Origin of the sequence: Burkholderia sp. WP42, from assembly GCF_000745665.1 — a bacterium.
Classification (GTDB): Bacteria; Pseudomonadota; Gammaproteobacteria; order Burkholderiales; family Burkholderiaceae; genus Burkholderia; species Burkholderia vietnamiensis.
Map to the genome: position 1 here is coordinate 1 of NZ_JQJT01000019.1, position 209,494 is coordinate 209,494.

A 209,494-nucleotide genomic window follows, 5' to 3' on the forward strand; every position below is an offset into this window, starting at 1 on the left:
CCCGGCTTGAGCATCGCGAAGAACACGCCCTGGTTCGCCTGCGAGCCCGAGTTCGGCTGCACGTTCGCCGCTTCCGCGCCGAACAGCTGCTTCACGCGATCGATCGCCAGCTGCTCGACCACGTCGACGTACTCGCAGCCGCCGTAGTAGCGCTTGCCCGGATAACCTTCCGCGTACTTGTTCGTGAGCTGCGAGCCCTGTGCGGCCATCACGGCCGGGCTCGTGTAGTTTTCCGAGGCGATCAGCTCGATGTGCTCTTCCTGGCGGCGGTTCTCGTTCTGGATGGCGGCCCACAGTTCCGGATCGACGTTCGCGACGGTGCTGGTAGTGCGATTGAACATGATGATGGATCGAAAGAGAGTGATGGATGAACCGCGCAGGCGGCCGTGCCGAGGCGCTCGACGACGTCGACGGCCATGCCGCCGCGCGATGTCGGCTCGGCGGTCATGCGGCATCGCCATTCCAGCAGACGCCGATCGGTTCAGATAGAAGGATTGCGACAATCCGCTAGGACGCATCGCGCGGCGCGCGGGCCTTTCGCGAAACGAATCATCGCCGGCGACGCGACGTGCAGCGCTCGCGTGGCGGAAACATCAGACATGAACTGCGGCCGGCGGCCGGCGTCGCCGACACGTGCAGGAGTGCAGCACGATGTCGGGCGAGCGGCCGCGGGTGCCCGCGCGCGACGCGAGACACGACCGAACGCGCGCCTCGGGCCGCCGACGTGCGCGACGGCGCGTCGATGAGGAAAGCCGCGGCCGAAGCTGCGCCGCGGCATGCCGCCAGCCGATCGTCACGATCGTCGCGCTCGCCGTGGCCGGCCGATGCCGTCCCGGCACCGACCGTCGCGCTGCGCCCGCGCGAGACCGCTACGCGGTCACTCGTCGTCCTGCTGCTCCTGCTGCGCCTGCACCTGCCGCTGCTGGATGAACTGCCGCACGTCGCTCATCGTCACGCGGCCGGTATGCTTGGCGTCGATCTCGTCGAAGTGCTTCGCGACGAAGCCGAGCCCGCTGCTCTGCGCCTGCGCCTTCGTCACGGCCGCGCCGTTGCTCAACACCGTGTTGCCGCCGAGCCGCGCGTCGACGCGCTGCTGTGCCTGTTGCTGCAGCGTCGCGCCGGTCGAAGGCAACACCGGCGCCGCGCGCGTCGACGGAAAGAACGGGCCGTCGACGCCGTGCGCGCCGGGCGGCAGCTTCACCGGCGCGACCGCCTGCGGCGGCAGCGCATACGCACCGCTCGTCACGGCGCCGACGACGATCACCGCAGCCATACGTCGCATCAAATTGATTGGAGACATGATCACTCGCATTCGATGGATGAATAGAAGGTTCCTCGTTCGCAACGGGTCCGGCGCTTACGGCGCCGCGGCAACCGTGGTCGCGGCGCTCGCGCCCGGCGCGCTGCCGGTCGGCGTGCCGGCCGGGTTCTCGTCCGGCCACGGCGGCGGCAGCGTATGCAGCGTCAGTGCGGTCGGAATCCGCCGGCCCTGATAGAAGATCCTCAGATCGCGCTTCATCTGCGGGCGCGCGACGTCGTCGAGATACGTCATGTGGCCGCCCTGGAAGAAATTCACCTGCAGCTTCGGATTCAAACCCTTCACCGTCTGCAGACGAGCGAGCTGCTTCTCGGTGTTGAAGAACGGCGTCGCCAGATCGTGCAGGCCGTTCTCCGCGAGCACCTGCAGCTTCGGGTTGAGCTGCAGCGCGCCGAGCAGATCGGGGATCGTGTCGGGCATCGGCTGGCCGTCGTGCGAGAAGTCCCACACCTGGATGATGTTGTCGTTCAGCGGCAGGTAGGTCGCGTTCGGCGCGGTATAGCCGAGGTAATCGGGCATCTGCGTCGCGAGCGCGTTCGTGAACGGCTGCGAGATCAGGATGTCAGACGGATCGCCGTCGGTCTGCAAGCGCGGATCGGAATTCGGCAACGACACGCGTCCGTCGTAGCGGCCGATCGTCGTGCCGGGCAGCAGGCTCGTGCCGAACGGATTCGCGTTGAAGTAGCCGCGCAGCGCCTGCATCGTGAGGCTCGACGGGATCGACCACAGCTTGAGCGTCGCATCGCTCGGGAACACCGGCGTGCCGAGCGCATCCGGAATGCCGAGCTGGCTGAGCACCCACGACTGCGAATACCGCTGCAGCTGGTTGTAGATCAGCGTGGTGAACAGCTCCGTCTGCAACGCATACAGATACGGATTCACCGGCGCCGGCGACACCTGGTTGAAGTATTCGGCGACCGCCGCGTAGCCGGGCAGGTAGCCGGCCACGGTATCGGTGTCGAGCAGCAGCCCTTCGGTCGACTGCGTGATCGCGACCGCTTCCACCGCATCCGCGAAGTAGTTGAGGATCGCCGACTGCAGCACGATGCCGGTCAGGTGCACGCCGGCCGATTCGAGCGCGAGCGCCAGCATGTCGGTGCGCGGCGTGCCGTACGACTCGCCGTACAGGTAGAGCGGCGACGCGCTGCGGCCGTTCACGTTCAGGTAGCGCTGGATGAAGTCGCGCATGATGTTGACGTCCGCGTCCGAGCTCCAGTACTTCTGGTTCGTGTTCGGCAACACGGCTTCGGACAGCCCGGTTCCGGGCGGATCGATGAACACCAGGTCGGTCGTGTCGATCAGGCTCTCCGCGTTGTCGACGAGCGGATAGTTCGGCCAGTTGCTGCCGAACAGCGGGTCGGGCGTCGCGACGCGTGTGGGCGCGAACGAGCCGAGCCGCAGCCAGATCGACGACGAGCCGGGCCCGCCGTTATAGACGAACGTGACCGGCCGCGGCTTGCCGTTCGCGCTCGGCGCCGTGTACGCGACGTACGACATCGACGCTTCCGCGTTGCCGTTCGCGTCCTGCGCGGTCAGGTGGCCGGTGGTCGTCGTGTAGTCGATCGTGGTGCCGCCGGACTTCCACTGGTAGTGCATCACGGCCGCCTTCTCCGCGACTTGCGCGGGCGCGAGGCCGTCGGTCGCGTTCATCGAATAGGCGACCGGGTCGACGTACGGCTGGTTCGCCGCCGGCGTCGCATCGCTGCTCGCCTGCTGCGCGGCGGCCTGCTGGCTCGCGGCCGCCTGCGCGAGGCTCGATGCGCCGACCGACGACGAATCGTCGCCGCCGCAGCCCGCCAGCACGAGCGTCGCGACGGTCAATGCGCCTAGCGCGGCCAGCCGGGCGCGGCGTATGGCGCGACTGCGGGTACTGCTGCTGTCTGGTTTCATCTCTGTCCTTTGTGTCGGGTTGGATACCGCTTCACACAGGCCGTCGTCGCCGGCAACGAACGCACAGGCGCACCCGCCACTCGCGTTGCACGGTCGGCAGACGGCGGTTGGGGATTGGACTTCTTCGAGAGACCGAATTCGCTACGGACACGGCAAACTGCTGGCGGAGAATGAAGCTGAGACGCCGCCCCCTTGCAGTTTTGAATACTTTTTTATTACGCGGTTTTACGACACCACAAAAATAGGCGGTGCTGCGCCGCGTTGTCAAAGATCATTCAGATATTAAAAAATCGCCGATGATGCAAACGGCCGTCAGTATCCGGGATTTGAAAGACCGCGGTGCCCGCCCGCATCGGCAGCGGCAGCGGCAGGAGAGCCGTTTCGTATTCGACGCGAGCGCCGTCACCCTTGTCGCACGGCGTTCTACGAAACGGCGCATCGCGCGGCGAATGCTTTCAGATCGGTGAATCGTCTCTTTCGTTTTCATTATTTAAAACCAATTCGAATGGCGTGCCGATTTGAATCCGCGACCGCCCATAAAATACCGATTCAAATCGGCTTCGGCTTGGCGAGTGGAATTATTTACACGATGACGGAATCGCATCGCGAGCGACGCGGTATCGGCGATGCTGCTGAATGAACCGATATTCTCGTGAACCGTGGCGCATCGTATTGCGGGTCGCCCGCGAATGACGCGGGCGACCCGTGAAGCGGAGAACATGACGGCGATGTGCGGCGTCACCGCCGCCCACGCTCAGCGCGCGCGGCCCGGCAGCGCGATGTCGATCAGCACCGGATCGTGATCCGACGACCGATATGCATCGGGCGCGTAGTAGGTCTTCTGCTGGTCGGCCGACTTGTAGGCGAGCGTGTACTGCAGCGCGAGCGGCTCGTCCGCGTTGATGTGCCACTCGTGCACGGCCTTCACGTGCGCGGCGAGCGGCAGCGACGCGAGCGCGTGATCGAGATAACCGGCCTCGCCGTTGTACACGTAGCTGTACGCGTTCGCGCCGATCCAGCGCGACACGAGGTTGCGGTAACCCCGCGATTCGAGCATGCGGATCGGGTCTTCATGCGTGTAGCTGTTGAAATCGCCGATCAGCAGCGTGCCTTGCCCGGCGACGCCGGTCGGCGCGCCGGCGAGCCAGTCGGCGAGTTTCACGGCCGCACGCGTGCGCGTCGCGTTCCAGCAGCCCTGGCCGTCGCCCTGGTCGAGGTCGTCGTTCGCCGCATCGGGGCAGTTCTTCGACTTCAGATGATTGACGGCGATCGTCAGCGCGTGCCTGCCGCCGATGCGGCGGAACGATTGCGCGAGCGGCTGGCGGTTCCGCTCGTCGATCGCCAGCGTCGCCGCGCGGCCGACCGGTTCGACCGTGCGGCTGTCGTAGATCATCGCGACCGCGATCGCGTCGCCGCCCAGGCGCGACGCGCCCGGATCGACCACGCGCCAGCGGCTGCCGAGCTTTGCCGCGAGCTGGCGCACCGCGCCCAGTTCGCCGTAGCCGTTGTTCTGGATCTCCATCAGGCCGATCACGTCGGCATCGAGCGCCTGCAGCGCGCTGACGATCTTCGCCTCCTGACGCTGGAATTCCTCGTAAGTCTTCGCGCCGCGGTTGTTCGGATCGTCGAAGCCGCCGCCCAGCCCGTTGCCGTTGAAGTAATTGAGCACGTTGAACGACGCGACGCGCAGATTCGAGTTCGGATCGCGCGCGGGCGCGCGGGTGCGCGGGTTCGCACGCGCGTCGAACGCCGGCGCGGCCGCGCCGGGCAGCGGCTGCACGCGCCACGCGCCGTAACGCACCTCGAGCACGCCGTCGACGCCGCGCACCGTGTAGCCCGAGCGCAGCGTGTTCGCCGCCGACAGCGCGGGCGCCGGATACGGGACGCTCGCCGGGTTCTGCCGGTTCGAGCCGTCGTCGAGAATCAGCCGGTTGCGCGCGTTCGCGTCCATCAGCGTGCGCGCCTGCGCCGGCGGCACCACGCTCGTCGGCGTGCGCAGGCGGCCGTTGCTCAGCAGCACGCTGCCGTAGCGGCCCAGCTCGTAGTTGTCGGTGACGGTCAGCGTCTGCGGCAGGCGCACGCGCATCCCTTCATACGCGGCGAACGCGGCCGGGGCGTCGACCGGCAGCGTCAGCGTCGCCGGCGTGACCGTCTGGCCGTTCGCGCACACCGCGATCGCGCCGGCCAGCGTGAGCTGCGTCTGCCCGTATTTCTCTTCGACCTTGCCGGTCACGTGAACGAGATCGCCGGCCGTCGCGCGCGTCTTCGGCGCATAGACGAACAGCCCTTCGGACACGCCCGGCTGATTGCGCCGCTGCGCGTCGGCCTGCTGGACGAAGAAGCCGCCGAAGCCGTCCGCGCCGCCGAAGTCGGCGGTGACGACCGCTTCGATCGACACGTTCTGGCCGGCGAGCGGCGACGGCGCGCCGGGCCCCTGGATGTCGGCGATCGGCGTCGTGCTGCCGCCGCAGTTCGCGCTGACGGGCGCGGCGGTGGCGGCAACGACGGGCGCGGCGAGCGCGGGCAGCAGCAGGAGCGGCGCAAACAGGCGAAGTGTCGAGCGCATGACGGGAAACCCGGTTGTGAGTGTGCCGAAAGCTTAGCCGCGGTCGATGACAGTTGTTAGTAACCAAACGACAGATGGATGTAATGTGCGGCACGGCGCTTGCTCCGCGATACGGTACGCACGTTCGTCGGCAGCCGGCCCGCCGTGCAGGCCCGAATGCAGCCCCGAGCGCATGCCCGCACCAGCTTGCCGAAAGCATCGGGCTCGGCTAGACTGCCGTTCGTCTTTGGGGAGTAGCCTGCTTTCCGCTCTGGAAAGCGAACGTGTCAACATACTCGGCTTGCGGCCGTGGCGCGTTCGGCCGAATCGGCTTGGCGAGACCATCGACGCATCGCGCCGTTCCGGGTCGGACGTCGGCAGATGCGTCATGGTTCGTCAACGTCCGACCACGGAGCCCCCATGTCCTTCGTCCCTTTCCCGTCGCGCTTCGTCCGCTTCCGCCATCCCGCCAACGCCAACCCGCGCGCGTGCGGAGGTGCCGCATGACGTTGATGCTCGTCGAACTTGCGTTCATGCTGATCGTCATCCTGATCGCCGCCGAACTCTTCACCAATGCGCTCGAACATCTCGGCGAACGCCTGAAGATCTCCGAAGGCGTGACGGGTTCGCTGTTCGCGGCCGTCGGCACCGCGCTGCCCGAGACGACGGTGCCGCTGCTCGCGCTGATCGGCGGCACGTCGAACGCCGCGGTGAACGAGGAAATCGGCGTCGGCGCGATTCTCGGCGCGCCGCTGATGCTCGCGACGCTCACCACCTTCCTGATGACGCTCGCCGTGATCCGCTCGCGCGGCGTGACCGGCACCATCGCACCCGAGCGCAGCGGCTTCGTGCGCGACCTGAACTACTTCATCGCCGCGTTCACGCTCGCGACGGTCGCGATGTTCGTCCCGCATCACGTCTGGGCGGTGCGCGCGATGCTCGGCGCGATGCTGGTCGGCATCTACGTGATGTACGTGGTGATGACGCTGCGCGCGTCGACGCAGCTCGTCGACGCCGGGCACGGCACCGAGGCGCCGCACACGATGTTCCTGTCGCGCACCGGGCTGCCGACCAATCTGGCGACCATCGCGCTGCAGCTCGCCGTCGGCGTCGCGCTGCTGGTCGGCGGCGCGAAGGGCTTCATTCACGGCGTCGACGGCGTGTCGCAACTGCTCGGCATCTCGCCGCTGCTGCTGTCGCTGATCATCGTGCCGATCGCGACCGAGCTGCCGGAGAAGGTCAACAGCGTGCTGTGGATTCGCCGCTCGAAGGACACGCTCGCGTTCGGCAACATCACCGGCGCGATGGTGTTCCAGGGCACGCTGCTGCCGGCGATCGGCATCATGCTGACGCCGTGGGAACCGCGCGCCGAAGTGCTGACCGGCGTGGTCATCACGCTCGCGGCGGCAGTGTGGCTGCGCGTCAATGCGCGGGCGCGCGGGCTCGCGATCTGGGCACTGCTCGCGAACGGCGCCGGCTACGCCGGCTATCTGTACGTGACGCTCACGCGTTGAATGCGCGCGGGCCTCGCCATTCACGCCGAGGCCCGCGCGTCGGTCAGGCGGCGTTCGCCAGCCCGTCGGCCTGCAGCACCTGCTGTACGGCCGCCCGCGCCCGCACACGCTCGTACCAGCTGCGCAGGTTCGCATGGCGGCTCAGGTCGATGTCCGCGTCGTACACCGAGCGCAGCCAGCCGGCCTTGCCCCAGCCGGTCAGCGCGAACAGATACGCATCGGCGATCGTGAAGGTGTCGCCCGTCAGATACGTGTGGCCGTCGAGCTGCCGGTCGATCCATGCAAAGCGGCTGTCGAGCTTCCGGCGCACCGGATCGACGTATTTGCCCGCCTGCGCCGCGTACAGCAACGGAATGAACCCCTTGTGGATCTCCGTGCCGAGGAAGTTCAGCCATTCCATCAGCCGGTAGCGCGCGAGCGTTCCGTATGCCGGCGCGAGTCCGGCTTCGGGGCGCCGGTCGGCCAGATACTGCGCGATCACGGGGCCTTCGCGCAGCGTGGTGCCGTCGTCGAGCACGAGCAGCGGCACGTAGCCGAGTTCGTTCACGGCACGATAGTCGCGGCCATCGTCGAACCGATGCCGGCGCGCGTCCACCGTGACGATCTGCGCGTCGAATTGCGCTTCGCGCAGCACGATGCAGATCGCCTGCGAGCAGCTGCCGGGAGCGTGATAGAGCTTCATGCGTTTCCTTGTGTGAATGTTTCGTATCTCTCTCGATTCGCCGCGACGCGGGCGCTAATATCTCGCATCGGCGCGGCGCTGAGAAGAAGGCAGTCGTTTGTGCCGTAGTCACAAAAAAGTTACCGACGCAGAGTCATCAGCATGAAAACGAGTGCGACAGGATGTTCCGTGGAAGAATCGATGCGGCTGCTCGGCGGCCGCTGGCGGCTGCTGCTCGTGTCGTATCTGCTCGATGGGCCGAAGCGCTTCAGCGATCTGCGTCGCGACATGCCGGGCATCTCGCAGCGGATGCTGACGCTCGACCTGCGTGCGCTCGAAGACGCCGGCCTCGTACGACGCACCGTGTATCCCGAAGTGCCGGTGCGGGTCGAGTACGATCTGAGCGCGGACGGCGACCGGCTGCGCCCCGTCGTCGAAACGATGCGCGAATTCGGGCCGTGGCTGAAGGCGCGACACGTGACGCCGGATTGACGCGCATGCGCCGCTGCAGCGGCTTCCCTACCTCGAGAGAAACATCATGGAACTACACGCCACGCTCGGCGCCGCGACGGCCGACGTCGACGACGACGAGAGCTTCGCGAACCTCTACTGCTTCGACGCGGAGCAGGACTACTGCTTCTCGCTGCTGCGATTCCCGGACGACACGACGATCGAGGTGATGGTGCGCGACCAGCTCACCGCGCGCGTGGACGATCTGTCCGTCCGCCTGACGGAACGCACGCTCGAAGTCGAGCTCGACGAACGCACCGCCGCGCGACTCGACGGCAATACGCATTACGTGATTCATCTGGCGCCCGGCGAACATGATCGCGCGGTGCTGCGCGCCGCGCTGGCGGAGATCTTCGACGACAAGCGCGGATATCGCGACGACACCGCGAGCGCGTGACGCGCCGACATCGGCGCAGGATTGCCGTGATATGACGCGCGGCGCGTATGACGAACCGCGCGCACAGGCGACTCCACACATTGCGCGCGCAACGTCCCATTAATGGGGATGACTGTCCAGATGTTGACGCGCGCGGTACGCGGGCCATAACGTTGTTCCGATGCCATTGAATACGGCCGTCCCGTCACGCGGGCACGCGCCGCACAAGCACAGGAGACGACCGTGGCCCATTCCGCGTCACGCACCCATGCCGCGCCGTCGGAGCAAGCGCGCGCGGGCGCCGATTCCGCAGCGCCCGACGCTCGCGCGTCCGCTGCATTTACCGCATCCACCGCATCCACCGCGCCGGCCAGCCGCAAGCGCATGGTCATCCTCGCGCTGCTGTTCGTCACGGTGGTGATCAACTACCTCGACCGCAGCAACCTGTCGATCGCCGCGCCCGCGCTGTTCAAGGAGCTGAACATCGACCCCGTGCGCGCGGGCCTGGTGTTTTCCGCATTCGGGTGGACCTACGCGCTGATGCAGATACCGGGCGGCTGGCTCGTCGACAAGGTGTCGCCGCGCGTGCTGTATGCGCTCGCGCTCGCCCTGTGGTCGGCCGCCACGCTGCTGCTCGGCTTCGCCGGCTCGTTCGTCGGGCTGATCGTGCTGCGGCTCGCCGTCGGCGCGCTGGAAGCGCCGGCCTATCCGATCAACAACCGCGTGGTCACGACGTGGTTCCCCACCCGCGAACGCGCGGGCGCGATCGGCGGCTACACGTCCGGGCAATTCGTCGGCCTTGCGTTCCTCACGCCGGTGCTGGCGTGGTTGCAGCTGCACCTCGGCTGGCACATGGTGTTCGTCGCGACCGGGCTCGCCGGCATCGCGTGGGCCGCGATCTGGTACGCGCTGTATCGCGAGCCACGCGCGTTTCGCGGCCTCAACGCAGCGGAACTCGCGCTGATCCGCGACGGCGGCGGCCTGGTCGATCTCGAAGACCGCATCGCCGCGCGCCCCGAACGTGTGCCGTCGACGTGGCGCGACCTCGGCGTCGTGCTCGGGCGGCGCAAGCTGTGGGGCATCTACCTGGGCCAGTTCGCGCTGAACTCGACGCTGTGGTTCTTCCTCACGTGGTTCCCGACCTATCTCGTCAAATATCGCGGCATGGACTTCATCAAGTCCGGCTTTCTCGCGTCGCTGCCGTTTCTCGCCGCGTTCGTCGGCGTGCTGTGCTCGGGCGTGCTGTCGGACTGGCTGATGCGGCGCGGCGCGTCGCAAGGCTTCGCGCGCAAGCTGCCGATCATCTCGGGGCTGCTGATCTCCACCTGCATCATCGGCGCGAACTACGTCACGTCGACCGGCTGGGTGATCGCGTTCATGACCATCGCGTTCTTCGGCAACGGCTTCGCGTCGATCACGTGGTCGCTCGTGTCGGGCCTCGCGCCCGCGCGGCTGCTCGGCCTCACCGGCGGCGTGTTCAACCTGATCGGCAATCTGTCCGCGATCGCGACACCGATCGTGATCGGCCTGCTCGTCGACGGCGCGGACTTCTCGCGCGCGATCACCTACATCGCGGCGATGGCGCTTGCCGGCAGCCTGTCGTACGGGTTGCTGGTCGGCAAGGTCGAGCGGATCGAGGCGTAAGGAGCGGCCCCGAACCGATCTTGTGGTCGCGCCGACGATCGGGCTGGGCGCGGCACGCCGAGCGAAGCGGTAGCTGCTGGCCTTGCGTTCGGATGCGTGCCGGCCACACGCACGGCCGCTGTGGCGCATTCCTCCGACGCAAGGCTGTGCGAACGCGCGGATGCGTCGGTCATCGGTCGGTACGGCAGCACGTCGTCATCGACTAACTGGATCGACTAAGGCACGCCGAGCGAAGCGGTAGCTGCTGGCCTTGCATTCGGCCGCGTGCCGGCCACACGCACGGCCGCGGTGGCGCATTCCTCCGACGCAAGGCTGGGCGAACGCGCGGATGCGTCGGTTATCGGCCGGTACGGCAGCACGTCGTCATCGACTAACTGGATCGACTAAAGCCCACGCGCCGCGCTCGACAACGCGCGGACGCCGCCGCTCCTTTACACTGCCCGTTACGCCGGCCTTCACGGCCGCCGGAACGCGTCGTCCGACGCGCGGAGCCATCGCCCGCCGCCCCGTGGTTCCCCGTGATGACGCCCGACGCCGCAACCGCTACAATCGCGCCCGCTTCCTACCGAGAGACCCGCATGCCGCTCGACATGAACGCCTGCCACCGCGACGACGACCGCTTCGACGTGTCGTTCAAGGCGCTGGGCGAGCTGATCGAGACGGTCGGCACGCCGCATTTCGTGCCGCGCCTCACGCGGCTGCTGAACGACGTCGTGCCGCTCGACGTCGCGCACGTCGAACGCTCGCGCGTCGACGGCGCGATGCCGACCGGTTATCGCTGCGAATGGATCGGCAGCAGCGGCATCGGCACCGCGACCGCAGAAATCTCCGACGTGATGACGCTCTACTACGAGCGCTTTCTCGACAGCGACCCGCTGTTCGCCGGGTTGCGCGGCAAGACCGGCACGATGCTGGTCGTGCGCGACATCGCGGCGATCCCGCCCGGCGAATTCCGTCAGCGGCTGTTCGACGACGTGCGTATCGGCCACGAATGCGTGCTCGCGCGCGGCACGCGCTACGCGCAGCATTCGATCGCGCTCGAACGCGGTCGCGACCGCCCGCCGTTCACGCTCGCCGAGATGAACCGCTTTCGCAGCATCAGCGACGTGCTGTTTCCGCTGCTCGAACTGCATGCGTCGACCACCGCCGCGCGCCGTATCGCGCATCCGGCCGCCGACCTGCATCCGCTCGCGCAGTTCGACGCGCGGCTCGCCGCCGACGGCGTGAAGCTGTCGAAGCGCGAATACGAAACCTGCAAGCATCTGATCTCGGGCAAGACCGTGCCGGAGACGGCCGACATCCTCGGCGTGCGTGTGGCGACGGCCGAGTCGTACGTGAAGCGCGCGTTCGCGAAGCTGGGCGTGCGGACCAAGCGCGAGCTCGCCGCATGGGGAGCCGCCGCGCCGGGGTCCCGCCGCGCCGCGCGAGAGGCGGACGACGTGCCGCCCGCGCGGGGCGAATGATCGGTGCGAGCGACGCGCGCGCCCTATCGCCGAAGCCGCTTCAGTTGTAGCCGAGAATCGCGACCGCCGCGACCTCCGGCCGATCGACCGTGCCGCCGACGAGCGACGTCATCGGCTCCTGCAGCACCGCATGGTACGAGGTCGCGCGTACCTCTTGCGATGCGTCGGCGTCGTACTGCGGCGGCGCGTCGAATGCGTGACGACCTGCGACGTTGCCGGTTTGCGATTGCGTAAAAGTCATCTCCACTCCTTTTGATATGTCGTTGGTGTTCTAGCTCGCCCGTTTCAACACCGGCGCATGCGCGGCTACGCCGTCATGCGCGGTTTCGGCGCGCGCGAGCTGGGCGCGCGTGCGTCGCGTGACGTGAATCACCGCGAACACGACCGGTGCGATCAGCAGACCTTCCGCCAGCTCGGGATCGACCGGCAGGTTCATCACGTGCAACGCCTTGAACGCCGCGGTGGCGAGCGACAGCACGTAATACGAGATCGCGGCCACCGACAGCCCTTCGACCGCGTGCTGCAGATGAAGCTGGTTGCGCGCGGTGCGCTCCATGCCGACGAGCAGGCGCGTGACGTCCTGTTCCTGCGCCAAGTTCACGCGCGTGCGCAGCAGGTCGACCGCGCGCGCGATGCGCGCCGCGATCTGCTCGTGACGCGCCCACACGCTGCGGCAGGTTTCCATCGCCGGCGCGAAGCGCCGTTCCATGAATTCGGCGATCATCGGCATCCCTTCGATGCGCTCCTCGCGCAACTCGTGGATGCGCGCCAGCACGAGCTTCTCGTACGCGCGCGACGCGCTGAAGCGCGCGCCCGAGCCGGACAGCGCTTCGACCCGCACCGCGAGATGCGTGAGCTTCACGAGCAGCGCGGCGTCGTCGCCGTCGGCGCCGCCGGCGTCCATGCGCTGCATCAGCGCATGCAGCGCCGTATGGATGTCGTCGAGCTCGCGGCTCATGCGCCGCGCGACCGGCAGCGCGAGCAGCGCCATCATCCGGTACGTCTCGATTTCGTAGAGGCGCTGCAGCAGACGGCCGCCCTGCTCCTCGCGGAAATCCTCGTCGATCACGAGCAGGCGCATGAAGCCGTCGTCGCGCACGTGCCAGTCGCAGAACACCTTGCCGCCGCCGAGCACGCTGCTGCCGACCAGCGCCGGCCCGTCGATCCAGCGGCGCAGCTCGCCGCGCACGAGCCGCGCGGCATCGCCCGACAGCAGCTCCATGCGCACCGCGACGAAGCGGATGCCCGCGAGCCGCGCGAACCATGCAGGCGGAACGCCTTCGATGGCGAGATCGTCGAAATAGCCGGTGTCGCGGCGTGGCGCGACGAACGTGAAGGTCGAGAATTCGGTGTGACGCTCCCACTTCACGTACCAGCCGCACGGCGATTGCACCGCATGGTGGGTCGCACCTTCGTGCGGCGCGTCGAGGCCGGTATCGCGGCACAGCGCGTGCAGCAGCGTTTCGTGGATGTCGGGCTGGCCGTCCGCGTAGATCGCGTAGTGCGTGAGCGACACGGCTTCGGCGATCCGCAGGAACGGCCGCGCATGCAATTCAGCGGCCAGTGCGGCGCGCAACGGATGATCCATCATCGATACACCACTCTGTTCGGTTCGACGCGGCGTGCCGGCAGGCCCGCGATCGCCGCGCCGCATCGGGCGATACGGCCGGCGTGTTTTCACTATGGCAGACACGCTGCGACAATAAAAACGCATAATGCTGATCGTTACGTTCAGCTTTCCTGATACCGATGAAGATGCTCGATCACGAGGTTCTGGCCACGGTCGTCGCCGTTGCGGAAACCGGCAACATGACCCGCGCCGCCGAAGCGGTGAACCGCTCGCAATCGGCCGTGAGCATGCAGATCAAGAGCCTCGAGGAAGCGATCGGCCGGCCGCTGTTCGTGCGCAAGCCGCGCAGCATCGTGCTGACGCGCGAGGGCGAGGTGCTGCTGGGATTCGCGAGGCGCATGCTGGCGTTGCGCGACGAAGCGTGGGCGGCCGTAGTGCGGCCGGAGGTGACGGGCAAGGTCGTGATCGGCGTGCCGGACGACTATGCGTCGTCGCTGCTGCCGTCGGTGCTGAAGAAGTTTTCGGCGACCTATCCGAAGGTCGAGATCCAGGTGATCGGGCTGCCGAGCAGCGCGCTTGCGCCGCTGCTGAAAGACGGCACCGTCGATCTGGTGTGCGGCACACGCATCAAGGGGCTGTCGGGCGACTTCATCCGCCACGAGCCGATGGCGTGGGCCGCGATGACGAACGGGCCGCGCGTGTGGGAGGAGCGGCCGTTGCCGATCGCGGTGTTCATGCCGGGCAGCGTGGCGCGCGAAAACGCGATCCGCAGCCTCGAACGCGCGAAGCTGCCGTTTCGCACGTCGTACGAAAGCCCGAGCCTGCTCGGGCTGCTCAGCATGGTGGAAGCCGGCCTCGCGGTCGCGCCGCTCGCGCGCTGCGCGATCCCCGCGCAGCTGTCGATGCTCGGCCGCTCGCACGGGCTGCCCGACCTGCCGCCGCTCGAGCTGATACTCGCGCGCAGCACGAAGTCGAAGCGGCCGCCGTGCGACTTTCTCGCCGAACAACTGATGGAAGACCTGCAGCGGCAAACCGGCCAGGCCGGCGACGCCTGAACGTCGGTCAGGCGCGCGCCGCGCCGGTCGTCACGACTCGCGCGGGCACGGCTGGCCGGCCACGGCGAGCGCCGCGTTGACGATGCCGGCCACCGCGTCGACGAGCGCTTCCAGCGTGTCGCCGTGCACGTGCCGCGCGGCTGGTGGAACGTATTCGTGGCGTCGGCCGCCCCACTGGGAGCCCGCCGTCACCGACAGCGTCGCGCCGAACCGGTTGCCGTGCCGCCGGCCGAAGATGCCGACGCGCTCGTCACCCAGATACGCCTGCTCCGGAAGAGACAGGCGGATTTCGGCCGCAACCTGCTCGGGATCGCCGGCGCGCGTCTGCGCATCGACCGTCGGCGCGAACACCTTCGCGATCCGGAAGGTCACGTGCGAATCCCACGCGGCCAGCGGGCCGCCGGCCGCGTCGACGCGCTCGAGGTCGACCGACCATTGATGACGATCCGGCAACCGGATCGCCTGACGCAGCAGCACGTCTGCCGCGCGCACCGTCATCAGCAACTGCCGGGCCAGCTGTGTGCCCGACGGCAGCGTCACCGCGCGCACGCGACGGCTTGCCGAGCGCGCGGTGTGCACTTCTTCTGTGAGGTACATGCATCCTCCGTGTCCAGGGCCAGCGCCGCGTACGACGCGACGCACAATCGTCCACCTCGGCCGGCCGTGCAAGGGCGCGGCGATCGGCAAAAAGGTGGCGGATCCAACCAGCAATCGGCGTTCCCGGGGCGGCTAGGCTTGTTCCGTGCGGTCCGGGGGGCCCACGCGGTCCACGGGTCGGACGAGCGGACCGATGATCGCGTCGGTCTGCTGCGCCATCAGCATGTGCAGCGTGAAGTCCAGATCTTCCGTCGCGATCGCGAGCGGCACGCGGATCGCGTCGCGCCCGGCGGTCGCGCCGACGACATACGCGCCGAGCGGCGAATGCAGCCGCGCCGCATCGGCGCTCAGCGTGATCGGCAACTGCGCAGGCGCGCGGCGACGTGAACGCCACGGCACTGCAGCAAGCAGTGGATGGCGAACGGAGCTAAACACCGGCGGAGGTGGGACGGGAAGAATGGGGGTCATGGCGCGGGTCGAAGGCATCTCCATCGATTGAATACGTCTGGAGCTTATAGGCCCGCGCATAAACACCGTGCAAAAAAACGGCACTGCGGTGCAAAAAACGGTACGCCGATGTCGATGGGCGGCGGGTGTCGACGCGCAATCAGCGCGCCGGCCGTAGCGCTTCAACGGAACGCCGACTCACCGGCCGTCAAAATCGCGCCCGAACGCACAGACGAACCGACCGTGCCAGCGCGGCTTGCTCGGCTCGGCTCGGCTCGGCTCGCTTAGCTGGCTTGGCTTGGCTTGGCTTGGCTTGGCTTGGCTTGGCTTGGCTTGGCTGGGCTGAGCCGGGCTGGGCCGGGCTGGGCCGGGCTGGGCCGGGCTGGGCCGGGCTGACCTGGGCGTGGCGCGCAGCGTCGGCCGCCCGCCGGGCGCGCATCCGTCGCATCTATCGCGCCCCGCCGCGCCCCCACCCCGCCCCTCAGCGCAGATTTGTCCGCGCGAGTTCCACGATCTCGTCGCCGCGACCGCTCAGGATCGCGCGCAGCATGAACAGGCTGAAGCCCTTTGCATGCGCGAGTTCGATCTTCGGCGGCATCGCGAGCTCGTACTTCGACGTGACGACGTCGACGAGCGCCGGCCCGTCGTGCTCGAACGCGCTGCGCAGCGCTTGAGCGACGTTCTCCGAATGCTCGACGCGCACGCTGAAGATCCCCGCGCCTTTCGCGATCGCCGCGAAATCGGTCGCGCTCAGATCGACGTTGGTGTCGAGATAGCCGGCGGCCTTCAACTCCATCGACACGAAGCCGAGCAGGCTGTTGTTGTACACGACGACCTTGATCGGCAGATTGAGCTGGCGCGCGGTCAGCAGATCGCCGAGCAGCATCGACAGCCCGCCGTCGCCGGACAGCGACACCACCTGCCGCCCCGGATGCGCGCCCTGTGCGCCGAGCGCCTGCGGCATCGCGTTGGCCATCGAGCCGTGATTGAACGACCCGTGCAGCTGCCGCTTGCCGTTCATCGTCAGGTAGCGCGCGGCCCATAGCGTCGGCGTGCCGACGTCGGCCGTGAAGATCGCGTCCTCCGCAGCGATTTCGTCGACGAGCTTCGTCAGATACTGCGGATGGATCGCGCGGCCCGGCGGCTCCGGCACGGCGAGATCGTCGAGGCTCTTGCGGGCGGCCGCGTAGTGCTTCAGCGCGTTCTCCAGGAAGTGCCGCTGCGTCTTGCGCGTGAGGCGCGGCAGCAACGCCGCGATCGTCTCCTTCACGGTGCCGACGAGCCCGAGCGCGAGCGGGGCGCGGTGGCCGAGCTGCGAGCCCTTCCAGTCGATCTGCGCAATCTTCGCGTGGGCCGGATAGAACGGCCGATACGGAAAGTCGGTGCCGAGCATCAGCAGCGTGTCGCACGACTCCATCGCGTGATAGCCGGAGCTGAAGCCGATCAGCCCCGTCATCCCGACGTCGAACGGGTTGTCCCATTCGACGAACTGCTTGCCGCGCAGCGCATGCACGACCGGCGCGCCGAGCATGTCGGCGAGCGCGACCACTTCGTCGTGCGCGCCCTGCGTGCCGCTGCCGCAGAGCAGCGTCACCGCGTCCGATTCGTTGAGCAGCGCCGCGAGCCGGTCGAGATCGGCGTCCGCGGGGAGGATCGACGGCGGCGCCGATACGCTCCACGATGGCGGCTCCTGCGGGCCGTCGCCGAGCGCAATGTCGCCCGGCAGCACGATCACCGCGACGCCGCGCTCCTCGATCGCGGTGCGCATCGCGCGCGCGAGCACGCGCGGAAACTGCGACGCGTTGGTTACGAGTTCCGCGAAATGGCTGCACTCGCGGAACAACTCCTGCGGGTGCGTCTCCTGGAAGTAGCCGAGGCCGATCTCGGTCGACGGAATGTGCGCCGCGATCGCGAGCACCGGCTGGTGGTTGCGATGGCAATCGTACAGGCCGTTGATCAGGTGCAGGTTGCCCGGCCCGCAGCTGCCGGCGCACACGGCGAGACGTCCGGTCGACGCGGCGTCCGCGCCGGCCGCGAATGCCGCGCTTTCCTCGTGCCGCGTGTGCATCCAGCGGATCGAGCCCATCTGGGCGAGGCTGAACGACAGCCCGTTCAGGCTGTCGCCCGTCACACCCCAGATGCGCTCGACGCCCGCTGCCGCCAGCGTCTTCGCCAGGTATTCCGCCATTGTTTGTCCAGCCATGGTGCCCTCGCTCGTTGATGGTCGTCGCACGAATGAATGATCCGGCTCGCGGCGGCACCGGCCGCCGCCGGGTCGAGCATACGCGAACGCCCAATTACGCGTCGTGACGGTGCGTGCGGGCCGCCGGCATGCGGCGGCGGCGTGATGACGGGCCATGCGGCGCTGTCGCGGCGGCCGGGCGCGGACGGCGTTAGCGTTGCGCGGCGGAAGCCACGCCGCGCTATATCGGCAACGCGTGCGTCGACAGGATTTCCTTGAGCACGATGGACGAGCGGTCCTGGCGCACGATGGTCGTTCCGTCGCTGTCGCTGTCGCTGTCGCGGCGGGCGGATGCGGGCGGCATTCGCACCGCGCGGCGAACGTCACGCGCCGCTATATCGGCAGCGCGTGCGTCGACAGAATTTCCTTGAGCACCATGAACGAGCGCACCTGGCGCACGCCGGGCAGATACAGCAGTTGCTCCGCATGCAGCCGATTGAAGCTCTCGTTGTCGCGCGTGCGGACCAGCATGAAGTAGTCGAATTCGCCCGTCACCACGTGACATTCGACGCATCCCGACACCTTCTGCGCAGCCTTCTCGAACGCGGCGAACGCTTCGGGCGTCGAGCGGTCGAGCACGAAGCCGATCACGACCAGCATCCCGGCGCCGAGCGGCTTCGGGTCGAGCAACGCAACGATGCCGCGGATCAACCCCATCTCCTTGAGCCGCTCCACGCGCCGCAGGCACGCCGGCGCGCTCAGCTTCACGCGCGCGGCGAGGCGCACGTTCGAGATCGACGCGTCCTGCTGCAGTTGCTTGAGGATCGCGCGGTCGATGCGATCGAGCGCCGGCGCGGCATCGACGGGCGACGCGCGACCACGAGTTAATTTCATTGCGCCTCCTGGCGTTTTTACGAATCAGAATTGCTCCACGCATTGCAGTTTGAACGATAACGTAGGCCAACGCCCATTTACTTCGCAAGCTCATTTCTCGCGCTCTTGCCTATCATTTTTCGATCAGCGCGCGGCACAACACGCATCACGCCTCCGCGCTTCCGCCCACCGTCCTTCGGAGCCCGTCGATGAACCTGCAACGTTTTCCCCGCTACCCGCTCACGTTCGGCCCGACGCCGATCCAGCCGCTCAAGCGCCTGAGCGCGCACCTCGGCGGCAAGGTCGAGCTGTATGCAAAGCGCGAGGACTGCAACAGCGGTCTCGCGTTCGGCGGCAACAAGACGCGCAAGCTCGAATACCTGATCCCCGATGCACTCGCGCAAGGCGCCGACACGCTCGTGTCGATCGGCGGCGTGCAGTCGAATCAAACGCGCCAGGTCGCGGCCGTCGCTGCGCATCTCGGGATGAAGTGCGTGCTCGTGCAGGAGCACTGGGTCAACTACGACGATCCGGTCTACGATCGCGTCGGCAACATCCAGTTGTCGCGCATGATGGGCGCCGACGTGCGGCTCGTCGCCGACGGCTTCGACATCGGCATTCGCCGCAGCTGGGAAGATGCGATGGAAAGCGTCCGGCAGGCCGGCGGCAAGCCCTATCCGATTCCGGCCGGCTGCTCCGAGCATCCGCTCGGCGGGCTCGGCTTCGTCGGCTTCGCAGAGGAGGTGCGCGAACAGGAGGCGCAGCTCGGCTTCCGGTTCGATTACGTCGTGGTGTGCTCGGTGACCGGCAGCACGCAGGCGGGGATGGTGGTCGGCTTCGCGGCCGACGGACGCGCGGATCGCGTGATCGGCATCGACGCATCGGCAACGCCCGAGCGCACGCGCGAGCAGATCACCCGCATCGCGCGGCATACGGCCGAACTGGTCGAACTCGGCCGGCCGATCGCAGACGCGGACGTCGTGCTCGACACGCGCTACGCGGGCCCCGAGTACGGGTTGCCGAACGACGGCACGCTGGAGGCGATCCGGCTGTGCGCGCGTCTGGAAGGCGTGTTGACGGACCCCGTCTACGAAGGCAAATCGATGCACGGGATGATCGACATGGTGCGTCGCGGAGAATTCGAGCCGGGATCGAAGGTGCTGTATGCGCATCTCGGCGGAGTGCCCGCGCTGAGCGCCTACGCGGAGATCTTTCGCGACGGCTGAGCGGTGCGAGGCGCGTCGTGTCGCGAGCCGCCGACACGTCGCGCCCCGCTTGCTTCACGCGGGCTCGCTCCCTGCTCCCGAGCCGGCTGCACGCAGACGTTCGGCCGACCGCTCGATGGCCGCGCGGCACGCCGGCCATGCCGCCCGCAGCGCAGCGGTTCGGCCCTGCGAGAAGATCCGCTCGGCATGCGCGCAAGCGGCGCCTGCCACGGTATCGCCCGCCAGCGCGAAACCGCCGCGCATCGAATGCAACTCCACGCGGATGCGCTCGACGTCTCCGCGCGGCAGTGCGTCGTCGATCAATGCCAGAGACAGCAGCGTCGCGGTCCGCAAATTCTCGCGGATCTCGTCGGTCATCGGCGGTATCGGCCGGTCGTCCGAGTCGGCAGAATCGGTTGAATCGGCCGTAGACGACCGGGCCGCCGCAGCGTGCCTCGCGTGCCGCGTCAGCACCGCGTCGAGCGCATCGATCGACAGCGGCTTGAGCACCACTTCCACCGCACCGGCCTGCGCGCAGCGACGACGGTCTTCGTCGGTCGCATGCGCGGTCATCGCGATCACCGGCACCTTCGCACCCTGTTCGCGCAGACAATTCGCGAGCGCGAAGCCGTCGAGTTCGGGCATGCCGAGATCGGTCAGCACCACGTCGAACGGCTGCGCGAAAAACGCGCGCATCGCTTCGATGCCGTTCGACACCAGCGTCGCATCGCAGTGCAGCGCGTCGAGTTGGTCGCGCAGTAATGCGCGGCTCGCCGGATGATCTTCCGCGACGAGCACGCGCAACGGCATTTCGACGTCGGCGCTGCATGCCGGTGCCGGGGGCTGCACCGGTGAGAGCGCCGACGTGCGGGCATGGGTTTCTATCGGTTTGGGAGTCGCTGCGGGGCGGCTCGTTGCATTCGTAGGTGTGGCAGCGGCCCTCGTTGCGGCCGCCATTGCGTCGGCTCCGGTTCTCTTGGCTTCTGTTCCGCTGGCTCCGGGTGCCTCGGTCCCGGTTGCCTTGGCGTCAGCCGCCTCAGCTTCCGTTCCCGTGGCCCCAGTTCCATCGGCTCCAGTTCCGTCGACCCGAGCCGCGTCGGCTCCCGTTACCTCAGCCTCAGTTGCCTCAGCGCCGGCCACCTCCGCGCGACGCGCCCCGGCCCCTTTCGCGCCGCTCGCCCTTGCATCAACCGCTGCGCGCCCCCGCAACGGCGCATCGGCCAGCGGCAGCGATGCCGTAAACACGGCGCCCGCCCCCGGCCGGCTTTCGACCGTCACGTCGCCGCCCATCAGCCGTGCGAGACGCCGGCACAGCGGCAACCCGAGCCCCGTGCCGCCGAAGCGCCGGTAAATCGACGCATCGGTCTGCACATAGACGTCGAACAACGTCGGCATGCTGTCCGGCTCGATGCCGATGCCCGTATCGCGCACCACGATTTCCACACCGCGCCCCGGCACGGCTGCCGGCAGCGCTTCGACCGTCACGCTGCCATGCTCGGTGAACTTGATCGCGTTGCTGACGAGATTCGAAACGATTTGCCGCACGCGGGCCGGATCGCCGACGTACCCGTCGCCGAGCCCGGCCGCGATCACGCATTCGAGCCGCAGATGCTTCGCGTCCGCGAGCGCACGAAAAATCGCCGCAACTTCGTGCAGCACCGCGCGCAAATCGAACGGAACGGCTTCGAGCGCCATCTGATTCGATTCCGCCTTCGACAGGTCGAGCACGTCGTTGATGGTGTGCAGCAACGCATCCGACGACGACATCACCGTCTGCAACCGCCGCCGTTCCGCCAACGGCAATTGCGCGCGCGCCATCAATTCGAGATTGCCGACGATCGCGTTCAGCGGCGTGCGGATCTCGTGGCTCATCGTCGCGAGGAACGTCGATTTCGCCTTGTTCGCATCCTCGGCCGCGGTGCGCGCCTCCTTCAGCTTGTCTTCGGTCAGCTTGCGCGCGGTGACGTCGGTCAGCGTGCACAGCAGCACGTCGACGCCGTGGAACATCGTCCGTACGACCTGCAATGCCAGATAAACCTTGCCGTGGTCCGCTTGCTCGACCGCCAGTTCGTGCTGCATCACGTCGAGCCTGCCGTCGCTGGCCGCCGCGCGCTCAAGGTACGCCTGCCAGATGCGCTTGCCGAGCCGCTGGCCGCCCGCGCCGCCGTCGTACGCGCGCACCGCGTCGTTGTGCACCATCGTCTCGCCGTCCGCCGCCGACAGCAGCAACAAACCCGCGGGCGCATGACGGGCCAGCGTGCGGTTGAACGCCTCGCTCTCGATCAGGCGGATCGCACGCCGATGCGCGGGGCGCAGCGCGCGACGATCGAACAGCACGATCGCCGACCACAGCAGCACGATCCCGAGCAGCGCCGCGCCGAACGTGATGCCCAAGCCGACACGCATCTCCCGCACCATGCTGCGCCACGAGAAGCTCGTCATCATCACGAGGCCTGTGCCCGGCAGGCGATCGTAGACGACGAAGCGCGCGCCGACGCGCCGCACCGCGACGTGATCGCCGAGCGGCGCGCGCGCGTCGTGCAACGCGCGCTCGATCATCGACCGGTCGCGCTCGCGTCCGAACACGATGTCATGGCGCGCGTCGACGATCGCAACGTCTTCGTCGTCGGAACGCGGCGCCATCACGTCGTCGACACGATGCAAGCCGTTGATCACCAGCCAGCCGAACGGCCGGCCGGCCGCATCGTCGAGCCGGCGCGCGAAGCGCATGACGACCCGGCCCGACAGCGGATCGAGGCGTCGATCGAACACGAACGGACGGCTCTGCATCAGCGTCTTCTGCCGCGCGATGCCGGTCGGCATCAGCCCGTCGATCAGCGTGTGCAGGTCGGTGCCGGGCTCGAGCGTGTGCGCGCGCGGCACGAGTTCGGTGCCGAGCACGGCCAGAAACGGCGCATCGAGCCCGATCAGATAGCCACCGAGCGGTTCGCCGCCGGACACGAGCGCCGGCGGCAGCACGTGCCCGGATCGATCGTCCTGCCGGACCAGACCGAACAGCGCGCCGAGATAGCGCGCATACGATGGTGCGGGACGATCCGGCATGAGCCGCGCGAGCGCGAGCAGCGTCTCGCTGCCGTCGCCGTTGCTCGCACCCAGCACGCCGCCGGCAGCAGAGAATTGCGCGAGCGCATCGGCAGACGGCCGCGCGCCCTGATTCCACAGCTGCTCGATCCTGCCGCCATAGGTCGCGAGCACCATGTCGGCCATCTCCAGCGTGCGGGAGAATTGCGCCTTGCGATAAAGGAACGTCAAACGGGCCTGCGCGCGATAGTCCTGCACGTCGAGCCGCGTGACGAGCAGCGCGCACATCAGGATGAACAGCGTCACCGCGAAGCCGCCGCCGTACAGCAGCAACTGCTGGTAGCGACGCGCGCGGCCGGGCTCGAACGGCTTGCGCCCCGCATTCGCGACCTGACTCGCGATGCGCTTCAGCTCGGCTGGCATGGGCGCTCCTTTACGCTGAACCGGAAGCCGAAGCCGAAACCACCGGCCGGGATGCGCCGCCGAATCGGCATCGTCGCAGCACGCATGCGGCGACTACGCATCGCTTACGGGTGCATCCGCCCCGCCCGCATCCGGAAGCTCGCGTTCGCTCGCATAGCGAATCAGGTCCGCGTCGCGCACGATGCCGAGCTTCTTCATCGCGCTCGACTTCTGCGAGCTGATCGTCTGCTTGCTGCGATGCAGCTGGACGGCAATCTCACCCACCGTCAGCCCGGCCCCGTACAACCGCACGACCTCGATCTCGCGCGCCGTCAGCGTCCGCGCGCCGGTCGGCGCTTCGGTGCAGGTCAGCAATTGCTTGACGACGGGAGACACATAGTTCGCGCCGACGTAAGCCGCATGCACCGCGCCCACCAGATGCGAAATCGCGTCGGACTTGCTGAGGATGCAGCCGACGCCCTGCCGTTGAATCGCATGCAGCACGCTCGGGTTGTCGATCATCGTGATCGTCACGAGATGCAGCGCCGGATAGCGCCGTTGCAGAAACGACAGCAACACGAGCCCATCGCCGTACTTGCCGCCCGGCATCACATAGTCGACGACCAGCACGTCGGCCTGCTGCGCGTCGAGCATTTCCACCAGATCGGTCGAATTCGAGACAGTGCCGAGCAACCGGATCGTGCTGCTCCCAGCGAGCGCCTGGGACATCCCGAGTGCTGACGCCGGATGATCGTCCGCCACCAACACTCGCACAAAAAATTCATCCATCTGCGTTCTTCTCCCGATACAGGCGCTCGACCTGCGATGTCGCACAATGCGTCGCAATTCGAATCGATTCCGCAACACGGTTCGTGTTACGGCCTTCGGCGGACCGAGCGGCGCGCGGTCCAATTCTAAAATAACGGGTGCGCCGCGCTTTGCGCCAACCGCACCTCGCGGCCTGCCGCAGCGAGGATCGCCACACGAACCCGTCGCGAGGCGAGATGACCGCGCAGGGCGTTGCGCCACGATCCGCCGCCGCTCGACGCTCGCGCAAAACCGATCGGCGGCGCCGACGACGCCGTCGATCCAACGTGCTGCGCGACACGATCGCCAGCAGTCGCTAATGTCCGGACACCGGCTCGTCCGGCTGCCCCGCTCGTTCGCCCGCGGCGTGCTGCCACTCGGCAATGACGCGCCGCCGCTGCGCCGGCGACATCATCATGAATTCGTTCAGCCTGGTCAGGAAATCCCGACGGGACTTCTCCGGCAACGTCGCGAACGCAAGCAGCAGCCCGAACACCTTTCCCATATAGCGCACGGCCGTACCCTTCCTTCAGTCGAAATCACACCGCACCCGCACGACGCGGCGTGTCTGCCTTCGATGATCGACGCCGACGGTCTGTGCCGCCGTGACGCGTCGGTTTCTTATCTTCCCGACATATCCGCGGTTGCCCGCGCCTTACCAACCACACAACGCTCGTTCATTGCGCCCACCAGCACACCGATCCCGCGCCGGCGTGCGATCCGCGTCAGACTGCGGCGCAGATCGGCGAGCATCACCGGCTTCGTCAATACGCAGTCCACCTTCACCGCGGCATAAAGCCTGGCGTCGTCGGGGCCCAGATGGGACGCGACGACGATCACGTCGCACGGCAGCGCGCGCGCATGGACGGCTTCCACCAGCTCCCGAGCGAGCATGTCGGGAAGCTCCGCGGCGATCAGCAGCACGTCCCAGTCGCCGCGCGCGAGCATGTCGAGCGCGGCCGCGCCGGACGACACGCAGTCGAACGGACTGCCGAGCACAGCCAGCTGCTCGAGGAAAATCGAGCCGTTGATCGCGGCATCGTCGGCGACCAGCACGCGCGGCAACGACTCCGCTGGCGCCGTCGCAGCCGCGTGCGGATCGGCAATCGGCGCATGCGGCGACTCGCCGCCGGCCCTCAGCGTGCGCTCAAGCGCCATGCGCAGCCCGTTCACCGAGTAGCTCGATACGCGAATCGTGCGACCAGCGACATCCGGTTGCAGCGGGCCATCGGGCGTTGCCAGCACGATCGGCGTGTCGTGCCCGGCCCGGTCCAGTTCGTCGCGCCGCCATCGGTCGGCATCGCCGACGAGCACCAGCGCACGAGCGCGCGCGACGAGCTCGGCCGCGATCCCGACCGGGCTCGCGTGTACCGCGACATCGAAACCCCATGCGCGCAGATGCGCGGACGCGAACTTGCGCCAGGCCTCGTCCTGCGACACGACGAGTACCACGTGGCCGCGGCTCGCGTCGAGCGGGCGTGTCGGCGCGATGTCGGCCTGCAGCGGCAGATGAACGCTGAAGACGCTGCCCACCTGCGGCGTGCTGTCGACCGACAACGTGCCGCCCATCGCCGTCACCAGCCGATCGCACAGCGCCAGCCCGAGCCCCGTGCCGCCGTAGCGGCGCGTGATCGATGCGTCGACCTGCGAGAACGGCTTGAACAAACGCGCGCGTTGCGTGGGCTCGATGCCGATGCCGGTGTCCTCGACGCTCAGTTCGACCTCGGGCACGCCGCGCGCATCGGGCCACACTGCGACGCGCGCGGCGATATGGCCTTCGCTCGTGAACTTGATCGCATTGCTCAGCAGGTTGCCGAGCACTTGGGCGAGCCGCGTCGGGTCGCCGCGCATGCGCTGCTCGACGCTCGCGTCGATCTCGACGAACAGCGGCAGCCCTTTCGCCTTCGCGATCGGCGCGAACGCGGCGAGCTGCTGCTCGATCACCGCGATCAATTCGAACTCGATCGACTCGACCGACATCGCGCCGGCCTCGATCTTCGAAAAATCGAGGATGTCGCTGACGATCGCGAGCAGCCCCTCGGCCGACGCGCGCAGCGTGCGCACGCGGCTCTGCTGCGACGCGTCGAGCGCGGTGCGCTCGAGCAGCTCCAGGTTGCCGAGGATCACGTTCAGCGGCGTGCGGATCTCGTGGCTCGTCGCCGCGAGGAACGACGACTTCGCCGCGTTCGCGGAATCCGCCGCGCGCACCGCTTCCTCCAGTTGCTGCACGAGCCGGCGCTGGGCGGTCGTGTCGGTGAATACGGCAATCAGCACGTCCTCGCCCTGATAGCGCGCCGCGTGCGCGATGATTTCCAGATGCAGCGGCGCATCGCCGTGAGCGTCGACCGCGAGCTCCGTCACCAGCGTGCGGCCGCGCCCGCCGTCGGCGACGAACGCGTCGTATCGCTCGAGCACGCGGGCCGACAGCGCGTGGTGATCGCCGCCGTGCGGCAGCAGCATCTGCACGAGCGCGTCGCTCGCGAGCATCACGCGCCGGTCGGACAACGACACGAGGCCGATGCCGACCGGCGCCATCGCGATCACGCTGCGGCACAGCGCTTCGCTGTCGAATACGCGCGCGGAGCGCGCGTAAACCGGCGCGAGCACGCGCCGGTGAAAGCGTACGAGCAGCAGCCACATCACGGCGATCGTCACGAGCGTCGCCGCGGCGAGCACCGCGGCCTGCACGCCGACGCCCAGGACGACGTCGCCCCACGACAGCACGTACGCGACGGTCCAGCCGGTCGTCGCGAGCCGGCTGCGAAATACGATCGAGCCGCTGCGAAACAGCGGCTCGCCGAGCGACTCGTCGCCGCGGGCGACGTCGAGCGCGAGCAGGCGCGCGTTCAGCGCGCCGGTGTGCTCGACGGCCGGGTCGATCGCGATGAGCCGGTTGTCCGCCGACGCCACGAAGAACCGGCCGGCCAGGCCGCGATCCGGCAGCCACGACAGCAGGTACTCCGGTGCGTATTCGGTGACGAGCACCGCGAACGCGCCGCCGCCCGCGCGGGCCTGGGCGGCGATGCGGATGCGCGAGCGGCCCGTCACTGGGTCGACATAAGGCGGCAGCCAGCGCACGCTCGGCCGGCCATCGCTCTGCGCGGGCATCGGCCCGTCGAAATCGACGTGCAGCGCCGCGAGCAATTGCGCGCGCGTGCGCGCGGTCGCGAGCGCCGGGTGATCGCGCGCCGGGCGCGGCACGATGCCGAATACACCGGTACGCGTACTGTAGTGATAGCCCTCGACCGTGCATGCGCGATTGTCCGCACTCGTCGCGCACAGATGCGGCAGCATGAACGACAGCGCCAGATAGCGCGCGACCTCGTCACGCTGCGCGGTCTGGCCGGGCACGCCGACCACGAGCGATTGATACGGTGTGACCGCGAGTTCCTGGCCGTGTGTGAAAAAAGTGTCGACGACATCGGCAGGCGCCGGCGCCGTCTCGCTCCAGATCAGCTGCGCATTCATCACGTCGTTGACGAATGCGGTTTCGGCGACCTGCAGCTCCTCGGCGGTCTCGTCGACGCCGTTCAGGAAATTGCGCCGCTCGGCGTCCAGATAGCCGTACACGATCGACGAGATGCCGAGCCCGCAGGCGATCAGGATCAGGATCGTGACGACGATGCCGCCGCCGAACATCGAAATGCTCTGATAGCGGCGAATGAACTGGAGCGTGCTGTTTTGCATGGCGCGACGTGACGACGCCCGGGCGGCGGACTCGCGGCGCAACGGCGGCCGCGCCCGGCATGTCGACGGATAGATTCGGATGACGAATGCCGATCATGCCAAATGACGACGCGGAAATCCGTCGCGGATTATCCTTTTAGTACACGTACGACTCGTTCGAACGTTCGTTTTGAACTTGAACGATATTTCGTCGTCAAGTCGCCGGTGGGGCGGATCGGACGGGACCGATCGCGTGGTCGAATCGCGCGCGCACGCGCGTCGCTGCGCGTCACCGTGAACGTCGGCGAAGAATGCGTACTGCGAAGCGCACGCCGGCGCACGCGGCATGCGGTGCGCGCGCAGCGGGTGTGCGCGCGGCGGGGCGAATACAATTCACCTACGCCGACACGCAGTCCCAGCTTTTCTCAGGCTCTCTCAGGCTCTCTTCGGATTGTTTTGTCACCTGCGCAACGCACGGCTTCGCCGTGCCGATCGGGTCGACGTTCGGACTCCAAACATGACGCAACAAACAATAGTGACGCGGTGGGCAATAATAATCGAGATAAATGTCATGTCAAGGCGTATCTCGAATTAAAAGTTTGCATACCACGTCACTTTTGAATATGCTCTCGGTCGCTCAACCGCAGGAGACCCCTTCGAGATGTCCAATAGCGAGCAGGTCAACGTCGATCTCATCACCGCGACCAAGGTGCGCGATCTGCTGACGCGCAACGGTGTTCCGCCGCGCAGCCACAACACGACGATCGCCAACGTGCTGGGCCTCAGCTTCTCGGTCGTCACGCGCAAGATGAAAGGGCTGATCCCGTGGAACCTGTCGCAGCTGCAGGACATCGCGACGCACTTCGGCGTGCCGCCCGCGATCCTGCTCGACGACAAGGGTACGCAGCCGGCCGCCGCCGAGATGGTCGATGCGACGCTCGTGATCGCGTCGCGCCGCTTTCGCTGCCGCGCCGCGATCTCGGCGAAGGCGAGCAGCCAGATCGACACCGATTTCGTCGCGCTGCAATGGCAGGGCGAATGGATCGTCACCGAACGCGAGCACGCGCGCGAAGGCCGCACCTATCCGGTCGACGTCATCGAGCTGCGCTCGAGCCAGCCGACCGTCTATGCGGCGCGCATCGCCGTGGTCGACGATTCGGTGGACGTGGCCGAGACGGTGTGCGAGTACTTCCTCGAAAAGGGCGTCAACGCGATTCCGTACCACGACGGCGCATCGTTTCGCAAAGCGCTGGAAGTCGAGGATTTCGACGCGTACATCCTCGACTGGATGCTCGGCGATCAAACCGCCGCCGAGCTCGTGCGCGGCATTCGCTCGAGCGAGAACGGCGACGCGCCGATCTTCCTGCTGACCGGCAAGATCTCCACCGGCGAAGCGAGCGAGGACGAGATCGCGCACATCGTGTCGCACTACAACGCGCGCTGCGAGGAGAAGCCGGTGCGCCTGCCGATCCTGTTCGCCGAAGTGGCGCGCGAACTGAAGATCACGCTGCCGGCCGCCGCCGCGCCCGCGAACTGACATCCGGCGCAAGCCGGCCCTCACGCGAACCCGCCCCAAGGAACAGCCATGCGAATCTCGACCCTCTGGATGAAGACCCTGCTCACGGCCGGCCTGCTCGGCATGTCCGTCGTGTGCTGGGCCGCGTCGTTTACGTTCACCGTCGACGGCGACATCGGCCGCAGCAACCAGCCCGGCAAGACCACCTACGTGTTCTCCGAGCAGGCGCTGATGGCGCTGCCGCAGTACACGATCGTCACGTCGACGAGCTGGACGCCGAAGGCGTCGTTCACCGGCCCGCGCCTGTCCGACGTGCTGAAGACGGTCGATGCGCACGGCACGCAGATCGAGTTCCGCTGCATCGACGAATACACGTTCACGATTCCCGTGTCGGACGCCGACAAGTACGGCGTGATCCTCGCGCGCACGATGAACGGCAAGGTGCTCGGCAACGACAACTACGGCCCGTTGTGGATCATGTACCCGCGCGACGACTATCCGGACGAGCTCAAGACGCCGCTCGGCGAAGCGAAGTTCGCATGGCAGATCATCGGCCTGACCGTGAAGTAAGCGCACGACATGATGCGCGGGCAATGGAAGAACCGTAAGCTCATCCTGGTCCTCGGATCGCTGTGGCTGCTGGGCTTCGCGGCGTGGGCGTTCCTGTTGTGGGACCTGCTCGCGACGTCGGTCAACGAGGGCGTGCTCGAAGGCCCGCGTGAAGGCGTGTTCTGGACGGCCGCGCAATACCGCAACGCGTATACGCGCTTCGAGCGTCAGCTGATTCTCTACGCGACGCACGAGGACGACGACTTCGATCGCGTGCAGATGCAGCTCGACAGCCTGTCGGTATCGTTCGGCTTCCTGCAGCGGCCGTCCGAAGTGTCCGAATACTGGCTGCGCATTCCGCGCGCACGCGACGAGATCGCCGAGCTCGGCGCCTTCATGGCGCGCCTCAAGCACGACGTGCCGCTGCTGCGCACGGCGCCGCACGACGACGCACGCCGCATGATCGACGACGTCAACACGTACTGGCCGAAGGTCAACGGCCTCGCGAACTACTTCCGCGCGATCGAGATGGCGCAGCGCGACTTCACGTTCCATCAGCTCAAGGAACGGCAGCGCGCGATTCTCGCGCTCGGCATCATCCTCGGCGTGATCCTGTGCGCGCTGTTCCTGCTGCTGTTCTACACGATGCGCACGCGCGACAACCTGCTCGCGCGGCAGCGCGCGGCGCTCGATGCCGAACGCAAGGCGTCCGAGCGTGCGTTCGAGATGATCGAGGCGAAGAACGCGTTCCTCGGGATGGTCAGCCACGAACTGCGCACGCCGCTGCAGGCGATCTGCGGGTCGATCGAGATCCTGCTCGCGCGGCCGCAGTCCGACGCCAACCTGAAGACGATCCGGCGGCTGCAGAACTCCGCGTCGTCGCTCGAGGCGCTCGTCAAGGACCTGACCGACTACATCAAGCTGCGCTCGACCAAGCGCCTCGCCGAAGCCGAAACCGTCGGCATCGCGTCGTTGCTCGCCGAGGTGCTCGATCCGTTGCGCGCGAAGATCGCGGCGAAGCGGATCGCCGTCACGCAGCGCGTCGAGCCGCACGATCTGGCGATCCGCTCGGATCGGAAGCTGTTGCGGCAGGTGCTGTCGAACCTGATCGAGAACTCGGTGAAGTACACCGTCGGCGGATCGGTCGACGTGTCGGTCACGCTGGTCGACGCGCCGGCCGGGCGGCAATTGAAGCTGGTGGTGCGCGACACCGGCGCGGGCATCGCGCGGCAGCATCTGCCGAAGATCTTCGAGCCGTTCTACCGCGCGAACGACGCGGTCGGCCTGCACGTCGACGGCATCGGGATGGGGCTCGCCGTCGTGCGCGAAATCGTGACGACGCTGCGCGGCCATGTGGACGTGCGCAGCGTCGTCGGCGAAGGCAGCGAGTTCGTCGTGACGCTGCCGGCCGAGACGCCCGACGCCGGCGACGCGGCCGGCGACATGCCCGCGTGGCCCGCCGCCGCCGCGCATCGCAACCGCCGCGCGCTGGTGGTCGACGACAACGACAATGCGCGCGAAACACTCGGCGCGATGCTGTCGGCGCTCGGCATCGACGCCGATCTGTGCGGCACCGGCCACGAAGGCGTCGCGCGCTTCGGCGACGCGCATTACGACCTGGTCGTGCTCGACCTCGAGTTGCCGGACCTGAGCGGCTTCGAAGTCGCGCAGCGCATCCGCGCGGTCGCCCAGCCGGACGACGACGGCAGGCTCGTGTCGATCGTCGGCGTCAGCGCGTACGAGGCGGCGGCGCTGCGCGAGAACCCGCAGGCATTCGATGCGTTTCTGCCGAAGCCCGTGCATCTGCACGAACTCGGCGCGCTCGTCGACACGCTGTCCGGCTGACGGCGGTACGCCCGCGCTTACTCGCCGATCAGATGCAACACGATATCGCGCCGGTGCGCCGCACGGCGATGCTCGAACAGGTAGATGCCCTGCCACGTGCCGAGCACCATGCGGCCATGTTCGACCGGGATCGACAGCTGCACCTGCGTGAGTGCGGTGCGCAGATGCGCGGGCATGTCGTCGGATCCTTCGGTGTCGTGCTCGTAACGCGTGTCGTCCTCGGGCGCGAGCGTCGCGAAGTAGCGTTCGAGATCGCGCTGCACCGACGGATCGGCATTCTCCTGGATCAGCATCGATGCCGACGTGTGGCGGCAGAACACAGTGAGCAGGCCGGTGCGGATCGCCTGCTGGTCGACGAACGCACGCACCTGCGGCGTGAATTCGACGAGGCCGCGGCCGCGCGCTTCGACGGCGATGTGCGTGATGGTCTGTTGCATGTCGACGGCCTCAGGCGAGTGCGGCGAAGCCGTCGGCTTCGATCTGCGTGGCGTCGGCCGGACGCACGACACGCGCGACTTCGACGCCGTCGCGCAGGAACACCAGCGTCGGCCACAGCTTCACGCCGAACGAACGGCCGAGCGGGCGGCCGGGGCCGTCCTCGATCTTGAGATGCCGCACGGCAGGATGCGCGGCGAACGACGCGGCGATCGCGGGCTGCGCGGCCGCGCAGATGCCGCACCAGTTCGCGCCGAATTCGATGACGGTGGCACCGGTCAGTGCGTCGACTTCCGCGCGCGTCGGCGCGTTGGCGGTGTAGCGTTGCTCGGTTTCCATCGAGGCCCTCGTGTGCATTGGCGGAACGGGGCCGCCGCGTGCCGGCGTGCGCGGCACGAGCGGCCGGTGATTTCTTACTGTAGCGGAAAAGCGCGCGGGATGCCGGCGGCGGGCGGGCCGGCGCGCCGGTCGATCCGGATGAGGCGAGACGGGCGATCCGCTGCCGCTACCGCTGACGCGCCCCGTTCTGCGGGATAGCGATCGGATAAGATACGGCCCGATTGGCCCATGACCGAACCGACGGAGTGTTTCAGTGATTCAACCGACCGCAGTATTCAAGGACAACCTCGCGCAACTGCCGGCCATCGACGGCATCGCACGCATCGACCTCGTCGGCGCGAACGGCGAGGTAGTCGCCAGCATCGAGAACCAGCCGGGCAAGCAAGGCTCGCTCGCCGTGTACAACTATCTGCAGCAGGCGTTCGGCACGCTCGACGCGAAAGCGGCCGAACACGGCCTCGCAGTGTTCGGCGAGCATACGGCCGATGCACGCAACCGCCCGGGCGCCCACCCGAACGTCGATCGTCTGCTGGCGATCGTCGCGGGCGGCGAAGCGCTGCGCATCGACGTGATCGCGCAGCACTGACGCGCAACGACGTAACGGCGGGTGCGCGAAGCCGGCATCGGGCACCCGCCGATACGCAGCCGCACGCCGCCACGCGCGGCGGCATGCGGCAACGGGCGAACCCGCGCGCGATCCTCAGCGATTCGCGCCGAGCGCCACGCGCAGCCGCTCCATCAGCGCCGTGTAGTGACGCAGCACGTCGGCCTTGTCGGTCACGTTCGCGGTCGCGAAGCGCTCGACCCATGCCGGTTTCCATTCGTACGTGCCATGCACGCTGCGGTCGCCATCGGGCGCGTGGATCAGCGAACGAATCCGCGCGTCGCGGCCGGGCCCCGTGTGCATTTCGAACAGCGCGTGGATGAACGTGTGATACGCGTCGTAGACGTCGTCGTCGAACAGATAGCGATAGATGTGGAACGTGCGGTCCAGCTCGCGCTTGGCGCGGATCACGTCGTCCGGCGAGATGTCCTTCCAGTAGCCGATCCACGTGTAGAAGCACAGCAGCGCATTGAGCTGCGGCGCGACCGTGTCGTACAGCGCGAGCCGTTTCTCGATCAGCCGCTGGTTGGTCCACTGCACGAGCTCGAGCCGCTTCAGCCGGCGCGCGACGAGCCAGCCGAGGCACGCGACCGACAGCGGCGTCAGCACGCCGAGCACGAGCTTGACGATTTCCAGCGAATTCCACGGATCGTTGAGTGGCTGCATGACGGCTCGACCAGAAGAACGCACCGCGCGGCGATCGTGCGCGATGACGGTTAGTTGCCGGTGCAGCCGACGCGCGCATCGGCCGCGACGCGGCGAAACGAAACTGCATCGACAGTGTAGCGGGCGATCGTCACCGGCCGATGACGAAACGGCGATGCGGCGCGGCGCGTCCGCCGTGCGCTACGTCGGCAGCGCCGACGTGAGCTTCACCTTCTGCATCGGGATGTCGGTCTTCACGCTGAGGACGCCGGGGATGCGCGTCAGGTACTCCATCTGGAAGCGCCGGTAATCGTCGATGTCCGCCGCCACGACGCGCAGCAGAAAATCGCAGTCGCCGGCCATCAGATGACATTCGACGACCTCCGGCATCTGCTGGACGGCGTCGGCGAAGCGATTCACGGACTCCGCGTCCTGCCCCTTGAGCCACACGCGCGTGAAGATCGTCAGCCCCTTGCCGACCTTCGCCGGGTTCAGCACCGCCACGTACTTCTCGATCACGCCGGCTTCCTCGAGCAAGCGCACGCGCCGCAGGCACGGCGACGGCGACAGCCCGACCTCGTGCGCGAGTTCCACGTTCTGCATGCGGCCGTCGCGCTGCAGAGCGCTGAGGATCCGTCGATCGATCGCATCGAGCTTCATTGGCATCCGATTCCAAAAAAATATCAAAACACGCGTTAAGTGCCAAATTCTCGGAAATATCTAGCTACAACGCAACCCGATTCGAGTCAAAAAAGCAGACAATCCCACTCCCCCGAAGGAGGAGTAATGAGCAGTAGCATTTCCACGTCGTCCGGGCTTCGCGACAAGCCCGCCTATGTCGCCGAGATGGGTCGCGGGCTGCGCGCGGCGCTGCCCGTCATGCTGGGTTTCGTGCCGTTCGCGCTGCTGCTCGGCGCGCAGGCGGCGCAAAAAGGGCTGAGCCCGTTCGAGGTGCCGATGATGACGGGCCTGAACTTCGGCGGCGGCTCCGAATTCGCGGCGATCCATCTGTGGACTTCGCCGCCGCACATCGCGCTGATCGTCGCGATGTCGTTCCTCGTCAATTCGCGCCACATCCTGATGGGTGCGGCGTTGGCACCGTACATCCGGCGTCTGCCGCGGCGCCGCGCGTTCGCCGCGCTGTTCTTCATGTGCGACGAGAGCTGGGCGATGTCGCTCGCCGATGCGCGCGCCCGATCGGCCTCGCACATCAGCGTGCCGTACTACGCGGGCATCTGCGCGGGGCTGTACCTGACGTGGATCTCGATGACGACGTTCGGCGCGGCGGTCGGCCCGACGATCGGCAACGTCGAGCAGTACGGCTTCGACATGGCGTTCACTGCCGTGTTTCTGGTGCTGCTGCGCGGCATGTGGAAGGGCGTGCGTGCGAGCCGCCCGTGGTTAGTGAGCCTCGTCGTCGCGGCCGCCACGCACATCGCGGTGCCGGGCGCGTGGTACGTCGCGGCCGGAGCGTGCGCGGGGCTGCTCGCCGCGCTGCTGTGGGAGCCGCACGATGCTGCCTGACGTCGCGACGGTCGCGACCATCGTGCTGATGGCGTCGACGACCTATCTGTCGCGCGTACTCGGCTATGTGCTGCTGCGCAACCGCACGCTGAGCCCGCGCATGGCGTCGGTGATGGAGAACGTACCCGGTTGCGTGCTGATTTCGGTGATCGCACCGGCGTTCGTGTCGACGCGGCCTGCCGATCTGGTCGCGCTCGCGGTCACGCTGGCCGCGGCGACGCGCCTGTCGATCCTGCCGACCGTCATCGTCGGGGTCGTGTCGGCGGGAGTGCTGCGGCAGTTGCTGGGGTAACGCGGTAACGCGGTGCGGGCTGCGGGCTCTGGTCGCTGCTACTCGGCTGCCCCGTTGCTTGTCGAAGCAAACCGAATGGTTGCGATCAGTACGCGCTCAAGGCGACGTCGCCGCGGCCACCGACACCGGTATCAAACGGCCTCGCCGCCCGCGCCCCCATCACGTCAGATTCAATCCCCCGTCGAGCATCACGATCTCGCCCGTCATGTAATCGGACGCGACGAGCATCGCGACGGTCTGCGCGATGTCATCCGGCGACGCGGCGCGACGCATCGGCGCGTGCTCGCGCCAGAGCCGCTGCGCATCGGTCCAGTCGGCCGTGAGCGGTGTGTCGACGAGCCCGGGCGCCACCGCGTTGACGCGGATCGCCGGCGCGAGCGTGCGCGCGAGCAATCGCGTCGTGTGATTGAGCGCGGCCTTCGCGGCCGCATACGGAATCGACGCGCCCTTCGGCCGTACCCCGGCATGCGAGCTGACGTTGACGACGCAACCGGCGCGTCCGCGCGACGCTGCGTCGAGCAGCGCGGGCTGGGCGAGCGCCACGAGCCGGAACGGCGCGATCACGTTGATCTCGTGCATCTCGCGCCACACGTCGGGCGTCGCGGCCGCGAGATCGTCATGTGCGATCACGCGGCTCACGCCCGCGTTGTTCACCAGCACGTCGAGCCGGCCGTGCACCGCGAGCGCATCGCGTATCAGCCGCACGCGCTCGGCATCGTCGGCGAGATCGGCCTGCACGTACGTGCCGCCGAGCTCCCGCGCCATCGCGCGCCCGGCGTCGACCGAACTGCGCGAATGCAGGATCACCGCATGGCCATCCGCCGCGAGGCGGCGCGCGATCGCCGCACCGATGCCCGACGTCGATCCGGTGACGAGCGCGACCGGCCGATGCACGCGCAGCGCGCGCGGCTCGCCCCCCGCCCCGCCCCCGGTTTGGTTTTGGGTTTCGGTTTCGGTTCGGGTTTCGGTTTCGGTTTCGGTTTCGGAAAGCGGGTCGTTCAACGGCGGAAGCGGCGCGTCCATGGGATGCGATCCTGTCAGTGGCGTTCCCGCATCATAAGCGCGACGGCGGCCGCTGCGGGCAAGCGCGGCTTATGGCTGGCCGGGCAGTTCGACGAAATCCTCGAGCGCGCCCGCGACGTGAAGCCGCTTGCCGATTCTCGGATACTCGCACACGTCGTGTTCCAGGCGCTGTCCCATGATCAGCAGTTCGAGCGGCGCGGCGCCGGTGTTCTGCAACGTGTGCGCTTCGCCGCCGCGCGCAAAGCCGAGAAAATCGCCCGGCCCGATTTCGTACGCACGTTCGCCGATCGTGGCCGTGCCCGTGCCCGACAGCACGTACACGCATTCCTCCTCGTACAGATGACGGTGATATTCGGCCGATTCGCGACCGGGCGTCAGCGTCAGCAGGTGCGCGCCGATCTGCGTGAGGCCGGTCGGGTCGCCGAGCTGGCGTTTCAGGCGGACCGCATTGGGGTTCAGCGGATGCACTTCGCGCGCCGGTTCCATCTTCGCGATATCGGCGGCTTTCAACAGTGCCCTGGCAGGCGTCGGGGACATGGCAACCTCGTCGACAGCAATGCAGCGGTTGAACGGGCTCGCCGAAGCGGCACGGCAAGCATGCGACGGTATTGTCGGACATTTTCGCGCACGCGCGCAGCGGTGCGCGGCCGACACGCACGTGGCGGCGCTTCGCGCTTCACGTTCGATGCAACGCGGCATAATCGATCGTGTCCCGCGACGTTATACGCACCATTGGGCTGGACGAGTTGCCGCCCGAGTTTCCACCGTCACGGCCGTCTCCCTTTCCGGCCGCGCCCGCAACGCTTCGCTTCCTCCACGATGAGGTGCACGACAATGAACAGTTCAGACGCCGGCCTGACCGTACGCCCGGTCCGGGAAGACGATTACGACAACTGGCTGCCGCTGTGGGACGGCTACAACCGCTTCTACGGCCGTGCTGGCGACACTGCACTGCCGCTCGAGATCACGCAGCTCACGTGGTCGCGCTTCTTCGATGGCTACGAACCCGTGCATGCACGGGTTGCCGAACGTGGCGGCCAACTCGTCGGTCTCGTGCACTTTCTGTATCACCGCAGCACGACGCTGAAAGGCCCGACCTGCTACCTGCAGGATCTGTTCACGCTCGAAAGCGAACGCGGCCGCGGCGTCGGCCGGGCGCTGATCGGCGCCGTGTACGACGCGGCGCGCGCCCATCGCGCCGAACGCGTGTACTGGCAGACGCACGAGACGAATCACACGGCGATGCGGCTCTACGACAGCGTCGCCGAGAAGACCGGCTTCGTGGTGTACCGGAAAGTCCTGCCGCGCTGAATGCGCATTGCGCGCTGCCGGTGCGGGCGACGCGGCACGGTGCGCGAAACCAACGGCACGTCCGCGCCGCTTTCCGTTTCCCGCGATGACGTTCTACAGTTACGGGAACCGACCTGCACCGTTGCGCATCGCCCACGTGCCGCGATACGCACCCGATTCCGAGGGACATCCATGCCGAGCATCATCGCCGGTTCCGCCGCCCTGCCGCCGAGCACCGTCGCCGCCGAAACGCGCATGGTGCACGACGTCGCCACGCTGCGGCCGTCCGACTACCGGTCGGCCGACGGCACGGCGTGGGTCATCGCGACCATCACGCCGGCCGCCGACAGCGGCGCGCCGGTGACCGGCCCCACCTACTTCGACACCGCGACCCGCCAAACCGTCGCGGTACCCGATGCGCGCAGGCGCTATGCGAACCGCGGCACCTGGCAGGTCGTCGCGACGTCGAGCCCCGCGGTGCCGGCCACCGGCCGCTACGACTGGCTCACGCTCGCGTGGCTGCCGATCAACCGGCGGCCGCTGCCGCAAACGCCCGAGCATCTGTATTCCCCGTTCATCCACGGCGGCACGATCGTCTATCGATGGAATCCGGCCGCGCAAGGCGGCGAGCAGTTCGGCAACGTGCGGATGATCTTTCCGGCGTGGCAGCAACCCGTGGCGGACGTGCTGCGCAGCGCACCCGACGACGCCGCGCAGTTGGCAGCGAGCGCGGCTGCACCGGCGCTCGAGCGTGTGGTGCACGACGACAATCCGATGCTCGCCGTCCTCGACTTCGCCACCGCGCTGCAAGAAGAACCGGCCGAGCGGATCGCCGCGCGTCTGCCGGCATTGTTGCGGGCGCACGACCTGCACGAAGTGTCGGCGCTCGTGTTCCTGTGCATCGCCGAAGCGCGCGAAGCCGAGCGGCCGCGCCTCGTCGAAGCGATCAACGGGGCGATTTTCTCGATCGACGACGGCCCACGTCTGCTCGCGATCGCCTACGGCGCGTTCGCGGCCGGTCGCGCGAAGCAGCGTCCGTTCAGCGATGCCGCTCAGACCGCGCGCATCGGCGACGTGTTCGCCGCGTTGAAGCAGCGCACCACGGCACTCGGCGTGCCCGTCGGTCACGGCACGCCATGGGATGAGTTCTTCACGGCGTACCGGCTCGGCGGCACGTCGGCCGGCGTTGGCCGCGACATCCGGTAGTCAGGGCTGCGGCGCGAGCGCCGCGCGTATCGTCGGGCGCGCCGCCGCACAGCGGCGAACGCGACGTCGTCCTGAACGATCGCATCCGCCATTCGAGCGGCCGCCGCAACGCGGCGCAGGCCGCTCGATCACGACGGGAACCGCAAGCGCCGCGCCGGGTCGAAACGCCGCATCACGCGTCGACCGCGTCGCGTTCACCGGTCGATCCCTCGTTCCCCGAAACTTTGCCTGCATGTTGAGCCTTGGTCCCTTCTCGATCCGCGTCGTCGCGGTAGCCGCCGCGGCATTGCTGGCGTGGCTCGTTGCCCGCCTGATTCAGCGCCGCCCGCCTGACGGCCAGCACAAGAGCGCGTCGAGCCTGATCCTCGACGTGCTGCTGCTGGGGCTCGTCGCCGCCCGTATCGGCTATGTCGCGCAATGGTGGCGCGAATACGCGGCCACGCCGCGTTCGATCGTCGCGCTCGGCGACGGCGGCTTCGACTGGCGGATCGGCCTCGCGGCCGCGCTGCTGTTCGCCGTGTGGCGGCTGCGCCGCCTGCCGGCGCTGCGCCGGCCCGTCGCCGCCGGCATCGTCGCCGGGCTGGCCGCATGGGGCATTGCGCTGGGCACACTCGCGACGCTGCAGCGCAATGCGCCGCCGTTCGCCGCAATGCAGTTGCAGGCGCTCGATGGAACGCCCGTATTGCCGCAACGCTTTGCCGGCAAGCCGCTCGTCGTGAATCTGTGGGCGACGTGGTGCGCGCCCTGCCGGCGCGAAATGCCGATTCTCGAACAGGTGCAGCGCGATCGGCCGGACATCACGGTGCTGATGCTCAATCAGGGAGAAAGCGCGTCGGCGGTACGCGCGTTCCTCGCGCAGCAGGGGCTGCGCTTCGACACCGTGCTGCTCGATCCGACGCTGCGCGCGATGCATGCGTACGGATCGCGCGGCCTGCCCACGACACTGTTCTTCAACGCGAAGGGCGAACTCGTCGAATCGCACATGGGTGAAATCACGACCGCACGGCTGAAGGACGCCGCGGCGCAGCACTTCGGCCAGTGATGCGCGCGGCGGCGACCGTCACGGCCGCGACATCACCATCACGCGCCCCGACACGCGCTGAAGCTTGAGCCAGCCGGTGTCGGCGGTAAAGCGGAGCTGCTGCAACGGGAAGTCGAACGACGCCTTTTGCGCCGCGCTGACCACCGCATCGGCGATCCACCGAATCAGTTCCTTGCCTTCGTCGGTGGTCTGGTGGCCGTTCTGCACGCCGTAGAAATAGCGATTGCCCGCGTTGACTTCGTTCTGCAGCTGCATCCAGTGGCCGGCCAGGCCGGCCAGCGTTCTGAACAGATCGGCGACGCGTTGCGTCGTCAGGCCGCGCGCCCACAACGCACCGTTCGTCGCCGGGCGCGCCAGGTTGTGTCGGTCTGCTTCCTGGGCCTGCTCCTTGATGTCGCCTCGCAGTGAGTCGGGTTTCGTCATCGCATTTTCCTCGTGAAGGCCCGTCGCGGGCCGGTTGATTGAAAAGCCGCTGAAACGCGCGCGCGCGCTGCCCGCACGATACCGCCAATCCGGAAAATGTTCGCCTGTCAGGTGTATCAGGCCGCGCACGCGCGCGCACGATCGGCGCGACACTGCATGCGTCCCGCCCGGTTGCGTTCGCGCCGCGCACGGGAAGGTTGTACAGTCGAGGGCTGCCGACGTGCGAGCGCAGCGCCGTCCGACGACGAGCCGTGCATCACGTCGCGCCTTTTGTCATCGAACCGGAATCCCGTCATGTTTCTCGATCATCTTCATCCGGAACGCTGGACGTTCCTGTGGAACGCGTTGTCGACGCTTTCGATCAGGCTTTGCGCCGGCCTCGCGTTGCTCGTCGTCGGCTGGTGGCTGTCGAAGCGCATCGGCAACTGGCTGAACCGTCTGCTCGCGAACAAGGAGCGCGTGGACGTCACGCTGCGCCCGATCCTCTGCGACGTCGCCGTGTGGGGCATCCGCATCGTCGCGATCGTCGGCGCGCTGTCGCAGCTCGGCATCGAAACCGCGAGCATCGTCGCGGTGCTCGGCGCGGCCGGCCTCGCGATCGGCCTCGCGCTGCAAGGCACGATGCAGAACATCGCGGCCGGCATCATGCTGTTGCTGCTGCGGCCGTTCAAGGTCGGCGACTACATCGACGGCGGCACCGGCGTCGCGGGCACCGTGGACGAGGTCGGCCTGTTCATGACACGGCTGACCAAACCCGACGGCATCTGCGAATACGTGCCGAACAGCGCGCTGTGGGGCAGCTCGATCCGCAACTACACGCGCAATCCGACGCGCCGTCTCGATCTCGAAGTGGAGGTGTCGGTGCACGACGACATCGATCGTGCACTCGGCGCGCTGCGCGCGCTGGCCGAAGCCGACCCCGACGTGCTGAGCGATCCTGCGCCCGACGTGATGGTGATGCGCTTCGACGACAGCACCGCGATCGCGAACGTGCGCGTGTGGACCCACACCGACAAGTTCTGGGCGACCCGCTGGCGTCTCGCGCGCCAGGTGCGCAAGACGCTCGACGATGCGGACTGCGCACTGCCGATCCGCACCCGCGAGCTGCATATCGTGCACGACGCCGAGCAGCAACGACGCGCCGATCCGCATCGCGCGCAGGTGTCGTGAGGCGGCGCGGCGCATGACCGCGCGTATCGCGCGAGGACACGCCGCGCGATACGCTCCGGCATGCGCGGCGTCGCGTACGTCACGTAGTCCGTACCTCGATCGGTTGCCCGCACGGCCGCGCGGCTGATCGCCGAGGCGGCGGTGTAGCGGTTCAGCAACGCAGCGCAACCTCTACGCCCGCCCTTCGAAACCAAGCAACACGTTCACCGCATTCACGCCGATTTCGTCGACCATATACCCGCCTTCCATCACGAACAGCGTCGGCACGCGCAGCCGCGCGAGCGCCTCGCCGATGCGCAGGTAGTCGGGCGAGCGCAGCTTGAAGTGGCTGATCGGGTCGTGCTCGAACGTGTCGACGCCGAGCGATACGACCAGCAGATCGGGCGCATGCGCGGCGACCGCTGCCGCCGCGTGCTCGAGCGCGCGCGCATACGCGTCCCACTGCGTGCCCTTCGGCAACGGCAGATTCAGGTTGAAGCCGTCGCCCGCGCCGCTGCCGCGCTCGTGCGCGTAGCCGGAGAAGTACGGATAGCACACGGCCGGCTCGCCGTGGATCGACGCGAACAGCACGTCCGCGCGATCGTAGAAGATGTCCTGCGTGCCGTTGCCGTGGTGGAAATCGACGTCGACTATCGCAACGCGCGCAGCGCCGCTCGCGATGCCGCGCTGCGCAGCGATCGCCGCGTTGTTCAGATAGCAGTAACCGCCCATGTATTCGCGACCCGCATGATGACCGGGCGGCCGGCACAGCGCGAACGCCGCACGCGCGCCGCCGTTCGACAGCAGGTCCGCCGCGGTGAGCGCGGAATTCGCGCTCGCGCGCACGGCGTCCCACGTGCCGGCATTGATCGGCGCACCGGCGTCCATCGCGAAGAAGCCCAGCTTGCCGTCGATGAAATCGGGCAGCGCCGCCGGCGACGGCATCGCGCGCACCGGCCACACCAGCGGCAGCGCCTGGCAGCTGCGGCCGCTCGCGGTCCACTCGTCCCACGCACCGGCAAGAAACTCGACGTACCGCGTGCTGTGCGCGCCGGCGTAGCAGGCGCGGTCGAACGCGCGCGGCGCGAGCACGTCGCCGAGGCCCGCCGCGCGCACCTGCGCGAGCACCGTCTCGGCGCGCAGCGGATTTTCGAACGAATCGGTGATCGCGCCGTCTTTCAGTTCGACGCCGCGATGCAGATGGTGATCGCTGCTGTAGATCGTGAGCATGGTTGGCCGTTCCAGTGAAACGCGTGACTGAGGCGACAGTCTATCGACGCCCGATGGCGATTGTTTTGCTTTCGACTTCGCCGTTTCCTACAATTTCGAAAAAACCGCCTACGGAGATCACTCAATGAGCAAAAATCGCGCTCCGCTCGAACTGGACGGCGTCGACCGCGCGATGCTGCGCATGCTGCAGGACGACGGCGCGCTATCGAATGCGACGCTCGGCGAGCGCCTGTCGTTGAGCGTCACGCCATGCTGGCGGCGGCGCAAGCGGCTCGAGGACGAACGGGTGATCACCGGCTATCAGGCCAATCTCGACCGCCGCGCGCTCGGAATGAACGTGTTCGCGTTCGTACACGTCACGTTCAACATGCATTCGGACCAGGACGCCGATCATTTCGAGGACGTGATGCGCAGTCACGACGAAGTGACGTCGTGCCACAAGATCACCGGCGCGGCCGACTACATTCTTCAGGTGGTCGCGTCCGATCTCGACGCGTATGCCACGTTCGTCGAACGCGTGCTGAGGAAGCAGGCCGGCGTGTCGTCGATTCAGTCGAGCCTCGCGCTGCGCGAGGTGAAGTTCTCGTCGCGCGTGCCGGTGCCCGATGCGTAAGTGTCCGTTCCCGCCCGCGCCGGCATCCGCGTCGATCGTCATCCCATGGAGCACCCCGTCATGAAACCCGTCATGCCTTCCGTCTCGCTCGCCGCCGCATTCGCGCTCGCGCTCGCATTGACCGCCTGCACCACCGAACCGCCGTCGCCGCTTCCACCGGACGTCGCCGGACGGTCCGCGCCGAGCACGCAGACCGCGCAGGCCACGCCGCCCGCGCTCGGCGGCGATCGCGACGCGCACGGCTGCATTGGCTCGGCCGGCTACGCGTGGTGCGCGCACACGCAGCAATGCGAGCGTCCATGGGAGCTCGCGCACGCGCGCGGCTTCGCGAACAGCGCGCAGGCGTACGAGCAGTTCTGCGGGAACGGCATCGCGAAGTGACCTGAGGCAGGCGCGAACGCCGGCCCGCGATGCCGCGCCGCGGCTCGACGATCGGCGGGCGCGCTTCGCGCCGTGCCGCGAGCGCACCGGTCGGGCCGCACGCGTGCGCTTTCCGTCGTTGCGGCCGCGTCCGGGCCGCCGCAACCGGCCGGCCGCGGCATTCGCGCCGCTGCGCGTTGCCGCCGCATCGGCCCGCTCGCCGCGCGCCCGCCCGAATGCCCGACTGCCGGTGCGCCGCATCCGCTAGAATTGCGGGCACGCGCGACGCCGTCGCCGCCCGCTCCACCCATCCGCATCGCCGCGGTCCTCGCGACCGCCGGTGCGGCCCGCGCCCGAGCCGCGCGAGCGCCGCACGCCGTTGCCGCGCCCGCCGGGCGCGCCACCAACCGAATTCAGCTGGAGAAAAACCGTGTTTACCTGCCGAAACCAGAGCTGCGGCACGCAGTGGGAGACGTCCGACGTCGTGATCAAGGACGAAGGCCAGGGGCTGCTGTTCCGCTGCCCGCTATGCGGCGCACGCAACTATCTCGAGCGCTTCGAAGCCGAAGACGGCACGGTCGTCTACGAGCAGATGGCCGGCCGCCCCTACCTCGGAGATGTCGAATGACGCAGCCCGCCGCCACGCCGTTCAGCGCGCTGCCGCTGACGCCCGCGACGCTCGCGAACCTCACTCAGCTCGGCTACGTCGACATGACGCCGATCCAGGCCGCGAGCCTGCCGATCGCGCTGGCCGGGCACGACCTGATCGCGCAGGCGAAGACGGGCAGCGGCAAGACCGCCGCATTCTCGCTCGCGCTGCTGTCGCGCCTCGACGCGCGTCGCTTCGACGTGCAGGCGATGATCCTGTGCCCGACGCGCGAGCTCGCCGACCAGGTCGCGCAGGAAGTGCGCCGCCTCGCGCGCGCCGAGGAGAACGTCAAGGTGCTGACGCTGTGCGGCGGCACGCCGATGCGTCCGCAGGCGCAGAGCCTCGAGCACGGCGCGCACGTCGTCGTCGGCACGCCGGGCCGCATCATGGACCACCTCGAGCGCGGCAACCTGAAGCTCGACGCGCTGAACACGCTCGTGCTCGACGAAGCCGATCGGATGCTCGACATGGGCTTCTTCGACGACATCGTGAAAGTCGCACGGATGTGCCCGGCGACGCGTCAGACGCTGCTGTTTTCCGCGACCTATCCGGACGGCATCGCGAAGCTGAGCCAGCAATTCCTGCGCAACCCGAAGGAAGTGAAGCTCGCGGAGCGCCACGACGACAGCAAGATCCGCCAGCGCTTCTACGAAGTGACGGACACCGAGCGTCTGCATGCGGTCGGCCAGTTGCTGAACCACTACCGGCCGGTCAGCACGATCGCGTTCTGCAACACCAAGCAGCAATGCCGCGACCTGCTCGACGTGCTGCACGCGCAGGGCTTCCATGCGCTCGCGCTGCACGGCGAGCTCGAACAGCGCGAACGCGATCAGGTGCTGATCCAGTTCGCGAACCGCAGCTGCTCGGTGCTCGTCGCGACCGACGTCGCCGCGCGCGGGCTCGACATCGCGCAGCTCGAGGCGGTGATCAACGTCGACGTGACGCCCGACCCCGAAGTGCACGTGCACCGGATCGGCCGCACCGGCCGGGCCGACCAGGAAGGCTGGGCGCTGAGCCTGGCGAGCATGGACGAGATGGGCCGGGTCGGCGCGATCGAGCAGGCGCAGAAGCGCGACGTCGAATGGCATTCGCTCGCGGAACTGAAGCCCGCCGACGAAGGCACGCTGCTGCCGCCGATGGAAACGCTGCAGATCCTCGGCGGACGCAAGGACAAGATCCGCCCGGGCGACGTGCTCGGCGCGCTGACCGGCGATGCCGGCTTCGACGGCAAGCAGATCGGCAAGATCAACGTGACGGAGTTCTCGACCTACGTCGCGATCGAGCGCGGCGTCGCGCGCGACGCGCTGCGCAAGCTCAACGCCGGGAAGATCAAGGGCAAGCGCGTCAAGGTGCGCCTGATGGACGACGAATGACCGCAAGCGGTGCGGCGCTTCGAGCGCCGCGCCGCCGCGTCATGCCAGCACCGGATAGCCGCGCGCCGACGCGCGCTGCGCGAACTGCGCAATCGTGTCGTATGCGTGCGGCGCCACACTCTCGAACCCCTTCAGCCTCAGCACGCGCGCGCGGTCGCGATCGACCGTGACCGCATGCGCGAGCGCATCCCGTAGCGGCTTCACCAGCCCGCCGTCGAGCGCCTTCGACGCAATCAGCGGCAACCCCGGCGCCGGCGCCGTCATGCCGACGATCCGGATCTCGTCCAGCAACGCCGGCAGCGCATCGCCCACGTACGCGAACGTCACGCAGTCGATCGCCGCGCAATCGGCTTGGCCGGCCGCGAGCGCGCGCAGCACGTTCAGGTGCGAGCCGAACGACGCGACCGAAGCGAAGAAACGTCCGTCATGCGCGTGCGGCGCGACTGCATCGCGCAACGCATTCATCCCGCTGTGCGAATCGTCGCCGTTGATGGCCGCGCGTAGGCCGCGACACGCGGCCAGCGTCGTCGCGCCGCGCGCCTGCGCGCGCGCCGACACGACCAGCACGCTGCTGTAGCGTGCGCCGTGGCAGCCGGGCGCATCGAACGCGGGCGTCGCGATCAGATGCACGGTTTCGTTCAGCCCGAGCATCCGGTACGGATAGCCGCACGTCTGGGACAGCAGCAGGTCGTTGCGGCGCCACAGCGCATTCAGATCGTCGAACGGCTCGCCGGGCAGCGCGACGTCGACCGGCCCGCCGGCGCGCGCGAACGCATCGAGCGCGTCACGCAGCAACGCGCGCCACAGCGCGCCGTGGCGCGGCGTCACGTTGTACATCGGCAGTGCGGCGATCCATTGGTTCATGCGCGCATTCTACGCAGCGGCGCTGCACCGCGGGAAGCACGCTCGATCGAACTTCCGCAGGCACCGAAACACGAGCGCGCGAACGATGCTTATGCGCCGCGCGGCGATAAGCAAATGCGAAACGCTTGGTTGGCGCGCCGACGCCGCGCCGTTAGCGTTCAAATGGCGCGGCGCCGTCGGATTCCGCCCTGGTGACGGCCGCCACCGGCGAAACACCTGCGGGCACATCGAGCGTGCGCTGCATCGACGCATTCGTCCGCTTGCCGCCTTTCGCGCCGACGGCGCACTTCATCCCGTTTCACACCATGGCCGAATACTTCGACGTCGACCACGCGCGCGCGATCGCCGCGCTCGACGCCCGCTTCACCGCCCGCACCGAGTGGCCGACCTGGCTGCTGATCGTCGCGATCTACGGCGGCTGGCTCGCCGTGCTGCTGCTCGTGCGCGCCGGCCATTTGTCGCTTGGGGCCGCGACGCCGCCGCTGATCCTGCTCGGCGCGTGGCACATGTCGCTGCAGCACGAACTGCTGCACGGGCATCCGACCCGCTGCGCGTTCGTGAACCGGCTGCTGGGCTATCCGCCGCTGACGATCTGGTATCCATACACGCTGTATCGCGACACGCACCTCGACCATCACCGCGACGAGGATCTCACCGTGCCCGGCGTCGACCCGGAATCGAACTACGTGTCGCGCGAGCAGTGGGCGCGGCTGCCGCGCTGGCGACGCGCGCTGACGGTGGCGCGCAACACCTTCGTCGGGCGCCTCGTGTTCGGGCCGCCGACGAGCGTTGCGGCGACGTTCGCCGACGCGCTGCGCAGGTTCCGGCGCGGCGACTTCCACTACCTGCCGATGTGGGCCGCGCACGCCGCGTGCGTGGCCGCACTGCTCGCGTGGCTGCAACGGGCGATCGGCATGCCGTGGTGGTACTACGTACTGGCCGTCGCGTGGCCCGCGCTGTCGGTCGCGATGATCCGGTCGCTGTTCGAGCATCGCGCCGCGCGGCAGCCGAAGGCGCGCATCGCGATCAACGAAGCCGGCTTCGCGATGCGCCTGCTGTATCTGAACAACAACTACCATCTCGTGCATCACGACCTGCCGAAGCTGCCGTGGTACGACCTGCCGCGTGCGTACCGGATGCGCCGCGACGCGTATGCGCAAAAATGCGGCGGCTTCGTGATCCGCGGCGGCTATCGCGAACTGCTCGCGCGCCATGCGTGGACGCCGACCGACGCGCCCGTGCATCCGTTCGAGCGCGGCACCGCATCGCTGTCCACAGGCTGCGGCGCGACGATCGCCGTGGTCGACGGGTATCTCCGGATCAGTACCTGACGCACGTCAGGCGCGCGAGCGCGTAGGGCGTCGGTCGCGTCGCGAAGCCGCCCGTTGCGGCGGCCGTTGCGCGCAACGGCGCGCCATCCACGCCCCCTGCGCATTCCTTACGAAACGCCGACGCCAGCGCAATGCGGCGCTCTACCGCCGAATTGCCAATTGCGTCGGCAATGGCCAGAATGACGGCTCGTCCGGAGCCGCCCACGATCATTCGCTCCGCCTCCGCCCGCGGCCGCGCGCCGCCCTCTCCGAACGACGATGCAACCCAACTCCTCACCCGGCGCGGTCCGCTCGATCGGCAACGACTGGTCGGTGTCCGCGATCACCGCGGGCTTTCTGGCGGTGCTGATTTCCTATGCGGGTCCGCTCGCGATCCTGTTCCAGGCATCGCAGGCCGCGCACGTATCGAACGAGATGGTCGCGTCGTGGGTCTGGGCGATCTCGATCGGCGCGGGCGTGTCGGGCCTGTTCGCTAGCTGGAAACTGAAAGTGCCGGTGATTACCGCGTGGTCGGCGCCCGGCACCGCGCTGCTCGTCGGCCTGTTTCCGCAACTGTCGCTGAACCAGGCCGTCGGCGCCTACCTGACGGCCGCGGCGATCATGCTGGCGATCGGCGTGAGCGGCGGTTTCGACCGTCTGGTCCGCCATATTCCGCGCGGCATCGCGTGCGGGATGATGGCCGGCATCCTGCTGCCGTTCGGCATGCATGCGTTCTCGGCCGCGACCGCGCAGCCGGTGCTCGGCTTCGGGATGATCGGCGCGTACGTGATTTTCAGGCGCCTGCTGCCGCGCTACAGCATCGTGCTGGTGCTGCTGACGGGCGCCGCGCTCGCGACGCTGCTGGGGATCGCGCACATCGGCAACGTATCGCCGAGCATCACGCGGCCCGTGTTCATCGCGCCGGAATGGACGCTCGGCACCACGCTCAGCCTCGCGTTGCCGCTGGTCGTCGTCAGTCTCACCGGCCAGTTCCTGCCGGGGATGACGATCCTGCGCGTCTCGGGCTACCACACCAGCGCCCGGCCGATCATCGCCGCTACCGGCGTGATGTCGCTCGTCGTCGCCTGCTTCGGCGGGATCACGATCGTCGTCGCGGCGATCACCGCGGCGCTGTGCACCGGCAAGGATGCGCACGAGGATCCGGACCGCCGCTATGTCGCGGGCATCGCGAACGGGGTGATCTATCTGATCGGCGGGATCTTCGCGGGGACGATCGTCACGCTGTTCTTCGCGCTGCCGAAGGCGTTCGTCGCGATCCTCGCGGGGCTCGCGCTGATCGGTGCGATCGGCGCGAACGTGCACGGGATCTTCGAGGACGACGCGCACCGCGACGCGTCGGTGATCACGTTCCTCGCGACCGCATCGGGGATGACGTGGCTGGGGCTCGGGTCCGCGTTCTGGGGCATCGTGATCGGGTCGGCCGCGTATGCGGCGTCAAGCCGGGTGCGCCGCCACGCGTGACGCGACGCGCGCGCATCGGCGCAGACATCGGCATCGGCTCAGCGCGCGCGCTCGCGCAGCAGCGCCGCGATCGCCTGCTCCGCTGACGTTGCGCCGTAGACGCGCTCCGACACGCCGGCCTCGACGTCGATCTGCCCTGCGTTGTGCGCGTCGTAGAGATCGACGATCAGCTGTGCATGGCGCTCGCTGAGGCCGGCGCGCAACAGCGTAGCGGTCCATGCGTCGCGCGGCAGTTCCTGCGCGACGATCGCGCGGCCGGCGCGTTCGGCGAGCGCATTGGCGATGTCGCGCACGTTCACGCGCCGCGGCCCTTCGATGCTGACGATGCGCAACGCCGTACGCGCCGCGGCCGGCTCGGCGAGCAGCCGCGCGGCCGCGATGCCCACGTCTTGCGCCCAGACCGTCGGAAACACCTTGTCGAGCGGATGATGAAAGCTCGGCAGCACGCCGGTGGCCAGCGCGACCGGCAGCACGCGCGCCCAGTTCTGCAGGTGTTCGGCCGAGCGCAGCAGCGTGAGCTGCGTCGGGATCGTCTTGAACGCCGCTTCGAGCCGATGAAAGAGCCGCGTGATGCCCGTGTTGCCGTCACGCTCCGCGCCGTAATCCGACAACGCGAGCAGCGCCGGCGGCGCAGCGGCGACGAGCGCGCCGGTCACGACGTCGATGATCCGCTCCATCGACGCGGCCGGGTCGCGCTCGGCGGCGGGCACCGGACACAGCATCTGCACGGCCTGCGCGCCGTCGAGCGCCGCGGCGACGGCCCGTGCGTCTGTCAGATCGGCGATCGCCACCTCGCAGCCGAGTTGCACGAAGCGCTCGCGCCGGCTTGCGTCGCGCAGGACGGCGCGAACCGGATGGCCTGCGCTGCGCAGGGCCGTGACGGCCGACAAACCGACATTGCCTGTTGCGCCGAAAATCACGAACACGATTCGCTCCTTGGGGGATGACGTTGCGGTGATTGTCGGGGTGCGCGACTCGGATGGCGCGCACGGATGGATGAAGCGAGCAGGAATGGATGACGCGATGGTCGGGGCGCGCGGGTGGACGGCGTGAGCTGCGGCTCGGTGGATGTTATTGGAGGCGCGCTGTCAGGTTGGCGTTGCCATTCATGCTGCCCTTACCGCCATCAACCTCCTAAGCCCGCGTCAGCCCGCCCTTCCCCCCGCGCGCGCAATTTCGGTCGGCGTCGCGCCGAGCACGCGATTCATCCAGTTCGCCATGTGGCTCTGGTGCGCAAAGCCGGCCTCGAGCGCGATCTGGCTGATGCTGAGCCGTCCTTCGAGCAGCAGCGTCTTGGCCCGCTCGACGCGCCGCCGCACGACGTACTGATGCACCGGCATCCCGAGCGTCGCGCGAAACAGCACCTTGAAATGCGGCACGCTGATCGACACGAGCGCCGCGAGTTCGGCGAGCGTCATGCGGCGTTCGAGGTTCGCCTCGACGTAATCGATCACGCGCGACGCCGCCTTCGGCGTCAGCATGGGCGTGCGCTCGCGTAGCGCCGGACGGCTGTCGGCCAGCCGCGCGACGAGCGCCGTGCACAGGCTCTCCGCATAGAGCGGGTCTGATGCGTCCGCCGCGTCGAGTTCGGCGGCCAGCGCCCACGCGATGTGCTGCAGCCGCGGATCGCGCACCTGCAGCCGCCGGCGGATCTGGGCGTGCGCGGGCTTCAGTTCGAGTTGCTCGAACGTGCTCCGCACGAACGTGTCGCTCAGCGCGATGTACAGGACCCGGCAATCGGCGCTGTCGGTCCACCGGCCCGGCAGCCCTGCGGGGATCACGTCGACGTCGCCATGCGCCTGGATGCGCGACACGCGCTCGCCGTCGCATACGCAATCCGCGCGCACGGGCGAGCCGACGTGCACGCCGATGCGGTGATGCTCGGCGGCCGGAATCCGGTACGTGCCCGCGCGTATTTCCAGCAGCGATGCGCCGAAGCCGCACCATCCGAGCCCCCGGCTGGAGCGCAGCGTGACGGGCACGCCTTCGTCGGGTGGCGCGGCGAGAATCGGATCGCTCATGATTTCCCTCCACCGAAGCGGATACAGATCGCGCATTGTGACGCCTTTTCGGCGCGCTTGCCGGGCCTGCGCGGTCACTTCGACGTCGCGTCGGAAAAGATCATCCGTTTCTGCTCGGGCCAATCCTTGCGTGCGCGCCAATCGCAGCCGCGCCGCCTACGATGGGCGAATCCGACACCTACGGAGACCGAGATGCCCCGTTCATGCCCGCCGCATGCGGCGTTTGCCGCCACTTCATCGTCCCGCGCAGTGCGCCTGCGTGCGCTTGGCGCGTCGCGCGACCACAGCCCGACCCTTGCCGAACGCTGCCTGCGCATGATCGGCTGGCACCGGCTCGAGCGACTGCTCGCGTCGATTCCCGACAGCAACGACGACTTCGGCATCGTCTGACGGCGGCGCCGCATGGCGCGGCCCGTATCGGGCCGCTTGCATCGACCACTCACATCGCCTGCTTCCGCCGCCGATCGTGCGGCGCGACCGTCGCGCCGTCGATCACCGGCGCGCCCTGCTTGATCAGGAAGTCGCGGAACAGCCCGGTCACCTGCGAGATGCGGCGATCGGCGAGCGTAACCACGTACCACTCACGCTCGATCGGGTTGCCGGGAAACGGCAATTGCCCGAGCAGCCCCGTGCGCAACTCGAGCGCGCATGCGTGCAGCGACAGGAACGCAATGCCGAGCCCGGCTTCGGCCATCTGCTTGATCGCCTCGTTGCTCGACAGTTCCGAGCCCACGTGGAACCGGTAGCCGGCCGTCTTGAACAGCGTCTCGACGGTCGAGCGCGTGCCCGCGCCGCGTTCACGCACGAGCAGGTGGGCGGATTCGAGATCCTTCAGCGTGACGCGCTTGCGCTGCATCAGCGGATGCGTCGGCGCGGCGACGAACACCATCGGATGCTTCGCGAATTCGACCGCGTGCGTGCGCAGCTCCTTCGGCGCGCTGCCCATCACCGCGAGATCGATTTCATGCGTGGCGAGCATGCGGATGATGTCGTCGCGGTTGCCGACCTTGAAATAGGTCTTCACGTGCGGACGCGTCGCGGTGAATTTGACGAGCAACGGCGGAATCAGATACTCGGCGGTCGTGATCGCGCCGATGCGCAGCGTGCCGCCGAGATCGCCCGTCAGCGCGGCCACCTCGTCGCCGGCCTCGCTCCACAGATGCAGGATCTCGCGCGCGTAGCGCGCGACGATTTCGCCGGCCGCGGTCAGCTGCACGCCGCGCCCCACCCGCTGCAGCAAAGCGGCGCCCACCGCCTCCTCGAGCAGCCGAACCTGCAGCGAGACGGCGGGCTGCGTCAGGTTCAGCTCCTCGGCCGCGCGGGACACGCTACCGAGCCGCGCAATCATGTCGAGCGCCTTCAACTGCCGGAACGTTGCGGTCTTTCCTATAAGTGAATACATATGAGTCGCTTATAAACATTAAATTGTTTGCGCAGGTTCGAAACTATATCGTCGGTTCCTGAGGAATGTCATTCGAATCATCATCAAGCGGGAGCCCAACATGAACCACAACACGCACACCGTTGCAACGGACCGCGCACCACCCACGCCGCGCATCGTGATCGTCGGCGGCGGGGCCGGCGGCCTGCAGCTCGCGACGCGCCTCGGCGACACGGTCGGGCGCCGCGGGCAGGCCGAAGTCGTGCTCGTCGACCGCTACCCGACGCACTTCTGGAAGCCGCTGCTGCACGAAGCCGCATCCGGCCATCGCGATCCGGCCACGCACACGATCGAATACGTCGCGCAGGCCAAGCGCCACGGCTTCCGGTTCGTGCAGGGCGCGCTGCAGGCGCTCGACCGCGCGACGCGCACGGTGACGATCGCCGCCGTGCACGACGCCGACGGCACCGAGATCCTGCCGCAGCGCGAACTCGGCTACGACGACCTCGTGCTCGCCGTCGGCAGCGTGACGAACTTTTTCAACGTTCCGGGCGCGGCCCGCCACGCGCTGCCGCTCGAAAACCTCGACCAGGCGGAAGATTTTCGGCGCAAGTTCCTCGCCGCATGCACGCGGGCCAACCACGCGGCCGAGCAGCATCCGGCGCGGCGCGCGGCACCGGTCTGCATCAGCGTGATCGGCGCGGGCGCGACGGGCGTCGAACTGGCCGCGGCGCTGCGTCACGCGGTCCAGCAACTGACGACGTATCGCTTCAAGGCGCTGGTGTCCACGCGCGACGTGCACATCCGGCTGATCGAAGGCGGGGCGCGCATCCTGCCGGCGCTCGACGAGCGGCTGTCGGCGCGCATGCATGCGCAGTTGCGCACGCTGAGCGTCGACGTGCTGACGGATACGCGCGTCGCGCAAGTCGATGCCGACGCGGTCACGACCGCGACCGGCGAGCGGCTGGCGAGCGACATCACGATCTGGGCGGCCGGCGTGGCCGGCCCCGCGATCCTGCGGGAGCTCGGCGGTATCGCGCTCAACCGGTCGAACCAGGTGATCGTGACCGACACGCTGCAAACGCCCGACGATGCGCACGTGTATGCGTTCGGCGATTGCGCCGCGTGCCCGTCGGCCGATGCGCTGAGCGTGCTGCCGCCGCGCGCGCAGGTCGCGCACCAGCAGGCCGTGTACCTCGGCGACGCGTTCGCGCGGCGCCTCGCCGGCAAGCCGGTGGCGCGCTTCGCGTTCCGCGATGCGGGCACCGTGGTGTCGCTCGGCCACACCGGCGCCGTCTATCAGGCCGACTTCGGCGCGCGGCCGCGCTCGGTGATCGTCGACGGGCTCGCCGCGATCGGGCTGTACAAGTTCCTGTACCGCAAGCATCTGTTCAGCGTGTACGGACTGAAGCGCGCGCTGTTCCAGTCGCTCGGGCACTGGCTGCAACGCCGCAACCAGCCGTCGATCAAGCTGCACTGAGCGCGGCTTGCACGGTGCCGCAACACCGCGTATCGCGCGCACCACGCGATACGCGGCCCGCTGCGGCGCACGGCCGTGGTGCAGCGATCGGCTGCGCATGTTTGGTGCATCGGGCGAAGGCCGTCGCGCCGATGCCGAACCTGCGTGTCGTGCTGCATCGCGCACTTCCGCACCAGTCATGGCCCGCGATGCCATTCATTAGTCGAATCGTATGGGTCGGATATAAATATTAATTGGTCGCATATTCCGGATCGACGCTAAGGTGTCGAGCATTCCCGTCCGCGAACGGATCGTCACGTGTCAGGAGAGGAATCACCGTGGTCATTGAAGCCATCGTCACCCGTCTCGATGCTGCATTCGCGCAGATCGAAGCGACACCCGATTCGCACGAAGCACGCAACCAGCGCGACGCCATCATCCAGTGGCTCGACAGCGCATCCGAGCAAGGCTATCGGCTCGGCCTCGTCACGACGCTGCCGGCCGCCCGCCTCAGCGACATGTTCGAGGGGCAGTTCGGCCGCGCGACCCTCGACCGCTTCGCGGTCGTCGTGACCGACGCCGATCAGCAGGATGCCGCAGCGAACCGCCATCCGTTCGACGTCGCGCTGCAAGCGCTCGGCGTACCGCCCGAATGCGCGGTGGGCGTCGCCAGCAGCGAGCCGGAGCGCCGCGAAGCCGAGATCTTCGGCCTGTCGCGATGCATGCGCGTCACCGATACGATGCACGCGCTCGCATCGGCAAGCGTGCACTGAACCGCGCGCGTTCATACGGATACACTCGGCTGGTCGGGCGCGATGGCGCGCCATGCCGATCATCGTCTGACGACGCGCTGGCATTTTTGCCGTCAAAGTCGGCTGCGACATTCGCCGGCTTGATCGATTTCTTCCCGAGGCGGGACGGTGCGTGCATCGTCTCGCTCGTCGCGCAACGGGCCGGTTCACCGATACACAGAAGGTTGTGACACCAAGACGAAGATCGCTGCGGCGGTCGACGCGGTGAACGGGCGGCGTCATCGGAAAGGCTGAACGTCCGCGACGCGGAGCCTGTCACGTACCGGATGACAAAGCGGCTGCATGACGATTTCTTCAACGCGGTCGATGCAATCGCACGCGGCGGCCCGATACGCGCCGCAACGCTGCGCCCCCATTCGCATCCGTCATGGGCCTGAAGAACGCTTTCATGGCAACGCCGCACGCGCGGCTACGGTCCAACGCGGAACCGCATGCGAACAGCCAGCGGCCGCGCCGAAACTCCGCCGACACCGCGAGGTCGAACGAGCATCGTCGGAGAAAGTGACATGAACCACACCGCCCCGCTCGCCATCCTGCTCGTGCTCGTTGCCGCCAGCTCGCCCGCATACGCCGACGCGAGCGCCAACATCCCCACCGCGCAGGTTCCGCCGCAGCAGAAGAACTGCGTGCCGTCCTCCAGCGTGCGTCAGCCTTCGAATCGGCCGCCGATCCGCGTATGCGTCGGCGATTCCGACACGCAGCTGAACCTGCCGTGGTTCGTCACCGACGTGCTCACCGCCGTGGACACGCGTCAATCGCCTCGCGCCCTGTTGCACCGGATGCGCGACGATTTCTGAATCCCGGCGCGCCGGACGCTTCGGCCTACAGCGCGCCATAACGCGGCGTTCCCGGATTGGCCGCGGTATCACCCAGATAACCGACGTTCATACGAGATAGGCGGCTGATGGCAACGTATGCGCCGTCCCACGAATATTTACGATCACACGTTAATCTACGACACAGCATTCAATTAACAAACTACGATCAACAATTGAGGGATCCATCGTATACTTGCCGCACACCGTCCTCGTGCCAAGAGAAGGTGGGTTCCGCCCGGCCGCATTCGATGCGGCCGGGTTTTTTTGCGCGCCATCAATATATATGCATAATCGATGTATGTTATGGAGAGCCGCGTCGAACCCGTGTCCCCGCATCGTTATCGCTTCGCGTGTGTCGCGAGCGTAGAATCGACTGACGTCCCGCTACCGGCGCGGACCGCCGCGCTCCGGCCAGGCACGGCGAATGCTTCGCGCCCATTCATCGACCGGTTCGACGAGCATGCCCATACGGACAACAACGAGCGCGACCCGACGAACGTCCGCGTCCACGCCGGGCGCGAAGCCGGTATTCCATCGCGCCGACGCCGCGCAGCACATCGTGTTGCCGATTGCCCTCCTCGCCTGCATCGTCGTGCTCGTCCTCGCGCTCGTCATGGCCGACCGCATGGCGCGCGACTCGGTCACGCACCACGAGCGCACGGTCGCGACCGATATCGCGATCTCGATCGACCATATCCTCGACGGCGTGCGCTCACGGCATCCCGGCGAACTCGATGCGCTGATCGGCCGGCCGTGCGCCAGCGTGTCCAGAACGCTTGCCGAAGTGGCCACGCGCCTGCGCTACCTCCGTGCGGTCGGACTGATCAACGGCGGCCGCGTCACCTGCTCGTCCGCGCTCGGCCCGGTCGATGTTCCGCTCGAGGTTTACACGCGCACGCCGGCGTCGGCCGGCACGACGCTCGCGCTGCTGGAGCAGACGCCGTTTCAGCGCGGCGTGCCGGTGCTCGCGGTCGTGCGGGCGGCAACGCCGGGCTCGGGCGTGCTGTACCTGATCGAAGGCGACTATGTGGCCGACATGCTCGCGTACGGCGCGCGCTTCGGCGCGGCGACGGCCACGCTGTCGGTCGCGGGCTGGGGCGGCCTCGATCAGCGCGGCCGCTTCATGCCGCCGCACCCGGCGGCCGCGCCGGCGGGCAGCGCGATCACGTCGAGCGCGTGGCCGTTCACGGTGTCGGTCGCGGCGTCGCAACCGTACGTCTCGCAGGTGTATCGGCGCTATCGGCTCGTCTGCCTGACGATCGCGCTGCTCGTGAACGGTCTCGTCGCGGCCGCGTACCTGCTGGCGATGGCGCCGCGCCGGCTGCTGCTGAAGGCGGTCCGCCACGCGCTCAAGCGCGGCGAGCTTCACGTCGTCTACCAGCCGATCGTCGACGTCGAGACGCGCCGAACGGTCGGCGTCGAGGCGCTGCTGCGCTGGCAGCATCCCAAATGGGGGGCCATCGGTCCGGCGGCATTCGTCCCCGAGGTCGAGTCGAGCTCGATCCTGCCGAAGATCACCGAATTCGTGCTGCGCACGGCCGTATCGGAATTGGCCGACCTGGCGCCGTCGACGCCGCTGCGCATCGCGATCAACATCGCGCCGCAGGACCTCGAACGGCCGCGCTTCGTCGCCCTCGTCGCCGAGGCGATTCGCCGGCTGCCGCCGGGATGCACGCTGGTGCTCGAAGTCACCGAGCGCGTCCTGCTCGAGAAGAATGCACGCACGACGGAGATGTTCGCCGCGCTGCGCGCGACGGGCGCGAAGTTCGCGATCGACGATTTCGGCACGCATCACAGCAATCTCGACCTGCTGTCGCGCTTTCCGTTCGATTACGTGAAGATCGATCGCCAGTTCATCTCGCAGCTGACGACCGGCAACGCCAGGCTGATCGAGGGCATCGCGGCGCTGGCGCGCCATTACGACGTGACCGTCATCGCCGAGGGCGTGGAGACGGAGGAGCAGCATCGCGCGCTACGCGCCGTCGGCGTGCAATATGCGCAGGGCTTTCTGTATCACCGGCCGCAAGACCCGGAGAATTTGAAGCGCGATTTCGCGGCGATGCCGGCCTGAGCGCGCCGCGTCGCGCGCCCGCGTGCGGGCGCCGTCGCGAGGCGGCGCCGACGGGCCGCGGTGCTGGCGCTGGTGCTGGTGCAAACGCCCACGCGAGCATCAACGCCAACGCCGAAGCGAGCACCAATCCCCATCGCGGCCCAGCCAGCGACGGCCCACCGCACCGCGACCGAGCACGCGGCGCGATCGCCACACAGAACGAGTATCCCGATGACGCCAGACCATCCGCCGCCCATCCCTTCGAACCGCGAGCCGGTCGCGCACGATCAGCCGCTGCTCCACCGCTACGCGGAGTTCCGGTTCCAGACGGTCGTCTCGTCGATCACCGACTATGCGGTGTTCATGCTCGACACGCACGGCAACGTCGCGACGTGGAACGCGGGCGCGGAGCGCATCAAGGGCTACCGCGAGGACGAGATCGTCGGCCGCCATTTCTCGCGCTTCTATCCGCCCGACGCGATCGCCGCCGGCCGCCCGGCTCAGGCGCTCGAAACCGCGGTCGCGTCCGGGCACTTCCAGGACGAAAGCTGGCGCGTCCGCAAGGACGGTTCGCGCTTCTGGGCCAGCGTGACGATCACGGCCGTGCGCGACGAGTCGAACACACTACGCGGCTTCATCAAGATCACGCGCGACATGACCGAGCGCAAGCGCGTCGAGGAACTGGAAACGGCCACGCGGCGGCTCGACGTGTTCATCGCGACACTCGCGCACGAGTTGCGCAACCAGCTCGCACCGCTGCAGCACACGATCGGCATCCTTCACAGCCTGCCGGCGGCCGGGCTCGGCCCCGCGCTCACGCAATGCAAGGACATCGCCGAGCGGCAGATCGGCCAGCTCGTGCGGCTCGTCGACGATCTGCTCGACATCGGCCGCATCAAGACCGACAAGGTGGATCTGCAGCAAGCGCCACTGAACGTGCGCGACATCGTCTATCGCAGCGTGCAGAGCATCCAGCCGAAGGTCGATGCACGCGGACAGCGCATCGTCGTGCGCCTGCCACCCGCGCCGGTGATCGTGCGCGGCGACGACGTGCGGCTCGTGCAGGTGCTGTACAACCTGCTCGACAACGCATCGAAGTATTCGCCGAACGGCGAGCACATCGAAGTCCACGTGCGCACCGAGGCGAGCGTGGTCGCGATCGACGTCGTCGATCGCGGGATCGGCATCGTCCCCGGCGCGCAGGAGTCGATCTTCGAACTGTTCGAACAGGACAGCAGCGCGGGCCGCCTTGCGGCCGGCGGGCTCGGTCTCGGCCTCGCGATCTGCCGCAAATTCGTCGGCCTGCACGGCGGCAGCATCACCGCCGACAGCGCCGGCATCGGCAAGGGTTCGTCGTTTACCGTGCGGCTGCCGCTCGCGCAGCCGGCCGAACGCGTCGAGCCGGCGCGCGTCGCACCGGCACCGCTCACGACGCGCCCGCTGCGCATCCTGGTCGTCGACGACAATCGCGAAGCGGCCGACACCCTCGCCGTCCTGCTGCAAACCAAGGGCCACACGGCGCGCGTCGCCTACCACGCGCGCGATGCGGTGCCGCTCGCGCGCGACTTCGCACCGCAGCTGATGCTGATCGACCTGAGCATGCCCGACGTCAACGGCTTCGAGCTGCTGCGCGAACTGAACGCGACACGCATCGCGCCCGATGCATTCCGTGTCGCGCTGTCGGGGCACGTGCGTTCGTGCGATCGCAAGGAAACCGCCGACGCCGGCTTCGACGACCATTTCGCGAAGCCGATTCCGATCGACGCGCTCGATGCATTGCTCGCGCGCGTCGACACCGCTGCGCAGCGCCACGGCGAAGGTTGAGCACGCTGCTCGATGCGGCACGCGCAACGCGCGGCCCGCCCGCGCCGCCTGACGCCATCGACGCACGCGCGGCGGCCGGCACGCGCAAGCGCTAAAATTCGCCGCCTGGGCATCCACGACGAGCGAGCGTTTTGACGGAGTTCGAGCAGGGTTTCATCCTCACCCGCCACTGGCGGGACACCGCGTCCGGCATCGAGATCGAGTTCTGGCTGGCAACCGAACACGGTCCGCGCCGGGTGCGGTTGCGCCCGCAGGAAGCCGTCGCGTTCGTGCCGGCGCAGCAGCAGGCGCTCGCCGAGCGCGCGCTGGCCGGCGAGCGCGATGCCGAATGGCGTCCGCTCGCGCTGCGCGACTTTCGTCAGCGCCCGGTGGCCGGCCTCTACTGCCGTCGCTACCGCCATCTGAGCGCACTGCAGAAGCGCCTCGCGTCGGCCAGCGTCGACGTGTACGAAGCCGACGTGCAGCCGCCCGACCGCTACACGATGGAGCGCTTCATCACCGCGCCCGTGCTGTTTCGCGGCGCCGTCGCCGCCGACGGCACGCTGACCGACGGCGAACTGAAACCGGCGGCCGATTACCGGCCGACGCTGCGCTGCGTGTCGCTCGACATCGAGACGAGCGTGAACGGCGAGCTGTATTCGATCGCGCTCGAAGGCTGCGGACAGCGACAGGTCTACATGCTCGGGCCGCCGAACGGCGACGCGCGGGCCATCGACTTTCGCCTCGACTACTGCGACAGCCGCGCCGAGCTTCTCGCGCGGCTCAACGACTGGTTCGCCGAGCACGATCCCGATGCGGTGATCGGCTGGAACCTCGTGCAATTCGACCTGCGCATCCTGCACGCGCACGCGCAGCAGTACGGCGTCGCGCTGAAACTCGGGCGCGGCGGCAGCCTGCTGGAATGGCGCGCGCACGGCCAGCAGCCCGATCACTTCTTCGCGGGCGCGGCCGGGCGCCTGATCCTCGACGGCATCGACATGCTGAAATCGGCGACGTGGACGTTTCCGTCGTTCAGCCTTGAATACGTGTCGCAGGCGCTGCTCGGCGAAGGCAAGTCGATCGACAACCCATATCAGCGGATGGACGAGATCCAGCGCCGCTTCGACCACGACAAGCCGGCGCTCGCGCACTACAACCTGAAGGACTGCGAGCTCGTCACGCGAATCTTCGCGAAGGCCGACCTGCTGTCGTTCGCGCTCGAGCGCGCGACCGTCACGGGCCTCGCGGCCGACCGCACGGGCGGCTCGGTCGCGGCGTTCACGCATCTGTACCTGCCGCGCATGCACCGGCTCGGCTACGTCGCGCCGAACCTCGGCGACGTGACCGGCCAGAACAGTCCCGGCGGCTTCGTGATGGATTCGCGACCCGGCCTGTACGACTCGGTGCTCGTGTTCGACTACAAGAGCCTCTATCCGTCGATCATCCGCACGTTCCTGATCGATCCGGCCGGCCTGATCGAAGGGCTCGCGCATCCGGACGATGCGGCATCGGTGCCCGGCTTTCTCGGCGCGCGCTTCTCGCGCACCGCGCATTGCCTGCCCGACATCGTGCGACGCGTGTCGGAAGGCCGCGACGAAGCGAAACGCCGGCGCAACGCGCCGCTGTCGCAGGCGCTGAAGATCATCATGAATTCGTTCTACGGCGTGCTCGGCTCGACCGGCTGCCGCTTCTTCGATCCTCGGCTCGCGTCGTCGATCACGATGCGCGGCCACGAGATCATGCATCGCACGCGCGAGCTGATCGAGGCACAGGGCTACGAGGTGATCTACGGCGACACCGATTCGACGTTCGTGTGGCTCGGCCGCGCACACGACGACGACGCGGCGGCCGCCACCGGCCGCGCGCTCGTCGCGCAAGTGAACATTTGGTGGCGCACGCATCTGCGCGAACGCTACGGGCTCGACAGCGCGCTCGAGCTGCAATACGAGCGGCACTACCACCGCTTCCTGATGCCGACCGTGCGCGGTGCTGAGGAAGGCAGCAAGAAGCGCTACGCGGGCCTCGCGCGCGCGGCGGACGGCGGCGACGATCTCGTCTTCAAGGGGCTCGAAACGGTGCGCACCGACTGGACGCCGCTCGCGCAGACGTTCCAGCGCGAACTGTACCGGCGCGTGTTCAAGCGCGAGCCGTACCAGGATTTCATCCGCGACTACGTCAGGCGCACGCTCGCCGGCGAATACGATGCGCAGCTGATCTATCGAAAGCGGCTGCGCCGGCCGTTGAGCGAATATCAGCGCAACGTGCCGCCGCACGTGCGCGCCGCGCGGATCGCCGACGAATTCAACCAGGCGCGCGGGCGTCCGCTGCAGTACCAGCGCGGCGGGTGGATCAGCTACGTGATGACGACCGCCGGCCCGGAGCCGCTCGAAACGATGCGCTCGCCGATCGACTACGCGTTCTACGTGAGCCGCCAGCTGCAGCCGGTCGCCGATGCGATCCTGCCGTTCCTGCGCGACGATTTCGAACGCGTGATCTCCGGCCAGGGGCAATTGTTCTGACGTCGCGCGGCTGCGCGAGCGGCCGTTCCTTCATACGGTTGCGCGTGCAACCGCCTCGCCTGTATCCGCCGTGTGCCGATCGGCATTCCGACGGCCGCGTGCATCGAGCGATAAGTAAAACCGATCGACCCGGTCGGAAATCCGACTTGGACGGCGCGCACGCCGCAGCGCACAATTTCGTCCATCGCAATCGAATGAAACCCTGATCCTTCGCAATGCGTTTTCGTGGCGCCCGCGCTGAACGACCGCGTATCGCCACACGCTTGAATAACAAGGAAAAGGCGCGCTCGCCGTGCTTGAAATGCCTCCAACGAACCATCCCTGCGTGCGCCGCCGCGTTCGCGCACGCTCCGTTTCCGTCCGCCGCGACGCATGCTGCCCACCGGTGCCGCACGACATGACGTGCGGCACGCCGCCTCCGGCGCCGTAACGCGCCCGCAGCAAACACTACTCCCCCGTCTCGCCCGAGGAAACCGACGTGTCGCAAGCCACCGTCGCGCCGCTACGGCCGCGCGACCCCTTCTCCATCGATCCGAGAAAGCTGCTGTTCTCGGTCACCACCTTCGTCGCGGCCGCGCTCGTGCTGCTGATCTCGTTCGCCGTCAGCTTTCCGCGCCCGTGGTGGGCGCTGCTCACGGTATACGTGACCGCACAGCCGATGGCCGGCACGTTCCGACCGAAGACCATCTATCGCGTGGCCGGCATCGCGACCGGCGCGATCGTCACCGTTGCGGTCGCACCCAATCTGCAGAACTCGCCGGCGCTGCTGGTGCTGTGCCTCGCGCTGTGGATCGGCTTCTGCATCTATCTCGCGGTGCTCGATCGTACGCCGCGCGCGTTCCTGTTCCAAATGGCGGCGTTCAGCTCGGCCGTGATCTGCTTTCCGTATCTCGACGATCCGACCAACATCTTCATCACCGCCGTGTCGCGCGTCGAGGAAATGTCGGTCGCGATCCTGTGCGTGACGATCGCGCACCGCGTCGTGAAGCCCGCGAACAACCGGCCGGTGATTCACGAACGCGCGCTGTCGTTTCTCGGCGATGCATGCCGCTGGACCGCCGAGGCGTTCGGCACCCGCCACGCGCGCCTCGAACACGCGCATCGCCGCAAGCTCGCCGCCGATGTGACGGAGCTCGGCATCATCGCGACGGCGCTGCCGTTCGATCAGCGCTTCGCGCTCGCGACGCGCGACACCGTCACCGCATTGCAGCACCGCCTTGCCGCGCTGCTGTCGATCGCGTCGGCCGCGGCGAACCGGCTCGACCAGCTGCGCGCGCTGAACGCGGTCGATGCGGACACCGCCACGCTCGTCGACGCGGTGATCGCCGACCTGCACGCGTCACAGGAGGTCGGCGACGCGCTCGACGCCGGCCTCGCCGCGCGCTGCCGCGCCCTTGCCGCCGAGCGGCTGCACGATTCGACGTGGACGTCGCTGCTCGCCGCGAGCCTGTTCGACCGCACCGCCGATTTCATCGACACGCTGCACGCGGCCCGCACGCTGGTGCGCAGCTTCGCCGCAAGCGACGCCGAGCTCGCGCGCCACCTGACGCCCGCGGACGCCACGCGCCGCTTCGCGCTCGCGCGCGATCACGGGCTCGCGCTGCTTGCCGGCGCGGCGACGGCCACCGCGATCGTCATCTACTGCGCGGTGTGGATTCTCCTCGCCTGGCCGAACGGGTCCGCGACCGCCGCCTTCGCCGCGCTCGTCACCTGCTCGTTCGCGGCGCAGGACGATCCGGCGCCGATGATCGGCCGCTACCTCGTGTCGACGCTCGTCACGTTTCCGCTCGCCGCGCTGTACCTGTTCGTGATCCTGCCGCGGGTCGACGGCGCCGGGATGCTGATCCTGACGCTCGCGCCGGCGCTCGTCTGGATGGGCTACATCCAGGCCGATCCCGCACGCACCGCGCGCGCGCTTCCGATGTTCTCCTGCTTCATCGTCGCCATGGGCTTTCTCGATCGTTTCCAGGCCGACTTCGCGCTGTTCCTCAACACGGGGCTCGCGCAGATCGGCGGCATCGCCACGACGCTGGTCGTGAGCAAACTGTTCCGCTCGGCCAGCACGCGCTGGACCGCATACCGGATCGTGCGCCAGAACTGGGCCGATCTCGCGCAGATGGCCGACCCGCGCCGGCCGCTCGATGCGGCCACGTGGACGGCGCGCGCGATCGACCGGCTCGGTCAGGTCGCAACACGCATGGCGTTCGCCGATCCGGACGACGCGTTGCACGCGGTCGACGGGCTGAGCGACCTGCGCATCGGCCGCAACATCATCCAGGCGCGCGAGGGGCTCGATCGAGGCGACGCGAATACGCGCCCGGCAATCGAGGCCGCGCTCGCGCAGGTGTCGAACCTGTATCGCGCGCGCGCCAACGCCCGCCATCTGATTGCAGCCGACGCAACGCTGATGCGCGCGCTGAATCGCGCGATCGCGGCCGTCGCGCGCGACCCCGCCGGCCGCGACGACGCCACGCTGCTCGCGCTGGTCGGCATGCGCTGCAACCTGTTTCCGCATGTTCAACTCGTCGAAGGAACGACGCGATGATCGAAGAGATCCACATTTTCGGCATCTACATGCCATCCGCGCTCGCCTGGGCCGTCGTCGCGCTCGGCGTCACGTTCATCCTGCGCGGGATGCTGGTGCGGCTGCGCCTGCACCTGCTGCTGTGGCAGCCCGCACTGCTCGAACTCGCCGCCTTCTTCGCGCTGTGGTGGGGTATCGCCCGCATTGCCGACGCCTGTCTCCCGCATCGACTCCTCTCCTGAACATGAAGCAAATCATTCCGCTGCTGCGTACCGTGCTGACGGCCGCCATCCTCGCCGGCATCGTCGCCGCGATCTACGGACTATGGGTGCGTTACCAGATCGAGCCGCTCACGCGCGACGGCAAGGTGCGCGCCGACGTGGTGCCGATCGCGCCCGACGTGAGCGGCCTCGTCACCGACGTGCGCGTGCACGACAACCAGAAAGTGACGAAGGGCCAGGTGCTGCTGGTGATCGATCCGTCCCGCTACCGGATCGCGCTCGAACAGGCCGATGCGAACCTCGCGAGCGAGCAGGCCGAACTCGACGAGGCGATCCGCGAAGACCGCCGCAATCGCGCGATGCCCGACGTGGTGGCCGAGGAGTCGGCGCAACAGGGCGCGACGCGCGTCGAGAAGCTGCGCGCGGCGCTCGCGCAGGCGCATTCCGCGCGCGACCTCGCGGCGCTGAACCTCGAACGGACGCTCGTGCGCGCACCGGTCGACGGCACCGTGACCAACGTCGGGCTGCTGCCCGGCGTGTACCTGAGCGCCGGCAAGGGCGCGATGGCGCTGGTCAACGACACGTCGCTGCGCGTGGAAGGCTACTTCGAGGAAACCAAGCTGCCCGCGATTCACGTCGGCGATCCGGCCAGCATCTATCTGATGGGCGTCGCGAGCGAGATTCGCGGCCACGTGCAGAGCGTCGCGGGCGGCGTCGAGGACCGCGAGCGCGCGGGCGGCGACGCGCAGCTCGCGAACGTGAACCCGGCGTTCACGTGGGTGCGGCTCGCGCAGCGCATCCCGGTGCGCATCGCGATCGATTCGGTGCCGCCCGGCGTGCGGCTCGTGCCGGGGCAGACCGCGTCGGTCGAGATTCACGCACGCGCCGGCGACGTCACGGTGCGCCGGAGCCTGCCATGGTGAGCGTGCGCAAAGCGTGGATCGCCGCGCTCGGCCTCGCGCTCGCCGCCTGCGCGGAGGTCGGCCCGGACTATCGCGTGCCGCCTGCCGCGCTCGCGAACGCGCCGGCCGCCAGCGGCGCGTTCGTTGCGGGTGCAACGGCCGCGTCGAATGCGCCGTTGCCCGCTCGCTGGTGGCGGCTGTACGACGATCCGGCGCTCGACGCGCTGATCGAGCGGGCGCTCGCGAGCAACGTCGATCTGCGCGCCGCGCAGGCGAACCTCGAGCGCAGCAGCGCGCTGCTCGCGGCGGCGCGCACGGCGCGCGAGCCGAGCGCGGGCTTCGACGCGTCGACGAACTACACGCAGCAATCCGCCGCAGCGGTGCTGTCGCACGTCGAGCCGCCGCGGCACGAGATCTACAACATCGGCTTCACGATGAGCTACGACCTCGATCTGTTCGGCGGCATCCGGCGCGGAATCGAGGCGGCGTCCGCCGATCACGAGGCCGTCGCCGCCGCGCGCGATCTGGTGCGCGTGAACGTCGCCGCCGAAGTCGCGCGCGCGTATTCGGACCTGTGCAATGCCGGAAACCGGATCGACGTGCTGCAGCGGGCGATCGCGCTGCAGCAGCAGCGCCTCGCGTTGACGCGCCAGTTGATCGCTAACGGCCGCGCGCCGAGCTTCGAAGCGCAGCGCGACAGCGGTGCGATCGACGACAGCCGCGCGGCGCTCGCGCCGCTGCAGGCGCGCCGGCTGAATGCGGCGTTCCGGCTCGCGACGCTGATGGGCGAGCCGCCGGAGAACTACGATCGCGCGCTGCTGTCGTGCCGCAAGCCGCTCGAACTGGCCGCGCCGATTCCGTCCGGCGACGGCCGCGCGCTGCTCGCGCGCCGTCCGGACGTGCGCGCGGCCGAGCGCCGGCTTGCCGCGTCGACCGCACGCATCGGCGTCGAAACCGCGGCGCTGTATCCGGACATCAAGCTCGGCGCGAGCATCGGCTCGACCGGCGGCGCGGCCGCGTTCCTCACGCCGTTGACGAACCGCTTCGCGGTCGGGCCGATGGTGACCTGGGATCTGCATCGCAGCGCGATCCGCGACCGCATCGACGCGGCCCGCGCCGACAGCCGCGCGAGCCTCGCGCATTTCGATGCGACGGTGCTCACGGCGTTGCGCGAAACGGAGACGTCGCTGAACACGTACGCTGCCGCGCTCGAACGCCTGCAACGTCTGCAAGCGGCGCGCGACGCCGCGCGCGACGTGATGGAGCGTACCGACGAACTGCGCCATGGCGGCCGGGTCGGCGGCCTCGTCGCGCTCGATGCGCGGCGCACGTGGCTCGCGGCCGAAACGGCCGTCGCCGCGGCACGGCAGCAGGTGAACGACGACCAGATCGCGACCTTCCTCGCGCTCGGAGGCGGCTGGCAATGAGCACCGTCGACGATCCGATGCTCGCGCGGCCGGCGCATAATGGCGGGATGCCCGCCCCACGCGACTCGCGAATCAATCCGCGCAAGATGAAGTTCACACAACGCAGCCCGCTGCTTCGCAACATCAGTTATTTGCTGGCGATCGACGAGCATCGCAATTTCACGCGCGCCGCCGAAGCGCTGAGCGTGTCGCAGTCGGCGCTGTCGCAGAAGGTGCGCCAGCTCGAGGACGAGCTCGGCGTGCAACTGTTCGATCGCAGCGGCCGCGTGGTGCAGCTCACCGACTTCGGCAGCGTGTACCTCAAATACGTGCGCCGCGCGCACAACGATCTGGTCACCGCGCAACGCGCGCTGCACGACGTGCACGACCTGTCGCGCGGGCAACTGCGGATCGGCTTCACGCCGACCTTCACCGAATACCTCGTCGCGCCGGTGATCGAGCAGTTCCACGAACGCTATCCGGGCATCGTGATCGAGATCACCGAGATGTCGCTCGATGCGGTCGAGACCGCACTCGGCGACGACCAGGTCGATCTCGCGTTCGGCTTCGTCGATGTGCGCTCCGACGAAATCGAGGCCGAAGCGCTGTTTCCCGAACAGCTGATGCTGGTGGTCGGCCGCACGCATGCGCTGACCGCGCAACGCGAGCCCGTCACGCCGACGCAGCTCGCCGATACGCCGCTCGCACTGCTGACGACGAGCTTCGTGTCGCGCTTCTACGTCGACAGCTATTTCCAGTCGTACGACATGCAGCCCGACGTCGCATTGCAGGCCAATTCGATCAGCGCCGTGCTGAAGATCGTGAGCCGCGGCAAGATCGCGACGATCCTGCCCGGCACGATCGAGTTCGAGCATCGCGATCTGCAATACGTGCCGCTCGACCCGCCGTTCCCGGTGCGCACCGTCGCACTGCTGCGCCGCAAGGGCGCGTATCGCACGGTCGCGTCGACGGCATTCGCGGAGCTGGTGCGCGAGATGCTCGACCATGGCAGCCTGTCGTCGCTGCGTACGCTGACGGCGCGCGAGCAGGGCTGACGGCGGCGGCGCCGCCGCCGCAATCTCCACCGCAATCTCCAGATCGATCGTCCGCCGCATCACGGATGCGGTGGTCGTGCCATGCGTCGCCGTTTCGTTGCGCATGCATCGATCAACGATCGATCCGCCTTATCGACCGCATCGGAAATACGCCTTGGACACGCTCAGGGTTTTCCATCATTCTCCGCTCATCGATTCGATGTGAATCGGTCGCGCCGAATAGCGGCGTCGACGGGCCCGGCGCCCATGTCGCACGATCCTTCCGTAGCACGCCGACACACTCGACAAGAAGAATCTGACACGCTCCCGGCCATCGACGGCCTGCGTCGGCGATGCCCACGTCCCGAATCGAACGCGTGTAAAACCCGTTTGGTCTAATTGGAGTCCTGAATGTCCCGGTCCGCTTCCCTTTCCGTTCTCGCCACCTTCATCGCGCTTTGCGGCATCACGGTCACCGCACCCGCGTCCGCGCAACAGCAACCGGCGGCGCCCGCCTCGCAGCAGCAATCGAGCAGCATCGCCTCTGTCGTAGCGGTCGCCGCCGCGCATGCAGGCGATGACGCATGCGCACACGGCGCCACCGCAACGAAGGCCGTCGCCGCACCGGTGCGCGTCGCCCCGACCCGCACGCCCGATGCACCGAATGCACCTGAGGCCGGCTGCATCGGCCCGGCGAGCTTCTGCAACGTCTACTTCGGCAGCTGATCCGCCGCCGCCACCGCCCCTTCCAACAGGAATCGTCGTGAATCATCTGTTCAGTGCGATGCGGGTCTTTCTCAAGGTTGCCGACACGCATCACTTCTCCCATGCCGCTCACCAGCTGAACCTGTCGCCGTCGCTCGTGACGCGCTACGTCGGCGATCTCGAATCGCACCTCGGCGTGAAGCTGTTGCAACGCTCGACGCGCAAGACGGTGCTCACCGAAGTCGGCGTCCGCTATGCGCAAGGCTGCCGCTCGCTGCTCGCCGACCTGTCCGAGATCGAGTCGCGCGCGACGCAGGAATCGAGCCGGATCGGCGGCGATCTGAACGTCGTCGTGCTGCACAGCTTGATGTCGCCGGAGCTGGCCGCGCTGTTTGCCGAGTACCAGTCGCGCCATCCCGAGGTGTCGCTGCACATCACGCTGACCGAGTCGGAAGTCGATCTGCTCGGCGGTGGCTTCGACTGCGGGATCGTCGCCGATACGATGATCTCGTCGCTCTCGGTCGTGTCGCGCGCGCTGGCCCATGCGCCGCTCGTCGCGGTCGCATCGCCCGGCTACCTGCTCGCCATGACCGCGCCGCAGCAGCCCGCCGACCTCGCCGCGCACCGGATCGTCGGCGTCGCGACAGGCGCGAAGACGTGCCGGTGGGTTGCCCCGGACGGCACCGTGGACGCGCTCCACGTCGAGCCGCGCGTCACAGTGAACAGCGCGCTGATGCAGCGTCAGCTCGCGCTTGCGGGCGGCGGTATCGCGCTGCTGCCCGAATTCGCGGTGGCGAGCGATCTGCGCAGCGGCGCGCTGAAACGCGTGCTCGCCGATTACCGACTCGTCAGCGACGGCGTCGCCGTGTCGCTCGTGTATCCCGGCCGCGAGTTCCTGCCGGGCAAGGTGCGCGCGTTCGTCGATCTCGCCGCCGAGCGCTTCAGGTTGCCGTCGGTCAGCATGCTGCGCGCGGTGGCAGCGCGACCGGACATGACCGTGGCGACGGCCGCCGCCGCGTGACGTGCGTTGCGTTCCACGCGTATCGATTCGTTTCGTCGCTGCGGCCCGCCGCGTGCGCGACGAACCGCAGCGAAACCCTCCGAGGAAATCATGAAATCCATCATCGTCACCATCGCGACGCTCTGCGCGGCCGCGACCGTCCTGCTCGCCGCACCGCGCGCATCGTATGCGCAGTCGCCGCTCACCCGTGCACAGGTTCGCCAGGAGCTGCTCGACCTCGAATCGGTCGGCTACGATCCATCGGCCGGCGACGCCGACAACTACCCGGAAGGCATCGTCGCCGCGCAGGCGCGCCTCGAGGAGAAGCGCGCCGCCGAACGCCGCAGCGGCGAAGCGGCCTACGGCTCGGGCGGCGCACCGCGCACGTCGTCGGGCGCAGCGGCCGTCGCGGCAGCGAACCGATGAGGTGTGGGGTGCCGATGCGCAGTGCGCGCGTGAAGATCGACGCATGCGCGGGCACACCGCCGCACAGCGGCCCCTCGCGTCCAGCTAAAATACCGGCCTGCCGCGCGTCCCGCCGCGGCCGGAGGACCCCACATCATGACCGCACGCCGCGGTGCCGCGATTGCGATCGCGCCCGGTCACGAGACAGCCCGCCTGTCCGACGCCCAGAAGACCTTCAACACGCTCGTCGAGCGCATCGACAAGCGGCGCGAGCGCCTCGCGGCGTGGGACGCCGTCACGCCGGCGTTCCAGAAGAAGTTCGTGGACGCGCTGCTGCCGCTCGAACGCGAATCGACGGCGCTGCGCACGCGGCTGATTCATCTGCTCGACGACGCGTTCCTGCGTAGCGGACTCAGCAAGGCCGAGCAGCGCACGCTGTCCGACCTGATCGCGGACATGGCCCGCGACGTGCTCGACGCCGCCGACGACGCGGCGCTGCAGCGCGTCTACGATCGCCATCATGCAAGCGGGCCGGCCGGCAGCGCAGCGGCCGATCCGCAGCCCGCGCCCGGCGCCGACGCGGCAGACGATCTCGATGCCCTGTCACCCGACGAACTGGCGCAACGGCTCCAAGCCGAGCTCGACGCGCAGTTCGAGCGCGACATGGCCGCGCACGCGGCACGCGAGGCGCAGCGCGCGAAGCGCAGGAAGACGCCGAAGCAGACAGCCGCGCAGGCGCGCGCCGAAGCGGAGCAGGCCGAATCGAGCAAGTCGATCCGCGAGATCTACCGCAAGCTGGCCAGCGCGCTGCATCCCGATCGCGCCACCGATCCGCACGACCAGGAACGCAAGACCGCGCTGATGCAGCGGGTCAACCACGCCTATGCGAAGCGCAACCTGCTGCAGCTGCTGGAGCTTCAGCTTGAGATCGAACAGATCGACCGGCATGCGATCGCCGGCCTCGGCGAAGCGCGGCTGACGCGCTACAACGGCATCCTCGACGAGCAGCTGCGCGAGCTCGACCGCGAGATCGAACACGTGGAGAACGATTTCCGCCGAACCTACGGCATCGCGCCGTCCGTGAAGATCGCGCCCGACACCGTGGTGCGCCTGCTCGCGCGTGACATCGCCGGCATGCAGCGCAGCATTCAGGACCTGACCGTCACGCTGCGCGAGTTCGAGGATCCGGACAACGTCCGGCGCTGGCTGAAGGAGATGAAGCGCCGCCCCGCATCGGCGCGCTTCGACGAAGACCGTTAGCAAGCGGCGCGCACATCACTGCGGCACGTCACTGCGATGCATCACTGCAGCTCGCCGATCCCGCCCATCAGCGTCATCAGCTGCTCGCGCAACCATCGGCTGCCCTGATCCTGGTCGGCGCTGCGGTGCCAGTAGCAGAAGTATTCGAGCGCCGGCATCTCGAACGGCAGTTCGAGGATGCGGGCCGGATAGCGCTGCAGCAGCCGGAGCGGCGCGGTCAGCGCGAGATCGCCGCGCATCGCGATCAACGGCGCGACCATGTAGTGCTGCACGCGCATCTGGATGGTGCGGCGCAGCCCGAGGCGCGTCAGCTCCGCGTCGACGTGCCCGCTGCCCTTGCGGCGGCTCGACACGTGGATGTGCCCCATCGACAGGTAGTCGTCCATGGTCAGCGCATCGCGCCGGAACGGATGATCTTCGCGGATCATGCACGCGTAGCGGTCGCGCACGAGCAGCGCCTGGCACAGGTGCGGATCGCCGATCAGCGGCGCGTCGATCGCGATGTCCACGGAGCCGTTCGCGAGCGCGGTCGCCACTTCGCGGCGGTCCAGCGTATAGCTGCGCACGTGCATGCCCGGCGCATGCGTCTGCAGCAGCTCGCCGAGCGCCGGCAGCAGCAACGCCTCGGTCAGGTCGCTCATGCTCAACCGGAACACCCGCTCCGACGACGCGGGATCGAACACGTCGCCCTCGTGCGCGCTCGAGTCGAGCAGCTGCAACGCCTCGCGCACGCGGCCGACGATGTTCTCGGCCATCGGCGTCGGCATCATCCCGGCCGGCGTGCTGACGAACAGCGGATCGTTCAGCGTCTTGCGCAGCCGCGCGAGCGCATTGCTGACGGCCGGCTGCGTGAGGTTCAGCACATCGGCCGCGCGCGTCAGGTTGCGCTTGTTGTAGATCGCATCGAATACGACGAACAGGTTCAGGTCAATCTTCGAAAGGCGCATTGCCGGATCTCCTTGCCGGCATCTTAATACGGCGCGCGCGTCGGGTTCGGCCACCTCGCGTCCGCTCGCGCGCGCTCGCCGCGACATCGCAGCGACACGTTCAGTCGCGCGGCGGGCGCGTCAGATACGGCTCGGTCGCGCCGCGCACGGCGCCCTTGATCTCCATCCGCGCGATCGACTGCAGATGCACCTCGTCCGGGCCGTCTGCGAAGCGCAGCGCGCGCCCCCAGCTCCACAGATCGGCGAGCGGCGTGTCCGGGCTCAGGCCCATCGCGCCGAACACCTGCATCGCGCGGTCGCACACGTCGGTGTACATGGTCGGCACGAGCGCCTTGATCATCGAGATTTCCTTGCGCGCGGCCTTCGCGCCGACCTTGTCGATCATCCACGCGGCCTTCAGCACGAGCAGCCGCGCCTGGTCGATCTCGATGCGCGAGCGCGCGATCCATTCGCCGACCGTCCCGTGCCGGTTCAGCGGCTTGCCGAACGCCTCGCGCGACTGCGCGCGATCGATCATCAGCTCGAGCGCGAGCTCTGCCGCGCCGATCGAGCGCATGCAATGGTGGATGCGCCCCGGCCCGAGTCGCGCCTGCGCGAGCGCGAAGCCGCTGCCTTCGTCGCCGAGCAGGTTGCGCGCCGGCACGCGCACGTTGTCGAAGGTGATCTCGCAGTGCCCTTCCGGCGCGTAGTGATTGACCACGGTGATGTTGCGCACCACCGTCACGCCCGGCGTGTCGCGCGGCACCAGGATCATGCTCTGCTGCCGGTGCGCTTCCGCCGCCGGGTCGGTCTTGCCCATCACGATGAAGATCTTGCAGTTCGGATGCGCGGCATTCGTGATGAACCACTTGCGGCCGTTGATCACGTACTCGTCGCCGGCGCGCTCGATGCGCGTCGTGATGTTGGTCGCATCCGACGACGCGACGTCGGGCTCCGTCATCGCGAACGCCGAGCGGATCTCGCCGTGCAGCAGCGGCAGCAGCCACTCGTCGCGCTGCGCCGGCGTCGCGAACATGTGCAGCAACTCCATGTTGCCGGTGTCCGGCGCATTGCAGTTGAAAACCTCCGACGCCCACGCGACGCGCCCCATGATCTCCGCGAGCGGCGCGTATTCGAGGTTCGTCAGCGCCGTGCCCGGCTCGTCTTCCTTCAGATGCGGCAGGAACAGATTCCACAGCCCTTCGGCCTTCGCGCGCGCCTTCAATTCCTCCATGAACGACACCGGGTAGTGCCCCGCATGCACTTCGTCGTTCCACTGGCGGATGCGCGGCACGATGTGCGCATCCATGAACGCACGCACGCGCTCACGCAGTTCTTCCACCTTCGGGGTATAGCCAAAATCCATGATCGATTCCTCGCAATTGCGCGTGTTCGTTCGGTTCAAAAGGCCCGCAGGCCGTCGTAGGTCGTCGCGCGCTCAGAGCGTGAGGCCGCCGTCGACGACGATGCATTCGCCATTCGTATAGCTCGCCGCGTCCGACACGAGATACAACACCGTGCCGGCCATCTCGGACGGCTGCGCGTGACGGCGCAGCGGGATCTTCTCCATCCATGCCTGATAGATCTGCTGGTCGGCGAACAGCGCGCCCGCGAACTTCGTCTTCGTGAGGCCCGGCAGCAGCGCGTTCACGCGGATGCCGAGCGGCCCGCATTCCTTCGCGAACGCCTTCGTCATGTTCACGACCGCGGCCTTCGTGATCGAATAGATGCCCTGCCGGTCGCCCGGCTGCAGCGCGTTCACGGACGCGGTGTTGACGATCGCGCCGCCGCCTTGCGCCTTCATCAGCTTGCCGGCCTCGACCGACATGAAGAAGTAGCCGCGGATGTTCACGTCGACGGTCTTCTCGTACGCGGCCAGATCGGTGTCGAGGATGTGTCCGAAATACGGATTCGCCGCCGCGTTGTTCACCAGGATGTCGAGCCGGCCGTGCCGGCCGCGGATCGTCTCGAACGTCGCGGCGATGTCCTCCATTCGTCCGACGTGGCAGGCCAGCGCTTCCGCGCGGCCGCCCACCGCGACGATTGCGTCCGCAACGGCCCGGCAGTCGTCGAGCTTGCGGCTCGACACGATCACGTGCGCGCCCTGCTGCGCGAGCAGCTTCGCGATTTCCTCGCCGATGCCGCGGCTCGCGCCCGTCACCAGCGCGATCTTGCCCGTCAGGTCGAACAGGTTCGTTGCCATGTTGCTGTGCTCCTCCATCGATATGTTGTCGTGCGGCCGCGCGGCCGTGTTTGCGGCGTCAGCGCCGCGCGCCGATCACGTCGACGGCCAGCTCGGCCAGCCGGCCGGCCATCGCGCCGACGCGCAGCGCCTGTTCGCTCGACGCGTTGCCTTGCAGCGCGCGCGCCTTCACGCCCTGCGCGATCGCGGCGAGCCGGAAGAAGCTGAACGCGAGATAGAAATGCCAGTCGCGGATCGGCTCGATCCCGCGCAGCTCGCAGTAGCGCGCGACGATCGCCGCTTCGTCCGGGATGCCGAGTTCGGCGCGATCCTGGCCCGCGAGCCCGCGCACCTGAGTGCCGGCCGGCAGCCGCAGACACATGCAGAAGTACGCGAGGTCGGCGAGCGGATTGCCGAGCGTCGACAGCTCCCAGTCGAGCACGGCCTGCACGCGGTAGTCGTCGCGCGCGAACATCACGTTGTCGATCCGGAAGTCGCCGTGCACGAGCGCCGGACGCCCCGCGTCGTCGGGGCACGCTTGCGGCAGCCAGTCGATCAGCGTCTCCATCGCGTCGAGGCGCTCCGTCTGCGCCGCACGATACTGCTTCGTCCACACGCCGATCTGGCGCTCGAAGTAGTTGCCGGGGCGACCGTAGTCGGCAAGGCCCACCGCGTCGACGTCGACGTCGTGCAGCGCGGCCATCGTGCGAATCAGCGCGTCGTAGCAGGTCGCGCGGTCGGCCTTCGGCAGCTCCGGCAGCGCCGGATCCCAGAAGATGCGGCCGTCCTCGAAGCTCATCACGTAGAACATGCTGCCGATCACGTCGCGGTCTTCGCACAGGTGATACGGACGCGCGACCGGCACCGCAGTGCCCGACAGCGCGCTCAGCACGCGGAATTCGCGGTCGACCGCATGCGCGGACTTCAGCAGTTCGCCGGGCGGCTGGCGGCGCAGCACGTAGCGGCCGCTTTTCGCGTGCAGCAGGTACGTCGGGTTCGACTGGCCGCCGGCAAACTTCTCCAGGTCGAGCGGGCCTTCGAAGCCCGGCACGTGCGCTTCCAGATAGCGCGTCAGGCGGGCTGCGTCGAGGGGCGGGGCAGGATGGGTCATCGTCGCGATCGTTCGTTGGGTCAGCCGTAGGTGCGCCATGCGTGTCGTTCGGGATCGTCGAGATGCGGGATGCCGTTGAACGACGCCAGATGGAACGCGTCGGCGTTGAAGAAAAACTGCGAAAGACTGCTGTTGCGGATCTGCAGGTTCAGCGCGATCGCGCTCGCGGGCGGCGCGGCGAGCACCTGCTGGACGGTCACCGCGATCGGGCCGCCCGAACTCACCGCGAGCACGCGCTGGCTGCCGCCGTCGCGAATCGCCGCGCGCGCGGCGGCGACGCGCTGCTGGAAATGCGCCCAGGTTTCGGGCGCCGTGTCGCCGAGCCGGTCGTCGGCCCACAGATGCAGCACCTGCCGCAGCGCGCGGAAGTGCTCCTTCATCGAGCCGGCCGCGAGCCGCGCGATCTCCGGATAGTCGTGCGCGGCGGCCGCGAACAGCCCGTGGAAGTCGTATTCGTTCAGGCCCGGATGACGGTCGACCGTCACGCGTTCGCCGCCGATCCCGCGCAGGATCGCGTCGACCGTCTGCGCATGCCGGTTCATCGTCCCGCAGATCACCCGGTCGAAGGTCAGGCCCTGCCGCGCGAAATACTCGCCGAGCCAGACGCCCTGCTGCTCGCCGCGCGCGGACAGCCGGTCGTAGTCGTTCGTCCCGAACGACGCCTGCCCGTGCCGTACCAGAAAGAGTTCAGCCATTGCATATCCATCGAAGCGGTGCCGAAAGACCAGCATAGCGATCGCGTATGCATTTTTGAAATTTATTTTCTGAATCTATCGGCATTCATCGCGTGAATCCCCGGTGCGTGAACACGCCCGTCAACCGTCACGCCGCTCGCCGCGGCACAGGAATTGCGACGCCAGACATCGTCTTTTCCAACAATCTCAGGAGGGATGCGATGCTCGGTACGATCCTTATCATCGTTCTGATTCTGTTGCTCATCGGCGCGTTTCCGGCGTGGCCGCACAGTCGGAGCTGGGGTTACTGGCCGTCCGGTTCGGTTGGCCTGATCGTGGTCATCGTCGTGATACTGGTGCTGCTCGGTCGCATCTGAATGGGAAAGCGCGTGCCGGCCGACCGGCGCGCGCTTTCCCGTTTCCTCGTCATCGCTTCTTTACAAACGCAAGCCATCGCCGGCAACGCCGCGGCGGCGAAGTGAACGCTCGCGGCCGTCGCGCCGCCTCAAGGCGTCCACCGATAGACGGTGATGCTGTTGCCCTTCACGTTGTTCTTCGTCACCACATATTCGCCGTTCGCGCGGCGGTACGCGCGGACGCTGTACATCGCGTCGATCGCGCTGCTGGTATCGACGGTCGCCGGGCTCGCATTGACGAGCGTCGTGTCGAGCCGGCCCGTGTCGAGATTGAACGCGTCGATGTTCGGCCACAGCGGGCCGCTGCTGCTGAACCAGTAACCCACGAACAAATGATTGCCGGCAGCGTCGATCGACTTCGCGCCGCTGTGCGGCAGCGTGATCACCGGGTTCGGCCTCGTCGTGTTGCCCGCGAGCCAGCCGTGATAGACCTCGATGCGCGTGCCGATCGAGGTCCAGTCGGTGCTGCCCGCCACACCCTGGGCGAGCACCATCGTGTCGCTGTCGGCGAGATAGACGATGCGCGTGAGCGGCTGGATGCTGGCGGGAATCGGCGTCGGCACGCCCGCGCCCCATGAAGGCTTGCCGCTCGCGTCGAAGCTCGCGAGCGGATAGTGATAGATCGCGCCGGTGTGGTCGAGGCCGGCCCATACGCCGCCCTTGCTGTCGATGCTGAAGCCGGCCGACACGCGCCGTGTCGTGTCGAATGCCGGGCCCGGAATCGATCCGTCGGGAATCGCGACGTAGCCGTTGGCCGCATCGAAATGGAAGAAGTAATAGACCGGCGGATTCTGCCCGGCCACGACGAGAATCCGGTTCGCGCCGACCGCCGTGAGCAGCCCGAAGTGCTCGTCGCGCTGCGGGTCGTTCATGTTGATGCGCGGGTCGGCCGGATACGCGAACGGATCGACGGTGTTCGCGACGAACGTGCCGCCCGCGGTGCCGCGGTACACGTGCGTGCCGCTGTAGAACAGCGCGCCGTCCGTGACCGGGTCGGGCGCGGCGATGCCCTCGAAGTTCAGCGACTGCAGCGTCCAGCGCAGGCCGCCGGTGCTGCCGTATGCGTGAAGGTCGGTCGCACCGTTGCGGCCGAGATCCCAGCTGCCGCCCCACGGGTTGTTCAGCACGTACAGGTTGCCGCCCGTATCCTTGCCGATGCCCGCGATGCGCGTGAAGCGCTGCGCGCCGACCTGCCCCTTGATGCCGGTGGTCGTGTCGAGATAGCCGCCGCGCACGCCGAACGTGCCGACCAGCGCCGGCCGGCCCGTCACCGCATAGCGCTTGATGTTCATGTCGGGGCCTTCGTCGCCGACCATCAGTTGCCCGGCCTCCGCATCGAAATAGAGCGCCGACGGCTGCGACCCGGCCGGCAGCCGGATCGTGTTCAGCAGCGCGCCGGCCGGACTGTATTCGACGATCGTTCCCGCGCGCTTCTGCGCGACCCATACGTTGCCCGCGCCGTCGAGCGCGAGCGCGCCCGGCGCCGCTACGCCGATGTCGCGCTGCCATACGCCGTCGGTCGTGAACACGCGCACGCGGTTGCCGTAGAAATCGCTCGCGTAGAGCAGCGTGCCGGCCGTCGCAAGCCCGGTGACGACGTCGATGCGCGGCTGGTTCGTCGCGGCGGTGACCAGGATCAGCCGGTCGCGGTAATGCGTCGCGCGGTTGTAGCGCCCGACCGCGCCGCTGCCGTATCCGCTGCCCGGCTGCAGCGCGACGAACAACGACGTCGCGTTGCCGGTGATCGCGCTGCCCTGGAATTCGGCATGCGTGCCGATCGAGCCGATGCTTTTGCCGTTCTGGTAGATCGCGACGCCGCCCTCATACTCGTCCCACATCGATGCGGTGTAGATCACGCCTTCGGGCGCGACCCACATCGCCCGTGCGACGTTGCCGACGTGCGCGGCGAGCGTGCCGTAGGTGTTCGCGAGCCAGTCGGTGGTATTGCCCGCGTGGCCGGGCGGCGCGACCGCGGCGATCGACACGGCAAGCAGCACGGCGCGAAGCGATTTTCCGGCAACCATGGCAGACGCTCTCCTGAACGATGGAATCACTCATGTGAAGGGCGCGCCGGACGGTGCGTACCTCGGCGTTGCGTAAATACTTCCGCGGAATCGTCCGGCGCGGTCGGTATTACATCGCGCGTACATCCGATCTTCGACAACGCCGAGAATAGCGGCAGATAAATCGAAAAAAATTGCGGAGGGAGAGTTGCGGGTGGAGCGTGGCTCAACGGGGAGAGCGCGGCTCAATGGCTGGGGATCGATTCGGCAACTGGGGGAAAGTCGCCGGTCGCGGATGCAGTCGCGGTCGTGTCAGCGCGAGCGCCGCCCGACGCACGCGCAGTGCATCGCCTCACGCCACCTCACGCCGCCGGCGGCGCGACGCGCGGCATGAAGCGGCACAGCGCGAGCGGCACCACGACCAGCGCCGCGCCGGCGACGAACGTGGTCGATGCGCCGAAGTGCGTCCACAGCGCGCCGGCGATGCTGCTGGCGAGCAGCATGCAGATCCCGCTGACCAGATTGAATACGCCGAACGCGGTGCCGCGCAGCGCGGCCGGCGATGTTTCCGACACCATCGCGGCGAGGATGCCCTGCGTGAAGCCCATGTGCAGGCCCCATACGGCCACGCCGGCGAACATCGTCGGCGTCGACCCGCCGAGACCGAGCAGCAGGTCGGCCGCGATCAGCAGCACCATGCCCGCCGCCAGCAGCATGCGTCGGTCCATCCGGTCCGACAGCACGCCGACCGGCCACGCGGACAGCGCATACGCGATGCTCATCACGACCATCACGCCCGGAATCCACGCGGCGTCGAGGCCCGTCTGCTGCGCGCGCAGCACGAGGAACGCCTCGCTGAAGCGCGCGAGCGTGAACGCCGCGCCGCCCGCGACGACGAACCAGTACGCGCGCGGAAACTCGCGCAACGCGCGCCAGTGCAGCGGCGAACGGAAGCCGCGCTGCGGCGCCGCATGCTCTGGCTCGCGCACGCCGAACACGATCAGCGCGATCGCGACGAACGCGGGCACGACGGCGAACCACATCACGATCCGGATGTGGTCGGCGAACCCCAGCATCAGCACGATCGCGCACATCGGGCCGAGAAACGCGCCGACGGTGTCCATCGACTGACGCAGGCCGAAACATGCACCGCGGATCTCGGGCGGCGCGACGTCGGCCACCAGCGCATCGCGCGGCGCGCCGCGAATTCCCTTGCCGACGCGATCGAGCAGGCGCGCGACGACGACCACGGCCGGCGTGGACGCCAGCGGAAACAGCGGCTTGGTCAGCGCCGCGAGGCCGTAGCCGACGAGCAGCAGCCCCTTGCGGCGCCCGAGCCAATCGCTGATCGCGCCGGAGAACACCTTGACGATCATCGCCGTCGCTTCGGCGGCGCCTTCGAGCACGCCGAGCGCGACGACGCTCATGCCCATCGTCGTCACCAGATAGATCGGCAACAGCGCATGGATCAGTTCGGACGACAGATCCATGAACAGGCTCACGAGGCCCAGTGCCCACACGGTGCGCGGGATCGGCTGCTTGCGTCGAATCGGTGCGGGCGTGTTCATCGTGCGATCAATCGGGTGTGGCGCGCGCGAGCCTGGCATGCCGCCGCGCGCGGTCGTTGACGATCTGATGACGCCGGTGATCCGTCATCTTCTTCCAGCCGCGCGCTTCGTCGCGGGTGCGCAGGCACGCGACGCAGTAGCCGGTGCGGCCGTCGAACGAGCATACCTCGACGCACGGCGACTTGACTGCCATCGTCATTGCCCTCGCGTCACGGGCACGACTTCGACCGTCACGTGCGACAGGCTGCCGAAGCGTTGCAGCACGCGGTGGTAGTAGCGCGCATCGCGCTGCGGATCGTCGGTCAGCACCGAGACGACCGCGCTCATGTGCCCCGGCCCGAGCCGCCACACGTGCAGATCGCGGATCCGGTCGCCGGTGCTTTCGAGCGCGGCGCGCACGCTGTCCGCCAGGCGGCGATCCGGATTCATGTCGAGCAGGATGCTGCCCGTGTCGCGCATCAGCCCGTACGACCAGTTCGCGATCACCAGCGCGCCGACGATGCCGGCGAGCGGATCCATCCACAGCCAGCCGAACGCACGCGCGAGCAGCAAGCCGGCGATCGTCAGCACGGACACCGCCGCGTCGGCGAGCACGTGGATGTAGGCCGAGCGGATGTTGTGATCGCGGGCCGCCGCCGAGGCGCCGTGCTCGTGCTCGCTCTCGGCGAACGTCAGCGCGTGCTCGCGGCCGTTCAGCCGGACGATCGCCGTGAACGCATGCGGCTCGGGGATCGTCTCGATGGACTCCAGATAGCCGTCGCGGCTTTGCATCGCGAACGTATGGCGGCTGCCGTCCGGACGCAGCGTCGTGATCGATACGGCGGCCGCGTCGACGAGCGTCGCGTCGTGCGTCGCCGGCGCGATCCGGAACACGGGCGGCACGCCGTCCTCGAACACCGATACGGCGAATGCGTGCTGCCCGTCGACGATCCGGTGCGCTTCCGCGTCGTGATGGTGGGCGTGCTCATGTTCGTGGCCATGGTCGTGGTCGTGATGATGTCCGTGCGCATGCCCGTGATGATGGCCATGACCGTGATGATCGCCGCTCAGCAGCCACGCGCTCGCGATGTTCACCACCAGCCCGAGCACGGCGATCGGAATCGCTTCGCCGAAGTGAATCGGCACGGGCGCCAGCATCCGGCTGACCGCCTCGTACGCGATCAGCAGCGCGATCATCGCGAGCACGATCGCGCTCGTGAAGCCGGCGAGATCGCCGAGCTTGCCGGTGCCGAACACGAATCGCGGGTCGCTCGCATGCTTGCGCGCATAGGTATACGCAAAGGCGGCGATCAGCATCGCGCCGGCGTGCGTCGACATGTGCAGCCCGTCCGCGACCAGCGCCAGCGAGCCGAAGATCGACCCGCCGACGATCTCGGCCGCCATCATCGCCGCGCACAGCACGATGACGGTCCAGGTCCTGCGCTCGTTCTGCTCGTGCGCAGCGCCGAGAAAAATGTGATCGTGCCCTGCCCCGAAGGCCTCATCGCTGAAACGGCTCATTGCGCCTCCGGTCATTTGAAGTAGCTGTGAACGACTTCGATCAGCTGCTCGCTCGCGCTGCCTTCGTCGTCGTGACCTTCCGCGTCGACCAGATGGCTGCGGATGTGATCTTCCAGCACGACGGCGAGCAGGCCGTTCATCGCGCCGCGTCCGCTCGTGATGAGACGCAGGATCTCGTTGCAGCCGCGCTCGTCTTCCAGCGCGCGTTCGATCGCCTCGACCTGCCCCTTGATCCTGCGGACGCGGTTCAGCAGCTTCTGTTTTTCCTGGATGGTGTGGCTCATGGTGGTCCCTTCATATACCGGGGGGGACTATATATCAAATCGCGGGTTCGGATAGTGGGGAGGGGTATCTCGGCCATTGGTCCGACCAAACGATGCGCGCGCCCCGGAGCGTCAGGACGACATCGCAGCGAGAAACTTGTAGAACTTGCGACACAGAAGTAGCATCCCCTACATGAACTCATTCACCACTTGGTCGCTGCTCGTGCTGACGCTCCCGACCCAGAACGCGACGGCCCGCATGCGGTTCTGGCGCGCCCTGAAGGCGAAGGGCTGCGCGGTGCTGCGCGACGGCGTCTACCTGCTGCCGCACTCGGACGAGCAGCACCGAACGCTGGACGAACTGGCGGACGCGATCGCCGACAGCGGCGGCAGCGCGCATCTGCTGCGCGCGCCGAGCGCCGATGCGGCGCAGGAGCAGGCATTTCGCGCGCTGTTCGACCGCAGCGACGACTACACGGCGTTCATGCGGACGCTCGCGGACGCCCGCAAGACGCTCGCCGGCCAGCCGGCTTCGGAACTCGCGCGTCTGCTGCGGCGCGTGCGCAAGGATTTCGACGCGCTGCGGGCGAGCGACTACTTCCCGGGCGACGCGTCGACGCGCGCCGAAGCCGCGCTGCAGGACTTCGTCGCGCTGGTCGACACCGTGCTGTCGCCCGGCGAGCCGCACGCGGCCGAGCGCCCGATCCGCGTGCTTGCGCTCGGCGAATATCAAGGGCGCACGTGGGCCACCCGGCGGCGCATGTGGGTCGATCGCGTCGCGAGCGCGTGGCTGATCCGCCGCTTCATCGACGCCCGCCCGCGCTTCGTGTGGCTCGCCTCGCCGACGGATTGTCCGGCCGACGCACTGGGCTTCGACTTCGACGGCGCGGCGTTCACGCACGTCGGCGAGCGCGTGACGTTCGAGGTGCTGCTGGCCAGCTTCGGCCTCGACGGCGACCGCGCGCTCGCGCGGCTCGGCGCGATCGTGCATGCGCTCGACGTGGGCGGCCCCGCGGCGCCCGAAGCCGCCGGCCTCGAAGCCGTGATGGCCGGCGCCCGCGAGCGCGCGCAGAACGACGAGCAGTTGCTCGAGCAAATGGTCGTCGTGCTCGACGCCTTTTATGCGCATTTCACGTCGACCGGGACGACCGGGACCGGAGCCGCATCATGACCACCGCCAGCGCCGCAACCGAACCGGCCTACTCGCTCGGCGAGCTGGTCGCCTACATGCTTCGACTCGGCACGTTCGGTTTCGGCGGCCCGGTCGCGCTCGCGGGCTACATGCGGCGCGACCTGGTCGAGCGGCGCGGCTGGATCACCGAAGCCGACTACAAGGAAGGACTCACGCTGGCGCAGCTCGCGCCGGGGCCGATGGCGGCCCAGCTCGCGATCTATCTCGGCTTCGTGCACTACCGCGTGGCCGGTGCGACGCTGGTCGGCTGCGCGTTCGTCTTGCCGTCGTTCCTGATGGTGGTCGCGCTCGGCTTCGCGTATGCACATTTCGGCGGGCTGCCGTGGATGCACGCCGTGTTCTACGGCGTCGGCGCGGTGGTGGTCGGCATCATCGCGATGAGCGCGTACAAGCTCACGACCAAAACCGTCGGCCGCGACAAGCTGCTGTGGGCGATCTTCGCGACGCTTGCCGTCGTGACCTTCGTCACCGAGTCGGAGATCGCGTGGCTGTTCGTCGTCGCGGGCGTGATCGGCTGGCTGTGGCGCGCGCCGCCCCGCTGGTTGCGCGGCGGCGGGCTCGGCGCGGCGGCCGCCGCCAACCTGCCGGCGGCGAGCGGCGCGCTGAGCGGCATCGATCTGCCGCAGCTGGTGCAGCTCGGCGCGTTCTTCATGAAGGCCGGCGCGTTCGTGTTCGGGTCAGGGCTGGCGATCGTGCCGTTCCTGTATGGCGGCGTCGTCACCGAACATCACTGGCTCAACGACAAGCAGTTCGTCGATGCCGTCGCGGTCGCGATGATCACGCCGGGGCCGGTCGTCATCACGGTCGGCTTCATCGGCTATCTGGTCGCCGGCCTGCCCGGTGCGATCGTCGCGGCGCTCGGCACGTTCCTGCCGTGCTATCTGTTCACGGTCGTGCCCGCGCCGTACGTGAAGAAGTACGGCCACCTGCCGGGCGTCAAGGCGTTCGTGGACGGCATCACGGCCGCGGCCGTCGGCGCAATCACCGGCTCGGTGCTGGTGATCGCGAAGCGTTCGATCGTCGACGTGCCGACCGCCGCGCTGGCCGTTGCGACCGTCCTGCTGCTATGGCGCTTCAAGAAGCTGCAGGAGCCGGTAGTGGTCGCGGCGGCCGCGTTGATCGGGCTCGTCGCTTACCCGCTGCTCCATCGTTGAGCGCGCGCCGCTACGGCGCGCATCGCGGCCCGCGGCCCATCGGCATGCGGCCGGCCGCGCGGCGTCGAATCGTGCGTTCGCCCGCCGTGCAGCGCATGCCGGCCAAGTCTCGCGAGGTGCGCTCAGTGATGTTCGTACAGGCCCGACGTATCGTTCGACGCGTACGACACCGCCGCGCGTTGCGCGTCGGATTGCGACGCAACGTCGTGCGACTGCGCAGGCGATGCGTCCGGTCGTTGGGCGGCGACCTTCGCTTCGGCCGCCTGGATGTCGCTGGGATAGAACGGGTCGTTGCCGATCGGACGATATCCTGCCCGTTCGACGCGTGCGAGGTCGGTGCGCACTTCGGCACGCGTGACGGGACCGTTCGTGTTTTGCGCAAAGGCGACGACGGGCGCGCTCAATGCGCATGAGATCAGGACGGCGCGGATCAGATTCTTCATGAGGTTCACCTATTGGAGTGGTATGACCGTATCCGGGAGCGGTTTCGGTTCTTCGCTCTCCACCCAGTGCGATGAAGAGTGAGACTCCATTCTCGGTAACGGGCACTTTCGGCAAGGTGAGCCGTCGATTACGAATTCGTTATCTCGCCGGCCGGCGCAGGTTTCGGCATCCGGCCCGACCCGCGCCGCGCACGCGCGACGCACGCAACGGCATCAGCCGATCGGATGGATCTCCGGAATCATCGCCGCTTGACCGCAATGATTGCCGTCCGGGTCCGTGAGTTGCCACACGGTCGCATGCTCGATCCAGAAGCGCGTGCCGGACTTCGTGATGCGGACGCCGCGGTAGCCCGACACGAAGCCGTCCCGCGCCACCTGCTCGAGAAACCGCTGGCGCTCGCTGCGCTCCATCGGCTCCGCCGAGAACCGCGACGGCAACGCCGTCAGTTCGTCCCAGTCGTATCCGAAGATCGCCTGCGCGCGCGCATTGCCGTAGACGAACACCGGATCCGCCGCGACACCGTGCGCGAGAATCCCGAACGGCGCGGCTTCGTACAGCCATCGCGCGCCTTCGGCGGCGCTCATCCCCGCGGGCACCAGCGGCTTGCCGAGCAGCCGGCCGTAGCTGTCCGACAGGATGCGGAAGAAGGGAACGTCGATGTTCGGCGACATTGCGGGAAGCTCCATGGAAGGCTTGCGAATCGGAACGGGGCGGCGATTTTGCCGTGCGGGATTATAGGGCTGACAGTGGCCGGGCCGCAGCGTAGCGCAGTGCGTCAGTCGTCGAGGCCGTCGTCGTCCGGCACGCAAGGCCACCTGCCGACAGGTTCATCTCCTCAGACGAATCAATGGTCTGAGGAGAATCCCCGCCGACTGCATTGCCTTTCGTATCAGCACGCCCGCGTCGCGGATGGAACGCGCGCATGCTGCTTGAGAAACGCCAGCGCAGCGTCGATCGTCATCACGTGCTGCTCGCCGCCCCTCATTCGCAGCGACACTTCGCCGGCCAGCGCTTCCTTGCGGCCGGCAATCGCGACGATCGGCGCGGCGAGTTCCGTTGCATCGAAGATCTTGCGGGGCAGCCGCTCGGCGCGGAAATCGCGCAGCACGCGGCAGCCGATGTCTTCGAAAGCGGATGCCGCGTGATCGGCAAATGCGCGATGATCGTCGCCGATGTTCGCGACGACGATCTGGTCGGGTGCCAGCCATGTCGGCAGCCATCCCTCGTAGTGTTCGAGCAGAATGCCGATGAACCGTTCGAGGCTTCCCAGCACGGCGTGGTGCAACATGACGGGCGTCGCTTTCGCGCCGTCCTCGGCGACATACGACGCACCGAGCCGCTCCGGCAACACGAAATCGAGCTGGATCGTCCCGCACTGCCACTTCCGTCCTTGACGGTCGACCAGATGAAATTCGAGCTTCGGGCCGTAGAACGCGCCTTCTCCGGCCAGGATCGCGAATTCCAGCCCGGCCGCCCGCGCGGCCGATGCCAGCATCGCTTCCGAGCGATCCCAGACCGCATCGTCGCCGGCACGCGCCGGCGGCCGCGTCGACAACGCCACGTCGCACTCCCCGAACCCGAAGTCTGCGTAGATCGCCTTCAGCAGCTTGCAGAACCGCGCGACTTCATCTTCGATCTGGTCGGGCAGGCAAAGTACATGAGCGTCGTCCTGCGTAAATGCACGCGCGCGCATGAGGCCGTGCAATGCACCGGACGGTTCGGCGCGATGGACCGCGCCGAATTCGCAATATCGGATCGGTAAATCGCGGTATGAACGGCTGCCCTTCTTGAATATCTGCACGTGGCATGGGCAACTCATCGGCTTGAGACAGTACGGATTACGGTCGCTCTCGAGCGAAAACATGTTCGGCCCGAACTTTTCCCAATGGCCGCTCCGTTCCCACAGATCGCGAGACAGGATCTGCGGCGTCCGCACTTCGGAAAAACCGGCCTGCCGCATTCGGACCCGAATGTATTCCTCGATGACGCGATAAAGAACCATCCCGCGCGGATGCCAAAAGATGCCGCCTGGACTTTCATCTTGCTGATGAAACAGATCCAGTTTGTTGCCTAACACTCGGTGATCGAAATCGTCCATGGTTTCTCCGTCGAACGTGGTGCCGGCCGAGCGGAGCGCGAAAAAAAGCCCCGTCCGTTTCCGGCGGGGCTTCGGGATGGTTTGACGCAATGACTTACGACGTGCAACCTCCCCTCGGCCCGCCATTGGCGGTCGTGGTGGTGGTTGCGGTGGTCGTAACGAGAAGTGCGTGCATGCGGCTAATCTAGTGGACGTATCGACGTCTGTCAATGAAGTGCTCGAATCGGTATTCGGTGTCGGCGTCTTCCGGTAGGTCGAGCGTACGGAAAGAAAGTGAAGCGAAAGATTGAGCATCGCGCGACGTTTCGAGAGTGCATCGATAACGCTCGCCGATAGCAGTTTCTCGCGCAAATCGAACGTTTCATGTCCACGCCACCGGCGGGATTCATGAGCCTCGCGCGACGACTAATTCGCAGATTCGAAACCGTCGGATGACAGCAATATCGCTCCATTCGGCGACCGACGAATGGACGTTTCACAAACCATCGAGATGCGAAGTTCGCATGCAGCAATGCGTATCGACGAAACGCCGTCCATGCGATTTCCATTTCGCTAACGGCACGATTTCGATAGCGCCACGAGTTGCCTTCCGATGGCAATCGTCACCCCGCTCGCGCGGCACTCGAACACGCAGAATTACACCTTTCCCGAATGCGGCGCGACGCAACGATTCATCACGTCGCGGCATCCGTGCACGTCGAAGTCCGGCGTGCGCGAGCGGGTCGTCTGCCGGGCCGCAACTCATGTTGTTGCAACGGCCCACAACGTCCGAGATCACGCCATCAGCGCGCCGTATCTCGGCTAACGCGGCGTAACCGCGGCGTCGATCACGCATCGAATTTCTCAGAGGAATTCGTCTGCTCCTCATCCTGCGATTTTCCCACTTCCGGTTGCAAACAAAAACCACATGTGGCGTGGAACACAAAGCGAAGAGAGGTGCGGATACACGGCAAACGATTGCCACGAGCGCCGTTGATCGACATCAATTGCGCAACGAAGCGCGCCCATAGATTCGAATCATTAAAGGAGCGACACGGTCTCGCGAAACCTTGCGGTGACGGCGCGATCGCTTCGAACGGGGAAGGCTATGAACACAAAAAATAACGACGGTGCGACCGAAGTCGCACGGGGTGGAAATTTGCGGGCAGCGCGCTGCATGCGTGCGATTCGCCAACCGTCTCGCTTCGGCGGCGGGGGAACCGCACGATGACGTTGGCTCCCGCGCTTCATCCGCTGCAGGCGGCGTACTTCGATGCATTCAATGCGGTGGTCGTGGTCGTATGCACGGTCATCCTCGTGTCGTCGCTCGACGACCTGTACATCGACGCTTTCTATTGGATCCGCGCCGCGTACCGGCGCTTCGTCATCCACCGCCGCTATCCGCGGCTCACCGCTCAGGAATTGCGCGGCGAGGACGAGCGCTGGTTTGCGATCATGGTGCCCGCGTGGAAGGAGTACGCGGTGCTCGCGCAGATGATCGAGCACACCATCGCGACGCTCGAATATCGCAAGTTCGTCATCTTCGTCGGCACCTATCAGAACGATCCCGATACGACGATCGAAGCCGATCGCATGGCGCGCTGCTATCCGAACGTCGTGCGTCGGGCGATCGTCCGCAACGACGGCCCGACGTGCAAGGCCGATTGCCTGAACTGGATCGTCCAGTCGATTCTCGCCTACGAGCAAGAGAACGGCATGCGCTTTGCCGGCGTCGCGATGCACGATTGCGAGGACATCATTCATCCGCTCGAACTGAAACTCTTCAATCACCTGATCGAACGGAAGGAGTTTCTTCAACTGCCGGTGCTGTCGCTCGAACGCGACTGGAAGGACTGGGTGGGCTGCACCTATCTCGACGACTTCAGCGAGTGGCATTCCAAGGATCTGGTCGTGCGCGAAAGCCTGACGGGTTGCATACCGGGCGCGGGCGTCGCGTCGTGCTACAGCCGCCGCATCCTCGATCGCCTGCTCGAAGGCGCGAACAACCAGCCGTTTTGCACCGACAGCCTGACCGAAGACTACGACACGAGCTTCCAGATGAAGCGCATCGGCGCGCGTATGGCCTTCGTCTGGTTGCCGCTCGAATACAAGACGACACGTCGTCACATGTTCGGCGGCCAGCGTCGGCAAATCGACGCGCGCAGCATCATTGCGACCCGCGAACTGTTTCCCGGCACGTTCCGCACCGCGTACCGGCAGCGCGCACGCTGGATCATCGGCATCGCGTTCCAGGGCGCGCAGCGCCTCGGCTGGCACGGCTCGATCGCGACGAAGTACATGTATCTGCGCGACCGGAAGGGCACCGTCACGTCGCTCGTCACCATTCTGGCTTACCTGCTGCTGGTCAATCACCTGCTGCTGCGGTTCGCGATCGCGCGCGGTTGGCTGCCGGCCGGACAGACCTTGCTCGAGGCCTCGCCGAAATGGCTCGAGTACATGATGGCCGCGAATGCGGCGCTGCTCGTGAATCGCGTGCTCCAGCGCGTGTACTTCGTCACGAGGCTGAACGGATTTCATCAGGGGCTGCTGTCGATCCCGCGGCTGGTGGTCAACAACTTCATCAACTTCTTCGCGGTGTGTCGTGCGTGGCGATTGTTCATCGTGTCGACCGTGACCGGAAAACCGATCGGCTGGGACAAGACCAAGCATTCGTATCCGTCGCGCGAGGATCTTCGACTGGTGCACCGCCGTCTGGGAGAGCTGCTGCTCTCGTGGCATGCGATCAGCCAGGAGCAGCTCGACGATGCGCTCGAAATGCAGCGCGCCGACGCCGGCACGCGGCTGGGCGAACTGCTGGTCAACGAAGCCGGGCTCGATCCCGAAACGCTCGCCGACGCCGTTGCATGGCAGGCGGGATTGCCGCGTGTCGAGTTGGCGCGTCGCGACTGGCGGCCGTTCGCCACCCGGTTGCCGGACTTCATCGAAGTGCGGCATCGTGCGATTCCGTTCGGTATCGGCGAAGGATCGGCGCTCAACGTCGCCGTGGCGGCGCCGCTTTCCGATACGGCGCTCGCGCAGTTGCGGGCGGCCGCCGGTGTGGACGTGCAGTGCTTCATTGCCGCCGAGCACGAGATCGTCGCAGCATTGGACGAGTTGCGCGCGTCGGCCGAATCGCACGGCACGCTGTCGGGGGTGGCCTGACATGAAAGTCCATGCACGACCGACCTGCATCGCGATCGCACTCGGTATCGCGGCCGGCAGCGCATGCGCGCAAGGCGAGCCCGACCGGCTGCTCGAGAGCTGCTATGCGCACATTCGCGCCGGGGACGACAAGGGCGCGCTGCAATTGTTCGAGACGAGCTTCGCTCGCCGTCGGGCGACCCCGCGTCAGTATGTCGATGCCGCCTATACGGCGCACCGTCTCGGGCAGAACGACCCGGCCTACGACAAGCAGGCGCTTCGGCTGTTCGAATCGAGCTTCGCGCAGCAGCCGGGTACCGCGCGGCAATATGTCGATGCCGCGTACACGGCGTGCCGTCTCGGCAAGAACGATCCGGCCTACGACCGGCAGGCACTCCAGCTGTTCGAGGCGAGCTTCGCCAGGCACGCAGGCACGGCGCTCGAATACATCGATGCCGCCTATATCGCGCGCCGCCTGGGCGACAGCGATCCCGCTTACGACCGGCAAGCGATGCGGTTCTTCGAAGCGAGCTTCGCGCTGCAGCCCGGCACCGCGTTGCAGTACGTCGACGCCGCGTACACGGCGCGCCGGCTCGGCAAGAACGACCCGGCCTACGACAAACTCGCGCTCCGCTACTTCGACGCCAGCTTCGCGCTGCAGCCGGGCACGGCGCTGCAATACGTCGATGCGGCGTACACGGCCCGTCGTCTTGGCGAGAACGATCCGGCCTACGACAAGCTCGCGCTCCGCTACTTCGATGCCAGCTTCGCGCTGCAACCGGGCACGGCGCTGCAATACGTCGATGCAGCGTACACGGCACGTCGTCTCGGCCAGAACGACCCGGCCTACGACAAACTCGCGCTCCGCTACTTCGACGCCAGCTTCGCGCTGCAGCCGGGCACGGCGCTGCAATACGTCGATGCAGCGTACACGGCACGTCGTCTCGGCCAGAACGACCCGGCCTACGACGAGCGGGCGCTCCGGTACTTCGAGGCGAGCTTCGCGCTGCAACCCGGCACCGCGCAGCAGTACCTCGACGCCGCCTATACGGCGCGCCGTCTCGGCGAGCGCGACCCGGCCTACGACAAGCTGTCGCTTCGATTCTTCGATGCGAGCTTCGCCATGCAACCCGGCACCGCGCATCAATACATCGATGCGGCCTACACGGCCCGGCGCGTGGGGCGCGACTACCCGGCGTACGAGAAGGACGCGCTCCGCTATTTTGCGGCGGGCTTCACCCGCCAGCACGAGTCCGCGCTCGAATATGCGGACGCCGCGTACACGGCGCGCGGCCTGGGCGAGAACGCACTTGCCGACCGGTTCTTTCACGACAGCATCGACGCGAACGCGCAGGCGCCGCAATACGACACCGAACAGGCTTACGCATATCGACGCGCGGTCGACGATGCGGAGCGGCGCGTCGGCGCGATCGTCAACGTCGCGTATCAATCCGGCGGGTTCCGGCCTCAGGAAACCATCGGGATTCTGCAAGGCGGCACCGAGGTCTACTGGCAGCCGCCGAAGATCGGCTACGACAACGGGCGCATTTTCCAGCTGTTCGCGCGCCAGTACGCGACGCTGTACGACCGCAGCGGCGGCATCACCGGGTTGCCGACCTTGCAGTGGTCGGTCGGCGCCCGCTACAAGCCGCTCTCGTCGCAAAACCTGGTGTTCACCGCCGAGAAACTGATGACGGGCGGACGCTACGCTTACGACGACTGGCTGTTCCGCGTCGGTTACTCGATCGACGACGGCATCGATCTGCATCCCGTCAAGCCCGACTGGACGACATGGCAGTTCTACACGGAGAGCGCGTACTTCGTGAGACAGCAACGGCTCGTTCAACCGGTCGAGCTGCGCTACGGCCATTCGTGGCGGATCGATTCGATCAGCAGCCATCTGGTGATGTTCCCGCATGCGGCGATCGCCGGCGACTACGACACCCGCGCGTTGCACAAGCTCGCACTCGGCATCGGCCCCGGCATCGGCGTGCGCTACTGGTTCCGCGAAAGCGCGTATCGGGCGCCGGCGAGCTGGATCGACCTCGACGTCCAGTATCGCGTGCGCTTGACCGACGCTGACCGCGCCAAAGGCTTGGTCGTTCGCGCAACGTTGTGGTTCTAGGCGTGTCGCGGACCGACGAGAAGACCGGAAATCAAATAGAGAAAATCGATATGCAACGAGTTTTGACCGTGTTCGGCACACGTCCCGAAGCGATCAAGATGGCGCCGCTCGTGCGCGCGCTGAAGCGGCACCCTGAATTCGACGTCACCGTATGTGTCACCGCCCAGCATCGGCAGATGCTCGATCAGGTGCTGTCGCTGTTCGACATCGTTCCCGACTTCGATCTGGATCTGATGCGCAAGAACCAATCGCTGTCCGAGCTGACCGCGAACATCCTGAACGGCATCGGCCCGGTGTTCGATGCGGCCCGGCCCGACATCGTGCTGGTTCACGGCGATACGACCACCACCTTGGCGGCGAGCCTGGCCGCCTTCTATCGGCACATCCCGATCGGACACGTCGAGGCCGGGCTTCGTACCGGCAATATCTGGTCGCCGTGGCCGGAGGAACTGAACCGGCGTGTGACGGACGCCGTGTCTTCGTGGCACTTCGCGCCTTCGAAGCGCGCGGAGCAGAACCTGTACAGCGAAGGCATGACGCCGGAACAGGTGGTTCTGACGGGTAACACCGTGATCGACGCGCTGCTGCAGACGCGCGAGAAGCTGGCCGCTGACCCGTGGCTCTCGGAGCGCATCGCCGCAGGATTTCCGTTTCTGGATCCGGCACGGCGGCTGATCCTCGTCACCGGTCATCGCCGCGAAAGTTTCGGCGAGCCGCTCGAACATGTGTGCCATGCACTCCGTGAGCTCGCGACCCGCCACGACGACATCGAGCTGGTCTATCCGATGCATCTGAATCCGAACGTGACGGGACCGGTGAAAGCAATTCTTGGCGACCTCCGCAACGTCACGCTCACCGGTCCGCAAGAGTATTTGCCGTTCGTGTATCTGATGTCGAAAGCGCATCTGATCATTACCGATTCGGGCGGAATTCAAGAGGAGGCGCCGGCGCTCGGCGTGCCGGTGCTGGTCACGCGCGATACGACCGAGCGGCCCGAGGCATTGGAAGCCGGTACCGCACGTCTGGTCGGCACCGACCGCGGCCGGATCGTCGCGCAGGTCGAAGCGCTGCTCAACGATCGCCACGAATACGAGCAGATGGCACACGCGGTGAACCCGTACGGCGACGGGCATGCAAGCGAGCGCATCGTCGCCGCGCTCGAAAAGCCGGGTCACTCGCCGTGCGAGCCGCACATGGGTCACGACGATTCGTACCCGACGTCGACACGGGACGCATTGGCCGCCGCGCCGGCTGCGATACGCGCTACGTGAGTATGGCGGGGCAGATCGGGGGATTGCGAAGCGGTGAGCGATGGAAGGGGCAGAGCGGTCGCGCGCCGCCGATTTCCGCCGCAACAGACTTTACACGTTGTTACCCGGCCGCACCGGACGCGCATCGGCCCTTTCCTTATACTCACGCCGAGTTCGCCACCCGTTCCGGCATTCGTCGGCGAACACGTAGCCGATGCAGGAAACATCATGATGCGCATGCCTTCCACGAAGACCGTTCTGTTCGCCTCGCTCGTCGCCGTGGCGGCGCTCCCGCTGACCGCGTGCGTCGCACCGGGCTACGGCCCCTACGGCGCCCAGCCCTATCAACAGCAGCCGTACGCGACGCCGGGCTACGCGCAGCCCGCCTATGCGCAACCGGGCTACGTGCAGCCGCAGCAGCCGGCTTATCCGGCTCAGGCGCCGCAGTACGATCAATACGGCAATCAGCAGCCGTACGGCGGCCAGTACGGCAACGGCTACGGCACGCAATACGGCACCGTCTCGAACATCCAGCCGGTCAACGGATCGGTCGGCACGTCGGGCGTGGCCGGCACCGTCGTCGGCGCGCTGGTCGGCGGCGTGCTCGGCAACCAGTTCGGCCGCGGCCACGGCCGCGAGGCGGCCACCGTGATCGGCGCGCTCGGCGGCGCCGTCGCCGGCAACCAGATCGGCCAGCAGATGGGCGCCGCGCAGCCGCCGAGCAGCTACCGGATCGACGTGCAGGTCAGCGACGGCTCGATGCGCTCGTTCGACGTGCAGTCGCCCGGCGATCTGCGTCCGGGCGATCGCGTGCAGATCAACGGCAATCAGTTGTCGCGCTATTGAGCGAGCGGCACGCGCCCGAACGGCTCGGGCGCGCTGTCTCGTTGCGTTTACGGCTCCAGGCGTCGCCGGCATGGCTCGTCAGACGGATGGGATGCCCTATCCAGGCAGCACGGCAAAACGGATTCAGGCTTCGCGCAATCAGCCCCACCTACTACTTCCGCTTGGGCGGCCCACCGATTTCCGCTGGTCTGACGAAATAGTCGCGCAGCGCGTGCATCGCGGGGCTCAGCTCGATGTTCTTGCGCCACGCAAGGCCGACGCTCATCGGCGGCACCGGGTCGCGTAACACGATCGTCTCGATGCGCCGCCCCTCGAGCGACCACGGCCGATACACCATGTCGGACAGAATCGCGACGCCGCTGCCGTTCGCGACCATGCTGCGCACGGCCTCCACGGACGACGTGCGCAGGATCACGTTGGGCCGATACGGCGTCTCGCTCCAGTAGCGCAGCGCGGTCTGGCCGGCCTCGTCCACCGTCAACATCACGAACGGTTCGTTCGCCACCTCCGCGAACGTGACGCTCTCGCGCTTGAGCAGCGGATGATGCGCGCCGACCCACAACCGACGCACCGAATGAATCACGGGCTCCAGCACGAGTTCGGGATTCGACACGTTCGACGTCAGCAGCACGGCCATGTCGTAGCGGCCCGCGATCAGCCCCTCTTCGATCGACTCGCGGTTCAGTTCGTGCAGGTTGATCGTCAGCCGCGGATAAAGCGTGCTCAGGCGCAATACATGTTGCGGAAGAAAGTAGCCGAGCACGGTGTAGCTCGCGGCGATCGCGAGCGTGCCCGTCACCGTGCTTGCGAGGTTCGGAACCCGCATCGCCTCGTCGACTGACGACAGGATGGCATATGCGTGATTGAGAAAGCGCCAGCCGGTGTCGGTGAGCGTCACGCCCGCGGACGTGCGCAGAAACAGTTGCGTGCCGAGACTTTCCTCCAGCTCCTTGATCGCGCTCGTCACGGCCGACTGCGAGATCGTGAGCTGGATCGCGGCCTGCGAGATCTGGCCAAGCTCGGCCGTGGCGACGAAGTATTTGAGCTGTCTGAGGGTCAGGGCCATGGCCGACGGGAAGCGGAGCGGTGCGCAATAAATATCATATCGATCGCGCGACCGCCACCGGCGGGGATCCATGAAAGCCCCGAAGTCCAGCCGGGGCCGGCCTCGCGCCCGTTCTCGTCGATATCGAAAAAATCGATACGTCGCATACAAAAATAGAACTATTTTGACGTCCCGTGCGCGGCTAACCTCCTTTCGACACTGCTTCGGCTCGCGCAGCAGCGCGCATCGACCGAGAACCTGGAGGATCCCCAAGCATGAGCAAGCAAAGCGTCGACCTGAATTCGGACATGGGCGAAGGCTTCGGCCCGTGGACGATCGGCGACGGCGTCGACGAACAGATCATGCCGCTGATCAGCTCGGCCAACATCGCCACCGGCTTTCATGCCGGCGACCCGAACATCATGGCGCGCACGGTGCAGCTGGCGCGCGCCGCCGGCGTCGGCATCGGCGCGCATCCGGGCTTTCGCGATCTGGTCGGCTTCGGCCGGCGCGCGATCGCCGAAACGCCGCAGGCGCTCGTCAACGACATCGTCTACCAGCTCGGCGCGCTGCGCGAGTTCGCGCGGCTCCACGGCGTGCGCCTTCAGCATCTGAAGCCGCACGGCGCGCTTTACATGCACGCGGCGGCCGACGAGGCGTTCTCGCGGCTGCTGATCGAGACGCTGCAGCGCGTCGATCCCGGCCTGTGGCTGTACTGCATGGAAGCGTCGGCGACGTACCGCGTCGCCGCCGAATACGGCCAGCCGGTGGTGCGCGAGTTCTACGCCGATCGCGACTACGACCGCAGCGGCTCGATCGTGTTCACGCGCCGCGTCGGACGCCTGGATCCCGGCCTGGTCGCCGACAAGGTGCTGCGCGCCTGCATCGACGGCAAGGTGCATACGATCGAAGGAGACGACATCGACATCGATTTCGACTCCGTCTGCATCCATAGCGACACGCCGGGCGCGCTCGAACTCGTGCGCAGAACGCGCGACGCGCTGGTTCGCGAAGGCATTCGCACCGCCGCCCCGCTACCGCTCGCCGCACATCACTGATTCAAGGAGACGCATGATGGCATTGCACGATATCGTCAGCCCGCTGCCGGGCACCTTTTACCGCCGTCCGTCGCCCGACGCGGACTACTACGTCGCCGTCGACGCGCCCGTGATGGCGGGTGCGGTCGTCGGCCTCGTCGAAGTGATGAAGCAGTTCACCGAGATCGAAGCCGACGTGTCGGGGCGTGTTGCCGAGTTGCTCGTCGAAGATGGCGAGCCGGTGGACGCAGGCCAGGTGCTGATGCGGATCGAGGAGTGACGCGATGAGCCTCGCAACTTCCTCCGGCACGTTCTATCGCCCGTCGCGGATCCGGACCGTGCTGGTCGCGAACCGCGGCGAGATCGCGGTGCGCATCATCCGCGCCGCACACGAGCTCGGCATGCGCGCGATCGCCGTGGTCAGCGACGCCGACCGCGACAGCCTCGCCGCGCGCATGGCCGACGAAGCGATCCACATCGGCCCGTCGCATGCGGCGAAAAGCTATCTGAATCCCGCGGCCATCCTCGATGCCGCGCGCCGGTGCGGCGCGGACGCCATTCATCCCGGCTACGGCTTTCTGTCCGAAAACGCGGCCTTCGCCGCACAGGTCGAGGCGGCCGGCCTGATCTTCGTCGGCCCCGACGCGCACGTGATCGCGACGATGGGCGACAAGGCCCGCGCACGCGAAACCGCGCAGCGCGCCAACGTGCCGACCGTGCCAGGCAGCGACGGCGTCGTGCACTCGCTCGAAGAAGCGCAGGCAGTCGCTGCGCGTATCGGCTATCCGCTGATGATCAAGGCGGCCGCGGGCGGCGGCGGGCGCGGCATCCGCGTTTCGCACGACGCCGCGCAACTGGAGGCCGAGCTGCCGCTCGCGCAGCGCGAGGCGCAGGCCGCGTTCGGGAACGGCGGCGTCTATCTCGAACGCTTCATCGCACGCGCGCGGCACATCGAGGTGCAGGTGCTGGGCGACGGCCGCAACGTCGTGCACCTGTTCGAGCGCGAATGTTCGCTGCAACGGCGACGCCAGAAGATTCTCGAGGAGGCGCCGTCGCCTTCGCTTACGCCGGCGCAGCGCGACGCGCTGTGCGAGTCGGCGACGCGTCTCGCGCGACAGGTCGGCTACCGCAGCGCGGGCACGCTCGAATATCTGTACGACGACGCCCGCGGCGAGTTCTACTTCATCGAGATGAACACCCGCATCCAGGTCGAGCATCCGGTGACCGAGGCGATCACGGGCATCGATCTCGTGCGCGAGACGCTGCGCATCGCCGACGGCGAGCCGCTGCGTTTCGCGCAGCAAGACATCGCGATGCGGGGCGCGGCGATCGAATGCCGGATCAACGCGGAAGATCCGTTGCAGGATTTCCGTCCGAACCCTGGACGCATCGATACGCTCGTGTGGCCGACCGGCGCCGGCACACGCATCGACTCGCTGCTCTATCCGGGCTACGTCGTGCCGCCGTTCTACGACTCCCTGCTCGCCAAGCTGATCGTGCACGACGAGAGCCGCGCGGCCGCGCTGCAACGCCTCGCGCGCGCGCTGGGCGAGCTGCACGTCGGCGGCGTGAAGACCACCGCACCGTTGCACCTCGCGCTGCTCGCGGACGACGACGTGCGGGCCGGCCGCTACCACACCAATTTTCTCGAAGCGTGGATGCCGCAATGGCGCGAGGCCGTGACGGCCCGCGCCCGGCAACACGCGGATACGGAAGCAGACGCCGCGCGCGTCGGGGAGGCTCAGTGACGGCCCGTTATACCTTCGGCGGCGACGAGTTCGTGTTCGTCGAGATCAGCGAATCGATGTCGCTCGACGCCTTCTTCAAGGGCACGGCGATCACGCGCGAACTGCAGCGCCGCGCGGTGCCAGGCATCACTGAAATCTGTCCGGCGAACGCGTCCTACCAGGTGCGCTACGACCCCGACGTGATCGAGCCCGACGCGCTCGTCGCGCTGCTCCGAATGATCGAGACGGAAGCAGGCGATGCGCCGCTCGAACTCGACACGCGTATCGTCGAGGTGCCCGTGCTCTACAACGACCCGTGGACGCACGAGACGATGATGCGGTTTCGCGAGCGTCATCAGGATCCGACGTCGACCGATCTCGAGTACGCCGCGCGCATCAACGGCAAGCGCGACGTCGACGAATTCATCGCCGCGCACTCCGGTTCGCCGTGGTTCGTCTCGATGGTCGGCTTCGTCGCGGGGCTGCCGTTCATGTATCAGATGGTCGAACGCGCGCGCCAGCTCGAAGTGCCGAAATACCTGCGGCCGCGCACCGACACGCCGAAGCTCACGGTCGGGCACGGCGGCTGCTTCGGCTGCATCTACTCGGTGCGCGGCGCGGGCGGCTACCAGATGTTCGGCGTGACGCCGGCGCCGATCTTCGATCCCGCGCAGCGGCTCGACTATCTGCACGACTTCATGGTGTTCTTCCGGCCCGGCGACATCGTGAAGTTCCAGCCGATCGATCGCGCTGCGTACGACGCAGCAGTGGCGGCCGTCGACGCCGGAACCTTCTCGCTGCGGGTGCGCCCCGTGAAGTTCTCGCTCGACGCGTTCCGGCGCGATCCCGATGCGTATAACCGTTCTCTCGTCGAGGTGCTGCATGCCGACTGATCCGCACGATCTGATCGAGGTTCTGAAACCGGGCCTCGCCACCTCCGTCCAGGATATGGGCCGGCAAGGCTGCTATCACGTCGGCATTCCGCCGTCGGGCTCGCTCGACCAGTACGCGTCGCGCGCGGCGAACCTGCTGGTCGGCAATCCCGAAGAGGCGGCCGTGCTCGAATGCACGCTGCTCGGCCCCGAACTGCTGTTCCATATGGACGCGCTCATCGCCGTCACCGGCGCCGAGATGACGCCGAAGATCGACGGCATCGCGCAAAGCTGCGACGTCGCGCTCCGGATTCGCGCGGGCAGCGTGCTGTCGTTCCAGTACGTGAAGGCCGGTGCGCGTGCGTATCTGGCCGTCGCGGGCGGCATCGACGTGCCGGTCGTACTCGGCAGCCGTTCGACCTATACGCTCGGCGCGATCGGCGGCCTTGCGGGCCGGCGCCTGCAGAAAGGCGATCGGCTGCCGGTCGGCGCCGTGCACGGCGCGCCGCGCGAAGGGCGCGAACTGCCGGCATCGATGCGCCGGCCGCTCGACAGCCAGGTCGCGCTGCGCGTGCTGACGGGCCTGTACCACCACCGGCTGACCGACGCGTCGGCGCAGACGTTCTTCGACGACGAGTGGACCGTCGCGCCCGAGGCGGACCGCATCGGCTACCGCTACAAGAACGGGCGGCCGCTGCAGTTTCGGCCGCGCGAACAACCGTTCGGCGCGGGCGCGGATCCGTCGAACATCGTCGACGCGTGCTATCCGGTCGGCTCGATCCAGGTGCCGGCCGGGCTCGAGCCGATCATCCTGCATCGCGATGCGGTCTCCGGCGGCGGCTACGCGACCATCGGCACGGTCATCAGCGCCGACATGGACCTGATCGGACAGATGCAGCCGAACCATCGCGCGCGCTTCGTGCCCGTGACGATGGCCGACGCGCTCGCGGCACGCCGCGCGTACCGCCAGCGCCTGGCGTTGCTGCGCGCCGCGCTTCAGGGCTAGACGCCGCGCGGCCCGGCGCCGCCGGCACCTTTTCTCGCTCCGCATTCATTCCCGCGCGACCGCGTGCCGCGCGGCGGATGCGTGCGCGCCGTTTCAGCCGGACCGGTTGCCCATCCGACGTCGGGGCAACCCTGCGGAAGCAGTTGCCGCGGCCAGGACGTCGTTCGCAGCTTTGCTCATCGAGGAGCACCACCATGGCCAACCTGGCTCATGCCGACGCCGACGAGGATCTCGACCTGTCGACGCTCGCCATTCCCGATCACGCGCGCATGCCGCCCTTCTCGCTGACGATGGCGTGGTGGGCCGTGTGCAGCGCGGTGTTCTACATCGTCGTCGGCGCGACGCTCGCGCTCAGCTACGGCGCCCGCAACGCGCTGATCGGCATGGCGCTGTCGGTCGTGTCGTACGGCGTGGTCAATTCGATCATCAGCCGCTACGCGATACGCACGGGCCTGTCGGTCGCGCTGTTCTCGCGCGTGCTGTTCGGCAGCGCGGGCGCGGCGCTCGCCACCCTGATCTTCTTCGCGACGGCAATCTACTACGCGGTGTTCGAGGGTTCGGTGATCGCGGTCGCCGCGCATCATCAGTTCCCCGCGCTCGACTACAAGTGGGTCGCGCTGATCGTGGTGTGCTACAGCGTGCCGCTCGTGTTCGGCAGCGTGCAGCATTGGCTCGACAAGTTCAACGGCGCGCTGCTGCCGTTTTACCTGATCGGCCTGTGTGCCGCGGTCGGACTCACGACGGCGGAGTACGGCTACAACGCCGCCTGGCTCGATTTCGGACCGGCAGGCGGCGCGCCGGCCGGCGGCTGGTGGCAGTGCTTCGTCTACTACATGGGCGTGTGGGTGCTGATGATGTTCACGTTCGACTACGCGCGCTTCGGCCGCAAGGAGGACGCCAGCTATCACGGCCGCTTCAACTTCGGCATGCCGTTCTATCTCGTGACGTTCCTGTTGAACGGCGCGGTGGGCATCTACGTCGTCAGCACGACGCCGGGGCTCGGCACGCTGTCCGAAGTATCGGTCGTGCTCGCGCTGCTGAAGCTGATGGGCGTGTGGGGGCTGCTGTTCGTGTGGGTCACGCAGTCGCGCATCAACACCGCGAACTACTATCTCGCGACGGTCAACATGCAGGCGTTCTTTCAGAAAGTGGCCGGGCTGCGCGCACCGAAGTTCGTGTGGGCGGTCGTGGTGGGCGCGGTGGTGTACGGCTTGATGATGGCCGACGTCTTTTCCCGGATTCTGCAGGCGCTCGCGTATCAGGGCATCTTCGTCGTCGCGTGGGTCGCGGTCGCGCTCGCGCACATTCTCTCGGACCGTTACGGACAACTCGTGGGCGACGACATCGAATGCCGCGACGCGCACGTGCCGACCTTCAATCCGGGCGGGCTGATTGCGTGGTTCGCGGGCGCGTTCGCCGGGCTCGCGCTGAACCAGGCGTCGGGATTCGCCGCGTCGCTATCGGCGCCGGCGACCTTCGTGGTGTCGTGGCTCGCGTATCGCGCGCTGCTGGGCGCGGCGAAGCGGACGTGGTTCGTGCGGAACGTGTAAGAGCGCGCATTGGCTGGTGTCGGGCGAGCGCTGTTTCAGCCGGTTTCGTTCTTCCGAAGGTGGATTGAACAGGCTGCTCGGTTCACTTTGCCCGCCGCCGACGTGACCCGACGCGGCGCGGAAATGCGGCTCGTCTCGCCTGGAAAGGACGAGCCGCGGAAAGCAAGGAGCGACCTGAACGGCACCGCTGGGTCGCCGAACGCACGCATGCCTGCTTTGCCGGCAGTTTCGGTAGACTATGCATTCGTTTCGAGCGTCATCTCGACGTTCTTGCTGCATTGCTCTCGCCGGCTACTGCCGTCATCTGCTCACGCTTCGTCGATGACCTGTGTCAGCCGGCCTTGGCATCGCAATGCGCTGCTGCGCGTCGCGCGCCGCAGCTACCCGTTCCGCAAACCAGCGACGACCCCGACCGATGATCACGATCCGCCTGCTCGACGCCGCCGACGCGGCGCAATTCAAATCCGTCCGCCTTCGCGCTATCGACACGTCGCCGACCTCATTCCTGCCTACCCACGCCGAAGAAGTCGTGGTGCCGCTCGAAGCATTCGCAGCGCGCATCGCACCCACGCATGAGCGCGCGGTGTTCGGCGCATTCGACGGCGAGTTGCTCATCGGCACCACCGGCGTGTACCGCGATGCACGCGCGAAGGTCGCGCACAAGGCGACGATCTGGGGCGTGTTCGTCGATGCCGCCTATCGCGGGCGCGGCGTCGCGCAAACGCTGCTCGACAGCGCGTCCGCGCATGCGTCGCAGGCATGGCAATGCACGCAGCTGATGCTGTGCGTCAACGAGATCAACGGCGGTGCGCAGCGGTTGTACGAGTCGCTGGGATTCGTGCGGTTCGGCACGGAATCGCGCTCGCTGTACGTCGACGGCCGCTTCTACGACGAACACCATATGGTCAAGATTCTCGCGTGACGCGATCGCGCGCCCACGAAGCGCCGCCCACCGGGCGTATCAGCGCCGATCCGTGATCGACGTGTCGACGACCTGCCCCCCGATCGTCACGTTCGCGAGCGTCATCGCGCTCACGTTGAACGCGTAGATCGGACCGGGCGACGTGACCGTCGACGCTCCCGACGTGACGGGCGTGCCGAAGTCGCAGTTGCTGATCGTCACGCCGGAGATCGGCTGCACGGCCGGCGTCGGCGGCGCGCCGTTGTAGTCGAACGCGACGGGCCCCTGCGCGACGATCGCCTGGAAGCACGACGCGCTCACGCCGTTCAACGTCACGTTGCTCGCCTTCACGTCGGAGATCGTCACGTTCTGCACGACGGGCGGCCGCGTGCGCACCGCGTCGTTGGCCGGCTGATAGTCGCAGTCGAACGTGACGATGCCGCCCTGTGCGGCAGACGGATTGCCGGCCGCCGCCGTGACGACGCCGAGCGCGACGCTCGCGTTGATCGGACTGCCGGCGAGCAGCGCGCTGCCGTAGCCGCCGCCCTTCAGGTTCACGCCGTTCGGCAGCACGACGCCTTTCACGTGGAAGTCCTTCACGTAACCGCCGCGGTTCATGTTGGTCTTCACGCGAATCGCGATGTTCAGCGGATTGGTCTGCCAGTTCGCGTTCAGCATCGACAGGTTGGTCGCATAGATCTGCTCGACGCCGCCGCCCATTTCGCTGCCGAGCGTAATCCCGCCGTGGCCGCTGTTCATCGTGCAGTCGCGAATCAGGTGCCGCTTCGCAGGCCCGTATTCGGTGTCCCGATCCTTGCCCGACTTGATCGCGATGCAATCGTCGCCGGTGTTGAACGTGCAGCGCTCGCACAGCACGTCGGTGCACGCGTCGGGATCGAAGCCGTCGTTGTTCGGACCGATGCTGTTGGTCGTCACGCCGCGGATCACGACGTTGCGGCTCGCGGTCGGATGATGCTGCCAGAACGGTGTGTTCTGCGTCTGGTAGTTCTCCATCAACACGTTCGTGCAGCCGATGAATTCGACCATGCACGGCCGCAGATAGTGGCCGAGCCCGAAGATGCGCCGCTCGACCGGCACGCCGGCTTCGGACAGTGCGGGCAGGTAGTTCTGGTCCTGCTGCCACGGCGTGACCGGCGAGGTGAGCAGCGCGTAGAGCGCGTCCGGAATCGCCGGTGCGACGAGCCGCAGATCCACGTTGTTCGGATTCGCGAACGCCTGGCTCGGCCCGGACGCGTTCCCGCCATACGCGCCCGACGAGCCCTTGTAGGTCCACCAGCAGACGCTGCCGGCTCCGCTACCCGCGAAGGGCGTCATCGCCTGCCCGTTCAGCACCGACGTCGCGCCTTCGCCGGTCAGCGCGATGTTGGTCGCATTGCGCGCGTAGACTGGCGCGCCGTAGTTCAGACAGTCGTTCGCCTGCCAACGGCTGTAGTACAGCCGGCCGTTCGCGCCGCAGTCGACCGGGCCGTCCTTCGCGTAATCGGCCGGGTTCGGACTGAAGTAGATCGTGCAGTTCACGCTCAGATGGAAATTCACGTTGCTCTGCAGCACGATCGGCCCCGCGCAGTACCAGTTGCCGGCCGGCACGATCACACGGCCACCGCCTTCACGCGCGCATGCGTCGATCGCCGCGAGAAATGCCGGGCGCGAGTCGAACGCGCCGGGCGCGGTCGTCAGTTCGGCGCCGGGGCTCACCGGCGATTTGGCCGACGGGTACGGCGACGTCTGCGCGACGGTCGCGCACGAGCGCGCGCCATAGTGCGTCACGTCGAATTCGCGGTGGCGGAACGCGCGCCGCGACACATGCGCGAGCGATGCGGCGATACGCGCGGCCGCGCCGTGCTCGCCCCAGATCGCGTCGGGCGCAATATCGGCTGCGGCGACGTGGGCGAACGCACAGGTGGCCGCGAGTGGACCGCCGAACACTGCCCCGCCGGCGAGCGCGCCGGTCCAGCCGATGAAGTCGCGGCGCGTCAGCCGCTTCGAAGAAGGCGAACGGGCGGGCAAAGACGAACGGCGACGGCTTGCGGCCATGGGCATTTCTCCGGAAGGGGGTATCGGGTCGTGTGCGACGCGACCATATTCGTACGTCGTCGTATCACATGGGCAAGTCTAGGCGCGTTCGTGGTCGGGCATGTATTTGTCGTTTACCCTCGATTCTCGCTGCACAAATTCGGATGTGTGCGCGCACTCACGTGAGATCCGTGAGCGTCTGTGAGATATGTCGTCGTATGTTTATGCGCACAAATTGCTGCCTGCGCCCCCATCGCGTTCGATGAATCGGGACGGTTCTCGGGCACCTTCCTCATGCGAGCCGGCTTGTGAAAGACTCGAGCGCCACGTATGAACACCTTCACCGCGCCAACGGCTTCGCGTACGTCCGAGATCTGGCGGTGTCGCGGTGTCGCGGTGTCGCGGTGTCGCGGTGTCGCGGTGTCGCCGTGTCGCCGTGTCGCCGTGTCGCCGTGTCGCCGTGTCGCCGTGTCGCCGTGTCGCCGTGTCGCCGTGTCGCCGTGTCGCCGTGTCGCCAATCGGCCATAACTCTGCAACACCTACGCGCAGCGCCGTCCGAATCGCCTACCTGCCTCCGTGATTCCGCCTCTGTTCAACGCCCCGCCCGTCGCGCTATCGTTGCTCCACCTTCACCACCAGGAGCTGCCTTTGCCTTCCCGCCACGGAGTCGACCTGACCCGCGCCCGCGCACTGTTCGATCGCGAGCGCCATGCATTCACCGAAGCCATGCCGGTTTCCCGCGCGCTGTCCGCGGAAGCGTCCGAGCATCTGCTGTTCGGCGTGCCGTTGCACTGGATGCAGGACTGGTCGACACCGTTCTCGCTGGTCGTGAAGGAAGCGCGCGGCGCGACCTTCACCGACATCGACGGGCATCGCTACGCAGACTTTTGCCTCGGCGACACCGGCGCGATGTTCGGCCATGCGCCCGAACCCGTCGCGCGGGCGATCGCCGAACAGGCGACGCGCGGCTACACGACGATGCTGCCGAGCGAAGACGCCGCGTGGGTGTCGGGCGAACTCGCGAGCCGCTTCCGGCTGCCGGTCTGGCAGTTCGCGCTGAGCGCGAGCGACGCGAACCGCTTCGTGCTGCGCTGGGCGCGCGCCGCCACCGGCCGCAACACGATCGTCGTGTTCAACGGCTGCTATCACGGCACGGTCGACGACGTGTTCGTCGACCTCGTCGACGGGCGCCCGGTGCAGCGCGACAGCCTGCTCGGGCAGTCCTACGACCTGCTCGCGAACACGCGCGTGGTCGAGTTCAACGATCTGCACGCGCTCGAAGCCGCGCTGAAGGACGGCGACGTCGCCTGCGTGCTCGCCGAACCGGCGATGACGAACATCGGGATGGTGTTGCCGGAACCGGGCTTCTGGGACGCCGCGCGCGCCCTGACGCGCCGTTACGGCACGCTGCTCGTGATCGACGAGACGCACACGATCAGCAGCGGGCCGGGCGGCTACGCGGCCGCGCACGGGCTCGAACCCGACGCGCTGGTGGTCGGCAAGCCGATCGCCGGCGGCGTGCCGTGCGCGGTGTACGGCTTCAGCGCCGAATTCGCCGAGCGCGCGAAGCAGGCGAAGCTGAACGCGCCGCCCGGCCATTCGGGGATCGGCACGACGCTCACCGCCAACATGCTCGCGATGCACGCGATGCGCGCGACGCTCGCGGAGGTCGCGACCGAAGCCGCGTACGCGCACATGTTCGAACTGGCCGCGCGGCTCGAAACCGGGCTCGAGCAGACCATCGCGAAGCACGGGCTGCCGTGGTGCGTGACGCGCATCGGCGCGCGCACCGAATTCCAGTTCACGCCGGTGCCGCCGCGCAACGGCACGCTGGCGGGCGAACAGCTCGACAGCGAACTCGAGCACATCGTCCATCTGTACCTGCTGAACCGCGGCGTGCTGATCACGCCGTTCCACAACATGATGCTGGTGTGCCCGCAGACGACTGCCGACGACGTCGACAAGCTGGTCGCGCAGTTCGACGCGTGCCTGGGCGAACTCGTGTGATGCGGTGACGCGCGCTCGACGTCGCGGGAAGGTGCCGGCCGCGCCGAAGCGGCCGCACGTCGCGAAACGCGCGTGCGACGTGCGGTGAGATCGACGAAGTCATGCGCTCAGTAGCGCGATGGACGTGACGCACGAGAATGCGCGCGAGAATGCGCATGAACGTTCGGCTGGCGGCGCTGGCGAGCCAACGTAAGCGAAGCCAATCCACCGCGCTCCCCGTTACTATCTTCACGCCCCGATAATCGGGGTTTTGGCCAGCCAGGCCCGGCATGATTCCCGCCCCCAGTCGCAGTCATGATCCGGTGGGTGTTGTCACCGGGCCTGGTGGGTGGCTGGTGATCGCTGATAGGGGTTTGGCCGGGATATCCCGACGCCGTCCGTAACGTGGATGCCGAGACCTGCCACCGTTGTTGCAGGCCAATCCGTTCACTCTGCAGAAACTTCGATGCAAGACACTCAACAACGTGACGCCGTCGATGTCTTTGTCGGCGTCGATGTCGGTAAGGGCCACCATCACGCCGTGGCACTCGATCGGAACGGTAAGCGCCTGTACAACAAGGCACTGCCCAACGATGAGGCCAAGCTGCGCGCCCTCATCGCCGAACTCAAGACTCACGGTCGACTGCTGTTCGTCGTCGATCAGCCTTCCACCATCGGTGCGCTTCCTGTAGCCGTCGCCCGCGCCGAAGGCGTACTCGTCGCCTATCTGCCCGGACTGGCCATGCGCCGCATCGCTGATTTGCACGCCGGCGAAGCCAAGACCGATGCCCGCGACGCCGCGATCATCGCCGCAGCCGCTCGCTCGATGCCGCATACGCTGCGCTCGCTTCGACTGGCCGACGAGCAACTCGCCGAACTCACCATGCTCTGCGGCTTCGATGACGACCTCGCCGCTCAGGTCACGCAAACCAGCAACCGCATTCGCGGGCTGCTTACCCAGATCCATCCGGCGCTCGAGCGTGTTCTCGGACCGCGCCTTGACCATCCAGCGGTACTCGATCTGCTTGAGCGCTATCCGTCGCCCGCCGCGCTTGCCGGCACCAGCGAGAAGACGCTCGCCAATCGCCTGACCAAGCTCGCTCCGCGCATGGGCAAAGGCTTAGCGGCCGAAATCGTTCAGGCACTGAGCGAACAAGCCGTGACCGTGCCCGGCACGCAAGCCGCCACCATCGTCATGCCCCGTTTAGCCCAGCAGCTTGCGGCATTGCGTAAGCAACGCGACGAGATCGCTGCCGAAGTGGAGCGATTGGTGCTTGCTCACCCTCTTTGGCCGGTCCTGACCAGCATGCCGGGAGTCGGCGTCAGGACCGCCGCCAGACTCCTGACCGAGGTCGCTCATAAGGCGTTCGCTTCGGCGGCGCATCTGGCGGCCTACGCCGGCCTCGCGCCGGTTACCCGACGCTCAGGTTCATCGATACGCGGTGAACATCCATCCAGACGCGGCAACAAGGTGCTCAAGCGCGCCTTATTCCTATCCGCCTTCGCGGCCTTGCGGGACCCAGTCTCACGGGCCTATTACTCGCGCAAGATCCAGCAAGGCAAGCGTCATAACCAAGCGCTCATCGCGCTCGCGCGGCGACGCTGCGACGTTCTGTTCGCCATGCTGCGCGACGGCACCATTTACCAACCCAAGTCAGCCCCTAACGCTTGACGAAACACATAGGGGCACCCACCCGCAAGCAGAATCACCGCCCCGCCGCCGACAACGAACCGAAGAACGTCGCGACCTTCGCCTTGCTCGTCGTCTGCAGCCGCGACATGAGCCCGTGATCGACGTGTCGCAGCCCGTAAGTTTCGCCGATGTCGCGCTGCATCCGGCACCACAGATGGCTCGCGATCTCCGCGTCGACCATCGCGCGGTGCGCGCGGCCGGCCTGCGGCAAGCGCAGCAGGTCGGCGAGGCTCGACAGCCGGTGGCTGCGCGCATGCGGGTAGAGGCGCCGCGCCACCAGCATCGTGCACGCGAACGGATGGTCGGCCGCGACGCCGAGCGAGCCGAGTTCGGCCTGCCAGAATCGCTTGTCGAACCCCGCGTTGTGCGCGACGACCGGATGGCTGCCGACGAACGCGGCGGCGTCCTTCATCACCTTCGACACCGGCGGCGCCGTGGCGATCATCTCGTTGGTGATCCCGGTGAGCGCGACGACGTCGGACGGAATGCGGCGTCCCGCGTTCATCAGGCTCTGATAGCGGTCGACGATCTCGCCGTCGCGCAGCAGGATCACGGCGATCTCGGTCGCCCTGTCGCCCAGGTTCGGGGAAAGCCCGGTTGTTTCGAAGTCGAGTACCGCTACGGTTTGCATGCGCGAATCAACGGAAAGATACGTGGCGTGTCGGTCGCGACGCGTCGCGCCGACGGAAAGGCGCCATAGTATCCCGGGACACGGCCACCGGCCGCAACTGCCGCGCGCATACGCAGGCGCGGAGCCGCCGCCGTCGCCAGCGCGCACCCACAAGCAACCGCGGCGATGCGCACGCCCATCGACCCGAGCACCGCATCGCCGCTCGCCGCTGCGTCAACGACAACTGAAGCTCGCCGCCGAATTCACGTCGCCCGAGCCGTTGTAGCGCGCGACCTGCGGATACGGACACAACGGACGCGTGCGGCCCGCGCCCCACGACGTCGGCACCTCCGCATTCGGCAGCACGTTGCTCGCGTCGCGCGCAGTCGCGACGATCGCGGCCGGCGCCTGTCCCTGCTCGACCCACGCGACGAGCGGCGTCAGCATGTCGAACTGGTCGGCGGCCGGCCCGCCCGAGCAGTGATTCATCCCCGGCACCGGATAGAAGCGCGCGAAGCCCGACGCGTCGCCGCCGTTCGCCTGCGCGAGCCGCGCGTACCAGTCGCTCGTGTCGTTGAACGAGAACACCGGGTCGCCCGTGCCGTGATAGACGAGCAGCTTCGCGCCGCGCGACTTCAGCGCCGCCAGGTTCGTCTCGTCGGGCGGCGTCATGAACGCCCACGACGACTGCGTGTACACGCCGTTCGACGCGAAAATCGCCGGCGCGTCGCGGTCCATGTCGAAGCCGAGCGCGAAGCCGGCGAGATTCGCGAGCGTCGCGGCGGTCTGCGGCGGCGTCATGAACGTGAACGCCATCGCGGCCGGGTCGAGCACCACCGAATTCGACTGCTTCCACGCGGCCCATCCGCCGCCAGCGATGCCCGGATCGTACGGGAAGCTCGCGTAGAGCGCCGCGCCCGCGCTGTTTCGCGCGCCCGCGAACACGTTCCCGATCGCGCGCTTCTGCGCGCTCGTCAGGCACGCGCCGGTGCGCGTGTCGTTCGCGCAGGTCGGGACGTCCGTGTCGATGCTGAAATGCGCCTGGCACGCGGCGACGTCCTGCACCATCCCGTCGGCCGCGCCATCGAGCGCGTCGCACTTGTCGAGAATCTTCTGGCCGACGAGCCGGCGCTCCGCGTCGGTGAAGCCGCTGCGGATATCGGGCAAGCCATTCGTGCCGGTCGCCGACGCGATCTGCGCGAACTGCTGCGCGCCGTACATCTCGCCGATCGCCGCCTTCGGCAGATGAAAGCCCGGATCGCCGGCGATGATCCCGTCGTAGTCGCCTGCGTTGCGCACGGCGGTGACCATCGCGTGCCGCCCGCCGTTCGAGCAGCCGCCGAAATAGCTGCGATCGGGCGTCTTGCCGTACGCGAGCCGGATCACCTGCTTGGCCATCGGCGTGAGCGCGTCGACCGCGCCGTAGCCGTAGTCGAGCCGCGCCTGCGGATCGAGCCCGAACAGCGGGTTCTGCGCGGCGCTGTGCCCCGAATCGGAGCTGATCACCGCGAAGCCCTGGTTCAGCGCATTGGTCAGCGGCCCGCCGCCGCCCACCTCGCCCGTCGCGGTCACGACGTTGCCGTCGAGCCCGCCGTTCGCCTGGTAGAAGAAGCGACCGTTCCACGCCTTCGGCAAGCGCATCTCGAAGCCGATCGCATAGGTTTTGCCATCCACCGCGCTCGCGCGCTCGTTCATCTTCCCTTCGATCACGCAATGCTCGGCGATCGGCTTGCCCGCCACGGCGAGCGCGCCGGCGGCCGCGGTCGTCACCGACGTGAACGACGTGTTCGCATACGACAGCTTCGCGGCCAGCGCGTCGCAGGTCTGCGTCATCGCGGCCGGCGTCGCGGCGCTCAGGTGCGCCGGCGCGGCGTTGACGGAATCGTCGCCGCCGCAGCCGGCGAGCAGGGCCGCTGCGGACAGCGGCGCAATGCACAACAGTGCAGATTTGCTGTTCAAGATGGCTCCCATTCGTCAGGATCGCTGATCAGAACATGTGGCGCACGCCGACCATCGCGCCGAGCTGCCCCATCCCCGCGCCGGGCGTCGTGCCGGCGCCGCCGCCGCTGACCGCGTAGCGCGCATGCGCGCTGTTCCACAGATACGACGATTGCGCATAGACGGCCGTGCGCTTGCTCAGCAGATAGGTCGCGCGCAGCGTGGCCATCGTCGCGCGCGTGTCGTGCGCGCTGTTGACGATCCGGTAGCCCTCGCCGTCGACGATGAACGCCGGCTTCACCGCATACGACGCGCCGACGAAGAACAGGTCCGAATGCGCACCCGGCGCCGCCGGCGAACCGGTCGACACGCGCCGCCCGATCCAGCCCGCGCCGAGCCGCGCGCCGGCCGCCTGCGCATAGGCGCTCACGTGCGTGCGCGCATCCTTGCCGCCGCTGCTCGTGAACGGCACCGGCGCGACGCCGTCGAAGAAGTTCGCGGCCGCGCCCGTGCCGCCGCGCTGCTCCTCGTACGACGCCGCCGCGCCGAAATACGCGCTGTCGTACTTGAGCATCACCGACCAGTTGCGGCACTGGACGGCGTCGCCCGGCACCTGTCCCGCGCACGTGCCCTGCCCCGGCGAGTTGCCGGTGCCGGCGCCGTCGCGCCCGAACGAGTACGCGGCGCCGAGCGTCACGCCGCGATACGTGCCGACGTAGGTCACGGCGTTGTCCGCGCGGCCGTTCGGCACGTAGGCGTCGAACGAGCCGAGCCCGTAGATGTCGGGGCCGATGATGTCGGCGCCCTGCAGCGCGAGATAGGTCATCGTGTACTGGCGGCCGAAGGCCAGCGTGCCGAAGCCGCTCTTCAGCCCGACGAACGCCTGGCGCCCGAACAGCCGGCCGCCCTGGCCGAGATCGCCGCCGCGCACGTTGAAGCCGCTTTCCAGCGTGAACACCGCCTGATAGCCGCCGCCGAGATCCTCCGTGCCGCGCAGCCCCCAGCGCGACGGCAGTTCGCCGGTCACGCCGGGCATGCGCACGACGTGATCGCCGGCCGCGTTCGCGTGCGACACGAACTCGACGCCCGTATCGATGATTCCGTACAGCGTCACGCTCGACTGCGCGTGGGCGCCGGACGCGGCGAGCGCGCATGCGCCGGCCGCCAGCAAGGCTTTGGTGTGCTTCATGTCGATTGTCTCCATACCTGCGTCGAATTCGCGCTCTGACGGCGCTCGTGGTTGAAAGTGGAAAGCCTCAGTCCTGCGCGGCCGGGCGCCGGATCAGCACCAGCGCGGCGATGGCGGCCACCAGCGTGACCGGGATGCTCGCGCCGATCACGACCGACGCGCTGCGGCCCATCGCGAGCAGCTGGGCGGCGGCGAGCGGCCCGACGACCGAACCGAGCCGGCCGACGGCCACCGCGGAACCGACGCCGGTGCCGCGCATCGCGGTCGGGTAGTAGATCGCGGCGAGCGCATAGAGCACCGACTGGCCGCCGACGACGAACATCCCGGCCGCGAACGCGGCCACGGACAGCCACAGCAGCCCCGGCGCGATCGCCAGCGCCGCGAGCGACAGCACGATTCCCGCATACATGCCGCCGACCACGCGCGACGGGCGCAGCCGATCCATCGACATGCCGATGCCGAGCACGCCGAGGCCGCTGCCGATGTTGAAGAAGATCTGCACGATGCCGGCCTGACTGCGCGCGAGGCCCTTCGCGGCCATCAGCGACGGCAGCCAGTTCAGCAGGAAATACAGCACGATCAGCGTGCAGAAGTAGCTGAGCCACAGCGCGAGCGTCGTGCCGGTGCGCGCGCCGCCGAACAGCGTGTGCCCGACCGTCGGACGCGCGGCGCCCGAGGCGCTGACGTCGAGGAACGCGCGCGATTCCGGCAGCAGCGCGATCAGCACCGGCGCGAGCAGCAGCGGCCCGACGCCGCCGACGTAGAAGATGTGCCGCCATTCGGCGTCGCCGGCGAGCAGCACGCCGATCAGCGACGCGATCACGCCGCCGAACGGAATCCCGCAGTACATCACGGCGACCGCGCTGCTGCGCGAGCGCGGCTCGACCGATTCGGACGACAAAGCGATCAGGTTCGGCATCGCGCCGCCGAGGCCGAGGCCCGTGAGCGCGCGCACCGCGACCAGCATCGCGAAGCCCGACACCTGCGCGGTCGCGATCGACAGCAGCCCGAACAGGCACACGGACGCGATCAGCACCTGCTTGCGGCCGATGCGGTCGGCGAGCCAGCCGCCGAGCATCGCGCCCGGCAGCAGGCCGAACGTGCCCGCGCTGAACGCGAGCCCCATCTGCGAAACCGACAACCCGAATTCGTGGGCCATGCGCGGCGCGGCGACGCCGACCGACTGCAGGTCGAGCCCTTCGAGCAACGCGATCGCGAAACACAGGCCGAGCGTCGTCGCGACGGCCGGCCTTGCGGCAACGGAAGTGTCCATGTCGTCTCCAAACCGCGCGGCATGCCGGAAGGCAGCCGCGGCGTCCTTGCTTGTTATGGTGGTCGGGCCGCGCTAATTTATCAGGTAGCCTGATTAACAGCCCGAAATAAAATCCCGTCGGGGACGCGATGATTTAATAACAGGTAACCTGATATTTCAAGTGCAGCGAGCGCGGTGTTAACCCGCAACGCAGCGGGAATCAAAGCCGCGTTGCATCGTGTTGCGGTGCGATGTGGGCAGCGGTGGGGTTGAGGGACGGGAAACTGCGAGGGGCAGGGGTAACGCGAGGGCGAGCGCGAGGGAAGCGGAGGCGATAGCGGTAGCGGTAGCGGCAGCGGTAAGAACAAGCGCCACGACGCGGCAACGGCTACGGCGGCCACGGCCGCCGTAGCCGCCGCGATACTCAGTCGCGCAAATTACGCACGAACAGTTCGAGCGTGCGCTGCACCTGCGCGACGTCGTCGCTGCTCACGTCGTCGCCGAGCATCCGGCGTTCGAGCGGCCGCAGCACCTGTTCGCATTCGCGCAGGATCGCCGAGCCGGCGTCGGTGAGGCGCAGCAGGATCACGCGACCATGGCTCGGATCGGCCTCGCGCGTCACGAAGCCGCGCGCGGCCATCGCGACCATCACCTCGTTCGCGGATTGCGGCGTGATGAACGAGCGCACCGCGAGCTGCGCATTGGACAGCGCGCCGCGCACCTCCAGCACCGACAACGCCGTGTACTGCGCGAGCGTCACGCCGAGCGGCGCGAGTGCATCGCTCATCTGGCGGCGCAGCAGCCGGTCGAGATTGCCGATCAGATAGGTGAGCCGCTGCTGCGCACGCATGCGCGGCCTGGCTTCGGTGGCGCGGGCCGTGCGCTTCGCGCCGGCCGGTTTGACGGGTGTCGAACTCATGAACGTGTCGGTAGGAGAATCGCGGGCCATCTTACCTCACCGGGGCGGCGTGACGGTCCGAGGATGCGCGGCTCGTCGATGCGCTGCGCGACGACCCGGCGCTCGCACGCTATCACTGGCTGCCGACGGTACGCGGCGACCTGCGCGCGAAGCTCGGCCGCGCCGCGGAGGCGACGCGCAACGCGCGCGAAAGGGCATTGCCGCTCGGACGCGTGGCCGATGCATGACCTGCGGTGGCGGATGCGGCACGTCGCGCGCGCGGGCCGCCTGCGCATGGCTGCGGCCAGCGGGCAACAGTCCGTGACAGGTGAAGCGGCGCGCCAGATTCAGACGCTCCACCCGGGACGTCCGAACGCGACGGCAACGACAACGGCGACTGCACCATGCCGCTGCGTGCGCCGTGCGGATGGCCCCGAAGCTCACCCACGAATCCCCCGCGCACCGACCCACAGGCACCCCGTCCCCGCCGCCGCCTCGCTCACCTTGGGCACACGGCAACGCAACGAGCCCCTACCCGGCCATAGCCGCCATACCCGGCAGCCCCGCGCGCAAGCCGGCATCGACCAACTCGAGCCGATGCGTGAATGCCGCGAGCGGATAGTCGAAGAAGTACCCACCGACCTCGCGCTTGTCCGCACGAAACGGATCGTCCGCCGCCCCCACACCGACGATGCGCAGCGTGCGCGCCCACGCGAACGCGAGCAGCAGCCAGCCGAGCAGCGCGAGATAGTCGTCCGCGACGCGGTACGGCAGCTCGGGATCGCCGTCGCTCGCGTCGAGCAGCGCCGCGCTCACGCGCTCGACCTCCGCGCACAACGCGGCCACCCGCGTGCCGGCGGCGCGCGTGAGCGGGTCCGCAGGCGCGTCGCTGCACGCGGCCGCTTCCGCGCGAATTCGCGCCAGCAACGCGCCGAGCGCGTCGCCGCGATCGCCGAGCACCTTGCGCACCAGCAGATCTATCGCCTGAATCTCGTTGGTGCCCTCATACAGCATCGACACGCGGCAATCGCGCAGCGTCTGCTCGATCCCGTATTCGTGCACGTAGCCGTAGCCGCCGAACACCTGCAGCGCATTCGACGCGGTCGCGAAGCCGTTCGCCGTGAAGAACGCCTTCGCGACCGGCGTGAGCAACGACGCGAGCTTCGTCGCCGCGTCTCGCGCCGACGCGTCCGGGTCGTGCGCGGCGACGTCGAGCCAGTGCGCGATCCAGTAGCCGATCGCACGCTCGCCTTCGACCGTCGCACGCGCATCGAGCAGGATGCGGCGGATCGCCGGGTGTTGCGCGATCGACGCCGCGCGGCCCTGCACGCGTTCGCCCGCATACGCGGACGCAGCCTGCCACGCGCTGTGCGCGTGCCCGACGCCCTGCATCGCGACCTGCAGGCGCGCCGCGTTCATCATCACGAACATCGCGGCCAGCCCGCGATGCGCGTCGCCGACGAGCCAGCCGAGCGCCGCGTCGAAGCGCATCGTGCAGGTCGGGCTCGCCTTCAGCCCCATCTTGTGCTCGATGCCGTCGCACCAGATGCCGTTGCGCACGCGCCCGCCCGCCGCGTCGAGCCACTTCGGCACGACGAACAGCGACAGCCCCTTCGTGCCGGCCGGCGCATCGGGCAGCCGCGCGAGCACCAGATGCACGATGTTCTCGGTCAGATCGTGGTCGCCGCCGGTGATGAACAGCTTGCTGCCGCTGATGCGGTAGCCGTCGCCGGTCGGGTCCGGCGCCGCGCGCGTGCGCAGCAGCCCGAGATCGCTGCCCGCCTGAGGCTCGGTGATGCACATCGTCGTCAGCCATGCGCCGCTGGCGATCTTCGGCAGGATGTCGCGCTTCACGCGCGCGCAGCCGTGCGCGCTCACGCAGGCCACCGCGCCGTGCGTGAGCCCCGGCGACATCAGCCACGCGTGGTTCGCGCCCGCGAGCATCTCCTGCACCGCGACGTCGAGCAGATGCGGCAGCCCCTGGCCGCCGCACGCCGGGTCGAGCGCGAGCGTCGGCCAGCCGGCCGCGACGTAGTCGCGATACGCGTCGCGAAAGCCGGCCGGCATCGTCACGTCGGCGCCGTCGAAACGGCAGCCTTCGACGTCGCCGCTCGCATCGAGCGGCGCGATCCGTTCGGCGACGAAGCGCGCGGCTTCGTCGAGCACCTGCTCGGCGACGCTTACGTCGAGATCGGCCCAGTCCGGCACGCGGCGCCACAGCGCCGGCGCATCGAGCCATTCGCCGATCACGAACAGCATGTCGCGCACCGGCGCGCGATAGGTGGCGCTCATCGTGCGCCCCTCATGCGCGGCGCGGCGCGCTGGCGACGATCACGCCCGCGTCGGCCGCATCCGGCCCGTACATCGCGTCGACCACCGCCGCGCGATGCGCGAGCACCGCGCGCTGGTTGATCGAACCCTTGTCGGTGATCTCGCCGAGATCGAGCGACGGCGGCGTGTCGAGCACGCACAGCCGCGTGACGAAGCTCGCGCTGCCGGTCGCATCGCGGTTCAGCCGCGCGAGCAAGTCCGCGAAGAACGCGCGCACCGCGCTCGCCTGCAGCACGGTGCGAATGTCCGCGTCCGCCGCCGCGCCGGCCAGGCGGCGACAATCGTCGATGCGCGGGAAGATCATCACGCCGACGTCGTCGCGGTTCATTCCGGTGATCACCGCGTCCTGCACGTACGGCGCGCCGTTCGACACGATGCGCGCGCGCATCGGCCCGACGCTCACGAACGTGCCCGACGACAGCTTGAAGTCCTCCGCGATGCGCCCGTCGAACATCAGGCCGATCTCCGGGCGCGCGGGATCGACGAAGCGCACCGCGTCGCCGCTGCGGTAATAGCCTTCGTCGTCGAACACTTCGCGCGCGTCGTCGCCGCTCGCGCGCCAGTAGCCGGCCATCACGTTCGGCCCGCGAAAGCGCGCTTCGAGCTTGCCGTCGACCGGCACCAGCTTCGCGTCGCAGCCGGGCGCGGGCAGGCCGATGTAGCCGGCGCCCGACATCGGCCCGGTCGTGAACATGCACGACGGTGCGGCTTCGGTCATCCCGAGGCCCGCCATGATGCGGATACGCTCGCCGCAGTGCGCGAGCGTCACGCGCTCGAGCCGGTCCCACGCCGCCTGCGACAGCCCCGCGCCCGCGAAGAAGTACATCCGGACGCGCGAGAAGAACGTGTCGCGCAGCGCGGCGTCGGTCTCGAGCGCGGCCGAGAGCTCCTCCCAGCCTTTCGGCACGTTGAAGTACACGGTCGGCGCGATCTCGCGCAGGTTGCGCAGCGTCTCGGCGAACTTGCCGGCGACCGGCTTGCCGTCGTCGATGTACAGCGTGCCGCCGTTGTACAGCGCGATGCCGACGTTGTGGCTGCCGCCGAACGTGTGATTCCACGGCAGCCAGTCGACCAGCACCGGCGGCTCCAGCCCGAATTGCGGGAAGGTTTCGAGCAGCATCTGCTGGTTGCTGCACAGCATCCGGTGCGTGGTGGGCACCGCCTTCGGCAGCCGCGTCGATCCCGACGTGAAGAGGAATTTCGCGATCGTGTCGCCGGTGACCGCGTCGTGCGCGGCATCGACGCCCGCCGGCCGCGTGTCGAGCAGCGTCGAGAACCGCGTGACGCCGTCCATCCCGTCGGGCGCGGTCACGACCACGCGCTCCACGTCGCTCGGCACCGCGGCGTCGAGCGCGGCGCGGAAGGCCGCGCCGTCCGACGCGAACACGAGCCCCGGCGTCAGCAGCGCGAGCGCATGGCGCAGCTTGCCGTAATCGCTCGACACGAGCGAATACGCGGGCGACAGCGGCGCATGCGGAATGCCGGCCCACATCGCGCCGAACGCGAGCTGCAGATGCTCGAGGTCGTTGCCGGACAGGATCGCGATCGGCCGCTCGGCCGACAGCCCGCGATCGAGCAGCGCCTGGCCGATCGCGCGGGCGCGCTCGAGCATCTGCGCATAGCTGATGCCGATCCACGCGCCGTCGGGGCCGCGCCGCGCGACCAGCCAGCGGTCCGGGTGCGCCTGCGCGCCGCTGACGAGCCGGTCGGTGAGCCGGCGCGGATACGCGCCGAGCGCGCTCGCCGCGCGCAAGGTCCAGCAGCCGTCGCGTTGCGCGATCTCCGGCGGCGCCGTGCCGATCGCCACGGGGCGATAGCCGGCGGGGACGGGCTGCACGACGGCCGCGTCGCGCAGTTGGGGTCGTTCCGCATCCACGTTCTGTCTCCGTTCGACTCCGCCCGGCGCGCTCGCGCATGCGGGCGGAGACTTCGTTGTGTCGTTATAGAGTGGCGGCGCCGCGGCGCCGGGTGCTGCTCAAATCGGGTAATGGCGCGGCGTGGTCTGGACGGTGATCCAGCGCAGGTCGGTGAACTCGGCGATCGACGCCTTGCTGCCGAACCGGCCGTAGCCGCTCGCCTTCACGCCGCCGAACGGCATCTGCGCCTCGTCGTGCACGGTCGGCCCGTTGATGTGGCAGATGCCCGATTCGATCCGCTTCGCGAGCTGCATCGCGCGCGCGATGTCGCGGCTGAACACCGCGGCCGACAAACCGTATTCGCTGTCGTTGGCGGCCGCGAGCGCCGCTTCGTCGCCGTCGACGCGCTGCACGGTCACCACCGGCCCGAACGATTCGTCGGCGTAGAGCTGCATCTCGCGCGTGACGCCGTCGACGATGGTCGGCTGCATCACCGCGCCGTCGACCTCGCAGCCGAGCGGCAGCGCGGCGCCGTGCGCGTGCGCATCGGCGACCATCGCGGCGATCCGCTGCGCGGCCGCCGCGCTTTCCAGCGTGCCGAGCACGACGCCCGGCGCGGCCGGGTTGCCGGCCTTCAGCGTGCGCGCCTTGGCGACCAGCCGTGCGACGAACGCATCGGCGACCTTGCGATCGACGATCACGCGCTCGGTCGACATGCAGATCTGCCCCTGGTTGAAGAACGCGCCGAACGCGACCGCATCGACCGCCGCGTCGAGATCGGCGTCGTCGAGCACGAGCACGGGCGCCTTGCCGCCGAGTTCGAGCAGCGCCGGCTTCAGGTGCTGCGCGGCGAGCGTCGCGACGATCCGGCCCACGCGCGTCGAGCCAGTGAAGTTCACGCGCCGCACGGCCGGGTTCGCGATCAGCCGCTCGACGATCGCCGGCGCATCCTGCGGCGCGTGCGTGATCACGTTGACGACGCCGTCGCCGAGCCCCGCGTCGTGCAGCACGCTGCCGATCAGCCGGTGCACGCCCGGACATCCTTCGGAGGCCTTCAGCACGACCGTATTGCCGCACGCGAGCGGCATCGCGAGAGCACGCGTCGCGAGGATCACCGGCGCATTCCACGGCGCGATCCCGAGCACCACGCCGCACGGCTGGCGCACGGCCATCGCGATGCTGCCCGGCACGTCGGACGGAATCACCGCGCCGTCGATCTGCGTCGTCATCGCGGCGGCCTCGCGCAGCATGTTGGCGGCGAGCATCACGTTGAAGCCGTACCAGTTCGCCATCGCGCCGGTTTCCGCGCGGCCGGTCTCGATGAATTCGCCGGCGCGCGCGTCCATCCGGTCGGCCGCTGCCAGCAGCCGGCGGCGGCGCTCGGTCGGCGCCAGCGCCGCCCACGCCGGGAACGCGCGCGCGGCGGCCGCGACGGCGGCGTCCGCATCGGCGAGCGTCGCCGCGGCCGCGCGCGACGCGACCTGCCCGGTCGCCGGATCGATGCGGTCGAACGTCCCGCCGTCCGACGCGCCGCGCGACACGCCGTCGATCAACAAACTCACTTCGTGCATTTCGGTGTCTCCTCTCAGGTCTGGCCGCGCGCGTCAGCGCTTGTACGCCTGCAGGCCCGGCTTGATGCTCTTGTCGTCGAGGAACTGCTTGAGGCCCTGCTCGCGCCCGCCTTCCGGGTCGCGATAGTTGGCCTGGTCGAGCTTCGCGTACAGGTAGTCCTCGTTCTGCTCCCAGGTCAGCTCGCGGCAGCGCTTGAAGCCGTGCTTCGCGTTGCGGATCACGACCGGATTCTTGTCGAGCAGCTTCGCCGCGAGCGCGAGCACTTCGTCACGCAGCTGCGCGCGCGGCACGCTCTTGTTGACGAGCCCCATCCGCGCGGCCTGCTGGCCGGTGAACGTATCGCCGGTCATGATGTAGTAGAGCGCCTCGCGATGCCCGACGGTGTCCGCCATCGCCTTGCTGACGAGGTTGCCCGGCGGGATGCCCCAGTTGATTTCCGACAGCCCGAACACCGCCTCGTCGGCCGCGATCGCGAGGTCGCAGGCGACCAGCGGCGAGAATCCGCCGCCGAAGCACCAGCCGTTGACCATCGCGATCGTCGGCTTCGCGTACATGCGCAGCAATTGCCACTGCCAGCGGCTCGCGTCGCGGCGAATCTTCTCCTGCAGGATTTCCGGGCCCGCGTCGATCTCGCGGAAGTACTCCTTCAGGTCCATCCCGGCCGTCCATGCATCGCCTTCGCCGGTCAGCACCAGCACCTGCGCGTCGGCGTCGAGCTCGATCGCCTCGAGCACGTCGATCATCTCCGTGTTCAGCGTCGGGCTCATCGCGTTGCGCTTTTCCGGACGGTTCAGCGTCACCCATGCGATGCCGCCCGCGACCTCGACCTTCACCGTTTTCCAGCGCCCTTCGTAACCCATCTTCGTTCTCCAATGACAGTGCCGCCCCGTGCGACTCGCAACCAATTTACTATCAGGTAACCTGATATGTAAAGTAGAATGGAAGCGGCTCGGGACAAACCCCTAAACGGGCGCGCAAGGCAGTTTTGGCGCGGCGCCGGCCGGCCGCTCACGACATGAGGAGACACGCTTGGACATCGACAACCTGATCGCCATCGACACGCACGTGCACGCCGAAGTGTCGTGCTGCCAGCCGCCGGACCTGTTCGCGAAGGCGTTCGACGACGCGGCCGACAAGTATTTCGGCACGGTGCTGAAGCAGGGCCGCCGGCCGACGATTCCGGAGACGATCGCGTATTACCGCGAGCGCCGGATCGGCTTCGTGATGTTCACCGTCGATTGCGAGAGCAACATCGGGCGGCGGCGCATTCCGAACGAGGAGATCGCGCAATTCGCGCAGGACAACGCGGACGTGATGATCGCGTTCGCGAGCATCGACCCGCACAAGGGCCGCCTCGGCGCGCGCGAGGCGCGCCGGCTGATCGAGGAACACGGCGTGCGCGGCTTCAAGTTCCATCCGACGATGCAGGGATGCTTTCCGAACGACCGGCTCGCGTATCCGGTCTACGAGGTGATCGCCGAATACGGGCTGCCGGCCGTGTTCCACAGCGGGCATTCGGGAATGGGGTCGGGGATGCGCGGCGGCGGCGGGCTGCGTCTGAAGTATTCCGAACCGATCCATCTCGACGACGTCGCCGCCGACTTCCCCGACATGAAGATCGTGATCGCGCACCCGTCGTGGCCGTGGCAGGAACAGGCGCTGTCGATCGCGCTGCACAAGCCGAACGTGTACATCGACCTGTCCGGCTGGTCGCCGAAGTATTTCTCGCCGGAACTCGTCAAATACGCGAACACGTTGCTCAGGCACAAGGTGCTGTTCGCGTCCGATTTCCCGCTGATCCGGCCGGACCGCTGGCTGGAAGACTTTCACGGCGCCGGATTCCGGCCCGACGTGCATCCGCTGATCCTGAAGGACAACGCGGTCGCGCTGCTGGCGCTGCGTCAGGAAGCGGCGCAGGCGTGACGCGGCACGCCGCGCCCGGCCGCGCTCAGCGCGCGCGCTTGCCCGCGAAGCGTGCGGTCGGCAGCCCCGCGTAGCGCGTCGCGGCGACGAACACGCCGCCGGCTGCGGCATCGTCGGCGAGCGCCGCGTCGTCGAGCCCGACGCGCGCGCTGGTCACGTACAGCCGGCCTTCGCCGTCGAGCGCCGCGCAGCTCGGCTGCGCGGTCGGCACGGCGACGCGGTCGGTCTCGACGCCGTCCGGCCCGTAGCGCACCACGCGCCTGCCGCCCCACTGCGCGTTCCACAGCCCGCCGTCGCGGTCGACCGTCGAGCCGTCAGGATCGCCGTGCGCATCGGTCAGCCGCGCGAAACCGCGCACGTTGGCCACGTCGCCGCCCGCGCGGTAATCGCAGACGAAGATCTCGCGCACCAGCGAATCGCAGAAGTACATCTTCGCGCCGTCCGGCGAGAACGCGATGCTGTTCGCGATCGCCGCGGCCGGCAACGCGAGCCGTTCGAGCGTGAGATCGGCATTGAGCCGGTAGAACCCGCCGAGCGCGCGCGGCGGCTCGCCGCCCTCGTCCTTCATGCCGAACACGAACGCACCGAAAGGATCGCAGCGGCCGTCGTTCAGCCGCGTCGGCAGATCGGGCTCGACGTCGACGATCCGCGTGAACGTGCCGCTGCGCAGATCGAAGAACGCGAGATGGGTCGCGAGCCCGACCAGCAGCACGTCGGGCTCCTGCGTGAGCGCGAAGCACGCGAGCCGTTCGGGCATCGGCCACTGCACGAGCTCGGAGCCGTCCGCGCGGCAGCGCCACAGCCGCGCGCCTTCGATGTCCGTCCAGTACAGCGCGTGCGTCGCGTCGCACCACGTCGCGCCTTCGCCGAGCGTATTGCGGCTGTCCACCAGCAGCTGGGCCGCCGCGCCCGGATGAGTCTGTTGCATGCCGTCTCCCGATATCTGTCTCGTTCGCAGGCGGCCGCGCGTTCGCGTCGGTCACATCTTCATCGCGCGCCGCTGGTTGCGACGATACTGGTCGAACAGCACCGCGAGCAACAGAATTCCGCCGCGTATCAGATATTGGTAAAAGGTCGGCACGTTCAGCAGGCTCATCGCGTCCTGCACCGAGCCCATGATCAGCACGCCGACCAGCACGCCGGAGATCGTCGCGACGCCGCCCGTCAGCGACACGCCGCCGAGCACGCACGCGGAGATCACGCCCAGTTCGAGGCCGACCGACGTTTTCGGGTCGCCGAGGCTCATCCGCGACGCGAGCATCACGCCGGCGAAGCCGGTCACGAGCCCCTGCAGCACGAACACCATGATCTTGATGCGCATCACCGGCAGCCCGGCGAGCAGCGCGGCCTCGCCGTTGCCGCCGACGGCCAGCACGTTCTTGCCGAACACCGTCTTGCGCAGCAGGAAGCCGAACGCGACGAAGCCGACGATGTTGCTCCAGATCGGATACGAGATGCCGAGGAACGAGCCGCCGCCGAGATCGAAGAAGCGCTCCTCGGAGATCATCACCGCATCGCCGTTCGACGTGATGAACGCGAGGCCGCGCACGACCTCCATCATCGCGAGCGTGACGATCAGCGAGTTGATGCGCCAGCGCGCGATCAGCACGCCGTTGACGAGCCCGACCGCGCCGCCCGCGAGCACGCCGGCCACGACGCCGAGCACGACGCTGTGCGTCGCGGTGATGAGCGTCGAGGCGACGACGCCCGAGAACGCGACGATCGACGCGACCGACAGGTCGACTTCGCCGAGCGCGAGCACGAACATCATCGTCACCGCGATCGAGCCGATCAGCGTGACCGACAGCAGCAGGCCCTGGATGTTGCGCGGCGTGAGGAAGTCCGGCACGGTCGCGGACAGCACCGCGAACAGCACGATGAACACCATCATGATGCCGGAGCGGTTGATCAATTGCCACGCGCCGCCGCGCGCGCGCGGCGGTACGGCCGCGGCCGCGGAATCGGGGGACGGAGAACTACGTTGGGGTTGCATTGCCTGGCTCATATCGATTGCTTCCGGTTGACTGCGGGCTAGGGCCTGTTCACGCCAATAACGGGCTTGCGCCGGCCCCACGACCGAATTTTTTCCAAACAGGCCCTAGCGCGGCAGCGCGAGCTTGATCAGCGTGTCGGGCGTGGCCTGCGCCTTCGCGACCTCGCCCGCGATGCGCCCTTCCTTCATCACGATGATGCGGTCCGCCACGCCGATCACTTCGGCGAGATCGCTCGACACGATGATCACGGTGCGGCCCGCTTCCGCGAGTTCGTAAAACAGGTTGTAGATTTCGGCGCGCGCGCCGACGTCGATGCCGCGCGTCGGCTCGTCCATCAGGAACACGTCGATGCGCTCGGCCAGCCAGCGCGCGAGCACGACCTTCTGCTGGTTGCCGCCCGACAGCGCGCCGATCGGCGTGTCGCCGTCGCGCGTCTTGATCGCGAGCCGCTCGATGTACTTCTGCGCGAGCTCACGCTCGCGCCGCCCGTCGAGCAGCATGCGCGCCGGGCTGAAGTGGCGGCGCGCGCTGATGTTCAGGTTGTCGGCCACCGACGCGATCGCGACGATGCCCTCGTGCTTGCGGTCCTCCGGGCACAGCGCGATGCCGGCGCGCACCGCGTCGCGCGGGCTCCTGAACGCGACGCGCGCGCCGCCCAGCTCGACGTGCCCGCCGGTCGGACGCACGGCGCCGTACAGCAGCTTCATCAGCTCCGAGCGGCCTGCGCCGACCAGCCCGAAGAAGCCGACGATCTCGCCGCGCCGCGCGGCGAACGACACCGGCTCGGACAGGCCGGGGCCGGTCAATGCCTTCGCCTCGATCATCACGTCGCCGGCCGCGCGCGGCCGGTAGCCGTAGACGTCCTCGATCGAGCGGCCGACCATGCAGCCGATCAGCCGGTCGCGGTCGAGATCGGCGACCGACTCGAACGTCTCGATCCGCCGGCCGTCGCGGAACACCGTCACGCGATCGCACAGCGCGTCGACCTCCTCCATCCGGTGCGTCACGTAGATGATCGCGCGGCCCTGCTCGCGCAGCGAGCGGATGATGCGGAACAGCTGCGTCGTCTCGCGCGCCGACAGCGAGCTGGTCGGTTCGTCGAATGCGATCACGCGCGCGTCGCGCATCAGCGCCTTGCCGATCTCGATCATCTGGCGCTGGCCGATCGACAGGTACTTCACCGGGATGTCGGGATCGATGTGCTCGCCGAGCCGCTCCAGCGCGTCGAGCGCGCGCACGGCGAGCGCGCGTTCGTCGACCACGCCGAGCCGGCTCGGCAGCTGGCCGAGCATCAGGTTTTCCGCGACCGTCAGCTCCGGCACCAGGTGCAGTTCCTGATAGATGATCGCGATGCCGGCCTCGAGCGCCGCGCGCGTCGACACGAAACGCTGCTCGGTGCCGTTCAGCGTCAACGTGCCGGCCTGCGGCTGGTTCACGCCGGACAGCACCTTCAGCAGCGTCGACTTGCCGGCGCCGTTCTCGCCCATCAGCCCGTGCACCTCGCCCGCGCGCACCGCCAGCGACACGCCGTCGAGCGCGCGCACGCCCGGGAACGTCACCGTGATGCCGTCGAGCGCGAGCAGCGCGCCGCCGGCAGGCGGCGTCGCGGCGCCGGGCGTGGCCGCGGCGCCGTTGCCGGGCGCGGCCGTGATCGTCTGCATCGTCATCGCGTCGTCGCCCCGCACGCTCAGATGCCCAGCTCGGCGCGCACGGCCTGCCAGTTCGCGCGCGTCATCAGCTTGCCGCTCGTCTGCGTGTCGGCCGGCGGCATCTTGCCGTTGCGGATCCAGTCGACGAGGTTCTGCGTGCTGTCCTTGCCGTGGTTCGTCGAGCTGACCGCGATCGTCCCGTAGAAGCCGGTCGGCTCCTTCTTCTGGAACTCGGCGAACGCCTCGCCCGCACCGTTGATGCCGACGCCGATCACGTCCGCGGCCGGGATGTGCAGCTGTTCGGTCGCGCGCACCGCGCCGAGCACGGTCTCCTCGTTGAGCGCATAGACGACCCATTTCTTCACGTTCGGATGGCGCGCGAGCACCGGCGCGGCCGCGCTGAAGCCGCCTTCGTCGTCGGTCGTCTTCTGCGGCGCGTCGAAGATGTTCTCCTTGCGGAAGCCGTTCGCGAGCAGCGCCTGCGTCGCGCCGTCGGTGCGTAGCTTGGCGGTCGGCAGCTCGTAGTTGGTGATGCGCAGCGCGCCGACTTCCTCGGGCTTCCAGCCGCGCCGCTTCATCTCGTCGGCGATCGCCTGGCCGACCTGGTTGCCGATCTTGGTCGCCGACATGCCGAGGTGCGGCACGTTCGGCAGCGGCTTGCCGGTCGAGTCGACGAGCTGGTCGTCGACCGTCACGAACTTCATGTTGTAGCGCTTCGCGCGCGCGGCGATCGCCGGCCCGAGGCGCACGTCCGGCGCGCAGATCACGAAGCCCTGCGCGCCCTGCGAGCCGAGGTTGTCGATCGCGGCCAGCACCTTCTCGCCGTCCGGCGTGCCGATCTTCACGACCGAGAAGTTCTCCTTCTGGCCGAGCGCGGCGGCCGCGTTCTGCTCGTTGATGAACCATGCCTGCTCGGGCATCTTCACCAGGAAGCCGATCTTCAACGGCGCGTCGGCGTGGGCGGCGCCCTGCATCCCGAGCGGCGCGATGCAAAGCGCGGCGAGCAGCGCGCGCAGGGTGTGTCGGCGAATCGTGCGGTTCATGCGTGTCTCCTTGTATTGGCTTGGGTCTTCAAGTTGCTTCGTGCGCGGCCGCGCGCAGGATGGCGCGCGCCGGCACGGGTTCAGCGGCCGAACGCGTCGGTGCCGACGCGTCGCCCGAACAGGAACGCGTCGGCGACGAGCCGCAACGGCCGCGCGTCGACGTCGCTTGCACCGCGGGCGATCAGCGCGTGGAACTGCGCATACAGCGCCGCATATTCACGCTGCGGCCCGAGTTCGACCGGCTCGCCGGCGATCGACAGTTGCGCGCCGCCGCGGCTGATCGCGAGCACGCCGTCGGACGTGTCGACCGCGATCTCCCACTGCTCGACGGGGCCGTGCCGCCAGTCGAATTCGGCGTGGACGGGCACGCCGTCCGTATCGGCGCAATCGAGCTCGGCCGCGATCGGCATCTGCGCGTCGCTCGGCACGTACAGCGTCGCCTCGCGCAGCACCAGCTCGCGCGGCAGGATCCGCGTGACGATCGACAGCGCGTTGATGCCGGGGTCGAACACGCCGAGGCCGCCCGGCTCCCAGATCCATTGCTGGCCCGGGTGCCAGCGCCGCACGTCCTCCTTCCAGCGCACCTGCACCGCGCGGATCGTGCGCGTCGCGAGCCACGCGCGCGCCGGTTCGACGGCGCTCGCGCAGCGCGAGTGCCAGGTCGCGAACAGCGTGAGGCCGCGCTCGCGCGCGAGCGCGTCGAGTGCGGCCACTTCGCCGAGCGTCGCGCCCGGCGGCTTCTCGAGCATCACGTGCTTGCCGGCTTCGAGCGCCGCGCGCGCCTGCCCGTAGCGCACCTGCGGCGGCGCGCACAGCGACACCGCGTCGAGTTCCGGCTCGGCGGCCAGCAACGCGGGCAGGTCCTGATAGTTGCGCACGCCGTTGACTTCCGCATGACGGCTCGCGCACGCGGTCAGCGCGAACCCCGGCTCGGCGGCGATCGCCGGCAGATGCTGGTCGCGTGCGATCTTGCCGATCCCGACGACGCCCAGCGAAATCACCTTGCTCATCTGCGCTTCTCCTTTGCGGTTCGGTCAGTGCGCCCAGCGCAGCACGAGCGGATCGAGCCGGCGCGCGATCGCGATCAGTTCCGCGCGGGTGTCCGGATGCAGCTCGGGCATCGGATGGCGCGGCCGCTCGCATGCGATCACGCCGCCTTCCTTCATCAGCGCCTTGGCGGTCAGGATTCCGGACTGGCGGTTCTCGTGGTTGATCAGCGGCAGCCACGTCTGGTAATGCGCGAACGCTTCGTCGTGGCGGCCGTCGCGGAACGCTTCGAGGATCGGCCGGATGCCGTCCGGAAAGCCGCCGCCGGTCATCGCGCCGGTCGCGCCCGCGTGCAGGTCGGCGAGCAGCGTGATCGCCTCCTCGCCGTCCCACGGCCCTTCGATCGCGTCGCCGCCGAGCCGGATCAGTTCGCGCAGCTTGTTCGCGGCGCCCGGCGTTTCGATCTTGAAGTACGCGACCTGCTCGATCTCGCGCGCCATCCGCGCGAGCAACGGCGCGGACAGCACGGTGCCGCTCGCGGGGGCGTCCTGGATCATGATCGGGATGTCGATCGCATCGGACACGCGCGCGTAGAAGTCGAAGATCTGCGCTTCGGGCACGCGAAACGTCGCGCCGTGATACGGCGGCATCGCCATCACCATCGCCGCGCCGAGCTGCTGCGCGCGCAGGCTGCGCGCCGCACAGACCTGCGTGCCGTAGTGCGACGTCGTGACGATCACCGGCACGCGGCCGGCCACGTGTTCGAGGATGGTGCGCGTGAGCACGTCGCGCTCGTCATCGGTGATCGCGAACTGCTCGGAGAAGTTCGCGAGGATGCAGAGCCCGTCCGAGCCGGCGTCGATCATGAAATCGACCGCGCGCTTCTGGCTCGCGAGGTCGAGTTCGCCGGTGTCGGTAAACGTCGTCGGGACGACGGGGAAAATGCCGCGATAGCGCGGCGTGCTGCTCGATGTCATGGTTCGGTCCTGCGTCGGTCGAAGCGGCGGTCAGCCGCAAAACAATCCATTCATGATTCGCGGGCGAAGGCGCGCGCGGCCGGTTCGGGCGTGCGCAGCGCCGCGCGCACGACGAACGTCATCAGCACCGCGAACAGCAGCGTCGCCGCGAGAAAGTACAGGCCGGCCGCGAGGCTGCCGGTCGCCGCCTTGATCAGGCCGATGCCGTACGGCCCCGCGTAGCCGCCGAGATTCGCGAGCGAGTTGATCGCGGCGATACCGACCGCCGCGCTGGTGCCGCTCAGGAATTCGCCGGGCAGCGCCCACACGACCGCCTGGATCGAGTAGAGCGAGAACGCGGTCAGGCAGATGAACGCCAGCTGCAGCGCGGGCTGCCGCACCCATGCGCTCGCGGCCATCGTCAGCGCGGCCGCCGCCGATACGACGACGATGTGTCCGTAGCGCTCGCGCTTGCGGTCCGAGTGGCGCGGCACGATCAGCAGGCCGAGCACCGCGAACAGGTACGGCACCGCGGACAGCAGCCCGGTGGCCGCATCGCCTGCGCCGAATGCGTGGATGATCGTCGGCAGCCACAGCGACAGCCCGTAGATGCACAGCGGAAACGGCAGGAACAGCGCGGCGAGCAGCAGCACGCGGCGATCGCGCAATGCGGCGAGCGGGTTGCGGTGCGAATCGGGGCGATACGTGTCGCGGTCGGCGGCGAGCTGGTTCGCGATCCAGCGGCGCTCGACGTCGTTCAGCCAGCGCGCGTGCGCGGGCGACTCCGGCAGCAGCCGCAGCGTCGGCCACGTGAGCAGCACGGCCGGCAGGCCGCTGACGACGAACAGCGTCTGCCAGTCGGACAGGCCGAACAGCCCGTGCGTCGACAGCAGCCAGCCGGCGAGCGGGCCGGTCACGATGCCGGCGAGCGGCTGCGCGAGGACGAGCAGGCCGATCACGCGCGCCCGGTCGCGCATCGGGAACCATTGCGTGAGGAAGTACAGGATGCCGGGATAGAGGCCGGCTTCGGCTGCGCCGAGCAGGAAGCGCAGCACGTAGAAGCTGGTGGGGCCTTGCACGAGCGCCATCGCCATCGTGATCACGCCCCACGTCGCGAGGATGCGCGCGAACCACACGCGTGCGCCGAAGCGGCCGAGTGCGAGGTTGCTCGGCACTTCGCAGAGGAAGTAGCCGATGAAGAAGAGTCCGGCGCCGAGGCCGTACGCGGCGTCGCCGATGCCGACCGCCGCGTTCATGTGCAGCTTCGCGAAGCCGACGACCGTACGATCGACGTACGCGACCACGTAGATCAGCGCGAGGAATGGCACCAGCTTGCGCGTGAGCAGGCGGGTCAGGTGCCGCTCGTCGACGGCTGCCGGCGAATCGGACTGTTCCGCCGCGGGGTGCGCGGGCGTGTACTGCGTCGTCATCTTGTCTCCTGTCGGTCCACGTTGGCGCTTTAGCGCCTACGTGGACCCCATGCTTCGCGGTCGGTCCACGTTGGCGCTTCAGCGCTTACGTGGGCCCCATGCTTCGCGGTCGGTCCACGTTGGCGCTTCAGCGCTTACGTGGGCCCCATGCTTCGCGGTCGGTCCGCATTGGCGCTTTTGCTCGCACCGGGCGCATATCCCGATCTCCACCCGAACGCACCGCGCTCCTCATCCCTACGCCGCCACCCGCCGTTCAATGCGAATGGCTCGGCACGTCCGCGCCGCGCGTGCCGACCAGGAAGTCGAGGTCGCAGCCCTCGTCGGCCTGCAGCACGTGATCGATGTAAAGCCGCGCATACCCGCCCTTGCCGAGCTGCGCGGATACACCGGGCGCCGCCGTCGGATCGACGTCGGACAGCCGCCGCTGCAGTTCGTCATCCGTAATGTCCAGATGCAGCGTGCCGGCCTCGCAGTCGAGTTCGATCCAGTCGCCGTTGCGCACCGCCGCCAGCGGGCCGCCGGCCGCCGCTTCCGGCGCGACGTGCAGCACGACCGTGCCGTACGCGGTGCCGCTCATCCGCGCGTCCGAGATCCGCACCATGTCCTTCACGCCCTGACGCAGCAGCTTCGGCGGCAGCCCCATGTTGCCGACCTCGGCCATCCCCGGATACCCGCGCGGCCCGCAGTTCTTCAGCACCATCACCGAGCTGGCGTCCACGTCGAGCGATTCGTCGTTGATCGTCGCCTTGTAGTGCTCGAGGTTCTCGAACACCACCGCGCGACCGCGATGCTTGAGCAGCTCGGGGCTCGCCGCCGACGGCTTCAGCACCGCGCCGCGCGGCGCGAGATTGCCGCGCAGGATGCAGATGCCGCCGTCCGCGATCAGCGGCCGGTCGAGCGGACGGATCACCTCGTCGTCGTAGTTCGGCGCTTCGCGCACGTTGTCCCACAGCGACTTGCCGTTGACCGTCAGCGCGTCCGGATGCGGCAGCAGGCCGCCTTCGCCGAGCCGGCGCAGCACGGCCGGCAGGCCGCCCGCGTAATAGAACTCCTCCATCAGGAAGCGCCCGGACGGCATCAGGTCGACGATCGTCGGCGTGTCACGGCCGATGCGCATCCAGTCCTCGAGCTCCAGCGGCACGCCGATGCGGCCCGCGATCGCCTTCAGGTGGATCACCGCATTGGTCGAGCCGCCGATCGCCGCGTTGGCGCGGATCGCGTTCTCGAACGCGGCGCGCGTCAGCACCTTCGACAGCACGAGCCCTTCGAGCGCCATCTCGACGATGCGGATGCCCGACATGTGCGCGAGCACGTAGCGGCGCGAATCGACGGCCGGAATCGCCGCGTTGTGCGGCAGCGCGACGCCGAGCGCCTCGGCCATGCACGCCATCGTCGACGCGGTGCCCATCGTGTTGCAGGTGCCGGCCGAGCGCGACATCCCGGCCTCGGCCGACAGGAAGTGATGGAGGTCGATCTCGCCGGCCTTCAACGCTTCGTGCAGCTGCCACACGGCCGTGCCCGAGCCGATGTTCTTGCCCTCGAGCTTGCCGTTCAGCATCGGGCCGCCCGACACGACGATCGCCGGCACGTCGCAGCTCGCCGCGCCCATCAGCAGCGCCGGCGTGGTCTTGTCGCAGCCGGCGAGCAGCACGACCGCGTCGATCGGGTTGCCGCGGATGGCCTCTTCGACGTCCATCGATGCAAGATTGCGCGTGAGCATCGCGGACGGCCGCAGGTTCGATTCGCCGTTCGAGAACACCGGGAACTCGACCGGAAAGCCGCCCGCTTCGAAGACGCCGCGCTTCACGTGCTCGGCCAGCTTGCGGAAATGGGCGTTGCAGGGCGTCAGTTCAGACCATGTATTGCAGATGCCGATGATCGGCCGGCCGTCGAACTCGTGATCGGGGATGCCCTGGTTCTTCATCCAGCTTCGATACATGAAGCCGTTCTTGTCATTGGTGCCGAACCATTCGGTGGAGCGCAGCCTGGGTTTTGTTGCCGACATCGTCAGTCCTGTGGTGACGGGATACCGGCGCAGTCTAGGCAGAATTTTGATAACTCGCTAATGACGTTTTAGGCGATTACGATATCGATTCCGATATCGATATAAACCCGTACGATGACCGAAGCCAGCCCGTGGGGAAACCGCAATCGCCTGAAGACGCGCCAGTTGCTGCTGGTCGTCGCGCTCGCCGACGAAGGCAGCATTCACCGCGCGGCGGCCGCGCTGAGCATGACGCAGCCGGCCGCGTCGAAGCTGCTGCGCGAGCTCGAGGAGTCGATCGGCGCGGTGCTGTTCGAGCGGCTGCCGCGCGGGATGCGGCCGACGCTGTACGGCGACGCGCTGATCCGCCACGCGCGCGCCGCGCTCGGCAGCCTCGATCAGGCGCGCGAGGAGCTGGCCGCGCTGAAGGCCGGGCATCTCGGGCATGTCGCGGTGGGCGCGATCACGTCGCCGGGCCTGCGGCTGGTGCCGCCGGCCGTCGCGGCCGTGAAGGGCACGCACGCGAACGTGCGCGTGTCGGTCGCGATCGACACCAGCAATGCACTGCTCGAGCACCTCGCGCAGGATAAGCTGGACATCGTGCTGGGCCGGCTGTCGGCCGAGCACGACAAGCTGCATCTGCGGTACGAGCCGCTGACCGGCGAGCCCGTCGCCGCGGTCGTGCGGCCGGGCCATCCGCTGCTCGCGCAGGCGCCGCTGTCGCTCGCCGACGTGCAGCGCGCCGCGTGGGTCATGCCGCCGGCCGGCAGCGTGCTGCGCCATCGCTTCGAACTGGTGTTCCAGCGCGCGAGCCTCGCGCCGCCCGTGAACGTGGTCGAGACGGCCGCACTGCTGTTCATCACGCAGCTGATCGAGCAGAGCGACATGATCGCGGTGCTCGCCGAGGATGTCGCCACGTACTACGCGCGCCACGGGATCGTGTCGGTGCTGCCGCTGCAGATGGATTGCCGGATGGACGATTTCGGGATCATCACGCGCACCGACCGGCTGCCTTCGCCGGCCGTCGAGGTGATGGCCGATGCGCTTCGGGCAGCGGCGCGCGACGTGTATGGTGTCGCGCTCTGAGGTGGGGGAGCGGGTTGGCGGGGATGGCGGGCAGGTCGGCGGGCACGGGTGGCAGGCTTGCCGTGTCGCGCGCCGCCGTTACGCGTTACGCGTTACGCGGCCGCGGACTCGATCACCGGTTCGCAGCGGATCGGAAAGTCGACCGAGTTCGCGATATAGCACTTCGCATGCGCATCGTGATGCAGACGCGCCGCCAGCTCGCGATCGTCGCCCGCGCGGATCGTCACATGCGGATGCAGCACGATTTCGCTGAAACAACCGTGATCGGGGCCGTCGAGCATCGTTCCGTGCGCGTCGTCGAGATACGCGAGCACGCGGACGCCGGCCTCCGCGCAGAGATGCAGATACCAGAGCTTGTGGCACGCCGACGCCGACGCCACCAGCAGATCCTCGGGGTTCCAGCGCTGCGCGTCGCCGCGGAACGCAGGATCGGACGAGCCCGGAATGTCGGGCTTCGAACCCGCGCGAATCACGTGATCGCGGCCGTATTCGCGATACCCGGACGTGCCGCTGCCGCGGTTGCCGGTCCACTCCACAGCCACGCGGTACTTGTGTTCGCCATGCGCCATTTCGATCTCCTCGGTGACGGAACGTGAGGCCGCCATTGTGACACCGGAAGGCGGGTGATTCGGCGGGCGGGTGCGCGGGCGGTCACGATGGCGGGTTTAGGCTTCGTGAGCAGCCAGAGCGCGGGCATACCGCGGCCCTCGTGCGTCGTGCGTCGTGCGTCGTACGTCGGGCGTCGGGCTTCGGCTTCGGCTTCGGCTCAGCTCCGGCTCAGCTCCGGCTCGGCTCGGCTCGGCTCGGCTCGGCTCGGCTCGGCTCGGCTCGGCTCGGCTCGGCTCGGCTCGGCTCGGCTCGGCTCGGCTCGGCTTGGCTTGGCTTGGCTTGGCTCGGCTTCGTCCATCGGCTTCGGCTTCAGCCATCGACCTCCCCCATCCCCCTACTCATCCACCCGCCTCCCCGGCACCGCACCGGTCGTCCCGCGCACGACCAACCGCGGCGCCGACGCGATCCGCACGCGCGACCCGTCGTCGATCCGGCCGCCCGCCTCGCGCAACGTATTGAGCAACTCGACCGCGAGCGCCGCCGCCTCGGCGGTCGGAATCGCGACCGTCGTCAGCGTCGGCCGCGTGTCGCGCGCCAGGTGGATGTCGGTGATGCCGACGATCGACAGGTCGTCGGGCACGCGCCTGCCGCGATCGGCCGCCGCGTGCAGCGCGCCGATCGCGGGCAGATCGTTGGTCGCGACCAGCGCGGTCAACTCGGGATGCGCATCGAGCAGCCGGCCGGCCGCGCGCACGCCGCCTTCGATCGAATCGGGCTCGGCCGCGACGATCGACGCGTCGAGCCCCGCTTCGCGCATCACGTCGACGAAACCGTCGTAGCGCGCCGCCTGCACGCCGCTCGCCGAGCCGCCGACGATCACGCCGATCGCCCGATGCCCGAGCTCGACCAGATGCCGCGTCGCGATCCGCCCCGCCTCGCGGAAATCCACCGCCACGCACGGCAACCCGTCGGGCGGCGCATCGGGCCGCTCCCACAGACACAGCACGACCGGCACGCCGCGGCGCGCGACGTCGGCGAGGTCGGGCAGATGCAGGTTCGCGTTCGTCACCAGAATGCCCTCCGAAATCGTGCCGGCGATCTGGTCGAGATACGCGCGCCCCTGCAACGGATCTTCATTCGTGTTGCAGACGATCAGGAACTGCCCGTTGCGCCGCACCGCGCGCTCGACCGCCAGCGCGAACTCCGGATAGAACGGGTTCGCGATGCTCGACACCATCAGCGCGACCGTCGGAGCGCGCCCTTCGGCCAGCGCGCGCGCCGCCAGATGCGGCCGGTAGCCGAGCGCCTGCACGGCCTCGAGCACCCGCGCGCGCGTCGCTTCGCCGACCCGCCCGCGATCGCGCAGCACGTTCGACACCGTCGCGGCCGTCACGCCGGCGCGACGCGCCACTTCGTCGAGTGTCGCCATGATTTGCCCACTATATGAGAGGTGAATCCAGTATTTGCTTCGCTACCCGAAGCAGCGCACTATCGCCGCACACCCTGCCGCTCGACCGACGAGCGCGACTCGGCCGCGATCGCAATCGCCTATTTTTTTGATCGCGATGATTAAGCGCTTAAGCATCGATCGAAGCGCATTAAAACATGGAGCGGAGACAATGGCGAGCATCTCGATGCGTCGCGTGCAGAAGGCTTATGGCGAGCACGCGCCGGTCATACGCGACGTCGATCTGGACATCGGCGCGCACGAGTTCTGCGTGTTCCTGGGCCCGTCGGGCTGCGGCAAGTCGACGTTGCTGCGGATGATCGCGGGCCTCGAGGATCTGAGCGACGGCGAGCTGTCGATCGACGGCCGCCGCGTCGACGACGTGCCGGCCGCCGAGCGCGGCGTCGCGATGGTGTTCCAGAGCTACGCGCTGTTTCCGCACATGACCGTCTACGAGAACATGGCGTTCGGCCTGAAGCTCGCGCGCGTGCCGAAGGCCGAGATCGACCGCAAGGTGCGCGACGCCGCGCGGATCCTGCAGCTCGACACGCTGCTGGAGCGCAAGCCGAAGGCGCTGTCCGGCGGACAGCGGCAGCGCGTCGCGATCGGCCGCGCGATCGTGCGCGAGCCCGGGGTGTTCCTGTTCGACGAACCGCTGTCGAACCTCGACGCGGCATTGCGCGGCCAGACGCGCATCGAGATCGCGAAGCTGCATCGCCAGTTCGAGCGCGCGAGCGTCGTCTACGTGACGCACGACCAGACCGAGGCGATGACGCTCGCCGACAAGATCGTGCTGCTGCACACGGGCGCCGACACCGCGCGGCACGGCAGCATCGCGCAGGTCGGCGCGCCGCTCGACCTCTATCACCATCCGGCCAGCCGCTTCGTCGCCGGCTTCATCGGCTCGCCGCGGATGAACTTCCTGCCGGCCGTCGTCGTCGCCTGCGACGCCCGGCGCACGACCGTCACGCTCGTGGCGTCCGGCGAATCGTTCACGCTGCCGCGCGACGGCTCCGCGCTCGCGCCGGGCGCAGCCGTCACGCTCGGCATCCGCCCCGAACATCTGACGCTCGGCGCCGCGCCCGACGCGACGACGCTCGCGCGCGACGTCGCGCTGGTCGAGCGTCTCGGCGAGCAGACCTATGTGCATCTCGATCAGCCCGGCGGCGCGCCGCTGATCGCGAAAGTGCCCGGCGACGCGGCCGTGCACGCCGGCGAGCGCGTGCACGTGCACGCAGCGGCGGCCGCGTGTCATCTGTTCAACGAAGACGGCCGCGCGGTGCCCGCGTGCGCCGACCTTCCCGTCCACCATTACGCATAAGGATCGGGCATGCGCCTCGGAGTCTGTTACTACCCGGAACACTGGCCGGAATCGATGTGGGCCGACGACGCCCGCCGCATGAAGGCGCTCGGCATCGCGCAGGTGCGGATCGGCGAATTCGCATGGAGCCGCATCGAGCCGTCGCCGGGCGAATATGCGTGGGGCTGGCTCGACCGCGCGATCGACGTGCTCGGCGCGGCCGGCCTCGAGATCGTGATGTGCACGCCGACGGCGACGCCGCCGAAATGGCTCGTCGATCGTCATCCCGACATCCTCGCTATCGGCGCCGACGGCCTGCCGCGCAAGTTCGGCTCGCGCCGCCATTACGACTTCTCGTCGCCGACCTATCTGGAAGCGTCGCGCCGGATCTGCACCGCGGTGGCCGAACGCTACGGCCGCCATCCGGCCGTGCGCTACTGGCAGACCGACAACGAGCTCGGCTGCCACCAGACCGTCGTCAGCTATTCGCCGGCCGCGCTCCTGCGTTTTCGCGCCTGGCTGAAGGCGCGCTACGGCACGATCGACGCGCTGAACCGCGCGTGGGGCACCGTGTTCTGGAGCATGGAGTACCGGCATTTCGACGAGGTCGATGCGCCGGTGGGCACCGTGACCGAAGCGCATCCGTCGCATCGCCTCGACTACCGCCGCTTCGCGTCCGACGAGCTGGCGCGCTATCACCGGATGCAGGTCGACGTGATCCGCGCGCATTCGCCGGGCCGCCCCGTCGCGCACAACTTCATGCAGCTGTTCACCGAGTTCGACCACTATGCGGTCGCGCGCGACCTCGACGTCGCGACCTGGGACAGCTATCCGCTCGGCGCGCTGGAGGAGCTGTGGTTCGCGCCCGACGTGAAGGCGCGCTGGCTGCGCACCGGCCACCCGGACTTCGCATCGTTCAATCACGACCTCTATCGCGGCATGTCGAAGCAGCCGTTCTGGGTGATGGAGCAGCAGCCGGGCCCGGTGAACTGGGCGCACTGGAACCCGGCGCCGCTGCCGGGGATGGTGCGTCTCTGGAGCTGGGAAGCGTTCGCGCACGGCGCCGGCTGCGTGTCGTATTTCCGCTGGCGGCAGGCGCCGTTCGCGCAGGAGCAGATGCACGCGGGCCTGCACACGCCCGACGATCGGCTCGACGAAGGCGGCCGCGAAGCGCAGTGGGTCGCGGGCGAAATCGCCGCCGTGCTCGACGCCGATGCCGACGGCGCGGTGCGCGCCCCCGTCGCGCTCGTGTTCGACTACGAAGCCAAGTGGCTGCTCGAAGTCCAGCCGCAGGGCGCCGATTTCCACTACCCGCGCTTCGCGTTCGAGTATTACTCGGCGCTGCGCGCGCTCGGCCTCGACGTCGACATCGTCTCGGCGCACGCGCCGCTCGACGGCTACCGGCTCGTCGTCGTGCCGCCGCTGCCCGTCGTGCCGGACGACTTCGCGGCGCGGCTCGCCGCCTCGGGCGCGCATGCCGTGTTCGGCCCGCGCACCGGATCGAAGACCGTCGACCTGCAGATTCCGCCGGCGCTGCCGCCCGGCCCGCTCGCGTCGCTCCTGCCGTTGCGCGTGTGGCGCGTCGAATCGCTGCGCCCGAACGTGACCGAGCGCATCGACGGCGCGCTGCGCGACGGCTCGCCGCTGAGCGGCGACGCGCGCCACTGGCGCGACCTCGTCGAGCTGCACGACGAGGCGCGCAGCGTCGTGCACGCGCGCTTCGCCGACGGCCATCCCGCGTGGGTGTCGCACGGCGCGTTTCACTATTGGGCCGCGCTGTTCGACGATGCGACCACGTTGCGCGGGTTCGCCGACGTCGCGGCCGAAGCGGGCCTCACGCCGACGCCGCTTGGCGACGACGTGCGCGTGAGCCGGCGCGGCGGCCTGACCTACGTGTTCAACTACGGCAGCACACCGCACACGATCGATGCGGTGGCGCCGTCCGCGTTCGTGGTCGGCGCCGCGCAGGTCGAGCCGCAAGGCGTCGCCGTGTATCGAAGCCGTCCGTAGCATCGCCCCCGGCGCACGCGCCGGTCACGCACAACGACATACAGGAATGGAGACAGACATGACACATCGCCCCCTTCGCGTCGCCGCCCGGCTGGCGAGCGCCGCCGCCATCGCGTTCGCCTCGCTCGGCGCCGCGGCGCCCGCCGACGCCGGCACGCTGACGATCAACATCGCGTTCAAGGGCGCGAGCCAGCGCGCGGTCTGGCAGTCGACCATCGACGCGTTCCACAAGGCGCATCCGGACATCGACGTGAAGCCCACCTACGTCGACGAGGAAGCGTACAAGGTGCAGCTTCCCGCATGGCTCACCACCGTCGCGCCCGACGTCGTCAATTGGCACGCAGGCGAACGGATGGCGTACTACGCGCGGCGCGGGCTGTTCGAGGACCTGAGCGGCGACTGGAAGAAGAACGGCTGGGATGCGATGTACGCGTCGACGCGCAGCGCATCGTCATACAACGGCAAGCAGTACGCGGCGCCGACCGTCTACTACTCGTGGGGCCTCTTTTATCGCAAGGACCTGTTCGGCAAGGTCGGCATCGCCGACGAGCCGAAGACCTGGGACCAGTTTCTCGATGCGTGCAAGAAGCTGAAGGCGGCCGGCATCACGCCGATCGCGGTGGGCGGCCGCGACGCATGGACGCTCGCCGGCTGGTTCGACTATCTGGACCTGCGCCTGAACGGCAACGCGTTCCACCAGCAGCTGATGGCCGGCGACGTGCCGTACACCGACGCGCGCGTGAAGAAGGTCTACACGACGTGGAAGTCGCTGATCGACGCGGGCTACTTCATCGACAACGCGCTGTCCTACGATCTCGACGGCGCGCAGCCGTTCCTGTTCCAGGGCAAGGCCGCGATGATGCTGATGGGCACCTTCATCGCGGCGGGCTTTCCGCCGAACGTGAAGCAGGAGATGGGCTATTACCGCTTCCCCATCATCGACCCGAAGGTGCCGACCGCCGAGGACGGCCCGGTCGAATCGCTGCACATCCCGACCAAGGCGAAGAACAAGGCCGATGCGCATACGTTCCTCGCGTTCGTCGAGACGCCGGAGATGGGCGCGAAGCTCGCGGAAGGGCTCGGCTCGCTGTCGGCGAACAGCAAGTCGCCGGAGCCGGCCGATCCGATCTCGCGGATCGGCTTCCGGATCCTCGCCGACACCAAGGGCGGCGTCGCACAGTTCTACGATCGCGACATGACGAAGGAAATGGCCGACGAAGGGATGAAGGCGATGCAGCAGTTCGTCTCGAACCCCGCGCAGCTCGACAGCGTGCTCGCGCAGCTCGAGCAGACCCGCAAGCGGATCTACAAGAAGTAACCGTGCGACCCGTGCGGCGGCCCCGCGCCGCCGCATCCGTTGTTTCAGGAGGCTTGCCGTGTCCAGTCCGATCACGTCCCGATCCGTTCGAACGCCTGCCGGCGCGGCCGCCGCGCTGCCCGCGCGCCGCCCGTCGCCTGCCGCGCGGCGGCAGCGGCGCGCCGCCTGGCTGTTTCTCGCGCCGGCCTGCGCGATGGTGGCCGTCTATGTGATCTGGCCGATCCTGTCGACGCTGTGGTTGAGCCTGTGCAACTGGGACGGGATGACCGAGCGCACCTTCGTCGGCCTCGCGAACTACGCCGAGCTGCTGCACGCGCCGACGTTCTACACCGCGCTGCGCAACAACGTGATCTGGCTCGCGATGTTCATGCTCGCGCCGCCGCTCGGCCTCGCGCTGGCGCTGTACCTGAATCAGGCCGTGGCCGGCATCCGGCTCGTGAAGTCGCTGTTCTTCGCGCCGTTCGTGCTGTCGGGCGTGGTCGTCGGGCTGATCTTCTCGTGGTTCTACGATCCGACCTTCGGGCTGCTCGCGCTGATCGCCGGGCACGGCATTCCGGTGCTCGGCGATGCGCGCTACGCGACGTTCGGCATCGTGCTCGCCGCACTGTGGCCGCAGACCGCGTACTGCATGATCCTGTACCTCACCGGCCTCACGTCGGTGAACCCCGAGCAGATCGAAGCGGCGCGCATGGAAGGCGCGCGTGGCTTCGCGCTGCTGTGGCACGTCGTGCTGCCGCAGTTGCGGCCGACCACGTTCATGGCGATCGTCGTCACGGTGATCGGCGCGCTGCGCAGCTTCGACCTGATCTCGGTGATGACGGGCGGCGGCCCGTTCGAGAGTTCGACCGTGCTCGCGTATTACATGTACGACCAGGCGATCAAGTACTACCGGCTCGGCTATTCCGCGTCGATCGCGGTCGTGCTGTTCGCGATCATGCTCGTCTACATCGTGTTCCAGTTGCGCCGCATGCTGCGCAACGAGCAGTGACTTTCGGGAGTTCACTCATCATGTTTCCGACACCCGTTGCCCAGTGGAAGCCGGTATCGCGCCGGCTGTACAAGCTGTCGCTGCCCGTCGCGCTCGTGATCTGGCTGCTGCCGATGATCGCCGTGTTCGTCACGTCGGTGCGCTCGACCGAGGAGCTGGTCGAAGGCCACTACTGGGGCTGGCCGCGGCATTTCTCGATGATCGAGAACTATCGCGATGCGCTGACCACGTCGCCGATGCTGCATTACTTCTGGAACAGCGTGCAGATCACGGTGCCGTCGGTGCTCGGTTCGATCGCGCTCGCGGCGATGGCCGGCTTCGCGCTCGCGACGTATCGGTTTCGCGGCAATACCGCATTGTTCGGCACGTTCGTCGCGGGAAATTTCGTGCCGGTGCAGGTGCTGATGATTCCGGTGCGCGATCTGTCGCTGCGGCTCGGGGTGTTCAATACGGTCGAGGCGCTGATCCTGTTTCACGTCGCGTTTCAGACAGGGTTCTGCACGCTGTTTCTGCGCAATTTCATCAAGCAGCTGCCGTTCGAGCTGATCGAGGCGGCGCGCATCGAAGGCGCGGGCGAGTGGACGGTGTTCTGGCGGATCGTTCTGCCGTTGATCCGGCCGGCGTTGGCCGCGCTCGCGATTCTGGTGTTCACGTTCGTGTGGAACGACTACTTCTGGGCGCTGTGCCTCACGCAAGGCGACGAGGCCGCGCCGATCACGGCGGGCGTCGCGGCGCTGAAGGGGCAATGGACGACGTCGTGGAACCTCGTGTCGGCCGGGTCGATCCTCGCGGCGTTGCCGTCGGTCGCGATGTTCTTCGCGATGCAGAAGCACTTCGTCGCGGGGCTGACGTTCGGGGCGACGAAGGGGTGAGGGTGGCGCGGTGCGCGGTGCGCGGTGGCGGTGGCGGTGGCGGTGGCGGTGGCGGTGGCGGTGGCGGTGGCGGTGGCGGTGGCGGTGGCGGTGGCGGTGGCGGTCGCAGATCAGGAGTTCGTCCTCTTCATCGAGAGGTTGCCCGCTTCGGCGGGCTTTTTTCTGGGTGCGTGGAACCGTTCACGAAGGACATCGCCGAATGCTTCGAAACGCCGGCAATCGACGTGATCGCACGCGTCGATCAGACCAGCCCGGCGCGCGACGCCGCACCGCCTGACGAACTAGCGCAGCTCCGATTTTTTCGAAGGGCGCCCTGGCGCGCATCATCTTCGATGCATCACCGCCCTTCGAACCGACAACCGGACCGTTTCACCGGCATAGGGACCGGTAACCTATTGCTGAATCGTCGCGCTCTTCAGCAGGCTACCCACGAATGCCGCACTCGCCTTCTCCACCGCGAGCGCCTGCAACTGCTGCTGGATCGTCGTCTTGGCCGCATTGAACGACGGCACCTGCGTCGGGCGCTTCGCGTCGAGCTTCACGATCACTCTTGCACCATCGACCGGAATCGACTCGGGCGTCATCGCGCCTGCCGGCAGCTTTTCCAGCGCCTGTGCGACGGCGACCGGCAAACCGGATGTCTTGCCCTCCGTCGCCGGCGCCTTGAAGCTCACCCACGGCAGCTCACCGCCGGCATCGCGGCTCGGTGCGATGCTGTATTGCCGCGCGAGACTATCGAACGGCTTGCCGGCCTTCAGCTCGCTCAGCACGGTCGCGGCCGTCGCCGCGTCCTTCACCACGATCAGACGCGGCTTGTATTCGTCCTTGCCGAGCGACGCGACGATCTCGTCATAGCGCGCCTTGATCTGCGCATCCGTGACCGGCTCCGGTTTCACGTTGTCCCTCAGATACAACTGCGTCTCCGCATTCGCCTTCGCGACCTGCATCGCCGCCTGGACTTCCGGTTTGCTGCCGTAGTTCGCCTTCTCCGCGGCCTGCTGGATCAGCACCCGCGCGATCAGCTGATTCTTGATCGCCTGGCGCACCTGCGGCGTATCCGGCTGGCGCGATGCGCGCAATACCGCATCGACTTCCGCCTGCGTGATCGCAGTGCCGTTGACGGTTGCCACGGTGCCGGCCGTCGGCGTCGGCGAGGCGGGCGCTTGAGCGGGCGCTTGAGCGGGCGCGTGACCGACGATGCCTGCACCAAGCGCGGCGGCCGCGATAAGAGATTTCCACTGACGAAGCTTCATCACATTGTCCAATTCAAGGTTGCCAGTACGAGGGTGGCTTTCGGTCCGAGAGCGGCCGGCTGCGTGAGCGCACGCCCGACCAGCAACTCGCCCGAAAGCATCTGTTTGTGCCACTGCCATTGCGCGCGCAGCCCGGCGCCCGCGCCGGCGAGCGTCGGGAATCCCGGAACCGCGATCAGGCTCGCCTTGCCGGCGTCGACGAACGCATACGGTTCGATTCGGCCATTGTTCCATGCCGGCGCATTGACCCATGCGAGTTCGTTGCGCGAATAGAAGCCGCGGTCGCCCGCGATCTCGCCCGAGCGAAAGCCGCGCACCGTGTCCATCCCGCCAAGATACAGCTGCTCGGACCCGAACAGCGCCAGGTTCGTGTACTGCCCGCCGAGCACGCCCCGGTACGCGATCATCGCAGGACCGAGCTTCGGCAGCGGCAGCGTGAACGCGGCCGTCGCATCGACCTTCGTGAACTGGCTGTGCGCCTCGTCGCGCGCGATGCCGTGCGGATCGTGGTTCGCGCCGAACCATGGCAGGCCCTGCGACACGCCGCCGTTGATCGTCAAATTGCCCTGCGCATCGTTGATCACGAACTTGTGCAGCCAGTTGCCGGCCAGCCGCAATACCGCGACGCGCTGAGGATCGAGATCGATGCCGTTGATCTCGCGGTCGGTGCGGCGCCATGACATCGTGGCGTCCACGCTGGTGATGTCGCTCACGCTACGGCTGACCAGATAGTTCCAGCCGAAGATGTGCGACAGCGTGCGACCGTATTCGAGCGCGGTCGTGCCGATCACCTGCTGGTATTCCGAATCGGAGATCGTATAGCTGAACGTGTGTCGCCCGAACGGCACCGCGAACGACCCGACGATCGCATTGCTGTCCAGGCTGTCGAGGAAGTTCACGCTGAGCGATTCCTGCAGGCCGAGCAGGTTGTCGGCCTCGACGCCGGCGCGATAGCGCGTGACGCCGGTCGCCGAGCTGCCGTAGTTGTCGACGCCCAGCGTGTAGTACACGCGATCGCCCGGCTTGTTGCCGATGTCGACGATCGATTCGCCGGGATTCCGGCCCGGCAGGATCTGCACCGTCGCCTGGTTGCGGCGCAGACGGTTGATCTGCGCGACGCCCTGATCGATATCCGCAAGGCGCAGCGGATCGCCCGACGCCGCCGGAAACGCGTTGTCGTAACCGGCGTCCGTGAACCAGCCGCCGCCTGCCGACGCTTCGCCCGCCTTCAGCCGGTGAATCGGCTTGCCGTTGACCGTGAAGGCCTCGATGGTGCCGATCTGGATCGTGATCCTGAGGGTGCCGGTGGCAAGGTTCTGCGGCCCGAGCAGTGCACGCGTCGTCACGAGGCCATTCGCGACGAAGACGTCCGTGATGCGCTTCAGCAGCACGTTGATGCGGTGCGAGCCGAGCTCGCGGCCCGCGAACGGCTCGACAATCACAGCGAGTTGCTGGGCCGAGATCCCGCGAGGCGGCTCGAAGGGCTTACCGTCCGGCGCCTGGAGCAGGATCCGCTTGACGGCGAAGGTCGGTCCCGTTTCGACGATCGCATCGACCGGTGTATCCACCGGGATGTCGAGCGTCGTCTCCGGCGTCGGCGCGATCGTCACGGACGCCGGCGGCTGTTCGAGCTGGCGTTGGCGCGCCTGCTCGCGCTGCTGCTCGATGATCAGTTGCGCCGGATCCTGCACCGGACGGGCGGCGGGAGGCGGCGTCTGCGCGTGCGTCGGTACATGACATGCCGCGAGGACACTCGCGACCAACAGTGGCAGCTTCAGCCGAGGGAATGCGCGTGGTTTCATCGTTATTGTGCATGCGGGTGTCCAAGCGTTCGCGCTGCCGTGCCATGACGACAGCGACCCCGAGTCGATTTCTCGTTCGATAGTCGATCCGTTACCGCCACCACCACGTCGTCAGGCCGAGATGCTGGTCGATCTGGACGGGCGTGCGTGCAGGAGTACGTAGCGTCGTGATGCCGCCAGCGGCCGTCACGCCGTTTGCGCCGCTGAACGAGCCGCCGTCGATCACGCCGTCGCCGGTCAGCGTCACGCTGCCGTTCGCGGTGAAGCCGCCGCCGATGTCCATCGCGATGATCTGGGCCCACGTGCTGCCGAAGAATGCCTTGAAGCCGCGATGCTGGTTGATCGCGGAATAGCCGGTCACGCCCTGTGCGTAGGTGAGCGGTGCATCGACCTTGATGTCGCCGTTCGCGAAGACGTTGCCGCCGACGTTGCGGGCGAGCGTGCCGGCCTTGATGCCGATGTTGCCGCCGGCCTGGATCGTGCCGCCGTACGGTGTGACGTCGCTCGATGCGTCGGCGTGGCAGAAGATCCAGCAGCTGCGCGTATAGCTCGCCTTGCCCGTGAAGACGGCGGCGTTGGTGAACGCGTTCTGCGCGGTGAGGTTGACGTCGCCGTCGTTCGATTGAACGATCCCGCCGGCATTCGTGAAGTTGCGGCTCGCGATCGTCACCGGGCCGTGGACAGCTGCGATGTAGGAGAGCTGATCCGGGTCGCCGATCGTGCCGTAATCGACGTTGAAGCCGCCCGTCGTATGCGTGAAGAACAGGAAGCTGCCGCCGCGATCCGAATACGCGGTGGGCTGGCCGCCGTTCGTGCCGCCGGTATGGTCGATGATGTTCTGCACGTCGCCGGCCGCGGTGAGATCCACTGCGTCATTCGACAGGATGCGGGCGTTGGCGTTGATGATGTTGCCGCCGGCCGTCAGCCTGGTCCGGCCGTTCGCGGCGAACAGGATCGCGAGGTTGTCCGCGCTCGAGCGATTCGTGATGTCGCCTGCTGCGTTGACGATCACGTCGCCACCGGTCGTCGTGCCGTCGCTTGCTGTCGCGCCGGCCTGAATCAGGCTGCCGGTGTTCGTGATCGCGCCGCTGCTCGTCAGTTCGACTGTGTTGCCGGCACTGACGGTGGTCGGGCCGGTGGCGTCGTCGGACAGCACGATATTGCCGGCCTGGAGGTTCGCATTGTTCGCGGCGGTCAACTGCGCGCCCTGCAGCGATACGGTACCGGGTGTCGTCAGCGCGACGTCGCGCTCGGCCTTCAAGGAGCCGTCGGCAATCGCGATGTCGCCATTCGCCGCGACCACGACGTCGCCGGCGTTCGCGTAGATCTTGCCGAGGCTGTGAACGCCAGCGCCCTGGTCGGTGACGATCAGCTGAACGCGGCCGGCCGTCAGGCCGCCCGCTGCGGTGATATCGACGGCGACGGCGTTGCTTTTGGCGCCCGGCGATGATGTGCCGATCAGCCAGTCGTGGCCGTTGTCGGACGGCGAGAAACTCGTGTCGTACGTTGAGGTGCTGTCGCCGACGAGCGCGCGGATGCCGCTCGTCGAACTGGTGAAATCGTTCGTTACCGGGCCGTTGATGCTCAACTGCTTGGCGATCAGGTCGAGGTTGACCAGCGTGCCGGACAGCCCGCCGGGCCCGATCGCGATCGCGCCGCGGTTGGTCGTCAGCACTACGTTGCGCTGTATGACGCCGGGAGCGAGCGTCAGGTCGGTGAAACCGACCTGCCCTGTAGAGAGCACGACATGGCCAGTGTTCGTGAAACTGCCGCCGTCGACCGTGACACCGTTCGGATTCGCCAGGATCACGTTCGCGCGCGGGCCGAGGACGTTGATGTTGCCCTGGATCAACGACGGGTTCGTGCTCGTGACCTGGTTGACGATCGTGCGAGCGTTGATGCCGACGTTGTTCAGGTCAGCGCCGGCTTTCGAGACGTTGAAGGATGAGTAGGTGTTGTTCGAGACGCCGCCGATGGCGGGGGCGATGTTGACCGTCTGCCGTCCACCAGCGCCAGTCAATACAGACGTCGCAGTGCCGCCGTCGGGAACGATCCCGCTCGCAAACACCGACGACGACACCCCGATCCATATCAGTGAAACACCCGGTCTCCACATCTTCTTCGCCATTACATCTCACTTAATAAGAAATAGCTCTATACAATTCACACAAACCCATCAACCCCACCGAAACCAATCACACGATTATTTTCTCGTATTTCGAAGCAATCCCCCACCTTAACGTCGCCAACCATGTACTCCCAACTAGCAAAGCTGATCTTCGCCTTTATTGTTTCTCCTGGATAATGCAAAATAGAATCATCATAAGTATGCTTTCCACTCGCAAGCCAATTTATGTTAGGAAATTTATGATGCGGGGAATACCCACTCGACACGCCCGCAACCTTGGGTTGGTCTACCGCATCAGACAATTTTACTGTAGCCAAAATATGATCCATTTCACCCGCCAATTTAGAAAGCGTGCCCGATATTTTTGGCCACGGAGTTAAGCAATTGAAGTTTCTCGATCCCCTCCACCGAAACCACCCCATTTCTAAATATAAATGGATCAATTGAATAAGAAATACCGAACCCCATGTCCCTGAGTTATGTACCTCCGTCAGGAACAATCCCAGCGGCCAGAGTTGAGCAGGAGATGCCCAGCAACACCAAGGGCAAACTACATTGCAGTGGTAAAAGATTCATCGAACTCCCGGCCGCCAAATCGTTACAAAATTTGCTTAACGGAATATTCTTTAATTCATCTTGGAATGTGAACCACAGGCGATTGAGTCATTACTCACCAGGTGCGCCACAAAAATCAAATGAGGCTCGCCGCAAGATCAAATATGTCGACATTATTATCAACGCTCGCAGCAGCTTCATAGATCGACTCCGTTGCCGCCTCAAATGCATCCGAACCGACAGCAACACGAAGCGCTGCCGCGACTCTCGCCTTCCGAAAATATTCATCAGACTCAGCAAGTAGTTGCTCGCGACCAGGAGACTCCATCATCTCATCCACTCGATCTTTTAAGTCGAAATATCTTTCATCCAGTCGATTCATTAGCTCATCGAGTTCAGCCGCCGTACCTTGGCGACATTTATTTCCAAGCCGCAAATAACCGATGACCTCATCAATAAGAGGATCATGTGGTCTGTTGGCCGTCGCAGCATAGTCACATACTCGATAGCAAATCTTGCGCAGGCTATTTTCATTCGCCTTCTCGAGCTTAGCAAAAAGTTTCGGCGCGAGAGTTTGTAAATGTTTCATGTGTTGAACTGCGTGTTTGGATTCATACCCGGGAACCCTCCGATTGCAGTCGAACGGACGACACGGTTCCGTAGCCATCCACAGTCTTCGGTTGGCCTGCAGAATTAGTCAAATTTCACCGCGCGACTCAACCGGGAGCTAACGCATTTATTCCTCTACATTCGCCCACTCTGCAACATCATCGATGACATGCTTCATCCATTCCCAGAAATCAACGAATTCACGACCTACCTCGTAACCGTTTCCGGTCCACCCATGAATTAATGCAATCCCTTTGACCGCGTTATCAGCCGCAACGACGAAACAAGCCAGATCGTCGCAATCTTGTCTCTTTGCAAATGCGTACAGCAGTTTTTCGGTTACTCCAGGCCAGCGCTCCGAAGCCCAGAACTGATGTTCTGGGGGTAGGTAGTGCCACGGTTGGAGTTGGGTGAACGGCTCAAATCCAACCATCTTTCGATCGATAAGCCATTGATACCCGATTGGTGCAATAGGCGTTGATGACGATGTCATGATCAGTTTCCAATTTTCGGTTTTGGCAATTTCGGTGGCGTCGTGGTCCCGGTGGGCGGCAGCGGCGGACGTTGGTTAGCGGCACGGTATGCCGCAGCGTCGCCCCATGTTGTTGCATTACCAAATCGTCCAACCATATCAGGCGGTAGAGGATCGGTCGGTAGATGCAACGTAGCTGGAATGCTAGTGATTCCCTGTTCAAGAGCAATGGCCGCACGGGTATGGTCAACGGTCACGATACCATCAGTCGTCTGAACAACGTCAATCGGACTTCCTGCGTAACCGTTTTGCGCGATACTTTGGCGAAGCGTATCCGCACGCCCGTTTCCGCCGGCTGTTCTCTGTGTCCAACGCAAGTCAGCAGGATTCACGTCGACAACAGTACCGCCAACAGCCGCTTCCACTGGGGTGAGGGTCGACACTTCTTTACGGATCAAACTCCCTGCGAGCCCCAGTCCTGCGGCCCCCTCTCCGAGCCTTTGGAAATTCGACGTGTCCGCACCGAACTGCGCGATATACGTCGACATCAACTGCCCAAGGTTATCTCGCGTCACACCCGCGTATGACGGACCATACGTTTTCATCGCATTGTCGACGAGCCCGCGCGCAACATCCTCCGCACCAACGGGCACCTTCCACTGTTCAACGTATTGCCCTTGCGCATCCCGATAGAAAGTCGTGCCCCGAGCCGCCGTACCAGCTTGCGCATCCGCCAGACTGCTCCAAACGCGCATTCCGTTTGGACCACCGTTACCGCCATAGACGTTCTCGGCGGCCTTGAGCAGATCGTCCGACGTGTATTTCGCACCAATCGTTGAGTTGCGTGCCCGCAGCTTGTCGATCAGTTGCACAACCTTGTCGACGTGCTGCAGATCATTGTTCAACGCATTGTTCTGCGCGGCCGTCATGCCCGCCTGAACGTTTTGCCCGGCAGCAGCAGCTGCAGCACCGCCAACAGCAGTTGCGAGCCCGCCAACCAGTGCTTGCTGAGCATACGCATCAGCACCGCTATTTGCGGCGGCATAGACCAGCAGTGGTGAAACCAGCGCACTCGTAGCCGCGCCGACGGCCCCGCCACCACAGCCCTGGCCCATAGCTGCCCCGGCGGCACACCCGAGCGCAGCGTGCTCAAGCACGTTCTGAGCCGTGTAGGGATTCGTCGTGTCGCCGATGCCGTACGCGACGGCTGCGGCCAGATCAGAAACAGCGCTGTTGCGCAGATTCGTCAGGAAACTACCGCCCTGAATCGCCGTCTGCACCCCGGCCTGAATCGTCGCCTCGGCGCCCAGCGCGAGCGCGGTTTGCCCGAGCGACGTTGCCGTCGACGCACCGGCCTGCGGAACGATCGCCCCGCCCACGTTCTTCACGCCCGCGAGTGCAGAAAGGCTGTTGTTACCAATCTGACCGCCGAGGCCCGCCCAACCCACGCCAGCGTCCGGCGAATAGGTGATGCCATTCGTCAGGCCCGCGGTGATGGCCGCCGTCGCTCCGCCCTCGAGGGCAGCCGTCAGACTGAACTGGCCGGTACTCGCCTGCGAGATGGCGCTGGCGGTGAAACCGCCCACACCCGCCGAAACCATCGAGCCGCCGACCGTTCCGGCCATCGCGGCACCGCTGGCCGCCATGAACGCGCTCGCCGCCCCCGCCGTGATGAACGATGCCACCACCGCCGTCACGGCCATCCCGATCTGCTCGAACAGACCCGGGCTATCCGCCAGCGATTGGAAGCTCGTATGCAGGTTGTCGCTGACGGCGCTCTGCGTGAAGTTCCCGCCGAGCTGGCTCTTCAGCGCCGCGAGCTGATCCGCCGTCGCGCTCGCATTGACCTGCCCATTCGGATCCAGCTTCTGAAGCACACCGCCAACCTGATTCAGGCGGTCGACGTTCAGGTTGTAGTTGGCGGCCGACATGAAGCCACCCTGCTGCGTCACCGTTCCGGTCGTCGTCAGCAGACCCATGACGTCCGGCATATACGTATAGATCGTGCCGACGTCGGTAGAGCGCTGTTGATTGGTCACCGTCCCGGCGTCGATCGACAACGTGCCGGTCGCGGTGATGGTGCCCGTGTTGGTAATCGAACCCTTGTTCGTCGCGACGAGCGACACGTCTTGACCCGTGATCGTGCCGTCATGCTGAACCACCGCGTAGTTCTGCGGCAAATACACCTGCGGCATCAGCGCAGTCACGGTCGGGCAACTCGCCACCCCCGTTGCACTGCAGCCCGGCTCCGGAACAGTTTCTTCGACGTACCAGAGCATCGGCGCATCGAGCGACGCGACCTGCTGCGACGAAAGCGCGGTCCCGAGTGCGATGTTGTTCGCCTTCGCATACGCGATCGCATTACCGTACAGCACGGATTTTTCCTGATCCGTGACCGACTTCTGATTCTGGTTGTCGTACTTCAGCCCGTCGATGAAGCTCGCCGTGCCCGTCTGCGCGAGCGCGGCCTGCTGGAGCAGCTGGTTTTCGCTGAATGGGTCGTAGTAGAACAGCGCCGAGCCTGGCCGGAGATTCGCCGGCAAGTTCGCGATCAGGTCGGACGGGCCGACACCGCCGATCACTTGCGATGCCGGGTTGTTGATCAGATAGGTCGGGTTCGAATTCGCCGTCGCAATGGTCTGGACGGTGCTGCCCTGCGGCGTGCTCGCCGATGGCACTGCCGGATTACGCGGCGTGCCGACCGTTTGGGAAGTAATCGCCGTGGACTGGCCACCCGACACCGCGCTGGCCACGACCGACGATTGAATCAGCGAGTTCGCGACTGCGTTTGCGCCGTTCTGCGCCGTGCTGGCGCTTGTCGGCACACCCACCGGACCGAGCGGGATGACTTGCTGCGACGCGGTCGGCTGCGGCGTATAGACGTTGGGCGACGTGAGGCCGTTCACGAGCGTCGCGCCCGTCACGGAGACTTGTTGCCCCATCACGTTGCCGGAGTTCTGCACGGCACCGCCTGCCGTCACCTCGAGCGATGGCGCCTGAATCGTGCCGGGCAGGCTCTTGTACGGCGTGGGCGGCTGAATCCCCGCGTTGCTCTGATACGCGCTGCCGAACAGCGTCGAGCAGGTGCCAGAGTTTCCACACCCGAAATTGTCCGGCGGCGGCGAACCGCCGACGATACCGCCGTAGAACGCATCATGCCAGTTCGCGTTCAGGGTTTGGTCCTGGTTCGTCACGCCGGATGTCGCCGTGACGGTCGCCTGGCCACCCGCCGTGATCAGACTGCCCGTGTTCGTGACGCTGCCCGCGCTGATCGACAGAACCCGATTGGCGGAAATGGTCGACGCATCACCTGACTGCATCTCGACGAAGGCGTCGCAATAGTGCTGAAATGCCCCGCTACATCCGTAACGGGCAGTCGTACCGTAGTTCTGATAGACCTGCTGCGGCGCTGACAAGGTGTTCGTCAGCGACGCAGTGCTCATTGAGATGTCGCGGCCGGCCTGTATGTTGCCCGACGAATTCGTGACGCTCGCACCCTGCGTGACGGTAGTCGCCGGGCTGGCCGGGTCCGTGTTGTCGCGGCTCGTTCCGGCACCGCCGACAACGACATCGCGACCCGCCAGCAGGTTGCCATAGTTGTTCGACACCGTTGGTGCCGCAATGGTCAGATCACGACCGGCGAAGACGGTATTGTTGGTCTGAGTGTAGCTATAGTTTTGTGTATCAATCTGGTCAGCGAACAGACCAATCGAATCGTTGTTCGGACCAGTAGTCGTTGAAGGCGTGCGCGTCAGCGGTACGATCGGCATCGCATCACTGAAAGCCTGCCCAGGTCGGTTGAAAGAAAATGCCCAATAGTAAATCGGCTGACTGTTGGTTCCGTAAATGAATCCGCACTGAGACGCCGAAACGCCGGCAACACAACCAACCGTCGATGTGATGTTGCTGGTGTGATACCCCTGGTTCGTGAAGCTGTTGGCGGTAATCACCAGATCCTGCCCGGCATATAAGTTGCCGGCATTGGTCAGGCTTAGCCCGATGCCGTTCAATGTCAGATTGTTGCCCGCAACAATCTGACCAGCGCTTTGGCTTGTATAGGTGGTAATAGTCGATGTCTGCAGCACCGGCGGACTGACTTGTCCGGGGGTGAAGTTCACCGTCACACTGTCGGCAACGCCGGGGAGTGCCACAAGTTGACCGGATTTGTATGCCGCTTGGAGTTGCGTCAAGAACGCGGTGTACGCCGCCGCAGTGATACTGTCGGTTATTGTCGTCACGGCGGGATCCCCCCCGTTGTCGAGCGCACCAACGTTCAGCGTCACGTTGTTCCCGGCAGAAACCGTGCTGCCGTGATTATTCAGAGTTCCGGTGGTAATCGACAGGTTCTGGCCTGCGGCAATTACACCGGCCGCACCGCTTGCCTGGGTCGTGGTCGTCGTACGCGTCACAGCGGGCAATGCGACTCCATACAGCGTTCCGCCGCTGATATCCGGCGCACTCATCGACGTTGCGCCGGACGGTTGCAAGTCACCGGCGCGTGCGGTAATCGTCGACGAATAACTCTCGGTCGCTCCAGAGTCGATATTGATGACGACGGACGAAGTGAGCGTCTCCGTACCAATCGAAGACGCCAACAAATCCGGCCCCAGCCCAGCCGTGTTGATATCGGTCGTGGCCGTAGTAGTACTGGTTGAGTTGCCGCCCGCGCGACTGTTATTGACGTTGGCCGCGTTGATCGTCACGTTGTTTTGCGCGGAAATCGTGCCGCCCACGTTCACGAGGTCACCGGACACTGACGCATTCAAGTCGCGACCAGCCTTCGTCAACGCGCCCGTGTTGTCGTAACTGCTGCCCGACAAGTTGACGTCACGCACGGCACTGACCGTTCCCGCGTTCGTCACGACGCCTGCGAGGTTCACGTCCTGATTCGCCGTGATCGTGCCACCGGACTGGTTGACGACCGTGCCCGACAAGTGCACGTTGTTGCCGGACGAGATCGTTCCGCTGTTGGTCAACGTACCATTCGTCGACAGCGTAATGTCGCCAGCCTTGCTGATCGTCCCGGTGTTCGTCATGCCTTGCGCGGCATTCAGCGCGACGCTGTTGCCCGGCATCGCCCAAGTCCCCGAATTGGCGATCTGCTGCGCATTGATGGTCAGGGCATTACCGAGATTGATCGCGCCTGCAGACGCGGCCGACGGATCGAACGCCTGATTCGGCAAGTTCAGCGTCAGGTCATGCTGCGCAAGTATTTCGCCGGCCGTGTTGTCATACGTGCCATTGCCGCCGTTCACCGTAACCGTTACGTCGCCCGTCGGCGCGGTCTTGTTGTTGACGTCCCCCGCAAAAATGAGGCCGTTGCGATTGCTCAGCGCGTTCGTTGCCAGATTGAGCGCGTTCGTCGCGAGCAGCGAACCAGAGTTCGTAGCCGTGCCCGACACGGTGAGGTCCGTCGTCGCACCGTAGATCGAGCCACCATTCGTCAAATTCGCCGCATTCACGGTGCTCGTCCCCAACGACGACAACGTACCCGTGTTGCTGACGTTGGAGCCGGAGACGGTCAGGTTACTGCCCGACAGTTGCGTACCGACGTTCGTCACCGTCCCGCCGGTCAGCGTGGCGCCGCCCTTGAACGCCGCCGTGCCGCCCGTGGTGACGCTCTGCTTACCGGCGATCGCCGCCGCGCCGCCGACCACGGCGTTCGCGGTGGTGACATTCGCGGCCGACAGCGTTGCGTTACCGCCGACCGACAATGCCGGCGCATTCGCATCGAACTGCGCATTGAGCTGCCCCGCGGACATGTCGAGGTTGTTGCTCGCATTCGCCGTCAGATTGCCACCGACCGCGACACCCTGAGTCGTGATGTTCGTCGCAGTGAACGATGCGTCCTTCGACACGGTGGCTTGGCCGTTCAGCGTCATGCTCTGGCCAGCGCTTAGCGTAGCGTTGCCTCCCGTCGCTACTGGGCCTCCCGCAGTCAAGCTGCCGCTTTTCGCCGTCACGGCAAGGTCGCCGAGACTCTTGAGGCTGCCTTGGGCGTTCACGTCCGTGCCGGCCGAAATCGTCGTGGTGCCGCCCGACAACGCATCGCCCGTCAACGTCGCGCTGCCGTTGGTCGCCGTCAGCGCGCTGTTGCCAACGGCCGTCGCTCCGCCCACCGAGAGATTCTGTCCGGCCGCTGCAGTCAGATTGTTGCCGGTCTGGATCGCGCCGGAAACGGCGATGTTATTGCCCGCATTGAGCGCCGTATCGTTCGCCACGTTCACGGCGCCCGAGCCAGTGATATCGCGCCCGGCCGTAACCGTCGCGTTGCCCGCGCTATCGACTTCGACGCCGCCGTTCAGGCCCACGTCGCGCGTCGCCGCAATCGTCGCGGTTTGGCCGCTATGCAGTGTTCCGGCAACCGTCGCATCCTGCCCTGCATTGATGCTGATCGTGCCGGGAGTCGACACCGCGCCGGCCACGGCAACGTCGCCTGCCGTCGAACCGATCAGTGCAGCGCCGCCGCTGTAGACCGTGCCGCCCAGGTTCACGCCCTGTTGGCCCGTTGCATTCAGCGTACCGAGCGACACTACGTCACCGGTTGTCGTCACTGAGCCGCTACCGGCCGCCAGCGTCATGTTCCCGATCGAGGCGGCCGTTCCGTGCACGTTCGTATTGCCGCCCGACGTCACGCTCAGGGTGCCGCCGCTCGTCACGTTGCCGCCAACGGTCGTGTCCTGGCCCGCCTGAATCGTGACCGCCCCCGGCGCGGATACCGTCCCGCCGAAGCTCGCGTTCGTGCCTGCCGTTGCATTAATCGCGCTGCCGCTCTGGACCGCGCCAGTCAGCGCAATCGCCTGCCCGGCTTTGAGATTGACCGCGCCCTGCGACCCCGTGACGTTCCCTTGGCCCGTGATCGAGCCGGCTTGCGCCGTGATCGTTACCGGTCCCTGCGCCTGCACCGTGCCGCCGATAACATCGCTCTGCCCGGCGGTCACCGAAAGTGCCCCATTGGACAGCGCGTTACCGTTCACCGTCGCCGAGCCGGTTTGCGCCGCAATCGTGGTATCGCCCACGCCCGACACCTGCCCGTTGATCGTAGCGTTGCGCGCACCCGTCAACGCGACCGTGCTCCCGCCCTGGACTGCGCCGTTCACCGTGAGGTCGCGCCCAGCGTTCGCCGACACCCTACCCGGTGCGCTCAAGCCGCCCACCGTCAGGTCGCCGCTCGTAGTCTGCAACGCAATGTCATGTGCGGACAGCGATCCGATCGACATCGACTGACCGGCCGTGAGACTGGCCGCGCCGTTCGCCGCAACCGATGCGGCATTCAGATTGCCGCCCGCCGTCATCGACACGTTCTGCCCGGCCGACACCGCGCCCGCTGCGTTGATGTCGCCGTTTGCCGCGACCGTATAGTTCCGGTTCGCGAGACCGGTATCGGTGATCGTCGTGGTGCCCGTGCTCGTCAGGTTGACGTTCTGGTTCGCGAAGGTCTTGCCGACGGAAATGTCGCCGTTCGCGTTGACGACCACGTTGCCCGCCGTCGCCGACATCGGACCTTGCGTGTTCACCCCCATACCGGCCGCTGTGGAGACGATATAGACGGTCCCGGACGTGACCGAGCCGTACTGGCTCGCATCCACTGCGATGCCTTTGCCGATCGCAGCCGCCGTGTTGACCACACCGTTCGCCGCGGTGCCGTACGTCGCGCCGCTTGAATCGCTGGCTGTGGGCGTGACGAGCTGATTGCCGGTCACCACGTTCACACGCTGATCCGCGCGCAACGGAGCCGCCAACGTCACGCTTTGACCAATAAGATCGATATTGCCGACCGTGCCTTCGATACCCGCACCCGGGCCGTTGACCCCTGCCGGTCCATTGATCGAAATGTTCCCGGAGCGGACGTCGTAGCCCACCGCACCGGCATGAGCGAAATCGGTAGCACTACCTCCGACGCCGGTGAGGAACTGCGGCACCCCGGTCGTCAGCGTCAGCCCCGGAACGTTGGTGAGCGCCATTCCATTGACCGACACTCCGCCCGGCGCGCTCACGATGACGGCCGCCGGTGCCCCGAACACCTCGAGCGGCCCGTTCAGCGTCGCGATGTTGTTGGATGTGACCTGATTGATGATGGTTGTCGCTGGCCGACCGTTCAGGTTCGGGTTGGCGCCGAGCGTGCCGCCGAGCAATGGCGTGCCGGCAATCGTGCTGTTACTGAGCACCAAGCCGCGGGAATCTATGTCAAACGACTGATACTGGCCGACGCTTATTCCGTTCGCGTTTGCCGTCGGAATATTGATCGCAGGCACGCCCGCGCTGGTCTGCGTAACGGACGGCTGGAATGCGATCGGCGCTCGCGGGTCGACGATCGGTGCGGCGTAGGCCGCTTCGTCAGCGAGCAATACTGCAGGACCGAGATACATCACGACCGACATGACCCATGCAGTCGCCTTGACCCAAAGCGCATGCCCTCCGCTGCTCAGCGAAGAATGGTCGAAGTTAATCGCTCGTTTGCGCGCTTCCCGTTGAAGACAACGGTATTCCAATTCGCGCATCAGTCGACGCATGGTCGGTCTCACTCGATATTTTCGCTGAATGATTGCACGGCAGAATTCAGAAGATGGTCAACCATTTTCATAGACGAGTCGTCGCGAAACACGACTACCCACAACAGAGGTTCAGGATGAGCTCACGCAAAAATTGTTAAATAGACGTCACTCCGCTTTTGAAAAATTACCTTCGTTCATAAAAATGGTCTTGTCTCAATAACGACCGATCCCTCTCGTCATAGAAGCCGAGAGGGGCCTGGCTCATACGGGATCCGGTCGCGGCGGCGCGCTCGGCGCTGAATATGGCCAAAAAACCAACGTGCGAGAACGTTAAAAACCGTTTCGCTCCGAATCGGCACGTTTACAACAGGATCGTGCAGCCAAGAAAACAATCGTCGTGATCGCCTCGGCATTAGGAGTTAAAAATGGCATGAATCGACGTGCATGAAATAAGACGAACCGCAACCAGCGGCTCAGGCCTTGCGATCCGGACCGTACTTTCGAGCGCGGCCATTAACTCGCCAATCGGAAAAGTCACAATCCAATCGTCGGAATAATTCCGATTTACCATCGACCCGCACATAATGAGATCTCGTTGAAATCGAGACAGCGCCGGGAGGAAACGATCTTGTCGAGAAGGGCTATCTCCCGCGTGCGGAAGGTACGGAAGCGCCAGAGTGTCGCGCTATGGTCACGCGCGCGCGTCCCGCCGACTTCAGTCACGATGCGGCTAAGCCGTTCAGCCTTTCGCGTGGCACGGCCGAAATGCCGTTTTCACATTCGCGACCGCCTGACGGCCGCGGTTGGCAGTGTGGCAAGCGGAGCCGAGCGTCGAGCCCAAAGAAGCGGCTGCTATGACGGCTCGTGAATGCTCGATCGATCCGCAGCGAAGAAGGCGCAGAACCGCTCGAGGCATCTGCTCAGCAAGCCGAACGAATGAGGTGAGACAGGTGCGCGCCTACGTCGGACGTTGCATGAGCGGCCGCATCGAACCCAGCGCCCCACCGCGTCGACCAACCACGCGGCATTCGCGCACCATCACCGGCCGCTCACCATCGACATCCGCATCAGCGACGCGTCATATCGACGGACAGGATTTCGAACCCCGGTTCGGCGTGTTCGTTCGCCGCCGCGAGTGCTTCGTCGTAGGACAAAAAGGACATGGCGTCCTCGATCACGGGCGCGAGGCCGATGTCGCCGTCCTCGCCGGTGCAGAGGAATTGCTCGCCGGTTTTAACCACGTAGATGTTCGCCATGTGGCCCTCGATGGTTTGCATGGGGGAACTTCCAGTCTAGCTGTCATGGTCCGGTTCGCAACTTCGACGGCAGGCCGGCCAGCCGGCTTGCCGCCGCTGCCTGGAAGAACCTTGCGCCCGTATGTACCCGCCGCAACGCGTACGAGCCTTCGCCCGAACGCGGATCAGCAACAGGCTCAGCCTTTGCCGCGCCCACCCGTCGCTTTGCCCGCCGAGGCCGAACCACCGCCCAGCTTGCCGCCCGATTTACCGCGCGGCTTCTGCACGCTGAACGGGCTGCCGCTGATCACGCTTTTCGCGCCTTTCCCGCTTGCCGCACCCGCGCCGCCCGCGCGCTTCGCCCCCGGCTTGCCGCTCCCTTCCCCACTCCGCGGCCGCGCCTGCTTGCCCGGCATCGGCTTGGCGGCCGGCGCGGCCTGCAACACTTTCGGCTTCTTCGGCTTTTTCGGTTTCTTGATGAGCTGGCCCGTCGCGCTGGTTTCCGGCACGCGATGCTCGGCTTCGAATCCAGGCTCTTCCTCGCGGCGCAACGTCTTGCCGATCAGCGCCTCGATCGCAGCCAATTGCGGCGCTTCGTCCGCGCACACGAGCGACACCGCGACGCCGCTCGCGCCCGCGCGCCCAGTCCGGCCGATGCGGTGCACATAGTCCTGCGCGACGATCGGCAGATCGACGTTGATCACCATCGGCAGATCGTCGATGTCGAGGCCGCGCGCCGCCACATCGGTGGCGACGAGCATCTGCACGTCGCGCGCCTTGAAGCGCTCGAGCGCGCGCAGACGCGCCGGCTGCGGCTTATCGCCGTGAATGGTGTCGACCGCATAGCCGGCCTCGTCGAGCATGGCCGCCAGGTAATCGACGCCCGCGCGCGTCTTGACGAACACCAGCGCGTGCTCCCACTTGTTCTCCGCCACCAGATGCATGAACAGTTCCGGCTTGTTGCGCTTGTCCACCGGCACCACCCACTGCTTGATCCGGCTGGCCGTCGTGTTCGGCGGGCTCACGCTGATGTTGACGGGGTTGCGCAGAATGGTCGCCGCCATCGCGCGGATGTCGTCGGTGAACGTCGCGGAGAACAGCAAGGTCTGACGCCGGGCCGGCAATGCGGCGAACACGGCGTTGAGCTCGCGGGCAAAGCCGAGGTCGAGCATGCGGTCGGCTTCGTCGAGCACCAGCGTTTCCACCTGATCGAACTGCACCGCGTTCTGGCGGTTCAGGTCCAGCAGACGGCCCGGCGTGGCGACCAGCACGTCCACGCCTTTGCGCAGCTTCATCATCTGCGGGTTGATGCTGACGCCGCCGTACGCGGCCAGAAAGCGCAGGTCCAGGCCCTTGCCGTATTCGACGAAGCTCTGCAGCACCTGCTCGGCCAGCTCGCGCGTCGGCACGAGGACCAGCACGCGCGCGCGGTTGCTCGACACCGCCGGGCCATGCTGCACCAGCCGCTGCAGCAACGGCAGCGCAAAGCCGGCAGTTTTTCCGGTGCCGGTTTGTGCCGCGGCCATCACGTCCTTGCCGCCGAGCACCGCAGGAATCGCGTTGGCCTGCACCGGCGTCGGTGTCTGGTAGTTGAGATCCTGCAGAGTGCGCAGCAGAGGATCGATCAGGCCAAGCGAGGCGAAGGACATGGACGTATTCCGGGCTAAAACCGCAATTCTAGCGGTTGCCGCGCCGCCGGCCCGCGGCTGCGCGCATTCCTACGCGCGGCCCGCGCCCGTCTTCCGCAGCCGCATGTCGACCGCGCCGACGTTCTTCTCGTGCGCGACCAGCATCAGCGACAACGCGTGATGGAGATCCGGGTTCGCGAGCGTGGGCAGCAGCGCCTGCAGCCTGCGCACGACCCAGCGCTGCCCGCGGTTCAGGAACGCCATGCGCTCGTCCAGATCGTCGATCGCCATCGCCTTTTGGTAGAACGCGCCGGTCGCACGCGTCGGCGTGGCGCCGAGCGTGCGGATCGCGTCCACCAGCACGCTGCACCAGTGCGCTTCGTCCTGACGAATATGCGCGATCAGCCGATGCAGGTCGGGATCGTCGTCGATCTCGGCCGCCGTCTCCGATGCGACGCGTGCGCCCGCGCGCTCGGCCTCCAGCAGTTCGTCGAGCGCGGCCAGCAACGCGCTGCGGTCGGCGTCCGCGTCGGCCGGGCGCGCCGCGCCGGTGCCTTGGCCGAGGCGCGCCGCCGCATCGCACGCGATCCGGCGCAGCACGTCGCCGGCCGGCTCGATCGTCCGGACGCGGCCGACGCCCGTGCCCGCATACAGCGCCATCGCCTCGAAATCGCCGGTCATCGTGCGCAGCGGAGAATCGGTGCTGAACAGATAGATCGGCCGCCCTTCCTCGTCGCCGATCACCACGCGCGCGTCGCCGAACGGATCGCCGCGCTCGCCGCGCGTGACGCTCGACGGCAACACGCGCACGCGCGCGCCGCGCGGCCAGTTGATGTGAAAGACGTCGGTCAGCAGCGTGTCGCCGTCGCGTGCGTCGACGATCCGCTGCTGGTGATATGGATGCGCGAACGACTCGTGCGTCGCGATGAACGCGGTGCCGATCACCGCGCCCTGCGCGCCGAGCGCCATGGCGGCGGCCACGTCGGCGCCGTCGGCGATCCCGCCCGCGGCCAGCACCGGCAAGCGCGTCGCGCGCACCACCTGCGGCAACAGCTCGGCGAGCGGCCGATCGCCGCGCACATGCCCGCCGGCCTCGTGCCCCTGGACGATCAGCGCGTGCGCGCCGGCCGCGTCGGCCGCCTGCGCGTCGTCGACCGAGCCGACCTGATGAACCACGCGCACGCCCGCATCGCGCAGGCGCCGCACGACGTCCGGCATCACGTCCCAGAACAGCGCGACGACCGGCACCCGCAATTCGATGCACGCATCGAGCTGCGCGTCGAGCAGTTCGCGCGGCGTCGACGCCGGAATCAGGTTCACGCCGAACGGTTGCGCGGTGGCCGCGCGAACCCGCTCGACCTCGCGCCGGATCAACGCGACCGGCTCACGCACCATCCCGAGAAAACCGAACCCGCCGGCGGCGCTCACCGCACTCGCCAGCTCGGCCCGCGCGACACCGCCCATGCCCGCGAGCACGATCGGCCAGGCACAGCCGAGCAGGTCGCACACGGGGCGATGCAGAATCTCTACGGCGCGGGCGTCGAGCCCGTCGCCACGCGTCGGAATCGACATGCAGCGTCCTCCTTTCTGGATCGGCGGCGCACCACGGCCGACCGCCCGCAGTGCGCATTGCGCGACAGCGAAACGGAGCGTGGCGAACCGCACATCGAATTGCTCACATTGTGACATATCCGACCGTTCGGCTGCGGCGGCAACCGGTATTTCCCGATATTCGTCGCTACAGCGGCGGCGGCGCATCGGCCCGCTCGATGCGAATCATGTTGATCACGACAGCGGCAGCTGTCGACCGCATGACGCGCTGCGATTCGTCGCGCTCACAGGTGCAGCCAACGCACACTCGGACATGCTCGCGCAGCAGCGCTGCCGGCCCTGACCGAAGGGATGCGCCGTCACCGCATTGTAGAACCGCGCAAGCCAGAGATCGTTCCGCCTCCACAGCCGCATGCGGCGATGAAGCGCGCTGATGTCGCGCCGGCCAGCCCGAAGGCCACGATCGGCCTCGCCCCCGGTCTGCGCACCGGCGGAGGCAGGCGCTGCACCCACCGGCGGCACGATCGACGACAGTAGCACGTCAGCGCATACCGGATCTTGACGCGCCGCCGGGCACGATCGCGCCTGGGCTTGACGCCGCCCGGGGCGCTACGCGCGCGTATGGGGATATGATCCACAGTGGCCGCACCGCGTTTCCGGGCGCGCCGCGCGCGGGCTTGCCCGAAGGCGGCGCGCCGGTCACGGCGGGCGGCCGTATTGCGGGCGCGATCGGTGTGTCAGGCGTAGAGTCCGGACCGGATGCACGGCTCGCCCGCGCGGCATACAAAGCGTCGCGGCCTGATCCGCGCGCGTTTTCCATTCCCCGGGAGGAATCACGATGATCGACCAAGCAGGACTGCAAGTCGCGCCAGCGCTGAGCCAGTTCATTGAAGACGAAGCACTGCCGGGCACCGGCATCGACAAGGCCGCATTCTGGAGCGGTTTTTCGGCGCTGGTGCACGAGTTCGCGCCGCGCAACCGCGAATTGCTCGCGGAGCGGGAGCGCCTGCAGCACGAACTGGACGCGTGGCACCGCGCGCACCCCGGCCCGGTACGCGACCATGCCGCGTACCGCGCATTCCTCGAACGAATCGGCTACCTCGTGCCGGTCCCGTCGAACGTCGCGGCAGCCACCGCGAACGTCGACAGCGAGATCGCGACGCAGGCCGGCCCGCAGCTCGTCGTGCCGCTGTCGAACGCGCGCTACGCGCTGAACGCCGCGAACGCGCGCTGGGGCAGCCTGTACGACGCGCTGTACGGCACCGATGCGCTGCCCGAAGACGGCGGCGCCGAGCGCACCACGGCCTACAACCCGACGCGCGGACAGCGCGTGATCGACTACGCGCGCAACGTGCTCGACAACGCGGCGCCGCTCGCGAGCGGTTCGCACCGCGACGCGCTGCGCTACCGCGTGGAGGACGGCCAGCTCGCCGTCGAAACCGCCAGCGGCGTCGTGCACCTTGCGCAGCCTGCGCAGTTCGTCGGCTACCAGGGCGCAGCCGGCGCGCCGTCCGCGATCCTGCTGAAGCACAACGGCCTGCACGTCGAGATCCAGATCGATGCGTCCACACCGATCGGCCGCGCGGACCTCGCAAACGTGAAGGACGTCGTGCTCGAAGCGGCGGTCAGCACGATCATCGACTGCGAGGATTCGGTCGCGGCGGTCGACGCCGACGACAAGGTCCAGCTGTACCGCAACTGGCTCGGGCTGATGCAGGGCACGCTGGTCGAGGAAGTCGCGAAGGGCGGCAAGACCTTCACGCGCCGCCTGAACGCCGACCGCGAATACACGACGCCGGCCGGCGGCACGCTGACGCTGCACGGCCGCTCGCTGCTGTTCGTGCGCAACGTCGGCCATCTGATGACCAACGGCGCGGTGCTCGATCGCGACGGCAACGAGATCCCGGAAGGGATCCTCGACGGCGTCGTCACGACGCTGTGCGCGCTGCACGACCGGAAGGCCAAGCGCAACTCGCGCACCGGCTCGATCTACATCGTGAAGCCGAAGATGCACGGCCCGGTCGAGGTCGCGTTCGCCGACACGCTGTTCGCGCGCATCGAGGATCTGTACGGGCTGCCGCGCAACACGCTGAAGATGGGCATCATGGACGAGGAGCGCCGCACCAGCGTGAACCTCGCCGCCTGCATCGCGGCGGCGGCCGGGCGCGTGGCGTTCATCAACACCGGCTTCCTCGACCGCACCGGCGACGAAATGCACACCGCGATGGAAGCCGGCCCGATGATCCGCAAGGGCGACATGAAGTCGTCGGCGTGGATCGCCGCCTACGAGCGCAACAACGTGCTCGCGGGCCTGTCGGCCGGCCTGCGCGGCCGTGCGCAGATCGGCAAGGGCATGTGGGCGATGCCCGACCTGATGCACGCGATGCTCGAGCAGAAGATCGCGCATCCGCGCGCCGGCGCGAACACCGCGTGGGTGCCGTCGCCGACCGCGGCGACGCTGCACGCGCTGCATTACCACCTCGTCGACGTGCAGGCCGTCCAGCAGGCGCTCGAAAAGACGCCGTACGCGAGCGAGCGCGACGCGCTGCTCGAAGGGCTGCTGACGGTCCCGGTGGTCGAACGCGCCGAGTGGAGCGACAGCGAGATCCTCAGCGAAGTCGAGAACAATGCGCAGGGCATCCTCGGCTACGTCGTGCGCTGGGTCGAACAAGGGGTCGGGTGCTCGAAGGTGCCGGACATCCACGACGTCGGCCTGATGGAAGACCGCGCGACGCTGCGCATCTCGAGCCAGCACATCGCGAACTGGCTGCGCCACGGCGTGATCACCGAGGCGTTCGTGCTGGACGTGTTCAAGCGGATGGCGCGCGTCGTCGACCAGCAGAACGCGGGCGATCCGAACTACCGGCCGATGGCGCCCGACTACGAGCAGTCCACCGCGTTCGCCGCGGCATGCGCGCTCGCGCTGCAGGGCACGTCGCAGCCGAGCGGCTATACCGAGCCGCTGCTGCATCGGTTCCGGCTCGCGTTCAAGGCGCAACAGCAAAGCGCGTAAGCAGCCGCACGCGGGATTTCCCGCATGCGTTTTGACGAGACGGGTGGCCGATTTCGGCCGCCCGTTTTTCAATATGAATATCGCGGCTCGCGTCCGCGCAATCGGTCACCCAATTGCCTTCCGCGCGCAATTTGCAAGTAGAGGTTAAAACCCCAATTTGATCCGAATCAACGGTGCGCGACATATTCAGCGCCACTTGATGCGCGCGTTATACTCGGACCCATCTGCGGCACGATTCGTACGACCTTCGATTCACGAATAAACCCATCCGCGAACGCAATCTGATCGGTTCGCCCGGATGCGATTGCCGATGATCGGCATTCGTCTTTCGATGGTCCGTCAGCGCGGGCGCCCCGGGGGCGCGTATCGGACCGCCACCCACATGTCACACGAATAAACGCATCGGCTCGCCGTCCGGCCGCGATGCCCATCGTTCCACGCACCATGGCTGAAACCGACTACGCAGTGCCCAGCGAATCCCGCCGGACCGGCCGCGTCGTCGCTCGCGTGCGCCGTGCGCTGCTGCCGCACCTGATCTTCTACTCGGGGCTGCTGATCGGTCTGCTGCTGTTGCTGCTGTGCGCGATCGTGCTGTACGAAGGCCGCATCGACGCGCGCGACCGCGCCCGCACCACGCAGCAGAACATCGCGCTGATGGCGTCGTGGGACATCGAGCGCAACATCGAAATCTACTCGCTGTCGCTACAGGCGGTGGTCGACGGCGCGAACGACCCGGCAGTCGCCAATCTGCCGATGCCGCTGCGGCGCCAGGTGCTGTTCGACCGCGCGACGACCGCCAAGTACCTGGGCGGCATCTACGTGCTCGACGCGAACGGCGACATCGCGGTCGACTGCAAGACCGACGTTCCGCGCAAGGCCAATTTCGCCAACGAAGCGTATTTCGCCGTCCATCGCGATCATCCGGACGTCGGGCTGTACGTGAGCGACCCTTACCATTCGCGGCTGCGCGACGGCTCCCTGAGCATCGCGCTCAGCCGACGGATCACGCGGCCCGACGGGTCGTTCGGCGGCGTCGCGGTGATGTCGATCCGGCTCGAATATTTCCAGAACCTGTTTGCGCGGCTGGCGCTCGGCGATCGCGGCTCGGTCGCGTTGATCAAGACCAACGGCCGGATGGTCGCGCGTCAACCGTACGATCCGTCGATCGTCGGCCGCGACATCAGCCATGCAAGCACGTTCCGCCATTTCATGACGGCAAGCGAGGGCAGTTTCACCGACACCGCGACGATCGACGGCGTGCGCCGCCTGTACGTGTTCCGCCACCTCGAGAACCTGCCGCTGATCCTGATGGTCGCGCGCTCCGAAGCCGACACCTACGCCGCGTGGTACGACCGCGCGATCCCGATCGGCTCGGCGATGGTCGCGCTCGCGATCGGCTTCATCGGGCTGTCGCTGCTGCTCGACGTGCAGTTGCGCAAGCGCCAGCGCGCGGAAGCCGAGCTGCAGGCGCTGGCGCGCACCGACGGCCTCACCGGGCTCGACAACCGCCGCATGCTCGACGTCACGCTCGCCCGCGAATGGCGGCGCGCCGCGCGCTCGCAGCACGCGCTGTCGCTGCTGTTCGTCGACGTCGATCATTTCAAGCGCTACAACGACACACAGGGCCATCAGGCCGGCGACGATGCGCTCGCCGCGGTCGGCCGCTGCATCGCCGGCTGCCTGCGCCGGCCGGCCGATTACGCGGCCCGTTACGGCGGCGAGGAATTCGTCGTCGTGCTGCCCGACGTCGACACGGACGGCGCCGTCGCGATCGCCGAGACGATCCGCACCGGCATCCTCGATCTCGGCATCCGCCACGATGCGGGCATGTGCGGCCGCGTGACCGCGAGCATCGGCGTGACGACCTGCTATCCGGAACGCGGCGACACCATCCAGGCCGCGCTGAAACTCGCCGACGACGCGCTGTATCGCGCGAAGGCGAGCGGGCGCAACCAGGTCGTCGTGCACACGGCGGCCGACGGCGAGCGCGCACCGCGCCGCGCCTGAGCGGCGGCCGGCCGGCACCGACCGTCGCCGCGCACCGCAAAATCGCCGACAATGTCGGCTCGCCGCGCCGCCGCGCGCAGCACGCGTGCGCACCGCCGCGCCCGCTTCGGACCACCATGAGACTCAAGGCGAAGATATTCCTCCTGGCCATCGTGCCGTTCCTGCTCGCGATCGCCGGGATCGGCTTCGGCGTGCGCCAGCAGGCGACCTCGCTCGCTCGCACGCAGCACGCGACGATCGAGGCGGCGTATCTGGCGAGCAAGGAAGGCGAGCTCAAGCATTACGTCGAGCTCGCGACCAGCGCGATCATGCCGCTGTACGAAGCGAGCGGCCGCAACGGCCGCGACGACGCGATGCTGCGCACGCAGGCGCTCGCGATGCTGCAGAAAATGGACTTCGGCCCGGACGGCTATTTCTTCGTATACGACCTGCACGGCAATTCGCTGATGCATCCGCGCGAGCCCGAGCGGGTCGGCCACAACTTCTGGTCGATGCGCGACCCGCAAGGCGCGCTGACGATGCAGCAGCTGATCGGCGCCGCGTCGCACGGCGGCGGCTACGTGCGCTACGCGTGGCAGCGGCCGTCCACCGGCAGGATCGCGCCGAAACTCGGCTACGTCGTCGCGCTCGATCGCTGGGGCTGGATGCTCGGCACCGGCATCTATCTCGACGACGTCGACACCGCGCTGCAGCGCATCGACGCGCGCGCGTCGGCGAACATCGAGCGCACGATGAGCTGGCTCACCGCGATCGCGCTGACCGGCGCCGCGGCGATCGCCGTGTGCGCGCTGGTGCTCAACGTCAGCGAGTCGCGCAGCGCCGACGCAAAGCTCAAGCAGCTCGCGCAGCGCGTCGTCGAATCGCAGGAACAGGAGCGCGAGCGCTTGTCGCGCGAACTGCATGACGGGATCAGCCAGATGATGGTGTCGGCGAAGCTGATGCTCGAATCCGCGCTCGCGCGCTTCGAGCGCGGCGCGACGCGCATGCCCGCAGCCGAGCAGGCGCTCGCGTCCGGCATCGGCCGGCTCGGCGACACGCTGCGCGAGGTGCGGCGCATCTCCCATGCGCTGCGCCCGGCGATGCTCGACGATCTCGGCCTCGCGGCCGCGCTCGAGCAGCTCGTGCGCGAGCTCGGCGAGCAAAGCGGCATCGACATCGGCTACACGCAGGTCGCGCACAGCGGCGCGCGGCCGTTGCCGGCGCCCGTCAACACGGCGCTGTTCCGGATCGCACAGGAAGCGCTCAGCAACATCGTGCATCATGCGCATGCGTCGCGCGCGGCCGTCACGCTCGACGTCGGCGCACATGCGGTCACGCTGAGCATCGCCGACAACGGCTGCGGCTTCGATGCCGAGCGTACGCAAACCGACGCGCGCCGCGGGATCGGGCTGCGCAACATGCGCGAGCGCCTCGACGCGCTCGGCGGCACGCTGACGATCGCGTCGCAGGTCGGCCATACCGTCGTGGCCGCGCGCGTGCCGCTGCGCGCCGCCGCGTGACGGCGCGCCACCATAACCGGAGACCTTTGCCGATGAGCCCACCCGACACCGCCCGGCCCGCCGCCCGACTGCTGCTCGTCGACGATCACCCGCTGGTGCGCGACGGGCTGCGGATGCGGCTCGAGGCCGCCGACCTGTCCGTGGTCGGCGAAGCCGGCAACGCGGACGAGGCGCTCGCGCTCGCCGCGTCGCTCGAGCCCGATCTCGCGCTGATGGACGTCGGCATGAACGGGATGAACGGCATCACGCTCGCCGGCGTCTTCCACGAGCGCTTTCCGGCGATTCGCGTGCTGATGCTGTCGATGCACGACAACCTCGAATACGTGACGCAAGCGGTGCGCGCCGGCGCGAGCGGTTATCTGCTGAAGGATTCGCCGGCGAGCGAGATCGTGCGCGCGATCGGCGCGGTGCTGGCCGGGCAGACGTTTTTCAGCGAAGGGCTCGCCGCGCGGATGATCCACGCGAGCGCGACCGCGTCGCCGCTCGACCGGCTGACGCCGCGCGAACGCGACATCCTCGACGCGCTGGCCGAGGGGCTGTCGAGCAAGCAGATCGCGCAGCAGACGGGGCTGTCGGTGCGCACGGTCGAGACGCACCGGCTCAATCTGAAACGCAAGCTCGACATCGAAGGGCAGGCGGAGCTGATCAAGTTCGCGGTCGAGCATCGGCGGCGGTAGCGGGGCGGGGCACGCGTGCGTCGCGTGGCAGTTCCACCGTCGCGCAGTCGCCATGCGCGGCGGCGGCGGCAAAAGAAGGCCGTCGCCTGCCGAGCGGATGGCCCGCCACGGCATCGCCCCGTTCACGCGACGTGTGCTACCCCGTCGACCGCTTGCGCACGCCAGCTGGATTTCGGCCGCACGCCAATGAAAAAGGGCGCCCTGGAGCGCCCTTGATTCATACGGACCGACCGAGCGCGTCGCTCAGTTCGTGCGCGCGTTGTGCTTCTGCAGATACGCGATCAAGCCGTCGATGCCGCCCGACGCGAGCTGGCTCTTGAACTGGCCCTGATAGACCTGGATCAGCCATGCGCCCGACATGTCGATGTCGTAGATCTTCCAGTCGTTGCCGACCTTGCCGAGCCGGTAGCCGACCGACTGGCTGTCGCCGGGCGTCGTCACCGTCGATTGCACCAGCGCATCGGCGCCCGATGCACCGCCGGCCTTGAACGAGAACTTCGCGTCCTGGCTGCCGAGCTGCGCGAGCGACGCCGCATAGGTGCGCGTCATCAGCAGCTTGAACTGCTTGTACAGCTCCTGCTGCTGTTGCGGGTTCGCCTGCTTCCAGGCGTCGCCGACCGCGATGCGCGTCGTGCGCTCGAAGTTCGTCGCGGGCAGGAAGCGCTGCTCGACGACTTGCGTGACCTTCGCCATGTTGCCGCTGCGCGCGACCGGATCGGCCTTCATCGCATTGACGGTGCCTTCGACCGCATTGCGGACGACGTCGACCGGCGCGCTCTGCGCGAAAGCGGAAACCGACACGGCGGCCGCCGCGACGAAAGCAAACAGATGACGTTTCATACGGATATTCGCACTCGATGAGAAAAAACGGCCGGCGCATTGCACCGATTGCAGCGGCCGGTGGGTCGAAGTATAGCGGCCCGCACGCGCGCCTGCCGTGGCGTGACCGACTGTTACCTTTCAGCCCCCTTTGTCACAGCCGCTGCATAGCGCGGCGAGGCGTGCCGATTATTAAGCACACGCTTACCAATTGCCGGTGCGCGGGGCCGATTCCAGCTATGCGGAGCAAATATCCTTCCCGCCCCTTTACGAGCCATCGTCACGACCGAGCGCACGTTGCGCCGGTATACTCGTTGCTTTGCCCTTGCCAGCCGCTCCCCACCGCCAAATGGTGACATCTCTCATCATCCGACTCGTTGCATGGTCGGTACGCCGCCCCGTCCTGGTCGTCGTGCTGTCGCTCGTCATTGCCGCATGCAGCGGCGTGTACGTGGCACAGCACTTCAAGATCAACACGGACATCAGCAAGCTCGTCGATGCCGAGCCGCAATGGGCCGCGCTGGGTCAGGCGGTCGACAACGCGTTCCCGCAACGTAACGGCACGATCCTCGCGGTCGTCGAGGCGCCCGCGCCCGAGTTCGCGACGGCCGCCGCGCACGCACTCACCGGCGCGCTGCAAAAGCAGTCCGACGCGGGTCGCATCGGCCAGGTCGCCGAGCCCGGCGGCGGGCCGTTCTTCGAGCACAACGGCCTGTTGTTCCTGTCGCCGCAGGAAGTGTCGGACACGACGACGCAACTCGCGAGCGCGCGGCCGCTCGTCAACGAGCTCGCGAAGAACCCGAGCCTGACGGGCCTCGCGACGACGCTGTCCACGCTGCTCGGCCAGCCGCTGCTGACCGGCCAGGTAAAGCTGCCCGAGATGGCCAAGCTGCTCGCGCGCAGCGCCGCGACGGTCGACGACGTGCTGGGCGGCAAGCCGGCCGCGTTCTCGTGGCGCGGGCTGGTCGACGCCGACGCCGCACGGCAGCCGGCGCGCGCGTTCGTCACGGTGCAGCCGGTCGTGAACTACGGCGCGCTGAAGGCCGGCGCCCAAGCCACGCAGGTGATCCGCGACACCGCGAAGGCGCTCGACCTCACGCAACGCTATGGCGCGGTCGTGCGCATCACCGGCGAGCAGCCGCTCGCCGACGACGAATTCGCGTCGGTCGAAGACGGCGCCGCGCTCAACGGCGTGCTCACGCTGCTCGCGGTGCTCGTGATCCTGTGGCTCGCGCTGCGCTCCAAGCGGATGATCGGCTCGGTGCTGGTCACGCTGTTCGTCGGCCTCGTCGTGACGGCCGCGCTCGGCCTCGCGATGGTCGGTTCGCTGAACATGATCTCGGTCGCGTTCATGGTGCTGTTCGTCGGCCTCGGCGTCGATTTCTCGATCCAGTACGGCGTGAAGTACCGCGAGGAACGCTTCCGCGACCCGCGCATCGATCACGCGCTGATCGGCGCCGCGCACTCGATGGGCATGCCGCTCGCGCTCGCGACCACGGCGGTCGCGGCGAGCTTCTTCTCGTTCATTCCGACCGCCTATCGCGGCGTGTCCGAGCTCGGCCTGATCGCGGGCGTCGGGATGTTCATCGCGCTGCTGAGCACGCTCACGCTGCTGCCGGCGCTGCTGCGCCTGTTCGCGCCGCCGGGCGAATCGAAGACGCCGGGCTTCCCGTGGCTCGCGCCGGTCGACGATTTCCTCGATCGCCATCGCAAGCCGATCCTGATCGGCACGCTCGGCGTCGTGATCGGCGCGCTGCCGCTGCTGCTGTTCCTGCGCTTCGACTTCAACCCGCTGCACCTGAAGGATCCGCACAGCGAATCGATGGCGACGCTGCTCGCGCTGAAGGATTCGCCCGAAGCGGCCGTCAACGACGTCACGCTGCTCGCGCCGTCGCTGGCCGCGGCCGACGCGGCCGCCAAGCGCCTCGACGCGCTGCCGGAAGTGGGGCGCACGACGACGCTGTCGACGTTCATTCCGACCGACCAGCCGGAAAAGCGCGCGGCGATCGCCGCGGCCGCGAGCGATCTGCTGCCCGCGCTCACGCAGCCGGCCGCGCCGCCCGCCACCGACGCGCAGCGCGTCGCCGCGCTCAAGCGCGTGTCGGACCTGCTGAGCTACGCGGCGGAAGATCATCCGGGCCCGGGCGCGGCCGCCGCGCAGCACCTGTCGGCATCGCTCGCGAAGCTCGCCGCAGCCGACGCCGCGACGCGCGATCGTGCCGAACACGCGTTCGCCGACACGCTGCGCATCGCGCTCGAGCAGCTCGCGACGCTGCTGCAACCGCAGGACGTGACGCGCGAATCGTTGCCGCCGCAACTGGTGCGCGACTGGGTCGCGCCGGACGGCCACGCGCTCGTGCAGATTTCGCCGAAGGTGCCGAAGGGCGTCGACCCGAACGACGACACGATGCTGCGCCGCTTCGCGAAGGCCGTGAAGGCGGCCGAACCGGGCGCGATCGGCGGCCCGATCTCGATCCTGCATTCCGCGGAGACGATCATCAAGGCGTTCCAGCACGCGGCGCTGTGGTCGATCATCTCGATCACGATCCTGTTGTGGATCACGCTGCGCCGCTTCGGCGACGTGCTGCGCACGCTGGTGCCGCTGCTCGTGTCAGGGCTCGTGACGCTCGAGATGTGCGTCGTGCTCGGCATGTCGCTGAACTTCGCGAACATCATCGCGCTGCCGCTGATGCTCGGCGTCGGCGTCGCGTTCAAGGTGTACTTCGTGATGGCGTGGCGCGCCGGGCAGACGGGGCTGCTGCATTCGAGCCTCACGCACGCGGTGCTGTTCAGCGCCGCGACGACGGCGACCGCGTTCGGCAGCCTGTGGCTATCGCACCATCCGGGCACGTCGAGCATGGGCAAGCTGCTCGCGCTCGCGTTGACCTGCACGCTGATCGGCGCCGTGGTATTTCAGCCCGTTCTGATGGGCAAACCGCGCGTGAAGCGCGTCAAGAACCAATCGCAAGGAAACAATGAATAAGGTGCGAATCATGACGGTGACCGTCGCCGCCGGCGCTCTGCTGAGCGGCTGCGCGACGGGCCCGAACCGCAACCCCAACGACCCGTTCGAGCCGGTGAATCGAGCGGTGTACACGTTCAACGACACGGTCGACACGCACATCGCCCAGCCGATCGCGAAGGGCTATCAGAAGATCACGCCGACGCCGCTGCGTACCGCGATCAGCAACTTCTTCTCGAACCTCGGCGACCTCGGCAACATCGCGAACAACCTGTTGCAGCTGCGCATTACCGACGCGACGCAGGATCTGATGCGCGTCGCGATGAACTCGGTATTCGGCGTCGGCGGCCTGATCGACATCGCGACGCCCGCAGGGCTGCCGAAGCATCACCAGGACTTCGGGCTGACGATGGCGCGCTGGGGCATGCCGGCCGGTCCGTACCTGGTGCTGCCGGTGTTCGGGCCGAGCACGATCCGCGACGGCGTCGGCCGCGCGGTCGACGTGCGCTTCAACCTGCTCAACTACATCGAGCCGGCCGTGCGCAATCCGATGTACATCGCGCAGTTCGTCAGCGCGCGTTCGGACCTGCTCGGCGCGACCGATCTGCTGAAGCAGGCGGCGCTCGATCCGTACTCGTTCGTCCGCGATGCGTATCTGCAGCAGCGCAAGTCGCTCACGTTCCACGGCGAATCGGCGTCGGCCGAAGCGCCGAACTACGCGCAGCCCGATGAATCGGGCGCGGCGCCGGCGGCCGCGCCGTCCGCGCCGGGGCTGCCGAATTACGAAGATCCGGGCGACGCGGGCGGCGCAGCGGGTGCAGCGCCGAACAATGCGCCGGCCGCGGCCGGCTTGCCGCAGTACGACGATCCGGGCGCGGACAGTGCGATGCCTGCGAGCGCGGCGGCTGCTTCTGCCGTGCCTGCCGCGTCCGCCGTGCCTGCTGTGTCTGCAGCACCCGCTGCGGCGCTGGCAACGCCTGCATCGGCGTCGACCGGCGCAACGACTGCGCCGGCCGCCAACGGCGCACCGATCGCGCCGGCAATGCCGACGCTCCCCGCGAGCGCGCCTGCCGCGCAGTAACGCGGCACCGCGCCGGCCGCAATGCCGGCGAGCGCTGCATCATGCAGCGCTCGAACCGTCGACGAACCCCATGTTTCTCGGAACATGGGGTTTTGTTTCTTGGGCGGCAGCATGGTTGACGCGGTATGGCGCGATCCGTTCGAGCAAGCCCGCGAGATCGCTACCAGGTCGCCGTCACGAAGCCGTGTAGAAGCCCCCGCACGCGTGCCCGACGCGCAGCGCAACCGCTCGCCGTTACACGATGGCGAGGTCCCCGTGAAGGCACACCCGGTTGCGTCCCGAGCGCTTCGCCTCGTAGAGGGCTGCGTCCGCTCTCGCGCTCAGGTGGTCCAGGGTTTCGCCCGCTCGCCAGCCGGCCACGCCGCAACTGATGCTGTATCGACACGGCCCGGCGGCGGTCGTCATGGGCTGGGCGGCGACTGCATGGCGCAGTCGCTCCGCGATGGCCCGCGCGTCGTCCAGCGCCGTTGCCGGCAGCAGCACGGCAAATTCTTCGCCGCCCATGCGGCCAAGCACGTCGCCACGCCTCAGTTGCATCTGCGTCACGCGGACGAATTCGCGCAGCACGGCGTCCCCGCCAGCATGGCCGAGCGTATCGTTGATCGCCTTGAAATGATCGAGATCGACGATCAGCAGCGCGGTCGGCGAACCCTGCCTGCCCGCTTCCGCCAACTGGACGTGTGCAACGGCTTCAAAGCCCTTGCGCGAAAGCGCGCCGGTGAGGAAGTCGCGGTTCGCGGCCTCGCGCGCGTCGGCGAGCAGTACGTCGTGCACCATCATCATCGAGGACATCGATAGCGTCGGCATGATCGCCGCGGCCGCGACCAGCAAGATCACGTTGCCGGTGGAGGCGAACATCAGCGGGCTCGACGCTTCGTCCAGCGTCATGAAATAGATCCCGCGCGCGATCTGGCATAACGCGAAGAGGAATGCCATCGCGGCGGTCACGCGATAGGAATAGGCCGAGCGTCCGGACGGGCGGTGCCGGAGCACCAGAAGCGCGACCGCGATGCAAACCGCAGCAGTGAACAGCGTGGTGACGAGTACACGAAGCGGAATGCTGTCGACCGCATAGCGCCAGTAGACGAGCGCGATTCCCAGCGGCAGAAGGGAGACCATCAGCACCGGCCAGTGGGCCGGACGCCCCAGAAAACGGGCGCAGCCGGCGTAATACGCGACGGCCGCCCATGCCATCAGCATGTTTGCAGCAACGACGGACAGCGTGTCCGGAATCCTGAACCGCATCAGGAACAGCGGCAGAGCGACGACGGTCGCGACATTGGCGGCGAACCATTCGAGCACGCCCGGTATCCCCGATCGGAGCAGCGAACCGAGCAGCACCAGCAGCACCGCGCTCATGAGTGCGGACGTGGCGATAGCCATGGCAGGATCGAGCATGTCAGTCGTGGACCAAATCGGGATTCGCCAGATTACCGCGGAACGCGGCGCGAATCTCGACGACGATGTGCTGCTCATCGCGGCAGCCGCAATCCCGACGCCCGGTTTTCCGCGAATGACGCTCGTGTGCGTGTGCGCGTGCGCGAAATCAGGCAACGCAGCGGCACGAGAAACGAAACGCGGCGCGCGCCGCTCAGACCATCCGCATCGCGCCCGCACGCTCGAACGCGTGCCGCGCCTGGATCAATGTCGTGCGCGCCGCGCGCGCGTCGGCGGCCACCTGCAGCAGCGGGCCGAGCTGCGACGGCTGCTTCAGCAGTTCGCGCAGGATCGGCAGGATGGCCGTGCTGCCGTCGTCGCGCAGCCCGGCCGTCGCCGCGCGCGGCAGCGTGCGCCAGGCGGGATCGACGATCGCGCGGCACACCGCGAACGGCACGCCGCGCGACGCCGCGAACGCGGCTGCGATATGCGATTCCATGTCGACCGCGAGCGCGCCCTTGGCGCGATGCAGCGACGTCTTTTCCTGCTCGCTGACCACCGGTGCGCCGACGGCCGCCATCGTGCCGCGCGTGACGCGCGACCACACCGGCGTGTCGTGCAACGCGGCGACGAGCCGCGTGCTCCAGGCCGGATCGGTCTGCACGCGGCCGAACGGCCCGTCGATCGCGTCCGCGATCACGAGCGCGCCCGGCGCCAGATCGGGCGCGAGCCCGCCCGCCGTGCCGAAGCTCACGATGCCCGCACAACCGCGCGCGGTCGCCTCGGCGAGCGCGCGCTCGAGCCGGTCGGCGCGTGCGGCGAATACGGCCTCGACGCCGTGACCGCGCGCGATGCGCGCCTCGAACGCCATCCCCGTGACGGCGATGACGGGCAACGTGCCGGTGTGCAGCGTCGCAGCCACGCGTCAGATCCCGACCGTCACGCGCGTCGCGTTGGCGCGCTTCAGGTTGCGATAGCGCGCGAGCGCCCACAGCGGGAAGAACTTGCGATAGCCGTGGTAGCGCAGATAGAACACGCGCGGGAAGCCGGTCGCCGTGAAGCGCGTCTCGTCCCACAGGCCTTCGTCGTTCTGCTGCGCGATCAGGTAGCCGATCCCGCGCTCGACGGCCGGGTGGTTCACTTCACCGGCGGCCATCAGGCCGAGCAGCGCCCACGCGGTCTGCGACGCCGTGCTCGGCGCCGGTTCGAAGCCGCGGTAGTTGAGCTTGTAGCTGTCGCCGTCCTCGCCCCAGCCGCCGTCCTTGTTCTGGATCGACAGCAGCCACTGTGCGGCGCGCTTCACGCGCGGATCTTCCGGCCCGAGGCCGGCTGCGTTCAGCGAGCACAGGGCCGTCCACGTGCCGTACACGTAGTTCATCCCCCAGCGCCCGTACCAGCTGCCGTCCGGCTCCTGCTCCTTGAGCATGTAGTCGAGCGCGCGGCGGGCCGGCTCGCTGCTCAGCGCGCTTTCGCCGAGCTGCGCCAGCATCGACAGGCAACGGCCCGACACGTCGGCCGTCGGCGGATCGAGCAGCGCGCCATGATCGGAGAACGGGATGTTGTTCAGGTAGTACTGCGTGTTTTCCGGCTCGAACGCGCCCCAGCCGCCGTCGCTGCTCTGCATGCCGACGACCCATTCGCGCGCGCGCGCGATCGATTCGCGATACGTGTCCGTGTTCTGCAGCTTCTGCGCGCGATCCATCGCCATCACGACCACGGCCGTGTCGTCGACGTCGGGGTAGTGCGCGTTCGCGTACTGGAACGCCCAGCCGCCGGGGCGCACGTTCGGACGGCGCGAGATCCAGTCGCCGCGCACGTCGAGGATCTGCAGCGGACGCAGCCAGTCGAGGCCGCGCAGCACAGCTTGCTCCGCACGCGCGTCGCCGGTTTCGAGCAGCGCATGCGCGGCGAGCGACGTGTCCCACACCGGCGACAGGCACGGCTGACAATACGCTTCGTCGTCGTGCACGACGAGCAGCTTCTCGATCGACTTGCGCGCGATCGCCCGATTCGGATGATCTTCGGGATAGCCGAGCACGTCGTACATCATCACGGCGTTGGCCATCGCCGGATAGATCGCGCCGAGCCCGTCCTCGCCGTTCAGGCGCTCGTCGACGAACGACACGGCCTGGCGGATCGCGCGTTCGCGCGTGTAGCTCGGGAACAGGCCGTCCGCCGCGCGCAGCGCATGGTCGACCACGCGGAAGAAGGCGAACCAGCCGGGGCTCTGGTGGCCCTGACGCGGCAGCAGCCCGGCGTTGACCGGCGGGTCGATGAACAGCTCGTCGATCCGCACGCCGCGCGGGTTCTTCGCGAGCGGACGCTTCGCGTTCAGCACCAGCAGCGGCACGATCACGGTGCGCGCCCAGTACGACACCTTCGACAGGTGGAACGGGAACCACTGCGGCAGCAGCATGATCTCGACCGGCATCATCGGCACCGCGCGCCACGGAATCGCGCCGAACAGCGCGAGCTGGATGCGCGTGAACACGTTCGACATCTCGGCGCCGCCCATCGCGTGGATCGCGCGCCGCGCGCGCTGCATGTGCTCGGCATTCTCGTCGTCGCCGATCACCTTCAGCGCGAAATACGCCTTCACGCTCGCGCTGACGTTCGGCGCGCCGTCGGTGAACAGCGGCCAGCCGCCGTCGGCCTGCTGGATGCGGCGCAGATAGCGGCCGATCTTCTGTTCGAGCTCGAGATTCGGCGTCTCGCCGAGAAAGTGGACGAGCAGCACGTATTCGGCGGGAATCGTCGAATCGGCTTCGAGTTCGTAGACCCAGTGTCCGTCCGCGTTCTGTGCGGCCAGCAGCGCGTCGGTCGCGCGGGCGACGGACGCGTCGAGTCCGGCCGGCACGGTGCCGGCGGACAGGTTAGCCATATCGGTGAGATCGTTCATCGGTCCCTCTGTTGCTTACTGTGTCTGGAGCACGTCCGCGGCCAGCTGGCCGGAACGGATCGCGCCCTCGATCGTGGCGGGCAAACCGGTGGCAATCCAGTCGCCCGCCAGCACGAGATTGGTCCAGCGCGTGCGCACGGCCGGACGTTTCATTTCCTGCGACGGCACCGCCGCAAAGCCCGCGCGCGGCTCGACCACGAGCTGCCACGCGGGAAGCGGTTCCGGATGCGCGCCGCTCACGCGCGCGACATCTTCCCAGATGCGCCGCGCGAGCGCATCGCGCGGCATGTCGAGCCAGCGGCCCGCATCGCGGATCGTCGCGGCGAGCGCGCCGGCGCCGCTGCGCACCGCGTCGACGACGCCGTTGATCACCGTCGTCTGCAGCGCGCTGCCTGCCGCCGGCGTGTCGTGCGCGAAATACGCGGTCACGACCGCACTGAACGCATCGGGCGCGGTGAGCTCGGGCACGAGCGGCTGCGCGACCTCGGGCGGCACGGCCAGCACGACCGTGTCGCCCGGCGCGAGATCGATGCGCTCGCCGCCGATCGCGACCGCGTCGAGCGCATTGCCGTGCGCGCCGAATTCGAGTGCATCGAGCCGCGAGTTCAGCCGGATCTGCGCGCCGCCGTGCTGCAGCATCCGCAGCGCCGGCTCGACGAACGCGCTGCCGAGCCCGTGGCGCGCGACGAGCGGCCGGCAGCCCGCGCCGCCCGCGGCAAACATCCCGCACAGCACCGCAAGCGCGAGCTCCGCGCTCGCGTGGCGCGGCTCGACATTCAGCGCCGCGAGGAAATACGGCCGCAGCCAGCGGTCCCACAGCACGCCGTCGCATCGCATCGTCTGCGCGAGCGAGCGGCCCGGGCGCGCGAACGCGAGCGCAGCGAGCGCCGCGTAGTCGAGCGGCGTGGTGCCCGGTGCGCGCGAAGCGGCGTCGAACAGCCAGGCCGGCCAGTGTCCGCTGCCGAAGCGCAGCGTCCAGCGCTGCTGCGACGCGACGTCGACCACCGGGTATTCGGCGAGCGCCGGCCCCGTCAGCTGGTCGGCCGCGCCGATCCCGCGCAGATAGCGCTGCGTCGCCGTCTGTCCCGCGAACACCTGATGCAGCCCGCTGTCGAGCGTCGTGTTCAGCATCCCGTCGAACCACGAGCGGCAACGGCCGCCCGCCTGCGCATGCGCGTCGTGCAGCACGATGCGCCGCCCGCGGCGTTGCAGCTCGACGGCGGCCGACAGGCCGGCGAGTCCTGCACCGATCACGTGGACGGTTCTGGGCATCGGCTCAGAACAGCGCGTAGCGCGCGGCGATCATCAGCATGCGCGCCTTCGGCTTGCGCAGCGGCGCGCGCGGATACGCGAAACCGCGCGCGATCGCGGCTTCCAGAATGCAGCGATACGCGCCCGACATGATGCGCGGCGCCTTCACCTGCGCGCGCGTGCAGGTGTCCATCACCGCATCGGCGGCGCGGAAGTGCGCGAGCGCGCGTTCGACGAGCGTCGCGCACACGCGCGGCAGCGCCGGGTCGCGCACGATCGTCGCGGGATCGGCGATCGCGATGCCCTCGCGCGCGAGCAGCTCGCGCGGCAGATAGCAGCGGTTGATCGCCGCGTCGTCGTCGATGTCGCGCAGGATGTTCGTCAGCTGCAACGCGCGGCCGAGATGGTGCGACAGCTCGATGCCTTCCGCTTCGGGGATCCCGAAAATCCTCACCGACAAGCGGCCGGCCGCGCTGGCGACGCGATCGCAGAACAGGTCGAGCGTCGGCTCGTCGGGCGCGCAGATATCCTCTGCGGCGTCCATCGCCATGCCGTCGATCATGGCGTGAAAGTCTTCGCGGCGCAGGTCGAACGCGCGGATCTCGCGCTCGAGCGCAACCAGATGGCGCGGCGGCTGGCCGGCGAAGCACGCGTCGATGTCCGCGCGCCAGCGGTCGAGGCCCGCGTTGCGCTCGGCGCGCGGCAGGTCGCTGTCGGCGATGTCGTCGACGGCGCGACAGAACGCGTAGACCTGGAACATCGCGTCGCGCTGCGCGGCCGGCAGGATGCGCATCGCCAGATAGAAGGAGCTGCCCGATGTGACGGCAGCGGCGTCGGTTTCTTGTTCGTCCACGACGAGATTGGAAACGGCCAAGACGAGCTCCACGGAGACACCCACGCGGGGCGATTGAAGAGGCCAGGCCCGGCTGGGTTGGTCAGGGCGTCGGATGCGTGCGAGATATGCGAACGATCGACGCAGACAGGCATAAATTACCGGCCGGAAGCCGGAATTGGGCGAAAGTATAGCAATCTTTGAAGTTCGATGGCGGAGACTCTCCGCGCGTCGCGGGCCGCCGCGCGGGGCCTGCGCGGCGGGCGCCCGCGTGCAATGGCATCGGGGCGGCCTCAGCCGTAAACGATGTCGCGCTGCAGGTCGAGCGCGATGAGGCCCATTTCCCGCGTGAGTTGCAGCATCGCGCGACGGTCGAGCCGCGAGCCCATGAAGCTCGTCACGCGGCCGTCGGGCTCCGCGGTGAACTGGAACGACGACGCGCCGGTGCCGAACCACGCGCCGGGCACGTCGGGCGATTCGTGCCAGTCGATCTCGTCGAACACGCGCGTGATGCCCGCACGCACGGCGTCTGTCGGGCCGATCGGCGGCGCGACGTCGCCAAGATCGTCGAGGGAATAGGGGCCGGGCTTGTCCGGCTTGCGGTAGAAGAGATAGTCGACGTTCATGGGGCGCAATCGGAACGAAAGCGCCAAATTGGCGCGCTTCGTGACATATTGAAATCAGATCACTATGAAATGTGATCTGTACGACACAAAATAGCGCCATTTCGCGCGCAACGCAACGGCGGGGCGGGCGCGTGCCGCGATGTGCGTCCGCATGCTTGCACGCGCGCCGCATCGTCTAAGATGGACACCTCTCTCGAACAAGACGAACGCCATGGAGACGAACGTAACCGCCGCCCAGCAGTCCGACCATCCCGTTTTCGTGCTCGTGCACGGTGCGTGGCACGGCGCATGGTCCTATGCGCCGGTCGCGGCCGCGCTGGCCGCGCGCGGCTATCTGTCGATCGCGCGCGACCTGCCCGCGCACGGCATCAATGCCCGCTTTCCCGCGTCGTATCTCGCACGCCCGCTCGACAAGGACGCGTTCGGCGCGGAGCCGTCGCCGGTCGCGAACACCACGCTCGACGACTACGCGACCCAGGTGCTGCAGGCCGTCGACGACGCGTATGCGCTCGGCCGCGGCAAGGTCGTTCTGGTCGGGCACAGCATGGGCGGCCTCGCGATCACGGCCGCCGCGGAACGCGCGCCGGAGAAGATCGCGAAGCTCGTCTATCTCGCGGCGTTCATGCCCGCGTCGGGGGTGCCCGGCCTCGACTACGTGCGTGCGCCGGAGAACCACGGCGACATGCTCGGCGCGCTGATGCTGGCGAGCCCGCGCGTGACCGGCGCGCTGCGGATCGATCCGCGCAGTGGCGATGCGGCCTATCGCGCGCAGTTGAAACAGGCGCTGTACGACGACGTGCCGCAAGCCGATTTCGACGCAGTCGCGAACCTGATGACCTGCGACGTGCCGGCCGCGCCGTTCGCGACCGCGATCCCGACCAGCGCCGCGCGGTGGGGCGCGATCGATCGCCATTACATCAAGTGCCTGGCCGACCGCGTGCTGCTGCCCGCGTTGCAACAACGCTTCATCGACGAAGCCGATGCGTTCGCGCCCGACAATCCGACCCACGTGCATCAGCTCGACAGCAGCCATTCGCCGTTCATGTCGCAGCCCGCCGTGCTCGCCGGCGTGCTGGCGGATATCGCGAAAAGCTGAGCGGCGCGCCGCGCCGCCGCGCTCAGCCGAACGCGACCGAGCGGTCGCGTCCGAGCCGCTTCGCACGATACAGCGCGGTGTCGGCCCCGTTGACGAGCACGTCGCACGATGCGAGACCCGGCGTCGCATACGCGGCGCCGACGCTCGCGGTCACCGCCACGCTGACGCCTTCCGCCTCGACCGGCGTGCTGCCGATCGCGTCGCGCACCTTGTCGGCGACGAGCAGCGCCTCGTCGAGATTCGTGCAGGGCAGCAGCAGCGCGAATTCCTCGCCGCCGAAGCGGCCGAACGTGTCCTGGGCGCGCACGATCGACGCCACGCGGCGCGCGGTCTCGCGCAGCACCGCGTCGCCGACGGCATGCCCGAAGCGGTCGTTGATCGTCTTGAAGTGATCGAGATCGAACAGCAGCACCGACAGGTCGCCGCCGTAGCGCTGCCAGCGCGCGAATTCGTCGCCGAGCCGCGCCTCGAAGTAGCGCCGGTTCGCGATGCCGGTCAGGCCATCGACGTTCGCGTGCTCGCGCAGCTTCGCGACCGCCTCCTCGCGCTCGCGCTGCATCACGCTCACGTGCGTGACGTCCGAGATCGTCACGCACACGGCCTCGACGTCGCGGCCGCGCGTGAGCGGCATGAACGTGCAGTCCTGCTGCATGTAGTCGACGCCGCCGGTGATCGGCCGGTCGTGCTCGAAGCGAAACAGGTAGGGCCGCTGCTCCCACGAGCTGAACGCGAAGCTGCCGAGCTGGAACACGCTCTGGAGCTTGCGCTCGAGCCACGCGCGCGGCAGATCCGGAAAGCAGTCGAACAGGTTGCGGCCGATCACGTCGGCGGCCACCGTGCCGCTGTGGTCCTGCATGAAGCGGTTCCACATCAGCACGTTCATCGCGCGATCCAGCACGAACAGGCCGAAACCGACCCGCTCGATCACGAGATCGCTCAACGACGGCGTGCCGGCGGTATTCATAGCGCGGACAGCAACGCGTCGAGCGCGTCGCCCATCAGCCGGATCGAATCCTCGGCCATCAGCATCACGAAGTGCGCGCGGAACCCGTGATCCTCGAGGCCGAAGTTCACTTCCAGCAGCAACGCGACGCTCCATGCGAGCGCGTTCGGCTGGAATACGTCCTCGAACGACACGTTCGCGCCCAGCAGCCCGGGCGGGAAGAACACGGGCTTGCGGCCGAGTTCGTCGAGAATCGACGCGACGCACGCGCTCATCAGCACGTTGGCGACGTCGAACACGAGTTCGTCCTGCGTCGCCATGCCGGCATACACGCCGTCGCCGAACGTGCGCTCCATCAGCGACATGAGCCGCGCGACGCCGGCGGTGCGGCACAGCACGATCGCCTCGCCCTTGATGTCGGAACGGAAGCCCTGGCGTACGGCCGTCACGTTCTCGTGAATCCCCGTCATCTCGCGCAGCGCGGCGCCGGCTTCCGACGCCCCGACGACCCGCACGCGCGGGACCGACAGCTCGATGAAGTGGCCGAGCAGCAGCGCGAGCCGTGCAGCGGCACGACCCATCGCGAGGTTGGCGATTTCCTGCAACGCGTCGCGTTGCTCCGCCGTGAACACCGATTCAGGCATACAACCCATACTCCTTGAGAATGGGCAGCAATGCCTCCGACGTCACGGGCTTGGCTACGAATGCGATCGCGCCGAGTTCGCGCACGCGGGCTCGCGCCTGCGGCTGAATATCGGCGGATACCACGATCACGAACGTGTTCAGATCTTCGTGGCGCAGTGTCTCGAGGACCTGATAGCCAGTCATGTCGGGCATCGTCAGGTCCAGAAACATTACGGAAGCTTTGCCGTCACGATAGAGCGCCAGGGCCTCATGACCATTCGCCGCATATGCTACGTCAACGTCCCAGTCTCCCGGCAACGCCTTGGTCAAAAGCTTGCGGGCGAGCAAGGAGTCGTCGGCGATCACGATCGGCAAAGGCATGGCAGCGAAGCGGTGTACGGAATGGTCTCTCTCGCGTTAACGACCGCTCGGCGCCGTTCTTGAGGCGCCGTGCAATCAAACGCTGGCACCGCCTTGCAATCGCACGCGGGCGGCGCGGCACGAAGCACGCGACACACCGCGCCGCAATCGCCGGCGGGCGCATGTATCTGTCATAGGGAAAGCAAGGGGCGATTCTCGGAGTAAACCGGAGGCGGTGCAACTCGCCATTTTCACCATTTCGAACAGAATCGGTCCGATCTCCGCGCGTTGTCGAAACAGGCTCGATCATTTTCGAGATAAGCACGCAAAATTTTTCCTTGTGTACGTTTGCGCTGCCGGATTCATAGCGTTTTCATTCTTTCAATGCAGCCCTGTCGGATTCGACAGGTTTGCGGGTGCGTCCGGGCGAGACGGTGGGCGTGCACAACTCGTTTATGATGGGGCACTCCAGCCTCGTCGCCCTGTTCAATGACGTCCGAACGTCCCGCCGATTCCCGCCCTCCCGCCGCCACACCCGCCGACGACTGGCAGGACGACGGCGCCTACGCGTCCGGCGCGCCCGAGCACGATTTTGCGGTCCGGCGCGTGACGCTGATCGTGCTGCTGGTGGCGGCGATCGTGCTGCCGTGCATTTACGTGTCGGTGATGGCGTACAACGACCTGAAGGCGCGCGAAGCGGCAGCGAGCGACGTGACGATGCGCACCGTGCGCGTGGCGGAAGAACATGCGCTTAAAGTGTTCGATCTGACCGAGACGCTCGATGCGCGCATCGTCGATCTCGTGCAGGACATGGACGACGCGACCGTGCGCCGCCAGGAATCCGACATCCACGAGGCGTTGAACACGATCGGCGGCGGCTATCCGCAGGTGGCGGCCGTGTCGATCTTCGGCGCGAGCGGCATGCTGCTCGCGAACAGTCTCTACTATCCGGCGCCGTACGCGTCGATCGCGAACCGCGACGATTTCGTCGGCATCCGCGACGGCAAGGTCATCGAACACATCTCGCGGCTGATGATGGGCCCGCTCAAGCTCGAGAACATCCCCGTGTTCAACACGGGCGTCGCACGCCGACACAGCGACGGCTCGTTCGCCGGCATGGTGTCGATCGCGCTGAAGTCGTCGTATTTCAATGCGTTCTACCGCAACCTGCTCGGCGGCTCGGCCACCCCGATGACGATGGCGCTCGCGCGTTCCGACGGCGCCGTGATCGCCTCGTATCCGCCGCCGCCGTCGCTCGCGCACACCGATCGCACGGCCACCTTCGGCAACCCGCACAACGATCCACGCGCGGGCGTCGTGCGGGTCGGGCACGACGGCGCCGGCAGCGAGATCGTCGCGTACCGGCAGGTCGGCAGCTATCCGGTGTACGTCACGTGCGCGTATCGGACCTCGGCGATCTGGCACGAGTGGTACGAGCATCTGAGCGTGCTGTTCATCTCGATGTTCGCGCCGTCGATCGCGCTGTGGTGGGTGATCTGGCTGTCGCTGAAGCGGTTGAAGGCCGAAGAGCAGGCGTGGGACCGCTGGCAGGCGGAGGCGTCGATGCGGCGCTCGATCGAATCGGCGTACCGGCAGTCGCGCAAGATGCAGGCGCTCGGCAACCTGGTCGGTAGCGTCGCGCACGACTTCAACAACCTGTTGATGATCATCTCGAGCAACGTGCAGATCGTGCGGCGGCGCGGCGTCGCGCAGCTCGACAAGGAACTCGCCGCAATCGAGCGCGCGTTGAAGAACGGCCAGTCGCTCACGCGCCAGCTGCTCGGCGTCGCGCGCAAGCAGCCGCTGCACAACGAGACGATCGACGTCGGCCAGTGGCTCGGCACGTGCCGTGAACTGCTGAAGACGTCGCTCGGCTCGAAGTCGTCGCTGGTCGTCGCGATCGAGCCGGGCGTGTGGCCCGTGCGCATCGACGTCGCGGAGCTCGAGCTTGCCGTCATCAACCTCGCCGTCAACGCGCGCGACGCGATGCCGGCTGGCGGCCGCTTCACGGTCGGCGCACGCAACGTAACGCTGCGCCGCGAGGACGGCTTTCCGCTGACCGGCGACTTCGTGCAGCTCTCGCTCGACGATACGGGCATCGGCATGGCGCCCGATGTGCTGGCGCGCGCGTTCGAGCCGCTGTTCACGACGAAGGGGCAGGGAATGGGCACCGGCCTCGGGCTGCCGCAGGTATTCGCGTTCTGCGAACGCTCCGGCGGCCTCGCGACGATCGACAGCGCGGTCGGCGCCGGCACGTCGGTGCGTCTCTATCTTCCGCGTGCGCGCGCCGAGGACATCGTCGTGCGGCCGCCGGCCGCGGTACACGACGGCGGCGCGCTCACGGGCCTGCACGTGCTGCTGGTGGAAGACAATGGCGAGGTCGCGGCCGGCACCGAGGCGCTGCTCACGCTGCTCGGACATCGCGTGACCTATGCCCCCACCGCCGACGACGCGTTGCGCCTGATCGAGGGCGTCGCCGCGAACGACGCATTCGATCTGGTGATTTCGGATATCCACATGCCGGGCCGCCTGAACGGCATCGACCTCGCCGAGGCGGTCGGCAAACGCCCGGACAAGCTGCCCGTGATCCTGGTGACCGGTTACGCCGAGGAGCTCGACCGCACGCGCACCGTCAATGTACGCGTACTGTCGAAGCCGTTCGACATTGCGCTGCTCGACGAGATTCTGCTGGGCATTCGCGAAGCGCGCGACGATGCGCGGCACGACGGCCGCTGACCTGCGCGCGAGGAGCGAGCCGCGCATGGGCGCCGCTCGCGGGACGGGCAACGCGGTCAGGCGGCCTTGAGCGTGCGCACCCAATCGGCGTAGCGGTCGACGAAGCCTTGCAGGAACGTACGCGTGTCGTCGCTGACGATGCGGCCTTCGTCGTCGATACGTGACGGATCGTGCTTGATGAACATTTCCGGTTGCGTGAGCATCTTCACGTCGAGATACGCGAGCACGTTGCGCAGGTGCTGCTGCGCGAGCGCCGTGCCGACCGCGCCCGGCGACGTGCCGAGCACCGCGCCCGGCTTGCCCGACCACGAGTTGTGCCCCCACGGGCGCGAGCCCCAGTCGAGCGCGTTCTTCAGCACGCCGGGAATCGAGCGGTTGTATTCGGGCGTGACGAACAGCAGCGCGTCGGCCGCTTCGATCGACTGTTTGAAACGCTTCGCGACTTCCGGGAAATCTGCGTCGTAATCCTGGCTGTACAGCGGCAGCTCGCCGATCTCGACGAACTCGAACGAGAAATCGGCGGGCGCGAGCGAAATCACGGCGTGCGCCAGTGCGCGATTCCACGAACCGCGACGCAGACTGCCGACGACGACCGCAATGCGATGAGACATGGCTTTCTCCTTCCGATGGGTAGGGAATCCGCTCGATTGCTTCCGAGCAGGCGACAAAGGTCTGTTTATAGGCAAGCCAGCCCGTGAGCCATCCCGCGGGGCCGGGCGGCCGGCTTTCCACAAGGTTTTCCACAGAAATTGTGGATAACTTCGGCGTTAAGGTCTGATGTTACCCACCGCTCGCCGCCCGAATGCGCGGCACGCTGCGCGGGTTAGGGCAAGCATAGCGTAGTGGGCCGAGACGGATCACGAGTGCGCGACGGAAGATTGCCGCGCGGTGCCGCGCCCAGTAAGCTGCTGGCACCGCGATGCGCCGGGCCGGCCGGATGCAATCGGTACGAGAGACTTTCGACCCGCCGCCATGCCGTCCACGTACGACGATCCCGTTTATCTCGCCCAACTGCGGCGCGACCTGTTGCGCTTCGCGCGGCTGCAACTGCGCGACGCCGATGCGTCCGAGGATGCCGTGCAGGAGGCGCTGGCCGCCGCATGGTCGCATGCGGGTGACTTTGCGGGACGGTCCGCGCACAAGACCTGGGTGTTCGGGATCCTGCGCAACAAGCTGGTCGACATCCTGCGCGCGCGGCAGCGGACGGTGAGCCTCACCGCGCTCGATGCGGAGCTAGACGGCGAATCCGTGCTCGATCGCGAGTTGTTCCAGGACAACGGACACTGGGCCGCGCATACGAAGCCGCGGCCATGGCCTCGCCCCGAGACACTGCTGCAGCAACGGCAGTTCTGGACGCTGTTCCAGGCGTGTCTCGACCATCTGCCGGAAAACATCGGACGCGTATTCATGATGCGTGAATTCCTCGATGTCGAGATCGACGACATCTGCAGCGAACTCACATTGACCGCCAATCATTGCAGCGTGCTGCTGTATCGGGCGCGCACGCGCCTGCGCACGTGCCTCAGCGAAAAAGGACTGACGACCGAAGATGCTGCCGGGGAAATGTAAGGACGTGACGCGCCTGCTGTCGGATGCGCTCGACCGTCCGTTGACGCTTCATGAGCGTATGCGCGTGCGCATGCATCTGCCGGGCTGCAGCGGATGCAGGGCCTATCGCAGGCAGATCGCGGTGCTGCGGGTGGCCGCGCGTGCGGCGGCGGGGGGCGAGGGCGGTGCGCCGGATGGCGGGGAAGAGTGACGGGCCGTGTCGTCGTTTTTGTCGACAAGCGCACGTGGTGGTGGGTTTGGGGCTGTTGTGGCCGCCGTTGTTGAAGGCGTCGCGGCCGTGCCGTGCCCGAGCAGGTGGAGTCGGTGCGTGCTGCACATCAACCGGGTGTCTATGCGCCTGGTTGATGTGATATGTCGAATATGCGTTATAGAAATTATTCGAAAAGCGCGCGCACCAACTCGGGCGGACGACCAATGGCGGCCTTGCCTCCATATACGACGATCGGCCGCTGCAGCAACACCGGATGCGCGGCGATGGCTTCATAAGCCTCCGCGTCCGTCAGGTTTGCGCGGCCCAGGTCCAACGTCTTGTACGGCTCCTCGCCGTCGCGGAGCATGTCGCGCACGGCGCAGCCGAGCTGACGATGCAGGGCTTCCAGTTCTTCGACCGTAGGCGGCGTTTTCAGATATTCGATGACGTTCAGTGGTATGCCAGCGACATTCAACGACTCGACGAGCGCGAGCGTTTCGCGGGATTTTGAGCAGCGTGGGTTGTGGTAGATCGTGATCATCGTTCAGAAGGGCTGCGGGAGAGGGAGGGGCGTATTGTAGCTAGTCTCGGTGCAAGCGCTTCAGGCAGGCTGTAGGGGATGGGAGGCCGCGTTTCGCGTTGCGAGACGTCTGCCTGGAGAGATGGGGGCGCTTGTGCGATGGGTTTATGCGCATAAAGCGGAAAGCGGGGGCGCTGTCCGCGGGTGTCTCACCTAGTCGTTGCGACCAATGTGGCGAACGGTGCGCGCAATTGCTACGAGCCTCGATGATTGCGCGAGTGCCAACGATGACGCGCCAGCGCGCCGTACGCCGGCCTTATGCGCATCGAGCGCCCCTGCGCCGAGGTGTGGCGCTTCGCCGGATACGTCATCCAAGCCATTGGGTGACGCGCAACCGCCTAGCGTGTCCTCACGGCGACCGGAGTGCCGTACGCGACGGCCGATTTATATATCGCGCCGGGAAACGACCGTTGACGGCAAGCACGCTCGCCGGTTTATGCGCATAAACGCCCGGAAGCGTATGCGGTTTGGCGAGCCGTGAAAGCGATCCAAACATTGCTGTCGTCGTCGTTCCGCAGCCGCCGTCGTGGGCGGCTCGATGACTTGCCAGTACATTGCCTACTTCGAGCCGAAGGCGCGTCGTCGGCCGTCGCCAGGAGCCGCGGAAGTTTATGCGCGCAAACCCACGCATTCGCGCGCGGCGCCGGACGCAACCTGGCAGTTACGGAAACACCGTACCGATGGCGGCAATCGGCCCCCCTCCATTCGGGCAGCAACCCGCTACCCCGCAGCACCTGCAGCATTCGCTCGCATCGCTGGCGCGCGAACATCCTCCTTGGCTATCCATCCGTCGCCCCGGCCCGTTTATGCGCATAAACCCGCCTCCCAAATGCGCTCCGGCGACCCCACGATTCGCGTGAATCGTTGACCCAAACCTCCGTTCTTGGCTACCCGCCCGTCGCCTCAGCCGTTTATGCGCATAAACCTACCTGCCAAATGGCTAACGCACATCTTCGGAACCACAATTTCATTGAAATATAAATATCGTGCGGTAGAATTCCAACGACCAAAAACAGGAGTGAAAATTGGCCGCGGAAATCATTGCAGTCACTCAACAAAAAGGCGGTGTCGGGAAGAGCACGATTGCCATGCATCTCGGCGCGGCATTCCATGAAAAGGGCAAGCGGGTCCTCGTCATCGACGCAGACGGTCAAAACACACTGGTTCACTGGTCGAGTGCATCGGGTGACAGCGACGCAGGTATCCCGTTCCCCGTCGTCAACCTTGCGGAAGCCGGCGGCCAGATCCATCGCGAGATCAAGAAGTTCATCAACGACTACGACATCATCGTCGTCGACTGCCCTCCGTCGATCACGGAAAAGGTTTCCGGTGTCGTGCTCCTCGCGGCCTCCATCGCCGTGATTCCGACGTCGTCGTCGCCTGCCGACTATTGGTCGAGCGTCGGGCTCGTCAAGCTGATCCAGCAGGCGCAGGTGATGAACGAAGACCTGCGCGCAGTGTTCCTGCTCAACAAGACGGAGGAGAAGCGCATGCTGACCCGCGAACTCAAGCGGGCTCTCGAGGAACTCGGCTTCCCGCTGTTGAAAACGCAAATCCCCACCCGCGAGGCATACAAGCAGGCGATGGCGCTTGGCCAGACCGTGCTGCAGATGAACGATCGCGGCGCGCGGCTGGCCGCCGCGGAAATCCGCGCATGCGCCGACGAAATCGTCGCCATGCTGCCCTGACTTTATGCGCATAAAGGATTCACATGAAACCCTCCCAATTTGCAAAGGGCTTCCAGGCGCGCCCGGACATCACGACGAGTGAGAAGCGCACGGCGCTTGATCGACTGAATGCCATCGACGGTATCGTCAAGTCCGAGACGGCTACGCCGGCTGCAACGAAATCCGCTCGAAAAGAGACGCCGCAGGCTGCGGCTCCCGAGTTCCTGCTCGACGCGTCCACCGATGAGTCGCCGCAATATCGCGCTTGGCGCCTCGAGCACCGCTATGCGCCGGGCCAAGTGATCGAACTGCCGCTGAAGGCAATCAAACATAGTCCGTTCAACCCGCGACATTTCTATCTGAAGTCGTCGATCGCCGAACTCGCAGTGAACCTCGCGAAGCAGGGTCAGCAGCAGGCGATTCACGTGATTCCCGACTACGACAATCCGGGCTCGTATTTCGTCAGCGACGGCGGCCGCCGCGTGCGCGCGCTGAAGGAAGCGAACAAGGAATCGGTCAAGGCGATCGTGATCGACGTGCCTATCGGGATCCAGAGCTACAAGCTCGGCTACGATCTGAACGTGCAGCGCGATTCGCAGACGGTGTTCGACAATGCCGTCGTGTGGCGACGCTTCCTCGACGACAAACATTTCCAGAGCCAGAAGGAACTGTCCGAACATCTCGGCCTCGATGAATCGACGGTCGCGGTTGCGCTGTCGATCGGCAAACTGCCGGAGTCGGTCATGCAGGAAATGGTCGCGCGTCCGGATCGCTTCGGCTCGAACATGGCGTATCAGGTCGGCCGCTATCACAATGCACGCGGCACCGAGGCGACGCTACGGCTGATCAACAAGATCGTGTCCGACGATCTCAGCACGCGTCAGGTATCGGACATCGTCAAAGGTCGCGTCGCGGCGCAGGAAACGCCGAAGCCGGCGGGCCGCCAGCGCTATGCGCAGCGCTTAGAGATCAAGCTCGGCGGCAAATCGGTGGGCGACCTCAAATCGTACGGCGACGATCGCATCGAACTGCGCCTGCGCGGCCTGCCGAAGGAGAAGCGCGACGCTATCCTCGAGCAACTCGAGCGGATGCTGTTGTCGGATTGACCGAGCCGGCCGGCAGGGCCTCGAGTCGCGCGGCCCGCTCGCCGCTGGACATGAGGCCGCCGGCCACGGTCAGTCGGAGACGCCGCAGGCGGGCCTCAGGCGGCCCGCGATTGATTCAGGGTAAAGGACAGCAGGTCGCCGTCCGTCGGCTCGCCCCAGGTCTTCTGGGCCAGCCAGTCGAAAAACGCCGTCTCGGCCAGCTTGGAATCGAGGCCGCGCTTGCGCCAGTCGTCACGCAGGTGCGAGCCCATCGTCGGCAACACTTCCGCCTCGAACGACTCACGCGCCACTTCGCGCTCCGCGTCGCCCTGCTCCTCGTACAGCACCTTCGCTTCCTTGCGGCGGAACGCGGCGAATTCGCTCAGCAGGCGGGCCTTCAGATCGTCGGGCTGCGCACTAACGGCCTTCATGGACGGCGTGCCGGCCGGTAGCGTGTCGACCGACTCGACCGGCGGCGCATACCCCTTCTTCAACGCGTCCTTGAACAAGGCCGGCGCACTGCGCACCGGCGGCAGCGTCGTGCTGCGCATCCGCTGCTCGGTCATCTGCAGCGCCGCGCGAATCCGGTTTTCCTCGCTGTCGGCGTAGAGCGTCTGCGCTTCCTTGAGCGGGATGCCGAGCTTCACCATACGGTCGACCAGCGTGCTGTCGAACACGTTCGGATGCTCGTCGAGCGCGAGCATCGGCTGCTTGCGCTCGGTCACACGGAACTGGATCTCGGCAACTCGCCGGCCTTCGCGATGCTCGATCAGCTCGACGAAGATGTTGGTGACCGCATTGACTTCGGCGATCGCCGGACGCAGATAGTCGCGCTTGAAATATTTGTACTCGCGCTTCGCCTCGTCGCCGGCTTCCGTGTCCGGCGTGCCGGACAGGATCGGGCGCCACCACTCCCACGGCTCGCGCATCGTCAGGTGGCTCGGGTTCGTCAGATAGCGTACGCAGATTTCATACAGCGCCAGGCCGGCGCTGCTGCGCAACTGGCTCTGAAACTGCAGGCTCAGACGCGCGTACTGCACCGGATCCAGCAGCTTCTTCTTGATCTTCGGCGCGAACGAGAACTCGACCCATACGCGGCGCGTCGACGGATCCTCGAGGATTTCCGCATCGGCGATCAGCGTCGAGATCCCCCACTTGCGGCCGGGCTTCTGGCTCGACGTGCCGGTGCTCCACTCGACCTGGACCGACACCATGCGACGCAGGTGTTCCTTCACCAGAGCGGTGTCGTTCGAGTCGAAGGCGGAATTGGCGACGATGTCCGACAACAGCGCGCGATAGGTATCGCCCGAGTCGTCGGCCTGCTGCGCGACGGCGAGCAGCACATTGAACAGCTTGCGGGTCAGGAGGGTGATCTTGCCGCTCTTCGGCTGAATCGCGATCGCCTCGACGGCCTTCCGCAATTCGGCTGAACTGGCACTCACCACATCCACATCGGTTTTCTTGGCGCGCTTCGTGGCCATGCGTCGGGTCGGAGGAGAAGTTTCACGGAAGGATAGCGCCTGTGGTGATGTGCGTCCAGAACGACATGCTCACCATACGCGGTGATGCGGACGTGTCACGCCGCACTCACCCCAACCGACTCCCGAAAACCCTCACCAGTCCGGATTTACGGCGTTTCGGGCCAATCCAGATGTGTCGCGGGATGCGCTAACTTCACAGATTTTCGCCTGTGCCGGACACGTGCGCAACTTGCTCCCGTATCGGCTCACCTTTCGATTTGTCGTAATTTTACGACTCAGCGGGACCCGTGCCTCACCGGGACGTCAGCGGATGCTTCTGTGGATCCTGTATGCATGTACAGCGACGCAAACCGCACCCGCGAAGTCCGTCCGACGTAACGGCGATACCAGCCGAGGACCGCTCCCACAAGCCTGCCGAGATCGTTTCGCAACCGCGGGCGCGCATTGTACAGCGCCTGGAAACCGGATGTTCCCGAAAACGCTCACCTTATGGACTCCACAGACTGTGCGCGAGGAGCCGGGGCATCCCCGACACATCTAGGCTCAGGTATTCGCTCCTCCCGAAAACGCTCACCTTTTCGACGAATTCGACGTCGGAACTGCCACCAACGTCACTCCCGAAAAACCTCACCGTAACCGTCGCAGTATCAAAAATGTCAATCGCGCCCGGTACTTACGAGATCCTCTGGCTCACAAGTTCGGCGACACACCCTCCCGCAAAACCTCACCTGTAGCACCTATGAATCGGCACGGTGCCCCGATGGCCGCTCCCGAAAAATCTCACCTTTGCCAAAAAGAGGCACAGCAAAAAACCGATTTTCGCCGCCTCCCGTGGGCTTTCCGGCGAATCAAGACCCTCCTGGGTCCCGAAAAAGCTCACCTCTGATGCCTTTTTGTGCAACTGACACTCCTGAAAAGGCTCACCTTTGAAGTGCTCCTCCGGCCTGTGACTCGTCCCCCGAAAAACCTCACCTCAACGGAATCCCGCCCGGAAACCCCGCACTTCGCTCCCGAAAAGACTCACCTTTCCCCGGCCACAGGCGCTCGAGCGCACTTTTTCTGTGCAAAAACACCGTAGACTCCCGAAAAACCTCACAGTAAAAACCTGTGACGTCCCGTGAAACCTCACCTTTTGTCGGAATTGCCTAAAAGATGGGCAAAAACAGGGCGGGAAACGGAACCCGCAAGTTCTCACCCATCGCTGCACAGGCAGACAACTGTGTATGCAGGCGCCATGAGGGTTCTGGGGATGCGAGCTCCCGAAAAGCCTCACCTTGGCCAAATTTAATGTTTTACTGTGATCCCGAATCCGCTCACGACCTTTCCCGCATCGGCTCACGCAGCTCCCCGAACCCCATCACTTCAGCTCCCGCAGAAGATCACCTTGGCTCCCGTAAAACTTCACCTTGTCGCCTCGAAAGCCTTGCTGCATAAGGATCTGCGGTGGCGTTAACGTTTTTAACTAAGGGTTCAAGGGTGTTTACTTCTAATACTCTCAAGACTCAGCTCACCGAGTTTTCCACAGAGACGCTACTCGCCGAACACCGACCGTAGCCCGGATGCGCCAGAATGTGAAACATATCGGTGTTTTTGATGGCTTCCGGTATATCCTGATAAAACAAGGACTTGGCGATCAATCTTCGCTTTGTTTCACGATATGTACGCCCTCTATCGACGAAAACGACGCACAACCACGCCTGCCATACAAATTGACGTAAATTCGCCACGACCAACCAAATAAGGTATCAAAGAACACGTATTTCGTTATGATCGCAACATCGAACACCGACGAGCTCCATCATGACGCTGGATGAAATACGTGAAGCTATCCGACGAGAACTGGAATCACTGCGCGCAAGCGGCGCACGGCGCCAGGAACTCTCGCTACACGCGTGCAAGCGCTTGTTCTTCGATCTCGGCATTCGGCCGTCGGCCGCGAACGTTCGGGACCTGACGCAGACCGGCAGCGCGAGCGACATCCCGAAGGACATCGACCATTTCTGGGAACGGATTCGCGCCGCGTCGAAGATCAAGCTCGACGGCGCAGCGATTCCCAAAGCAGTCGAAGAGAAAGCCGGGGCTTTACTCTCAGCGCTCTATGACGAGGCGCTGAAGGCAGCGAAGGAGAGTCTCGATGGCGATCGCGAGCAGATCCGCTCGAGCATGGTCGATGCGGAACAACGGTTACGCGACGCCGCCGTCCGCCAGGAGACGCTGGAAGCCGCACTGGCACGCAGCGAAAACCGCAACGATCAGTTACAGGCGCGCCTGACCGAACTGGAAGTACAGCTGGCGTCGCAGTCGACGCACGGCTCGGCGAACGAAGCCACACTCCTCGCCACCATCACACGGCTCGAAAAAGAACTGGCCGCGACAACGGGCCGAGTCGATGCCGAGCAGACGCAAAACGCTGCGCTGCGCGACCGAATCGACGCGCTGCAAGCCGAGTTGCAGCAACGCACCGAGCATTACGCGCAGCAAATCAAGGATGCGGTAGCCGAAGCCGAACGCCGGGTCAAACCGATGCTGGTGGAGCTGGACTCGCTACGCAGCATGGCGTCGACCTATCAGAGCGGCTTGCGCGATGTGCAGCGCAAGGAGTTCGATTTCCTCCAGCAGCTGAGCACGGCGAAGGCGCGCGCCGATCGCCTCGAGGAACAGTTGCGCAGCCAGAGCGACGAGCTCGAGCGCGCAACGCGTGACGCGAACACGTTACGCGCGAGCCGCGGGATGAGCCCCGAGATTTCGGCGCTGATGCGGCGTCTGGCTGATGCGGGTCAACTGGACGCCGACGCGTTTTCCGCAATTGGGACGTCGCTGGATCACGAGGTGCCTGTACCGAGCCGGTGCCCGCGTTGCGATGGCGAGCCGGAGTTGTCGCATGGCGACAACGGGTTCGAAGTGTCGTGCCCCGAATGCGACCATGCATCGGGATTCTGGCCATCCCGTTTCGAAGCAGCTACGCGGTTTGCACGCGACTGACACTGCCGAGCAGCACTGCCGTCGCGCAAGGTGAGGTAATTCGGGACCGTCAAGGTGAGATTATTCGGGAGCTGTGCAACGGTGAGGCCCAGTGGATCAAGGCTGCTCACGGATCACACCCGTAAGCAGCCGGCCGCCCTTCAGTGAGTTTCGTCCCGATCCGCCTCATCACCGTTGAGGAGTTCCTCTCGCCAGTTCTTCCACGCACGGTGCAGCCGGTTCGATGAAATGGGCCGCACGAAGCCGAGCCATTTGCCGACACGTTCCGGCGGTACATCGTGCTCGAACAGCTCCGCGGCGTACGTGTTGCGGAGCGTCTGCGGACTCGCGCGCGCAGTGCGCGACGATGCGAGGCCCGCTGATTCCACGATCGCGTCGATCGCACGCAACATGGTCGCCTTGTGCATCGGTCGCCCGGCGTGTGATGCGGGGAACACGAGATCGCCGGCGATGTTTTGGCGCTTGCGCTCGACGAGCCAGGCTTCGAGCAGCGCGATCGCAAATGACGCGAGGTGGGTTTCACGTGCGAAATCCGGATGCGTCGACGGGATGTGCAGCGATGTCCCACTCGTGTTTATGCAACTAATAGTAAGAACCCGCGCTTCGCCGGTTTTCACGCCGGCGCCGAGAAACGCAGCGACGAGCGCGCGGTCGCGACGTTCCTTCCAGTACGCGGAGCCCGACACGCCGATGGGCGAAAACAGGTAGGCCAGCAACTTCGCGCGTTCGGCTGGCGTCAGGAAACCGGTCGGCTCGTTGTCGCGCGCGTGGCGCCACGTCGCTTCGCCATCCTGAGCGATGAAGCGGGCCGGGTTGGTCGAGGCCAGTTCGGTTTGCCGGATGTGATCGAGCACGCGTTCGATCAACCGCAAATAGCGCATGCGCTGCGTTTTTCGGATCGGTAGTTCGCCGACGAAATTTGCAATCGACGCGGTATCGACGGTGGCGAGGTTTTTCTGATTGGCGCGCAGCCAGGCCAGAAAGGCCCCCCATTGTGCGCGATAGACGTCGGCCGATGAGCGGCGGTATTCCTGCATGGCAAGCCACGCGTCGAATGCGGTGTCGGGCGAGACGATCCAGTCGGATGCGCTGCGGTCGAACAAGTCCTTTCCCTCAGGGCGTGCCGGGGTGTCGGGGGATGTGGGGAGAGACATTTGATTTATTCCGTTAGTTGCGTGCATGGTAGCCCTTTGCGCAACATCGCGGGCAGTAGCCTGGGCGAGCGCCGGCAGTCCGCGCTTCTCATGGCGGATGTCAGTCGCCCCACGCCTTCGACGGACGGTGGACGCGCTCGCGGGCTGCATGGTTCTGCGCTTTGTCCGCTGCCTCGTACGCTAGCACCGCGAACGAGAACACCGCGGGCAGGGCGTTGGAACGGCCGAAGTCAATCGGATCGTCCGTCTCGGGAAAGGTCATGTCCGACGGTCTTTCGAACAGCTGCCGCATGCCGGCATCGTGCCGGCTCGCAAAGCCGAGATCGGCCAGCGCCTCGGCTTCGATGGCGTGCAGCAGGCGCCACGACAGCGGTACACCGTGGCGGATATAGCGCTCGGCTATGTGCCGAACGATCAGTTCGAGGTCGTGCGCGGCAGCCTTGAAGCTGAGCGCGGCCAAATCTTGTTCTTCTGTCATCGCAGGCTCCTGTCGACCGGAACGGGCGCCTCGGTGCGCCAACCCCGGCCATGCGTGGCGGAATGTTCGTACTGTACAAACATACAGTATTTTCCGCAACTGGCCAGTTGGCCGACTATCGGCAGCGTCAGCGATGGATCACGATCAGAAGTGCGCGCGCTTCGGCCTTGCCTGGATTGCGGATCGCGTGCGGTGTGTCGGCCGGGTAGCGGGCGGTGTCACCGGCTTTCAGGCGTCGGGTGGCCGCGGCGGCTTCGATTTCCATCGCACCCTGCAACACGGTCAGGTGTTCGCGGGTACCGGGCTCGTGTGCGTTCGATACGAGCGCGCCGCCGCTCGGCAGCGTCAGCTCGTACCACTCGAACTTGCCGGCGAGGTCGATCGGGCCCCATACGCGCAGCTGGTAGCGGCCGTCGTGGCCTGCGAGCGTCGGGATGTCGTGCGGGCCGTCCACGCGGATCGTCTCCGGCGCCTTGGGTTGCGAGAACAGCTCGTCGAGCGTAATGCCGAGCGCGTTCGTGAGCCGCCATGCAACGGCGATGGTCGGATTGGCCTTGTCACGCTCGATCTCGGAAAGCATCGATTTCGATACGCCGGCCGCGCGTGACAGATCGTCGAGGGTCAGCTTGCGCTCGTTGCGCAGGCGCTGGATCTGCTCGCCGACCCGTGGCGGCGTCGCGGCCGGCGGCTGCGGTGCGGCGCCGGCGGGTGTGCGTCGCGGCGCGGAGGAACTTGCCATTTGTTTTCCGTTCGCTTAGAGTTGTTCGATATTCCGAATTTAAGTTCGGAATATCGGATAAATGCGGTCAACCGAACGACCGACTATAACAGTAGCAGCCCGTCGCGCTGCCGCCACGAGTGGCGTGCGACGGCTTGCGAACCCTGTCAGGAGCTTTGCGATGCGTGATGCCTTTCTCGCCCAGGTGCGCGGGACGCTCGATCAGATCCGCGCGGACGGTTTTTACAAGACCGAGCGCGAGATCGCGAGCCCTCAAGCTGCCGCGGTGCGGCTGGCCGGCGGTGCCGGCGTGCTCAATTTCTGCGCGAACAACTATCTGGGTCTGGCGAACGATCCGCGCCTGATCGCCGCCGCGAAGGACGGCCTCGACCAGGACGGCTTCGGCATGGCATCGGTGCGTTTCATCTGCGGCACGCAGACCGTGCACAAGCAGCTCGAAAGCGCACTCGCATCGTTTCTCGGCACCGAGGACAGCATTCTCTATTCGAGCTGCTTCGACGCGAACGGCGGCCTGTTCGAGACGTTGCTCGACGAGAACGACGCCGTCATCAGCGACGAGCTGAATCACGCAAGCATCATCGACGGCATTCGCCTCTGCAAGGCGAAGCGTTTTCGCTACAAGAACAACGATCTCGCCGATCTCGAGGCCAAGCTGAAGGAAGCCGACGCGGCCGGTGCGCGTCACAAGCTGATCGCGACCGACGGCGTGTTCTCGATGGACGGCATCATCGCCGACCTCAAAGGCATTTGCGATCTCGCCGACCGATACGGCGCGCTGGTGATGGTCGACGATTCGCACGCGGTCGGCTTCATCGGCGCTCATGGCCGCGGCACGCCCGAGCACTGCGGCGTCGACGGGCGCGTCGACATCATTACCGGCACGCTTGGCAAGGCGCTGGGCGGCGCATCGGGCGGCTACGTCGCCGCGCGCCGCGAGATCGTCGAGCTGCTGCGCCAGCGTTCGCGCCCATACCTGTTTTCGAACACGCTCACGCCGAGCATTGCCGCGGCGTCGTTGAAGGTGCTCGAACTGCTCGGCAGCGATGAAGGCGCGAAGCTGCGCGAGCGCGTCCGCGAAAACGGCGTGCGCTTCCGCGAGCAGATGACGGCTGCAGGCTTCACGCTCGTGCCCGGCGCGCATCCGATCATCCCGGTGATGCTCGGCGAGGCGCAGCTCGCCACCAACATGGCGGACAAGCTGCTCGCCGAAGGTGTGTACGTGATCGGCTTTTCGTTCCCGGTCGTGCCGCGCGGGCGCGCACGCATCCGCACGCAGATGAGCGCCGCGCATACCGCCGAACAGATCGACCAGACCGTGGCCGCGTTCGTGCGCGTCGGCAAGTCGCTCGGCATCGTCTGACGGAGGCGCGACCATGAAAGCACTGGCAAAGCTCGAACGCGCTCCGGGTCTCACGTTGACGCGCGTGAAGCGTCCCGAGGTCGGACACAACGACGTGCTGATCAAGATCCGCCGCACGGCGATCTGCGGCACCGACATCCATATCTGGAAGTGGGACGACTGGGCGCAGAAGACGATCCCCGTGCCGATGCATGTCGGCCACGAATACGTCGGCGAGATCGTCGAGATGGGGCAGGAAGTGCGCGGCTTCGCGATCGGTGACCGCGTGTCCGGCGAAGGGCACATCACCTGCGGTTTCTGCCGTAACTGTCGTGCGGGGCGTCGGCATCTGTGCCGCAATACCGTCGGCGTCGGCGTGAACCGCGAGGGCGCGTTCGCCGAATATCTGGCGATTCCCGCATTCAACGCGTTCAAGATTCCGCCGGAGATCTCCGACGATCTCGCGTCGATCTTCGATCCGTTCGGCAACGCGACGCATACGGCGCTGTCGTTCAACCTCGTCGGCGAGGACGTGTTGATCACCGGCGCGGGGCCGATCGGCATCATGGCCGTCGCAATCGCCAAGCATGTCGGCGCGCGCAATGTCGTGATCACCGACATCAACGACTATCGGCTGGAGCTTGCGCGCAAGATGGGCGCGACGCGTGCTGTCAACGTCGCGCGCGAGTCGCTGCGCGACGTGATGGCCGAGCTGCGCATGACCGAAGGCTTCGATGTCGGGCTCGAGATGTCGGGCGTGCCGAGCGCATTCACGAGCCTGCTCGAAGCGATGAATCACGGCGGCAAGGTCGCGCTGCTCGGCATTCCGCCCGCGCAGACGGCAATCGACTGGAATCAGGTGATCTTCAAGGGGCTCGAGATCAAGGGCATCTACGGCCGCGAAATGTTCGAGACCTGGTACAAGATGGTCGCGATGCTCCAGAGTGGGCTCGACCTGTCGCCGATCGTCACGCATCGCTTTGCCGTCGACGATTACGAGAAAGGCTTCGCCGCGATGCTGTCCGGTGAAAGCGGCAAGGTGATTCTCGACTGGACCGCGTGAGCGTCTGCAGCGGCACGAGCGGCGCGTTTGACGGCCGCCGCGCCGTTTCGTCTCGAGCGTTTGTCGAAGCCTGCCGCGCCGACAGACGCTTGAGGTGAGGATATTCGGGAGCCGCAATGGCATCTCGTATGACGCTGTAATCACCGTGCGCGTGCGTCATGTACGAGTGGTTGATCCGTGGCCGTGATGCATGCGTCGCGGCTAGGCGGCGACGCTTCGCGCGCCGCCGCGCTTACGCGTCACTCCTCTATTCAACTTGCGGTGCTCGAAGGGCGCATGCTTTCCGCGTCATCACGCCGGCATGCCGTCGATTCGCCACGCCACGTCGAGCGCGAGCAGAGCGACCGTATGCGAGCTCACCATAAGGCACGCCGGCCCGCATCGAACGGCGAGCGGTGAGCCGGCTGCGATTCGGTCCACTCACCGCTCAACCCCCTCGGTTCCAGCGACAGGCTCGGCACGACGAGCCAGCGTTTCGGGCATCGCAGAGTGCGATGTCCGGTCGTTCACTATCCACGCCGGATATACGTCGAAGAGTCCGCGGCGCATCGCATGCCGATACGCAAGCGATGCCTCTGCCTCGAGCCGGAAACCGACACTACAAAAATACGCTCGCGCGTATCCGCTCCTCATCCCACGACCGAAGCAACGCCCTGCCAGCCGCAGGTGTACTCGCTCCCGAGCTTGACGAGGTAGAACGATCGTTCTACCGTAAACGCATGAACACGCCCCAAGACCTCACCCCAGAACTACCCGTGCGCGACCGCCTGCTCGACGCCGCCGAGGCGCTGATCTACTCGGGCGGCATTCATGCCACGGGCGTCGACGCGATCGTGAAGCGCTCCGGTGCCGCGCGCAAGAGCTTCTATTCGAACTTCGAATCGAAGGAAGCGTTGGTCGTGGCCGCGCTCGAGCGCCGCGACGCGCGCTGGATGACCTGGTTCGTCGACGCGACGCTGGCGCGCGGCAAGTCGCCGCGTGCGCAGTTGCTCGGCATGTTCGACGTGCTGCGCGAATGGTTTGCGCAACCTGAATTCCACGGTTGTGCGTTCCTCAACGCGTCCGGCGAGATTGCGGACCCGGACGATCCGGTGCGAGTCGTCGCGCGGATGCACAAGGCGCGGCTGCTCGCGTTCGTGCGCGAGCGGCTCGACGCGTATGCCGATGAAGCGGCGATCGAGCGCCGCGGGCTCGCGCGCCTCGCGCGTCAGTGGCTCGTGCTGATCGACGGTGCGATCGGCGTGGCGCTCGTCAACGGTGATCCGACCGCCGCGCGTGACGCACGCGCAACCGCCGAACTGTTGCTCGACACGGTGTCGCGAGCAGCGAATTAGCGTTTCCCGACCGGCTGCGCGCGACCGCATGCAGCCTGAACCCTCCACAGGAGCATCCCATGTCCGTTTCCCCCGAAGTCCGTCCGCCCGTACCGCCGTTCACGCTCGAGACGGCGCGCCAGAAAGTGCGCGCCGCCGAGGATGCGTGGAACACGCGTGATCCGCAACGCGTGTCGCTCGCATACACGCCGCAGAGCCGGTGGCGCAATCGCGCCGAATTCGTGACGGGCCGCGACGAGATCGTCGGCCTGCTGCAACGGAAATGGGTGCGCGAGCTCGACTATCGTCTGATCAAGGAGCTGTGGGCATTCGACGGCAATCGCATCGCGGTGCGGTTCGCGTACGAATGGCATGACGACGCGGGCAACTGGTTCCGCTCATACGGGAACGAAAACTGGGAATTCGACGAAAACGGACTGATGGCGCATCGCCATGCGAGCATCAACGATCTGCCGATTCGCGAAGCGGACCGGCTGTATCACTGGCCGCTGGGCCGCCGCCCGGACGATCATCCGGGGCTGTCCGATCTCGGGTTGTAACGCAACACGCAGGAAGACGCGCGGCGTTCGTGTTCAACGGTGAGGGAATACGGGAGCCGCGCTGAGGTGAGCGTTTTCGGGAGAACATGGCTTTAGCGCGCGACGGTGTGACGACTCGAGCGCGGCGACTCACCGATCGATCTTCGCAGCCAACGGTGCGAGTGCGCGGACGCGCAAAGCACGCCTATTGACCAGACATCGACACCGTGCCTTCCGCCAAAGGTGCGCGACGACCGATCGTGCATCTCACCGCCGACGATCTTGCGCGCCGCGCGCCTTCCACGGAGTCCGATCAGCCGGCGATCCGCGCGGCGATCGCCTCGCCGACTTCCTGCGTTGCCGCCTGGCCGCCGAGATCGCGCGTGCGCGGCCCGTTGCGCAGTACGTCCTCGATCGCCGCGACGATCGCATCGTGCGCTTCGCGTTCGCGGCCCGCGCCGTTGCCGAGGAAGTCGAGCATCATCGCCGCCGACCAGATCATCGCGATCGGGTTCGCGATGTACTGGCCCGCGATGTCCGGTGCGGAGCCGTGCACCGGTTCGAACAGCGACGGAAACGTGCGGTCCGGGTTCAGGTTCGCCGACGGCGCGATGCCGATCGTGCCGGTGCAGGCCGGCCCGAGGTCGGACAGGATGTCGCCGAACAGATTCGACGCGACCACGACGTCGAAACGATCCGGCTGCAACACGAAGCGCGCACACAGGATGTCGATGTGCTGCTTGTCGACCGCGATATCGGGATAGCGCTCGGCCATTTCGGCAGCGCGTGCGTCCCACCACGGCATGCTGATCGCGATGCCGTTGCTCTTGGTCGCGACGGTGAGCCGCTTTGCGCGGCGCTGCGCGAGCTCGAATGCGAACTTCAGCACGCGCTCGGTGCCGTGGCGCGTGAAGATCGACTGCTGCATCACGACTTCGCGCTCGGTGCCTTCGAACATCGTGCCGCCGACCGACGAATATTCGCCCTCGGTGTTCTCGCGCACGATCATGAAGTCGATGTCGCCCGCCTTGCGGCCGGCGAGCGGCGACGGCACGCCGTCGAACAGGCGCGCGGGCCGCAGATTGATGTACTGGTCGAATTCGCGCCGGAATTTCAGCAGCGAGCCCCACAGCGAGATATGGTCGGGCACCGTCGCGGGCCAGCCGACCGCGCCGAACAGGATCGCGTCCACGCCCGACAACTGCGCCTTCCAGTCGTCCGGCATCATCTTGCCGTGCTGCGCGTAGTAGTCGCAGCTCGCCCAGTCGATCTGCTCGAACTCGAACCGGATGCCGAAGCGCGCGGTCACGGCTGCCAGCGCGCGCAGGCCCTCGGGCATCACTTCCCGGCCGATGCCGTCACCGGGAATGACGGCGATTCTGTAGGTGCTGTCGGACATGCAAGTCTCCTTTACTGATGAGGGGCGCCCGCGGCGTGCGCAGCGGGACATGCGGCCATTCTATTTATTTCCATTCAGATTAAAATCGCTCGAAAGGTTAATCCACTTTCCACGAATCGTGAACAAATCACCGAACCTCGACGACCTGCGCGTGTTCAGCCTGGTCGTGCGCCTGACGAGCTTCAGCGCGGCCGCCGAGCAGCTCGCGGTGTCGCCCGCGTACGTGAGCAAGCGGATCGCGCTGCTCGAGGCGCAGCTCGGCACGCGCCTGCTGCATCGTTCGACGCGCCGCGTGACGGTCACGGACGCCGGTGAACGCGTGTTCGCGCGCGCCGAGAAGATTCTCGACGACGTCGATCATCTCGTCGAAGACGTGTCGACCACGCGCACGGTGCCGCGCGGCACGCTGCGCATCTCGAGCAGCTTCGGGTTCGGGCGGCATGTCGTCGCGCCGGCGCTGCTCGATTTTTCCGCGCGCTATCCGCAGCTGAACGTGCGGCTCGATCTGTTCGACCGGCTCGTCGATGTCGTGGGCGAAGGCTACGACGTCGACGTGCGCATCGGCGACGAGATCGCCGATCACCTGATCGCGCGCCGTCTCGCGGCGAACTATCGCGTGCTGTGCGCGTCGCCCGAGTACCTCGCGCGGCGCGGCACGCCGCGCACGCTCGCCGATCTCGCGTCGCACGACTGTCTCGCCATCAAGGAGCGCGACCATCCGCTCGGCGTGTGGCGGCTGAACGTGCGCGGCGAAACGGCGACGGTGAAGGTCGGCGGCGCGTTGTCGACGAACCACGGCGAGGTGGCCGTGCAATGGGCGCTCGCCGGACGCGGGATCGTGCTGCGTTCGATCTGGGAAGCGGGTCCGTTGATCGAGCGCGGCGAGTTGCGTCGCGTGCTGCCGGACGCAATTCAGCCGGCGAACATCTGGGCGGTGTATCCGGAGCGTGTGGCGGCTTCCGCGAAGGTGCGCGTGTGCGTCGACTTTCTGGCGGATGCGCTCGCCGGGTTGAATGCCGCGGCGGGTAACGATGCGGGCTGAAATCGGCGAAAGGTGAGCTTTTACGGGGGCATGAGTGGCATCGGCGAATCATGCTCGCCTGCCGACTTGCCACCGCGTACAGGTGCGACGGCCTGCGGCGGGCGCCGACGCGCGATCAGCAGCGAAGCACCCTGCAGGCTGACGATTGTGCCTGCCCTCAACCCAACGCCGAAGGCTCAAGCGCAGGACACCGGGTTCAAAGCCCAAACCTAAAGCTCACGTCCCCTGCGCCATACTCATCGCCCCGAGCATCAGATCGAGATTCTGCACGGCCGCGCCGGACGCTCCTTTGCCGAGATTGTCGAACACCGCGGACAGCAGCACCTGGCCGTGCTCCTCGTTGACGAACACACCGAGCCGCAGGTCGTTCGTCCCGTTCAGCGCTTGCGGATCGAGATGCGCGATCGCGCGGGTGTCCGCGAGCGGCATGACGTCGACGTGGCGCGCGCCGGCGTAATGGTGCGCAAGACAGGCTTGCAGCGTCTCACCGGTCACGCCGGCGGACAGAAGGCGCAGCTCGATCGGCACGGTGAGGACGATGCCCTGTCGATAGGCACCGTAGGCCGGCACGAACAGCGGTCGGTGCGCGAGGCCGGCATGTTGCTGGATTTCGGGCACATGCTTGTGCGCGAGCGTGAGGCCGTAGATCTGCAGCGGTTTCGCGCGGGCAGCGTCGTTCGATTCGAACGCGTCGACGGCAGCCCGGCCGCCGCCCGAGTAACCCGACACCGCATGGATGCTCACCGGATAGTCGCGTGGCAGCAGTCCGGCCTGCTGCAGCGGCCGCAGCAGGCCGATCGCGCCGGTCGGATAGCAGCCGGGGTTGGTCACGCGCCGCGCGCCGGCGATGGTCCGAGCGTGTCCGGCGGCCATCTCGGGAAAGCCGTAGACCCACTCCGGGTCGGTGCGATGGGCTGAACTCGCATCGATCACGCGTACGGCCGGATTGCGGATGAAGCCGACCGCTTCACGCGCGGCCGCGTCGGGCAGGCACAGAATCGTGAAGTCCGATGCGTTGATCGCTTCGGCGCGCCGCGCGGGATTCTTGCGCTCGGCATCGGGCAGCGTGACGAGCCGCAGGTCGGTGCGATCGCGCAGGCGCTCGTGGATCTGCAAACCGGTCGTGCCTTGGTCGCCGTCGATGTAGACAGTGGCGTGATTCATGATCGTCGTGTTCCGCGTTTCGGGCCTCGGGAAAGCCGTATCGTCCCCTGAACGCCTAGAATTGGAAAAGTTGAATTTTCTGACCACAGGATTCAGAGTTCCTGAACGAGAGGTGGGAATGCGGGAGATCAGTCTGGACCGGCTGCGCACGCTCGTCGCGATCGCCGACCAGGGTTCCTTCGTCGCCGCTGCGCAACTGCTGCATCTTGCGCCGCCGACGGTCAGCCTTCATGTCGCCGAACTCGAAAGCAGGATCGGCGCGCCATTGCTGTCGCGCACGCGCGGCAACGTGCGGCCGTCGGCCATCGGCGCGGTGCTGATCGAGCGAGCGCGCCGCCTGCTGGCCGACGTCGAAGCGACGCTCGACGACGTTGAGCGGCAAGTGCAGGGGCTGACCGGGCGCGTGCGGCTCGGCGCATCGACCGGCGCGATCGCGCATCTGTTGCCGCAGGCGGTGGCGCGGCTGCGCGAGCGCCATCCGGACATCGACGTGCAGATCGCCGTGCTCACGTCGCAAGACACGCTCGCGCGTCTTGCGCAGGGCACGCTCGACGTCGGGCTCGTCGCGTTGCCGCAGCCGGCGGTCGCGGGGTTGTCGATTCGCGCGTGGCGGCGCGATCCGGTGCTCGCGTTTCTGCCCGCCGACTGGCAAGCGCCGGCGCGGGCGACGCCGGCGTATCTGGCCGCGCGTCCGTTGATTCTCAACGATGCGACCACCCGCTTGTCGCGGCTCACGACGGAATGGTTCGCGCTGGGCGGCCACCGGCCCGAGCCGCGCATCGAACTGAACTACAACGATGCGATCAAGAGTCTGGTCGCCGCGGGTTACGGCGCGACGCTGTTGCCGCACGAGGCCGGCGCGCCGCTGCCCGATGCGCGTATCGTCATGCGGCCGCTACGCCCGGCGTTGCGGCGCGAGCTCGGGATCGCCCATCGTGCCGGCCCGGTCGAGCGGTCGACGCAGCACGTGCTCGACGCGTTGTGGGCGCTCGGCGCGCGATAGCAAGTCGCGGGGGGTAAGCCTCCACTCGAAAGCAACGCATCGAGAGCGCCGCCGTGGCCGGCCATTACAGCCGATGCTCCTTCGCGAGCATCAGCACACGCGCCCAGCGCTGCGCATCGCGCCGGTCCATCATCGGCAACTTCCACTCGCTTCGCACTCCGTCGCGCACGCGCACGAGCAGATACCAGCGGCCGTCGCTCGGCTCGGCGTCGCAGCCGTCGAGCTGCGACAGCGTATAGCGGCCGTCCGCGCCGTCGTGCGACAGCCACAGCAGCCCTTGCGTCGCGGACACGCGCAATTCGCCCCATCCGCGCTGTTCGATATGGGTCCAGCCCGGCTCCCGCGTATTCGGTGCGATGTCGCGACGGCGCTTGAGCCACCACGCAATCAGCGCGATCACGGCGACGGCGGCGAGCACCGCGGCCGCGATCGCGACCGGCTGGCCGAACTGTGCGGCGATCACGTGAAACAGATGAACGGCCCCCCATCCGAGGGCGATGAGCGCAAACAGCGCAAGAAAAATCGGCATGTCGAATCGGAAATGAGAACGGGCCGGCGCAGCGCGCGCGGCCCGTTGCAGACGGCATCACCGGTGGCGGTGAATGTCGTGCGTGACGAAGCCTGCGTCGTTGACGGGCAGCGCGAGGCCGTCCTTGACCGCGAGCGTCTTGCGGATGTCGTCGAGACCCGCGGACCAGTGGTCGCGCATCGTCGACAGACCGAACTGGTAGTCCTTGTAGTGATGCTCGTAAGCCTTCTGCTGATAGATCAGATGCTGAACGTTGTACTTCTTGCCGCTCGACATCGCTTCGGCTTCGACGCACCACGGATCGTTCTTGCGCTGCGCTTCGGGCACCTGTTCGAGCACGTGCCGCAGCACGTTGCGAAAGCGCTGTTCGCGTTGCAGCGTATCGGTGACCAGACGCGTGCGGCTCGAATACTGCACGTCCTTCGTGCGTTCCGCGACGTCGGCCATGGTGCGCGGCAGCGGCCCGCGAGCGCTCCACAGATCGACCTGGAACGCGAGCGTGTCGCGGCGCGGATGCGCGCGCAGCACCTCCATCAGCGGCGTGTTCGACACGATGCCGCCGTCCCAGTAGTACTCGCCGTCGATCTCGACCGGCGGGAACGCCGGCGGCAATGCGCCGGACGCCATGAAGTGCTCGGGCTCGAGCCGGATGCGCGCGTTGTCGAAGTACACGAAGTTGCCGGTGCCGACGTTGACCGCGCCGACCGACACGCGCGTCTCGCCCGAGTTGATTCGGTCGAAGTCGCACAGCTTGAGCAGCGTCGCGCGCAGCGCGGACGTGTCGTACCAGCTGATCTTCTCCGGATGATCGGACACGCCGGGCAGCGGCGGCGGAAAGCGCGGCACGAAGAAGCCCTGCTGGCCCTGCATCATCGCGCTGGCGGCCTGCGATGCAGTGAAGAACGTGCGGATCTGGTCGATGCTGTTGAACAGCGCGAATTCGAATGCGGCCGGCATCGCGGGAAAGTACGCGGGCTGGCAGATCGTCTCCCAGAATTCGCGCAGCCGTTCGACGCGATGTTCGGGCGCGTTGCCCGCGATCAGCGCGGTATTGAGTGCGCCGATCGAGATGCCGGCGATCCAGTCGAGCGGAATGCCGGCCTCGTGCAGCCCTTCGAATACGCCGGCCTGGTAAGCGCCGAGCGCGCCGCCGCCCTGCAGGACGAGCGCGATCGTTTCGTATGGCAGCGACCGCGCCGTTGCCGGTGCACCGGCCTCGTGTCGCAGGTCCGTCGCATCGACGGCCTGCTTTTCTGTACGCGCGTGCGGTTTCATCAGTTGCTCCGGGAAATCCGCCGTCGACGGCGGGGATGAACGGAGCGACGTCGACCGACGCGCTCCGTTGCGAGAATAAGCCGTGGTTCGCGATGCGCCTCCGTTCCGGAGGCGCGCAAGGCGCGCGACGTTATTGCATGAACCAGCCGTGGCTGACGACGAACGACTGGCCGGTGAGCGCGGCGCTCGGGAACGCCGACAGGAACAGCACCGTCTGCGCGACGTCCTGCACCGTCGTGAACACGCCGTCCACCGTGTTGCCGAGCATCACCTTCTTCACCACTTCTTCCTCGCTGATGCCGAGCTCCTTCGCCTGCTCCGGAATCTGCTTGTCGACCAGCGGCGTGCGCACGAAGCCCGGACACACCACATGCGAGCGCACGTTGTGCTTCGCGCCCTCCTTCGCCAGCACGCGCGCGAGCCCCAGCAGCCCATGCTTGGCCGTCACGTACGCCGACTTCAGCGGCGACGCCTCGTGCGAGTGCACCGAGCCCATGTAGATCACGACGCCGCCGCGGTCGTCCTTGTACATGTGCTTGAGCGCGGCCTTGGTCGTCAGGAACGCGCCGTCGACGTGAATCGCCTGCATCTTCTTCCAGTCGGCGAACGAGTAGTTCT

At 67.2% G+C, this 209,494-nt stretch carries 177 protein-coding genes, 3 pseudogenes and 1 riboswitch; of the genes and pseudogenes, 85 read left to right on the plus strand and 95 right to left on the minus strand.

Translation table 11 applies throughout. The features are described 5' to 3' along the window. From glyA to EX20_RS12020, 4 genes and pseudogenes are all read right to left on the minus strand, one after another. A pseudogene (gene glyA / locus EX20_RS12005) lies at window positions 1–341 on the minus strand (serine hydroxymethyltransferase); the annotation flags it as partial. A 536-nt stretch (window positions 342–877) separates the two neighbouring features. Continuing rightward, window positions 878–1,300 carry a hypothetical protein gene (locus tag EX20_RS12010; RefSeq protein ID WP_034193776.1) on the minus strand — a complete coding sequence of 141 codons (423 nt, stop codon included), beginning with the start codon at window positions 1,298–1,300 and terminating at the stop codon, window positions 878–880. 57 nt (window positions 1,301–1,357) lie between these two features. Continuing rightward, complete coding sequence (locus EX20_RS12015) at window positions 1,358–3,208, minus strand: S10 family serine carboxypeptidase-like protein (RefSeq protein WP_034193683.1); 1,851 nt, start codon at window positions 3,206–3,208, stop codon at window positions 1,358–1,360. 754 nt (window positions 3,209–3,962) lie between these two features. After that, window positions 3,963–5,774 (minus strand): ExeM/NucH family extracellular endonuclease, encoded by a 1,812-nt coding sequence (locus EX20_RS12020; protein WP_034193684.1) that lies wholly within the window; start codon window positions 5,772–5,774, stop codon window positions 3,963–3,965. Window positions 5,775–5,990: 216 nt separating this feature from the next. After that, window positions 5,991–6,126, plus strand: a riboswitch (yybP-ykoY riboswitch). A 130-nt stretch (window positions 6,127–6,256) separates the two neighbouring features. Here EX20_RS12020 and EX20_RS12025 point away from each other — a divergent pair. Continuing rightward, the gene (locus EX20_RS12025; RefSeq protein WP_034193685.1) at window positions 6,257–7,267 is read left to right on the plus strand and encodes a sodium:calcium antiporter; all 1,011 of its coding nucleotides are present in this window, start codon (window positions 6,257–6,259) and stop codon (window positions 7,265–7,267) included. Between the two features lie 43 nt (window positions 7,268–7,310). Here the strand turns inward: EX20_RS12025 and EX20_RS12030 are convergent, their stop codons facing one another. Then, window positions 7,311–7,949 (minus strand): glutathione binding-like protein, encoded by a 639-nt coding sequence (locus tag EX20_RS12030; protein ID WP_034193686.1) that lies wholly within the window; start codon window positions 7,947–7,949, stop codon window positions 7,311–7,313. A gap of 141 nt (window positions 7,950–8,090) precedes the next feature. On the opposite strand from EX20_RS12030, the gene EX20_RS12035 reads away from it, so the two are divergent. The 4 genes from EX20_RS12035 (at window position 8,091) to EX20_RS12050 (ending at window position 11,921) form a co-directional block, all read left to right on the plus strand. Continuing rightward, on the plus strand, window positions 8,091–8,420 hold the full coding sequence (locus EX20_RS12035; RefSeq protein WP_034193687.1) for a winged helix-turn-helix transcriptional regulator: 330 nt from the start codon (window positions 8,091–8,093) through the stop codon (window positions 8,418–8,420). A 46-nt stretch (window positions 8,421–8,466) separates the two neighbouring features. Continuing rightward, window positions 8,467–8,835 carry a hypothetical protein gene (locus EX20_RS12040; protein ID WP_034193688.1) on the plus strand — a complete coding sequence of 123 codons (369 nt, stop codon included), beginning with the start codon at window positions 8,467–8,469 and terminating at the stop codon, window positions 8,833–8,835. Between the two features lie 222 nt (window positions 8,836–9,057). Beyond that, the gene (locus tag EX20_RS12045) at window positions 9,058–10,458 is read left to right on the plus strand and encodes an MFS transporter (protein ID WP_034193689.1); all 1,401 of its coding nucleotides are present in this window, start codon (window positions 9,058–9,060) and stop codon (window positions 10,456–10,458) included. A 578-nt stretch (window positions 10,459–11,036) separates the two neighbouring features. Continuing rightward, window positions 11,037–11,921 carry a helix-turn-helix transcriptional regulator gene (locus EX20_RS12050; protein ID WP_034193690.1) on the plus strand — a complete coding sequence of 295 codons (885 nt, stop codon included), beginning with the start codon at window positions 11,037–11,039 and terminating at the stop codon, window positions 11,919–11,921. 40 nt (window positions 11,922–11,961) lie between these two features. Here EX20_RS12050 and EX20_RS12055 read toward each other — a convergent pair whose 3' ends face one another. Then, entirely contained in the window at window positions 11,962–12,162 is a 201-nt protein-coding gene (locus EX20_RS12055; RefSeq protein ID WP_034193691.1) for a hypothetical protein, read from the minus strand. A 30-nt stretch (window positions 12,163–12,192) separates the two neighbouring features. Beyond that, window positions 12,193–13,512: a DUF3422 family protein gene (locus EX20_RS12060; RefSeq protein WP_011881276.1), complete on the minus strand. Its 1,320-nt coding sequence runs from the start codon at window positions 13,510–13,512 to the stop codon at window positions 12,193–12,195. Window positions 13,513–13,670: 158 nt separating this feature from the next. Between EX20_RS12060 and EX20_RS12065 the strand changes: the two genes are divergently transcribed. Continuing rightward, window positions 13,671–14,546 (plus strand): LysR family transcriptional regulator, encoded by an 876-nt coding sequence (locus tag EX20_RS12065; protein ID WP_011881275.1) that lies wholly within the window; start codon window positions 13,671–13,673, stop codon window positions 14,544–14,546. 30 nt (window positions 14,547–14,576) lie between these two features. On the opposite strand, the gene EX20_RS12070 is transcribed toward EX20_RS12065, so the two are convergent. The 5 genes from EX20_RS12070 to EX20_RS12085 form a co-directional block, all read right to left on the minus strand. Further along, window positions 14,577–15,143 (minus strand): hypothetical protein, encoded by a 567-nt coding sequence (locus tag EX20_RS12070; protein WP_014724365.1) that lies wholly within the window; start codon window positions 15,141–15,143, stop codon window positions 14,577–14,579. Between the two features lie 132 nt (window positions 15,144–15,275). Beyond that, complete coding sequence (locus tag EX20_RS12075; protein WP_131929028.1) at window positions 15,276–15,635, minus strand: hypothetical protein; 360 nt, start codon at window positions 15,633–15,635, stop codon at window positions 15,276–15,278. A gap of 436 nt (window positions 15,636–16,071) precedes the next feature. Continuing rightward, window positions 16,072–17,793 (minus strand): ubiquinone-dependent pyruvate dehydrogenase, encoded by a 1,722-nt coding sequence (gene poxB, locus EX20_RS12080; RefSeq protein WP_034193693.1) that lies wholly within the window; start codon window positions 17,791–17,793, stop codon window positions 16,072–16,074. A gap of 220 nt (window positions 17,794–18,013) precedes the next feature. Further along, window positions 18,014–18,136 (minus strand): hypothetical protein, encoded by a 123-nt coding sequence (locus tag EX20_RS33160; protein WP_257786196.1) that lies wholly within the window; start codon window positions 18,134–18,136, stop codon window positions 18,014–18,016. A gap of 29 nt (window positions 18,137–18,165) precedes the next feature. After that, entirely contained in the window at window positions 18,166–18,666 is a 501-nt protein-coding gene (locus EX20_RS12085) for an Lrp/AsnC family transcriptional regulator (RefSeq protein ID WP_011881271.1), read from the minus strand. Window positions 18,667–18,854: 188 nt separating this feature from the next. Between EX20_RS12085 and EX20_RS12090 the strand changes: the two genes are divergently transcribed. Further along, entirely contained in the window at window positions 18,855–19,871 is a 1,017-nt protein-coding gene (locus tag EX20_RS12090) for a 1-aminocyclopropane-1-carboxylate deaminase (RefSeq protein ID WP_011881270.1), read from the plus strand. A 54-nt stretch (window positions 19,872–19,925) separates the two neighbouring features. Here EX20_RS12090 and EX20_RS12095 read toward each other — a convergent pair whose 3' ends face one another. The 4 genes from EX20_RS12095 to EX20_RS12110 form a co-directional block, all read right to left on the minus strand. Beyond that, complete coding sequence (locus tag EX20_RS12095) at window positions 19,926–23,315, minus strand: ATP-binding protein (RefSeq protein WP_034193694.1); 3,390 nt, start codon at window positions 23,313–23,315, stop codon at window positions 19,926–19,928. Window positions 23,316–23,408: 93 nt separating this feature from the next. Beyond that, window positions 23,409–24,083, minus strand: coding sequence for a response regulator (locus EX20_RS12100; RefSeq protein ID WP_011881268.1), 675 nt, complete (start codon window positions 24,081–24,083; stop codon window positions 23,409–23,411). Window positions 24,084–24,417: 334 nt separating this feature from the next. Continuing rightward, window positions 24,418–24,606 (minus strand): hypothetical protein, encoded by a 189-nt coding sequence (locus EX20_RS12105; RefSeq protein WP_085954502.1) that lies wholly within the window; start codon window positions 24,604–24,606, stop codon window positions 24,418–24,420. 116 nt (window positions 24,607–24,722) lie between these two features. Continuing rightward, on the minus strand, window positions 24,723–27,788 hold the full coding sequence (locus tag EX20_RS12110; RefSeq protein ID WP_034193695.1) for an ATP-binding protein: 3,066 nt from the start codon (window positions 27,786–27,788) through the stop codon (window positions 24,723–24,725). A 640-nt stretch (window positions 27,789–28,428) separates the two neighbouring features. Between EX20_RS12110 and EX20_RS12115 the strand changes: the two genes are divergently transcribed. The 3 genes from EX20_RS12115 to atsR are packed head-to-tail and all read left to right on the plus strand — an operon-like array spanning window position 28,429 to window position 31,677. Then, a complete protein-coding gene (locus EX20_RS12115; RefSeq protein WP_014724356.1) occupies window positions 28,429–29,304 on the plus strand; it encodes a response regulator in 876 nt (291 codons plus the stop codon). 48 nt (window positions 29,305–29,352) lie between these two features. Next, window positions 29,353–29,853, plus strand: coding sequence for a putative pterin-binding protein (locus tag EX20_RS12120; protein WP_011881265.1), 501 nt, complete (start codon window positions 29,353–29,355; stop codon window positions 29,851–29,853). 9 nt (window positions 29,854–29,862) lie between these two features. Then, window positions 29,863–31,677: a hybrid sensor histidine kinase/response regulator AtsR gene (gene atsR / locus EX20_RS12125; protein ID WP_011881264.1), complete on the plus strand. Its 1,815-nt coding sequence runs from the start codon at window positions 29,863–29,865 to the stop codon at window positions 31,675–31,677. Between the two features lie 17 nt (window positions 31,678–31,694). On the opposite strand, the gene EX20_RS12130 is transcribed toward atsR, so the two are convergent. Further along, on the minus strand, window positions 31,695–32,114 hold the full coding sequence (locus tag EX20_RS12130) for a secondary thiamine-phosphate synthase enzyme YjbQ (protein ID WP_034193696.1): 420 nt from the start codon (window positions 32,112–32,114) through the stop codon (window positions 31,695–31,697). Between the two features lie 10 nt (window positions 32,115–32,124). Beyond that, window positions 32,125–32,451, minus strand: coding sequence for a thioredoxin family protein (locus EX20_RS12135; RefSeq protein WP_011881262.1), 327 nt, complete (start codon window positions 32,449–32,451; stop codon window positions 32,125–32,127). Window positions 32,452–32,704: 253 nt separating this feature from the next. On the opposite strand from EX20_RS12135, the gene EX20_RS12140 reads away from it, so the two are divergent. Further along, window positions 32,705–33,037, plus strand: coding sequence for a DUF2322 family protein (locus EX20_RS12140; protein WP_011881261.1), 333 nt, complete (start codon window positions 32,705–32,707; stop codon window positions 33,035–33,037). A gap of 114 nt (window positions 33,038–33,151) precedes the next feature. On the opposite strand, the gene EX20_RS12145 is transcribed toward EX20_RS12140, so the two are convergent. Together EX20_RS12145 and EX20_RS12150 are read right to left on the minus strand one after the other, a co-directional pair. Next, on the minus strand, window positions 33,152–33,721 hold the full coding sequence (locus EX20_RS12145; RefSeq protein ID WP_034193697.1) for a hypothetical protein: 570 nt from the start codon (window positions 33,719–33,721) through the stop codon (window positions 33,152–33,154). 180 nt (window positions 33,722–33,901) lie between these two features. Continuing rightward, complete coding sequence (locus tag EX20_RS12150; protein WP_009691375.1) at window positions 33,902–34,360, minus strand: Lrp/AsnC family transcriptional regulator; 459 nt, start codon at window positions 34,358–34,360, stop codon at window positions 33,902–33,904. A gap of 126 nt (window positions 34,361–34,486) precedes the next feature. Between EX20_RS12150 and EX20_RS12155 the strand changes: the two genes are divergently transcribed. Together EX20_RS12155 and EX20_RS12160 are read left to right on the plus strand one after the other, a co-directional pair. Next, a complete protein-coding gene (locus tag EX20_RS12155; RefSeq protein ID WP_011881258.1) occupies window positions 34,487–35,224 on the plus strand; it encodes an AzlC family ABC transporter permease in 738 nt (245 codons plus the stop codon). Then, on the plus strand, window positions 35,214–35,516 hold the full coding sequence (locus EX20_RS12160; protein WP_034193698.1) for an AzlD family protein: 303 nt from the start codon (window positions 35,214–35,216) through the stop codon (window positions 35,514–35,516). The genes EX20_RS12155 and EX20_RS12160 overlap by 11 nt, the downstream gene beginning before the upstream one ends. 159 nt (window positions 35,517–35,675) lie before the next feature. On the opposite strand, the gene EX20_RS12165 is transcribed toward EX20_RS12160, so the two are convergent. Both EX20_RS12165 and EX20_RS12170 read right to left on the minus strand, forming a co-directional pair. Beyond that, a complete protein-coding gene (locus EX20_RS12165; RefSeq protein ID WP_034193699.1) occupies window positions 35,676–36,539 on the minus strand; it encodes an SDR family NAD(P)-dependent oxidoreductase in 864 nt (287 codons plus the stop codon). A gap of 69 nt (window positions 36,540–36,608) precedes the next feature. Then, window positions 36,609–37,076, minus strand: coding sequence for a cupin domain-containing protein (locus tag EX20_RS12170; protein WP_034193700.1), 468 nt, complete (start codon window positions 37,074–37,076; stop codon window positions 36,609–36,611). Window positions 37,077–37,373: 297 nt separating this feature from the next. Between EX20_RS12170 and EX20_RS12175 the strand changes: the two genes are divergently transcribed. The 3 genes from EX20_RS12175 (at window position 37,374) to EX20_RS12185 (ending at window position 40,077) form a co-directional block, all read left to right on the plus strand. Continuing rightward, window positions 37,374–37,850, plus strand: coding sequence for a GNAT family N-acetyltransferase (locus tag EX20_RS12175; RefSeq protein WP_034193701.1), 477 nt, complete (start codon window positions 37,374–37,376; stop codon window positions 37,848–37,850). Between the two features lie 171 nt (window positions 37,851–38,021). Beyond that, on the plus strand, window positions 38,022–39,035 hold the full coding sequence (locus EX20_RS12180; RefSeq protein WP_034193702.1) for a hypothetical protein: 1,014 nt from the start codon (window positions 38,022–38,024) through the stop codon (window positions 39,033–39,035). A 232-nt stretch (window positions 39,036–39,267) separates the two neighbouring features. Further along, window positions 39,268–40,077 (plus strand): TlpA family protein disulfide reductase, encoded by an 810-nt coding sequence (locus EX20_RS12185; RefSeq protein ID WP_034193703.1) that lies wholly within the window; start codon window positions 39,268–39,270, stop codon window positions 40,075–40,077. Between the two features lie 18 nt (window positions 40,078–40,095). Here the strand turns inward: EX20_RS12185 and EX20_RS12190 are convergent, their stop codons facing one another. Continuing rightward, a complete protein-coding gene (locus EX20_RS12190; protein WP_034193777.1) occupies window positions 40,096–40,500 on the minus strand; it encodes a hypothetical protein in 405 nt (134 codons plus the stop codon). A gap of 294 nt (window positions 40,501–40,794) precedes the next feature. On the opposite strand from EX20_RS12190, the gene EX20_RS12195 reads away from it, so the two are divergent. Beyond that, window positions 40,795–41,670: a mechanosensitive ion channel family protein gene (locus EX20_RS12195; protein WP_011881249.1), complete on the plus strand. Its 876-nt coding sequence runs from the start codon at window positions 40,795–40,797 to the stop codon at window positions 41,668–41,670. A 171-nt stretch (window positions 41,671–41,841) separates the two neighbouring features. On the opposite strand, the gene EX20_RS12200 is transcribed toward EX20_RS12195, so the two are convergent. Further along, on the minus strand, window positions 41,842–42,879 hold the full coding sequence (locus tag EX20_RS12200) for a histone deacetylase family protein (protein WP_034193704.1): 1,038 nt from the start codon (window positions 42,877–42,879) through the stop codon (window positions 41,842–41,844). Between the two features lie 124 nt (window positions 42,880–43,003). Here EX20_RS12200 and EX20_RS12205 point away from each other — a divergent pair, with 124 nt between their 5' ends. The 4 genes from EX20_RS12205 (at window position 43,004) to dbpA (ending at window position 45,874) form a co-directional block, all read left to right on the plus strand. Further along, complete coding sequence (locus EX20_RS12205; protein ID WP_014724347.1) at window positions 43,004–43,492, plus strand: Lrp/AsnC family transcriptional regulator; 489 nt, start codon at window positions 43,004–43,006, stop codon at window positions 43,490–43,492. A 60-nt stretch (window positions 43,493–43,552) separates the two neighbouring features. After that, window positions 43,553–43,873 (plus strand): hypothetical protein, encoded by a 321-nt coding sequence (locus tag EX20_RS12210; protein WP_034193705.1) that lies wholly within the window; start codon window positions 43,553–43,555, stop codon window positions 43,871–43,873. Between the two features lie 409 nt (window positions 43,874–44,282). After that, complete coding sequence (locus EX20_RS12215; RefSeq protein ID WP_011881245.1) at window positions 44,283–44,480, plus strand: hypothetical protein; 198 nt, start codon at window positions 44,283–44,285, stop codon at window positions 44,478–44,480. Continuing rightward, entirely contained in the window at window positions 44,477–45,874 is a 1,398-nt protein-coding gene (dbpA, locus tag EX20_RS12220) for an ATP-dependent RNA helicase DbpA (protein ID WP_014724345.1), read from the plus strand. Before EX20_RS12215 ends, dbpA begins: the two co-directional genes overlap by 4 nt. Before the next feature lie 39 nt (window positions 45,875–45,913). Here the strand turns inward: dbpA and EX20_RS12225 are convergent, their stop codons facing one another. Further along, complete coding sequence (locus EX20_RS12225; RefSeq protein ID WP_034193706.1) at window positions 45,914–46,738, minus strand: phosphate/phosphite/phosphonate ABC transporter substrate-binding protein; 825 nt, start codon at window positions 46,736–46,738, stop codon at window positions 45,914–45,916. Between the two features lie 151 nt (window positions 46,739–46,889). After that, window positions 46,890–47,030: a hypothetical protein gene (locus EX20_RS31885; RefSeq protein ID WP_155121953.1), complete on the minus strand. Its 141-nt coding sequence runs from the start codon at window positions 47,028–47,030 to the stop codon at window positions 46,890–46,892. Window positions 47,031–47,043: 13 nt separating this feature from the next. Between EX20_RS31885 and EX20_RS12230 the strand changes: the two genes are divergently transcribed. Next, window positions 47,044–48,069 (plus strand): fatty acid desaturase, encoded by a 1,026-nt coding sequence (locus tag EX20_RS12230; RefSeq protein WP_034193778.1) that lies wholly within the window; start codon window positions 47,044–47,046, stop codon window positions 48,067–48,069. On the opposite strand, the gene EX20_RS31890 is transcribed toward EX20_RS12230, so the two are convergent. Next, entirely contained in the window at window positions 48,059–48,280 is a 222-nt protein-coding gene (locus EX20_RS31890; protein WP_059888851.1) for a hypothetical protein, read from the minus strand. The two genes, EX20_RS12230 and EX20_RS31890, sit on opposite strands and share 11 nt — an antisense overlap. A 47-nt stretch (window positions 48,281–48,327) precedes the next feature. On the opposite strand from EX20_RS31890, the gene EX20_RS12235 reads away from it, so the two are divergent. Further along, on the plus strand, window positions 48,328–49,530 hold the full coding sequence (locus EX20_RS12235) for a benzoate/H(+) symporter BenE family transporter (protein WP_034193707.1): 1,203 nt from the start codon (window positions 48,328–48,330) through the stop codon (window positions 49,528–49,530). 38 nt (window positions 49,531–49,568) lie between these two features. On the opposite strand, the gene EX20_RS12240 is transcribed toward EX20_RS12235, so the two are convergent. Beyond that, entirely contained in the window at window positions 49,569–50,456 is an 888-nt protein-coding gene (locus tag EX20_RS12240; protein WP_034193708.1) for an NmrA family NAD(P)-binding protein, read from the minus strand. Window positions 50,457–50,675: 219 nt separating this feature from the next. After that, window positions 50,676–51,551, minus strand: a complete 876-nt coding sequence (locus tag EX20_RS12245; protein ID WP_034193709.1) for an AraC family transcriptional regulator — start codon at window positions 51,549–51,551, stop codon at window positions 50,676–50,678. Window positions 51,552–51,743: 192 nt separating this feature from the next. Between EX20_RS12245 and EX20_RS12250 the strand changes: the two genes are divergently transcribed. Further along, window positions 51,744–51,941, plus strand: a complete 198-nt coding sequence (locus EX20_RS12250) for a hypothetical protein (protein ID WP_034193710.1) — start codon at window positions 51,744–51,746, stop codon at window positions 51,939–51,941. Window positions 51,942–51,990: 49 nt separating this feature from the next. On the opposite strand, the gene EX20_RS12255 is transcribed toward EX20_RS12250, so the two are convergent. Beyond that, the gene (locus EX20_RS12255) at window positions 51,991–52,953 is read right to left on the minus strand and encodes a LysR family transcriptional regulator (protein WP_011881237.1); all 963 of its coding nucleotides are present in this window, start codon (window positions 52,951–52,953) and stop codon (window positions 51,991–51,993) included. A gap of 100 nt (window positions 52,954–53,053) precedes the next feature. On the opposite strand from EX20_RS12255, the gene EX20_RS12260 reads away from it, so the two are divergent. The 16 genes and pseudogenes from EX20_RS12260 to EX20_RS12330 all read left to right on the plus strand — a co-directional run bounded on the left by EX20_RS12260 (window position 53,054) and on the right by EX20_RS12330 (window position 71,850). Next, window positions 53,054–54,412 carry an NAD(P)/FAD-dependent oxidoreductase gene (locus EX20_RS12260; RefSeq protein ID WP_034193711.1) on the plus strand — a complete coding sequence of 453 codons (1,359 nt, stop codon included), beginning with the start codon at window positions 53,054–53,056 and terminating at the stop codon, window positions 54,410–54,412. Window positions 54,413–54,729: 317 nt separating this feature from the next. Continuing rightward, a complete protein-coding gene (locus EX20_RS12265; RefSeq protein ID WP_011881235.1) occupies window positions 54,730–55,164 on the plus strand; it encodes an HAD family hydrolase in 435 nt (144 codons plus the stop codon). Between the two features lie 275 nt (window positions 55,165–55,439). Then, window positions 55,440–55,612 (plus strand): annotated as a pseudogene (locus tag EX20_RS32840) (histidine-type phosphatase); the annotation flags it as partial. A gap of 97 nt (window positions 55,613–55,709) precedes the next feature. Beyond that, window positions 55,710–56,000, plus strand: coding sequence for a hypothetical protein (locus tag EX20_RS12270; RefSeq protein WP_011881233.1), 291 nt, complete (start codon window positions 55,710–55,712; stop codon window positions 55,998–56,000). A 445-nt stretch (window positions 56,001–56,445) separates the two neighbouring features. Next, window positions 56,446–58,092, plus strand: a complete 1,647-nt coding sequence (locus EX20_RS12275) for an EAL domain-containing protein (protein ID WP_034193712.1) — start codon at window positions 56,446–56,448, stop codon at window positions 58,090–58,092. A 210-nt stretch (window positions 58,093–58,302) separates the two neighbouring features. Next, window positions 58,303–59,895: a PAS domain-containing hybrid sensor histidine kinase/response regulator gene (locus tag EX20_RS12280; RefSeq protein WP_034193713.1), complete on the plus strand. Its 1,593-nt coding sequence runs from the start codon at window positions 58,303–58,305 to the stop codon at window positions 59,893–59,895. Between the two features lie 131 nt (window positions 59,896–60,026). Next, on the plus strand, window positions 60,027–62,393 hold the full coding sequence (locus EX20_RS12285; RefSeq protein ID WP_014724333.1) for a DNA polymerase II: 2,367 nt from the start codon (window positions 60,027–60,029) through the stop codon (window positions 62,391–62,393). Window positions 62,394–62,871: 478 nt separating this feature from the next. Next, window positions 62,872–64,938: an FUSC family protein gene (locus EX20_RS12290; RefSeq protein ID WP_034193714.1), complete on the plus strand. Its 2,067-nt coding sequence runs from the start codon at window positions 62,872–62,874 to the stop codon at window positions 64,936–64,938. Further along, entirely contained in the window at window positions 64,935–65,159 is a 225-nt protein-coding gene (locus tag EX20_RS12295) for a DUF1656 domain-containing protein (RefSeq protein WP_034193715.1), read from the plus strand. Before EX20_RS12290 ends, EX20_RS12295 begins: the two co-directional genes overlap by 4 nt. Window positions 65,160–65,161: 2 nt before the next feature. Then, a complete protein-coding gene (locus EX20_RS12300; protein WP_011881227.1) occupies window positions 65,162–66,061 on the plus strand; it encodes an efflux RND transporter periplasmic adaptor subunit in 900 nt (299 codons plus the stop codon). Beyond that, complete coding sequence (locus EX20_RS12305) at window positions 66,055–67,467, plus strand: efflux transporter outer membrane subunit (protein WP_034193716.1); 1,413 nt, start codon at window positions 66,055–66,057, stop codon at window positions 67,465–67,467. The genes EX20_RS12300 and EX20_RS12305 overlap by 7 nt, the downstream gene beginning before the upstream one ends. After that, window positions 67,464–68,501 (plus strand): transcriptional regulator CynR, encoded by a 1,038-nt coding sequence (gene cynR, locus EX20_RS12310; protein ID WP_034193717.1) that lies wholly within the window; start codon window positions 67,464–67,466, stop codon window positions 68,499–68,501. Before EX20_RS12305 ends, cynR begins: the two co-directional genes overlap by 4 nt. Window positions 68,502–68,891: 390 nt before the next feature. Beyond that, window positions 68,892–69,206 (plus strand): hypothetical protein, encoded by a 315-nt coding sequence (locus EX20_RS12315; protein ID WP_034193718.1) that lies wholly within the window; start codon window positions 68,892–68,894, stop codon window positions 69,204–69,206. A 37-nt stretch (window positions 69,207–69,243) separates the two neighbouring features. Continuing rightward, a complete protein-coding gene (locus EX20_RS12320; RefSeq protein WP_014724326.1) occupies window positions 69,244–70,206 on the plus strand; it encodes a LysR family transcriptional regulator in 963 nt (320 codons plus the stop codon). A 90-nt stretch (window positions 70,207–70,296) separates the two neighbouring features. Continuing rightward, on the plus strand, window positions 70,297–70,611 hold the full coding sequence (locus tag EX20_RS12325; protein ID WP_034193719.1) for a DUF4148 domain-containing protein: 315 nt from the start codon (window positions 70,297–70,299) through the stop codon (window positions 70,609–70,611). A gap of 135 nt (window positions 70,612–70,746) precedes the next feature. After that, window positions 70,747–71,850, plus strand: coding sequence for a J domain-containing protein (locus tag EX20_RS12330; RefSeq protein ID WP_011881222.1), 1,104 nt, complete (start codon window positions 70,747–70,749; stop codon window positions 71,848–71,850). 41 nt (window positions 71,851–71,891) lie between these two features. On the opposite strand, the gene EX20_RS12335 is transcribed toward EX20_RS12330, so the two are convergent. From EX20_RS12335 to EX20_RS12355, 5 genes are all read right to left on the minus strand, one after another. Then, on the minus strand, window positions 71,892–72,797 hold the full coding sequence (locus EX20_RS12335; RefSeq protein ID WP_034193720.1) for a LysR family transcriptional regulator: 906 nt from the start codon (window positions 72,795–72,797) through the stop codon (window positions 71,892–71,894). A 100-nt stretch (window positions 72,798–72,897) separates the two neighbouring features. Continuing rightward, window positions 72,898–74,142, minus strand: coding sequence for an acyl-CoA dehydrogenase family protein (locus EX20_RS12340; RefSeq protein WP_011881220.1), 1,245 nt, complete (start codon window positions 74,140–74,142; stop codon window positions 72,898–72,900). A 72-nt stretch (window positions 74,143–74,214) separates the two neighbouring features. Next, a complete protein-coding gene (locus EX20_RS12345; RefSeq protein WP_034193779.1) occupies window positions 74,215–74,979 on the minus strand; it encodes an SDR family oxidoreductase in 765 nt (254 codons plus the stop codon). A 58-nt stretch (window positions 74,980–75,037) separates the two neighbouring features. Next, window positions 75,038–76,069 carry a phosphotransferase gene (locus tag EX20_RS12350; RefSeq protein ID WP_034193721.1) on the minus strand — a complete coding sequence of 344 codons (1,032 nt, stop codon included), beginning with the start codon at window positions 76,067–76,069 and terminating at the stop codon, window positions 75,038–75,040. Window positions 76,070–76,089: 20 nt separating this feature from the next. After that, window positions 76,090–76,764, minus strand: a complete 675-nt coding sequence (locus tag EX20_RS12355) for a histidine phosphatase family protein (RefSeq protein WP_014724320.1) — start codon at window positions 76,762–76,764, stop codon at window positions 76,090–76,092. Between the two features lie 200 nt (window positions 76,765–76,964). Here EX20_RS12355 and EX20_RS30605 point away from each other — a divergent pair, with 200 nt between their 5' ends. After that, window positions 76,965–77,120: a DUF3309 family protein gene (locus tag EX20_RS30605; protein ID WP_011881216.1), complete on the plus strand. Its 156-nt coding sequence runs from the start codon at window positions 76,965–76,967 to the stop codon at window positions 77,118–77,120. A 128-nt stretch (window positions 77,121–77,248) separates the two neighbouring features. Here EX20_RS30605 and EX20_RS12365 read toward each other — a convergent pair whose 3' ends face one another. From EX20_RS12365 to EX20_RS12385, 5 genes are all read right to left on the minus strand, one after another. Continuing rightward, window positions 77,249–79,183, minus strand: coding sequence for an SMP-30/gluconolactonase/LRE family protein (locus tag EX20_RS12365; RefSeq protein ID WP_034193722.1), 1,935 nt, complete (start codon window positions 79,181–79,183; stop codon window positions 77,249–77,251). A 341-nt stretch (window positions 79,184–79,524) separates the two neighbouring features. After that, on the minus strand, window positions 79,525–80,730 hold the full coding sequence (locus EX20_RS12370) for an MFS transporter (RefSeq protein ID WP_034193723.1): 1,206 nt from the start codon (window positions 80,728–80,730) through the stop codon (window positions 79,525–79,527). A 7-nt stretch (window positions 80,731–80,737) separates the two neighbouring features. Next, window positions 80,738–80,929 carry a DUF1289 domain-containing protein gene (locus tag EX20_RS12375; protein WP_034193724.1) on the minus strand — a complete coding sequence of 64 codons (192 nt, stop codon included), beginning with the start codon at window positions 80,927–80,929 and terminating at the stop codon, window positions 80,738–80,740. After that, complete coding sequence (dmeF, locus tag EX20_RS12380; RefSeq protein WP_034193780.1) at window positions 80,926–82,230, minus strand: CDF family Co(II)/Ni(II) efflux transporter DmeF; 1,305 nt, start codon at window positions 82,228–82,230, stop codon at window positions 80,926–80,928. Before dmeF ends, EX20_RS12375 begins: the two co-directional genes overlap by 4 nt. Before the next feature lie 11 nt (window positions 82,231–82,241). Next, window positions 82,242–82,514, minus strand: coding sequence for a metal/formaldehyde-sensitive transcriptional repressor (locus tag EX20_RS12385; protein WP_011881211.1), 273 nt, complete (start codon window positions 82,512–82,514; stop codon window positions 82,242–82,244). Between the two features lie 172 nt (window positions 82,515–82,686). On the opposite strand from EX20_RS12385, the gene EX20_RS12390 reads away from it, so the two are divergent. Further along, complete coding sequence (locus tag EX20_RS12390) at window positions 82,687–83,664, plus strand: chromate resistance protein ChrB domain-containing protein (protein ID WP_034193725.1); 978 nt, start codon at window positions 82,687–82,689, stop codon at window positions 83,662–83,664. After that, window positions 83,661–84,839 carry a chromate transporter gene (locus EX20_RS12395; RefSeq protein ID WP_034193726.1) on the plus strand — a complete coding sequence of 393 codons (1,179 nt, stop codon included), beginning with the start codon at window positions 83,661–83,663 and terminating at the stop codon, window positions 84,837–84,839. Before EX20_RS12390 ends, EX20_RS12395 begins: the two co-directional genes overlap by 4 nt. A 122-nt stretch (window positions 84,840–84,961) precedes the next feature. On the opposite strand, the gene EX20_RS12400 is transcribed toward EX20_RS12395, so the two are convergent. The 3 genes from EX20_RS12400 to thrS all read right to left on the minus strand — a co-directional run bounded on the left by EX20_RS12400 (window position 84,962) and on the right by thrS (window position 87,381). Next, the gene (locus tag EX20_RS12400) at window positions 84,962–85,282 is read right to left on the minus strand and encodes a DUF4148 domain-containing protein (protein ID WP_034193781.1); all 321 of its coding nucleotides are present in this window, start codon (window positions 85,280–85,282) and stop codon (window positions 84,962–84,964) included. 213 nt (window positions 85,283–85,495) lie between these two features. Continuing rightward, complete coding sequence (locus tag EX20_RS12405; RefSeq protein ID WP_034193727.1) at window positions 85,496–85,954, minus strand: MEKHLA domain-containing protein; 459 nt, start codon at window positions 85,952–85,954, stop codon at window positions 85,496–85,498. Window positions 85,955–86,172: 218 nt separating this feature from the next. Then, window positions 86,173–87,381, minus strand: a complete 1,209-nt coding sequence (gene thrS, locus EX20_RS12410; RefSeq protein WP_060122235.1) for a threonine--tRNA ligase — start codon at window positions 87,379–87,381, stop codon at window positions 86,173–86,175. A gap of 1,206 nt (window positions 87,382–88,587) precedes the next feature. Between thrS and EX20_RS12420 the strand changes: the two genes are divergently transcribed. The 4 genes from EX20_RS12420 to EX20_RS12435 all read left to right on the plus strand — a co-directional run bounded on the left by EX20_RS12420 (window position 88,588) and on the right by EX20_RS12435 (window position 94,722). Further along, a complete protein-coding gene (locus EX20_RS12420) occupies window positions 88,588–90,522 on the plus strand; it encodes a glycosyl transferase family protein (protein WP_011881205.1) in 1,935 nt (644 codons plus the stop codon). Window position 90,523: 1 nt separating this feature from the next. Continuing rightward, on the plus strand, window positions 90,524–92,626 hold the full coding sequence (locus tag EX20_RS12425) for an NfrA family protein (protein ID WP_034193728.1): 2,103 nt from the start codon (window positions 90,524–90,526) through the stop codon (window positions 92,624–92,626). Window positions 92,627–92,676: 50 nt separating this feature from the next. Then, window positions 92,677–93,897 (plus strand): non-hydrolyzing UDP-N-acetylglucosamine 2-epimerase, encoded by a 1,221-nt coding sequence (gene wecB / locus EX20_RS12430; protein WP_181954719.1) that lies wholly within the window; start codon window positions 92,677–92,679, stop codon window positions 93,895–93,897. A 207-nt stretch (window positions 93,898–94,104) separates the two neighbouring features. Then, entirely contained in the window at window positions 94,105–94,722 is a 618-nt protein-coding gene (locus EX20_RS12435) for an outer membrane lipoprotein (protein WP_011881202.1), read from the plus strand. 151 nt (window positions 94,723–94,873) lie between these two features. On the opposite strand, the gene EX20_RS12440 is transcribed toward EX20_RS12435, so the two are convergent. Then, the gene (locus EX20_RS12440) at window positions 94,874–95,788 is read right to left on the minus strand and encodes a LysR family transcriptional regulator (RefSeq protein WP_034193729.1); all 915 of its coding nucleotides are present in this window, start codon (window positions 95,786–95,788) and stop codon (window positions 94,874–94,876) included. 254 nt (window positions 95,789–96,042) lie between these two features. On the opposite strand from EX20_RS12440, the gene EX20_RS12445 reads away from it, so the two are divergent. From EX20_RS12445 to EX20_RS12475, 7 genes are all read left to right on the plus strand, one after another. Further along, on the plus strand, window positions 96,043–96,825 hold the full coding sequence (locus tag EX20_RS12445; protein WP_034193730.1) for a 5-oxoprolinase subunit PxpA: 783 nt from the start codon (window positions 96,043–96,045) through the stop codon (window positions 96,823–96,825). 16 nt (window positions 96,826–96,841) lie between these two features. Next, window positions 96,842–97,084 (plus strand): acetyl-CoA carboxylase, encoded by a 243-nt coding sequence (locus EX20_RS12450; protein WP_034193784.1) that lies wholly within the window; start codon window positions 96,842–96,844, stop codon window positions 97,082–97,084. Between the two features lie 4 nt (window positions 97,085–97,088). Continuing rightward, on the plus strand, window positions 97,089–98,552 hold the full coding sequence (locus EX20_RS12455; protein ID WP_034193731.1) for an acetyl-CoA carboxylase biotin carboxylase subunit: 1,464 nt from the start codon (window positions 97,089–97,091) through the stop codon (window positions 98,550–98,552). Further along, window positions 98,549–99,424 (plus strand): 5-oxoprolinase subunit B family protein, encoded by an 876-nt coding sequence (locus tag EX20_RS12460; RefSeq protein WP_011881197.1) that lies wholly within the window; start codon window positions 98,549–98,551, stop codon window positions 99,422–99,424. The genes EX20_RS12455 and EX20_RS12460 overlap by 4 nt, the downstream gene beginning before the upstream one ends. Then, the gene (locus EX20_RS12465) at window positions 99,414–100,409 is read left to right on the plus strand and encodes a 5-oxoprolinase subunit C family protein (RefSeq protein ID WP_034193732.1); all 996 of its coding nucleotides are present in this window, start codon (window positions 99,414–99,416) and stop codon (window positions 100,407–100,409) included. The genes EX20_RS12460 and EX20_RS12465 overlap by 11 nt, the downstream gene beginning before the upstream one ends. A 194-nt stretch (window positions 100,410–100,603) precedes the next feature. Next, entirely contained in the window at window positions 100,604–101,959 is a 1,356-nt protein-coding gene (locus tag EX20_RS12470; protein ID WP_011881195.1) for a purine-cytosine permease family protein, read from the plus strand. 415 nt (window positions 101,960–102,374) lie between these two features. Next, window positions 102,375–102,881: a GNAT family N-acetyltransferase gene (locus tag EX20_RS12475; RefSeq protein WP_034193733.1), complete on the plus strand. Its 507-nt coding sequence runs from the start codon at window positions 102,375–102,377 to the stop codon at window positions 102,879–102,881. A 39-nt stretch (window positions 102,882–102,920) separates the two neighbouring features. Here the strand turns inward: EX20_RS12475 and EX20_RS12480 are convergent, their stop codons facing one another. Further along, entirely contained in the window at window positions 102,921–104,915 is a 1,995-nt protein-coding gene (locus tag EX20_RS12480; RefSeq protein ID WP_034193734.1) for a glycoside hydrolase family 28 protein, read from the minus strand. A gap of 627 nt (window positions 104,916–105,542) precedes the next feature. Between EX20_RS12480 and EX20_RS12485 the strand changes: the two genes are divergently transcribed. Next, window positions 105,543–106,901: an aspartate aminotransferase family protein gene (locus tag EX20_RS12485; RefSeq protein ID WP_034193735.1), complete on the plus strand. Its 1,359-nt coding sequence runs from the start codon at window positions 105,543–105,545 to the stop codon at window positions 106,899–106,901. A 445-nt stretch (window positions 106,902–107,346) separates the two neighbouring features. After that, on the plus strand, window positions 107,347–108,552 hold the full coding sequence (locus EX20_RS12490; protein ID WP_034193736.1) for an IS110-like element ISBma3 family transposase: 1,206 nt from the start codon (window positions 107,347–107,349) through the stop codon (window positions 108,550–108,552). 34 nt (window positions 108,553–108,586) lie between these two features. Here the strand turns inward: EX20_RS12490 and EX20_RS12495 are convergent, their stop codons facing one another. The 5 genes from EX20_RS12495 to EX20_RS12515 form a co-directional block, all read right to left on the minus strand. Further along, window positions 108,587–109,204, minus strand: a complete 618-nt coding sequence (locus EX20_RS12495) for a 3'-5' exonuclease (RefSeq protein WP_034193737.1) — start codon at window positions 109,202–109,204, stop codon at window positions 108,587–108,589. Window positions 109,205–109,417: 213 nt separating this feature from the next. After that, window positions 109,418–111,142, minus strand: a complete 1,725-nt coding sequence (locus tag EX20_RS12500) for a tannase/feruloyl esterase family alpha/beta hydrolase (protein ID WP_131929030.1) — start codon at window positions 111,140–111,142, stop codon at window positions 109,418–109,420. 28 nt (window positions 111,143–111,170) lie between these two features. Continuing rightward, complete coding sequence (locus EX20_RS12505; RefSeq protein ID WP_011881189.1) at window positions 111,171–112,310, minus strand: porin; 1,140 nt, start codon at window positions 112,308–112,310, stop codon at window positions 111,171–111,173. A 67-nt stretch (window positions 112,311–112,377) separates the two neighbouring features. Then, on the minus strand, window positions 112,378–113,583 hold the full coding sequence (gene mhpT / locus EX20_RS12510) for a 3-(3-hydroxy-phenyl)propionate transporter MhpT (protein ID WP_011881188.1): 1,206 nt from the start codon (window positions 113,581–113,583) through the stop codon (window positions 112,378–112,380). A 403-nt stretch (window positions 113,584–113,986) separates the two neighbouring features. Continuing rightward, the gene (locus EX20_RS12515) at window positions 113,987–114,481 is read right to left on the minus strand and encodes a MarR family winged helix-turn-helix transcriptional regulator (RefSeq protein ID WP_011881187.1); all 495 of its coding nucleotides are present in this window, start codon (window positions 114,479–114,481) and stop codon (window positions 113,987–113,989) included. A gap of 71 nt (window positions 114,482–114,552) precedes the next feature. Here EX20_RS12515 and EX20_RS32850 point away from each other — a divergent pair. Beyond that, window positions 114,553–114,708, plus strand: a pseudogene (locus EX20_RS32850) (RNA polymerase subunit sigma-24); the annotation flags it as partial. A 283-nt stretch (window positions 114,709–114,991) separates the two neighbouring features. Here EX20_RS32850 and EX20_RS12520 read toward each other — a convergent pair. From EX20_RS12520 to EX20_RS12535, 4 genes are all read right to left on the minus strand, one after another. Beyond that, on the minus strand, window positions 114,992–116,752 hold the full coding sequence (locus EX20_RS12520; protein WP_034193739.1) for an acyl-CoA dehydrogenase family protein: 1,761 nt from the start codon (window positions 116,750–116,752) through the stop codon (window positions 114,992–114,994). A 10-nt stretch (window positions 116,753–116,762) separates the two neighbouring features. After that, complete coding sequence (locus EX20_RS12525; RefSeq protein ID WP_034193740.1) at window positions 116,763–118,667, minus strand: feruloyl-CoA synthase; 1,905 nt, start codon at window positions 118,665–118,667, stop codon at window positions 116,763–116,765. Between the two features lie 99 nt (window positions 118,668–118,766). Beyond that, complete coding sequence (locus EX20_RS12530; protein ID WP_034193741.1) at window positions 118,767–120,218, minus strand: aldehyde dehydrogenase; 1,452 nt, start codon at window positions 120,216–120,218, stop codon at window positions 118,767–118,769. A gap of 33 nt (window positions 120,219–120,251) precedes the next feature. Beyond that, the gene (locus tag EX20_RS12535) at window positions 120,252–121,079 is read right to left on the minus strand and encodes a p-hydroxycinnamoyl CoA hydratase/lyase (protein ID WP_014724288.1); all 828 of its coding nucleotides are present in this window, start codon (window positions 121,077–121,079) and stop codon (window positions 120,252–120,254) included. Window positions 121,080–121,248: 169 nt separating this feature from the next. On the opposite strand from EX20_RS12535, the gene EX20_RS12540 reads away from it, so the two are divergent. Next, window positions 121,249–122,142, plus strand: a complete 894-nt coding sequence (locus EX20_RS12540) for a 4-hydroxyphenyl-beta-ketoacyl-CoA hydrolase (protein WP_011881182.1) — start codon at window positions 121,249–121,251, stop codon at window positions 122,140–122,142. Window positions 122,143–122,167: 25 nt separating this feature from the next. On the opposite strand, the gene EX20_RS12545 is transcribed toward EX20_RS12540, so the two are convergent. The 8 genes from EX20_RS12545 to EX20_RS12580 form a co-directional block, all read right to left on the minus strand. Beyond that, window positions 122,168–123,070 (minus strand): SMP-30/gluconolactonase/LRE family protein, encoded by a 903-nt coding sequence (locus EX20_RS12545; protein ID WP_034193742.1) that lies wholly within the window; start codon window positions 123,068–123,070, stop codon window positions 122,168–122,170. A 51-nt stretch (window positions 123,071–123,121) separates the two neighbouring features. Then, window positions 123,122–124,147: an L-arabinose ABC transporter permease AraH gene (gene araH / locus EX20_RS12550; protein ID WP_034193743.1), complete on the minus strand. Its 1,026-nt coding sequence runs from the start codon at window positions 124,145–124,147 to the stop codon at window positions 123,122–123,124. 93 nt (window positions 124,148–124,240) lie between these two features. Next, complete coding sequence (gene araG / locus EX20_RS12555; RefSeq protein WP_034193785.1) at window positions 124,241–125,803, minus strand: L-arabinose ABC transporter ATP-binding protein AraG; 1,563 nt, start codon at window positions 125,801–125,803, stop codon at window positions 124,241–124,243. 20 nt (window positions 125,804–125,823) lie between these two features. After that, window positions 125,824–126,828, minus strand: coding sequence for an arabinose ABC transporter substrate-binding protein (locus EX20_RS12560; RefSeq protein ID WP_014724284.1), 1,005 nt, complete (start codon window positions 126,826–126,828; stop codon window positions 125,824–125,826). Between the two features lie 80 nt (window positions 126,829–126,908). Then, entirely contained in the window at window positions 126,909–127,838 is a 930-nt protein-coding gene (locus EX20_RS12565) for a Gfo/Idh/MocA family protein (protein ID WP_011881177.1), read from the minus strand. A gap of 24 nt (window positions 127,839–127,862) precedes the next feature. Then, on the minus strand, window positions 127,863–128,792 hold the full coding sequence (locus tag EX20_RS12570; protein ID WP_014724283.1) for a dihydrodipicolinate synthase family protein: 930 nt from the start codon (window positions 128,790–128,792) through the stop codon (window positions 127,863–127,865). 50 nt (window positions 128,793–128,842) lie between these two features. Continuing rightward, entirely contained in the window at window positions 128,843–130,201 is a 1,359-nt protein-coding gene (locus EX20_RS12575) for an MFS transporter (RefSeq protein ID WP_034193744.1), read from the minus strand. Between the two features lie 253 nt (window positions 130,202–130,454). Next, entirely contained in the window at window positions 130,455–132,206 is a 1,752-nt protein-coding gene (locus tag EX20_RS12580) for an IlvD/Edd family dehydratase (protein ID WP_011881174.1), read from the minus strand. Between the two features lie 114 nt (window positions 132,207–132,320). Here EX20_RS12580 and EX20_RS12585 point away from each other — a divergent pair, with 114 nt between their 5' ends. Further along, complete coding sequence (locus EX20_RS12585) at window positions 132,321–133,271, plus strand: LysR family transcriptional regulator (RefSeq protein ID WP_014724281.1); 951 nt, start codon at window positions 132,321–132,323, stop codon at window positions 133,269–133,271. A 92-nt stretch (window positions 133,272–133,363) separates the two neighbouring features. On the opposite strand, the gene EX20_RS12590 is transcribed toward EX20_RS12585, so the two are convergent. Both EX20_RS12590 and EX20_RS12595 read right to left on the minus strand, forming a co-directional pair. Continuing rightward, window positions 133,364–133,840 carry an OsmC family protein gene (locus EX20_RS12590; RefSeq protein ID WP_034193745.1) on the minus strand — a complete coding sequence of 159 codons (477 nt, stop codon included), beginning with the start codon at window positions 133,838–133,840 and terminating at the stop codon, window positions 133,364–133,366. Window positions 133,841–134,214: 374 nt separating this feature from the next. Beyond that, window positions 134,215–135,249 (minus strand): LacI family DNA-binding transcriptional regulator, encoded by a 1,035-nt coding sequence (locus EX20_RS12595; protein WP_034193746.1) that lies wholly within the window; start codon window positions 135,247–135,249, stop codon window positions 134,215–134,217. Between the two features lie 190 nt (window positions 135,250–135,439). Between EX20_RS12595 and EX20_RS12600 the strand changes: the two genes are divergently transcribed. The 6 genes from EX20_RS12600 to EX20_RS32505 are packed head-to-tail and all read left to right on the plus strand — an operon-like array spanning window position 135,440 to window position 141,983. Continuing rightward, on the plus strand, window positions 135,440–136,588 hold the full coding sequence (locus EX20_RS12600; RefSeq protein ID WP_034193747.1) for an ABC transporter ATP-binding protein: 1,149 nt from the start codon (window positions 135,440–135,442) through the stop codon (window positions 136,586–136,588). A gap of 9 nt (window positions 136,589–136,597) precedes the next feature. Continuing rightward, window positions 136,598–138,577, plus strand: a complete 1,980-nt coding sequence (locus EX20_RS12605) for a beta-galactosidase (RefSeq protein WP_034193748.1) — start codon at window positions 136,598–136,600, stop codon at window positions 138,575–138,577. A 58-nt stretch (window positions 138,578–138,635) separates the two neighbouring features. Further along, window positions 138,636–139,895, plus strand: a complete 1,260-nt coding sequence (locus EX20_RS12610; protein ID WP_014724276.1) for an ABC transporter substrate-binding protein — start codon at window positions 138,636–138,638, stop codon at window positions 139,893–139,895. 58 nt (window positions 139,896–139,953) lie between these two features. Beyond that, the gene (locus tag EX20_RS12615; protein WP_034193749.1) at window positions 139,954–140,883 is read left to right on the plus strand and encodes a carbohydrate ABC transporter permease; all 930 of its coding nucleotides are present in this window, start codon (window positions 139,954–139,956) and stop codon (window positions 140,881–140,883) included. Between the two features lie 20 nt (window positions 140,884–140,903). Then, window positions 140,904–141,755, plus strand: coding sequence for a carbohydrate ABC transporter permease (locus tag EX20_RS12620; protein ID WP_011881166.1), 852 nt, complete (start codon window positions 140,904–140,906; stop codon window positions 141,753–141,755). A 24-nt stretch (window positions 141,756–141,779) separates the two neighbouring features. Beyond that, window positions 141,780–141,983, plus strand: coding sequence for a hypothetical protein (locus EX20_RS32505; protein WP_034193750.1), 204 nt, complete (start codon window positions 141,780–141,782; stop codon window positions 141,981–141,983). 164 nt (window positions 141,984–142,147) lie between these two features. On the opposite strand, the gene EX20_RS12630 is transcribed toward EX20_RS32505, so the two are convergent. From EX20_RS12630 to EX20_RS12660, 10 genes are all read right to left on the minus strand, one after another. Then, entirely contained in the window at window positions 142,148–143,008 is an 861-nt protein-coding gene (locus EX20_RS12630) for a peptidylprolyl isomerase (RefSeq protein ID WP_034193751.1), read from the minus strand. Then, entirely contained in the window at window positions 143,008–144,810 is a 1,803-nt protein-coding gene (locus tag EX20_RS12635) for a ShlB/FhaC/HecB family hemolysin secretion/activation protein (RefSeq protein WP_034193752.1), read from the minus strand. The genes EX20_RS12630 and EX20_RS12635 overlap by 1 nt, the downstream gene beginning before the upstream one ends. A 91-nt stretch (window positions 144,811–144,901) precedes the next feature. Then, window positions 144,902–146,926: a two-partner secretion domain-containing protein gene (locus EX20_RS12640; protein WP_374702169.1), complete on the minus strand. Its 2,025-nt coding sequence runs from the start codon at window positions 146,924–146,926 to the stop codon at window positions 144,902–144,904. 47 nt (window positions 146,927–146,973) lie between these two features. After that, on the minus strand, window positions 146,974–147,267 hold the full coding sequence (locus tag EX20_RS31900) for a hypothetical protein (RefSeq protein WP_131929031.1): 294 nt from the start codon (window positions 147,265–147,267) through the stop codon (window positions 146,974–146,976). A 362-nt stretch (window positions 147,268–147,629) separates the two neighbouring features. Continuing rightward, window positions 147,630–148,082 (minus strand): hypothetical protein, encoded by a 453-nt coding sequence (locus tag EX20_RS31905; protein ID WP_131929032.1) that lies wholly within the window; start codon window positions 148,080–148,082, stop codon window positions 147,630–147,632. A gap of 147 nt (window positions 148,083–148,229) precedes the next feature. Beyond that, window positions 148,230–148,595, minus strand: coding sequence for a hypothetical protein (locus EX20_RS31910; RefSeq protein WP_072465495.1), 366 nt, complete (start codon window positions 148,593–148,595; stop codon window positions 148,230–148,232). Between the two features lie 2 nt (window positions 148,596–148,597). Beyond that, window positions 148,598–157,087 carry a beta strand repeat-containing protein gene (locus EX20_RS12645; protein ID WP_231572256.1) on the minus strand — a complete coding sequence of 2,830 codons (8,490 nt, stop codon included), beginning with the start codon at window positions 157,085–157,087 and terminating at the stop codon, window positions 148,598–148,600. A 1,049-nt stretch (window positions 157,088–158,136) separates the two neighbouring features. Next, on the minus strand, window positions 158,137–158,325 hold the full coding sequence (locus tag EX20_RS12650; protein WP_014724274.1) for a hypothetical protein: 189 nt from the start codon (window positions 158,323–158,325) through the stop codon (window positions 158,137–158,139). Between the two features lie 176 nt (window positions 158,326–158,501). Beyond that, window positions 158,502–159,953 (minus strand): DEAD/DEAH box helicase, encoded by a 1,452-nt coding sequence (locus tag EX20_RS12655; RefSeq protein ID WP_034193754.1) that lies wholly within the window; start codon window positions 159,951–159,953, stop codon window positions 158,502–158,504. Window positions 159,954–160,022: 69 nt separating this feature from the next. Beyond that, window positions 160,023–161,504 carry a nitronate monooxygenase gene (locus EX20_RS12660; protein ID WP_034193755.1) on the minus strand — a complete coding sequence of 494 codons (1,482 nt, stop codon included), beginning with the start codon at window positions 161,502–161,504 and terminating at the stop codon, window positions 160,023–160,025. A 608-nt stretch (window positions 161,505–162,112) separates the two neighbouring features. Between EX20_RS12660 and EX20_RS30620 the strand changes: the two genes are divergently transcribed. From EX20_RS30620 to EX20_RS12680, 5 genes are all read left to right on the plus strand, one after another. Continuing rightward, on the plus strand, window positions 162,113–162,325 hold the full coding sequence (locus tag EX20_RS30620; RefSeq protein WP_011881160.1) for a heme-binding protein: 213 nt from the start codon (window positions 162,113–162,115) through the stop codon (window positions 162,323–162,325). After that, window positions 162,322–164,496 (plus strand): malate synthase G, encoded by a 2,175-nt coding sequence (locus EX20_RS12665; RefSeq protein WP_011881159.1) that lies wholly within the window; start codon window positions 162,322–162,324, stop codon window positions 164,494–164,496. Before EX20_RS30620 ends, EX20_RS12665 begins: the two co-directional genes overlap by 4 nt. 444 nt (window positions 164,497–164,940) lie before the next feature. Further along, window positions 164,941–166,503: a sensor domain-containing diguanylate cyclase gene (locus EX20_RS12670; protein ID WP_034193756.1), complete on the plus strand. Its 1,563-nt coding sequence runs from the start codon at window positions 164,941–164,943 to the stop codon at window positions 166,501–166,503. A 116-nt stretch (window positions 166,504–166,619) separates the two neighbouring features. Continuing rightward, window positions 166,620–168,002 carry a cache domain-containing protein gene (locus tag EX20_RS12675; RefSeq protein WP_034193757.1) on the plus strand — a complete coding sequence of 461 codons (1,383 nt, stop codon included), beginning with the start codon at window positions 166,620–166,622 and terminating at the stop codon, window positions 168,000–168,002. Window positions 168,003–168,034: 32 nt separating this feature from the next. Next, complete coding sequence (locus tag EX20_RS12680) at window positions 168,035–168,679, plus strand: response regulator (RefSeq protein ID WP_011881156.1); 645 nt, start codon at window positions 168,035–168,037, stop codon at window positions 168,677–168,679. 243 nt (window positions 168,680–168,922) lie between these two features. Here the strand turns inward: EX20_RS12680 and EX20_RS12685 are convergent, their stop codons facing one another. Next, on the minus strand, window positions 168,923–169,519 hold the full coding sequence (locus EX20_RS12685; RefSeq protein WP_011881155.1) for an MlaC/ttg2D family ABC transporter substrate-binding protein: 597 nt from the start codon (window positions 169,517–169,519) through the stop codon (window positions 168,923–168,925). A gap of 328 nt (window positions 169,520–169,847) precedes the next feature. On the opposite strand from EX20_RS12685, the gene EX20_RS12690 reads away from it, so the two are divergent. Both EX20_RS12690 and EX20_RS12695 read left to right on the plus strand, forming a co-directional pair. Next, window positions 169,848–172,481 carry a hopanoid transporter HpnN gene (locus EX20_RS12690; RefSeq protein ID WP_034193758.1) on the plus strand — a complete coding sequence of 878 codons (2,634 nt, stop codon included), beginning with the start codon at window positions 169,848–169,850 and terminating at the stop codon, window positions 172,479–172,481. Next, the gene (locus tag EX20_RS12695; RefSeq protein WP_034193759.1) at window positions 172,474–173,541 is read left to right on the plus strand and encodes an MlaA family lipoprotein; all 1,068 of its coding nucleotides are present in this window, start codon (window positions 172,474–172,476) and stop codon (window positions 173,539–173,541) included. The genes EX20_RS12690 and EX20_RS12695 overlap by 8 nt, the downstream gene beginning before the upstream one ends. A 234-nt stretch (window positions 173,542–173,775) precedes the next feature. Here EX20_RS12695 and EX20_RS12700 read toward each other — a convergent pair whose 3' ends face one another. The 6 genes from EX20_RS12700 to EX20_RS12725 form a co-directional block, all read right to left on the minus strand. After that, window positions 173,776–174,939, minus strand: a complete 1,164-nt coding sequence (locus EX20_RS12700) for a GGDEF domain-containing protein (protein ID WP_034193760.1) — start codon at window positions 174,937–174,939, stop codon at window positions 173,776–173,778. A 193-nt stretch (window positions 174,940–175,132) separates the two neighbouring features. Next, window positions 175,133–175,840 carry a phosphorylase gene (locus EX20_RS12705; RefSeq protein ID WP_011881151.1) on the minus strand — a complete coding sequence of 236 codons (708 nt, stop codon included), beginning with the start codon at window positions 175,838–175,840 and terminating at the stop codon, window positions 175,133–175,135. Between the two features lie 3 nt (window positions 175,841–175,843). Then, a complete protein-coding gene (gene shc, locus EX20_RS12710) occupies window positions 175,844–177,817 on the minus strand; it encodes a squalene--hopene cyclase (protein ID WP_034193761.1) in 1,974 nt (657 codons plus the stop codon). A 15-nt stretch (window positions 177,818–177,832) separates the two neighbouring features. Further along, on the minus strand, window positions 177,833–179,089 hold the full coding sequence (gene hpnE, locus EX20_RS12715; protein ID WP_034193762.1) for a hydroxysqualene dehydroxylase HpnE: 1,257 nt from the start codon (window positions 179,087–179,089) through the stop codon (window positions 177,833–177,835). Between the two features lie 4 nt (window positions 179,090–179,093). Further along, window positions 179,094–179,942, minus strand: a complete 849-nt coding sequence (gene hpnD / locus EX20_RS12720; RefSeq protein WP_014724262.1) for a presqualene diphosphate synthase HpnD — start codon at window positions 179,940–179,942, stop codon at window positions 179,094–179,096. A gap of 251 nt (window positions 179,943–180,193) precedes the next feature. After that, complete coding sequence (locus tag EX20_RS12725) at window positions 180,194–180,526, minus strand: hypothetical protein (protein WP_011881147.1); 333 nt, start codon at window positions 180,524–180,526, stop codon at window positions 180,194–180,196. Between the two features lie 211 nt (window positions 180,527–180,737). Between EX20_RS12725 and EX20_RS12730 the strand changes: the two genes are divergently transcribed. After that, window positions 180,738–181,622 (plus strand): alpha/beta fold hydrolase, encoded by an 885-nt coding sequence (locus EX20_RS12730; RefSeq protein WP_034193763.1) that lies wholly within the window; start codon window positions 180,738–180,740, stop codon window positions 181,620–181,622. Window positions 181,623–181,644: 22 nt separating this feature from the next. On the opposite strand, the gene EX20_RS12735 is transcribed toward EX20_RS12730, so the two are convergent. The 3 genes from EX20_RS12735 to EX20_RS12745 are packed head-to-tail and all read right to left on the minus strand — an operon-like array spanning window position 181,645 to window position 183,570. Further along, entirely contained in the window at window positions 181,645–182,586 is a 942-nt protein-coding gene (locus EX20_RS12735) for a GGDEF domain-containing protein (protein WP_011881145.1), read from the minus strand. Next, entirely contained in the window at window positions 182,583–183,209 is a 627-nt protein-coding gene (locus tag EX20_RS12740) for a chemotaxis protein CheC (RefSeq protein ID WP_011881144.1), read from the minus strand. Before EX20_RS12740 ends, EX20_RS12735 begins: the two co-directional genes overlap by 4 nt. Next, a complete protein-coding gene (locus EX20_RS12745) occupies window positions 183,202–183,570 on the minus strand; it encodes a response regulator (protein WP_011881143.1) in 369 nt (122 codons plus the stop codon). The genes EX20_RS12740 and EX20_RS12745 overlap by 8 nt, the downstream gene beginning before the upstream one ends. Before the next feature lie 468 nt (window positions 183,571–184,038). On the opposite strand from EX20_RS12745, the gene EX20_RS12750 reads away from it, so the two are divergent. Further along, complete coding sequence (locus tag EX20_RS12750; protein WP_034193764.1) at window positions 184,039–186,285, plus strand: hybrid sensor histidine kinase/response regulator; 2,247 nt, start codon at window positions 184,039–184,041, stop codon at window positions 186,283–186,285. Window positions 186,286–186,341: 56 nt separating this feature from the next. Here the strand turns inward: EX20_RS12750 and EX20_RS12755 are convergent, their stop codons facing one another. After that, window positions 186,342–186,896, minus strand: coding sequence for an NADPH-dependent FMN reductase (locus EX20_RS12755; RefSeq protein ID WP_011881141.1), 555 nt, complete (start codon window positions 186,894–186,896; stop codon window positions 186,342–186,344). Between the two features lie 361 nt (window positions 186,897–187,257). On the opposite strand from EX20_RS12755, the gene EX20_RS12760 reads away from it, so the two are divergent. Both EX20_RS12760 and EX20_RS12765 read left to right on the plus strand, forming a co-directional pair. Then, complete coding sequence (locus EX20_RS12760; RefSeq protein ID WP_011881140.1) at window positions 187,258–187,854, plus strand: RNA polymerase factor sigma-70; 597 nt, start codon at window positions 187,258–187,260, stop codon at window positions 187,852–187,854. Beyond that, window positions 187,835–188,044 carry a zf-HC2 domain-containing protein gene (locus EX20_RS12765; protein WP_034193765.1) on the plus strand — a complete coding sequence of 70 codons (210 nt, stop codon included), beginning with the start codon at window positions 187,835–187,837 and terminating at the stop codon, window positions 188,042–188,044. Before EX20_RS12760 ends, EX20_RS12765 begins: the two co-directional genes overlap by 20 nt. 184 nt (window positions 188,045–188,228) lie before the next feature. Here EX20_RS12765 and arsC read toward each other — a convergent pair whose 3' ends face one another. Further along, window positions 188,229–188,585 carry an arsenate reductase (glutaredoxin) gene (gene arsC / locus EX20_RS12770; protein WP_034193766.1) on the minus strand — a complete coding sequence of 119 codons (357 nt, stop codon included), beginning with the start codon at window positions 188,583–188,585 and terminating at the stop codon, window positions 188,229–188,231. 1,064 nt (window positions 188,586–189,649) lie between these two features. Between arsC and parA the strand changes: the two genes are divergently transcribed. Together parA and EX20_RS12780 are read left to right on the plus strand one after the other, a co-directional pair. After that, entirely contained in the window at window positions 189,650–190,312 is a 663-nt protein-coding gene (gene parA / locus EX20_RS12775) for a ParA family partition ATPase (RefSeq protein ID WP_011881137.1), read from the plus strand. Between the two features lie 23 nt (window positions 190,313–190,335). Next, entirely contained in the window at window positions 190,336–191,397 is a 1,062-nt protein-coding gene (locus EX20_RS12780) for a ParB/RepB/Spo0J family partition protein (protein WP_034193767.1), read from the plus strand. Between the two features lie 95 nt (window positions 191,398–191,492). Here EX20_RS12780 and EX20_RS12785 read toward each other — a convergent pair whose 3' ends face one another. Further along, window positions 191,493–192,857 carry a replication initiation protein gene (locus EX20_RS12785; protein WP_011881135.1) on the minus strand — a complete coding sequence of 455 codons (1,365 nt, stop codon included), beginning with the start codon at window positions 192,855–192,857 and terminating at the stop codon, window positions 191,493–191,495. A 1,800-nt stretch (window positions 192,858–194,657) separates the two neighbouring features. Between EX20_RS12785 and EX20_RS12790 the strand changes: the two genes are divergently transcribed. Continuing rightward, complete coding sequence (locus tag EX20_RS12790; RefSeq protein WP_034193768.1) at window positions 194,658–195,839, plus strand: DNA-binding protein; 1,182 nt, start codon at window positions 194,658–194,660, stop codon at window positions 195,837–195,839. 140 nt (window positions 195,840–195,979) lie between these two features. Here the strand turns inward: EX20_RS12790 and EX20_RS12795 are convergent, their stop codons facing one another. The 3 genes from EX20_RS12795 to EX20_RS12805 all read right to left on the minus strand — a co-directional run bounded on the left by EX20_RS12795 (window position 195,980) and on the right by EX20_RS12805 (window position 198,210). Beyond that, window positions 195,980–196,993, minus strand: coding sequence for a tyrosine-type recombinase/integrase (locus EX20_RS12795; RefSeq protein ID WP_034193769.1), 1,014 nt, complete (start codon window positions 196,991–196,993; stop codon window positions 195,980–195,982). Between the two features lie 100 nt (window positions 196,994–197,093). Continuing rightward, a complete protein-coding gene (locus tag EX20_RS12800) occupies window positions 197,094–197,471 on the minus strand; it encodes a DUF2471 family protein (protein ID WP_011881132.1) in 378 nt (125 codons plus the stop codon). Window positions 197,472–197,598: 127 nt separating this feature from the next. After that, the gene (locus EX20_RS12805) at window positions 197,599–198,210 is read right to left on the minus strand and encodes a helix-turn-helix domain-containing protein (RefSeq protein WP_011881131.1); all 612 of its coding nucleotides are present in this window, start codon (window positions 198,208–198,210) and stop codon (window positions 197,599–197,601) included. A gap of 160 nt (window positions 198,211–198,370) precedes the next feature. Here EX20_RS12805 and EX20_RS12810 point away from each other — a divergent pair, with 160 nt between their 5' ends. The 4 genes from EX20_RS12810 to EX20_RS12825 all read left to right on the plus strand — a co-directional run bounded on the left by EX20_RS12810 (window position 198,371) and on the right by EX20_RS12825 (window position 202,485). Next, window positions 198,371–199,570 carry a glycine C-acetyltransferase gene (locus tag EX20_RS12810; RefSeq protein ID WP_034193770.1) on the plus strand — a complete coding sequence of 400 codons (1,200 nt, stop codon included), beginning with the start codon at window positions 198,371–198,373 and terminating at the stop codon, window positions 199,568–199,570. A gap of 13 nt (window positions 199,571–199,583) precedes the next feature. After that, complete coding sequence (gene tdh / locus EX20_RS12815) at window positions 199,584–200,612, plus strand: L-threonine 3-dehydrogenase (protein ID WP_011881129.1); 1,029 nt, start codon at window positions 199,584–199,586, stop codon at window positions 200,610–200,612. Between the two features lie 719 nt (window positions 200,613–201,331). Next, window positions 201,332–201,946 carry a TetR/AcrR family transcriptional regulator gene (locus EX20_RS12820; protein ID WP_034193771.1) on the plus strand — a complete coding sequence of 205 codons (615 nt, stop codon included), beginning with the start codon at window positions 201,332–201,334 and terminating at the stop codon, window positions 201,944–201,946. A 59-nt stretch (window positions 201,947–202,005) separates the two neighbouring features. Then, complete coding sequence (locus tag EX20_RS12825) at window positions 202,006–202,485, plus strand: nuclear transport factor 2 family protein (protein ID WP_011881127.1); 480 nt, start codon at window positions 202,006–202,008, stop codon at window positions 202,483–202,485. Between the two features lie 292 nt (window positions 202,486–202,777). On the opposite strand, the gene EX20_RS12830 is transcribed toward EX20_RS12825, so the two are convergent. Beyond that, window positions 202,778–203,863 (minus strand): tartrate dehydrogenase, encoded by a 1,086-nt coding sequence (locus tag EX20_RS12830; RefSeq protein WP_034193772.1) that lies wholly within the window; start codon window positions 203,861–203,863, stop codon window positions 202,778–202,780. Window positions 203,864–203,981: 118 nt separating this feature from the next. Between EX20_RS12830 and EX20_RS12835 the strand changes: the two genes are divergently transcribed. Beyond that, window positions 203,982–204,905, plus strand: a complete 924-nt coding sequence (locus EX20_RS12835; RefSeq protein ID WP_011881125.1) for a LysR substrate-binding domain-containing protein — start codon at window positions 203,982–203,984, stop codon at window positions 204,903–204,905. Between the two features lie 216 nt (window positions 204,906–205,121). Here the strand turns inward: EX20_RS12835 and argC are convergent, their stop codons facing one another. Beyond that, the gene (gene argC / locus EX20_RS12840; protein WP_034193773.1) at window positions 205,122–206,069 is read right to left on the minus strand and encodes an N-acetyl-gamma-glutamyl-phosphate reductase; all 948 of its coding nucleotides are present in this window, start codon (window positions 206,067–206,069) and stop codon (window positions 205,122–205,124) included. Window positions 206,070–206,187: 118 nt separating this feature from the next. Between argC and EX20_RS12845 the strand changes: the two genes are divergently transcribed. After that, window positions 206,188–207,072 (plus strand): LysR family transcriptional regulator, encoded by an 885-nt coding sequence (locus tag EX20_RS12845; protein WP_034193774.1) that lies wholly within the window; start codon window positions 206,188–206,190, stop codon window positions 207,070–207,072. 64 nt (window positions 207,073–207,136) lie between these two features. Here EX20_RS12845 and EX20_RS12850 read toward each other — a convergent pair whose 3' ends face one another. From EX20_RS12850 to EX20_RS12860, 3 genes are all read right to left on the minus strand, one after another. Beyond that, complete coding sequence (locus EX20_RS12850) at window positions 207,137–207,601, minus strand: hypothetical protein (RefSeq protein WP_011881122.1); 465 nt, start codon at window positions 207,599–207,601, stop codon at window positions 207,137–207,139. A gap of 57 nt (window positions 207,602–207,658) precedes the next feature. Next, complete coding sequence (locus EX20_RS12855) at window positions 207,659–208,876, minus strand: DUF3734 domain-containing protein (protein ID WP_014724249.1); 1,218 nt, start codon at window positions 208,874–208,876, stop codon at window positions 207,659–207,661. 130 nt (window positions 208,877–209,006) lie between these two features. Then, the coding region (locus tag EX20_RS12860; RefSeq protein WP_034193775.1) for an SDR family oxidoreductase at window positions 209,007–209,494 on the minus strand (488 nt) is incomplete at its 5' end.

Excerpts from the sequence above, each read along its gene's own strand:
- EX20_RS31900 (WP_131929031.1), bottom strand. The coding sequence starts at position 147,267 with ATGGATCATATTTTGGCTACAGTAAAATTGTCTGATGCGGTAGACCAA.
- EX20_RS12620 (WP_011881166.1), top strand. The coding sequence starts at position 140,904 with ATGTTTCCGACACCCGTTGCCCAGTGGAAGCCGGTATCGCGCCGGCTG.
- shc (WP_034193761.1), bottom strand. The coding sequence starts at position 177,817 with ATGAACGATCTCACCGATATGGCTAACCTGTCCGCCGGCACCGTGCCG.
- EX20_RS12480 (WP_034193734.1), bottom strand. The coding sequence starts at position 104,915 with ATGGCCGCAAGCCGTCGCCGTTCGTCTTTGCCCGCCCGTTCGCCTTCT.
- EX20_RS12225 (WP_034193706.1), bottom strand. The coding sequence starts at position 46,738 with ATGAACCAATGGATCGCCGCACTGCCGATGTACAACGTGACGCCGCGC.
- EX20_RS12820 (WP_034193771.1), top strand. The coding sequence starts at position 201,332 with ATGAACACGCCCCAAGACCTCACCCCAGAACTACCCGTGCGCGACCGC.
- EX20_RS12300 (WP_011881227.1), top strand. The coding sequence starts at position 65,162 with ATGAAGCAAATCATTCCGCTGCTGCGTACCGTGCTGACGGCCGCCATC.
- EX20_RS12810 (WP_034193770.1), top strand. The coding sequence starts at position 198,371 with ATGCGTGATGCCTTTCTCGCCCAGGTGCGCGGGACGCTCGATCAGATC.
- EX20_RS12605 (WP_034193748.1), top strand. The coding sequence starts at position 136,598 with ATGCGCCTCGGAGTCTGTTACTACCCGGAACACTGGCCGGAATCGATG.
- EX20_RS12725 (WP_011881147.1), bottom strand. The coding sequence starts at position 180,526 with ATGAACGTCGACTATCTCTTCTACCGCAAGCCGGACAAGCCCGGCCCC.
- EX20_RS12175 (WP_034193701.1), top strand. The coding sequence starts at position 37,374 with ATGAACAGTTCAGACGCCGGCCTGACCGTACGCCCGGTCCGGGAAGAC.
- araG (WP_034193785.1), bottom strand. The coding sequence starts at position 125,803 with ATGACGATGCAGACGATCACGGCCGCGCCCGGCAACGGCGCCGCGGCC.
- EX20_RS12690 (WP_034193758.1), top strand. The coding sequence starts at position 169,848 with ATGGTGACATCTCTCATCATCCGACTCGTTGCATGGTCGGTACGCCGC.
- EX20_RS12040 (WP_034193688.1), top strand. The coding sequence starts at position 8,467 with ATGGAACTACACGCCACGCTCGGCGCCGCGACGGCCGACGTCGACGAC.
- EX20_RS12590 (WP_034193745.1), bottom strand. The coding sequence starts at position 133,840 with ATGGCGCATGGCGAACACAAGTACCGCGTGGCTGTGGAGTGGACCGGC.
- EX20_RS12295 (WP_034193715.1), top strand. The coding sequence starts at position 64,935 with ATGATCGAAGAGATCCACATTTTCGGCATCTACATGCCATCCGCGCTC.
- tdh (WP_011881129.1), top strand. The coding sequence starts at position 199,584 with ATGAAAGCACTGGCAAAGCTCGAACGCGCTCCGGGTCTCACGTTGACG.
- EX20_RS12670 (WP_034193756.1), top strand. The coding sequence starts at position 164,941 with ATGGCTGAAACCGACTACGCAGTGCCCAGCGAATCCCGCCGGACCGGC.
- EX20_RS12650 (WP_014724274.1), bottom strand. The coding sequence starts at position 158,325 with ATGGCGAACATCTACGTGGTTAAAACCGGCGAGCAATTCCTCTGCACC.
- EX20_RS12675 (WP_034193757.1), top strand. The coding sequence starts at position 166,620 with ATGAGACTCAAGGCGAAGATATTCCTCCTGGCCATCGTGCCGTTCCTG.
- EX20_RS12395 (WP_034193726.1), top strand. The coding sequence starts at position 83,661 with ATGACCACCGCCAGCGCCGCAACCGAACCGGCCTACTCGCTCGGCGAG.
- EX20_RS12570 (WP_014724283.1), bottom strand. The coding sequence starts at position 128,792 with ATGACATCGAGCAGCACGCCGCGCTATCGCGGCATTTTCCCCGTCGTC.
- EX20_RS12180 (WP_034193702.1), top strand. The coding sequence starts at position 38,022 with ATGCCGAGCATCATCGCCGGTTCCGCCGCCCTGCCGCCGAGCACCGTC.
- EX20_RS12165 (WP_034193699.1), bottom strand. The coding sequence starts at position 36,539 with ATGGACGCGCCGCTTCCGCCGTTGAACGACCCGCTTTCCGAAACCGAA.
- EX20_RS12850 (WP_011881122.1), bottom strand. The coding sequence starts at position 207,601 with ATGCCGATTTTTCTTGCGCTGTTTGCGCTCATCGCCCTCGGATGGGGG.
- EX20_RS12685 (WP_011881155.1), bottom strand. The coding sequence starts at position 169,519 with ATGAAACGTCATCTGTTTGCTTTCGTCGCGGCGGCCGCCGTGTCGGTT.
- EX20_RS31890 (WP_059888851.1), bottom strand. The coding sequence starts at position 48,280 with ATGATCGTGGGCGGCTCCGGACGAGCCGTCATTCTGGCCATTGCCGAC.
- EX20_RS12185 (WP_034193703.1), top strand. The coding sequence starts at position 39,268 with ATGTTGAGCCTTGGTCCCTTCTCGATCCGCGTCGTCGCGGTAGCCGCC.
- EX20_RS12450 (WP_034193784.1), top strand. The coding sequence starts at position 96,842 with ATGGCATTGCACGATATCGTCAGCCCGCTGCCGGGCACCTTTTACCGC.
- EX20_RS12350 (WP_034193721.1), bottom strand. The coding sequence starts at position 76,069 with ATGACCCATCCTGCCCCGCCCCTCGACGCAGCCCGCCTGACGCGCTAT.
- EX20_RS12305 (WP_034193716.1), top strand. The coding sequence starts at position 66,055 with ATGGTGAGCGTGCGCAAAGCGTGGATCGCCGCGCTCGGCCTCGCGCTC.
- EX20_RS12560 (WP_014724284.1), bottom strand. The coding sequence starts at position 126,828 with ATGAACCGCACGATTCGCCGACACACCCTGCGCGCGCTGCTCGCCGCG.
- EX20_RS12750 (WP_034193764.1), top strand. The coding sequence starts at position 184,039 with ATGACGTCCGAACGTCCCGCCGATTCCCGCCCTCCCGCCGCCACACCC.
- EX20_RS12155 (WP_011881258.1), top strand. The coding sequence starts at position 34,487 with ATGAGCAGTAGCATTTCCACGTCGTCCGGGCTTCGCGACAAGCCCGCC.
- EX20_RS12505 (WP_011881189.1), bottom strand. The coding sequence starts at position 112,310 with ATGAAGCACACCAAAGCCTTGCTGGCGGCCGGCGCATGCGCGCTCGCC.
- EX20_RS12545 (WP_034193742.1), bottom strand. The coding sequence starts at position 123,070 with ATGCAACAGACTCATCCGGGCGCGGCGGCCCAGCTGCTGGTGGACAGC.
- EX20_RS12845 (WP_034193774.1), top strand. The coding sequence starts at position 206,188 with ATGCGGGAGATCAGTCTGGACCGGCTGCGCACGCTCGTCGCGATCGCC.
- EX20_RS12135 (WP_011881262.1), bottom strand. The coding sequence starts at position 32,451 with ATGGAAACCGAGCAACGCTACACCGCCAACGCGCCGACGCGCGCGGAA.
- EX20_RS12115 (WP_014724356.1), top strand. The coding sequence starts at position 28,429 with ATGTCCAATAGCGAGCAGGTCAACGTCGATCTCATCACCGCGACCAAG.
- thrS (WP_060122235.1), bottom strand. The coding sequence starts at position 87,381 with ATGGACGATTTCGATCACCGAGTGTTAGGCAACAAACTGGATCTGTTT.
- EX20_RS12070 (WP_014724365.1), bottom strand. The coding sequence starts at position 15,143 with ATGTACCTCACAGAAGAAGTGCACACCGCGCGCTCGGCAAGCCGTCGC.
- EX20_RS31885 (WP_155121953.1), bottom strand. The coding sequence starts at position 47,030 with ATGAAGTGCGCCGTCGGCGCGAAAGGCGGCAAGCGGACGAATGCGTCG.
- EX20_RS12065 (WP_011881275.1), top strand. The coding sequence starts at position 13,671 with ATGAAGATGCTCGATCACGAGGTTCTGGCCACGGTCGTCGCCGTTGCG.
- EX20_RS12740 (WP_011881144.1), bottom strand. The coding sequence starts at position 183,209 with ATGCCTGAATCGGTGTTCACGGCGGAGCAACGCGACGCGTTGCAGGAA.
- EX20_RS12050 (WP_034193690.1), top strand. The coding sequence starts at position 11,037 with ATGCCGCTCGACATGAACGCCTGCCACCGCGACGACGACCGCTTCGAC.
- EX20_RS12640 (WP_374702169.1), bottom strand. The coding sequence starts at position 146,926 with ATGTGGAGACCGGGTGTTTCACTGATATGGATCGGGGTGTCGTCGTCG.
- EX20_RS12365 (WP_034193722.1), bottom strand. The coding sequence starts at position 79,183 with ATGGTTGCCGGAAAATCGCTTCGCGCCGTGCTGCTTGCCGTGTCGATC.
- EX20_RS12375 (WP_034193724.1), bottom strand. The coding sequence starts at position 80,929 with ATGACGATGGCAGTCAAGTCGCCGTGCGTCGAGGTATGCTCGTTCGAC.
- EX20_RS12035 (WP_034193687.1), top strand. The coding sequence starts at position 8,091 with ATGAAAACGAGTGCGACAGGATGTTCCGTGGAAGAATCGATGCGGCTG.
- EX20_RS12170 (WP_034193700.1), bottom strand. The coding sequence starts at position 37,076 with ATGTCCCCGACGCCTGCCAGGGCACTGTTGAAAGCCGCCGATATCGCG.
- EX20_RS12855 (WP_014724249.1), bottom strand. The coding sequence starts at position 208,876 with ATGAAACCGCACGCGCGTACAGAAAAGCAGGCCGTCGATGCGACGGAC.
- EX20_RS12085 (WP_011881271.1), bottom strand. The coding sequence starts at position 18,666 with ATGAAATTAACTCGTGGTCGCGCGTCGCCCGTCGATGCCGCGCCGGCG.
- EX20_RS12015 (WP_034193683.1), bottom strand. The coding sequence starts at position 3,208 with ATGAAACCAGACAGCAGCAGTACCCGCAGTCGCGCCATACGCCGCGCC.
- EX20_RS12455 (WP_034193731.1), top strand. The coding sequence starts at position 97,089 with ATGAGCCTCGCAACTTCCTCCGGCACGTTCTATCGCCCGTCGCGGATC.
- EX20_RS12095 (WP_034193694.1), bottom strand. The coding sequence starts at position 23,315 with ATGCCAGCCGAGCTGAAGCGCATCGCGAGTCAGGTCGCGAATGCGGGG.
- EX20_RS12030 (WP_034193686.1), bottom strand. The coding sequence starts at position 7,949 with ATGAAGCTCTATCACGCTCCCGGCAGCTGCTCGCAGGCGATCTGCATC.
- EX20_RS12795 (WP_034193769.1), bottom strand. The coding sequence starts at position 196,993 with ATGTCTCTCCCCACATCCCCCGACACCCCGGCACGCCCTGAGGGAAAG.
- EX20_RS12495 (WP_034193737.1), bottom strand. The coding sequence starts at position 109,204 with ATGCAAACCGTAGCGGTACTCGACTTCGAAACAACCGGGCTTTCCCCG.
- EX20_RS12425 (WP_034193728.1), top strand. The coding sequence starts at position 90,524 with ATGAAAGTCCATGCACGACCGACCTGCATCGCGATCGCACTCGGTATC.
- EX20_RS12235 (WP_034193707.1), top strand. The coding sequence starts at position 48,328 with ATGCAACCCAACTCCTCACCCGGCGCGGTCCGCTCGATCGGCAACGAC.
- EX20_RS12530 (WP_034193741.1), bottom strand. The coding sequence starts at position 120,218 with ATGCACGAAGTGAGTTTGTTGATCGACGGCGTGTCGCGCGGCGCGTCG.
- EX20_RS12100 (WP_011881268.1), bottom strand. The coding sequence starts at position 24,083 with ATGGATGAATTTTTTGTGCGAGTGTTGGTGGCGGACGATCATCCGGCG.
- EX20_RS12580 (WP_011881174.1), bottom strand. The coding sequence starts at position 132,206 with ATGTCGGCAACAAAACCCAGGCTGCGCTCCACCGAATGGTTCGGCACC.
- EX20_RS12520 (WP_034193739.1), bottom strand. The coding sequence starts at position 116,752 with ATGAGCGCCACCTATCGCGCGCCGGTGCGCGACATGCTGTTCGTGATC.
- EX20_RS12680 (WP_011881156.1), top strand. The coding sequence starts at position 168,035 with ATGAGCCCACCCGACACCGCCCGGCCCGCCGCCCGACTGCTGCTCGTC.
- EX20_RS12145 (WP_034193697.1), bottom strand. The coding sequence starts at position 33,721 with ATGCAGCCACTCAACGATCCGTGGAATTCGCTGGAAATCGTCAAGCTC.
- EX20_RS12260 (WP_034193711.1), top strand. The coding sequence starts at position 53,054 with ATGAACCACAACACGCACACCGTTGCAACGGACCGCGCACCACCCACG.
- mhpT (WP_011881188.1), bottom strand. The coding sequence starts at position 113,583 with ATGGACACTTCCGTTGCCGCAAGGCCGGCCGTCGCGACGACGCTCGGC.
- poxB (WP_034193693.1), bottom strand. The coding sequence starts at position 17,793 with ATGGCTGGACAAACAATGGCGGAATACCTGGCGAAGACGCTGGCGGCA.
- EX20_RS30605 (WP_011881216.1), top strand. The coding sequence starts at position 76,965 with ATGCTCGGTACGATCCTTATCATCGTTCTGATTCTGTTGCTCATCGGC.
- EX20_RS12275 (WP_034193712.1), top strand. The coding sequence starts at position 56,446 with ATGCTTCGCGCCCATTCATCGACCGGTTCGACGAGCATGCCCATACGG.
- EX20_RS31905 (WP_131929032.1), bottom strand. The coding sequence starts at position 148,082 with ATGAAACATTTACAAACTCTCGCGCCGAAACTTTTTGCTAAGCTCGAG.
- EX20_RS12385 (WP_011881211.1), bottom strand. The coding sequence starts at position 82,514 with ATGAGCCACACCATCCAGGAAAAACAGAAGCTGCTGAACCGCGTCCGC.
- EX20_RS12075 (WP_131929028.1), bottom strand. The coding sequence starts at position 15,635 with ATGGAGATGCCTTCGACCCGCGCCATGACCCCCATTCTTCCCGTCCCA.
- EX20_RS12090 (WP_011881270.1), top strand. The coding sequence starts at position 18,855 with ATGAACCTGCAACGTTTTCCCCGCTACCCGCTCACGTTCGGCCCGACG.
- EX20_RS12760 (WP_011881140.1), top strand. The coding sequence starts at position 187,258 with ATGCCGTCCACGTACGACGATCCCGTTTATCTCGCCCAACTGCGGCGC.
- EX20_RS12325 (WP_034193719.1), top strand. The coding sequence starts at position 70,297 with ATGAAATCCATCATCGTCACCATCGCGACGCTCTGCGCGGCCGCGACC.
- EX20_RS12280 (WP_034193713.1), top strand. The coding sequence starts at position 58,303 with ATGACGCCAGACCATCCGCCGCCCATCCCTTCGAACCGCGAGCCGGTC.
- EX20_RS12210 (WP_034193705.1), top strand. The coding sequence starts at position 43,553 with ATGAAACCCGTCATGCCTTCCGTCTCGCTCGCCGCCGCATTCGCGCTC.
- dbpA (WP_014724345.1), top strand. The coding sequence starts at position 44,477 with ATGACGCAGCCCGCCGCCACGCCGTTCAGCGCGCTGCCGCTGACGCCC.
- atsR (WP_011881264.1), top strand. The coding sequence starts at position 29,863 with ATGATGCGCGGGCAATGGAAGAACCGTAAGCTCATCCTGGTCCTCGGA.
- EX20_RS12830 (WP_034193772.1), bottom strand. The coding sequence starts at position 203,863 with ATGTCCGACAGCACCTACAGAATCGCCGTCATTCCCGGTGACGGCATC.
- araH (WP_034193743.1), bottom strand. The coding sequence starts at position 124,147 with ATGAGCCAGGCAATGCAACCCCAACGTAGTTCTCCGTCCCCCGATTCC.
- arsC (WP_034193766.1), bottom strand. The coding sequence starts at position 188,585 with ATGATCACGATCTACCACAACCCACGCTGCTCAAAATCCCGCGAAACG.
- EX20_RS12230 (WP_034193778.1), top strand. The coding sequence starts at position 47,044 with ATGGCCGAATACTTCGACGTCGACCACGCGCGCGCGATCGCCGCGCTC.
- EX20_RS12600 (WP_034193747.1), top strand. The coding sequence starts at position 135,440 with ATGGCGAGCATCTCGATGCGTCGCGTGCAGAAGGCTTATGGCGAGCAC.
- EX20_RS12420 (WP_011881205.1), top strand. The coding sequence starts at position 88,588 with ATGACGTTGGCTCCCGCGCTTCATCCGCTGCAGGCGGCGTACTTCGAT.
- EX20_RS12435 (WP_011881202.1), top strand. The coding sequence starts at position 94,105 with ATGATGCGCATGCCTTCCACGAAGACCGTTCTGTTCGCCTCGCTCGTC.
- EX20_RS12565 (WP_011881177.1), bottom strand. The coding sequence starts at position 127,838 with ATGAGCAAGGTGATTTCGCTGGGCGTCGTCGGGATCGGCAAGATCGCA.
- EX20_RS12630 (WP_034193751.1), bottom strand. The coding sequence starts at position 143,008 with ATGAAGCTTCGTCAGTGGAAATCTCTTATCGCGGCCGCCGCGCTTGGT.
- EX20_RS12765 (WP_034193765.1), top strand. The coding sequence starts at position 187,835 with ATGCTGCCGGGGAAATGTAAGGACGTGACGCGCCTGCTGTCGGATGCG.
- EX20_RS12470 (WP_011881195.1), top strand. The coding sequence starts at position 100,604 with ATGGCCAACCTGGCTCATGCCGACGCCGACGAGGATCTCGACCTGTCG.
- EX20_RS12660 (WP_034193755.1), bottom strand. The coding sequence starts at position 161,504 with ATGTCGATTCCGACGCGTGGCGACGGGCTCGACGCCCGCGCCGTAGAG.
- EX20_RS12695 (WP_034193759.1), top strand. The coding sequence starts at position 172,474 with ATGAATAAGGTGCGAATCATGACGGTGACCGTCGCCGCCGGCGCTCTG.
- EX20_RS12655 (WP_034193754.1), bottom strand. The coding sequence starts at position 159,953 with ATGTCCTTCGCCTCGCTTGGCCTGATCGATCCTCTGCTGCGCACTCTG.
- EX20_RS12060 (WP_011881276.1), bottom strand. The coding sequence starts at position 13,512 with ATGATGGATCATCCGTTGCGCGCCGCACTGGCCGCTGAATTGCATGCG.
- EX20_RS12020 (WP_034193684.1), bottom strand. The coding sequence starts at position 5,774 with ATGCGCTCGACACTTCGCCTGTTTGCGCCGCTCCTGCTGCTGCCCGCG.
- EX20_RS12465 (WP_034193732.1), top strand. The coding sequence starts at position 99,414 with ATGCCGACTGATCCGCACGATCTGATCGAGGTTCTGAAACCGGGCCTC.
- EX20_RS12370 (WP_034193723.1), bottom strand. The coding sequence starts at position 80,730 with ATGAACACGCCCGCACCGATTCGACGCAAGCAGCCGATCCCGCGCACC.
- EX20_RS12245 (WP_034193709.1), bottom strand. The coding sequence starts at position 51,551 with ATGAGCGATCCGATTCTCGCCGCGCCACCCGACGAAGGCGTGCCCGTC.
- EX20_RS12475 (WP_034193733.1), top strand. The coding sequence starts at position 102,375 with ATGATCACGATCCGCCTGCTCGACGCCGCCGACGCGGCGCAATTCAAA.
- EX20_RS31910 (WP_072465495.1), bottom strand. The coding sequence starts at position 148,595 with ATGACATCGTCATCAACGCCTATTGCACCAATCGGGTATCAATGGCTT.
- EX20_RS30620 (WP_011881160.1), top strand. The coding sequence starts at position 162,113 with ATGATCCACAGTGGCCGCACCGCGTTTCCGGGCGCGCCGCGCGCGGGC.
- EX20_RS12595 (WP_034193746.1), bottom strand. The coding sequence starts at position 135,249 with ATGGCGACACTCGACGAAGTGGCGCGTCGCGCCGGCGTGACGGCCGCG.
- EX20_RS12405 (WP_034193727.1), bottom strand. The coding sequence starts at position 85,954 with ATGTCGCCGAACATCGACGTTCCCTTCTTCCGCATCCTGTCGGACAGC.
- EX20_RS12635 (WP_034193752.1), bottom strand. The coding sequence starts at position 144,810 with ATGAAACCACGCGCATTCCCTCGGCTGAAGCTGCCACTGTTGGTCGCG.
- EX20_RS12755 (WP_011881141.1), bottom strand. The coding sequence starts at position 186,896 with ATGTCTCATCGCATTGCGGTCGTCGTCGGCAGTCTGCGTCGCGGTTCG.
- EX20_RS12160 (WP_034193698.1), top strand. The coding sequence starts at position 35,214 with ATGCTGCCTGACGTCGCGACGGTCGCGACCATCGTGCTGATGGCGTCG.
- EX20_RS12330 (WP_011881222.1), top strand. The coding sequence starts at position 70,747 with ATGACCGCACGCCGCGGTGCCGCGATTGCGATCGCGCCCGGTCACGAG.
- EX20_RS12130 (WP_034193696.1), bottom strand. The coding sequence starts at position 32,114 with ATGCAACAGACCATCACGCACATCGCCGTCGAAGCGCGCGGCCGCGGC.
- EX20_RS12400 (WP_034193781.1), bottom strand. The coding sequence starts at position 85,282 with ATGAAGAATCTGATCCGCGCCGTCCTGATCTCATGCGCATTGAGCGCG.
- EX20_RS12025 (WP_034193685.1), top strand. The coding sequence starts at position 6,257 with ATGACGTTGATGCTCGTCGAACTTGCGTTCATGCTGATCGTCATCCTG.
- EX20_RS12785 (WP_011881135.1), bottom strand. The coding sequence starts at position 192,857 with ATGGCCACGAAGCGCGCCAAGAAAACCGATGTGGATGTGGTGAGTGCC.
- EX20_RS12055 (WP_034193691.1), bottom strand. The coding sequence starts at position 12,162 with ATGACTTTTACGCAATCGCAAACCGGCAACGTCGCAGGTCGTCACGCA.
- EX20_RS12355 (WP_014724320.1), bottom strand. The coding sequence starts at position 76,764 with ATGGCTGAACTCTTTCTGGTACGGCACGGGCAGGCGTCGTTCGGGACG.
- EX20_RS12610 (WP_014724276.1), top strand. The coding sequence starts at position 138,636 with ATGACACATCGCCCCCTTCGCGTCGCCGCCCGGCTGGCGAGCGCCGCC.
- EX20_RS12150 (WP_009691375.1), bottom strand. The coding sequence starts at position 34,360 with ATGAAGCTCGATGCGATCGATCGACGGATCCTCAGCGCTCTGCAGCGC.
- EX20_RS12200 (WP_034193704.1), bottom strand. The coding sequence starts at position 42,879 with ATGCTCACGATCTACAGCAGCGATCACCATCTGCATCGCGGCGTCGAA.
- EX20_RS12700 (WP_034193760.1), bottom strand. The coding sequence starts at position 174,939 with ATGCTCGATCCTGCCATGGCTATCGCCACGTCCGCACTCATGAGCGCG.
- EX20_RS12195 (WP_011881249.1), top strand. The coding sequence starts at position 40,795 with ATGTTTCTCGATCATCTTCATCCGGAACGCTGGACGTTCCTGTGGAAC.
- EX20_RS12805 (WP_011881131.1), bottom strand. The coding sequence starts at position 198,210 with ATGGCAAGTTCCTCCGCGCCGCGACGCACACCCGCCGGCGCCGCACCG.
- argC (WP_034193773.1), bottom strand. The coding sequence starts at position 206,069 with ATGAATCACGCCACTGTCTACATCGACGGCGACCAAGGCACGACCGGT.
- EX20_RS12205 (WP_014724347.1), top strand. The coding sequence starts at position 43,004 with ATGAGCAAAAATCGCGCTCCGCTCGAACTGGACGGCGTCGACCGCGCG.
- EX20_RS12190 (WP_034193777.1), bottom strand. The coding sequence starts at position 40,500 with ATGACGAAACCCGACTCACTGCGAGGCGACATCAAGGAGCAGGCCCAG.
- EX20_RS12315 (WP_034193718.1), top strand. The coding sequence starts at position 68,892 with ATGTCCCGGTCCGCTTCCCTTTCCGTTCTCGCCACCTTCATCGCGCTT.
- EX20_RS12790 (WP_034193768.1), top strand. The coding sequence starts at position 194,658 with ATGACGCTGGATGAAATACGTGAAGCTATCCGACGAGAACTGGAATCA.
- EX20_RS12665 (WP_011881159.1), top strand. The coding sequence starts at position 162,322 with ATGATCGACCAAGCAGGACTGCAAGTCGCGCCAGCGCTGAGCCAGTTC.
- EX20_RS12585 (WP_014724281.1), top strand. The coding sequence starts at position 132,321 with ATGACCGAAGCCAGCCCGTGGGGAAACCGCAATCGCCTGAAGACGCGC.
- EX20_RS12440 (WP_034193729.1), bottom strand. The coding sequence starts at position 95,788 with ATGGCCCTGACCCTCAGACAGCTCAAATACTTCGTCGCCACGGCCGAG.
- EX20_RS12490 (WP_034193736.1), top strand. The coding sequence starts at position 107,347 with ATGCAAGACACTCAACAACGTGACGCCGTCGATGTCTTTGTCGGCGTC.
- EX20_RS12270 (WP_011881233.1), top strand. The coding sequence starts at position 55,710 with ATGAACCACACCGCCCCGCTCGCCATCCTGCTCGTGCTCGTTGCCGCC.
- EX20_RS12010 (WP_034193776.1), bottom strand. The coding sequence starts at position 1,300 with ATGTCTCCAATCAATTTGATGCGACGTATGGCTGCGGTGATCGTCGTC.
- wecB (WP_181954719.1), top strand. The coding sequence starts at position 92,677 with ATGCAACGAGTTTTGACCGTGTTCGGCACACGTCCCGAAGCGATCAAG.
- EX20_RS12390 (WP_034193725.1), top strand. The coding sequence starts at position 82,687 with ATGAACTCATTCACCACTTGGTCGCTGCTCGTGCTGACGCTCCCGACC.
- EX20_RS12730 (WP_034193763.1), top strand. The coding sequence starts at position 180,738 with ATGGAGACGAACGTAACCGCCGCCCAGCAGTCCGACCATCCCGTTTTC.
- EX20_RS12105 (WP_085954502.1), bottom strand. The coding sequence starts at position 24,606 with ATGGGAAAGGTGTTCGGGCTGCTGCTTGCGTTCGCGACGTTGCCGGAG.
- EX20_RS12800 (WP_011881132.1), bottom strand. The coding sequence starts at position 197,471 with ATGACAGAAGAACAAGATTTGGCCGCGCTCAGCTTCAAGGCTGCCGCG.
- EX20_RS12335 (WP_034193720.1), bottom strand. The coding sequence starts at position 72,797 with ATGCGCCTTTCGAAGATTGACCTGAACCTGTTCGTCGTATTCGATGCG.
- hpnE (WP_034193762.1), bottom strand. The coding sequence starts at position 179,089 with ATGCCCAGAACCGTCCACGTGATCGGTGCAGGACTCGCCGGCCTGTCG.
- EX20_RS12515 (WP_011881187.1), bottom strand. The coding sequence starts at position 114,481 with ATGAGTTCGACACCCGTCAAACCGGCCGGCGCGAAGCGCACGGCCCGC.
- EX20_RS12780 (WP_034193767.1), top strand. The coding sequence starts at position 190,336 with ATGAAACCCTCCCAATTTGCAAAGGGCTTCCAGGCGCGCCCGGACATC.
- EX20_RS12255 (WP_011881237.1), bottom strand. The coding sequence starts at position 52,953 with ATGTATTCACTTATAGGAAAGACCGCAACGTTCCGGCAGTTGAAGGCG.
- EX20_RS12110 (WP_034193695.1), bottom strand. The coding sequence starts at position 27,788 with ATGCAAAACAGCACGCTCCAGTTCATTCGCCGCTATCAGAGCATTTCG.
- EX20_RS12735 (WP_011881145.1), bottom strand. The coding sequence starts at position 182,586 with ATGAATACCGCCGGCACGCCGTCGTTGAGCGATCTCGTGATCGAGCGG.
- EX20_RS12345 (WP_034193779.1), bottom strand. The coding sequence starts at position 74,979 with ATGGCAACGAACCTGTTCGACCTGACGGGCAAGATCGCGCTGGTGACG.
- EX20_RS33160 (WP_257786196.1), bottom strand. The coding sequence starts at position 18,136 with ATGCCGCCCGCATCCGCCCGCCGCGACAGCGACAGCGACAGCGACGGA.
- EX20_RS12120 (WP_011881265.1), top strand. The coding sequence starts at position 29,353 with ATGCGAATCTCGACCCTCTGGATGAAGACCCTGCTCACGGCCGGCCTG.
- EX20_RS12745 (WP_011881143.1), bottom strand. The coding sequence starts at position 183,570 with ATGCCTTTGCCGATCGTGATCGCCGACGACTCCTTGCTCGCCCGCAAG.
- EX20_RS12645 (WP_231572256.1), bottom strand. The coding sequence starts at position 157,087 with ATGCGTCGACTGATGCGCGAATTGGAATACCGTTGTCTTCAACGGGAA.
- EX20_RS12535 (WP_014724288.1), bottom strand. The coding sequence starts at position 121,079 with ATGGGTTACGAAGGGCGCTGGAAAACGGTGAAGGTCGAGGTCGCGGGC.
- cynR (WP_034193717.1), top strand. The coding sequence starts at position 67,464 with ATGAGCACCGTCGACGATCCGATGCTCGCGCGGCCGGCGCATAATGGC.
- EX20_RS12250 (WP_034193710.1), top strand. The coding sequence starts at position 51,744 with ATGCCCCGTTCATGCCCGCCGCATGCGGCGTTTGCCGCCACTTCATCG.
- EX20_RS12575 (WP_034193744.1), bottom strand. The coding sequence starts at position 130,201 with ATGACGACGCAGTACACGCCCGCGCACCCCGCGGCGGAACAGTCCGAT.
- EX20_RS12825 (WP_011881127.1), top strand. The coding sequence starts at position 202,006 with ATGTCCGTTTCCCCCGAAGTCCGTCCGCCCGTACCGCCGTTCACGCTC.
- EX20_RS12340 (WP_011881220.1), bottom strand. The coding sequence starts at position 74,142 with ATGGATTTTGGCTATACCCCGAAGGTGGAAGAACTGCGTGAGCGCGTG.
- dmeF (WP_034193780.1), bottom strand. The coding sequence starts at position 82,230 with ATGAGCCGTTTCAGCGATGAGGCCTTCGGGGCAGGGCACGATCACATT.
- EX20_RS12445 (WP_034193730.1), top strand. The coding sequence starts at position 96,043 with ATGAGCAAGCAAAGCGTCGACCTGAATTCGGACATGGGCGAAGGCTTC.